The sequence below is a fragment of the Bradyrhizobium sp. HKCCYLS3013 genome, assembly GCF_051167615.1.
GTDB lineage: Bacteria > Pseudomonadota > Alphaproteobacteria > Rhizobiales > Xanthobacteraceae > Bradyrhizobium.
Window position 1 is genome coordinate 1 of the sequence record NZ_JBNPTK010000003.1, and the last position, 228535, is coordinate 228535.

Annotated in this window: 205 protein-coding genes and 4 tRNA genes (1 of these 209 cut by a window edge); 69 read left to right on the top strand and 140 right to left on the bottom strand. The window is 65.6% G+C overall.

What is annotated here, in order from left to right:
• The first annotated feature begins 530 nt into the window (after nt 1-530).
• Nucleotides 531-1190: a hypothetical protein gene (locus ACQR1F_RS06750; protein WP_316181556.1), complete on the top strand. Its 660-nt coding sequence runs from the start codon at nt 531-533 to the stop codon at nt 1188-1190.
• Between the two features lie 48 nt (nt 1191-1238).
• Here ACQR1F_RS06750 and ACQR1F_RS06755 read toward each other — a convergent pair whose 3' ends face one another.
• Nucleotides 1239-2228: an alpha/beta hydrolase gene (locus ACQR1F_RS06755; RefSeq protein WP_434887156.1), complete on the bottom strand. Its 990-nt coding sequence runs from the start codon at nt 2226-2228 to the stop codon at nt 1239-1241.
• A gap of 12 nt (nt 2229-2240) precedes the next feature.
• Nucleotides 2241-3173 (bottom strand): MBL fold metallo-hydrolase, encoded by a 933-nt coding sequence (locus ACQR1F_RS06760; protein WP_434912723.1) that lies wholly within the window; start codon nt 3171-3173, stop codon nt 2241-2243.
• Nucleotides 3174-3257: 84 nt separating this feature from the next.
• Here ACQR1F_RS06760 and ACQR1F_RS06765 point away from each other — a divergent pair, with 84 nt between their 5' ends.
• From ACQR1F_RS06765 to ACQR1F_RS06780, 4 genes are all read left to right on the top strand, one after another.
• The gene (locus ACQR1F_RS06765; protein ID WP_434912724.1) at nt 3258-4211 is read left to right on the top strand and encodes a LysR family transcriptional regulator; all 954 of its coding nucleotides are present in this window, start codon (nt 3258-3260) and stop codon (nt 4209-4211) included.
• A gap of 210 nt (nt 4212-4421) precedes the next feature.
• Nucleotides 4422-5633 carry a molybdopterin molybdotransferase MoeA gene (locus ACQR1F_RS06770; protein ID WP_434912725.1) on the top strand — a complete coding sequence of 404 codons (1212 nt, stop codon included), beginning with the start codon at nt 4422-4424 and terminating at the stop codon, nt 5631-5633.
• 205 nt (nt 5634-5838) lie between these two features.
• On the top strand, nt 5839-6537 hold the full coding sequence (lexA, locus tag ACQR1F_RS06775) for a transcriptional repressor LexA (RefSeq protein WP_006611089.1): 699 nt from the start codon (nt 5839-5841) through the stop codon (nt 6535-6537).
• A gap of 290 nt (nt 6538-6827) precedes the next feature.
• Nucleotides 6828-7268, top strand: coding sequence for a hypothetical protein (locus tag ACQR1F_RS06780; RefSeq protein WP_434912726.1), 441 nt, complete (start codon nt 6828-6830; stop codon nt 7266-7268).
• A gap of 388 nt (nt 7269-7656) precedes the next feature.
• Here ACQR1F_RS06780 and ACQR1F_RS06785 read toward each other — a convergent pair whose 3' ends face one another.
• A complete protein-coding gene (locus tag ACQR1F_RS06785; RefSeq protein ID WP_434912727.1) occupies nt 7657-9960 on the bottom strand; it encodes a ComEC/Rec2 family competence protein in 2304 nt (767 codons plus the stop codon).
• 142 nt (nt 9961-10102) lie between these two features.
• On the opposite strand from ACQR1F_RS06785, the gene ACQR1F_RS06790 reads away from it, so the two are divergent.
• Nucleotides 10103-10315, top strand: coding sequence for a hypothetical protein (locus ACQR1F_RS06790; protein ID WP_316181296.1), 213 nt, complete (start codon nt 10103-10105; stop codon nt 10313-10315).
• Nucleotides 10316-10345: 30 nt separating this feature from the next.
• On the opposite strand, the gene ACQR1F_RS06795 is transcribed toward ACQR1F_RS06790, so the two are convergent.
• Nucleotides 10346-12034, bottom strand: coding sequence for a glutamine--tRNA ligase/YqeY domain fusion protein (locus ACQR1F_RS06795; protein WP_434912728.1), 1689 nt, complete (start codon nt 12032-12034; stop codon nt 10346-10348).
• A 136-nt stretch (nt 12035-12170) separates the two neighbouring features.
• On the opposite strand from ACQR1F_RS06795, the gene gltX reads away from it, so the two are divergent.
• The 3 genes from gltX to ACQR1F_RS06810 all read left to right on the top strand — a co-directional run bounded on the left by gltX (nt 12171) and on the right by ACQR1F_RS06810 (nt 16239).
• Nucleotides 12171-13595: a glutamate--tRNA ligase gene (gltX, locus tag ACQR1F_RS06800; RefSeq protein ID WP_316237387.1), complete on the top strand. Its 1425-nt coding sequence runs from the start codon at nt 12171-12173 to the stop codon at nt 13593-13595.
• A 301-nt stretch (nt 13596-13896) separates the two neighbouring features.
• On the top strand, nt 13897-15201 hold the full coding sequence (gltA, locus tag ACQR1F_RS06805) for a citrate synthase (RefSeq protein WP_315799743.1): 1305 nt from the start codon (nt 13897-13899) through the stop codon (nt 15199-15201).
• Nucleotides 15202-15561: 360 nt separating this feature from the next.
• A complete protein-coding gene (locus ACQR1F_RS06810) occupies nt 15562-16239 on the top strand; it encodes a phosphatase PAP2 family protein (RefSeq protein ID WP_434912729.1) in 678 nt (225 codons plus the stop codon).
• A gap of 571 nt (nt 16240-16810) precedes the next feature.
• Here the strand turns inward: ACQR1F_RS06810 and lpxB are convergent.
• The 20 genes from lpxB to ACQR1F_RS06910 form a co-directional block, all read right to left on the bottom strand.
• On the bottom strand, nt 16811-18004 hold the full coding sequence (gene lpxB, locus ACQR1F_RS06815; protein WP_434912730.1) for a lipid-A-disaccharide synthase: 1194 nt from the start codon (nt 18002-18004) through the stop codon (nt 16811-16813).
• Nucleotides 18001-18855 (bottom strand): LpxI family protein, encoded by an 855-nt coding sequence (locus tag ACQR1F_RS06820; RefSeq protein ID WP_434912731.1) that lies wholly within the window; start codon nt 18853-18855, stop codon nt 18001-18003. The genes lpxB and ACQR1F_RS06820 overlap by 4 nt, the downstream gene beginning before the upstream one ends.
• Before the next feature lie 4 nt (nt 18856-18859).
• Complete coding sequence (lpxA, locus tag ACQR1F_RS06825; RefSeq protein ID WP_434912732.1) at nt 18860-19669, bottom strand: acyl-ACP--UDP-N-acetylglucosamine O-acyltransferase; 810 nt, start codon at nt 19667-19669, stop codon at nt 18860-18862.
• Nucleotides 19670-19698: 29 nt separating this feature from the next.
• Entirely contained in the window at nt 19699-20157 is a 459-nt protein-coding gene (gene fabZ / locus ACQR1F_RS06830; RefSeq protein WP_315799738.1) for a 3-hydroxyacyl-ACP dehydratase FabZ, read from the bottom strand.
• Complete coding sequence (gene lpxD, locus ACQR1F_RS06835) at nt 20157-21224, bottom strand: UDP-3-O-(3-hydroxymyristoyl)glucosamine N-acyltransferase (RefSeq protein ID WP_434912733.1); 1068 nt, start codon at nt 21222-21224, stop codon at nt 20157-20159. The genes fabZ and lpxD overlap by 1 nt, the downstream gene beginning before the upstream one ends.
• A 135-nt stretch (nt 21225-21359) precedes the next feature.
• A complete protein-coding gene (bamA, locus tag ACQR1F_RS06840) occupies nt 21360-23924 on the bottom strand; it encodes an outer membrane protein assembly factor BamA (RefSeq protein WP_434912734.1) in 2565 nt (854 codons plus the stop codon).
• 174 nt (nt 23925-24098) lie between these two features.
• Complete coding sequence (rseP, locus tag ACQR1F_RS06845; protein WP_434840118.1) at nt 24099-25250, bottom strand: RIP metalloprotease RseP; 1152 nt, start codon at nt 25248-25250, stop codon at nt 24099-24101.
• A gap of 39 nt (nt 25251-25289) precedes the next feature.
• Nucleotides 25290-26513: a 1-deoxy-D-xylulose-5-phosphate reductoisomerase gene (gene dxr / locus ACQR1F_RS06850; RefSeq protein WP_434912735.1), complete on the bottom strand. Its 1224-nt coding sequence runs from the start codon at nt 26511-26513 to the stop codon at nt 25290-25292.
• A 41-nt stretch (nt 26514-26554) separates the two neighbouring features.
• Entirely contained in the window at nt 26555-27442 is an 888-nt protein-coding gene (locus tag ACQR1F_RS06855) for a phosphatidate cytidylyltransferase (protein ID WP_434912736.1), read from the bottom strand.
• The gene (locus tag ACQR1F_RS06860) at nt 27439-28197 is read right to left on the bottom strand and encodes an isoprenyl transferase (RefSeq protein WP_315799732.1); all 759 of its coding nucleotides are present in this window, start codon (nt 28195-28197) and stop codon (nt 27439-27441) included. Before ACQR1F_RS06860 ends, ACQR1F_RS06855 begins: the two co-directional genes overlap by 4 nt.
• Nucleotides 28198-28209: 12 nt before the next feature.
• Nucleotides 28210-28773 (bottom strand): ribosome recycling factor, encoded by a 564-nt coding sequence (frr, locus tag ACQR1F_RS06865; RefSeq protein WP_315799731.1) that lies wholly within the window; start codon nt 28771-28773, stop codon nt 28210-28212.
• Between the two features lie 163 nt (nt 28774-28936).
• Entirely contained in the window at nt 28937-29653 is a 717-nt protein-coding gene (gene pyrH, locus ACQR1F_RS06870; RefSeq protein WP_316181314.1) for a UMP kinase, read from the bottom strand.
• Between the two features lie 74 nt (nt 29654-29727).
• Nucleotides 29728-30651 carry a translation elongation factor Ts gene (gene tsf / locus ACQR1F_RS06875; RefSeq protein WP_315799729.1) on the bottom strand — a complete coding sequence of 308 codons (924 nt, stop codon included), beginning with the start codon at nt 30649-30651 and terminating at the stop codon, nt 29728-29730.
• 128 nt (nt 30652-30779) lie between these two features.
• A complete protein-coding gene (locus ACQR1F_RS06880) occupies nt 30780-31769 on the bottom strand; it encodes a 30S ribosomal protein S2 (RefSeq protein ID WP_315799728.1) in 990 nt (329 codons plus the stop codon).
• 154 nt (nt 31770-31923) lie between these two features.
• Complete coding sequence (locus ACQR1F_RS06885; protein WP_434874403.1) at nt 31924-32445, bottom strand: hypothetical protein; 522 nt, start codon at nt 32443-32445, stop codon at nt 31924-31926.
• A gap of 90 nt (nt 32446-32535) precedes the next feature.
• Nucleotides 32536-33498: an FHA domain-containing protein gene (locus ACQR1F_RS06890; protein ID WP_315799726.1), complete on the bottom strand. Its 963-nt coding sequence runs from the start codon at nt 33496-33498 to the stop codon at nt 32536-32538.
• Nucleotides 33495-34787, bottom strand: coding sequence for a S1C family serine protease (locus tag ACQR1F_RS06895; RefSeq protein WP_315799725.1), 1293 nt, complete (start codon nt 34785-34787; stop codon nt 33495-33497). The genes ACQR1F_RS06890 and ACQR1F_RS06895 overlap by 4 nt, the downstream gene beginning before the upstream one ends.
• A 197-nt stretch (nt 34788-34984) precedes the next feature.
• Nucleotides 34985-37297, bottom strand: coding sequence for a caspase family protein (locus tag ACQR1F_RS06900; protein WP_434912737.1), 2313 nt, complete (start codon nt 37295-37297; stop codon nt 34985-34987).
• A gap of 165 nt (nt 37298-37462) precedes the next feature.
• Nucleotides 37463-40990 (bottom strand): DNA polymerase III subunit alpha, encoded by a 3528-nt coding sequence (dnaE, locus tag ACQR1F_RS06905; protein WP_434912738.1) that lies wholly within the window; start codon nt 40988-40990, stop codon nt 37463-37465.
• Between the two features lie 464 nt (nt 40991-41454).
• Nucleotides 41455-42168 carry an outer membrane protein gene (locus ACQR1F_RS06910; protein ID WP_315711588.1) on the bottom strand — a complete coding sequence of 238 codons (714 nt, stop codon included), beginning with the start codon at nt 42166-42168 and terminating at the stop codon, nt 41455-41457.
• 268 nt (nt 42169-42436) lie between these two features.
• Here ACQR1F_RS06910 and ACQR1F_RS06915 point away from each other — a divergent pair, with 268 nt between their 5' ends.
• On the top strand, nt 42437-42772 hold the full coding sequence (locus ACQR1F_RS06915; RefSeq protein ID WP_315711587.1) for a DUF3551 domain-containing protein: 336 nt from the start codon (nt 42437-42439) through the stop codon (nt 42770-42772).
• A 106-nt stretch (nt 42773-42878) separates the two neighbouring features.
• Here the strand turns inward: ACQR1F_RS06915 and ACQR1F_RS06920 are convergent, their stop codons facing one another.
• Both ACQR1F_RS06920 and ACQR1F_RS06925 read right to left on the bottom strand, forming a co-directional pair.
• A complete protein-coding gene (locus ACQR1F_RS06920) occupies nt 42879-43652 on the bottom strand; it encodes an outer membrane protein (protein WP_315711586.1) in 774 nt (257 codons plus the stop codon).
• Nucleotides 43653-44085: 433 nt separating this feature from the next.
• The gene (locus ACQR1F_RS06925; protein ID WP_316181321.1) at nt 44086-44856 is read right to left on the bottom strand and encodes a helix-turn-helix transcriptional regulator; all 771 of its coding nucleotides are present in this window, start codon (nt 44854-44856) and stop codon (nt 44086-44088) included.
• Between the two features lie 138 nt (nt 44857-44994).
• Here ACQR1F_RS06925 and ACQR1F_RS06930 point away from each other — a divergent pair, with 138 nt between their 5' ends.
• Complete coding sequence (locus ACQR1F_RS06930) at nt 44995-46074, top strand: zinc-binding alcohol dehydrogenase family protein (protein WP_316181322.1); 1080 nt, start codon at nt 44995-44997, stop codon at nt 46072-46074.
• 12 nt (nt 46075-46086) lie between these two features.
• On the opposite strand, the gene ACQR1F_RS06935 is transcribed toward ACQR1F_RS06930, so the two are convergent.
• The 10 genes from ACQR1F_RS06935 to ACQR1F_RS06980 form a co-directional block, all read right to left on the bottom strand.
• A complete protein-coding gene (locus ACQR1F_RS06935; protein ID WP_316181324.1) occupies nt 46087-46788 on the bottom strand; it encodes an ABC transporter ATP-binding protein in 702 nt (233 codons plus the stop codon).
• 7 nt (nt 46789-46795) lie between these two features.
• Nucleotides 46796-48079: a lipoprotein-releasing ABC transporter permease subunit gene (locus ACQR1F_RS06940; RefSeq protein ID WP_316181325.1), complete on the bottom strand. Its 1284-nt coding sequence runs from the start codon at nt 48077-48079 to the stop codon at nt 46796-46798.
• A gap of 94 nt (nt 48080-48173) precedes the next feature.
• On the bottom strand, nt 48174-49508 hold the full coding sequence (gene proS / locus ACQR1F_RS06945) for a proline--tRNA ligase (RefSeq protein ID WP_316181326.1): 1335 nt from the start codon (nt 49506-49508) through the stop codon (nt 48174-48176).
• A gap of 210 nt (nt 49509-49718) precedes the next feature.
• Nucleotides 49719-50216, bottom strand: a complete 498-nt coding sequence (locus ACQR1F_RS06950; RefSeq protein WP_434887142.1) for a TlpA family protein disulfide reductase — start codon at nt 50214-50216, stop codon at nt 49719-49721.
• On the bottom strand, nt 50213-51439 hold the full coding sequence (locus tag ACQR1F_RS06955; protein ID WP_434890127.1) for a sialidase family protein: 1227 nt from the start codon (nt 51437-51439) through the stop codon (nt 50213-50215). Before ACQR1F_RS06955 ends, ACQR1F_RS06950 begins: the two co-directional genes overlap by 4 nt.
• A gap of 8 nt (nt 51440-51447) precedes the next feature.
• Entirely contained in the window at nt 51448-53841 is a 2394-nt protein-coding gene (locus tag ACQR1F_RS06960; RefSeq protein WP_434890128.1) for a TonB-dependent receptor family protein, read from the bottom strand.
• Nucleotides 53842-53934: 93 nt separating this feature from the next.
• Nucleotides 53935-54402 carry a DUF2946 family protein gene (locus ACQR1F_RS06965; protein WP_316217863.1) on the bottom strand — a complete coding sequence of 156 codons (468 nt, stop codon included), beginning with the start codon at nt 54400-54402 and terminating at the stop codon, nt 53935-53937.
• Nucleotides 54403-54441: 39 nt separating this feature from the next.
• Nucleotides 54442-54960, bottom strand: coding sequence for a copper chaperone PCu(A)C (locus ACQR1F_RS06970; RefSeq protein WP_434912739.1), 519 nt, complete (start codon nt 54958-54960; stop codon nt 54442-54444).
• Nucleotides 54961-55097: 137 nt separating this feature from the next.
• On the bottom strand, nt 55098-55463 hold the full coding sequence (locus ACQR1F_RS06975) for a DUF2946 family protein (protein ID WP_434874411.1): 366 nt from the start codon (nt 55461-55463) through the stop codon (nt 55098-55100).
• Between the two features lie 530 nt (nt 55464-55993).
• The gene (locus ACQR1F_RS06980; protein ID WP_434874412.1) at nt 55994-56839 is read right to left on the bottom strand and encodes a metallophosphoesterase family protein; all 846 of its coding nucleotides are present in this window, start codon (nt 56837-56839) and stop codon (nt 55994-55996) included.
• A 197-nt stretch (nt 56840-57036) separates the two neighbouring features.
• Between ACQR1F_RS06980 and ACQR1F_RS06985 the strand changes: the two genes are divergently transcribed.
• From ACQR1F_RS06985 to ACQR1F_RS06995, 3 genes are read left to right on the top strand one after another with little or no spacing between them, the layout of a single operon-like run.
• A complete protein-coding gene (locus ACQR1F_RS06985) occupies nt 57037-58065 on the top strand; it encodes a sugar ABC transporter substrate-binding protein (RefSeq protein WP_315799710.1) in 1029 nt (342 codons plus the stop codon).
• A gap of 10 nt (nt 58066-58075) precedes the next feature.
• A complete protein-coding gene (locus ACQR1F_RS06990) occupies nt 58076-59581 on the top strand; it encodes a sugar ABC transporter ATP-binding protein (protein WP_434912740.1) in 1506 nt (501 codons plus the stop codon).
• Between the two features lie 10 nt (nt 59582-59591).
• Nucleotides 59592-60629 (top strand): ABC transporter permease, encoded by a 1038-nt coding sequence (locus tag ACQR1F_RS06995; RefSeq protein ID WP_434912741.1) that lies wholly within the window; start codon nt 59592-59594, stop codon nt 60627-60629.
• Between the two features lie 284 nt (nt 60630-60913).
• Here the strand turns inward: ACQR1F_RS06995 and mtnK are convergent, their stop codons facing one another.
• The 21 genes from mtnK to ACQR1F_RS07100 all read right to left on the bottom strand — a co-directional run bounded on the left by mtnK (nt 60914) and on the right by ACQR1F_RS07100 (nt 81250).
• Complete coding sequence (gene mtnK, locus ACQR1F_RS07000; protein WP_434912742.1) at nt 60914-62215, bottom strand: S-methyl-5-thioribose kinase; 1302 nt, start codon at nt 62213-62215, stop codon at nt 60914-60916.
• A gap of 101 nt (nt 62216-62316) precedes the next feature.
• Complete coding sequence (locus ACQR1F_RS07005; protein ID WP_315799707.1) at nt 62317-62592, bottom strand: DUF1467 family protein; 276 nt, start codon at nt 62590-62592, stop codon at nt 62317-62319.
• A gap of 15 nt (nt 62593-62607) precedes the next feature.
• A complete protein-coding gene (mce, locus tag ACQR1F_RS07010; RefSeq protein WP_316181340.1) occupies nt 62608-63012 on the bottom strand; it encodes a methylmalonyl-CoA epimerase in 405 nt (134 codons plus the stop codon).
• Between the two features lie 46 nt (nt 63013-63058).
• A complete protein-coding gene (locus ACQR1F_RS07015; protein WP_315799705.1) occupies nt 63059-64729 on the bottom strand; it encodes a ribonuclease J in 1671 nt (556 codons plus the stop codon).
• Nucleotides 64730-65533 carry a biotin--[acetyl-CoA-carboxylase] ligase gene (locus ACQR1F_RS07020; protein ID WP_434912743.1) on the bottom strand — a complete coding sequence of 268 codons (804 nt, stop codon included), beginning with the start codon at nt 65531-65533 and terminating at the stop codon, nt 64730-64732.
• The gene (gene nuoN, locus ACQR1F_RS07025; RefSeq protein WP_316237401.1) at nt 65534-66961 is read right to left on the bottom strand and encodes an NADH-quinone oxidoreductase subunit NuoN; all 1428 of its coding nucleotides are present in this window, start codon (nt 66959-66961) and stop codon (nt 65534-65536) included.
• Nucleotides 66962-66989: 28 nt separating this feature from the next.
• Nucleotides 66990-68498: an NADH-quinone oxidoreductase subunit M gene (locus ACQR1F_RS07030; protein WP_434912744.1), complete on the bottom strand. Its 1509-nt coding sequence runs from the start codon at nt 68496-68498 to the stop codon at nt 66990-66992.
• Nucleotides 68495-70570, bottom strand: a complete 2076-nt coding sequence (nuoL, locus tag ACQR1F_RS07035) for an NADH-quinone oxidoreductase subunit L (protein ID WP_315799701.1) — start codon at nt 70568-70570, stop codon at nt 68495-68497. The genes ACQR1F_RS07030 and nuoL overlap by 4 nt, the downstream gene beginning before the upstream one ends.
• A gap of 65 nt (nt 70571-70635) precedes the next feature.
• On the bottom strand, nt 70636-70944 hold the full coding sequence (gene nuoK, locus ACQR1F_RS07040; protein WP_006611001.1) for an NADH-quinone oxidoreductase subunit NuoK: 309 nt from the start codon (nt 70942-70944) through the stop codon (nt 70636-70638).
• Entirely contained in the window at nt 70941-71579 is a 639-nt protein-coding gene (locus ACQR1F_RS07045; RefSeq protein WP_316181344.1) for an NADH-quinone oxidoreductase subunit J, read from the bottom strand. Before ACQR1F_RS07045 ends, nuoK begins: the two co-directional genes overlap by 4 nt.
• Nucleotides 71580-71588: 9 nt before the next feature.
• A complete protein-coding gene (nuoI, locus tag ACQR1F_RS07050) occupies nt 71589-72077 on the bottom strand; it encodes an NADH-quinone oxidoreductase subunit NuoI (protein ID WP_006611003.1) in 489 nt (162 codons plus the stop codon).
• Nucleotides 72078-72084: 7 nt separating this feature from the next.
• Complete coding sequence (nuoH, locus tag ACQR1F_RS07055; RefSeq protein ID WP_315799700.1) at nt 72085-73155, bottom strand: NADH-quinone oxidoreductase subunit NuoH; 1071 nt, start codon at nt 73153-73155, stop codon at nt 72085-72087.
• Between the two features lie 10 nt (nt 73156-73165).
• Nucleotides 73166-75235 (bottom strand): NADH-quinone oxidoreductase subunit NuoG, encoded by a 2070-nt coding sequence (gene nuoG, locus ACQR1F_RS07060; RefSeq protein WP_434912745.1) that lies wholly within the window; start codon nt 75233-75235, stop codon nt 73166-73168.
• Between the two features lie 97 nt (nt 75236-75332).
• Nucleotides 75333-76658: an NADH-quinone oxidoreductase subunit NuoF gene (nuoF, locus tag ACQR1F_RS07065; protein ID WP_316181348.1), complete on the bottom strand. Its 1326-nt coding sequence runs from the start codon at nt 76656-76658 to the stop codon at nt 75333-75335.
• 19 nt (nt 76659-76677) lie between these two features.
• Complete coding sequence (locus ACQR1F_RS07070) at nt 76678-76893, bottom strand: hypothetical protein (RefSeq protein WP_315799697.1); 216 nt, start codon at nt 76891-76893, stop codon at nt 76678-76680.
• Nucleotides 76890-77501: an NADH-quinone oxidoreductase subunit NuoE gene (gene nuoE, locus ACQR1F_RS07075; protein WP_315799696.1), complete on the bottom strand. Its 612-nt coding sequence runs from the start codon at nt 77499-77501 to the stop codon at nt 76890-76892. The genes ACQR1F_RS07070 and nuoE overlap by 4 nt, the downstream gene beginning before the upstream one ends.
• Before the next feature lie 14 nt (nt 77502-77515).
• On the bottom strand, nt 77516-78475 hold the full coding sequence (locus ACQR1F_RS07080; protein ID WP_315799695.1) for an FkbM family methyltransferase: 960 nt from the start codon (nt 78473-78475) through the stop codon (nt 77516-77518).
• A complete protein-coding gene (locus ACQR1F_RS07085; RefSeq protein WP_434912746.1) occupies nt 78475-79671 on the bottom strand; it encodes an NADH-quinone oxidoreductase subunit D in 1197 nt (398 codons plus the stop codon). The genes ACQR1F_RS07080 and ACQR1F_RS07085 overlap by 1 nt, the downstream gene beginning before the upstream one ends.
• Nucleotides 79672-79685: 14 nt before the next feature.
• Nucleotides 79686-80291 (bottom strand): NADH-quinone oxidoreductase subunit C, encoded by a 606-nt coding sequence (locus ACQR1F_RS07090; RefSeq protein ID WP_315799694.1) that lies wholly within the window; start codon nt 80289-80291, stop codon nt 79686-79688.
• Nucleotides 80292-80303: 12 nt separating this feature from the next.
• Nucleotides 80304-80888, bottom strand: a complete 585-nt coding sequence (locus ACQR1F_RS07095; protein ID WP_315800415.1) for a NuoB/complex I 20 kDa subunit family protein — start codon at nt 80886-80888, stop codon at nt 80304-80306.
• Entirely contained in the window at nt 80885-81250 is a 366-nt protein-coding gene (locus tag ACQR1F_RS07100; protein WP_008964559.1) for an NADH-quinone oxidoreductase subunit A, read from the bottom strand. The genes ACQR1F_RS07095 and ACQR1F_RS07100 overlap by 4 nt, the downstream gene beginning before the upstream one ends.
• Nucleotides 81251-81840: 590 nt before the next feature.
• Here ACQR1F_RS07100 and ACQR1F_RS07105 point away from each other — a divergent pair.
• Complete coding sequence (locus ACQR1F_RS07105) at nt 81841-82038, top strand: hypothetical protein (RefSeq protein ID WP_315799693.1); 198 nt, start codon at nt 81841-81843, stop codon at nt 82036-82038.
• A 192-nt stretch (nt 82039-82230) separates the two neighbouring features.
• Here the strand turns inward: ACQR1F_RS07105 and ACQR1F_RS07110 are convergent.
• Nucleotides 82231-82307 (bottom strand) — tRNA-Asp (locus ACQR1F_RS07110).
• Between the two features lie 675 nt (nt 82308-82982).
• Here ACQR1F_RS07110 and pepT point away from each other — a divergent pair.
• Entirely contained in the window at nt 82983-84239 is a 1257-nt protein-coding gene (gene pepT, locus ACQR1F_RS07115; protein WP_434912747.1) for a peptidase T, read from the top strand.
• Between the two features lie 18 nt (nt 84240-84257).
• Here pepT and ACQR1F_RS07120 read toward each other — a convergent pair whose 3' ends face one another.
• Nucleotides 84258-85115 carry a class I SAM-dependent methyltransferase gene (locus ACQR1F_RS07120; protein WP_434912882.1) on the bottom strand — a complete coding sequence of 286 codons (858 nt, stop codon included), beginning with the start codon at nt 85113-85115 and terminating at the stop codon, nt 84258-84260.
• A 223-nt stretch (nt 85116-85338) separates the two neighbouring features.
• On the opposite strand from ACQR1F_RS07120, the gene ACQR1F_RS07125 reads away from it, so the two are divergent.
• Entirely contained in the window at nt 85339-86166 is an 828-nt protein-coding gene (locus tag ACQR1F_RS07125; protein WP_434912748.1) for a metallophosphoesterase family protein, read from the top strand.
• On the opposite strand, the gene ACQR1F_RS07130 is transcribed toward ACQR1F_RS07125, so the two are convergent.
• Nucleotides 86105-86590 carry a Crp/Fnr family transcriptional regulator gene (locus ACQR1F_RS07130; protein WP_434912749.1) on the bottom strand — a complete coding sequence of 162 codons (486 nt, stop codon included), beginning with the start codon at nt 86588-86590 and terminating at the stop codon, nt 86105-86107. The genes ACQR1F_RS07125 and ACQR1F_RS07130 overlap by 62 nt on opposite strands.
• Nucleotides 86591-86802: 212 nt before the next feature.
• On the opposite strand from ACQR1F_RS07130, the gene ACQR1F_RS07135 reads away from it, so the two are divergent.
• Nucleotides 86803-87012 (top strand): hypothetical protein, encoded by a 210-nt coding sequence (locus ACQR1F_RS07135; protein ID WP_316217851.1) that lies wholly within the window; start codon nt 86803-86805, stop codon nt 87010-87012.
• A gap of 37 nt (nt 87013-87049) precedes the next feature.
• On the opposite strand, the gene ACQR1F_RS07140 is transcribed toward ACQR1F_RS07135, so the two are convergent.
• The 6 genes from ACQR1F_RS07140 to ACQR1F_RS07165 form a co-directional block, all read right to left on the bottom strand.
• A tRNA-Val gene (locus ACQR1F_RS07140) sits at nt 87050-87126 on the bottom strand.
• Nucleotides 87127-87307: 181 nt separating this feature from the next.
• Nucleotides 87308-89731, bottom strand: a complete 2424-nt coding sequence (gene lon, locus ACQR1F_RS07145; protein ID WP_006611021.1) for an endopeptidase La — start codon at nt 89729-89731, stop codon at nt 87308-87310.
• 327 nt (nt 89732-90058) lie between these two features.
• Nucleotides 90059-91333, bottom strand: coding sequence for an ATP-dependent Clp protease ATP-binding subunit ClpX (clpX, locus tag ACQR1F_RS07150; RefSeq protein ID WP_012044595.1), 1275 nt, complete (start codon nt 91331-91333; stop codon nt 90059-90061).
• A gap of 442 nt (nt 91334-91775) precedes the next feature.
• On the bottom strand, nt 91776-92408 hold the full coding sequence (locus ACQR1F_RS07155) for an ATP-dependent Clp protease proteolytic subunit (RefSeq protein WP_172109612.1): 633 nt from the start codon (nt 92406-92408) through the stop codon (nt 91776-91778).
• Nucleotides 92409-92704: 296 nt separating this feature from the next.
• Entirely contained in the window at nt 92705-94063 is a 1359-nt protein-coding gene (tig, locus tag ACQR1F_RS07160) for a trigger factor (protein ID WP_315799688.1), read from the bottom strand.
• Between the two features lie 172 nt (nt 94064-94235).
• Nucleotides 94236-94320, bottom strand: a tRNA-Leu gene (locus ACQR1F_RS07165).
• 174 nt (nt 94321-94494) lie between these two features.
• Here ACQR1F_RS07165 and ACQR1F_RS07170 point away from each other — a divergent pair.
• Both ACQR1F_RS07170 and ACQR1F_RS07175 read left to right on the top strand, forming a co-directional pair.
• A complete protein-coding gene (locus ACQR1F_RS07170; protein ID WP_434874441.1) occupies nt 94495-95799 on the top strand; it encodes a multicopper oxidase domain-containing protein in 1305 nt (434 codons plus the stop codon).
• Nucleotides 95800-95826: 27 nt separating this feature from the next.
• A complete protein-coding gene (locus ACQR1F_RS07175; RefSeq protein ID WP_434882629.1) occupies nt 95827-96909 on the top strand; it encodes an enolase C-terminal domain-like protein in 1083 nt (360 codons plus the stop codon).
• A 211-nt stretch (nt 96910-97120) separates the two neighbouring features.
• Here the strand turns inward: ACQR1F_RS07175 and ACQR1F_RS07180 are convergent, their stop codons facing one another.
• A complete protein-coding gene (locus tag ACQR1F_RS07180) occupies nt 97121-98620 on the bottom strand; it encodes an NAD(P)H-hydrate dehydratase (RefSeq protein ID WP_315799686.1) in 1500 nt (499 codons plus the stop codon).
• Between the two features lie 539 nt (nt 98621-99159).
• Between ACQR1F_RS07180 and ACQR1F_RS07185 the strand changes: the two genes are divergently transcribed.
• Together ACQR1F_RS07185 and glnA are read left to right on the top strand one after the other, a co-directional pair.
• Nucleotides 99160-99498, top strand: a complete 339-nt coding sequence (locus ACQR1F_RS07185; RefSeq protein ID WP_009027873.1) for a P-II family nitrogen regulator — start codon at nt 99160-99162, stop codon at nt 99496-99498.
• 222 nt (nt 99499-99720) lie between these two features.
• Nucleotides 99721-101130, top strand: coding sequence for a type I glutamate--ammonia ligase (gene glnA / locus ACQR1F_RS07190; RefSeq protein ID WP_315799685.1), 1410 nt, complete (start codon nt 99721-99723; stop codon nt 101128-101130).
• 342 nt (nt 101131-101472) lie between these two features.
• Here the strand turns inward: glnA and ACQR1F_RS07195 are convergent, their stop codons facing one another.
• Nucleotides 101473-102093, bottom strand: coding sequence for an AAA family ATPase (locus ACQR1F_RS07195; protein ID WP_434912750.1), 621 nt, complete (start codon nt 102091-102093; stop codon nt 101473-101475).
• Nucleotides 102094-102212: 119 nt separating this feature from the next.
• Here ACQR1F_RS07195 and ACQR1F_RS07200 point away from each other — a divergent pair, with 119 nt between their 5' ends.
• The 3 genes from ACQR1F_RS07200 (at nt 102213) to ACQR1F_RS07210 (ending at nt 105433) form a co-directional block, all read left to right on the top strand.
• The gene (locus ACQR1F_RS07200; RefSeq protein WP_434912751.1) at nt 102213-103115 is read left to right on the top strand and encodes a helix-turn-helix domain-containing protein; all 903 of its coding nucleotides are present in this window, start codon (nt 102213-102215) and stop codon (nt 103113-103115) included.
• A gap of 124 nt (nt 103116-103239) precedes the next feature.
• Entirely contained in the window at nt 103240-104526 is a 1287-nt protein-coding gene (locus ACQR1F_RS07205) for an MFS transporter (RefSeq protein WP_315799683.1), read from the top strand.
• Nucleotides 104519-105433, top strand: a complete 915-nt coding sequence (locus ACQR1F_RS07210; protein ID WP_316217848.1) for an amidohydrolase family protein — start codon at nt 104519-104521, stop codon at nt 105431-105433. Before ACQR1F_RS07205 ends, ACQR1F_RS07210 begins: the two co-directional genes overlap by 8 nt.
• A 56-nt stretch (nt 105434-105489) precedes the next feature.
• Here ACQR1F_RS07210 and ACQR1F_RS07215 read toward each other — a convergent pair whose 3' ends face one another.
• Together ACQR1F_RS07215 and ACQR1F_RS07220 are read right to left on the bottom strand one after the other, a co-directional pair.
• Entirely contained in the window at nt 105490-106101 is a 612-nt protein-coding gene (locus tag ACQR1F_RS07215; RefSeq protein WP_434912752.1) for a hypothetical protein, read from the bottom strand.
• A gap of 81 nt (nt 106102-106182) precedes the next feature.
• Nucleotides 106183-106953, bottom strand: a complete 771-nt coding sequence (locus ACQR1F_RS07220; RefSeq protein WP_315799680.1) for a gamma-glutamyl-gamma-aminobutyrate hydrolase family protein — start codon at nt 106951-106953, stop codon at nt 106183-106185.
• Nucleotides 106954-107193: 240 nt separating this feature from the next.
• Between ACQR1F_RS07220 and ACQR1F_RS07225 the strand changes: the two genes are divergently transcribed.
• Nucleotides 107194-108342 (top strand): AI-2E family transporter, encoded by a 1149-nt coding sequence (locus ACQR1F_RS07225; RefSeq protein ID WP_315799679.1) that lies wholly within the window; start codon nt 107194-107196, stop codon nt 108340-108342.
• A gap of 43 nt (nt 108343-108385) precedes the next feature.
• Here ACQR1F_RS07225 and ACQR1F_RS07230 read toward each other — a convergent pair whose 3' ends face one another.
• Nucleotides 108386-110398 (bottom strand): acyltransferase family protein, encoded by a 2013-nt coding sequence (locus ACQR1F_RS07230; RefSeq protein ID WP_434912753.1) that lies wholly within the window; start codon nt 110396-110398, stop codon nt 108386-108388.
• A 312-nt stretch (nt 110399-110710) separates the two neighbouring features.
• Nucleotides 110711-111880, bottom strand: coding sequence for a M20 aminoacylase family protein (locus tag ACQR1F_RS07235; protein WP_434912754.1), 1170 nt, complete (start codon nt 111878-111880; stop codon nt 110711-110713).
• A gap of 29 nt (nt 111881-111909) precedes the next feature.
• Between ACQR1F_RS07235 and ACQR1F_RS07240 the strand changes: the two genes are divergently transcribed.
• Nucleotides 111910-112035 (top strand): hypothetical protein, encoded by a 126-nt coding sequence (locus ACQR1F_RS07240; protein ID WP_316237408.1) that lies wholly within the window; start codon nt 111910-111912, stop codon nt 112033-112035.
• A gap of 5 nt (nt 112036-112040) precedes the next feature.
• On the opposite strand, the gene ACQR1F_RS07245 is transcribed toward ACQR1F_RS07240, so the two are convergent.
• The 3 genes from ACQR1F_RS07245 to ACQR1F_RS07255 all read right to left on the bottom strand — a co-directional run bounded on the left by ACQR1F_RS07245 (nt 112041) and on the right by ACQR1F_RS07255 (nt 114221).
• Nucleotides 112041-112589 carry an HD domain-containing protein gene (locus ACQR1F_RS07245; RefSeq protein ID WP_315799677.1) on the bottom strand — a complete coding sequence of 183 codons (549 nt, stop codon included), beginning with the start codon at nt 112587-112589 and terminating at the stop codon, nt 112041-112043.
• Between the two features lie 36 nt (nt 112590-112625).
• Complete coding sequence (locus ACQR1F_RS07250) at nt 112626-112928, bottom strand: antibiotic biosynthesis monooxygenase family protein (protein WP_315799676.1); 303 nt, start codon at nt 112926-112928, stop codon at nt 112626-112628.
• Nucleotides 112929-112997: 69 nt separating this feature from the next.
• Nucleotides 112998-114221, bottom strand: coding sequence for a GGDEF domain-containing protein (locus ACQR1F_RS07255; RefSeq protein ID WP_315799675.1), 1224 nt, complete (start codon nt 114219-114221; stop codon nt 112998-113000).
• A gap of 387 nt (nt 114222-114608) precedes the next feature.
• Between ACQR1F_RS07255 and ACQR1F_RS07260 the strand changes: the two genes are divergently transcribed.
• Entirely contained in the window at nt 114609-116705 is a 2097-nt protein-coding gene (locus ACQR1F_RS07260) for a LamG-like jellyroll fold domain-containing protein (protein WP_434912755.1), read from the top strand.
• 89 nt (nt 116706-116794) lie between these two features.
• Here ACQR1F_RS07260 and rpsI read toward each other — a convergent pair whose 3' ends face one another.
• The 3 genes from rpsI to ACQR1F_RS07275 form a co-directional block, all read right to left on the bottom strand.
• Entirely contained in the window at nt 116795-117277 is a 483-nt protein-coding gene (gene rpsI / locus ACQR1F_RS07265; RefSeq protein WP_006611043.1) for a 30S ribosomal protein S9, read from the bottom strand.
• Between the two features lies 1 nt (nt 117278).
• The gene (gene rplM, locus ACQR1F_RS07270) at nt 117279-117743 is read right to left on the bottom strand and encodes a 50S ribosomal protein L13 (RefSeq protein WP_315799673.1); all 465 of its coding nucleotides are present in this window, start codon (nt 117741-117743) and stop codon (nt 117279-117281) included.
• 158 nt (nt 117744-117901) lie between these two features.
• On the bottom strand, nt 117902-118330 hold the full coding sequence (locus ACQR1F_RS07275) for a PaaI family thioesterase (RefSeq protein WP_315799672.1): 429 nt from the start codon (nt 118328-118330) through the stop codon (nt 117902-117904).
• A 70-nt stretch (nt 118331-118400) separates the two neighbouring features.
• On the opposite strand from ACQR1F_RS07275, the gene ACQR1F_RS07280 reads away from it, so the two are divergent.
• The 3 genes from ACQR1F_RS07280 (at nt 118401) to ACQR1F_RS07290 (ending at nt 121554) form a co-directional block, all read left to right on the top strand.
• A complete protein-coding gene (locus tag ACQR1F_RS07280; protein WP_434912756.1) occupies nt 118401-119222 on the top strand; it encodes an enoyl-CoA hydratase in 822 nt (273 codons plus the stop codon).
• A 238-nt stretch (nt 119223-119460) separates the two neighbouring features.
• A complete protein-coding gene (locus ACQR1F_RS07285) occupies nt 119461-120045 on the top strand; it encodes a CoA-binding protein (protein WP_315799670.1) in 585 nt (194 codons plus the stop codon).
• A gap of 225 nt (nt 120046-120270) precedes the next feature.
• Entirely contained in the window at nt 120271-121554 is a 1284-nt protein-coding gene (locus ACQR1F_RS07290) for an O-acetylhomoserine aminocarboxypropyltransferase (RefSeq protein WP_434912757.1), read from the top strand.
• Between the two features lie 228 nt (nt 121555-121782).
• On the opposite strand, the gene ACQR1F_RS07295 is transcribed toward ACQR1F_RS07290, so the two are convergent.
• Nucleotides 121783-121977: a hypothetical protein gene (locus ACQR1F_RS07295; protein WP_315799668.1), complete on the bottom strand. Its 195-nt coding sequence runs from the start codon at nt 121975-121977 to the stop codon at nt 121783-121785.
• 313 nt (nt 121978-122290) lie between these two features.
• Between ACQR1F_RS07295 and ACQR1F_RS07300 the strand changes: the two genes are divergently transcribed.
• Nucleotides 122291-122626, top strand: a complete 336-nt coding sequence (locus tag ACQR1F_RS07300) for a hypothetical protein (RefSeq protein WP_316237415.1) — start codon at nt 122291-122293, stop codon at nt 122624-122626.
• Nucleotides 122627-122633: 7 nt separating this feature from the next.
• On the opposite strand, the gene ACQR1F_RS07305 is transcribed toward ACQR1F_RS07300, so the two are convergent.
• On the bottom strand, nt 122634-126056 hold the full coding sequence (locus ACQR1F_RS07305; RefSeq protein WP_434840143.1) for a DEAD/DEAH box helicase family protein: 3423 nt from the start codon (nt 126054-126056) through the stop codon (nt 122634-122636).
• A 206-nt stretch (nt 126057-126262) separates the two neighbouring features.
• Here ACQR1F_RS07305 and ACQR1F_RS07310 point away from each other — a divergent pair, with 206 nt between their 5' ends.
• The gene (locus ACQR1F_RS07310) at nt 126263-126559 is read left to right on the top strand and encodes a type II toxin-antitoxin system RelE/ParE family toxin (protein WP_434912758.1); all 297 of its coding nucleotides are present in this window, start codon (nt 126263-126265) and stop codon (nt 126557-126559) included.
• A 9-nt stretch (nt 126560-126568) separates the two neighbouring features.
• Nucleotides 126569-126877 carry a HigA family addiction module antitoxin gene (locus tag ACQR1F_RS07315; RefSeq protein WP_434840144.1) on the top strand — a complete coding sequence of 103 codons (309 nt, stop codon included), beginning with the start codon at nt 126569-126571 and terminating at the stop codon, nt 126875-126877.
• A gap of 70 nt (nt 126878-126947) precedes the next feature.
• Here ACQR1F_RS07315 and ACQR1F_RS07320 read toward each other — a convergent pair whose 3' ends face one another.
• From ACQR1F_RS07320 to ACQR1F_RS07335, 4 genes are all read right to left on the bottom strand, one after another.
• On the bottom strand, nt 126948-127877 hold the full coding sequence (locus ACQR1F_RS07320) for a hypothetical protein (protein ID WP_434840145.1): 930 nt from the start codon (nt 127875-127877) through the stop codon (nt 126948-126950).
• Between the two features lie 86 nt (nt 127878-127963).
• Entirely contained in the window at nt 127964-129151 is a 1188-nt protein-coding gene (locus ACQR1F_RS07325) for a restriction endonuclease subunit S (protein ID WP_434840146.1), read from the bottom strand.
• On the bottom strand, nt 129148-130689 hold the full coding sequence (locus tag ACQR1F_RS07330) for a type I restriction-modification system subunit M (protein WP_434840147.1): 1542 nt from the start codon (nt 130687-130689) through the stop codon (nt 129148-129150). Before ACQR1F_RS07330 ends, ACQR1F_RS07325 begins: the two co-directional genes overlap by 4 nt.
• Before the next feature lie 793 nt (nt 130690-131482).
• Nucleotides 131483-132571 (bottom strand): COX15/CtaA family protein, encoded by a 1089-nt coding sequence (locus ACQR1F_RS07335; protein WP_434840148.1) that lies wholly within the window; start codon nt 132569-132571, stop codon nt 131483-131485.
• Between the two features lie 102 nt (nt 132572-132673).
• Between ACQR1F_RS07335 and ACQR1F_RS07340 the strand changes: the two genes are divergently transcribed.
• Nucleotides 132674-132895: a DUF2842 domain-containing protein gene (locus ACQR1F_RS07340; RefSeq protein WP_315799662.1), complete on the top strand. Its 222-nt coding sequence runs from the start codon at nt 132674-132676 to the stop codon at nt 132893-132895.
• Here the strand turns inward: ACQR1F_RS07340 and ACQR1F_RS07345 are convergent, their stop codons facing one another.
• Entirely contained in the window at nt 132896-133957 is a 1062-nt protein-coding gene (locus ACQR1F_RS07345; RefSeq protein WP_434840149.1) for a polysaccharide deacetylase family protein, read from the bottom strand.
• Between the two features lie 275 nt (nt 133958-134232).
• Between ACQR1F_RS07345 and ACQR1F_RS07350 the strand changes: the two genes are divergently transcribed.
• Nucleotides 134233-135471, top strand: a complete 1239-nt coding sequence (locus ACQR1F_RS07350; protein WP_316237423.1) for a GNAT family N-acetyltransferase — start codon at nt 134233-134235, stop codon at nt 135469-135471.
• Here ACQR1F_RS07350 and ACQR1F_RS07355 read toward each other — a convergent pair.
• Nucleotides 135468-137765, bottom strand: a complete 2298-nt coding sequence (locus tag ACQR1F_RS07355) for a GumC family protein (RefSeq protein ID WP_434912759.1) — start codon at nt 137763-137765, stop codon at nt 135468-135470. The two genes, ACQR1F_RS07350 and ACQR1F_RS07355, sit on opposite strands and share 4 nt — an antisense overlap.
• Nucleotides 137766-138129: 364 nt before the next feature.
• Between ACQR1F_RS07355 and ACQR1F_RS07360 the strand changes: the two genes are divergently transcribed.
• The 3 genes from ACQR1F_RS07360 to ACQR1F_RS07370 all read left to right on the top strand — a co-directional run bounded on the left by ACQR1F_RS07360 (nt 138130) and on the right by ACQR1F_RS07370 (nt 142272).
• Nucleotides 138130-139263 (top strand): glycosyltransferase family 4 protein, encoded by a 1134-nt coding sequence (locus ACQR1F_RS07360; RefSeq protein ID WP_315799658.1) that lies wholly within the window; start codon nt 138130-138132, stop codon nt 139261-139263.
• A 153-nt stretch (nt 139264-139416) separates the two neighbouring features.
• A complete protein-coding gene (locus ACQR1F_RS07365; RefSeq protein WP_434884829.1) occupies nt 139417-140946 on the top strand; it encodes an undecaprenyl-phosphate glucose phosphotransferase in 1530 nt (509 codons plus the stop codon).
• A gap of 87 nt (nt 140947-141033) precedes the next feature.
• Complete coding sequence (locus ACQR1F_RS07370; RefSeq protein ID WP_315799656.1) at nt 141034-142272, top strand: O-antigen ligase family protein; 1239 nt, start codon at nt 141034-141036, stop codon at nt 142270-142272.
• 32 nt (nt 142273-142304) lie between these two features.
• Here the strand turns inward: ACQR1F_RS07370 and ACQR1F_RS07375 are convergent, their stop codons facing one another.
• Together ACQR1F_RS07375 and ACQR1F_RS07380 are read right to left on the bottom strand one after the other, a co-directional pair.
• The gene (locus ACQR1F_RS07375; protein ID WP_316181499.1) at nt 142305-143483 is read right to left on the bottom strand and encodes a saccharopine dehydrogenase family protein; all 1179 of its coding nucleotides are present in this window, start codon (nt 143481-143483) and stop codon (nt 142305-142307) included.
• Between the two features lie 125 nt (nt 143484-143608).
• Nucleotides 143609-144394, bottom strand: a complete 786-nt coding sequence (locus ACQR1F_RS07380) for a DUF169 domain-containing protein (protein ID WP_316181501.1) — start codon at nt 144392-144394, stop codon at nt 143609-143611.
• A 186-nt stretch (nt 144395-144580) separates the two neighbouring features.
• Between ACQR1F_RS07380 and ACQR1F_RS07385 the strand changes: the two genes are divergently transcribed.
• Complete coding sequence (locus tag ACQR1F_RS07385; protein ID WP_316181503.1) at nt 144581-146428, top strand: tetratricopeptide repeat protein; 1848 nt, start codon at nt 144581-144583, stop codon at nt 146426-146428.
• On the opposite strand, the gene ACQR1F_RS07390 is transcribed toward ACQR1F_RS07385, so the two are convergent.
• Nucleotides 146425-147213 carry a YdcF family protein gene (locus ACQR1F_RS07390; protein WP_316181565.1) on the bottom strand — a complete coding sequence of 263 codons (789 nt, stop codon included), beginning with the start codon at nt 147211-147213 and terminating at the stop codon, nt 146425-146427. The genes ACQR1F_RS07385 and ACQR1F_RS07390 overlap by 4 nt on opposite strands.
• 130 nt (nt 147214-147343) lie before the next feature.
• Here ACQR1F_RS07390 and ACQR1F_RS07395 point away from each other — a divergent pair, with 130 nt between their 5' ends.
• The 3 genes from ACQR1F_RS07395 to ACQR1F_RS07405 all read left to right on the top strand — a co-directional run bounded on the left by ACQR1F_RS07395 (nt 147344) and on the right by ACQR1F_RS07405 (nt 150052).
• Nucleotides 147344-148285, top strand: coding sequence for an acetamidase/formamidase family protein (locus ACQR1F_RS07395; RefSeq protein ID WP_316181504.1), 942 nt, complete (start codon nt 147344-147346; stop codon nt 148283-148285).
• A gap of 1006 nt (nt 148286-149291) precedes the next feature.
• Complete coding sequence (locus ACQR1F_RS07400; protein WP_006614936.1) at nt 149292-149489, top strand: hypothetical protein; 198 nt, start codon at nt 149292-149294, stop codon at nt 149487-149489.
• Nucleotides 149490-149575: 86 nt separating this feature from the next.
• Nucleotides 149576-150052, top strand: coding sequence for a GcrA family cell cycle regulator (locus ACQR1F_RS07405; protein WP_315799652.1), 477 nt, complete (start codon nt 149576-149578; stop codon nt 150050-150052).
• A gap of 22 nt (nt 150053-150074) precedes the next feature.
• Here the strand turns inward: ACQR1F_RS07405 and ACQR1F_RS07410 are convergent, their stop codons facing one another.
• Entirely contained in the window at nt 150075-150497 is a 423-nt protein-coding gene (locus ACQR1F_RS07410) for an endonuclease domain-containing protein (protein ID WP_434874436.1), read from the bottom strand.
• Between the two features lie 126 nt (nt 150498-150623).
• Nucleotides 150624-151592: an SDR family NAD(P)-dependent oxidoreductase gene (locus tag ACQR1F_RS07415; RefSeq protein WP_434840536.1), complete on the bottom strand. Its 969-nt coding sequence runs from the start codon at nt 151590-151592 to the stop codon at nt 150624-150626.
• A 225-nt stretch (nt 151593-151817) separates the two neighbouring features.
• Here ACQR1F_RS07415 and ACQR1F_RS07420 point away from each other — a divergent pair, with 225 nt between their 5' ends.
• The 8 genes from ACQR1F_RS07420 (at nt 151818) to ACQR1F_RS07455 (ending at nt 161441) form a co-directional block, all read left to right on the top strand.
• Nucleotides 151818-151973 carry a hypothetical protein gene (locus ACQR1F_RS07420; RefSeq protein WP_315711478.1) on the top strand — a complete coding sequence of 52 codons (156 nt, stop codon included), beginning with the start codon at nt 151818-151820 and terminating at the stop codon, nt 151971-151973.
• A 526-nt stretch (nt 151974-152499) separates the two neighbouring features.
• Complete coding sequence (locus ACQR1F_RS07425; RefSeq protein ID WP_315740200.1) at nt 152500-153609, top strand: BMP family ABC transporter substrate-binding protein; 1110 nt, start codon at nt 152500-152502, stop codon at nt 153607-153609.
• On the top strand, nt 153606-154715 hold the full coding sequence (locus ACQR1F_RS07430) for an ABC transporter permease (RefSeq protein WP_434864004.1): 1110 nt from the start codon (nt 153606-153608) through the stop codon (nt 154713-154715). The genes ACQR1F_RS07425 and ACQR1F_RS07430 overlap by 4 nt, the downstream gene beginning before the upstream one ends.
• A gap of 3 nt (nt 154716-154718) precedes the next feature.
• Nucleotides 154719-155645, top strand: a complete 927-nt coding sequence (locus tag ACQR1F_RS07435) for an ABC transporter permease (protein ID WP_315775139.1) — start codon at nt 154719-154721, stop codon at nt 155643-155645.
• A gap of 15 nt (nt 155646-155660) precedes the next feature.
• A complete protein-coding gene (gene biuH / locus ACQR1F_RS07440; RefSeq protein WP_434846929.1) occupies nt 155661-156344 on the top strand; it encodes a biuret amidohydrolase in 684 nt (227 codons plus the stop codon).
• 50 nt (nt 156345-156394) lie between these two features.
• Entirely contained in the window at nt 156395-157870 is a 1476-nt protein-coding gene (locus tag ACQR1F_RS07445; protein WP_315800410.1) for an ABC transporter ATP-binding protein, read from the top strand.
• Between the two features lie 301 nt (nt 157871-158171).
• Complete coding sequence (locus ACQR1F_RS07450; protein ID WP_434912883.1) at nt 158172-159767, top strand: oleate hydratase; 1596 nt, start codon at nt 158172-158174, stop codon at nt 159765-159767.
• A 114-nt stretch (nt 159768-159881) separates the two neighbouring features.
• The gene (locus ACQR1F_RS07455; RefSeq protein ID WP_434838219.1) at nt 159882-161441 is read left to right on the top strand and encodes an oleate hydratase; all 1560 of its coding nucleotides are present in this window, start codon (nt 159882-159884) and stop codon (nt 161439-161441) included.
• A gap of 530 nt (nt 161442-161971) precedes the next feature.
• Here the strand turns inward: ACQR1F_RS07455 and ACQR1F_RS07460 are convergent.
• The 9 genes from ACQR1F_RS07460 to ACQR1F_RS07500 all read right to left on the bottom strand — a co-directional run bounded on the left by ACQR1F_RS07460 (nt 161972) and on the right by ACQR1F_RS07500 (nt 169011).
• A complete protein-coding gene (locus tag ACQR1F_RS07460; RefSeq protein ID WP_316181513.1) occupies nt 161972-162853 on the bottom strand; it encodes an AraC family transcriptional regulator in 882 nt (293 codons plus the stop codon).
• 101 nt (nt 162854-162954) lie between these two features.
• A complete protein-coding gene (locus ACQR1F_RS07465; RefSeq protein ID WP_316181514.1) occupies nt 162955-163830 on the bottom strand; it encodes a class I SAM-dependent methyltransferase in 876 nt (291 codons plus the stop codon).
• Between the two features lie 182 nt (nt 163831-164012).
• Nucleotides 164013-164090 (bottom strand) — tRNA-Pro (locus tag ACQR1F_RS07470).
• A 219-nt stretch (nt 164091-164309) separates the two neighbouring features.
• Nucleotides 164310-164873: a MerR family transcriptional regulator gene (locus ACQR1F_RS07475; protein WP_315805816.1), complete on the bottom strand. Its 564-nt coding sequence runs from the start codon at nt 164871-164873 to the stop codon at nt 164310-164312.
• A gap of 132 nt (nt 164874-165005) precedes the next feature.
• The gene (locus ACQR1F_RS07480; protein ID WP_315740211.1) at nt 165006-165362 is read right to left on the bottom strand and encodes an integration host factor subunit alpha; all 357 of its coding nucleotides are present in this window, start codon (nt 165360-165362) and stop codon (nt 165006-165008) included.
• A 132-nt stretch (nt 165363-165494) separates the two neighbouring features.
• On the bottom strand, nt 165495-166469 hold the full coding sequence (locus ACQR1F_RS07485) for a beta-ketoacyl-ACP synthase III (protein ID WP_315805817.1): 975 nt from the start codon (nt 166467-166469) through the stop codon (nt 165495-165497).
• Nucleotides 166466-167527 (bottom strand): phosphate acyltransferase PlsX, encoded by a 1062-nt coding sequence (plsX, locus tag ACQR1F_RS07490; protein ID WP_315805818.1) that lies wholly within the window; start codon nt 167525-167527, stop codon nt 166466-166468. The genes ACQR1F_RS07485 and plsX overlap by 4 nt, the downstream gene beginning before the upstream one ends.
• A gap of 319 nt (nt 167528-167846) precedes the next feature.
• Nucleotides 167847-168470: a YceD family protein gene (locus ACQR1F_RS07495; RefSeq protein ID WP_316237433.1), complete on the bottom strand. Its 624-nt coding sequence runs from the start codon at nt 168468-168470 to the stop codon at nt 167847-167849.
• Between the two features lie 4 nt (nt 168471-168474).
• The gene (locus ACQR1F_RS07500; protein ID WP_315805820.1) at nt 168475-169011 is read right to left on the bottom strand and encodes a ubiquinol-cytochrome C chaperone family protein; all 537 of its coding nucleotides are present in this window, start codon (nt 169009-169011) and stop codon (nt 168475-168477) included.
• Between the two features lie 129 nt (nt 169012-169140).
• On the opposite strand from ACQR1F_RS07500, the gene ACQR1F_RS07505 reads away from it, so the two are divergent.
• The 3 genes from ACQR1F_RS07505 to ACQR1F_RS07515 all read left to right on the top strand — a co-directional run bounded on the left by ACQR1F_RS07505 (nt 169141) and on the right by ACQR1F_RS07515 (nt 172070).
• Entirely contained in the window at nt 169141-169602 is a 462-nt protein-coding gene (locus ACQR1F_RS07505; RefSeq protein WP_315805821.1) for an outer membrane protein assembly factor BamE, read from the top strand.
• A gap of 156 nt (nt 169603-169758) precedes the next feature.
• The gene (locus ACQR1F_RS07510; protein WP_316217822.1) at nt 169759-170766 is read left to right on the top strand and encodes a Bug family tripartite tricarboxylate transporter substrate binding protein; all 1008 of its coding nucleotides are present in this window, start codon (nt 169759-169761) and stop codon (nt 170764-170766) included.
• A 221-nt stretch (nt 170767-170987) separates the two neighbouring features.
• The gene (locus ACQR1F_RS07515; RefSeq protein ID WP_434908673.1) at nt 170988-172070 is read left to right on the top strand and encodes a DUF2336 domain-containing protein; all 1083 of its coding nucleotides are present in this window, start codon (nt 170988-170990) and stop codon (nt 172068-172070) included.
• Nucleotides 172071-172144: 74 nt separating this feature from the next.
• Here ACQR1F_RS07515 and ACQR1F_RS07520 read toward each other — a convergent pair whose 3' ends face one another.
• The 13 genes from ACQR1F_RS07520 to ACQR1F_RS07580 all read right to left on the bottom strand — a co-directional run bounded on the left by ACQR1F_RS07520 (nt 172145) and on the right by ACQR1F_RS07580 (nt 183233).
• Complete coding sequence (locus tag ACQR1F_RS07520) at nt 172145-174265, bottom strand: sodium-translocating pyrophosphatase (protein WP_315805823.1); 2121 nt, start codon at nt 174263-174265, stop codon at nt 172145-172147.
• Nucleotides 174266-174467: 202 nt separating this feature from the next.
• Nucleotides 174468-175460: a thiamine-phosphate kinase gene (gene thiL, locus ACQR1F_RS07525; protein WP_434882652.1), complete on the bottom strand. Its 993-nt coding sequence runs from the start codon at nt 175458-175460 to the stop codon at nt 174468-174470.
• 238 nt (nt 175461-175698) lie between these two features.
• Nucleotides 175699-176208: a transcription antitermination factor NusB gene (gene nusB, locus ACQR1F_RS07530; protein WP_434882653.1), complete on the bottom strand. Its 510-nt coding sequence runs from the start codon at nt 176206-176208 to the stop codon at nt 175699-175701.
• A 1-nt stretch (nt 176209) separates the two neighbouring features.
• Entirely contained in the window at nt 176210-176701 is a 492-nt protein-coding gene (gene ribH / locus ACQR1F_RS07535) for a 6,7-dimethyl-8-ribityllumazine synthase (protein WP_434882654.1), read from the bottom strand.
• A 182-nt stretch (nt 176702-176883) separates the two neighbouring features.
• Nucleotides 176884-177492, bottom strand: a complete 609-nt coding sequence (locus tag ACQR1F_RS07540) for a riboflavin synthase (protein WP_434882655.1) — start codon at nt 177490-177492, stop codon at nt 176884-176886.
• A complete protein-coding gene (gene ribD / locus ACQR1F_RS07545) occupies nt 177492-178643 on the bottom strand; it encodes a bifunctional diaminohydroxyphosphoribosylaminopyrimidine deaminase/5-amino-6-(5-phosphoribosylamino)uracil reductase RibD (protein WP_434882656.1) in 1152 nt (383 codons plus the stop codon). Before ribD ends, ACQR1F_RS07540 begins: the two co-directional genes overlap by 1 nt.
• A complete protein-coding gene (gene nrdR, locus ACQR1F_RS07550) occupies nt 178640-179125 on the bottom strand; it encodes a transcriptional regulator NrdR (protein ID WP_011927287.1) in 486 nt (161 codons plus the stop codon). Before nrdR ends, ribD begins: the two co-directional genes overlap by 4 nt.
• A gap of 14 nt (nt 179126-179139) precedes the next feature.
• Complete coding sequence (gene glyA / locus ACQR1F_RS07555; RefSeq protein ID WP_434912760.1) at nt 179140-180444, bottom strand: serine hydroxymethyltransferase; 1305 nt, start codon at nt 180442-180444, stop codon at nt 179140-179142.
• A gap of 187 nt (nt 180445-180631) precedes the next feature.
• A complete protein-coding gene (locus ACQR1F_RS07560) occupies nt 180632-181036 on the bottom strand; it encodes a hypothetical protein (protein WP_434882658.1) in 405 nt (134 codons plus the stop codon).
• Nucleotides 181037-181216: 180 nt separating this feature from the next.
• A complete protein-coding gene (locus tag ACQR1F_RS07565; protein ID WP_006612770.1) occupies nt 181217-181438 on the bottom strand; it encodes a hypothetical protein in 222 nt (73 codons plus the stop codon).
• An 18-nt stretch (nt 181439-181456) separates the two neighbouring features.
• On the bottom strand, nt 181457-181681 hold the full coding sequence (locus ACQR1F_RS07570; RefSeq protein WP_315805831.1) for a hypothetical protein: 225 nt from the start codon (nt 181679-181681) through the stop codon (nt 181457-181459).
• Between the two features lie 211 nt (nt 181682-181892).
• A complete protein-coding gene (ldtR, locus tag ACQR1F_RS07575; RefSeq protein ID WP_008962376.1) occupies nt 181893-182405 on the bottom strand; it encodes a transcriptional regulator LdtR in 513 nt (170 codons plus the stop codon).
• A 360-nt stretch (nt 182406-182765) separates the two neighbouring features.
• Nucleotides 182766-183233: a DUF6163 family protein gene (locus ACQR1F_RS07580; RefSeq protein ID WP_315711435.1), complete on the bottom strand. Its 468-nt coding sequence runs from the start codon at nt 183231-183233 to the stop codon at nt 182766-182768.
• 221 nt (nt 183234-183454) lie between these two features.
• On the opposite strand from ACQR1F_RS07580, the gene hemB reads away from it, so the two are divergent.
• From hemB to ACQR1F_RS07595, 3 genes are all read left to right on the top strand, one after another.
• Nucleotides 183455-184516, top strand: coding sequence for a porphobilinogen synthase (gene hemB, locus ACQR1F_RS07585; protein WP_434882659.1), 1062 nt, complete (start codon nt 183455-183457; stop codon nt 184514-184516).
• 186 nt (nt 184517-184702) lie between these two features.
• Nucleotides 184703-185236 carry an RDD family protein gene (locus ACQR1F_RS07590; protein ID WP_316217817.1) on the top strand — a complete coding sequence of 178 codons (534 nt, stop codon included), beginning with the start codon at nt 184703-184705 and terminating at the stop codon, nt 185234-185236.
• Between the two features lie 91 nt (nt 185237-185327).
• On the top strand, nt 185328-186104 hold the full coding sequence (locus ACQR1F_RS07595) for an arginyltransferase (protein ID WP_315720511.1): 777 nt from the start codon (nt 185328-185330) through the stop codon (nt 186102-186104).
• 82 nt (nt 186105-186186) lie between these two features.
• Here the strand turns inward: ACQR1F_RS07595 and ACQR1F_RS07600 are convergent, their stop codons facing one another.
• Nucleotides 186187-187569 carry an Nramp family divalent metal transporter gene (locus ACQR1F_RS07600; RefSeq protein WP_434912761.1) on the bottom strand — a complete coding sequence of 461 codons (1383 nt, stop codon included), beginning with the start codon at nt 187567-187569 and terminating at the stop codon, nt 186187-186189.
• Between the two features lie 201 nt (nt 187570-187770).
• On the opposite strand from ACQR1F_RS07600, the gene ACQR1F_RS07605 reads away from it, so the two are divergent.
• Both ACQR1F_RS07605 and ACQR1F_RS07610 read left to right on the top strand, forming a co-directional pair.
• On the top strand, nt 187771-188562 hold the full coding sequence (locus tag ACQR1F_RS07605) for a class I SAM-dependent methyltransferase (RefSeq protein ID WP_315805835.1): 792 nt from the start codon (nt 187771-187773) through the stop codon (nt 188560-188562).
• Nucleotides 188563-188664: 102 nt separating this feature from the next.
• Nucleotides 188665-189888: an MFS transporter gene (locus ACQR1F_RS07610; protein ID WP_316181548.1), complete on the top strand. Its 1224-nt coding sequence runs from the start codon at nt 188665-188667 to the stop codon at nt 189886-189888.
• On the opposite strand, the gene ACQR1F_RS07615 is transcribed toward ACQR1F_RS07610, so the two are convergent.
• From ACQR1F_RS07615 to parC, 5 genes are all read right to left on the bottom strand, one after another.
• Nucleotides 189885-190319: a universal stress protein gene (locus tag ACQR1F_RS07615; RefSeq protein WP_315805837.1), complete on the bottom strand. Its 435-nt coding sequence runs from the start codon at nt 190317-190319 to the stop codon at nt 189885-189887. The two genes, ACQR1F_RS07610 and ACQR1F_RS07615, sit on opposite strands and share 4 nt — an antisense overlap.
• Nucleotides 190320-190381: 62 nt before the next feature.
• Nucleotides 190382-191656, bottom strand: coding sequence for an adenylate/guanylate cyclase domain-containing protein (locus ACQR1F_RS07620; protein ID WP_316181550.1), 1275 nt, complete (start codon nt 191654-191656; stop codon nt 190382-190384).
• Nucleotides 191657-191693: 37 nt separating this feature from the next.
• On the bottom strand, nt 191694-192098 hold the full coding sequence (arsC, locus tag ACQR1F_RS07625; RefSeq protein WP_315805839.1) for an arsenate reductase (glutaredoxin): 405 nt from the start codon (nt 192096-192098) through the stop codon (nt 191694-191696).
• A gap of 44 nt (nt 192099-192142) precedes the next feature.
• On the bottom strand, nt 192143-193105 hold the full coding sequence (locus ACQR1F_RS07630) for a cation diffusion facilitator family transporter (RefSeq protein ID WP_315805840.1): 963 nt from the start codon (nt 193103-193105) through the stop codon (nt 192143-192145).
• An 83-nt stretch (nt 193106-193188) separates the two neighbouring features.
• Nucleotides 193189-195441, bottom strand: coding sequence for a DNA topoisomerase IV subunit A (parC, locus tag ACQR1F_RS07635; RefSeq protein WP_315805841.1), 2253 nt, complete (start codon nt 195439-195441; stop codon nt 193189-193191).
• A gap of 394 nt (nt 195442-195835) precedes the next feature.
• On the opposite strand from parC, the gene ACQR1F_RS07640 reads away from it, so the two are divergent.
• The 6 genes from ACQR1F_RS07640 to ACQR1F_RS07665 all read left to right on the top strand — a co-directional run bounded on the left by ACQR1F_RS07640 (nt 195836) and on the right by ACQR1F_RS07665 (nt 202402).
• Nucleotides 195836-196666: an alpha/beta fold hydrolase gene (locus ACQR1F_RS07640; RefSeq protein ID WP_315805842.1), complete on the top strand. Its 831-nt coding sequence runs from the start codon at nt 195836-195838 to the stop codon at nt 196664-196666.
• Between the two features lie 829 nt (nt 196667-197495).
• The gene (locus ACQR1F_RS07645; RefSeq protein WP_315803983.1) at nt 197496-197714 is read left to right on the top strand and encodes a hypothetical protein; all 219 of its coding nucleotides are present in this window, start codon (nt 197496-197498) and stop codon (nt 197712-197714) included.
• 154 nt (nt 197715-197868) lie between these two features.
• Nucleotides 197869-199080, top strand: a complete 1212-nt coding sequence (locus ACQR1F_RS07650) for an ABC transporter substrate-binding protein (RefSeq protein WP_315803984.1) — start codon at nt 197869-197871, stop codon at nt 199078-199080.
• A 10-nt stretch (nt 199081-199090) separates the two neighbouring features.
• Nucleotides 199091-200824, top strand: coding sequence for an FAD-dependent oxidoreductase (locus ACQR1F_RS07655; RefSeq protein ID WP_434912762.1), 1734 nt, complete (start codon nt 199091-199093; stop codon nt 200822-200824).
• Nucleotides 200821-201582 (top strand): SDR family NAD(P)-dependent oxidoreductase, encoded by a 762-nt coding sequence (locus tag ACQR1F_RS07660; RefSeq protein WP_315803986.1) that lies wholly within the window; start codon nt 200821-200823, stop codon nt 201580-201582. The genes ACQR1F_RS07655 and ACQR1F_RS07660 overlap by 4 nt, the downstream gene beginning before the upstream one ends.
• Nucleotides 201583-201613: 31 nt before the next feature.
• Nucleotides 201614-202402, top strand: a complete 789-nt coding sequence (locus ACQR1F_RS07665) for an IclR family transcriptional regulator (RefSeq protein WP_315803987.1) — start codon at nt 201614-201616, stop codon at nt 202400-202402.
• A gap of 3 nt (nt 202403-202405) precedes the next feature.
• Here the strand turns inward: ACQR1F_RS07665 and ACQR1F_RS07670 are convergent, their stop codons facing one another.
• The 3 genes from ACQR1F_RS07670 to ACQR1F_RS07680 all read right to left on the bottom strand — a co-directional run bounded on the left by ACQR1F_RS07670 (nt 202406) and on the right by ACQR1F_RS07680 (nt 206405).
• Nucleotides 202406-203029 (bottom strand): glutathione S-transferase family protein, encoded by a 624-nt coding sequence (locus tag ACQR1F_RS07670; RefSeq protein ID WP_316217811.1) that lies wholly within the window; start codon nt 203027-203029, stop codon nt 202406-202408.
• Between the two features lie 111 nt (nt 203030-203140).
• Nucleotides 203141-204742, bottom strand: a complete 1602-nt coding sequence (locus ACQR1F_RS07675; protein WP_434912763.1) for an FAD-binding protein — start codon at nt 204740-204742, stop codon at nt 203141-203143.
• Between the two features lies 1 nt (nt 204743).
• Complete coding sequence (locus tag ACQR1F_RS07680; protein ID WP_434912764.1) at nt 204744-206405, bottom strand: acetolactate synthase large subunit; 1662 nt, start codon at nt 206403-206405, stop codon at nt 204744-204746.
• Between the two features lie 155 nt (nt 206406-206560).
• Between ACQR1F_RS07680 and ACQR1F_RS07685 the strand changes: the two genes are divergently transcribed.
• Nucleotides 206561-207619, top strand: a complete 1059-nt coding sequence (locus tag ACQR1F_RS07685; protein WP_316181916.1) for a LysR family transcriptional regulator — start codon at nt 206561-206563, stop codon at nt 207617-207619.
• Nucleotides 207620-207640: 21 nt separating this feature from the next.
• Here the strand turns inward: ACQR1F_RS07685 and ACQR1F_RS07690 are convergent, their stop codons facing one another.
• The 13 genes from ACQR1F_RS07690 to rpoZ all read right to left on the bottom strand — a co-directional run bounded on the left by ACQR1F_RS07690 (nt 207641) and on the right by rpoZ (nt 220861).
• A complete protein-coding gene (locus ACQR1F_RS07690) occupies nt 207641-208048 on the bottom strand; it encodes an ACT domain-containing protein (protein ID WP_434890171.1) in 408 nt (135 codons plus the stop codon).
• A 9-nt stretch (nt 208049-208057) separates the two neighbouring features.
• Nucleotides 208058-209044, bottom strand: coding sequence for a glutathione S-transferase family protein (locus tag ACQR1F_RS07695; protein WP_434912765.1), 987 nt, complete (start codon nt 209042-209044; stop codon nt 208058-208060).
• Nucleotides 209045-209197: 153 nt separating this feature from the next.
• Entirely contained in the window at nt 209198-210244 is a 1047-nt protein-coding gene (locus ACQR1F_RS07700) for a DUF2278 family protein (protein WP_315803994.1), read from the bottom strand.
• A gap of 30 nt (nt 210245-210274) precedes the next feature.
• Nucleotides 210275-212023, bottom strand: a complete 1749-nt coding sequence (locus ACQR1F_RS07705) for a phospholipase D-like domain-containing protein (RefSeq protein ID WP_434896444.1) — start codon at nt 212021-212023, stop codon at nt 210275-210277.
• 290 nt (nt 212024-212313) lie between these two features.
• Nucleotides 212314-213054, bottom strand: coding sequence for a DNA repair protein RecO (recO, locus tag ACQR1F_RS07710; protein ID WP_434912766.1), 741 nt, complete (start codon nt 213052-213054; stop codon nt 212314-212316).
• Between the two features lie 246 nt (nt 213055-213300).
• Nucleotides 213301-213681, bottom strand: coding sequence for a hypothetical protein (locus tag ACQR1F_RS07715; protein WP_315803997.1), 381 nt, complete (start codon nt 213679-213681; stop codon nt 213301-213303).
• A gap of 2 nt (nt 213682-213683) precedes the next feature.
• On the bottom strand, nt 213684-214610 hold the full coding sequence (gene era, locus ACQR1F_RS07720) for a GTPase Era (protein WP_315803998.1): 927 nt from the start codon (nt 214608-214610) through the stop codon (nt 213684-213686).
• A complete protein-coding gene (gene rnc / locus ACQR1F_RS07725) occupies nt 214600-215673 on the bottom strand; it encodes a ribonuclease III (RefSeq protein ID WP_434912767.1) in 1074 nt (357 codons plus the stop codon). Before rnc ends, era begins: the two co-directional genes overlap by 11 nt.
• A complete protein-coding gene (lepB, locus tag ACQR1F_RS07730; protein WP_315804000.1) occupies nt 215670-216431 on the bottom strand; it encodes a signal peptidase I in 762 nt (253 codons plus the stop codon). The genes rnc and lepB overlap by 4 nt, the downstream gene beginning before the upstream one ends.
• A gap of 287 nt (nt 216432-216718) precedes the next feature.
• Nucleotides 216719-217138, bottom strand: coding sequence for a holo-ACP synthase (gene acpS / locus ACQR1F_RS07735; RefSeq protein WP_315804001.1), 420 nt, complete (start codon nt 217136-217138; stop codon nt 216719-216721).
• The gene (locus ACQR1F_RS07740; protein ID WP_434874498.1) at nt 217135-217917 is read right to left on the bottom strand and encodes a pyridoxine 5'-phosphate synthase; all 783 of its coding nucleotides are present in this window, start codon (nt 217915-217917) and stop codon (nt 217135-217137) included. Before ACQR1F_RS07740 ends, acpS begins: the two co-directional genes overlap by 4 nt.
• An 81-nt stretch (nt 217918-217998) precedes the next feature.
• A complete protein-coding gene (locus ACQR1F_RS07745; protein WP_316181904.1) occupies nt 217999-220299 on the bottom strand; it encodes a RelA/SpoT family protein in 2301 nt (766 codons plus the stop codon).
• Between the two features lie 169 nt (nt 220300-220468).
• A complete protein-coding gene (gene rpoZ, locus ACQR1F_RS07750) occupies nt 220469-220861 on the bottom strand; it encodes a DNA-directed RNA polymerase subunit omega (protein WP_006612728.1) in 393 nt (130 codons plus the stop codon).
• Between the two features lie 347 nt (nt 220862-221208).
• On the opposite strand from rpoZ, the gene ACQR1F_RS07755 reads away from it, so the two are divergent.
• Entirely contained in the window at nt 221209-221862 is a 654-nt protein-coding gene (locus tag ACQR1F_RS07755; protein ID WP_315804003.1) for an NYN domain-containing protein, read from the top strand.
• Nucleotides 221843-222526 (top strand): uracil-DNA glycosylase, encoded by a 684-nt coding sequence (locus ACQR1F_RS07760; RefSeq protein ID WP_315804004.1) that lies wholly within the window; start codon nt 221843-221845, stop codon nt 222524-222526. The genes ACQR1F_RS07755 and ACQR1F_RS07760 overlap by 20 nt, the downstream gene beginning before the upstream one ends.
• A 17-nt stretch (nt 222527-222543) precedes the next feature.
• Here ACQR1F_RS07760 and ACQR1F_RS07765 read toward each other — a convergent pair whose 3' ends face one another.
• Genes ACQR1F_RS07765 through dapA form a run of 4 tightly spaced genes read right to left on the bottom strand, consistent with a single transcriptional unit; the run spans nt 222544 to nt 224992 of the window.
• The gene (locus ACQR1F_RS07765; RefSeq protein ID WP_315804005.1) at nt 222544-223125 is read right to left on the bottom strand and encodes a peroxiredoxin; all 582 of its coding nucleotides are present in this window, start codon (nt 223123-223125) and stop codon (nt 222544-222546) included.
• Nucleotides 223126-223181: 56 nt separating this feature from the next.
• A complete protein-coding gene (gene smpB, locus ACQR1F_RS07770) occupies nt 223182-223655 on the bottom strand; it encodes an SsrA-binding protein SmpB (protein ID WP_315804006.1) in 474 nt (157 codons plus the stop codon).
• A 1-nt stretch (nt 223656) separates the two neighbouring features.
• On the bottom strand, nt 223657-224073 hold the full coding sequence (gene mscL / locus ACQR1F_RS07775; RefSeq protein ID WP_316181903.1) for a large conductance mechanosensitive channel protein MscL: 417 nt from the start codon (nt 224071-224073) through the stop codon (nt 223657-223659).
• 28 nt (nt 224074-224101) lie between these two features.
• A complete protein-coding gene (dapA, locus tag ACQR1F_RS07780; protein WP_316181901.1) occupies nt 224102-224992 on the bottom strand; it encodes a 4-hydroxy-tetrahydrodipicolinate synthase in 891 nt (296 codons plus the stop codon).
• Between the two features lie 348 nt (nt 224993-225340).
• Here dapA and ACQR1F_RS07785 point away from each other — a divergent pair, with 348 nt between their 5' ends.
• The gene (locus ACQR1F_RS07785) at nt 225341-227695 is read left to right on the top strand and encodes a transglycosylase SLT domain-containing protein (RefSeq protein ID WP_434912768.1); all 2355 of its coding nucleotides are present in this window, start codon (nt 225341-225343) and stop codon (nt 227693-227695) included.
• A 64-nt stretch (nt 227696-227759) separates the two neighbouring features.
• Here the strand turns inward: ACQR1F_RS07785 and ACQR1F_RS07790 are convergent, their stop codons facing one another.
• Nucleotides 227760-228535, bottom strand: partial view of a porin gene (locus ACQR1F_RS07790; protein ID WP_316218310.1) — the 3' portion only. The gene runs 754 nt beyond the window's last position; only the last 776 of its 1530 coding nucleotides appear in the window; its start codon lies off the right edge, out of view; it ends in the stop codon at nt 227760-227762.

Sequence of the window (228535 nt, forward strand, 5' to 3'; positions counted from 1 at the left end):
AGGCGGTGGCGCGCCTTCGCGCCAGCCTTGAGGCCGGCCGATCACCGGTCTACAAAAAAGACAGTTGCTCCCCGGTGCTCCGGCTTGTTGGCCACCGTCGCCGTCGGGCTCATCATCACCCGCCGGCTTGGCATCAGCGTCGGGATGCCAGGACCACGCGACTTCACGTCCGCGCCATGCCGTCCGTCCACATGCCGAAGCACGCTGCGACACGTCGCGGCCACCGCATCCCGCGCTCCACGTCCGTGACGATCGCGAAGCGCCCCTCCTGTCGAGCACGGGACCAAATCAGCATAGCAGACTTTTCCGAAAAAGCGAATCCTAAATTCGGCCGCCGGCAACGGCGCCGTCCGGCCCGCCTCCCGGCGCGTCCGCTGGCCGCGGACGGCCCGACCGCCTAAGCTGTCCGCTCCTGCACGCCCGCCGCCCGGAAGAACCGAATGCCCCTCGACATCATCTGTTTGCGTGACCGGCCCGACCTGATCCCGCGCGTGTTCTCGCCCGAGCTCGATGGTCTTTGGCCCCCCTTCATGCGTCAGGACCGGACCGCAATGTTGTACTTCGACCCGCCCGTGTTCGACCACTATTTGGACTGCGCCTATGCGGCGCTGGCCGGTAACGAGGTGGTCGGACGCGGCTTCGCCATTCCCTTCGCCTTTGGCATCGAGGGCCGCCGGACGCTGCCGGATGCGGGCTGGGACGAGGTGATCCGCTGGGGTCACGAGGATCGCCTGCTGGGGCGGCAGCCGACGACGATGAGCGCGCTCGAGATCGCGCTGCTGCCGAAGGCGCGCGTGCCCGGCAGCTCGCTCGCCATGCTGGCGGCGCTGAAGGACGGCGCGCGCGCAAAAGGCTTTGCCGAGCTGTACGCGCCGGTGCGGCCGAACCAGAAGCATCTGGTGCCGCGGACGCCGATGCGCGCTTATCTCGATCAGCGGCGCGAAGACGGCCAGCTCGCGGATTCCTGGCTGCGCACGCACATCCGCATCGGCGGCGAGATCGTCAAGATCGCGCCGTGCTCGATGACCATCGTCGGCACGCTCGCCGAGTGGTCGCAATGGACCGGCGTGACCTTCGATCGATCGGGTGAGATCGAGATCCCCTGTGCTCTCGTGCCTGTGCTCGCGTCGGTCGCGCACGACCATGCCGCCTATGTCGAGCCGAATGTCTGGATTCGACATCCGCTCTAACAGACCGCACGAAAGCCGTCCGCCCGTTGCAGATCGTCCGCGCCATGATCAACGCGCCGGCACGGCGCGTTCGTCGAGAAATCCGATCACTGCATCGAACGCCTGCTGTCGATTCCGTTCCATCAGGACCATGTGCGTGCCCTGGCCGATCTCGACTAGGCGCTTGTACGGCGCGCTCGCGAGTCGAACGAACAGGTCGTGCGCCATCTCGAAGCTGACATCCACATCCCATTCCGCCGAGAGCAGGAGAACCGGGCAGTTGATGCTGCCGGGATCATAGGTCGGCCTGGCCGCGGTCCAATGCGCGCGGACGTCCTGTACCGCGCCCGAGGGCGCGCGGATCGCGTCGGGGTACGGCGAGTCCGGATCGGTCGCGAGCGTCGCCTGCGCCCAGGTCTCGAACCAGCCGTCCGGAATCAGCTTGTCCCGCGCGTGCTCCGGAGCGGCGCCGCGCCATGCCGCCTCGAACGCGCGCGGGGTGACGATCCGATAGGCGCCGAGCGGTCCGCCGGCGTCGATGCGCAGCGGCTCGCTCGACAGCCAGAGCGGCGTCACCAGGATCAGCTTCTCGAGCTTCGCGTTCGCCGCGCTCGCGAACATGCCGGCGATCGTGGCGCCCCAGGACATGCCGAGCACATTGACGCGCGGGATATCGCGATGCCGGCGGATGAAATCCACTGCGGCAGAGAAATCGTCCACGGCGGTCCACGCATTGGCCAATGGAGAACCTTCCTCTGGCGCGCGCGACATCTCCGGCGGCCGGCTGGAGCCGCCGTAGCCGCGCGCGTCGACGGCCCAGACGTCGTAGCCGGCCTGCGCCAGCACATCCATGAAGGAGGCGCCATCGACCGCGACGTCGAACAGGCTCGCGGACGAAAAGGTGGCGCCGTGCATCATCACCAGCGTGCGCTCGGCCGAGAAGCGTTGCAGGTCGTGCCGGCGCTTGTTGATGAGCTGAAGCTGGACGTCGGACACCGGACCTTCGATCAGGCGGCGCTCGGAAACGATGCGCGAGGAGAACGTTGCATTATCGATCATGGCCATCTCGGATCAGGCGAAGTGCCAGGCAAACCGGTCGCCGTCGCGGCTGACGCGCCCGGCCGAGGACTCGGCGAAATGGGTGGTGAACACGAGGGAGCCGGTCTCCGCGGCATGGTTCATCGCCCATAGCCGTGAGGTCCGCGCCGCCTCCGGGAATTCGCAATAGACCGAATTCCAGTCCGGATGCGCGACCTGCATCGGATGATGCAGCACATCGCCCCAGAACAGCGCGCGCTCGCCACGCGAGCTGAAGCTGATGCAGGCGTGATCGATGCTGTGACCGGGGCTCGGCACAAAACGGAAGCCGTCGACGACCTCGCTGCCATCGACCGTGATCTCGCGCGCGAGGCCGGCCTCGACGATCGGCAGCACGCTGTCTTCGTAGACCCCCGGCATCGGTGGATGCAGCATGGGTCCGAGCCCGGCCGCATCCCTGATCGCGGCGTCCGAGCCGTCGCCGGCCGAGAGGGCGGCGACATAGGCGCGCTCTCGGCCCGAGAAAACGTGCTGGGCGTTCGGAAACACCGGCATCCAGCGGCCATCGGCAAGCTGCGTATTCCAGCCCACGTGATCCGCATGCAAATGCGTCATCAGGACGAGGTCGACATCGTCGGGGGCGACGCCGGCCGCCCGCAATCGGTCGAGGAACGGCTCGTTCAGGCGATGCAGAACGGCCGCGCCGGGCCGCTCCTTGTCGTTGCCGGTGGCCGTGTCGATCAGCACCACGCGCTCCGGCGTCCGCACCAGCCAGCTATGGATGCTCAGGCGCAGCGATCCCGTGCGCGGATCGACCGATCCCGGCCCGAAACGGCCGCGTTCGCGGGCGATGCTGGCGGCGTCCACGCCTGGAAACAGAAACTCCCCCTCGACCGCATCGAGACCGATCTCGAAAATCCTGCTGATGGTGGCGTCCCCGACGCGATAGGTCGTGATGTCCTGCATGTTTGGCGGCCTCGATCCGAACGGTGATCTTGTCTGGGCCGAGATCTACGATTAGGTCATGCATTCCTCAAATCGATCCAACTCATGCAGTCCATCGATCATTTCGATCTTCGCTCCTTCGACCTCAATCTGCTGGTCGCGTTCGACGCGCTGATGCAGGAGCGCAGCGTGACACGCGCGGCGGCGCGCCTGAAGGTGGGGCAGCCGGCGATGAGCCATTCGCTGTCGACGCTTCGCGTGCTGCTGCAGGATGAGCTGTTCGTCCGCGTCGGCACGATCATGCAGCCGACCCCCAAGGCTGCGGTGCTGGCCGGACCGGTTCGGGCGGCGCTGGCCCAGATGCAGGCTGCGTTGCACGCCGCACCGGAGTTCGACCCAGCGACCGAGCAGCGCACCATCCGCTTGGGATTCTCGAGCGAGGTCGAGCTGCTGCTGATCCCCGAACTCACGGCGGAGCTGCGTCGAACGGCGCCCGGCGTGCGGCTTCTCAGCCGTCCGACCGAACGCAACGAGGTGCATCGTCTGCTCGACGAGGGCGCCTTGGATGTCGGCGTCGGCTGCTTCGAGGCGGTGGCGCTGCGGCACCGATCCCAGTTCCTGTTCGAGCAGGCGCTGAGCTGCGTCTACAATCCAAAGCGCATCGCGATGAAAGCGCCGATCGGCCTGGATGCCTATCTGTCGCTTCCGCACGCGCTGGTGACGCTGACCAACAGCCTGCAGGGCTGCCTGGAGGCGGCGCTGGATGAGATCGGGACCGAGCTCAACGTGGTCTCGGCCTCCTCGGATTTCCTCAGCGTGCTGGCGACGGTGGCCGCCTCACCGGTGATCACCACGATCCCGACCCGGATGGCAAGGCTCTACGGACCCCGGTTTGGGCTGGCGCTCTGTCCGGCGCCGTTGAAGTTGCGGCTGCCGGCGGTCTCGATGGTCTGGCCGCTGCAGCTCGACCGCGATGCCGCATCGGTCTGGCTGCGGAACATGGTGGCAAACATCCTGCACACCACCGAGCGCGCCGCCTGTCGCGCGGCTGCCGGATAGCTCCGTCTGGACTCCGTGTGCACGTGAGCAGATCGCGACTGCCCCCCGGCATGATTGCAGAGTTTCTCGCGCGATCGTGAGGCGTCGGGCCGGGCGACACACCTTCAGGCGATCGGAACGCAGAGAGGGGTTAGGCCCTTGGCCGCGCCGTGCGCGTTCGGTTAGAACGCGATTCAGTCGATCTGCCCGTCTTCGTCCGAAGGTAATCCCATGGCCCTGATGCCGGTCTCCGATGCGTTGTCCGCGGTGCTCGCCGGCACCGAGCCGCTGGCTGAGGAAATGGTCGGGCTGGACGAGGCCTATCACCGCATCCTGGCCCGCGACCTCGCGGCGCTGCGGACGCAGCCGCCCCAGGCGATGTCGGCGATGGATGGCTATGCGGTGCGCGCGGCCGACGCAGCCAAGGCCAAGGCGCGGCTGAAGGTGATCGGCGAGGTCGCGGCGGGACGGCCGTTCGATCGCGTGGTCGGGCCCGGCGAGGCGGCGCGGATCTTCACCGGCGGCGTTGTCCCCGCAGGCGCCGACGCGGTGGTGATCCAGGAGGACACGATCGCCGAGGACGGCCATGTCGTGATCACCGAGGCCGCGATCACAGGCCGGCACATCCGGCCGGCCGGCGTCGACTTCCACCAGGGCATGGTGCTGCTGAAGGCCGGGCGCCGACTCAGCGACCGCGACCTATCCCTGGCGGCCAGCATGAATCATCCGGCGCTGCCGGTGCGGCGGCGGCCGAAGGTGGCGCTGCTCGCCACCGGCGACGAGCTGGTGATGCCGGGCTCGACGCCCGGCCCGGGGCAGATCGTCTATTCCAACGGCTACGGCTTGCGGGCGCTGGTCCGCAGCGAGGGCGCGACGCCGATCGATCTCGGCATCGCCGCGGATACGATGGAGGCGACGGTCGCTGGAATCCGGCGCGCCCGCGCGGCCGAGGCCGACGTCCTGATCACGACCGGCGGCGCCTCGGTCGGCGATCACGACCTGGTCAAGCAGGCGCTGGAGGCCGAGGGCGTCGAAATGGCGTTCTGGAAGATCGCGATGCGGCCGGGCAAGCCGATGATGCACGGACGGCTCGGCGACATCAGGGTGATCGGACTGCCCGGCAATCCGGTGTCGTCCTATGTCTGCGCCATCCTGTTCATGGTGCCGCTGATTCGGCGCCTGCTCGGCCGCGACGAGGCCGTGATGCCGCGCGAGACCGCCCTGCTCGGCCGCGAGTTGGGGGCGAACGATTCGCGCGAGGACTATCTGCGGGCGCAGCTCAAGGAGCGCGCCGACGGCACCCTGGTCGCAACACCGGTGACGCAGCAGGATTCGTCGCTGCTCGGCAATCTCGCGCTGTCGCAGGCGCTGGTGATCCGGCCGGCGTTTGCGCCGAAGGCGCCTGCCGGCAGCCCGTGCGAGATCCTGCGCCTGCCGAACTGAGCCGCTTCCCCGGTAAAGCCCGGTCCGTTCATCATATTTTTAGGATTGCGGAACACACATCGAACATATAGTGTCCGTTCATGATTTGTTTTTAGTATGTTGCGGGCGACGCGATGACGGTCCGACTCCAGGGCGCTCTCAGCCGGCTTGTGCTCAAGGCGCAGCTCCTGGACTCGGACGACAACAAACCGGGGACCAGGTCGAGATGCTGACGCGCAAACAGTACGAACTTCTGCGGTTCATCAACGAGCGGCTCAAGGAAGCCGGCGTGCCGCCGTCCTTCGACGAGATGAAGGATGCGCTCGATCTGCGTTCGAAGTCCGGCATTCATCGCCTGATCACGGCGCTCGAGGAGCGCGGCTTCATCCGCCGGCTGCCGAATCGCGCCCGCGCGATCGAGGTGATCAAGCTGCCCGAGCTGTCGCAGGCCGCGGGCAACCGTCGCGGCTTCACGCCGTCGGTGATCGAGGGCAATCTCGGCAAGGTGCGCACCAGCACTCCCGCGCTGGACGATGGCGAGCGCCCCGTGGCGGTGCCGGTGATGGGCCGCATCGCCGCCGGTACCCCGATCGAGGCGCTGCAGACGCGCAGCCACACCATCAGCGTACCTGCCGACATGCTCGGCAACGGCGACCACTACGCGCTCGAGGTGCGCGGCGACTCGATGGTCGATGCCGGCATCCTCGACGGCGACATGGCGCTGATCCAGCGCAACGAGACCGCCGACACCGGCGACATCGTGGTGGCGCTGATCGACGATGAGGAAGCCACCTTGAAGCGCTTCCGCCGCCGCGGCGCATCGATCGCGCTGGAGCCGGCCAACACCGCCTACGAGGTGCGCATCTTGCCGCCGAACCGGGTGAAGATCCAAGGCAAGCTGGTCGGGCTGTACCGCAAGTACTGATCGCGAATGGGATCGGTCGATCGGCGGCGGGCGCACGCGCTGTCGCCGCCGAGCGAGAAGCCAGCCAAGCTGGAAGCAGCCAGCAAAATACGCCACACGCGAATGCACTTCATGATGTGCAGCGCGGCATGCTCAAACGCTTGTGATCGGCCGCGGGCACACGCGATGCAGATCAGCGCAGAATTGCCGCGAAGCGCGCGCTAACATCACCATCGATGTCCACTCTGATAGAGGCCTGCGCCTGTCCGGGGGGAGCGTGGGTCGGCTATCTCTCAACGAGGAGCGATCCGATGTGTGACTACAGCCTCCATGCGGTTGCGTCCCGTCCCGCCAAGGTCGGCGAGACGTTGATCTCGATGACCTTCCGTGGCACCGCCACCCGCGGCTTCGCGTTGGAGAGCGAGCCGACCGTCGCAGTCTGCATGCTGCCCGGCACCGAGTTGGCCTTCGCCGAGGACGTCCGCTACGACAGCCGCTGGCTCTGGACCCGGACGATCCGCGAGCGCGTCGCGAAGTTCAACAGCATCGAGACGCACATTCCCGATCGCCATCACGACGCGATCGAGTTCGCCGACGGCCGCCACGTGCTGGTGACCCAGCTCTGCGAGGGCCAGCGCGTCACCGTGCTGCAATTGCCGGTCAGCAAGCAGCCGGCAGAGCGTCGCCCGGACATCGCCGAGGATGTGCCGACGTCGCCGGCCACACCGATTCGCCGCATCAGCATCACCTGAGGGTCTGCGCGTCGGCATTTCTGTCGGTCGTGAGCGCGCTTTCGACGGTGGGAGACTTGGTCAACTTGGGTTCTGCAAGCGCAAAGTCCTCTCGGGCGAATCTCACGCCCCGGCATCGCATCGGATAGGAACGACATCCCTCGGCCGGCATTGTTTGCCGGGGGAGCTTGCCGCCGTGGTCAACAAGATCGATTGGAACAAGGCCGGACGGATCACCGAGCCCGGCCGCTACATGCTCGCGTTCGGATGGCTGACGGTCACGGCTGATGACGTCGCCATCTGGCAACGCTATCCGGGCGCTGCTTTCACGCTGGTCGAAGGGCCCTCGCTGTTCGATGGACCAGACGACACCGAGTATCATCTCGGCACGTTCGAGCTGCCCGGGCGCTCAATCCTGCTCGCCCTGCTCCGTCTCCGGCGGCGTCGCGTCCTGAAGCCGCGCGGCCGGCGCACGCGGCGTCAGCGTCGTGTCGAACTCGCCGGCCTCGGCGGGCGCCGGCCACCATGGGCGGTCAGTGCCGCCGGCGCGCGCCGGCGTCACGGCGAAGCCTTTGCCCTGCTGCACCAGCAACAAGGCGCCCTGCTGCCGCAGCCGCTCGCGATCGATCACGGCCGCCGCGCAGGATGACGGCGCGGCGCGCGCGGTGACGATCAGCGCGACACGGGCGCAATCGTCGGCGAGCGCCTCAGCGCGCAAGGTCATGGCGGCGAAGCGGCCGTCGGCCATCGCGACCACGCAGCCCGCCTCGTCGCAGGAGACGCCATCGGCGAGCGAGGCGTCCGCCGGCAGCCGGGCATCGGCGTCGGCCGCGAGCCACTCCTTGGTGGCGAACACATCCTTGCCGGCGCGCATCACATGCAGGCGTCCGTCACGGCCGCGCACCGCCACCGCGCGCCCATCGCCGGCGACCAGGACGTCGGGCAGCGGCGTCGCGGCCGCCCAGACGGTGGCGGCCGAGAGCATCACGGCGCCCAACCAGCGCAGCGGTGTGCGCAGCAGGCCGATCAGGATGACGCCCAGGCTGGCCAGGATCAGCGGGCCGATGCCGAAGGCCGGGATGCGCCCGACCGCGCCCGGCAGCGCCGCCACCCAGCGCGTCACCGCGATCATCCAGTCGATGCCGAGGCCCATCAGCGACCACCAGATGCCGTCCAGGCCGAACGGCGCCGCCAGCAGGCCCATCAGGCCGGCCGGCATCACCAGCGCCGAGACCACCGGCATCGCCGCGAGATTGGCGAGCACGCCATAGGGCGTCACGCGATGGAAATGGAAGGCGGCATAGGGCGTGGTCGCGAGCCCGGCGATCAGCGAGGCCAGCAGCAGCATCGCGAGCTCGCGCCCGCCCCACAGCGCGACGCGCTGCGTCGTGGAGCTGTCCGGCGTCGCGAACAGCCTGGGCAGGCCGAACTGCACCAGCGCGACCAGGCCGAGCGTTGCCGCGAACGACATCTGGAAGCTCGGATGCACCAGCGCCTCGGGGGCTGCGATCAGCACGATCATCGCCGCGACCGCGAGCGTGCGGAAAGTGACGGCGCGGCGGTCGACCATGACCGCGATCAGCACCACGGCCGTCATGAAGAACGATCTCTGGGTCGCGACCTCCGCGCCTGAGAGCAACAGATAGAACGCCGCCGCGACCAGCGCCGCGGCCGCCGCCCATTTCTTGATCGGGTGGCTGACGGTAAGGCCTGGGATCAGCGCCAGCAGCGCGCGCACGGCGAAGAACACGACGCCGGCCACGACCGCCATGTGATAGCCTGAGATCGACAGCACATGGCCGAGACCGGAGACGAACATCGCGTCGTTGACATCGGGCGTGATGGCGTCGCGCCGGCCTGTCAGCAGCGCGGTGGCAATCGCCCGCTCGTCGCCCGACAGGCGGGCGCGGATGCGTGCGTCGATCGCGTCGCGCAGGCCCTGCATGGCCGCCGCATAGCCCAGGCCGAAGCCGACGGCCTGGGGCGGCGGCGCCGTCGTGATCGCGCCCATCACGAAGCCGGAGGCGCCGATGCCCTGGAAGAACATGTCGCGCGCGAAATCGTAGGAGCCCGGCCGCACCGGGGCCATCGGCGGCAGCAGCCGCGCCTTGAGCTGCACGAAGCTGCCGACCTCGGGCGCCGCGCCCTTGCGCACCGCGAGCCGCACGCGCGCCAGCGTGATCGCGTTGCGCGGGCTCTCCATCGCGGTGACGCGCAGCACGATGCGGTCGCTGCGCTCGCGGATGTCGCGCGCCTCGACGAAGCCGGACAGCGCCACCGAATACAGCGGCCGCGCCAGCACCGGATGCGCCACCCACGCGGTCTTGATGGTCGCGGTGGCAAAGCCGCACGCCGCCGCCGCGATCATCACGGCCGCCGGAAACAGCCGATGCCGCCGCATCATGATGGCGACGAGGCAGAGCAGCGCCGCCGCGATCGCGGCGATCCAGAGCACAGGCTCGTGATCGGCGGTGAAATACAGCGCGATGCCGGCCCCGAATGCCACCGGCACCCAGGGCAGCAGCCGGCCCGCCCCGGCCTCCTCGGCCGCCCAGATCTTGAGGCGCGCGGCGAATGCCGACGAGGCACTCGAGCCGACCGCGGGCCAGCCGCCGGCCAGCGCGCCCCGCGGCGGCCAGACGTCGGCCATCACGCCCGCGATCCCGCGCCGCCCTCCTGGACGTCCTGCTGGCGGCCTGACCGGCTCCGCCATTGCCAACACCACCCGCTACCCGACCGGGCGGGAAGGCTATCGGAAGCTGCGCGAGGCCGCCTAGCAGAACGGAACGGGAATCCTGGCTTTCTGCACGCGCACCTGGCTTGGAACTTTTCGCATCGCACGCGCTTATCGGAGTATGGACCCTAAAGGTATTGACGACCCCTTCGCCGATCTCGCGCTCGAGAGGGCGATCCACCTCCGCTGGACTCTCCGGGACATCAAGGCCCACCGGCTCACGCTGTCCCCAGTCGCCGAGGAAGACCTCTCGCTCCTCGCCGAGCGCGGGCTCGTCGAGCTCACCGACGGTGTGCCGACCCTGACGAACGCCGGCCAGGACGCGATCAGCTGAGCTGCAAGCGTCCCGCGGCTTCCGCTCGCCTCAGCCCTTGGCGACCTCCTTCGCAAACGTGTCGCGCAGGCCGATGGTACGATTGAACACGAGCTTGTCGGGCGTCGAGTCCGGATCGCGCACAAAGTAGCCCTGGCGCTCGAACTGCATCGGCGCGTCCGAATTGCTCGCGGCGATCGCCGGCTCGATGCGGGCGTCGGTCAGCACTTCCAACGAGTTGGGATTGAGATCGGCGGTGAAGTCGGCCGCATTGGGGCTCGGATTGGCGAACAGCTGATTGTAGATGCGGATCTCGGCCTTCAGCGACTGCGCCGCCGGCAGCCAGTGCATCGTCGCCTTGACCTTGCGGCCATCGGGCGCGTTGCCGCCCTTGGTGGCCGGATCATAGGTACAGCGCAGCTCGACGATCTCGCCGGCGTCGTTCTTGATCACGTCGCGGCACCTGATGAAATAGGCGTAGCGCAGCCGCACCTCGTTGCCCGGGGACAGCCGGAAGAACTTCTTCGGCGGGTTCTCCATGAAGTCGTCCTGCTCGATATAGAGCTCGCGGCCGAAGGCGATCTTGCGCGTGCCGGCGGAAGCGTCGTCGGGGTGGTTGATCGCCTCGAGCTCCTCGACCTGGCCTTCCGGGTAGTTCTCGATCACCACCTTCAAGGGCCGCAGCACCGCCATCCGGCGCTGCGCCGTGCGATTGAGCTCCTCGCGAATGCAGAATTCGAGCATGCCGACATCGACGATGCTGTTGGCCTTGGCGATGCCGATGCGCTTGATGAACTCGCGCACCGCCGCCGGCGGCACGCCGCGGCGCTTCAGCCCGGCGATGGTCGGCATGCGCGGATCGTTCCAGCCGGACACATGGCCGTCCTGCACCAGCCGCGTCAGCACGCGTTTCGACAGCAGCGTGTAGGTCAGGTTGAGGCGCGCGAACTCGTACTGGTGCGGATGTGACGGCACCGGCAGCTTGTCCAGGAACCAGTCATAGAGCGGACGATGGTCCTCGAATTCGAGCGTGCAGATCGAATGCGTCACGCCCTCGATCGCATCCGACTGGCCGTGGGCGTAGTCGTAGCTCGGATAGATCTTCCAGGTGTCGCCGGTGCGCGGGTGATGGGCGTGCAGGATCCGGTACAGCACCGGGTCGCGCAGGTTGATGTTGCCGGCGGCCATGTCGATCTTGGCGCGCAGCACGCGCGCGCCGTTGGGAAATTCGCCGGCCTTCATGCGCCGGAACAGGTCGAGATTCTCCTCGACCGAGCGGTCGCGGAACGGGCTGTTCCTGCCGGGCTCGGTCAGCGTGCCGCGCGCCAGCCGGATCTCCTCCTGCGTCTGGTCGTCGACATAGGCCAAGCCGGCCTTGATCAGGCCCTCGGCCCAGTCGTAGAGCCGCTCGAAATAGTCCGAGGCGAAGAACAGGTTGTCGCCCCAGTCATAGCCGAGCCAGCGCACGTCAGCCTGGATGGAGTCGATATATTCCTGCTCTTCCTTGGTCGGATTGGTGTCGTCGAAGCGCAGATTGCAGCGGCCGCCGAACTCCTGGGCAATGCCGAAGTTGAGACCGATCGACTTGGCATGGCCGATATGCAGGTAGCCGTTCGGCTCCGGGGGGAACCGGGTGACGACCGTCTTGTGCCTGCCGCTGTCGAGATCGGCCTGGACGATGTCGCGGATGAAGTCGCGCCCTGCCTCTGCCGTCGCCGCCGTGTCTGTCGTCGTGGTCATCAAGAATATCCTGCTCCGGAATTTGGCAGCCTATCTGCCAAATCCGCCTCCCCCAAGGAAGGCTTTAGTTATGCGATAGGCCTGCTATACACCCCCCGCCCTTCATAGCCCCTGCCTGGATTTCGTGCTGCCGCCCATGACCTCCCCGATCGTCACACGCTTTGCCCCCTCTCCGACCGGCTTTCTCCACATCGGAGGTGCCCGGACGGCCCTGTTCAACTGGCTGTATGCGCGGGGCCGCGGCGGCAAGATGCTGCTCAGAATCGAGGACACCGACCGCGAGCGCTCGACGACGGCGGCGATCGACGCCATCCTCGACGGGCTGAAATGGCTCGAGCTCGGTTGGGACGGCGAGGTCATCTACCAATATAGCCGCGCCGCGCGCCATCGCGAGGTCGCCGAGCAACTGCTCGCCAGCGGCATGGCGTATCGCTGCTATGCCACCGCCGAGGAGCTGACGGCGATGCGCGAGAAGGCGCGCGCGGAAGGGCGCACCCGGCTCTATGACGGGCTGTGGCGCGACCGCGATCCCAAGGAGGCGCCCGAAGGCGTCAAGCCGACGATCCGGCTGCGGGCGCCCCTGACCGGCGAGACCGTGATCGAGGATCAGGTGCAGGGCCGCGTGGTCTGGCAGAACGAGAACCTCGACGACCTCGTGCTGCTGCGAGGCGATGGCAATCCGACCTACATGCTGGCGGTGGTCGTCGACGACCACGACATGGGCGTCACCCACATCATCCGCGGCGACGACCATCTGATCAACGCCGCGCGCCAGAAGCAGATCTACGATGCGCTCGGCTGGACGGTGCCGTCGATGTCGCACATCCCGCTGATTCACGGGCCCGACGGCTCGAAGCTGTCGAAGCGCCACGGCGCGCTCGGCGTCGACGCTTACCGCGCGATGGGATATCTGCCGTCGGCGCTGCGCAATTACCTGGTACGGCTCGGCTGGAGCCATGGCGACCAGGAGATCTTCTCCACCGAGGAGATGATCGAAGCTTTCGACCTGCCGGCGATCGGCCGCTCGGCGGCGCGCTTCGATTTCGCCAAGCTCGAGAACCTCAACGGCCACTACATCCGTCACAGCGACGATGCGGCGCTGGTGCGGCAGTTCGAGGACGTGCTGAATTACGTGCCGAACGGCGCGGCTCTCAAAGCCAAGCTCAACGACGCCACGCGCGCGCAGCTCACTTTGGCGATGCCGAGCCTGAAGGAACGCGCCAAGACACTCTTGGAGCTGATCGACGGCGCCGCCTTCATCTTTGCCGACCGGCCGCTTCCGATCGACGCCAAGGCCGCCGCCCTGCTGACGCCGGACAGCCGCGCCTTGATCGGCCGGCTGCATGACGCGCTGGCCGCTGTCGAGTCCTGGAGCGGACCGGCCACGGAAGCCGCGCTGCGTGCGTTTGCCGAGGCCAACAATCTCAAGCTGGGCGCGGTGGCGCAGCCGCTGCGCGCGGCGCTCACCGGCCGAACCACCTCACCCGGTATTTTCGACGTTCTGGCAATCCTGGGGCGTGATGAATCCTTGGGCCGTCTGGAGGACCAGACCACCTCATAAGGTCTCATGGACCCCCATCTTGCAGCGCACAGGGCAATACGATACGCATTTGCGCGGCACCCGCTGGTTTTCCCGGCTCGGACATTCTTCACACGTTGCGGCGGGCTCGTTGAGCGATGTTTGGGCCGAAGGACACTAGTAAGCATAAGATTCCAGTACGGTTTCGGATTTGACCTTCTTAAGCTGTTGGCAGCGACAGTGACGCGAATGTCAAAGCCGCCGCACTAGATAAAGTCCACCCGCCCTGCCATCTCTCACAAAGAACAAGGGCCAAGCCTAACGATCTCATCGGGGACAAACGATGGACGCAAAATCCGCAAGCAAGACCGCGACGCTCACCGTCGGCAACAAGAATTTCGATCTTCCGATCCTGAGCGGCACCGTGGGTCCCGACGTCATCGACATCGGCAAGCTCTACGCCCAGACCGGGATGTTCACCTATGACCCCGGCTTCACCTCGACCGGCAGCTGCCAGTCCAAGATCACCTATATCGACGGCGACGCCGGCGTCCTCGAATACCGCGGATATCCGATCGAGCAGCTCGCCGAGAAGGGCGACTTCCTGGAGACCTGCTATCTGCTGCTGTACGGGGAGCTCCCCACCAAGGCCCAGAAGCAGGATTTCGACTATCGCGTGACCCACCACACGATGGTGCACGAGCAGATGTCGCGCTTCTTCCACGGCTTCCGCCGCGACGCGCATCCGATGGCGGTCATGGTCGCTTCGGTCGGCGCGCTCGCCGCGTTCTACCACGACTCCACCGACATCAACGATCCGAAGCAGCGCATGATCGCGTCGATGCGGATGATCGCGAAGATCCCGACGCTGGCGGCGATGGCCTACAAATACACCATCGGCCAGCCCTTCGTTTATCCGAAGAACTCGCTGTCCTTCGCCGAGAACTTCCTGAACATGTGCTTCGCCGTGCCGTGCGAGGAGTACAAGCCGAACCCGGTGCTCGCCGACGCGCTCGACAAGATCTTCATCCTGCACGCCGATCACGAGCAGAACGCCTCGACCTCCACGGTGCGCATCGCCGGCTCGTCGGGCGCCAACCCGTTCGCCTGCATCGCCGCCGGCATCGCCTGCCTGTGGGGCCCGGCGCATGGCGGCGCCAACGAGGCTGCGCTGAACATGCTGGCCGAGATCGGCACCGTCGACAAGATTCCGGAATTCATCGCCAAGGTGAAGGACAAGAACAGCGACGTGCGCCTGATGGGCTTCGGCCATCGCGTCTACAAGAACTACGATCCGCGCGCCAAGATCATGCAGAAGATGTGTCACGCGGTGCTCAAGGAGACGGGCCACGCCGACGATCAGATGCTCAAGGTCGCGCTGGAGCTGGAGAAGATCGCGCTCAGCGATCAGTACTTCATCGACCGCAAGCTCTACCCGAACGTCGATTTCTACTCGGGCATCACGCTGAAGGCGATGGGCTTCCCGGTCTCCATGTTCACCGTGCTGTTCGCGGTCGCCCGCACCGTCGGCTGGATCAGCCAGTGGAGCGAGATGATCGAGGATCCGCAGCAGAAGATCGGCCGTCCGCGCCAGCTCTACACCGGCGTGACCACGCGCAGCTACGTCGAGATGGACAAGCGCGGCTGATCGCGCCCGCCGCGAGACATCAAATCACCAAAGGCCCGTCCAGCACGCTGGATGGGCCTTTTTCGTTACGGCTGGATGCTCTTGCGCCGAAGCTTGGGATGCGTCGCAAAGATCGGCAACGCGGCAGTCCCAACCGTCGATCGGCGAACCGATCAGCAAGACGGGGGGACGGCGCCACGGCGTAGCCTCTCGACGAGGACCGTCTCGGGCTGATGCTGGAGACATGATCATGTGGGACCGGGCATACGACGACGCCGCGGGCGGCAGGGTTAACCAAAATCGCATGTTCTGCTTGCTGCCGATTGACGCAGTCTGCGAGTGATGGCTGTCCCGCAGTTATATTTAGACTTGGCTAAGGAGATGACCGGCAATTTGGATCAGGACCTGTTGCTTGGAATGAACGCGCTCGCCGGAACGCATGCCGGTCTCTATGAGCTTGCGACCAATTCCCTGTTCAGAGGAATTCCGATATTCGGCTCGCTGGTCGCGCTGTGGTTCGTGGACGATTGTGCAAAGCGCCGGAGTCGCATGCTGGCAGGGCTGCTCGGAGTCTGCCTGGCGACGATGCTGTCGGTCTGGCTCCAGTTTCACGTCTTTGTCCACACGCGTCCTCTCCTGGACCCGGCGCTTCATGTGAACTCCATCGCCGTACCCTGGAACTGGGACCGCCAGAGCTCGTTTCCCAGCGACACCGCGACGTTGTTCTTCGGCCTCGCGACGGTGGTGTTCATCGAGAACAGATGGGCTGGATGGCTTTGCTTTCTTTGGGCGACCGTCGTCGTTGCGCTATCCAGGGTCGCCTTTGCGTTCCACTATCCAAGCGACGTGATCGGCTCGTTGGTCCTTGGCGTGGCATTCGTCGTGCTTTTCACCAGGCCTTCATATCCGCGCGTCATCATCGAACGTATGCTCGTTACGCTCGGCAACCGCATGTATCTGGTGCATGCATTCCTCTTCGTCTTTTTGGCCGAAGCCTCGAATTTGTTTCTGAGCTTGGAGCAGCTCGGAAAAGATCTCGTGCGAATGGTGCACTCGTAGAGCTTCGAGCCGCGGAACAAAGGCCGACTGCCGATTGAGCCGCGACAGCCCGTTAAAAGTGTCCAAGGCAACGGACGCGCTCACACGAACGACCAGCTTTCTTGTGGAGCAGTTGAAGTGAGCGACTCGGCGAGCCGCCGTAGGTGGGCAAAGCGGTCGCCGCAAGGCGGCAGCAGGCCCACCGTCGCGCGGCGCGTTCTGTCGGCGAGTCGCTGGACTCATCGCCTATCCGTCGGCGGCACGCCAATCGTCGGTCGCCAACCTTGTGGACGTCGGGCTGCGTCGCTCTGATCCCGCGGCGTAACGCGGCATACCTCGCACGGCTGCGTCGAAGGCCACACGGATGTCAGTTTGGCTGAAATTCCGGTCCCATAGCTCTGTCATCAAGGTGCCGATGATCTCGTTCAGCGGCGCAGGCAAACTGTGAGGGTTTCGCGCAGACAATTCCGCGCATCGCAATGCGAACGTGTACGCGGCATCGGCGCATTGTCCCTCCCAGGGGAGATCGTCTTGGTCGACCATCGTTTTACACCTCTCGCGGCGCTTAGACTGTAGCTCGGACTCGACCTGATTAGTTCCCTGCCCGTCCCCCGCGCATCGTCTCCAGCACGATGTCGGCGGCGCGCATGCTCGGTGACGATGCGCCGGTCGACATGATGGCGTCGAGGCGATTGAACGCCTCGACCTGACGCGCGCGGATCGGACCGTTGCTCAACAGATCCGCCAGCACGGGCACGAGATTGTCGGCGGTGCAGGCTTCCTGCAGGAATTCCGGGATGACGTTGTCGCCGATCACGAGATTGGCGAGGATCACGGATTGGACCTTGATGAGACGTCGCAAGATGAAGGCTTCGACCTCGCCGACCCGATAGGCCGTGACCATCGGCACTCCGGAGATCGCGAGCTCCAGCGTGACCGTGCCGGATTTGGCGAGCGCCGCATGGGCGCTCCTGAAAGCGGCCCGCTTCTCGGCCTCGGCGGTGACGATCTGCGGCGCGACCTCCCAGTTCGCTACCCCTGCCCTCACCGCCGCTTCGAGATGCGGCGTGGTCGGCACCACGGCCTCGAACGCGACGTCCTGCGCCCGCAGCCGCGCCAGCGTCTCACCGAAGACGGCGATGTGACGCGCGACCTCGCTGCGCCGGCTTCCCGGCAGCACGAGAAGAATCGGGGGTTTGGCGTCACGGCGCTGCTGCTCGGCCGCATTCGGCCGGAGCGTTGCAAGCTGCTCGATCAGGGGATGGCCGACATAGGTGCAGGGCGGGCCGCCGAGCCTGCGGAACGCCTCCGGCTCGAACGGCAACAGACCCAGCACGTGATCGACATAGCCGCGCATCGCCCTGGCACGGCCTGGCCGCCACGCCCACACGGTGGGGGCGACGTAGTTCACGATCGGAATCGTGGCGTCGCGGGCACGAACCTTCTTCGCCACCCGCTGGGTGAAATCCGGGCTGTCGATGATCACGAGCACGTCGGGCTGAGCTGCAACGATCGCATCCGCCGTGCCGCGGATCAGGCGCAGGATCTTCGGGAGCTGCTTCAGCACCGCCGTAAAGCCGACGATCGAGAGCTCCTCGATCGGAAACATCGAGACCAGCCCCTCGCCGATCATGCCGCGGCCACCGACGCCGGAGAATTCGACGCCGTCGCCGAGCCGCTGGCGCAGCACCTTCATCAGACTGGCGCCGAGGCGGTCGCCGGACTCTTCGGTCGCGACCAGGCAGATCCTTCGGATGGCCGGGGCCGCCGGAGGCTGCGGCGTCACGCGCTCACGCCCGTGATGAACACCCCCGCCCGATCGGCGGCAGCCACCGTCTCCTGGGGATCGGCGAGCAGGGTATAGGCGGCAGCCACGGCGACTCCGGCGAGACCCGCGGCTGAAAGCCCCTCGACGGTGCGCGGCCCGATGGTCGGCAGGTCGTAGCGGAGGTCCTGGCCGGCCTTGGGCGCCTTCACCAGCACGCCGCGCCCGGCGGCAGCACGAATGCGGCGATCGGCGCGCAGCCGCGCCACGCGGGCCAGCAGCCCGTCGGTGCCCTCGATATCCTCGAGCGCAACGACGTGGCCGTCGATCACGACCACCGCCTGCCCGACATCGAACGGCGCCATGGCGCGGAGCACGGACATTCCTTTGGCGATGTCGCCGGTCACCAGATCGGTGGGCCCGCTCCGCGTCAGCCGTCCTTCGGGCACGAGCAGATTGGGGGCGACGTCCTTGACGCCGATCATGTGAAAGCCGTGGCGCTCGAAGATGCGGCCGACGCCGGACAGCAGATGATCGTCACCGCCGCGAAAGGCCGACCAGATGTAGGGCAGCTCGCGCAGCGTGCCCCAGTCGAAGCGGATCTCCGACACGGCCGGACGAACGAGATTGCCGATGAACATGAGATCGCGGACGCCCTCGGCCTTCAGCAGCTTCAGGGCATTGCCGAGCTGCCCGAGGCCGATCCAGTGATGCCGGAAGCGCGCCAGCGGCTTTGGATCGCAGATGCCCTTCAGGGCGAACAGCACCGGCGTCTGGCCGCGCGCGACGATGGCGTCGGCGACCGCGAAAGGCAGCACCCCGCCCGCGGCGATCATGCCGATCGGCGGAGAGGTGTCGGCGGCGGGCGCCATGGCGCTACGGCTCGATGGCCGGCCTGCCGATCTCGGGCAGGCACAAGGCGCGATGTCGGCCGCCATCGATGAAGGCGAGAATCTCGGCAATCGCGGGATCCTCGCCAGCGAGCGGCTGCACCGCCGCGAGGCGATCGGCGAACACGCCCGGACCGTGGAACAGCTTTTGATAGAAGGCACGCACCGTGGCGAGGCGCTCACGGGTGAACTTGCGGCGCTTCATGCCAATGACGTTGAGACCTTCGAGCGCGGCATACTGACCGTTGGCGAGGCCATACGGAATGATATCGCCGCGTACGCCGCAGACGCCGCCGACCATCACGCCGTGGCCGATGCGGGTGAACTGATGCACCGCGGACAGGCCGCCGATGTAGACGGCATCACCGACCTCGACATGGCCGCCAAGTGTGGCCGAGGTTGCGAAGATGACGTTGTCGCCGACCACGCAATCGTGGGCGACATGGGCGTTGTTCATGAAGAAGCCGGCATTGCCGACCTTGGTGAGACCGCCGCCCTTGGTGGTGCCGATGTTCATCGTCACGCCTTCGCGGAAGGTGCAGCCGGAGCCGATCTCGAGCCGATGCGGCTCGCCGCGATAGCTGAGATCCTGCGGCGCGCCGCCGAGCACAACAAAGGGCGAGATCACGTTGTCATCGCCGAGCGTGGTGTGGCCCATGATCTGGACGTGGCTGATCAGCTTGCAGTTGGCCCCGATCACGACGTTGGGGCCGACGATGCAGTAAGGACCGATCACGGTGCCCTCACCGATGACGGCGCCATCCTCGACGCGTGCGGTGGGATCAATCTTGCTCATTTCGACGCAATCAACTTTCTACCAGTCCGTCAGTCGGTCAGCATCGCGCCGACATCGGCCTCGGCGACGACGACGCCGTCGACCTTGGCATCGCCGTGGAACCACCACATCGTCTTGCGCCGGCCAATCGAGCGCATGTGGTACTCGATGGTCTGGCCGGGCAGCACGGGCTTCCGGAACTTGCACTTGTCGATGGTGAGGAAATACACCGCGCGCGGCTTTTCCGTGCCCTCGACCGACTTGATGCCGATCACGCCCGCCGTCTGCGCCATGCCCTCGATCATCAGCACGCCCGGATAGACCGGCCGTTCCGGGAAATGGCCCTGGAAGCACGGCTCGTTGAACGAGACGTTCTTGACGCCGATGCCGCTGTAGTCGGCCCGGATGTTCTTCACGCGGTCGATCAGGAGAAACGGGTTACGGTGCGGCAGCGTCTTCAGAATCTCGTTGATGTCGATGTCCGCAAACCTGATGGGTGACTCGTCCATCACTCCCGCCCCTCGTCCCTGTTCGCCGCCGTCTGATCGCGCACCAGCCGTTCCACGGCGACGATCTCGCGGAACCACTGCTTGGTCGGCTTGGCGAAGAAGCCGCCCCACCGGCCGTTCGGCGGAATGTCGTCCTTGACGCCGCTCATCGCGGTCACTTGGGCACCATCGCCGATCGTCAGGTGATTGTTGATACCGACTTTCGCTCCAAGCGCGACGTTGTCGCCGATCGTGAGGCTGCCTGCCAGCCCGATCTGGGCCGCCAGCAGGCAATGCCGCCCGATTGTGACATTGTGGCCAATCTGCACCTGGTTGTCGATCTTGGTGCCCTCGCCGATGACCGTGTCGCGCAGGCTGCCACGATCGATCGTCGTGCCGGCGCCGACCTCGACGTGGTTCTGGATCAGCACCCGCCCGGTCTGCGGCACCTTGGTGTGCCCATCCGCGCCGAAGAAGATGAAGCCGTAGCCGTCCTGGCCGATGCTGCAGCCGGGATGGATCAGGACGTCATTGCCGATCAGCGCGCACTGAATGACGGTGCGGGCGCCGACATTGCAGTCGCGACCGATCTTGACGTGGGGGCCGATCACAGCACCCGCACCAACGATCGTCCCCGAGCCGATCTCGACATGGGCGCCGATCACCGCCAGCGGCTCGACGATGACGCCGTCCTCCAGCCGCGCGGTGGGATCGATGATGGCTTGGGGCGAGAGTCCGTCGTCGCCGAACCAGGGCTGCGGCCGCAGTGCGTCGGCATGGAACTCACGCGCAAGCTGCACGAAGGCGCGGAACGGCTGATTGGCGCGGACCACCGCGACATGGGACGGCACGCGCGCCTCGAATCGGGGACTGACCAGGCAGGCGCCCGCCTTGGTCCCGGCGAGCTGGTCGGCGTATTTAAGGTTGTCGAAAAACGCCAGATGCATCGGGCCGGCCTCGTCGAGCGACGCCAGTCCCTTGATCACCTGCTCGCCGCGGGACGGGTCGACCAGGGTCGCCTTGGCGGCGACTGCGATCGCCGCCAGCGTCGTGGGCGGCGGCGATTGGAAGAAGGTCGGCTGGGCCATTCCGTCGTACTCTCGGGACAAGTCGTACTCTCAGGACAAAAAGTCAGAGCCCGGCTCCGGTGTCCCGGAACCGAGCTCCCATCTCTTACACCGGCGGGGTTGGTCGACGCCAACCCGGATTCGATCGGCCCAGGCTCAGAACGAGGTACCGCCGCCGAACCGGAATTCCTGCGTCCGGTCGAACTGACCCTTGGTGAGCGGGATCGCGTAGTCGAAGCGCAGCGGACCGAACGGCGACGCCCACACCAGACCCACACCGACCGACGTCCGGACCGTATTCTGGTCGTCGAACTGCAGGCCGAGGCAGGTGCCGGCGTTGTTCGGGTTGCGCGTCGGCTTGACACAGCCCGCCTGGTTGACTTCGCCCGTCAGCGCCCAACCCGTCGTCCCCTGATAACCCCACAGACCGCCCGCATCGGCGTAAACAGCACCCTTCAGGCCCGTCTCCTTGGGCAGGAACCAGAACGGCATCTGCAATTCGAGCGAAGCGCCCCAATACTTGGTGCCGCCAAGCGCATCCTGCGTACCGAACGGATTGATGTCACGCGGACCGATGCCGTTCGGGGCGAAACCACGAACCAGGTTCGGACCCATCTGGAAGTGATCGAGCATGCGCAACTGCGTGTTGCCGATCTTGTTCAGGATACCGCCCTGGAGGTGGACGATGCTGACAATGTCCGACACCAGCGGGGTGAAGTACTTCGCATCGAACGCGGTCTTCAGGTACGACACGTCGCCGCCAACACCCGCGAAGTCCTGCTTGAAGTCGACCAGCAGGCCGTCGGTCGGGTTCTTGGTGTTGTCGAGCGTGTTGTAGTTCAGCGTGTAGCCCAGCGCCGAGGTCAGCGTTGCCCCCCCCGCCAGCTCCTGACGCACCGGCAGCGAGGCTTCACCATTGGCGAAACAGCCCAGGCCGTTGTTGCCGGTCGGATCGACGCCGCCCAAACCACCCTGCGCCGTCGGCGTGTTGATGAAGGCTGGCGTCGGATTGAACGGCACGAAGCGGTTACCTATCAGGGATCCAGCAGCGACGTTGTTACAGTCCGACAGCGTCGTCGGCAGCGTGATCTCCTGGCGGTAGATCGAGTAACGCAGCTGCAGCGACAGGTCTTCACGCAGCTGGAAGCCGAGGCGAGGGCTGAAGCCGAGCGTCTTGGTGCCGTAGGAGATGAAGTTGTTGGCGAGCTGCTGGCGCTGATACAGGTCGAGGCCCAGCGCAACCCGGTAGTCGAGCAGATAGGGCTCGACGAAGGACAGCGAGTAGCCGCGGGCGAACTGGCCGTAGGTCACCGACGCCTTGGCGAACAGGCCGCGGCCCAGGAAGTTGCGCTCGGAGATCGAGACCTCGGCCAGTGCGCCGTCCGTGGTCGAGTAGCCGCCGGAGATCGAGAAGTCGCCCGTGGATTTCTCTTCCAGGTTGACGTTCAGGACCACCCGGTCGCTCGACGAGCCCGGCTCGGTGACGATCTTTACGTCCTTGAAGAAGTCGAGGTTCTTCAGGCGGCGCTCGGCACGGTCCACCAGGGCGCGGTTGTAGGCGTCGCCCTCGGAGATGTCGAACTCGCGGCGAATGACGTAGTCGCGGGTGCGGGTGTTGCCGCGAATGTTGATGCGCTCGATATAGGTGCGCGGGCCCTCGTCGATGGCGAACACGACCGACACGGTGTGGGCCTCGAAGTTGCGATCACCGCGCGGGCGGACCACCGCGAACGCGTAGCCGCGCCGCGATGCCTCGATCTGCATCTCCTCGACCGATTTCTCGATGTTCTCGACATTATAGAGCGAGCCGACGCTGACGCGCGAATAGCCGCGCAGCGTGTTGCCGTCGAGCGTCGCGATCGACGACTGGAAGTCGACCGAACCGACCCGGTACTGCTGGCCTTCCTCGATCTTGAAGGTCACGAGGAAGCCCTTGCGCTCCGGATCGTACTCGCTGAGCGCGGCCACGACCTGCACGTCGGCATAACCGTTCTTCAGGTAGAAGCGGCGAATCAGGTCGCGATCGGCCTCGACACGGTCCGGATCGTAGACGTCGCCCGAGCCGAGGAAGCTCAGGAGGTTGGTCTCGCGGGTCTTGATGACGTCCTTGAGGCGATAGGACGAAAAGGCGTTGTTGCCGACGAACTCGATCGACTTCACGCCGGTCTTGGCGCCTTCCTCGATCGTGAAGATCAGGTCGACGCGGTTGTTCGGCTGCTCGATCATCTCCGGCGTGACGCGCACGTCGTAACGGCCCGAACGGCGGTAGATCTCCGCAATGCGCTGGGCGTCGGACTGCACCATCGGGCGCGAGAGCGTGCCGCGCGGCTTCGACTGCACTTCCGCCTGGAGCTGCTCGTCCTTGACCTTCTTGTTGCCTTCGAAGGCGACGCGGCCGATCACGGGGTTCTCGACGACCGTGACGATCAGGCGCCCACCCTGGCGATTGATCTTCACGTCGGAGAACAGGCCCGTCTCGATCAGCGCCTTGAGGCCGTCATCGACCCGACCGGCGTCGAGCGTCCCGCCGGGGCCCGGCTTGAAGTATGAGCGGATGGTCTCCAGCTCGACGCGGCGGTTGCCGACCACTTCGATCGAGTTGACCGTCTGCGCCGCAGCTGGCGACGAAAGAACCACGCTCGCCAGCGGCAAAGCCACCGGTCCGGCGAACATGATAAAGGCGGCCGCCAAGCCCCCCCGCACCCGCAATCCGAACTTCATGCGCTACGCGCCCTTATATTCCGTTGCCGGTTCCGTACCCCTACGAACCCGACAGATTCCCATTTGTCGTTCGCTTGTAGCCAATTTGGACCCGACGGCAAACGCCGGATCTCTCTGAATTTTCAAATTCGTTTCAAAACGTTGCCTAACGGCCACGTCGTAAAAAAGCCGCGCTCAGGACCCGGCGAGGTGAAGGATATCGTTATAGGTTGCAAAGACCATGAGCATGAGGACCAGCCCGAGGCCGATTCGGAACCCCATCTCCTGCGCCCGCTCCGACAGCGGCCGGCCGCGGACGGCCTCGACCCCGTAGAACAACAGGTGTCCGCCATCGAGCAGCGGAACCGGGAACAGGTTCAGCAGCCCGATCGAGACCGACAGCGTCGCGCACAGCTGCACAACGAACTGGAAGCCGAGGCTGGCCGCCTGTCCCGAGAGTTGAGCGATTCGGATCGGACCGCCGACGTCGCCGGCACTCCCGGCGCCCGCGAACAGCGAGGCGATGAACTTGAAGGTCGTGGAGATGATGAACCAGACCTGCTCGAAGCCGATCTTGATCGATTCGAGGAACCCGACCGGGATCGACCGCGATTCGTCCGGCTTGGCGTTGTACTGGATGCCGAGCACGCCGATCCGGTGGCTGTTGCCGAACAGGTCCTTGACCTCCTTGAGCGCCGGCGTCGCCTTGAGGGTGAGTTCCGTGCCGTCCCGCTTGACCAGGAAGGACAATTCCGTGCCGGCGCTGACCGAGACGACGCGCTGCATGTCGGCGAAGGTCTCGATCGACCGGCCGTCGATGGCGGCAATGATGTCACCGTCCTTGAAGCCGGCGGCGGCCGCGACGCTGTCCGGCTGCACCGCATCGACCCGCGGGGTCGTGTTCGGCTTGCCGAAATACAGCGCCATGCCGGCGAAGATGATGACCGCCAGGATGAAGTTGGCGATCGGGCCGGCCGCGACGATCGCGGCGCGCTGGCCGACGGTCTTGTGGTGGAAGCTGTCGGCGCGCTCCTCGGCCGTCATCTTCGCGAGCGCCTCGGCCGACGGCGTCGAGGCCTCGGATTCGTCGCCGAAGAACTTCACGTAGCCGCCGAGCGGGATCGCCGAGATCTTCCAGCGGGTGTTGTGGCGGTCGTTGAAACCGATCAGTTCTGGGCCAAATCCGAGCGAAAACGTCAACACCTTCACGCCGGCCCAGCGTGCGATCAGGAAATGGCCGAGCTCGTGGAAAAACACCACGATCGTCAGCACGAACAGGAACGGGACGATGTAGCCGAGAAGGCCGTGGCTCAAGGTATTGAAGATATGGTGGAAAAATTCGGACATCGATGACCTTCCCGACGGGCCAGCGGCCCATCCAACCCGTTAAGATGCTTTTGCGGCGATTTGAGGCAAGAGGCCCGCGGCCCTTTTTCGCGCATCATGGTCAATGGCGATGGCGTCGTCCGCGGACGTCAGAGGTGCCAAATTACCTGAGCGCGTCCAGCTCTCGAGGGTCGCCTCGACCAGGCGGGCGATCGCACCAAAGCGGATGTGGCCGCCGATGAAGGCCGCGACGGCGACCTCGTTGGCGGCATTGAACACCGTCGTCGCACCGCGCCCGGTGCGCAGCGAATCGTAGGCCAGCCGCAGACCGGGGAACCGCTCGAAGTCCGGGGCCTCGAAGGTCAGCGTGCCGATCTTGGCGAGATCGAGTCGGGCCGACGGACCCTTGATGCGCTCCGGCCAACCTAGGCAATGGGCGATCGGAATCCGCATGTCCGGCGCGCCGAGCTGTGCCACCACCGAACGGTCCGAGAACTCGACCATGCCGTGGACGATGGACTGCGGGTGCACCAGGACGTCGATCTCGTCGGGCAACAGCGCGAACAGGTAGGACGCCTCGATCACCTCGAGGCCCTTGTTCATCATCGAGGCCGAATCGATCGTGATCTTCTGGCCCATGCTCCAGTTCGGATGCTTCAACGCCTGTGCCAACGTCGCCTGCTCGATATCGGCCGGCGCCCAGGTGCGGAACGGGCCGCCGGAGGCGGTGATGATCACCCGCACCAGCTCCTCGCGATTGCCCGAGGACAGCGCCTGGAACAGCGCGTTGTGCTCCGAATCGGCCGGCAGGATGCAAGCGCCGGCCCGGGCGGCCCGCTCCATGAAGAAATCGCCGGCACAGACAAGGCATTCCTTGTTGGCGAGCGCCACGGTCGCGCCGCGGTCCACTGCGGCGAGCGCCGGCTTGAGGCCAGCGGCGCCGGAGACGGCGGCCATGACCCAGTCGGCGGGACGGGCTGCCGCCTCGATGATGGCGCTCTCCCCTGCCCCGCATTCGATCCCGGTGCCGGCCAGCGCATCGCGCAGCTCGTCGAGGCCGGCCGGATCGGCCACCGCCACGAAGCGCGGGTTGAACTCTCGGGCCAGCTTCACCAGGCCCTGGACGTTGCTGTTGCCGGTCAGCGCCTCGACCCGGTAGCGCTCCGGCGCGCCGCGCACGAGGTCCATGGTCGAATCGCCGATCGAGCCGGTGGCGCCGAGCACGGTGACGCTGCGCACCTCCGCGACACCGGCCTTGTTGTTCCGCAATGGCACTGCGCTCATGTTCTCACCAAACATTATCGACCGCTCGGCTGCGCCGGCGGTCACCAAACCAGAAGACCGCGGCCGACCCCGTCGAGGCCGCCGCGCAGCAAGCCGAGCAATGCGGCGACGACGATCGCCGCGACATAGCCGTCCAGGCGATCCAACAGGCCGCCATGGCCGGGAATGATGTGACCGGAGTCCTTGACCCCGAAGTGCCGCTTCACCGCAGATTCGGCGAGGTCGCCGAGCTGCGAGACCACCGACAGCGTCGCGGCCAGCACGAGCGTCGTCACCAGTCCGCCGGCGCCGGCCATCGACCAGGCGGCCGCGGCGACGAGGCTGGCGACGAAGCCGCCGACTGCGCCGGCCCAGGTCTTGTTCGGGCTGATCCGCGGCGCGAGCTTCGGCCCGCCGATGCTGCGGCCGGCAACATAGCCGCCGATATCGCTGGCCCAGACGACGAGAAACACCAGCACCAGCGCGTGCCATCCCTCGGCGGCATCGAAGCGCACCAGCACCGAGCCGAGCTCGGCCGCCGACGCATAGGCGAAGCCGGCGGCCACCCAGGTGCGACGCCCCGCAGCAAGCGCCGTAGCGGCGACCAGACCGAGCCCGAGCACGACGACGGCGAAGTCGATCAAGCCATAGGCGCAGCAGACGCCGGCAATGCCGATGGCCAGGGCTCCGGCCGTGCCGACGCTGGCGGTGCGGATCTCGCCTACCACCATCAACCATTCGAGATACAGGCCGACCGCGACCACCGTGACCAGTGCGGTCCAGAACATGCCGCCGGCATAGGCGGCGCCGAGCGCCAGCGGCACCAGCACCAGCGCTGCCGCCACCCGCATCACTAGATTGCTGGCCGCAGCCTTTGTGGGTTGCGCACCCTCGTTGCGCTGCGCGGCGTTGGCGGCGTCTCCCACGGCTGCGGTATCCGGTTTGGTCACGAGGCGGTTTTCGCCGCGAGGCCGCCGAAGCGGCGTTCACGCCGGCCGAACTCGGCGATCGCACCCTCAAGCGCCGCCTTATCGAAGTCGGGCCAATGGATCGGCACGAACACCAGCTCGCTATAGGCGGCCTGCCACATCAGGAAGTTCGACAGCCGCTGCTCGCCGCTGGTGCGGATGATGAGGTCGGGATCGGGAATGTCGGGCGCATCGAGATGGGCGCCGATGGCATCGGCATCGATCGACGCCGGATCGCGCCGACCCTCGGCGACCTCGCGCGCCAGCCGCTGCGCCGCGCGCGCGATCTCCTGGCGCGAGCCGTAGTTGAAGGCAACCACCAGCGTCAGCTTGGTGTTGCCCCGGGTGAGATCCTCGGCTTCGCTGAGAAGCGCGCAGATGTCGGGCTCGAGCCCGTCGCGCTCGCCGATCACCCTGACACGCACGCCGTCGCGATGCAGGGTCGCGAGATCGTTGCGGATGAAGCGGCGCAACAGGCCGAACAGGTCGCCGATCTCGCTGGCCGGACGCGACCAGTTCTCGGACGAGAACGAGAAGATGGTGAGATAGCGGATGCCGAGCTCATGCGAGGCACGCACCACGCGGCGCAACGCCTCGACGCCGCGGCGATGCCCTTCCGCGCGCGGCAGCCCGCGGGCCGCAGCCCAGCGGCCATTGCCATCCATGATGATGGCAACATGGGCCGGTGCGTCGGACCGGTCCGGCGCCTCCGTCACCGGGGCCGCGGCTTTCGACATCAAGCGCATCCTTCAGACGGTGAGGATTTCCTTTTCCTTCGCCGCCAGCAACTGGTCGATCTCGGAGATCACGCTGTCGGTCGCCTTCTGCACGTCGCCGGCGAAGCGCTCCTGATCGTCCTCGGACATCTCGTGATTCTTCTCGAGCTTCTTCAGCGTATCGAGACCGTCGCGGCGCACGTGACGCACGGCGACACGGGCAGCTTCCGCATATTTGTGCGCGACCTTGACCAGCTCCTTGCGCCGCTCCTGGTTGAGCTCGGGAATGCGCAGCCGGATCACCTGGCCTTCGGTCGCGGGCGACAGGCCGAGGTTGGAATCGACGATCGCCTTCTCGACGGCCTTGACCATGGAGCGGTCCCAGACCTGCACCGAGAGCAGCCGCGGCTCGGGCACGGAGACGGTCGCGAGCTGGTTGAGCGGCATGTGCGAGCCGTAGGCCTCGACCTGGACTGGCTCCACCATCGATGCCGAGGCGCGGCCGGTGCGCAGGCCGCCGAGCTCGTGCTTGAGCGCCTGGGTCGCGCCCTGCATGCGGCGCTTCAGTTCGTTGAGGTCGAAATTGCCCGTGCTCATCACGCTTTCCTTTCTGCAATCCGGGGGGCCTGCGGCCGGCTCTGCCGGGCCTCGAAAGGCCTGCGGTCGGACTTGGGCGACTCCCGGACGAATTCCTGTCTCGCTTACGCTTCTACCGCAGGCTCGAAGCCGGTCCAACACCGGCCGCCAGCGGCGCCGCGGCTCACCCCGCGACGATGGTACCGCGCCCTTCGCCCCGCAACATCGCGCCGATCGAGCCCGGTTCGGCAATGGAGAACACAATGATAGGCAGCGATGTTTCCCGGGCAAGGGCGAATGCGGTCGCGTCCATGACCTTGTAGCCGCCTTCGATGGCCTGCGAATGCGTCAGCCGGTCGAAGCGCTTGGCGGCCGGATCCTTCTTGGGATCGGCGCTGTAGACCCCGTCGACGTTCGTAGCCTTCAGCACGGCCTGGGCGCCGATCTCGGCGGCCCGCAAGACCGCCGTGGTGTCAGTCGTGAAATAGGGATTGCCGGTGCCGCCCCCGAGCACGACGATACGTCCCTCGGCCAGCGACTTGTGCGCCGCAGCGCGCGTGAACAGCTCGCACACTTCCGGCATGACGAACGCCGAGAGCGCCTGCGCCGGGGTGCCCTTGCGCTGGATGGCGGCTTCCAGCGCCAGGCAGTTCATGACGGTGGCGAGCATGCCCATGGTGTCGCCGGTCGGACGCGACACGCCCTGCGACGAGACCTCGACGCCGCGCACCATGTTGCCGCCGCCGACCACGACGGCGATCTCGATGCCGAGCTTCTGCGCTGCGATGAGGTCGTCGGCGATCCGATCGACGGTCGGCTGGTCGATGCCGAAGGAATGAGGGCCCGCGAGATACTCGCCGGACAGCTTGACCACGACGCGACGATAGACCGGCTCAGCCATGTGCCAATGCTCTCCTATCCCGCGCGTTGATATCCGGCGCGAACGCCGCGCCGGATCGTGACTGTGCCCAGTCGTTACTTCTTGCCGCTCGCAGCGGCGACTTCGGCCGCGAAGTCGGTCTCTTCCTTCTCGATGCCCTCACCGAGGGCATAGCGGACGAAACCGGCGACCTTGATCGGACCGCCGACCTTGCCTTCGGCTTCCTTCAGCGCCTGCGCGACCGACTTGCCGCTGTCGTGGATGAAGGCCTGCTCGAGCAGGGTGACTTCCTTGTAGTAGGTCTTCAGGCCGGACTCGACGATCTTCTCGATCACGTTCTCCGGCTTGCCCTGCTGACGATACTTGTCGGCGAGCACGTCCTTCTCGCGCTTGACGAGCTCCGGATCGAGACCCGCCGCGTCGATCGCCTGCGGGTTGGCGGCTGCGACATGCATCGCGAGCTGACGGCCGAGCACGGCGAGCTCGTCGGTCTTGCCAGGCGATTCCAGCGCGACGATCACGCCGAGCTTGCCGGCGCCCTCGATGACGGCGCCATGTACGTAGCTCGACACGACGCCTTCGCTCACTTCGAGCGAGGCCGCGCGGCGCAGCGTCTGGTTCTCACCGATGGTTGCGATCGAATCGGCAATCGCGGCCTCGACCGTGATGCTGCCGACCTTGGCGGCCTTGATCTTCTCCACGTCGGCGCCGACGTCGAGCGCGACCTGGGCGATCATCTTGACCAGGCCCTGGAAGTGCTCGTTGCGCGCGACGAAGTCGGTCTCGGAGTTGACCTCCACGACCACGCCCTTCTTGCCCGAGGTCAGCGCGCCGATCAGGCCTTCAGCCGCAACGCGGCCGGCCTTCTTGGCGGCCTTCGACAGGCCCTTCTTGCGCAGCCAATCCTGCGCGGCCTGCATGTCGCCGCCGTTCTCGGTGAGCGCGGCCTTGCAGTCCATCATGCCCGCGCCGGTCGACTCGCGCAGGTCCTTCACCATCGCTGCGGTGATATTCGCCATTGTTGAACGTCCTTTTGCCTGTCCAAAGCGCGACGCAGCGGATGGCTCGCCGCCGCCCGCTGCCAGGAAAACCTATCTCAGTCGCGATGGCCGGCGTGCGACGCCGGCCAGAATGGTGTTGTGTCGTCTTACGCGTCGGCGAGCGACTTGGCCTGCGCGACCCAGGCATCGGCCCGGCTCGGAAGACCGACCTCTTCGCCGATCTGGTGCGCGGTGTCGTGGTTGAGCTCGGCGAGCTGCCAGTAGTGGAAGATGCCGAGGTCGTTGAGCTTCTTCTCGATCGCACCGGACACGCCGGTGAGCTTCTTGAGGTCGTCGGCCGTGCCGCGCGGACCAGGCAACCCCTGGAACGTCGAAGCGGACGCAGCCGGAAGATCCTCCTCGAGCGGAGCCGCCGAGGCGCCGACATCGATCCCGAGCTCGCCCTGCGCGCGCGAGATGCCGTCAATGGCGGCGCGCGCGATCAGGTCGCAGTACAGCGAAATGGCGCGGCCGGCGTCGTCATTGCCGGGCACGACATAGGTGATGCCCTTCGGGTCGCAATTGGTGTCGACGATCGCGGCCACCGGGATCTTGAGGCGCTGGGCCTCCTGGATCGCGATGTCTTCCTTGTTGGTGTCGATCACGAAGATCATGTCGGGCAGACCGCCCATGTCCTTGATGCCGCCGAGCGAGCGGTCGAGCTTGTCGCGCTCGCGCTGCAGGGTCAGGCGCTCCTTCTTGGTGTAGGAGTTGGCTTCGCCCGAGGACAGCACCTCGTCGAGATGGCGCAGGCGCTTGATCGAGGCCGAGATCGTCTTCCAGTTGGTCAGCGTGCCGCCGAGCCAGCGCGAATTGACGAAGTACTGGGCGCAGCGCTTGGCTGCGTCGGCCACGTTGTCCTGTGCCTGACGCTTGGTGCCGACGAACAGGATGCGGCCGCCCTTGGCGACGGTGTCGCTGACGGCCTGCAGCGCCGTGTGCAGCATCGGCACGGTCTGGGCGAGGTCGATGATGTGGATGTTGTTGCGGGCTCCGAAAATGAAATCGGCCATTTTCGGGTTCCAGCGGTGAGACTGGTGACCAAAGTGAACGCCAGCTTCGAGCAGCTGGCGCATCGTGAATTCAGGCAGCGCCATTGGATATTCTCCGGTTGATTCCTCCGGAAACGCGTGAGCAAAAACGGGCCATCAAGGCCCGGCTTGCCACCGGACGCCCTCTAGGAGAGCCAAGTTTCCGTGTGAGATGGCGCGCTATATAGCCGGATTTTGGCGCAACGCAAGGAAAATGGGCTCATTCCGCCTGCAGAAGCTCGGCCATCGCCGTCCGGGCCTGGCCCTCCTGGAGCGGGACGAAGTCGACCGGGCCCTTGTTGTCGGCGCCGGACGAGGCCGCGGCCATCACGCCCATGCCGAGCAGACCGAACGCCATGCCGCCGCCCTGCATCGCCCTGGACCGGTCGCTGGGCCTGATCGAGAAGAAATAGGTCCGCCCCGGTTCGGTATTGAAATCGAGCACCGAGTCGCCCGGGAACAGGGTCTGGGTGGCGACGAGGTGGTGCGGACCGGCCGGCCGGTCGATGTAGACGTAGGTCCCGGGGATCAGGCGGCTCAGCGCGACGCCGTCGACCTTGGCGTCGCACGTGGTCCTGTCCAGCCAGGCATCCTTCAAGCTCATGATGATGATGCGGGACTGCCCGGGACGCGGCGCCCCGATCTTCTGTGACACCACGGCGTATTCGGTGCCTTCCTTGCCTGTCAGGCATCCTGATACCAGAAATGCCGCTCCCAGTCCCAGCAGCGCTCGCCTGTTCATCGCCCCCTCCCCGTAGAAACCCGGGCTTCAAGGCTATGACGGGAACCAGGGAACTTTCAATCTCGGGGAGCAAAGACAATGGAACTGTGATCAGCGCTCCACACCGGCCGGCGCCAGCGCGGCGCGGTCCGCATCGAGCTTCGCCCTCAGCCGCGCGGCGTCTTCGAAGAAGGTCTGCTCGTCCTGCACCGGAACCAGGCGCAGGGACGGCGGCATCAGCACGTGGCTCACATTGGGACGGCCGGAATTCGCCAGCGCCTCCGACCGCTGCACGGTCTGGATCGCGATCGCGACCACCAGCAGAAGGCCGACCACCACGCCCTTGGCGAGCATATGGCTGCGTCCGACCTCACGCAGATGCAGCAAGCAGGTCGCGGCGAGAACGATCCACGAGACGAGGTAGCCGTAGGTGAAGACAGCGGTCCAGGTCAGGGCGAACGAGGCAATCTGGGCGAACTCGCTGTAGACCCAGAACGCGATCAGACCCGCCTGCGCGATCAGGAGGTGGCGCAGAAAATGCGAGCGGCCGGAAAACAACCGCGCCAGCAGCGCCCAGACGCCAACCCATGCGACGACCACCCCGATCATCGTGACGGTCGGCACGAGATAATCGGACAGATGCGCCTCGGAGGTCTGCGCAAACCAGGTCATCACCGCGTTGATTGCGAGCAGGACGACGCCGAGGGCGATCGCGGCGATGATCGGCAGCGCCCCGCGTTCGGAGCCCGCGAGCCGCTCCGGCTCGACGGCATGGCCGGCGTCGCGGATCCGAAGCAGCGTCTGGCCGATCCGGATCGGCTTGGTGCCGTCGAGAACGAGCTGCGGCTTCCGGCTCTTGCCGCGATCGAGAAAGAGGCCGTTGGCGCTGCCGAGATCCTCGGCGACCAGGCGCCCCTCGCCGTCGCGGAAAATTCGCACATGGCGCGCGGCGACATAGGGATCGTCGAGAATGACGTGATTGTCGTAGCCGCGGCCGATGCTGATCTCGGCGGCATCGACACGGAAGCGGCCGGCGACGTCGCGATGCTTGGAGAGGATCTCGATCCAGATCATCGTGCGACCTGCAGGCGTTCGAGGAAGCTCTTGCCGAGGCGCAAGGCGTCGTCATAAGCGATCGCCTGCAGGTTCAGCCGCGACACCAGCGCCTCGTCGGCATGATCCTGCGTCACCGCGACCAGCACGACATCATAGAGGCCGTCGAACTCGCGATAGCCCTGCGCGCACCACAGCACGCGCAGCGGCGGATGAGCGGCCGCCGGCGTCACGCCGACGAAATCGGCATGGCAATGCTGCGGCGTGTACCATTTGCGGAACGAGCCGCCCTGGGTGAGTCGTGGCTGCGCCAGCTGCGTCAGCACGGTCGCGAACTGGAATTGATTGAGGTCGATCGATTTCGCGTAGGAGTGGCTGACCTCGACCACGCCGGTGTTGAGGTCGGAGGCGACATAGACGCTGGCCTCGGCCTTGCAACTGGTCGAATTGATGCTGGCGCGCGGCTTCGGCGACGCGCTGGCATTGGTGCTCGCCCAGCATTCGAACCACCCCGCGCGCGTCTCCGGCGCCTGATAGGACCCGAACACGCGGTCGCGGAAGCCCTCCTCGCCCAGCGACTTGTAGAGCGCTCCCCGCCAGCTCGTAAGCTGCGCGATCACGTCCTTGCGCAGATCGGCCGCCGCCGGCCTGGCATCCTGGCCGCGCGCCAGGAGCGCGGCCGCGAAGCGTGCGGGCACCAGGAAGCTGATGAGCTGGCCGCCGCGGCGCGTCGCGACGTTGATGCCCACCACCTGGCCCTGCGCATTGACCGCCGGGCCGCCGCTCATGCCGGGATTGAGCGCGCCGGTGAAATGGATGTGATCGTTGTAGCTGTGCTCGACGAGGCCGTTATAGGTGCCCTCGATGATGGTGAAGCCGAGGTCGAGCGGGTTGCCGAGCGAATACAACCGCTCGCCTTTCGGCAGGCTGCCGTCGAGCGCGGCCTTGTCGAACGAGAAGAACGGCGCGTTCTGCTTGTCGACGCGAACGAGCGCGAGATCGTTGGGCAGGTCGACGGCAAGCAACGTGACGCCGCCCTGCGTGCCATCCGCTCCGGTATATTCGAGCCGGTACGTCTTCGGCTCGAGCGCTGCATCCGAGACGACGTGATAGTTCGTGACCGCGAGCCCGTCGGCCGAGACCAGAAAGCCGGATCCTGTCGAGGTCTGGCGGCCGGCATCGGCCACGAGCGTGCGGATCTGGAGCAGGCGCGGCGGCGCCGAGGCATAGACGGCTTCGGCGCCCGGCAGCCCCTGCGCATCGCTTGGCGAAGGCAGGCCGGCGATACCGACGCTGCAAAGGGCGGCCATGATTGAGCTTCGCCAAATTGAGCTTCGCCAAGACAGCGTGCGCAAGGTCCCGACAAACGCTGATTTCACTGAAGCCCCCGCAACACGTCGTCGGCCGTCGACGTCTTGCGCCCACGATCGATCAGTCCGGCGGTCCGCCCATATCGAAAACAGGCCGATGTTGCAACCGCGCCGGCGTCAGGCCAACGCGCGGCGGCTCAGCAATGCGGAACGTTCGGCGGACATCTCTTGCCCGGCGGCGGCGGGGCCGCCGGACGTGGCGGCGGCGCCGCGGGCCGTGCCATCGGCGGCGGTGGCGGCGCCGGCCGGGCCACGGCGGCCATCGGCGGCGGACTGGGACGCGCCATCTGCGGCGGAGGCGCAGGGCGCGCCATCGGTGGCGGAGCGGACGGACGCATGACTTGCGGCGGCGGTGGCGCCGGCCGAGGTGGCGGAGCCGCCCGAACCATTGGTGCAACCGGCGGTCGTGGCGGCGCCGGCGGCGGACTCAGACGCGCCGTCGCCGGTGGTGGCGGCGGGCGGCGCTGGATCTGCGGTGGCGTCGCCTGCTGAATGCGCGGGCTCACCTCAGGCCCGCGCGGAGCGGCTGACGGCATGACCGGACGGGACGGCATCGCCGACGGCCTTGCCGGCTGCGGCATGACGGCGCCCGGCGGCGTGCGGTTCGCGCGCAGATCCTGGCGCGCGGGCGGTGGCAGCGCGCCAGAGGGCGATGCCGGTGCCGGCTGGCGCAGACCAGGAGTCTGAACCGATGGTGGCACCGGCGGACCACCGCGACCGGGCACCGGCAGCGGATTGACGTTGGCATGCCCCTGCCCTGGTCCTGTCATGGCGGGCGAGGGTCCACCCGGCGGAGCGTTGGCCTGAATGGCCGGTGCCGCACCGGGCCGGAGTGCGGGATTGGCGAGCGGTCCTCCCGGCGGCGGGACCTTGCCCTGCTGGATCAGCGTGGCGCGCTGCACGACAGCCGGCGGCAGGGCCGGTGCCACCGCCACGGCCGGCGTCGGCACCGCCGCGGGGCCTGCAGTGATCGGTCCGGCCGGCGGCGCCGGACGATTGATCACGGTGTTGATGACGGTCGTGTTGTGGATGTTCTGGTAGATGATGTTGTTCGGCGGCGGCGCAACGAAGGCCGGCGGCCGGACATAGACCGGGATCGGCACGAACACCGGCCGCGGCAGGATGAACAGGCCCACCGGGGCGAATGGCGGCGGCAGCTCCACGAAATCCGGCGGAGGCGGCGGCAGGATGTAGACCGGCGGCGGGGGCGGCGGCACGAAATCGAATTCGGGATCCGAGAACATCAGCACCGGGCGCTCGACATAGATCACCTCGTCGAGCGGCGGCGGCGGCACGTCATAGTCGATCATCGCGAAGGTCGGCGGCGGCGCGGGCGGCGCGGACAACATCGCCAGCCGCCGCCGGGCGTCCTCGGCATGCGCGCCATAGGGATAGCGCTTCAGGTAGGACCAATAGGCTTCCGGACTGTCGGTGCGGAACGTCCGCCGCCAGGTCAGCGCCTCGCGGCGTGCGGCGACGAGGGCGCGCACGCGCCGCGCCAGCGGGTCGCTCGGATAGGCGGCGATGAAGTCCTCATAGCCCTGCAGCGTGTCGCGCTCGAGCGCGGCGGCATAGGCCTCCTGCACCGGCAGCTCGCGGATCGGGCGCGAGCGCAGCGCCGCGCTCTGCTCCGGCGAATCCGACGTGGCGGGGGCGTCGGGCGCCCGCTCGAAGAAGGTGAAGGCGGCCTGGATCTTCTGCGCGTCCCAGGGCACCTGCGCGCCCTTGGTCTCCTCATTGACGCGCAGCCGCAGCCGGTCGAACACCTCCGGCAGCGACAGCCCGCCGGTGCGGATCATCTCGGCGAGCGAGCGCGCGTAGACGCCGTAGGCGCCGGTCTCGTTCGGCGCGATCGTGCCCGGCGCGGCATTGAACGCGATCAGCATGTTGGCATCGGGCTCGACCAGCGCCAGGCCGCCGGCGATCGCCGGACCGCTGGCGATGAAGGGCTGCTGGCGGGCGGCATCGAGCACCACGACGCTGGCTTTCACCGGCGTCGCCGCAAGCTGGCGGATGTAGTCGCTGAGACGCAGCCCCTCGGTCGGAATGTCGACGTCACTGCCGATGTTGGCGTCGACGGGAAGAAAGTAGTTCTCGCCGGCGAGCTGCATGCCATAGCCGGCGAGATAGACCATCGCGACGGTGTTGTTGTCGGCTGACTGGGCCTTGTGAATGAAATCACGAAAGCTCTTGCGCAACGTGTCTGCATCGAGATCGCGCGCGCCGACCACGTCGAAGCCCGCGGCCTGCAGCGTCTGCGCGATCAGGCCGGCATCGTTGGCCGCCGACGCCAGCGGGCCCTTGGCATAGGCCCCGTTGCCGATCACCAAGGCGATACGCTTTTCGGCACCGGGCTGCTGCGCTGCGGCAGGCCCCGGCAGGGCCGCCAAGGCGAGCAGGCAGAGCGAGACACCCAGGACGATCTTCGCGGTGATCTTGGCCAAGCGCATGGTTCAAGCCCCTTCGAGGCACCCGCCGCGGATTCAGCGGGAGAATGGCTGAACCGCGGTTGAACGGAGGCATGTCCGTACAGCCCACGCGCAGCTTTTTTGTTCCTCGTCCCCGTTCGACCGGCAAGATCGCCGGACGCAGCCGCTCCAGCGGAACGATCGCCTTTAGAGCTGCTGCACGTCGACCACGCCGGTCACCGCCTTGATGGCACCTGCGATTTGTGGCGAAACCTTGAAGCGCCCCGGCAGCTTCATCTCGACCTCGGTTTCGAGGTCCAGCATCATCACGAGCGATACCTCGCCCTCGCCTGCTGCCGTGCGGGGCGCCAAGGGGGGCGCCGCACCCTTGGCGATCGCTCCATTGCCATTGACCGCGGCGCCTTCCGGCCCCTGCAGGCGCTTGACGATGGAGTCGAGCGGCTTGGTGTCGCGCAGGAAGATGCGCAGGCCGCGCTGGGTCTTGGCGGCGGCATCGTCGAGCGGTTCGGCATGCAGCACGCGGGCGCGGACATCCTCGCCCTGCAGCTCGGCGCCGAGCTGCAGCAGCACGGCCGCGCCGGGCTCGAGCACGTCGCGATATTGTGCAAGCCCCTCCGAGAACAGCACGGCCTCGAAATGCCCGGTCGGATCCGACAGGCCCATGATGCCCATCTTGTTGCCGGTCTTGGTGCGCCGCTCCATGCGCGATACCACGGTGGCGGCGACCTTGCCCGCGGTCGCGCCGGTCTTCACCGCGCGCGAGAACTCGGCCCAGCTCTGCACCCGCAGCCGCTTCAGCGCCGCCGCGTAGTCGTCGAGCGGATGGCCCGACAGGAAGAAGCCGATCGCATCATATTCGCGCCGTAGACGCTCGGCCGGCAGCCAGTTCTCGATGTTCGGCAGGATGATCGCCGGCGCATCGGCGGCGTTGCCGAACATGTCGTTCTGGCCGGAGGTGGCAGCCTCGTTGGCGCGCTGGCAGGCGGCAACGATGGCATCAGCGCCGGCGAACACGCGCGCGCGGTTCTTGTCGAGCCCGTCGAAGGCGCCGGCGGCGGCCAGGGTCTCGATGATGCGCTTGTTGATCGCGCGCGGACTGACGCGGGAGGCGAAGTCGGCGAGCGAGGTGAACGGCCCCCCCTTGTTGCGGGCCTCGACGATCATCTCGATCGCCTGCGGGCCGACGCCCTTCAAGGCGGCGAGCGCGTAGAAGATGGTGTTGCCGCTGACCTCGAAGGTCGGACCGGAGCGGTTGATCGACGGCGGCTCGACCTTGATCCCCAGGCGCTGCGCCTCGGTACGAAATTCCGAGAGCTTGTCGGTGTTGTTGAGATCGAGCGTCATCGACGCCGCGATGAACTCCACCGGATAATGCGCCTTCATGTAGGCGGTGTGGTAGGACACCAGCGCGTAGGCGGCCGCGTGCGACTTGTTGAAGCCGTAGTCGGCGAATTTGGCCAAGAGGTCGAAGATCGTGTCGGCCTGGTCCTTCGGCACGCCGTTCTTGACGGCACCTTCGACGAAGCGGACGCGCTGCTTGTCCATCTCGGCGCGGATCTTCTTGCCCATGGCGCGCCGCAGGAGATCGGCTTCGCCGAGCGAGTAGCCGGACATCTGCTGCGCGACCTGCATCACCTGCTCCTGGTAGATGATGACGCCGAAGGTCTCCTTCAGGATCGGCTCCAGAATCGGGTGTAGATATTCCGGCTCCTCCTCGCCGTGCTTGCGGGCGCAGTAGGTCGGGATGTTGGCCATCGGGCCCGGGCGATACAGCGCGACCAGCGCGATGATGTCCTCGAACCGGTCGGGGCGCATGTCGATCAGCGCCCGCCGCATGCCCTGACTTTCAACCTGGAACACGCCGACCACGTCGCCGCGGGCGAGCATCTGGTAGCTCGGCGCATCGTCGATCGGCAAGGTCGCGAGATCGACGTGGATGTCGCGCTGCTTCAGCAGCTTCACGGCGACGTCGAGCACGGTCAGCGTCTTCAGGCCGAGGAAGTCGAACTTGACGAGGCCGGCCGGCTCCACCCATTTCATGTTGAACTGGGTGACCGGCATGTCCGATTTCGGATCGCGATACATCGGCACCAGCTCGCTCAGCGGCCGGTCGCCGATCACGATGCCCGCGGCGTGGGTCGAGGCGTGGCGCGTCAGGCCTTCGAGGCGCATCGCGATGTCGAAGGCGCGCGCCACCACCGGATCCTCGTCGCGGAACGCCTGCAGCTTCGGCTCGCCCTCGATCGCGGCGGCGAGCGTGACGGGAGCAGCCGGGTTCTGCGGCACCAGCTTGGTGAGCTTGTCGACCTGGCCATAGGGCATCTGCAGCACGCGGCCGACGTCGCGCAGCACGCCGCGCGCCTGCAAGGTACCGAAGGTGATGATCTGCGCCACCTGGTCGCGGCCGTAGCGCTGCTGGACGTAGGAGATCACCTCGCCGCGGCGGTCCTGGCAGAAGTCGATGTCGAAGTCCGGCATCGACACGCGCTCGGGATTGAGGAAGCGCTCGAACAGCAGCGCGAAGCGCATCGGGTCGAGGTCGGTGATGGTCAGCACCCAGGCGACCAGCGAGCCGGCGCCGGAGCCGCGGCCCGGTCCCACCGGGATGCCGTGCGCCTTGGCCCATTTGATGAAGTCCGACACGATCAGGAAGTAGCCCGCGTACTTCATGCGCATGATGACGTCGAGCTCGAAGGCGAGCCGCTTCTGGTAGTCCTCCTCGGTCATGCCCGGCGCCATGCCGTGCACCTTGAGGCGCCGCTCCAGGCCTTCCTCCGCCTGGCGTTTGAGCTCGGCGGCCTCGGCGCTGGCGGCGTCCACGGCATCGCCGCTGCCGGCGCCGACCGTAAAGAACGGCAGGATCGGCTTGCGCGTGCGCGGCCGGTACGAGCAGCGCTCGGCGATCTCGACCGTCGAGGCCAGCGCCTCCGGCAGGTCGGCGAACAGCACCGCCATCTCGGCGCGGGTCTTGAAACGGTGGTCGGGCGTCAACTGCACGCGCTCGGTGTCGGCGATCAGGTGGCCGCCGGCGATGCACAGCAGCGCATCATGCGCCTCGTAGTCGTCGGCGGTCGCGAAATACGGCTCGTTGGTCGCCACCAGCGGCAGGCCCTTGCCATAGGCGATGTCGATCAGGCCGCCCTCGACGCGGCGCTCGCGGTCGACGCCGTGGCGCTGCAGCTCGATGTAGAGGCGGTCGCCGAACAGGCTCGCCAGCCGCTCGCAGCGCTGCGTCGCAAGTGCCGCCATGTCGTGCTGGATCGCGAGCGAGATCGGCCCATCGGGCCCGCCGGTGAGCGCAATCAGACCATCGACGCCCTCGTTCAGCCACTCGAACTTGATGTGCGGGGCCTGGTGCGTCGGCGTGTCCAGGAAGGCGCGCGAGTTCAGCCGCATCAGGTGGCGGTAGCCCTCCTCGCGTGCGGCGAGCAGGACGATTCGCGAGGGCTGCGCGGCCGCGCCGGCATTGCGGGCGTTAGGGTCCATGTCGCCGAAATCGATGGCGAGCTCGCAGCCGGCGATCGGCTGGATGCCGTAGCTCGCCATCTTGTCGGAGAATTCGAGCGCACCGAACATGTTGTCGGTGTCGGTCAGCGCCAGCGCCGGCTGGCGATCGGACTTGGCGAGCTCGCCGAGCTTGGCGATCTTGATCGAGCCCTTCAGCAGCGAATAGGCGGAGTGAACGTGGAGATGGACGAATCCGGCGCTGGACATGCTCGCCTTGCTGATACCTGGGCTTTTCCGAGATCAAGGGATCGGGCCGGCTTCGGGGCTCGCTCGGGATCCTGCCCCCCGCGCCATGCCCTATCCTCCGACCGACTCGCCCCCGCATCATATCGGAGGCCCATCGGTAAGTCCGGCGCCCTCGCCTGCCTTGTCCCCAGCCAACGCGCTCGGAAAACTAAAGCTGTGGAATGATTTGCGCCCAGAGCGCGATCATGCCGACGAACAGCGTGATCGACGCCAGCGCGGCGGCTTCTTGAACGAAAACCTTCAGCATCGGGACCTCCCTGAGTCAGAACATATGAAGAACAATGTTCCTTTTCTGTTCTCAGGTCAAGCGCGCTGATCGGCTCATCGCCGCACCGGCACAGCAAATGGTTAACCCGCCTCCGCAAACAAAAAGCCCCGGCGCGAACGCCGGGGCTGTGCAATTCACCGATCGGGCGAGGACCGACTCAGTACCGCGTCGCGACCGGGCCGCCGAAGCGGTAGTTCAGGCGGGCGGTGAACAGATCGACGTCCTGCTTGATGCTGTCGGAGCCGAGCGCGCCGAAGCTGACGGTCTGGCGGTCCATGAACAGATGGTCGTACTCGACGCCCAGCGACCAGTTCGGCGCAAAGCCGTATTCGACGCCGGCACCGACCACGCCGCCCCAGCGCGTGTCGTCGTTTGAGGCGAGGAACGCGCCGGTCGCCGCATTGGTGATCGTGTACTTGTTGCTGGTCACGGCCGCGCCGCCCTTGGCGTAGAGCAGCACGTTGTTGATGGCGTAGCCGACCTGGCCGGTGAACAGGCCGAACGCATCGGTCTTGGTACGGTTACGCGTTCCGAACAGCGCGCTCTGATTGTCGCCGGTGAGGTCGGCCCAGTTGCCCTGCGCCTCGACGCCGAACACGATCTGGCCCATCTGCCAGCGATAGCCGACCTGGCCACCGACGGTGCCGCCGGATGCATCATGCGAGCCTTCGCGGCCGCCGCCGACCAGATCCCAGGTGTTCTCGCTCCAGCCGCCGCCACCGTTCACGCCGATGTAAAAGCCGCTCCAGTCATAGATCGCAGCCATCACCGGCGGCGGTGCCTTCGTGTAGGGACGCGCAGCGAGATCCGCGGCAAGCGCCGGCGAGGCCAGCACCACGAGCGCCGTCGTCGTCAACAGAAGTTTCTTCATCACAGGTCCAGTCTCGTCTCATTTGGCCCCCAGGCCAGCCGCACCTCTTACCGATCTGCGCCACAATTGCTGTAGCCGCTCGGTCACAGCTCGCTGCTGAAAGGCCGCGAGACATGTTGGGAATTAATCTTTAATCACAGTGTGTTGATGGAACTTTCCAGCTTGCAATCGAGGGCCGACCGACTACACACGCGTGAGGGCCGTCGCGCCGGTGCTTCGCCATGAAGCGCGCGCGTTCTGGTCATCAAGGGATGAAGGGAGATCGTTGATGCGTGAGGTTTTATTTGCGGCCCTGGCTGCAGCCGGCCTCGTGGTCGCAACCCATGCGCCGGCTCACGCCGTCGGTGTCAGGCATGCGTTCTGTCTGCAGGGAGATGAGTTTCCGGGCTTGAGCCACTGCACCTTCGACACTTACGCGCAATGCCAGGCGACGGCGTCGGGACGCCTGCTGAACTGCATCGCGAACCCCTATTTCGCCGGTGTGAGCAATGACCCGCGCGCGACACCCTATCCGTATCCGCACAGGCAGCGGATCAGGCCGCGTCCGCCGGCGCCGAATCCCTACGCGCCGTTCCCCAACCCATTCGTGTTCGAAGAGGACTGACCCGTCCCCGCCTTCGACGCAGCGAGCTGCCGTCTCAGGCTGTACCATCGAAGGTTCGTCGAAGCCGCGGCTTCGACGAACCGGAGCAATCGAGGGTGACGTTGCGTCAGCGCATCATCCCGAAACCCGGGCCGAACTTGTAGTTCAGCTTCACGAGCCCGATGTCGACATCCTGCTTGATGCGATGAGTCATCGCGGGCGCGCCGGCCGCGGCGACGAAGTTCAGGTTCTTGTTGCCCAAGAAGATGTGGTCGTACTCGACGCCGACCGACCAGTTCGGCGCAAAGCCATATTCGAGGCCGGCACCGATCGTACCGCCCCACCGCGTCGTGTTGGCGCGATCGAGCATCACGTTGGTGCCCGTGGTGAAGGTGTCGTAGCGATCGCCGACGACCGCGGCACCGCCCTTGATATAGCCGAGAATGTTGTCGAAGGCATAGCCGACCTGGCCGGTGAACAGGCCGAAGCCGTTGGTGCGTGAACGGTCGCTGACATTGGGAAGAATCAGGTTGCGATTCGTGCCCTTGAAGTTGGCCCAGTCGCCCTGCGCCTCGACGCCGAACACCCAGTTGGCCATCTGATAGCGGTAGCCGACCTGGCCGCCGACGGCCGCGCCGCCGCCCCCGGAGCAGCCTTCGCGGTTGGCTGCCGGGTTCACCGCCACACCGGCGTTCGAAACCAGATTCCAGCAATCCCGGCTGGAACCTCCGCCGGCGTTGAAGCCGACATAGAAGCCGCTCCAGTCATACACCGTCGCCACGACGGCGGGCGGCGCCTTGGTGTACGGCCCCTTCTTCATTGGAAGATCAGCTGCGAATGCAGACGTCGCCGCGGCGATTGCGCCGAGCCCCACCGTTGCGCCGAAAAGCGTCTTCATCATCGAACTCCGTAGCTTCTGTCCCAAAGTCCCCAGGCCCCCTGGTTCCGTGCGAAAAACATGCAGCGCGACGAAGCGACTATGCCACCCGCATTCGCTCCGCCGACATCAACCGATGTGCAGATCAGAACCATTCTTTCCGGCTTTTATGGGATTGGGTGCAAAGGCCTGTTTTCAAAGGCTTTGCCGGCAACATGAACAAACAACTAATAAGATGTATGGAGGAGTCGTGGCCGTCGTCCATCCATGGCCACAATACGAGCGACGGCAAAATCGTGATCGGGAAACTCCCGGTCACGTAACGAACCTTCTGGCGTCCCAGTCGTGGATTCTTCGGGGCAGCACGATGGGTCCTGCGAATGCGTAGCATCATCATCCGCAAAGCAGTCGATTGTATGATGCCTGCCGGGCGATGCCGAACGCGCGCTCGTCATCATCACGTGTAGTAGATCGCCAGCTTCAGCGCGGGATCGTCGTTGGACTGGAACGTCGCGTATCGCAGCCTCACGCGGCCCTTCTTCGGATGCTCGAGCAGCTTCTCGCCCGCAGCAAGCGGGTTGATGTCGTGCGCCGCCCACAGACCGTCGAACTCGCGGCTGCCGTGCCGCAGCCGCGCGATCAGATCGACGAAGGCGGGATCGCCCGCCCACAGATCATAGGTCGCGCGAAACTGCGCGACCATGCGTTGCGCCAGCTCCTTCCATTGCACGCCGAACAGCCGGCGCACGCCGGGCTTGCAAAGCATCAGCACCAGCGTGTTGCGCTCGTCGTCGGCGAGTTGCGAGAAGCCGAAGATCTCGTCCGCCGCGGCATTCCAGGCCAGCACATCCCATCGTCGTCCGGAGATGTAGGCCGGCTGGTTCAGACTCTGCACGAGCTCGCGCAGCCGGACCGGCACCTGCTCGCGCACGAACGGCTTGCGCGTGGGATCGCGCACCAGCGCCTTGAGATGAGCATGCTCGGTTCGGCTCAGGCGCAGGGCGCGCGCCAGCGCATCGATGGTCGAGGAGGACGGCTTCACCGCCCGGCCCTGCTCGATTCGGATGTACCAGTCGACGCCGATGCCAGCGAGCTCGGCCACTTCCTCCCGCCGCAGCCCTGCGGTGCGTCGCCGCCGCCCGGTCGCGAGTCCGACCGCCTGCGGCGTCAGCTTCTCGCGCCGCGAGCGCAGGAAGTTGCCGAGCTCGGCATGGCGCTGATCACTCATGCGCTGGATCCCTCATGGTTCGCTTTCGAGGCGGCTTGCCAGCCTGGGCTTGCCCAATCCCAGGATAATACCAGGCCTTCCTGCGCGGAGCATAGACCGGCAGGCTGCAGCCTCGCCATCGCGAAATGGAGAAGCACCATGAAGGCCGCCGTACTCAAACGATTTGGATCGCCGCTCGAGATCGAGCGTGTCGAAGACCCCGTGCTCGGCACCGGCGAGGTCATCGTCGACGTCGCCGCGGCCGGCGTGCTGTCCTATGCCAACGAGGTTTTCAGCGGCGAGCGGAAGTACCTGCTGGACCTGCCGGTCATCCCGGGGACCGGGGGCATCGGCCGGATCAGCGCCCTCGGCCCCGATGCGACGCATCTCGCGATCGGCGACTGGGTGTACTGCGATCCAACCGTGCGCTCGCGTGACACAGCCCTCGCCCCTGACATCACCCTGCAGGGCCTGAGCGCGCGCGGACCGGGCGGGCTGAAGCTGCAACAGCATTTCCGGCACGGCTCGTTTGCCGAGCGCATGCGCGTGCCGACGGAGAACGCCAAGCCGATCGGGGCCATCGACGCTAACGACGCGGCACGGTGGTGCGCGCTCGGCACCCTGCTCGTGCCCTATGGCGGCTTTCTTGCCGCCCATCTGCAGGCGGGCGAGACCGTCCTGGTCAGCGGCGCCACCGGCCGGTTCGGCAGCGCCGCGGTTGCGGTGGCGCTCGCCATGGGCGCCGCTGCGGTCGTCGCCCCCGGCCGCAACGAGGCCATGCTGGCGGAGCTGAAGCGCCGGTTCGGCCCCCGCGTCCACCCGGTCAGACTCTCCGGCGACGAGAGCGAGGACACCGCACGCATGAAGCGCGCGTCGCCGCGTCCGATCGACTGCGTGCTCGACATCATGCCGCCGTCGGTCTCGGCCGGGGTCGTGCGATCAGCCGTGATGACCGTGCGTCCCTATGGGCGCGTGGTGCTGATGGGCGGCGTCGGGATGCTGGGCGGAGCGGGGCTCGAGCTGCCCTATCCATGGATCATGCGCGACTGCATCACGATCCACGGCGTCTGGATGTATCCGCCGGATGCTGCGGTCAGGATGGTCGCGCTGATCCGGGCCGGGCTGCTCGAGCTCGCGCAGTTCGAGCCCACCTGTTTCGACCTCGATCATGCCAACGACGCGGTCGCCCACGCCGCCGCTCATCGCGAGCCATTCCAGATGACGGTGATCAGGCCCTGACTGCGACCTGACTCAATCCAGCTCGACGACCTTGCCGCCGACGATGGAGACGCGCCGGTCCATGCGGCCGGCCAGCTCCATGTTGTGGGTCGCGATCAGCATCGCGACCCGCGTGGCCTTCACGAGTTGCATCAGCGCGTGAAAGACGTGATCGGCGGTGGCAGGATCGAGATTGCCGGTCGGCTCGTCCGCCAGCAGCGCACGCGGCGCATTGGCGACCGCACGCGCGATCGCGACGCGTTGCTGCTCGCCGCCGGAGAGTTCGGCCGGGCGGTGCTTGATCCGCTCGCCGAGGCCGAGATAGGCCAGGATCTCGGTCGCCCGCTTCACCGTCTCGGACCGTTTCAAGCCGCGGATCATCTGCGGCAGCATCACGTTCTCCAGCGCCGTAAACTCCGGCAGCAGCCGGTGCGACTGGTAGACGAAACCGATGTCGGTCCTGCGCATCTGGGTGCGCTCGATGTCGGTGAGCTGCGACGTCGGCACGCCCCCGACATAGACCTCGCCCTCGTCGGGGCTCTCCAGGAGGCCCGCGATATGCAGCAATGTCGACTTGCCCGAGCCGGACGGCGCCACCAGCGCCACGGATTGCCCGGCCCACAGCGCCAGCTTGGCCCCGTCGAGAATGGTCAGCTGCTGCTCGCCCTGCATGTACCGCCGCTTGATCTCGTGGAGATAAACGACGGGCACATCCTCGGCCCCCTGCTCTTCCATCAGCGCCTCACTCGTAGCGAAGCGCTTCGACCGGGTCTAATCGGGCCGCGCGCCAGGATGGATACAGCGTAGCCAGGAAAGACAGGGTCAAGGCCATGATCAGAACGGCCGCAGTCTCGCCGGCATCGATCTCAGCCGGCAGCTTCGACAGGAAATAGAGCTCATTGGGAAACAGATCGGTGCTCGTCAGCCAGGACAGAAACTTCCTGATCGAATCGATGTTCATCGAGATCAGGAGGCCGACGACAAATCCGGTGAGCGTGCCGACCACCCCGATCGAGGCGCCGGTGATCAGGAATATCCGCATGATCGCCCCCTGCGAAGCCCCCATGGTGCGCAGCACGGCGATGTCCTGGCCCTTGTCCTTGACCAGCATGATCAGTCCCGAAACGATGTTGAGCGCGGCGACCAGCACGATCAAGGTCAGGATCAGGAACATCACGTTACGCTCGACCTGCAGCGCATTGAAGAAGGTCGAGTTGCGCTGGCGCCAGTCGACGAGAAAAATCGGTCGGCCGGCCGCTTCGGTCACCGTCTTGCGAAACTCCTCCACCTTGTCGGGATTGCTGGTGAAGATCTCGATCGCGGTGACGTCGTTGTTGCGGTTGAAATAGGCCTGCGCTTCGGCCAGCGGCATGAAGACGAAGCTGGCGTCGTACTCGGACATCCCGATCTCGAACACCGCCGCGATCTTGTAGGGCTTGATGCGCGGCGTGGTGCCCATCGGCGTCACCGCGCCCTTCGGGGCGACCAGGGTGATGCTGTCGCCGGCGTGCAGCGACAATTGGTCCGCGAGCCGGCGGCCGATCGCGACGCCCTGGCCTTCGTCGAAACCTTCCAGCGAGCCCTGCTTGATGTTCTTGGCAATCGACGTCAGGTTCGTGAGGTCCTGCGCGCGAATGCCGCGGATGAACACACCGGACGCATTGAAGGGCGACGAGCCGAGACCTTGTCCGTCGACCACCGGCGCGGCGAGGCGGATGCCCTGCACCTGCGCGATCCGGTCGGAGACGTCCTTCCAGTCGGTGAGCGGCGACTCCAGCGGCTGCACCAGCAGATGCCCGTTCAGGCCGAGGATCTTGTCGAGCAGCTCCTTGCGGAAGCCGTTCATCACCGCCATCACGATGATCAGGGTTGCGACGCCCAGCATGATGCCGAGGAAGGAGAACCCCGCGATCACGGAGATGAACCCCTCCCTGCGGCGCGCACGCAGATAGCGCCCCGACAGCATCCACTCGAAGGGAGCGAAGGGAGTGGTGGTCTGCACCGGTTCGGTCATGGCGTCATCCATTGTGCGATCATCCCATGATTCGGGCCGAATGTGGCCGGATTGGCCTGTAGGGGCGGGCAGCCCCGGTGGATAATCCGATGATCGAACGAGCGCCTCAGCCAGCCGATGTCCCGCCGCCGAGCCGTGCCACGACGTCCGCCGGGGACATCATCTGGCGGGCGCCGTCGCTGCGAGTCTTCACCTCGACCTTGCCTTCGGCAAGGCTCTTGGGTCCGACCATGATCTGCCAGGGGATGCCGATCAGGTCCGCCGTGGCGAACTTGCCGCCGGCGCGCTGCTCGGTGTCGTCGTAGAGCACGTCGACCCCCTTGGCGAGCAGATCGCGATAGAGCTGCTCGCAAGCGGCATCGGTGTCGGAGCCGCCCTGCTTCAGGTTGAGGATGACGGCGCGGAACGGGGCGACCTCCTCCGGCCATTTGATGCCGGCCTCGTCGTGACAGGCCTCGATGATCGCACCAGCCAGCCGTGACACGCCGACGCCATAGGAGCCACCGTGGACGGTGACCTCCGCCCCCTCGGGGCCGGCGACCAGGGCCTTCATCGGCTCGGAATATTTGGTGCCGAAATAGAAGATCTGGCCGACCTCGATGCCGCGGGTATGGACCCGCCGCTCGGCCGGCACCTCGGCCTCGAAGCGGGCCGCGTCATGGACGTCCTCGGTCGCCGCATAGAGCGAGGTCCATTGCTTGATGATCGGGGTCAGGTCGCCGTCATAGTCGACGGAGGCCGGCGGGATCGGCAGGTCGAGCACGTCACGGTCGCAGTAGACGCCGGATTCACCGGTCTCAGCGAGCACGATGAATTCATGGCTGAGATCGCCGCCGATTGGACCGGTCTCGGCGCGCATCGGGATGCCCTTCAGGCCCATCCGCGCGAAGGTGCGCAAGTAGGCGACGAACATCTTGTTGTAGGCACGCCGCGCGCCGGCCTCGTCGAGATCGAACGAATAGGCGTCCTTCATCAGGAACTCGCGGCCGCGCATCACGCCGAAGCGCGGACGCTGCTCGTCGCGGAATTTCCATTGGATATGATAGAGATTGAGCGGCAAATTGCGGTAGGACTTCACATAGGCACGGAAGATTTCCGTGATCATTTCCTCGTTGGTCGGCCCGTACAGCAACTCACGCTTGTGGCGGTCGCTGATGCGCAGCATCTCCGGCCCATAGGCGTCGTAGCGGCCGCTCTCGCGCCAGAGATCGGCGAGCTGCAGCGTCGGCATCAGCAGTTCCAGCGCACCGGCGCGGTTCTGCTCCTCGCGCACGATCTGCTCGATCTTCTTCAGCACCTTGAAGCCCAGCGGCAGCCAGGCATAGATGCCGGCCGCCTCCTGCCGCAGCATGCCCGCGCGCAGCATCAGACGATGCGAGACGATCTCGGCTTCCTTCGGATTTTCTTTCAGAATGGGCAGGAAAAACCGCGACAGACGCATGGGCCAAGCCTTCAGGATTCGGTTCGGGCTGGCGCAGTCAAAGCGGATCGGACGGCAAAACACAAGACTGGGTTTGAGAAAAAGCGGCTAAGCGACCGGATTCCCAATCATTTTACTCGCTGGGCTGATGCGGAGGATGAACACGCCGCAACGCCGTCTTGCCGCCGGTCGCGATGGTCGCGGCCGGCAGGGTCCTTGATCTCGGGCGCCCTATTGCCGCCGCACCTGTTCCGCGGACCATTTGTCGAGATCGCTGATCTCGGCGCTGCCCTCGATCGTTTCGACGGCGCCGTCACGGGTCACGAGCATCGTGCGCGGAATGTCGCCCTGCCAGGCGGGATCGATCTCGAACCGCAGCCGCTCGACGAAGCCGTCGCTGAAGATGAAGTTCTCGGCCGCGGCGAGGCCGGCCTTGTCCAGCATGGCCTGGGTCGCGGCATCCAGATTCGGCACCAGGTCGGCGCTGACGGTGACCACGTCGATCTCGGGATGATCGGACATGAACTTGCCGAGCTGCGGCAGCTCGATCTTGCAGGGGCCGCAGGTGACGCCCCAGAAATGGATCAGTGTCGGACGACCCGCATGGGCCCGCAGCACCTCGCGCCAGGTGCCGCGCTCGAACGGCTTCAGCGACGGTGGAGCTGCGGTGCTCGACGCAGTCAAGGCGACGAGGCCAAAGATCGCAAGGGCGGCGAATGCGCGTGTCATGATTCATCTCCGATCGGCTGCAACCGATAGCCGTCCGACTTGGTCATCCAGGACAGGAAGATCTGCCTGCCATGGGCGACCAGCAGCGGATGATCCGACGCATTGTCCGTGCTGGCAAGCGCGCGCGGCTTCGACCACGTCTCGCCATCGTCGCGGGATTGCATCACCATCACCGTGGTGCGCTCGCCGTCGAACTCCTTCCACACCAGCGTCGTGGTGTCCTGGGTCGCGAGCATATAGGGTCGCGTCGGATTGCGGTCGGCCTGGCCGATCGCCATCGGTTCCGAGAACGTCCGGCCGCCGTCGCGCGAATGCGCGTAGAACAGCCCCTTGCGAACCTTGCCGCTGGTGAACCAGGCGACATGATAGGTGCCGGTCGGCGCCACGGTCAGGCTCGGACCCTGATGCGGGCAGGCCTTGATCTGCCAATCATCGGTGCTGACCCGGTAGACCTCGCCGGGGGTGCCGAGGTCGCTGAACGTGATCACGGCGTGGTCGCGCACGCTGCCTTCGAAGATGTTGCGGAACATCACCACCGGACGTCCCGGCCCCGCGAAGGCAACGCCGAGCCGGCAACATTCGCAGGTGTTGTCCTGGGCCAGCGTCGCTTCGGCATAGGTGGCGCCGCCATCGCGCGACGAGGAGAAGTACAATGCCGCCCCCTCGTACGAGCGCCCTGCGGCCTTGGCCGGCACCCGGTTGCGCTTGTCGAGCCACGCCACGAAGACGGTGCCATCCTGGTCCAGCGCCAGCGCCTCGAAGCGCTGGCTTTCGTTGTTCGACGTGATGGGACGGGGCGCCGCGAAGCTTTTGCCGCCATCCTTGGACCTCGAGTACAGCACCTGCCCGTTGAACGCCTGGTCGCGGAAGATCGAGAACGCGACCGCTATGACGCCTTTGCCATCGACCACCAGCTTCGGCCGGGCATCGGGCCCCCAGTCGAGATTGAGCTGCTGCTCGGTGACCGGCACGGCGGCGGAATACGTTTTCCCGCCGTCGGTCGAGCTCGCCACCGACACCCGTCCTCCGGCCATCCAGACGAGCCAGAGCTTGCCGTCTTCAGCGAAGAATGGCGTCACCTTGGTGGCGCATCGGAGCTCGGTGCCCTCGCATGCCGCCTCCGACCCGTGCTGGTGCGCCATCTGGGCTCGGGCGGTGAGCGGACAAAGCATGGCGATCGCCAGCCCGACGAGCCCGCTCCGAAGCCGTGCGATCCTTGTCATTTCGGTCCTCATCGGAATGCCACCTTCATCCCGGCCAGGAACGCGCGCGGCGAGCCGGCGTAGATCGTTCCCGTGCCTGCCAGTCCCTGCACGCCGGCGCCCGTCACCGTATTCTGCAGGTTGTTCGCGGAGGCGATGTAAGTGCGGTCGAACACATTGCGGACTTCGAAGAAGACGTTCATCGACTTGAACGTGTCCGAGGCAAGCTCGGTCTTGTAGTGGACGTTCAGATTGACGAGCTCGTAGCCCGGCGCCTTCAGCAAATTCGCATTGTCCATATAGAACGAGTCCTTCCACTGGACCTCGACGAACGCACCAAGTCCCGCGAACCGCCCGCTGTCGTGATCGTAGCCGAGCCGCGCGGTCAGCTCGTTCGGCGAGATGCCGGGGATCTTGTTGCCGGCGCGGTTGAAGCCGAACAGGTTGCTGCCGTTCACAAGGTTCTCAGAATACTCGGTGTAGACTTGGTCGAGGTAGGTGTAGGCAGCGGTGAACCGCCAGCCCGGCAGGACCCGCCAATCGGCCGCCAATTCGACGCCGCGATGCTCCGAACGCGGTGCGTTGAAGGTGTAGGACGTGTTCTGCGTCCCTGTGACGGCCTGGGTGACGATCTCGTTGCGGAAGAACTCGTAGAAGCCCGTTGCGCTGAGGGTCAGAGACCGGTTCGGCGTCCAGTCGAACCCCACGTCGTAGCCCAGATTGGTCTGCGACTTCAGCTGCGTGTTGTTGCCGAAATCGCCGGTCGGCAGCACGAACAGGTTGGAGACCTGCGGCGTGCCGTACCCGGTGGCGACGCGAGCTCGCAGCAGCCAGTCGCTATTCACCCTGTAGAGCAGTGCTAGCTCGGGGGCGAGATTGTCGAACTGCCGGTCCGCCGTCGTGATCGTGGTCGTCGTTGCCGTCGCGCCGTAGGTGTAGGCGGTGTTCACGCCGCGCAGATGGGTGCGCTCCCAGCCGAGACCGGCCACCCCCGTCAGTGCCGACGTCAACTTGAGCTCCTCGCGGGCTCGCAGGCCGTAGTTGGTGGTCTCGCTCCAGGTGTTGGCCGAGAGGCCGCCGAGCGCTGCGTTGCCGCCGGGCACGACGAAGCGCGTATCTCCGGACGCGGTCAGCGTGTTGTAGAACGCGCCGAAGAAGGCGGTCGATTCCAGCCCGAAGATCTCTCCCCTCTTGGTGATGTCGCTCATGTAGTTGTAGGACGGATAGTCGCCGATCGCGCTGGTCGATCCTGTCGGCTGGCTGATGTTGCGGTCGTCGAACACGAACTGGTTGCGCCAGGTCGTGTCGTTGTCGAAGTCGTGCTCCCAGCGGCCGCCGACGATCGTGCGTCGATCGTTGCGGCCGAGCCCCGCCTGCAACGCGGTCTCCTGATCAACCCCACCGAGCGTATTGATTCCGTTCTTGTTGAGCCCGACGGTCGCGCAGCCGGCCGCCATAGACGTTCTCGTGGTGCAGCCCTGCTGATATGGGTTCTGATAGTACTGGCTCAGCGTGTATCGAATCGGCAGCCGCGTAAACAGGTCGTTGTTGATGATCTTGACCGTGAAGCGGTCATCCGGCGTCGCCTTGTAGGTGCCGAGGAAGTTGACCGTCTGGGTGTTGAACCAGCCGTTGCCGAGATAGCCGTCGCCGCGGACGTCGCTGGTGAACAACGAGCCCTCGAAATTGCCGACCTTCTTGCCGAAGGTCATGTAGTTGCTGAGATAGCCGAAGCTGCCGCCCTCGCTGCCGATCTCCGCGCCGTCGATGCTGCCGCCCGGACGGGTGCGGAAGTTGATGGCGCCTCCGGTCGCATAGTTGCCGTAGAGCGCCGAGGACGGGCCGCGGATGACGTCGACCGCGCCATAGGCGTGGGGATCGATCAGGTCGCTGCGCGACAGCCCGTCCGGCTGCGTGACGGGAAAGCCATCCTCGAACAGCGCGATGTTGCGGATGCCGAAGCCGTTGCGGGCGTTGGAGCCTCGGATCGAGATGCCGAGATCGCGCGGTCCGTTGCCCTGCTTGAGCGAAACACCGGGGCTTTCGCGCAGGATGTCGCCGACGGAAAACGCAGGCCGGTCATCGTAGCGGCTGCGGTCGATGGTGGTTGCGGTCTGGCCGGACGGCGACTGGCTGAGCTGGTTGCGGGCGGCGCCGGCAGCCGCGGCTGGGTCGGACACCGCTCCTCCCGGCCCGGAGCTGCCGGCCACGGATGCGCCGGCCGGCTTCGGCGCGCGGGGGCGGACGGAGGCGGCCTGCACAACCGGCTTGCGCACGGTCCGTTGTGGTGCTGCACGCGGCGCGTCGACGGTGACGGACGGCAATTCCTTCTCGGTCTCGGCGCGCGCGATCGTGGCCGGTTGCAGCAGCATGAGCTGCAAGGCGACCACGCTCACGCCACCCAGGGCATGACGACGGAACATGTTTGACTTCCCCGATGCCGGCTCTACACGGCCGGTCTTCCTGGTTCAAAACGGATCGGCGCGCTGCTGCGGCGCCGACGACGAGTTCTGTGCTCAGGAGAGGAACGGGGGTCCTCTTGGTTGCGCCTGCGCCCGGGCGAGGAGATGAACGAGGCGGAGCTCGCGCGCAGTCCAGACGATGGACGCCGTCAGACGCAGCGGAGCCGCATCGAATGGCGCCGGCGGCGCATCGAGCGCCGCAGCGGCGTGCAGCACGCAGCACATGACGCAGTCAAGGCCGCAGGCAGCGCGGTCGGTATCACCATTAGAGGGCGCCGCATCCGTCTCGGCATGGCAGATCGCCGTCCCGCCGAACGGATCGACCGTCACGATCGTCGCTGCCGTCAGGGCGGACGCCGCCACTGGCGCCAACACCTGCAACAGCATTGCTAGCAGCGCGACCGGCAGATATCGGACGAACTTCTGACGGACATTGGCAGGACGTCGGGTGCGGTCGGCCGCCAGCAGCCGGCTCGCGCGCGAGCCGGCTATCATGGCGGCGTTCAACACCCGTTGCGTCATCGAGGCCGGCCTCTCCGTCGGAGCCGCAGAGCGCCCGGCCTACATCTTCATGCCGGAATGATCATGCTGCTTCATCATGCCGCCGCCCTCGCCGCCTGGTGCCTTGGCGCCGACCGCCTGCACCTCGAGCGTCACGGCCACCTTGCCGGCCTTCTCGAACTCCAGCGTGACCGGCAGCTTGTCGCCCTGCTTCAGCGGGCTCTTCAGATCCATCAGCATCAGGTGATAGCCGCCCGGCGCCAGCGCGACGGTCTTGCCCGGCTCGATCGTGAGTCCCTTGTCGAGGGGACGCATGGTCATGACGCCGTTGGTGACGGCCATCTCGTGAATCTCGACTCGCCCGGCGACGTCGCCGGTCACCGCGACGAGGCGGTCGGGCGCGCTGCCCTTGTTCTCGATGGTCAGATAGCCGGCGCCCGTCTTGGCGCCGCCCGGCGTGGCGCGGCTCCAAGGCTGGGTGATGACGAGGTCACCGGCCTTCACGTCGGCGGCCAAGGCGGCGGAAGATCCTCCCAACAGGAGAGCGAATGCGAACAGATAGCGTCCGAGGAAAGTCATGTCGATTATCCTTCTTGTCTTGGCGGCGATGCGCCAGCTTGGTTGATCGGCGCATGTCCGCACGGCGATCGCCGCGCAGACAACGCAGGTCGTGGTGATGTGATTTGGGAGGTCAGGGCCGCACGACGGCCAGCGCGTCACGCTGCGGGCGGAGCCCGTGCCTGCGCGTTCGAAAAAGCCTTGGTGATCCCGTCTGCCGGGTCACCGGCGCGCCACACGACCTCGCCCGAATCGCGTTGCGGAACGGCGATGGTGGAGAGCCCTGGCCCATCCAGTGTGACCGGCTGCGCCAGGCAGCACAGCGAACAACCGTGGAGCGCAGGGCTCGCCGGCGACCCATCGTCAATCGGCTGGGAACCCAGCTGGCCGTGGCAGATCTCAAGTCCGTACAGGGGATCGGCCGCGGCTGATGCCGCCGCCCAGGCAACACCGATTGGCGCCAGGATCTGCACCATCAGTGCGATCAGCATGATCGGGAGAAACGCCTGCAGCCGCTGCCGCATCAAAGCCTGCCAAATGAACCGAATTCTTGTGCCCGAGTGGACGCCCGGAGTCGAGGTCGCGCAGGGCACAGTCGGCACATTTCGCCAGCGGTCGTTGATTAAGAACAATCCCGCCGCGCCTCAGGGGCCGCCGTCAAATACGGTAACTTGGCACCTATCACGAGAAAACACGAAAATAAAACTCGTCAATTGCAAGCACTTACCGATCATTTCAGGAAGTGCGCGAAATTTGAACAATCGTTGCCGAAAAGGATGACAAACGCAAAAAGATCGTCTACGAATTTGGGCCTCAGGCTAACGCTTGCGGAAGTCTGGTGGTCCAAGTCTCGGGAGGAGCCCTGGCGCGCAACAAGCAGCGTCACCCCGCTTAACAAGATCAAATCTGAACTTGCGGGATATCTAAAGGGTCGACACAATTTCCGAGCAGGGCCCGCTGCCCTGCTCTATTTTTTTGCAGTCCTCGCAGGGCAGCCACCGTCTTCATGACGGTATTGCGGGCCGCATGAACGCCACCTGAACACGCCACCACCTCAAGCCACCGCAGCCGTCGCGAAGCGTGTCAATGGCGCACGCCACCGCGCCTTGGCCTTTGGCCAAGGCAACGTCACCGACAGCGGTTCGCGGCCCGTCACGCTCCAGCGCAACGAACCATCGCCGATATCGAGAAGGCCAGCCGCTTCGGCTGGATCGCCCGAGATGAACGTCTCGGTCAGCGACTGCAACGTCAGATGCGGCGTGCCGTCGACCGTCGTCATCGTATTCCAATGGACATGCCCGGCGAGCGCGACGATCGGGCACGGCGCATCCGCGATCGCCGCGCGGATCGCATCGGTCTCGGCATAAGCCGCGTGTTCCGGATTGGCTTCGAAGTAGTAGTTGCCGGTCTGAGCCTGTCCTGACAACGGCACGTGGCTGACGAGCAGGGTCGGCCGGTCATCCTGGGCAAGCAGCTGGACCAACGCGCCGAGATCGCCCGCGGAGAGGCGAAAGCCACGGCTCCGCGTCAGACTCACGTCGGGTTGCCAGAACACGCATCTGACATCGCCGATGTTCAGAGCCCGCGACCCGCTCGGACGATCCATGATCGCTTCATTATCGGCGAGACTGAGCAATGCGACATCATGATTGCCGCTGACATGATGATGCGCCGGCGCAAGCTTTGCGAAACACATCGCGACGTCGCTTTGCAGCAGACGATCGCGCTCGGGATCTTCGTCGGAAATCCGGTCGCCGAGATCGATGACCGCAGCGATGTTTTCGGCGTTCATCTGCGTGACGAAGCGCTCGAGCAATGGCAGCGCCACAGATCCACGCTTCGTCTGCGTGTCCCGGCCGTGATGGATGTCGGCGATCACGGCGATGCGTGTCGTTGCCAAAGGCTCTCTCCCAAAGCTGCGCTGCCGCGTACCACGGGTGCATCACGGTTTTCTGACATTGCGCGTGCAGCGCGAAAGCCATCCAGTGCAACGCACAACATCCGGCTGTGGCGTGATGAATTGGGTTGTGAAACACTGCAGATCTTGGCGGCGCGATCAATGACGCCGCCGGACAACGATGGGACAGGGAGCACGGGATGCCCGGCACTGACAAAACGTCCAAGAAAACGACCAGGCGCGATCTTCTCCAGGCGGCGACGGCCGCGGGCTCTGCGGCCGCGCTGCTCGCCGGCTTCGGCATCAATCCGGCGATGGCCGCCGAGATGGGCCGTTCCGAAAAGCCGCTCAAGGCGGCGTTCTCCAATGCCGGACTGCAGGCGACCTGGTGCGCCCAGGGCAAGCAGGCCGCGGAATGGTGGGGCAAGCTGCTCAACGTCGAAGTCACCTGGTTCGACGGCCAGCTCGATGCGGTGAAACAGCGCGCCGCGATCGACAACATGGCGTCGCAGAAGTGGGATTTCGTCGCCATCCAGGCGTTCGGCATCGGCACCCTGACCCAGCCGGTGCAGAAGATGATCGACGCCGGCATTCCCGTCATCGACATGGACACGCTGATCGCCCCGCTCGATCAGATCAATGTCCACTCGTTCCTGGCACCCGACAACGAGTTCATGGGCGCATCCGTCACCCAGGCGTTGGCGAACGCGATGGGCGGCAAGGGCAAGATCATCATGACGCAGGGCGCGCTCGGCCATACCGGCGCACAGGGCCGCGCCAAGGGCTTCAATTCGGTGATCAAGCAGTTCCCGAACATCGAGGTGCTGGACACGCAGCCGGCCGACTGGGACGTGTCGAAGGCGGCGCGGCTGTGGGAGACCTATCTCACGAAATATCCGCAGATCGACGCGGCGTTCTTCCACAATGACGACATGGCGCTTGCCGCCTACAATATCATGAAGGCGCGCAACCGCACCAACATCCTGATCGGCGGCGTCGACGCCATGCCGCCTGCGATCCAGGCGGTCAGCGACGGCCGCATGTTCGCGACCGTGCGCAATCCGTCCTGCCGCATCCACGGCGGCGCGATCGTGGCCGGCGTCGCGGCGGTCACCGCCGGCGAGAAGAGCGGCCAGGGCATTCCGAAGCACGTGATCACCGACGGTCCGGTCGTGACCAAGGCGAATGCCGCCGGCATGCAATGGATGGAGGATCATTTCCTGATCTGAAGTCCCTCCCATGTCGAACAGCCGCCCGCCGCTTCTGGAACTGCAGGACATCACCAAGTCGTTCGGCGGCGTCACCGCGTTGCGCGGCATCGACTTCACGCTTCGCCCCGGCGAGATCCATGGTCTCGTCGGGGAGAACGGCGCCGGCAAGAGCACGCTGATGAAGATCATCGCCGGCGTGCATACCGGATTCTCCGGCCGCTTCCTGCTCGACGGCCGCGAGGTTCACTTCAACTCTGCCCGGGATGCCCGTGCAGCCGGCATCGCCATGGTCCATCAGGAGCTGAGCGTCGCCCCGGATCTCACGGTGGCCGAGAACGTGTTTCTCGGCAACCAGCCGACCAATGCGCTGGGCATCGTGCAGTGGCGCCGGATGGCGCGCGAGGCCGCCGAGCAGCTCAAGCGCCTTGGCATCGACGCCGATCCGATGAGCCGGCTCGGCGATCTCCCGATCGGCGTGCAGCAGCTGATCGAGATCGCGCGCGTGCTGTTCTCCGGCGCCCGCATCATCATCCTGGACGAGCCGACCTCGGCGCTGTCGCCGCCCGAAGTCGAGCGGCTGTTCGCGGCGCTGCGCAAGCTACGCGAGCAAGGCACGGGGATCATCTTCATCTCGCACTTTATCGAGGATATCCTGCTGATCTCCGACGAGGTCACGGTGTTCCGCAATGGCCGCAAGATCATGGAGACGCGTGCCGCGGACACCAGCAAGGCCGCGCTGATCGAGGCCATGATCGGCAAGGGACGCGATGCGCTGGAGGACAGCTACACCCACGACATCACCCTGCCCGCGCCGACGGCCGGCAAGCCCGTGGTCGTCGAAGCCGACGGCCTGTCGCTGGCGCGCAATCTGAAGCGCGTCTCGTTCGCCGTGCGTGCCGGCGAGGTGCTCGGCATCTACGGCTTCATGGGCTGCGGCCAGCTCGAGCTGGCGCGCATCCTGTTCGGCAAGCTTGCACCTGACGCCGGCGAGTTACGCATCGCCGGCCAGCGTAACCGCTTCAAGAGCACGGCGGATGCGCGCCGCGCCGGCATCGCCTTCGTGCCGGAGAGCCGCCGCGACATGCTGTTCCTGCAGGAGCCCGTCTACAAGAACGTCTCGATCAGCATCCTCGACCGAATCAACGCGTTGCTGCTGAAGCCCGCACACGAGCGCGCGCTCGCGAAGCGCCAGGTCGAGCAGTTGCAGATCCGGCCTGCCGATGTCGAGATCGACCTCGGCCTGCTCTCCGGCGGCAACCAGCAGAAGGTGGCGCTCGCCAAATGGCTCAGCCATCCGCCGCGGCTCCTGGTGTTGTGCGAACCGACGCGAGGCATGGATGTCGGCGCCAAGAGCGACGTCATCCAGATCGTGCGGCAACTGCGCGACCAGGGCATCGCCGTGATCGTGCTCTCGACCGAGCCGGAGACCGTGCTGTCGCTGGCCGATCGCGTCATCGTGCTCAAGCGCGGCGAGGTCGTGCGCGAATTCGCCGGCGAGACCATCAGCAAAGACCGTCTGCTCGAGGCGGCGTAAGGAGATTGTCATGGCGCATGGCGAGACCGTTCCGATGCCGGAGGCGCAGCCGCGGCGCGCCGGCGGGGTCGCAGCGCTGCTGCGCTCACAGATGCGCAACATCGCGCCGTTCCTGACGCTGATCTTCCTCACCGCGTTCTTCGCGATCGCAAGCCCATCTTTCGCAACGCTCGACAATGTCGGCAACATCCTGACCCAGGTATCGGTCACCGGCATCATTGCGGTGGGCCTCACCTTCGTCATCCTGTGCGCGGAGATCGACCTGTCGATCGCCGCCATCGCCAACGTCACCGGCATCGCCGTGGCCTACTTCACCCTGCAGGAGTCCTACGTCAACATCGCCAACCTGCCGATGCCCGGCTTTGCCGCCATCCTGCTCGCGCTCGCGCTGTGCGCGCTGCTCGGCGTGGTCAACGCCTTCGGCCTGACCGTGATCGGCATTCCCTCGTTCATCATGACGCTCGCGATGATGCAGATCGCCGCAGGCATCTCGGCGATGCTGGTGCGCGGCCAGATCGCCTACAAGGTCCCGCCCATCATCACGACGCTCGGTTCAGGCTCGATCGCGGGCGTGCCCTGGATCGTGATCGTGGCGGCGCTGATGCTGCTGCTCGGGCACCTCGTGCTGACCTACACGCGGTTCGGCCGCTACGTCTACATGGTCGGCGGCAACCGCGAGGCGGCGGAATATTCCGGCCTGAACGTCAAGCTGATCCTCGGCAGCGTGATGGTGATCTCGGCCGTGTGCTCGGGAATCGGCGGCATGCTCGGCGTGGCGCATTTCGGCAGCGCGCAGCAGAACGAATTCGACACCTACCTGCTGGACTCGATCGCTGCCGTCGTGGTCGGCGGCACCAGCCTGTTCGGCGGTCGCGGCGGCATCGGCAACACCATCATCGGCCTGTTCGTGCTCGGCGTCCTCAACAACGGCCTCGACCACGTCAACATCGACAGCTTCCTGAAAATCCTGATCCGCGGCCTGATCCTGCTGGCGGCACTGGTGATCAACGTCTACGCACAACGGCTGCGCGCCAAGGCGGCGGACTAACTGGGATGCCGTAGGGTGGGCAAAGCCGCCGCCCCAGGGCGGCAGCGTGCCCACCGTCCATCAGCAAGCTTGGTGCGAAAATGGTGGGCACGGCGCGGGAAAGAACGAGGCCGAGCTGATGCATCGCGGCGCGCCTTTGCCAACCCTACGCACCTGCTTCCATCATTGCGAGCGAAGTGACATGTCCGCCGAAGGCGTAGGCGGAAGCAATCCAGGGCGTCACGCGCGCCTCCGGATTGCTTCGTCGCTTCGCTCCTCGCAGTGACGGGAGCCTCTGTCGAGGTCTAGAACCCCGGCTGCCAATGACGCAGCTCGCGCGCGGCCTTCGTTACCGTGTCGATCGACGTAAACGATGCCGTCTCAAGCATCAGCGTCCGCGCGAGCCGCAGCGCCCTCGCCTCACACACCGCGCGCTGCTTGGCATCCTCGATCAGCTCGAAGTCGATGTTGTGCGCGAGACCCAGGATGCGGCGGATGATCTTCGCCGCCGTGAAGCCGACGGCATCCTGGAACAATCCGGCCATGTATGCCTGACGCTCCGTCTCCAGCCGTGTCGCTCCCGCCTCGCCCGGAAACAGCGACGGCGGATAGGCATCACCGGTCGCCTCACTCCGCCACAATGCCAGGAACTTGTCGACAAACCCGGTCCAGACTTCATCGACAGTCGCAAGCACCCAGCTTTCGAAGGCGTCCCTACTACCGCGCTCCTGCTCATGTCCTTCGGAGGCGAAATACGCCATCAGCAAATTGGCCAGCACGGCACCGACGTCAAAACCCATCGGGCCGTAGAAGGCGAATTCCGGATCGATCACCCGGGTCTCGGTATTCGTCACCATGATCGATCCCGTGTGCAGATCGCCATGGATCAGCGCCTCGGCGCATGACAGGAATTTCAGCTTGAGCCGGGAGATCGCGACGTGCAGATCGAGATCGGCACGGATCTCGGCGGCCGTGGCGTCGAGCCACGGTGACGTCCAGCGATTCTGCTCGGCGATGCGATAGGGGTCGGTGAAGATCAGGTCCTCGGTGATCTTGCACAGCGCATGGTTGCCGGCAAAGCTCGCAATCGCATCCTTCTTCGCGGCGGCAGACAGCGCGAGGTCGGACGAGAAGAACAGCGTCCGCGCTATGAAGGTCGTGATGTGATCGACGAAGGCCGGGTAGATCGTGCCCGCGACCAGTCCCCTGCGCATGATGATGTGCGGCTCGAGCAGCTCCATCGCCGTCAGCGCCAGCGCCGGATCATGGTGAATGATGGCCGGCACGAGGCCGGGGCCAAGGCGGTTCTGATACGTCAGCGCCAGATGCTCATAGTGGGCGCGTGACAGCGGCAGCGGCCAACTCTCGCCGACCAGCCGCACGTAAGGCAACGCCTGCTTCACTGCGAGTCCGCCGGACGATCCCTTGACGATGAAGACCAGGTTGAGGTTGCCATCGCCGACCTCGGTGATCGACCAGCGCTCAGCCGATCCGCCGAGTTGCCCTGCGACCGAAGGAATCCCCGCGAGATGGTTTCGAAGATCAATCTCGTTCAGAATGCGATAGCCCGATGGCGTCCCGTTCCGGGCCTCGGCCGATGTCATCACGCGCAACCTCCCTGTCGGTCTTGTTTTGACCTCCTATAGCAAAAAAGCCGACGCGCGTCCGCGCATCGGCTTCGAGAGGACGTTGTGCGATGCGAGCGCGGCTAGAACGGAATTCCCATCAGCCGTGACAGCCGCTCGATGCTGAGATAGCCGGCCTGATAGGCCAGGAGCGCCAGGCCGAACACGACCGCCGACAACAGCGTGGTCCAGATCAAGCGGCGCCCCATCAGGCTGATGGTCGGCGCGCCGGGATCGGTGCCGGGCGAACCACCGCCCGTCTCGTGCTGGCTACGCACGCCGAACGGCAGGGTCACGAACAGCATGACCCACCACAGCACGAAGTAGATCGCAAGCCAGGTTGAGATGATGTAGGCCATGATTGCCCCCGCTGCTCAGGCCTGCTCGATCTCGACGAGCGCGCCGGAAAAATCCTTCGGATGCAGGAACAGCACCGGCTTGCCATGGGCGCCGATCTTCGGCTGGCCGTCGCCGAGCACGCGGGCGCCCTCCTTGATCAGCGTGTCGCGCGAGGCGATGATGTCGGCCACCTCGTAGCAGACGTGATGGATGCCGCCATCCGCATTGCGCTCGAGAAATTTGGCGATCGGTGACGCCTCGCCCAGCGGCTGGATGAACTCGATCTTGGTGTTGGGCAGGGTCACAAACACGGTGATCACGCCATGCTCCGGCAGCGGCACCGCGGGGGAGATCTCGGCACCGAACGCCGCGCCATAAATCCTGGCAGCCTTTTCGGCGTCCTTGACCGCGATGGCGACGTGGTTGAGCCGGCCCAGCATGACATCCTCCACTTTTTCTTTTGAACGGCCGTTCTGTTGGCCCGCGTCAGACTTCCAAGACATGGACGAGGCAGATCGGCTTCTTGCCCCACTGCTCGTTCACCGTCGAGCGCACCGCCCGCCGCACGGATTCCGCCGCGGCATCGGGATCACGACGCCGCGCGCGTGGCAGTCCTTCGAAGGTCGAGACGACCGCGTCGAACACGATGTCGTCCATCGCCTCGCCTGCCGCATTCTTCTCGGGGATGCCGACCATGTCGACTTCGGGATCGTCGGCCAGCTCGCCCTTCTCGGTGATGGCGAGCGCGACGAAGATGCAGCCGGCAAAGGCCATCTTGCGGCGCTCGACCACGGCGCGCGATTTCGAGTCCTCGACGATGCTGCCGTCCTTGTAGAGCCGTCCCGCCGGCAGTTCGTCGATGATCCCGGGATCACCGGGGCCGAGCTTGACCAGGTCGCCGTTGCGGCAGGTGATCACCTTCGGCACGCCGCAGGCGCGCGCCAGCCTCGCATGCTCATGCAGATGCAACGCTTCGCCATGCACGGGGATCAGGAGCTGCGGCCGCGTCCACGCGATCATGTCGCGCAGCTCGTCGCGGCGCGGATGGCCGGAGACATGAACCAGATGGTTGCGGTCGGTGATGATCTCGATGCCCTGCTGCACCAGCCCGTTGATGACGGCACCGACCGCCTTCTCGTTGCCGGGAATGGTGCGCGACGAGAAGATGACGGTGTCGCCCTTGTTCAGCGTCACCAACGGATGGTCGTCATTGGCGATGCGCGCCAGCGCGGCGCGCGGCTCGCCCTGGCTGCCGGTGCACAGCGCCAGCACCTTGTCCGCGGGGAAGTGGCCGTAGAGATCCATGCCGCGGAAGTTCTGCACGCCGTCGAGATAGCCCGTTTCGCGCGCGACTTGGACCACGCGCTCCATGGCGCGGCCGACGATGACGACCTCGCGCTCCGCCTCACGCGCTGCCTCGGCGACAGCGCGGATGCGCGCGACGTTGGAGGCAAAGGTGGTGACGGCGACGCGGCCCTTCGCTTCCTTCACCAAAGCCGCGATCGTCTTGGCGACTTCGGCCTCGGACGGCGAGCGTCCCTCGCGCACCGCGTTGGTGGAGTCGCCGATCAGCGCCAGCAGCCCGGCGTCGCCGAGCTCGCGCAGCCGCTTCTCATCGGTCGGCGCACCCAGCACCGGCGTCGGATCGATCTTCCAGTCGCCGGTGTGCAGGACGGTACCGACCTCGGTATGGATCGCCAGCGCATGCGATTCCGGAATCGAATGCGCGACGGGGATGAACTCGACGTTGAACGGACCGATATCGACGCGGCCGCCGGAAGGAATCACCTTGACCGGAATCTTGGCCGGCAGGCGCTCGGCCTCGCACTTGGCCTCGAACAAAGCGGCGCTGAACTTGGTCGCGTAGATCGGGCATTTCAGCCGCGGCCACAGGTCGATGATCGCGCCGAAATGGTCCTCATGCGCATGGGTCAGCACGAGACCGACGAGGTTGTTGCGCTCTTTCTCCAGGAAAGCGACGTCGGGCATGATCAGGTCGATGCCCGGCAGATGCTCCTCGTCGCCGAAGGAGACGCCGAGATCGATCGCGAGCCAGGACCGCTGGTGGCGGTTGCCGAGGCCGTAGATCGACAGGTTCATGCCGATCTCGCCGACGCCGCCGAGCGGTGCAAAAGTCAGTTCGTCGGGACGTGCCATCTAGACCGCTCCTTGGGAGGCGACCGAGCCGAAATGAACATCGCCTGCCGTGATCGGCTCCAATCGTCCCTCCGCGGTCCGCACCAGCATACAACCCTGTTCGTCGATCGTGTCGAAAATCCCCTCGATGATAGCATGTCCGGACCTGATGGCGACGGGCTGCCCGAGGCCGGCCGCCCGCTCCAGCCAGAGCCGGCGAATATCACCGAAGCCCCGGCCCTCGTTCCAGATGCCGAAATATTCGATCCAGGCGTCAGACAAGGCCGCGAACAAATCCTCGGCAGCCACCTGGATGCCGAGGTCCGCCAACGAGACCGCCGGTGTCGGGGTATCCGGCGGCGCCGCCACCACGTTGGTTCCGATGCCGGCAACCACGGCGAGCCCGCCAGCCACCTGCTCCGCTTCGAGCAGCATGCCGACGATCTTGCGACCGTCGGCCAACACGTCGTTGGGCCATTTCAACGCAAAGGCCACGCCGCCTCCGGACCGCAGCGCAGCCTCGAGGCTCACCTGGCGCAACGCGGCCTCGATGGCCAGGCCCGCGGCGAAGCCGAGGGTGGCGGCCACGGCGGGAGCCACGTTCAGCACTTCGAGCACGCTCGAGGCCAGATTGCCGCGCGGCGCGATCCACGGACGCTGGCGACGGCCGCGCCCGGCCGTCTGCTCCGACGTGACGAACCAGCACCGCGCCTTGCCGCCCTCTCTGGCCGACTTCAGCGCCTCGACGTTGGTCGACCCCGCCTGATCGAACGTGACGAGCCCGTAACCTGCCGCAGCGGCACGGGACCCGAGAGCAAACGCCATCTAGAACAGCGACTTCGCCGCGGCCGCAGCCGCGCTGACCAGCGGGCCGGGATAGGCGAAGAACAGGATGTTGAAGATGCCGGAGATCGCGAGCACCGTGCGCAGCTCGATCCTGACCGGATCGAGCGTCGGCAGCGGCTCGTCGAAATACATCGTCTTGACGATGAGCAGATAATAATAGGCGCCGACCACGCTGGTCAGCACGCCGATCACCGACAGCGTGAACAGCCCGCCCTTGATGGCGGCGACGAACACGTACCATTTCGCGAAGAAGCCCGCGAGCGGCGGAACGCCGGCCAGCGAGAACAGCAGCATCGCGAAGAAGAAGGCGAGCAGCGGATTGGTCCGCGACAGCCCCGAGAAATCGCTGATCTTCTCGAACGACTGGCCGTTCCGCTTGATCGCCATGATCACCGCGAAGGAGCCGAGCGTCATCGCGACATAGATCGCGATGTAGGTCAGCACGCCCTGCGCGCCCTCGACCGTGCCTGCGGCGAGGCCGACCAGCGCGAAGCCCATATGGCCGATCGACGAATAGGCCATCAGGCGCTTGATGTTGGTCTGTCCGATCGCGGCGAACGAGCCGAGCGCCATCGAGGCGATCGAGACGAACACGATGATCTGCTGCCATTGGAAGGTGATGCCCGGGAACGCCGTCAGCGCGACGCGCGCGAACACGGCGATCGCCGCGACCTTGGGCGCGGAGGCGAAGAACGCCGTCACCGGGGTGGGCGCGCCCTCATAGACGTCCGGCGTCCACATGTGGAACGGCACCGCCGAGACCTTGAAGCACATGCCGGCGAACAGGAAGACGAGGCCGAAAATGATGCCGACGCTGCCGGTCTTGGTGGCAGCCGCGATCCCGGCAAAGCTCACCGTGCCGGTGAAGCCGTAGATCAGCGAGGCACCATAGAGCAGCATGCCCGACGACAGCGCACCGAGCACGAAGTACTTCAGGCCGGCCTCGGTCGACTTGACGTTGTCACGATGGCTGGCCGCGACGACGTAGAGCGCGAGCGACATCAGCTCGAGACCCAGATACAGCGAGATCAGGTCGCCGGCCGAGATCAGGACAAGCATGCCCAAGGTCGAGAGCAGCACCAGGATTGCATATTCGAAGATGCGGCGGTCCGGCTTGGACAAGAATTCCGCCGACATCACCAAAGTCGCGATCGAGCCGATGATCGCCAGGATCTTCAGGAAGCGCGCGTAGCTGTCAGCGATGAAGCTGCCGCCGAAGGCCTGGCCGCCCGGCTGCCTGAAGACGAGGATGCCGACCACGATCAGCAGAGCAACCGCCAGCCACGTGACGAGCCCCGTCGTCCCCTGCCCGCGAAACGCGCCCAGCATCAACAGCGCCATGGCCCCCACGGCCAACAGCAGCTCCGGCAGCACCACCCAAAGCTGAGGCCCAAGATTCTCGATCATCGTCTCTGTCCCGACCCCAAGGGTCTCATCATTGGAGCAGCGCGGCGGCCTTCACGGCCGTCACGGCGGTATTGTAGTTGGTGACGAGCTGCTGCACCGACACCGCCGACATGTCGAGGATCGGCTTCGGATAGACACCGAACAGGATGGTCAGCGCCACCAGCGGAAACAGGATCACGCCTTCACGCAGCGTGAGGTCCTTGATGCTGGCGAGCGACGGCTTGGTCAGCGCACCGAACACCACCTTGCGGTACAGCCACAGCGCATAGGCTGCCGACAGGATGACACCGAAGGTCGCGAAGAACGCGGTCGGGATCGACACCTTGAAGGTGCCGAGCAGGGTCATGAACTCGCCGACGAAGCCGGAGGTGCCGGGCAGGCCGACATTGGCCATGGTGAACACCATGAACACCAGCGCGTAGACCGGCATCCGGTTGACGAGGCCACCATAGGCCGCGATCTCGCGGGTGTGCATCCGGTCGTAGACGACGCCGACGCAGAGGAACAGCGCGCCGGAGACAATGCCGTGCGAGATCATCTGGAACACGCCGCCCGCGACGCCCTGCATGGTGCCGGCGAAGATGCCCATCGTCACGAAGCCCATATGCGCCACCGACGAGTAGGCAATGAGCTTCTTGATGTCCTCCTGCATCAGCGCGACCAGCGAGGTGTAGATGATCGCGATCGCCGAGAGCGTGAACACCAGCGGCGCGAAGTCGTGCGAGGCCAGCGGGAACATCGGCAGCGAGAAGCGGAGGAAGCCGTAGCCGCCCATCTTCAGGAGGATCGCGGCCAGGATCACCGAGCCCGCGGTCGGCGCCTCGACGTGCGCGTCCGGCAGCCAGGTGTGCACCGGCCACATCGGCATCTTCACCGCAAAGGAGGCGAAGAAGGCCAGCCATGCCCAGGTCTGCAGGTTACGCGGCACCGCGGTGTGCATCAGCGTCGGGATGTCGGTGGTCCCTGCGTTCCAGTACAGCGCCATGATGGCGAGCAGCATCAGCACCGAGCCGAGCAGCGTGTACAGGAAGAACTTGAACGAGGCATAGACCCGACGCGGACCACCCCAGACGCCGATGATCAGGAACATTGGGATCAGGCCGCCCTCGAAGAACAGGTAGAACAGCACGAGGTCGAGGGCCGAGAACGTGCCGACCATCAGCGTTTCCAGGATCAAGAACGCCATCATGTATTCGCGCAGGCGGTTGGTGACCGACTTCCAGCTCGCCACGATGCAGAACGGCATCAAGGCGGTGGTCAGGATCACGAACGGCAGCGAGATGCCGTCGACACCCATGTGATAGCTGATGCCGGCCGCCAGCCAGTTCGACTTCTCCACGAACTGGAAGTCGGTCTGTCCGGGATCGAAGCGCAGCACCAGGATCACCGACACCGCAAAGGTGATCAGCGTGGTCCACAGCGCGATCCAGCGCGCATTGCGCCGGGCCGCCTCGTCGTCGCCGCGGACCAGATAGATCAGCAGCGCGCCGACGATCGGCAGGAAGGTGACGACGGAGAGAATTGGCCAGGTGGTCATTGCTGGCCCCCCATGAACATGAACCAGGTGATCAGGCCGGCGACGCCGATCAGCATGGCAAAGGCGTAATGATAGAGGTACCCGGTCTGGATCTTGACGACGTTGCGCGTGATGTCGAGCACCCGCGCCGAGACACCGTCCGGACCGAATCCGTCGATGACGAAGCCGTCGCCCTTCTTCCAGAGGAAGCGGCCGAGCCACTTCGCCGGACGGACGAAGATCACGTCATACAGCTCGTCGAAGTACCACTTGTTGAGCAGGAACCTGTAGAGCAACGGTTGCTGCGCGGCGAGCTCCTCCGGGATGTCCGGACGTCTGACGTAGAAGAAGTAGGAGACCACAAATCCCAGCACCATCATGACGAAGGGAAGCTGAGCGAGCCAGGCCGGCATGTGCTCCATGTCTTCGAGAATGTGCGGGTTCATCTTCAGCGACTCGCCGAAGAAGTGCTCGACGCCATGAGGATCGGTGAACACGCCCTTGAACGGGAGCCCGGCCAGGATCGAGCCGGCCGCGAGCACGCCGATCGGGATCAACATCCAGATCGGGCTCTCATGCGCGGCATCATAATGATGCTGATCGTGCGGCGTGCCGAAGAAAGTCTTGAACACCAGGCGCCAGGAATAGAACGAGGTCAGGCCGGCGGCGACAATGGTGAGGAAATACGCGTAGGTCGCGAACGGATTGTGCGCGGCGTATGCAGCCTCGATGATCGCATCCTTGGAGAAGAAGCCGGCGAAGCCGGGGAAGCCCGTCAGCGCGAGCGTACCGACCGTCATCACCGCGAAGGTGTACGGGATCTTGCGCCACAGGCCGCCCATGTTGCGGATGTCCTGCTCGTGGTGCATCGCGTAGATCACCGAGCCGGAGCCCAAGAACAGCAGCGCCTTGAAGAAGGCATGCGTGAACAGATGGAACATGCCGACCGAGTAGGCCCCTGCTCCCATCGCCACGAACATGTAGCCGAGCTGCGAGCAGGTCGAGTAGGCGACGATGCGCTTGATGTCGTTCTGCACGAGGCCGACGGTCGCTGCGAAGAACGCCGTGGTCGCGCCGAAGAACATCACGACGGCCTGCGCGTTCGGGGCGAGCTCGAACAGCGGCGACAGGCGCGCCACCATGAACACGCCGGCGGTGACCATGGTCGCGGCGTGGATCAGCGCAGAGACCGGGGTCGGACCTTCCATCGCGTCCGGCAGCCAGGTGTGCAGCAGGAACTGCGCCGACTTGCCCATGGCGCCCATGAACAGCAGCAGGCAGGTCAAGGTCAGCGCGTCGGCATGCCAGCCGAGGAAGTTGATCGTCGCCTTGCCAGCCAAGCTCGGCGCGGCGGCGAAGATCGTCTCGAAGTCGGTCGACTTCGTCAGCAGGAAGATCGCGAAGATGCCGAGCGCGAAGCCGAAGTCGCCGACGCGGTTGACGACGAAGGCCTTGATCGCGGCCGCGTTGGCCGACGGCTTCTGGAACCAGAAGCCGATCAGCAGGTAGCTGGCGAGACCGACGCCCTCCCAGCCGAAGAACAGCTGCACGAGGTTGTTCGCGGTCACCAGCATCAGCATCGCGAAGGTGAACAGCGACAGATAGGCGAAGAAGCGCGGACGGTTCGGATCCTCGTCCATGTAGCCGATCGAATACAGATGCACGAGCGAGGACACGCTGGTCACCACGACCAGCATCACGGCCGTCAGCGTATCGACGCGCAGCGCCCAGGAGACCTGCAGCTCGCCGGAATTGATCCAGGGCAAGAGCTCCTTCACCCCGGCCTCGTGATGCATGAAGCCAACGCTGATCAGCATCGCCCAGGACAGCCCGGCCGAGACGAACAGCAGCGCTGTGGTGATCGCCTGCGCCGCCCAGGTGCCGGCCGCGGGCGGCTCTGCGACATGATGGTCGTCGTGCCCATGACCGTGATCGTCATGTGCGTGCGCGTCGGCGGCGCCATGGTGATGGCCGTCGTCGTGATGATGCTCCACCACATCGCCGCTCGGATGGCGTCCATGCGCCCCCAGCAGCGCGATCAGGCCGGCCAGGATCGCGCCGAGCAGCGGCAGAAAGACAATGGCCTGGATCATTCGCCCATCCCCTTACGCATGACCTTGCCGGCAAGCCGGCCCCCATCTGTGCGGATCATGCGTCCTTAGCCCTTCATCAGATTGACGTCTTCAACCGCAATCGAGCCGCGGTTGCGGAAGTAGACCACCAGCACGGCAAGGCCGATCGCGGCTTCCGCCGCCGCAACGGTCAGGACCAGCAGCGCGAACACCTGGCCGACGATGTCGCCGAGGAAGGTCGAGAACGCCACCAGGTTGATGTTGACCGCGAGCAGGATCAGCTCGACCGACATCAGGATGACGATGATGTTCTTGCGGTTCAGGAAGATGCCGAGGATGCCGAGCGTGAACAGCATCGCCGCCACGGCGAGGTAGTGTCCCAGTCCGATGGTCATTTCACCCACTCCGCGGCATCCGTGTCCTGCAGCCCCTGCCCGACCGCGACCTTGCGCACCGCCATCGCCATCTCCGGCGTGCGCGCGTTCTGGACGTTGATGTCCTGGCGCTTCACGCTGGCCTTGTGGCGCAGGGTCAGCACGATCGCGCCGATCATCGCCACCAGCAGGATCATGCCCGACAGCTGGAAGTAATGGATGTACTTCGTATAGAGCACCAGGCCGAGCGCCTCGGTGTTGGTGACGTTGGTCGGGATCGCCGCCGTGATCGCCTTCGGCGTCGTCGGGTTGATGACCCAGTACGACACCGTCAGCAGCAGCTCGAACAGGAAGATGCCGCCGATCACGAGACCAATCGGCATGTACTGCAGGAAGCCCTCGCGCAGCTCGGTGAAGTCGACATCGAGCATCATGATCACGAACAGGAACAGCACGGCGACCGCGCCGACATAGACGACGACCAGGATCATCGCCAGGAACTCGGCGCCCATCAGCACGAACAGGCCCGAGGCGTTGACGAAGGCGAGGATCAGATAGAGCACCGAGTGAACGGGATTCTTCGAGACGATGACCATCACGGCCGAGGCCACGCAGACCGCCGCGAACAGGTAGAAGAAGAGCGCAGAAAGGATCATCGGACGGCCTCAGCGGTACGGCGCGTCGAGCGCGATGGCTTTGGAGATCTCGCGCTCCCAGCGGTCGCCGTTCGCGAGCAGCTTGGCCTTGTCATAGTAAAGCTCCTCGCGGGTCTCGGTCGCGAACTCGAAGTTCGGCCCCTCGACGATGGCGTCCACCGGACAGGCTTCCTGACACAGGCCGCAATAGATGCACTTCACCATGTCGATGTCGTAGCGCACCGTGCGACGGGTGCCGTCGTTGCGGCGCGGGCCGGCCTCGATCGTGATCGCCTGCGCCGGGCACACGGCCTCGCACAGCTTGCAGGCGATGCAGCGCTCCTCGCCATTGGGATAGCGGCGCAGCGCATGCTCACCGCGAAAGCGCGGCGAGATCGGGCCCTTCTCGAACGGATAGTTCAGGGTCGGCTTCGGCTGGAAGAAGTAGCGCATCGCGAGGAAGAACGCGGAGACGAACTCCTGCAGCAGCAGCGACCGTGCGGTGGCGGAGATGTTCATGACAGCCTCATTTCGGCGCGATGCCGGCGAATTGCAGCACGCCCGCGACGATCACCACCATGGCCAGCGACAGCGGCAGGAACACTTTCCAGCCAAGGCGCATCAACTGGTCGTAGCGGTAGCGCGGCACGATCGCTTTCGCCATCGCGATCAGGAAGAACATGAAGAACAGCTTGAGCGAGAACCAGATGACGCCCGGCACCCAGTTGAACGGCGGCAGATCGATCGGCGGCAGCCAACCGCCCAAGAACAGGATCGTGGCCAGCGCGCACATCGTGGTGATCGCGACATACTCGCCGAGCATGAACAAGAGATACGGCGTCGAGCCGTATTCGACCATGAAGCCGGCGACGAGCTCGGATTCAGCTTCGACCAGGTCGAAGGGCGGGCGGTTGGTCTCGGCGAGCGCCGAGACGTAGAACACCACGAACATCGGGAACAGCGGCCAGACGTACCAGTTCAGGATCGTCAGCTGCGGCAGGCCGATCAGGCTCGCAAGCCCGCGGGCGTGCTGCGCCTCGACCACCGCCGACAGATTCAGGGTGCCGGCGCAGAGCAGCACGGTGATGATCACGAAGCCGATCGAGACCTCGTAGGACACCATCTGCGCCGCCGAGCGAAGCGCCGCCAGGAACGGATACTTCGAGTTCGACGACCAGCCGGCCATGATGATGCCGTAGATCGACAGAGACGAGATCGCGAAGATGAAGAGGATGCCGACATTGATGTCGGCGATCGCCCAGCCGAGATTGGTCGGGATCACCGCCCACGCCGCCAGCGCCAGCACGCAGGACACCAGCGGCGCCAGCAGGAACACGCCCTTGTTGGCGCCGGCCGGAATGATCGGCTCCTTGAGCACGAACTTCAAGAGGTCGGCGAACGACTGGAACAGGCCCCAGGGCCCGACCACGTTCGGACCCCTGCGGATCTGCACCGCCGCCCAGATCTTGCGGTCGGCCAGCAGGATGTAGGCGATCGCGACCAGGAGGACGACGAGCAGCAGCACGCTCTGCGCGATCATGATGATCAGCGGCCAGAGGAAACCGGTCCAGAATGAGCTCGCAAAGAAATCAGCCATCAGGTCACGCTCACTCCGCTGCCGTCAGCATCTGCCCGGAGGCCAGGCGGGAGCATTCCGCCATGACTGCCGAGGCACGCGCGATCGGGTTGGTGAGATAGAAGTCATCGATGACAGGCTTGAACGGCGCCTTCTCGAGGCTGCCGCCCTTGCCCGCCAGGGTCTTGATGTCGGCGATCTTGCCCGCCTCGATCTGGTCGATCCGGCCGAGATGCGGCACGGCCTTGATGATCGCAGCGCGCAAGCCGGCCAGCGAGTCGTAGCCGAGCTTCCTGCCGAGCACGTCGGACAGCGCCCGGATGATCGCCCAGTCCTCGCGTGCCTCGCCCGGCGGGAATGACGCCCGGCCCGTCATCTGCACCCGGCCCTCGGTGTTGACGAAGAGACCCGACTTCTCGGTGTACGCGGCGCCCGGCAGGATAACGTCGGCGCGATGCGCGCCACGGTCGCCATGGGTGCCGAAGTAGACAGTGAACACGCCCTCGGGCACCTCGACCTCGTCGGCGCCCAGCAGGAACATCACGTCCATGGTGCCGAAGGTCGTCATCTGCGCAGCCGTCAGGCCGGTGCCGTTGAAGCCGATGTCGAGCGCGCCGACCCGCGACGCGGTGTCGTGCAGCATGGCAAAACCGTTCCAGTCGTCGCGCACGGCGTTGACGTCCATCGCGATCTTGGCCGCGAGCGACAGGATCGCCGCGCCATCGTGACGCGCGACCGCGCCGGCGCCGACCAGCACGATCGGATTCTTGGCGTTGCGGAACGTGGTCGCAAACGAGTGCTTGCCCGCGGCGACGTCGCTCAGGGAGTCCGTGCCCGCGCCAATGTGCTCATAGGCATAGGTGAGATCGGCCTTCGGGCCGACCACGCCGACCTTGAGCTGACCCGACCGCCAGCGCTTGCGGATGCGGGCGTTGAGCACGGCCGCTTCCTTGCGCGGATTGGCGCCAACGATCAGGATCGCGTCGGCCTGCTCGATGCCGGCGATGGTCGGATTGAACAGATAGGATGCGCGGCCGAGCTTGGCATCGAAGCTGTCACCGCCCTGCACGGCGACGTTGGTCGAGCCGAGCTTGGCGAGCAGATCCTTGAGCGCGAACATCTCTTCGACCGCGGCGAGATCGCCGGCGATGGCGCCGATGCGCTTGCCGTCGATGCGCGACAGCTTGGCGGCAATCGCCTTGAATGCCTCAGGCCAGGAGGCGGCGCGCAGCTTGCCATCCTCGCGAACGTAGGGACGATCGAGCCGCTGCGTGCGCAGGCCGTCGACGACATGGCGGGTCTTGTCGGAGATCCACTCCTCGTTCACGGAGTCATTGATGCGCGGCAGGATGCGCATCACCTCGCGGCCGCGGGTGTCGACCCGGATCGCTGAGCCCACGCCGTCCATGACGTCGATCGACTGCGTCTTGCCGAGCTCCCAGGGCCGCGCCGCGAAAGCATAGGGCTTGGAGGTCAGCGCGCCCACCGGGCAGATGTCGACCAGATTGCCCTGCAGCTCCGAGCTCAGCGCCTGCTCGAGATAGGTCGTGATCTCCATGTCCTCGCCGCGGCCGATCGCGCCCATTTCCGGCACGCCGCAGACTTCCGCCGAGAAGCGGACGCAGCGCGTGCACTGGATGCAGCGGTTCATCGAGGTCTTGACCAATGCGCCGAGATATTTGTCCTCGACGGCGCGCTTGTTCTCGGCGAAGCGGCTGGTGTCGACACCATAGCCCATCGCCTGGTCCTGCAGGTCGCACTCGCCGCCCTGGTCGCAGATCGGACAGTCCAGCGGATGGTTGATCAGAAGGAATTCCATCACGCCTTCGCGCGCCTTCTTGACCATCGGCGACCGCGTCGAGATCTCCGGCGGCTCGCCCTTCGGGCCCGGCCGGCAGTCGCGCACGCCCCAGGCGCAGCTCGCGACCGGCTTCGGTCCGCCCTTCACCTCGACGAGGCACATCCGGCAGTTACCGGCGATCGACAGCCGCTCATGATAGCAGAAGCGCGGGATCTCGGCGCCCGCCGCCTCGCACGCCTGCAACAGCGTGTACTCCGGCGGCACATCGATCTCTTTGCCATCGATGATGATCTTGGTCATAGCCTCACATCTCTCTCAAACCACGGACCGCCGCGCTGCGCACCGTGAGGGCGCGAGCGCGGGGGAAAACCTTGCTGGCGGACCGGACCGCCACCGCCTACTCCGCCGCCACCATGTGCGCGGGATCGCGCACGCCGACGTCGTCGACATCGGCCTTGTGCGAATACTGATCGATGCGCGCCTCGATCTCGTGACGGAAATGCGTGATCAGGCCCTGGATCGGCCAGGCCGCGGCGTCACCGAGCGCGCAGATCGTGTGTCCCTCGATCTGCTTGGTGACCTCCAGCAGCATGTCGATCTCGCGCTTGTGCGCCCGGCCCTCGGCCATGCGGGTCAGCACGCGCCACATCCAGCCGGTGCCTTCGCGGCACGGCGTGCACTGGCCACAGCTCTCATGCTTGTAGAAATAGGAGATGCGCGCGATCGCCCGGATCAGGTCGGTCGACTTGTCCATCACGATCACGGCCGCGGTGCCGAGGCCGGAGCGCAGCTTCGACAGGCTGTCGAAATCCATCGGCGTATCGATGATCTGCTCGGCCGGCACCATGCGCACGGACGAGCCGCCGGGGATGACCGCCTTCAGATTGTCCCAGCCGCCACGGATGCCGCCGCAATGCTTCTCGATCAGCTCGCGGAACGGGATGCCCATCGCCTCTTCGACGTTGCAAGGCCGCTCGACGTGACCGGAGATGCAGAACAGTTTTGTGCCGACATTGTTCGGACGGCCGATGCCGGCGAACCACGCGGCGCCGCGGCGCAGGATGGTGGGCGCCACCGCGATCGACTCGACATTGTTCACCGTGGTCGGGCAGCCGTAGAGGCCGACGTTGGCCGGGAATGGCGGCTTCAGCCGCGGCTGGCCCTTCTTGCCCTCCAGGCTCTCGAGCAGCGCCGTTTCTTCGCCGCAGATATAGGCGCCGGCGCCGTGGGCGACGTAGAGATCGAACGGCCACCCGTGGATGTTGTTCTTGCCGATCAGGTTGGCCTCATAGGCCTGGTCGATCGCCGCCTGCAGCCGTTCGCGCTCGCGGATGAACTCGCCGCGCACATAGATGTAGCAGGCATGCGCGTTCATCGCGAAGCTGGCGAGCAGGCAGCCCTCGACGAGATGATGCGGATCGTGCCGCATGATCTCGCGATCCTTGCAGGTACCGGGCTCGGACTCGTCGGCGTTGACCACGAGATAGCTCGGCCGGCCGTCGGTCGATTCCTTCGGCATGAACGACCATTTCAGGCCGGTCGGGAAGCCGGCGCCGCCGCGGCCGCGCAGGCCCGACGCCTTCATCTCGTTGATGATCCAGTCGCGGCCCTTCTCGATCAGGCCCTTGGTGCCGTCCCAGCTGCCACGCCGGCGAGCGCCTTCGAGGCCCCAATCGTGCAGGCCGTAGAGGTTGGTGAAGATGCGGTCCTTGTCGTCGAGCATCAGACGGCTTCCTCGAAAATCAGCGGTTCGACTGCATGGTGGCGATGAAGGCGGCACAGCCGCCGAACACCAAGGCCCACAGCAGACTGGACTCCAGCGTCGCGTTGAGCGCGAACCGCTGCAGCACGAAAATGAAAGCGGCGGCAGCAAGCGTATGCAGCGCCACGTAGCGCCAGTTCTTCATCGCGGCGCCCTCTTCCGTCAGGGCCGCAACGCGGGTGCGATCGCGGCTCATGTCTTCTCCTTCAGCGTGGTCGGCCCACCTGCCGGCGCCGAGAACTGGCGGCCGTTCTGCGGGCCGGGCGTCGGCAGATTGCCGGTCGCGAAGCCGTCCAGCACCTTGCCGAAGCTCTCCGGCGTCAGGTCCTCATAGGTGTCCTTCCAGATCTGCACCATCGGCGCATTCACGCAGGCGCCCAGGCACTCGACCTCTTCCCAGCTGAAGTCGCCGTCCTTCGACAGGTGGAAGGGATCGTGATGGATGCGATGCTTGCAGACCTCGATCAGCTCTTCGGCGCCGCGCAGCCGACACGGCGTGGTGCCGCACACCTGCACATGCGCCTTCTTCCCGACCGGCTGGAGCTGGAACATGGTGTAGAAGGTCGCGACCTCGAGCACGCGGATATAAGGCATCCCGAGCATGTCGGCGACGACGCGGATCGCAGCCTCCGACACCCAGCCGTCGTGCTGCTCCTGGGCCCGCCACAAGATCGCAATCACCGCCGAGGCCTGGCGGCCTTCCGGATATTTCGCGATCTGCGCTTTGGCGAAGGCAAGGTTCTCGTCCGTGAACGCAAAGCTCGCGGGCTGAACTTCCTTCGGGGCAAGACGGCGGACGGACATGGCTCTTCAATCTTTCATTGCATGCGGCGCGCGGCGTCTGCATTGAGCGCTGCGACGCGATTCTGCCAGAAGGCACTTGCAGTTCCGAACACGTTATAGCCGACGTGGGCGGAAGCCTTGATGCGGTCGAGGATCGACAGCTCCGTCACGATCTCGAAGCGGCCGCTCGCGGGGTCGTAGACCATCAGCTGCATCGGCGTCTGATCGAGGATGTAGCGCGACACCGTATGGTTGCGGTCCTGGCCGTGCTCCTCGCACAGGATCATGCTGTCGGTCGCTAGCAACCGCGCGCCGCCCTTGATCGCCTCGATCTCGACGCCCTCGACGTCGAGCTTGATCAGGTACTTGCCGGACGCGGCGACCTTGCCGTCGTCGATCAGATCGTCGAGCGCCATCACCGGCACCCGCTCGCCGTCGGCGGCGCCGCCCGCAATGCTGAAGGCCTCGTGCTTGGTGCCAGTCAAATAGGCCGTGCCGCGGCTGGCGCCGATCGCGCACTTCATCACCTCGAAGCGGCCGGCATTGATCCGGGCGTTGTTGGCGAGCTTGGCGAAGTTGGCCGAGGACGGCTCGATCGCGATCGCCTTGTGCGCACCGTAGGGCGCGCTCGAGACCAGCACCGACCAGTAGCCGTAATTGGCCCCGCCATCGATGAAGGTGTAGTCGACATCGACAGTGCCGAGAAACAGTATCTCGAGCTCGTCCTCGTAGTGATAGTCGCGGTTGAGCAGCTTGCTCCAGTAGCCGTCGCCATAGGGAAACTCGAACACGGCGTCCGGGTTGAGCTTCACCGCGATATCGCGTTCGGGCAGCGCCAGGCGCAACAGGTTAGCGCAGCGGTTGTAGCCGCGATGCGAGAAATGCGACGAGATCTTCGAGCCGGTCGACAGCGCCAATGCAGCCGTGCGCTCCCAGAGGTTCGCTCCTTCGAGCGCTCCGGACGCACGATCGAACTGGATCGGCGCATGGCCCATCAGCGGTCCACCTCTCCGAACACGATGTCGAGCGAGCCCAGGATGGCCGAGACGTCGGCGAGCAGATGGCCGCGGCAGATGAAGTCCATCGCCTGCAGATGCGCGAAACCCGGAGCGCGGATCTTGCACTTGTACGGCTTGTTGGTGCCGTCGGCGACGAGGTAGACCCCGAACTCGCCCTTCGGCGCCTCGACCGCCGCATAGATCTCGCCAGCGGGGACGTGCACGCCCTCGGTATAGAGCTTGAAGTGGTGGATCAGCGCTTCCATCGAGCGCTTCATCTCGCCACGGCGCGGCGGCGCGATCTTGTTGTCGGTGATCATCACCGGGCCCTGCCCGTCCGGTGCACGCAGCTTCTGGATGCACTGCTTCATGATATGCACCGACTGGCGCATCTCTTCCATGCGGATCAGATAGCGGTCGTAGCAGTCGCCGTTCTTGCCGATCGGAACGTCGAACTCCATCTCGGCGTAGACGTCATAGGGCTGCGACTTGCGCAGGTCCCAGGCCGCGCCCGAGCCGCGCACCATCACGCCCGAGAAGCCCCACTCCCAGGCCTGCTTCAGGGTGACGACGCCGATGTCGACGTTGCGCTGCTTGAAGATGCGGTTTCCGGTGAGGAGCCGGTCGAGATCGTCGACCACCTTCAGGAACGGATCGCAGAATGCGTCGATGTCGTCGATCAGCTTCGGCGGCAGGTCCTGGTGGACGCCACCGATGCGGAAGTAGTTGGCGTGCATGCGCGAGCCGGAGGCGCGCTCATAGAACACCATCAGCTTCTCGCGCTCCTCGAAGCCCCACAGCGGCGGGGTCAGCGCGCCGACGTCCATGGCCTGGGTGGTGACGTTGAGCAGGTGCGACAGCAGCCGTCCGATCTCGGAGTAGAGCACGCGGATCAGCTGGCCGCGGCGCGGTACCTCGATTCCGAGCAGGCGCTCGGCCGCGAGGCAGAACGCATGCTCCTGATTCATCGGCGCGACGTAGTCGAGCCGATCGAAATAGGGCATCGCCTGCATGTAGGTCTTGGTCTCGATCAGCTTCTCGGTGCCGCGATGCAGCAGGCCGATATGCGGATCGACGCGCTCGACCACCTCGCCGTCCAGCTCCAGCACCAGGCGCAGCACACCGTGCGCCGCCGGATGCTGCGGGCCGAAATTGATCGTGAAGTTGCGGAGGGCCGGGCTCTGCTCGTTCATGCTCGCGCTCCCACTCACTTATTCGCTTTCTCGTCGCCCGGCAGCGGATAGTCCGCGCCTTCCCAGGGCGACAGGAAATCGAACTTGCGGAATTCCTGGTTGAGCCTGACCGGCTCGTAGATCACCCGCTTCTCCTGGTCGTCGTAGCGCACCTCGACGAACCCCGTCGTCGGGAAGTCCTTGCGCAGCGGATGGCCATCGAAGCCGTAGTCCGTCAGCAGGCGGCGCATGTCGGGGTGGCCGACAAAGATCACGCCGTAGAGGTCGTAGGCCTCGCGCTCGAACCAATCGGCGCCCGGAAAGACATCGATCAGCGACGGCACCTGCGTGGTCTCGTCGGCTTCGGCCTTGAGCCGGATGCGCGCGTTCAGCGTCGGTGACAGGAAGTGGTAGACGACATCGAAACGCTTGGCGCGCTCGGGATAGTCGACCGCCGTGATGTCGGTGATGTTGACGAAGCGGAGAGCCGGATCGTCGCGCAGATGTGTCACGACCTCGACGATCCGGGCGGGCTCCACATTCACCGTGAGCTGATTGAAAGCGACCGTATGGCCGATCGCGGCGCCCGGGAGCGCGCTTACGATCGTCTGCCCAAGGGCGTCGAGCCTGCCGTCGTCCATAACGAAAAACCTTCAGCGTTCGATGGTGCCGGTGCGCCGGATCTTCTTCTGCAGCAGCAGCACACCGTACAGCAGCGCTTCGGCGGTCGGCGGACAGCCGGGCACATAGATGTCAATGGGAACGATGCGGTCGCAGCCGCGGACCACCGAATAGGAATAGTGATAGTAGCCGCCGCCATTGGCGCACGACCCCATCGAGATGACGTAGCGCGGCTCCGGCATCTGGTCGTAGACCTTGCGCAGCGCCGGCGCCATCTTGTTGGTCAGCGTGCCGGCGACGATCATCACGTCGGACTGGCGCGGCGAGGCACGCGGCGCGAAGCCGAAGCGCTCGACATCGTAGCGCGGCATCGAGACCTGCATCATCTCGACGGCGCAGCAGGCCAGGCCGAACGTCATCCACATCAGGGAGCCGGTGCGGGCCCAGGTGATGAGATCGTCAGCGGTGGCAACGAAGAATCCCTTGTCCGACAGCTCGGACCTGACCTCGAGGAAATACGGGTCGTTGGCACCGATCGGCCTGCCGGTCGCGGGATCGAGAATGCCCTTCGGGGCCGGAGCGATCGCCGGCCCGGTCGAGGACGTGGTCGGGCTCAATCCCATTCAAGCGCGCCTTTCTTCCATTCGTAGGCAAACCCGACCGTCAGCACGGCCAGGAACACCAGCATCGACCAGAAGCCGGCCGCGCCGAGCTTGCCGAATGCGACTGCCCAGGGGAACAGGAAGGCGACTTCGAGGTCGAAGATGATGAAAAGGATGGCAACCAGATAGAAGCGGACGTCGAACTTCATACGGGCGTCGTCGAACGCATTGAAGCCGCACTCGTAGGCGGAGAGCTTCTCGGGATCGGGCTGCTGGTAGGCGACCAGGAACGGCGCGATCAGCAGCACCACCCCGATGATGGCTGCGACACCTATGAAAACGACGAGGGGGAGATAGTTCTGAAGGATGCCGGTCATCGGCGCCACTTTCCTCTGCGGTTTCGGTGCAAACCGCAGACTCGTTGCATTGGAATTGGTCGAAGCCTTAGCGCAGCGCACCAAGCCGCGCAAGACGAGCCGTCTCGCCGTCGTCATCCCTCCCCACATTGCGGAAACCGGGACACACCGAGCAACGGCGCCGCGGATGACGCGTGCAGGAGCCGCATTGCAGACCCGCAGCATTACGGTGCCGCACGGTCCACCGCGGGATGCTGAGGCGATCAGCAATCGCGAGGACGCACGGCGTTGTGCGCAGGCTGGGCTGGTCGGAGACGGATGCGGATCAGCGTTCGATCGGGCGATCCAAACGAGGCGACTGGACCGTCGCCCGATAGGCTTCCGTTACCGCGGGAGATGGTCACGAAGGGCCGCCGGATCAAGATCATCCGCGGCCGCCGTCGATGCCGGCACCGCCGCGCCCAGTCAGCCCCGGCCGCATACTCCCGATTGCCGCCGCGGCGGCTGCAACCGATGAAACCATTTTGAGGAAACGAAGAAACCGGATCGAAACAAAGCAGGGGTACATGTCCAGGCAACAAAGTGGCGCTCTGAGACGCCGGGAGGCTGACATGAACCACTCGCTGCATTCCGCAGACCGATCGACCCATCTGAAGATCGTCGCCGTTGCCCTGATCGCCGGCATCGCCGTGACCGCTTTCGGCATCGCGACCCGCGCCAACGTCGACTACAGCCAGACGGCATCGCACGTCGTGAAGGCCGGCAAGCCGGTGACCATGACGAGTTCCAGCGACTCGATGGTCCGCTGAGGTCACTGTCCGCTGCCATCTGACAGCATTCGCAGGCCACCCGCCGGGTGGCCTTTTTCATGCCCGGTCGGAAAATTGGCGACGGAGCACTTGCAGTCGGCGGAGCATCAGGTCGTAGGCGGGAAGAGATCGCGCGGGAGTGCCGCTTGCGCCAGCGGACGGATCAGATCGAAAGCTAAGCCATTGAAAACATGGCGCGAGAGACGGGGCTCGAACCCGCGACCTCCGGCGTGACAGGCCGGCGCTCTAACCAACTGAGCTACTCCCGCGTGATCGCGAAATCCGCGGAGGAGTGCGACTTAAAGGGGCGATGTTTCGAAGTCAAGGACAATGAACCGAGAGCTGTGCGAAGTCATTGATGAGGGGTCCATGCAGCACGCCCGGTCTCCTTGTCTGGGCCGAGCAGCCGACGTCAATCGCTGCACGATGATGGGCCATCCCACGTCTCTCCCTCCGGACCTCGGCACCCCTGCCCCGCGGCCGTGGCGGTCGCTTCGCGAAGACGTCGCAGGCCGGATATGGCAAAATGGGCGCCAAGTCCGACCAGGCATACTTTCGACCGGGCATATTGAAATTTCCGGCCGCCGTCCCGGTCGAGGCGCACGGGCTGACCAGGAAGCGAGTGAGAGGAGATTCCTCGCGGACGCCGCCCACGAATCGCCCGGCACCTGTGCGAGCAAGCTGAGCTTCGAATCGCCGGAGGCGGTATCCTGCAGATGGAGCTCAATCCTGCCGTCGGCGAAGCGGTGCTGATCAACGCCGGCCGCGAAACGTCGTATTCCGCAGCACGGGAGCTGGCGGACGTTCTTTGATCAGAGCTGAAACCATTGATAACCTGCCGCTCCTGGTATCTGGCATGCAATAACTGATATATTAGTATACTGATACCTCCGGCAAACTCTCTCTCTCTCTCTCTCTCTCTCTCTCTCTCTCTCGTGGTGCCCATGTCCGACCCGCTTCGCAGCTATACCCACTCCGTCACCGAGCGCCTGCTCCGCTACGCCGTGATCGACACCCAGTCGGACCCGACGTCGCCGACCTGTCCTTCGACGCTCAAGCAGAAAAATCTTGGCCGGATGCTCGCAGCCGAGCTGCAGGCGATGGGACTTTCGGACGCCCATCTGGACGACAACGGCTACGTCTACGCGACCATCCCCGCCACCACCGACAAGGCCGTGCCGGTGATCTGCTTCTGCTCGCACATGGATACGTCGCCCGACTGCTCCGGGGCCAACGTGAAGCCGCAGATCGTGCGCAACTACCAGGGCGGCGACATCGTGCTGCCGGCGGACCCGAGCCAGATCATCCGCGCGGCAGAGCATCCTGCATTGAAGGACCAGATCGGCAGCGACATCGTCACCACCGACGGCACGACCCTGCTGGGCGCCGACAACAAGGCCGGCATCGCCGAGATCATGGACGCGGCGCAATTCCTGATCAGCAATCCACAGATCAAGCACGGCACCATCAAGATCCTGTTCACGCCGGACGAGGAGATCGGCCGCGGCGTCGACAGGGTCGACCTGAAGAAGCTGGGCGCCGATTTCGGCTATACGATGGATGGCGAGACCGCCGGCAACATCGAGGACGAGACCTTCTCCGCCGACGGCGCCACCATCCTCATCAACGGCGTCAGCGCCCATCCCGGCTTTGCCAAGGGCAAGATGGAGCATGCGATCAAGATCGCGTCCGCAATCGTCGATCGGCTCCCGAAGGATGGCTGCTCGCCGGAGACGACGGAGGGCAAGGAAGGCTTCCTGCATCCGGTCGGGATCTCCGGCGCGCTCGAACAGGCGCGGCTCGACTTCATCGTGCGCGATTTCAGCGAGCAGGGCCTGCGGCAGAAGGAAGCGCTGCTCGAGGACATCGTCAGGGATGTCCTGAAGGACTATCCGCGCTCGACCTATCGGATGGAGGTCCGGCAGCAATACCGCAACATGAAGGAGGTCATCGACCGGCATCCGGAGATCGTGAGCTACGCCGAGGAGGCGATCCGCCGCGCCGGCCTGACGCCGGTCCGGACATCGATCCGCGGCGGCACCGACGGTTCGCGGCTGTCGTTCATGGGCCTGCCCTGCCCCAACATCTTCGCCGGCGAGCATGCCTTCCACTCGCGTCTCGAATGGGTCAGCGTCAAGGACATGGAGAAGGCGGCGCAGACCATCGTCCATCTGGCGATGATCTGGGAAGAGCGCTCCTGAGCGCCGTCCGGCGCCGCGTCAGGCGCGCGCCGTCACCAGCCAGATCGAGCCCGACAGCGTGACGCTGCCACCATCCTGATGCTGTGCGAGCAGCTCGCGTACCGAGAGACGCGCCGCATCGCGCGTCTCCGCCGGGTGCCCTTCCAGCGCGCGGCTGGCGGGGCCGATCTCGAAGGCCGATTGCACCGCCGCGTCGAGACCCTGTCCGCGGGCGATGTCGAGTGACAGCGGATGTGCCTGCAGCGCGACGTCGCTGAAGCCGGCCTCGCCGAGGATCCGCGTCACCCGCGCCTCGGATGCGAACGCGAACGGACCCGGATCCTCCGGCGCCATCTCCGGCAGCTTCGGGACGTGGCGATAGACCGCCTGCAGCGGCGCAATCATCCAGGGATTGGCCTTCGGCTCGCGCCAGCAGGCGAACACGACCCGGCCGCCCGGCTTCAGCGCGCGGCGGATGTTGGCGAACGACGCCACCGGATCGGCAAAGAACATCACCCCGAACCGCGATACCAGCAGATCGAAGCTCGCCGGCGCGAACGGATGCACGGTGGCGTCGGCCAGCACGAACTCGGTGGCAAGCCCGCCCGGCGCCACGGCCCGCGCCCGCGCGAGCATCGGCGCGGAGATGTCGACCCCCAGCACGTGTCCTCCCGGGCTGACCTGCCCGGCGAGCGCGATCGAGAGGCCCCCACAGCCGCAGCCGATGTCGAGAATGCGATCACCCGGCTGCGCGGCGATGCGGTCGATCAGGATCCGCGACACCGGCGCGAGCAGGACGTCCTGCGCCTCCTGGCGATCGGACCAGCGCTGGCCGCCCGGGCCGTTCCAATAGGCGATCTGGTCGGCGTTGCGGTCGTCTCCTGAAGGCAATTGCATGACGCGCCTTGTCTGGTTGAGATCATCGAGAGAGCAGGCATCGCGCATGCGCGGGTCTTGCCTGTCAAGGCACGAGCGCGCGATGGCTCGCGCCAACATCATACCGGCGAGCTCGACAGACCAGAGGACGACCTGGTCTTGCCGGCGCCCGCAGTTTCAAGATGCAATAGCGCGGGCAGAATATGGTCCCGCTCTTGCTTCGATCCTGCGCGTCAGGAGCCTCATGCGCTGTCTCATCGTTGCCGATCTTCACTACACGTTGCCGCAGTTCGACTGGCTGGTCGCCGCGGCCGAGCATTTCGACATGGTGGTGTTCGCCGGCGATGCGCTCGACCTCGCCTCGATCGTGGACATCCGCGCCCAGATCGTCGTCGTGAAGAAGTATCTCGGGCTGCTCGCCGCTAGGACGCGCGTGATGATCTGCTCCGGCAATCACGACCTGGAGGAGCGTAGCGCGGACGGCGAGAAGATCGCGGCTTGGCTCAGCACGGTCCGCGAGCTCGGCATCGCCTCCGATGGCGACGATCTCCTGGTCGGCGACATCATGTTCTCGGTCTGCCCGTGGTGGGATGGCCCGCGCGTGAAGGCCGCGATCACGCGCCAGCTCGAAGCCGCCGCCGCACGCAGACCCGAACGCTGGATCTGGGTGCATCATGCGCCGCCGGCCAACTCGCCGGTGAGCTGGGCCGGCAAGCGCTTCTTCGGCGACACCGAGCTCGAAGGCTTCATCGCGCGCCATCGGCCAACGATGGTGATCTCCGGCCACGTCCACCAGTCGCCCTTCATCACGAACGGATCCTGGTTCGATCGCGTCGGTGAGACCTGGGTCTTCAACACCGGACGGCAGCCCGGGCGCCCGCCGACCTACATGGTGCTCGACACCGAGGCCCAGCGCGCGTTCTGGCTGTCGGCGGGGCAGGCCGAATGGATCGACCTCGCCGGACCGCTGGAGCGCCCGGCCCAGCCGGTGACAGCGGCGCCCGACTGGCTCAGAGCCGTGGATCGGATTCCAGATCCGTTCCTGGCGAGACCTGCTGCGGCGGCAGGTTGACCATGCTCTGCAGGACGTCGCCGACCATCGCGAGGTGCGTGCCATGGCCGGCATATTGCCGCTTGAGGTCGGCCAGATAGGTGTTGGCGACATTGAGCCGCTGCGCCAGCATGCGCGCGATCGTCAGCGTCGCCTCGGGATTCTCGGTCAGGAAGCGCGGCGCATTGGGGATCTCATAGATCCGGCACTCGGCAAGCGCCCGCACGGTCGCCGTGTGCGGCTGCTCCAGCAGCAGCGACATCTCGCCGAACAGCGCACCCGGCTCGGAGACGACGGCCACCGTGGCCCCGGCCTTGACGACCTCCAGCCGCCCGTCCAGCAGGATGTAGAGATGCCCGGTGCTGTGGCCCTCCTCCAGCAGGTCGGAGCCAGCCGCGATGATGCGTTCGTGTCCGCCTGTGCAGTGACGCAGGAAGTCGGTCATCGTTTCGTCCGCGATGTTTCACCCCGCGCGAAGCTAGCCGAAGAAGAGCTGGTCACCACGCGAAATCGTTCTGACACTTCGTAGTGGCCGCCGAAAAGGATTCTAAACCCTGTCCCACGGCGACGTCCCGCAGCACCTACGCTTCACCACGAGGCTGCGGTATAGCCATCCTGCTACCTCTGACAGAGGTTCAAATGGGGGAATGGGTCGTCATGCAACAATGGGTCGTGGAGCTGATCGTCTCCTGGCTTCCCTTCATCTTCCTGATCGGGGTTTGGTTCTTGCTCAGCCGTCGCGGCGGATTGGGTCCCAGCGCGAAGGTGGTTCAGCTCTACGAGCAGCAGATCGATGAAACCAGACGTACGAACACGCTTCTGGAAAGGATCGCGGTCAGCCTGGAAAAACAGCGCCTGCCGCAATAGCCACCGCAATTCGAGCACGCCTGCCGGCAGATCCGAGTGGTAGGCGGCGAGAGATTCGAACTCCCGACCCTCTCGGTGTAAACGAGATGCTCTAACCAGCTGAGCTAGCCGCCCTCACGTCGCGCTTCTTTACCCCCTGCCCGATCCGCAATCAACGCCGGAACCACGCAGCGGCAGCGAGAAACCGCCGCAGCGGGAACGGTGGGGCAGACTCCGCACGCTCGAAGTCAGTGGCTCGATCCCGCAAACGAAAACGGCGCCCCTTCGGGCGCCGTTTCCTTGTTCTGTTTGGTCGTCAGTGGGCGGTCAGGCCGCCGGCGGCTTCGTCGCCATCGGCCTTCACGGGCACCTTGGTGTCCTCTTCCCAGACGATCGGCACCGGCTTGCGGACCAGGGCCCGGGCGACGACGTCGTCGAGACGGGCGACCGGGATGATCTCCATGCCGCCCTTGATCGCATCGGAAATCTCCGTGAGATCCTTGGCGTTGTCCTCGGGGATCAGCACCGTCTTGATGCCGCCGCGGGCCGCAGCCAACAGCTTCTCCTTCAGACCGCCGATCGGCAGCACACGACCACGCAGGGTGATCTCGCCGGTCATCGCGACGTCGTGACGGACCGGGATGCCGGTCATCACCGAGATGATGGTCGTCGCCATCGCGACGCCCGCCGACGGTCCGTCCTTCGGGGTTGCTCCCTCCGGCACGTGGACGTGGATGTCACGCCGGTCGAACAGCGGCGGCTCGATGCCGTAGTTGATCGCCCTCGAGCGGACGAACGAGGCCGCCGCCGAGATCGACTCCTTCATGACGTCGCGCAAATTGCCCGTCACCGTCATCTTGCCCTTGCCGGGCATCATGACGCCTTCGATCGTCAGCAGCTCGCCACCGACATCGGTCCAGGCCAAGCCCGTCACGATGCCGACCTGATCGTCGCTCTCGATCTCGCCGAAGCGGTACTTCGGAACACCCAAGAATTCCTCGACGGTCTTCTCGGTGATCTTCACCGACTTCTTCTTGGACATCATGAGCTCCTTCACGGCCTTGCGGGCCAGTGTGGAAATCTCACGCTCCAGATTACGCACGCCCGCTTCGCGGGTGTAGCGCCGGATCACGAGCAGCAACGCGTCGTCGTCGATCGACCACTCCTTCGAGTCCAGGCCGTGCTTCGAGATCGCGCTGGGGATCAGGTGCTTGCGGGCGATCTCGAGCTTTTCGGTCTCGGTGTAGCCCGCGATGCGGATGATCTCCATGCGGTCCATCAGCGGTCCGGGAATATTCAGCGTATTCGCGGTCGTGATGAACATCACGTTCGACAGGTCGTAGTCGACCTCCAGATAGTGATCGTTGAACGTCGTGTTCTGCTCGGGGTCCAGGACCTCCAGCAGCGCCGACGAGGGATCACCCCGGAAGTCCGAGCCCATCTTGTCGATCTCGTCCAGCAGGAAGAGCGGGTTCGAAGTCTTGGCCTTGCGCATCGACTGGATGATCTTGCCGGGCATCGAGCCGATATAGGTCCGGCGATGACCGCGGATCTCCGCCTCGTCGCGCACGCCGCCCAGCGACACGCGAACGAATTCGCGCCCCGTGGCCTTCGCGATCGACTTGCCGAGCGAGGTCTTGCCGACGCCGGGAGGTCCGACCAGGCACAGGATCGGGCCGGTCAGCTTGTTGGCGCGCGACTGCACCGCCAGGTACTCGACGATGCGGTCCTTGACCTTCTCCAGCCCATAGTGATCCGCATCCAGAACCGCCTGAGCGGCCTCCAGATCCTTCTTCACCTTGGACTTCTTGTTCCACGGGATCGACAGCAGCCAATCCAGGTAGTTGCGCACGACGGTCGCTTCCGCGGACATCGGCGACATCTGGCGCAGCTTCTTCAGCTCGTGCTGGGCCTTCTCGCGCGCTTCCTTGGAGAGCTTGGTCTTGTTGATGCGCTCTTCCAGATCGGCGAGCTCGTCACGGCCGTCCTCGTCGCCCAGCTCCTTCTGAATGGCCTTCATCTGCTCATTCAGGTAGTACTCGCGCTGGGTCTTCTCCATCTGGCGCTTCACACGCGAGCGGATGCGCTTCTCGACCTGCAGCACCGAGATCTCGCTCTCCATCAGGCCCAGCACCTTCTCCAGGCGCGTGGTGACGGACAGCGTCTCCAGGATGCCCTGGCGATCGGCGATCTTGACGGCGAGATGCGAGGCGACGGTGTCGGCCAGCTTGCCGAAATCGGTGATCGACTGAACGACGCCGACGACCTCGGCGGAGATCTTCTTGTTCAGCTTCACATAGCTCTCGAAGTCCGACACGACGGAGCGGCCCAGCGCTTCGGCCTCGACCGACTTGGCGTCGGTGTCCTCGAGCGCAACGGCAGTGGCTTCGTAGTAGTCGGCGCGATCGGTGTACTTCTCGACGCGCGCGCGCTCCAGGCCTTCGACCAGCACCTTCACGGTGCCGTCGGGCAGCTTCAGGAGTTGCAGCACGCTGGCGAGCGTCCCGGTCTCGTAGATCGCATCCGGAGCTGGATCGTCGTCGGACGCGTTCTTCTGCGTCGCCAGCATCACCAGCGCGTCGTTCTTCATCACCTCTTCGAGGGCGCGGATGGATTTCTCGCGGCCGACGAACAGCGGAACGATGTTGTGCGGGAAGACGACGATGTCGCGGAGCGGCAGAACCGGATAGGCGTGGCTCTCGCCGTAAACGATGGTCGGCCGGGGTTTGGGGGTCGTCATGGCCTGTTCCTTTTGTTTAGCCCCCTTGCACGCAGTCCGCCATCGTGCGCAACCGCCACAAGGTGCGATCTGATCCGGACTTCACTGACGCGTCGATATCGCCCGCTTGTTTCGGATCGTTGTTGAGGCGAATCCCGGGATTGAGATTTGTATCGCCACGCGACATTAGGTGGCTATCGACCCGGGGGGTGTCAAGTATCGGTAAACACCCGCCAAAAATGGCTTTACGCGGCGGGACTCTGAAACGCTGCGATGCCGCGGACATGATGTCCGCGGCGATCGCCGATCTAATAAATCGAGGTCTTCTGTCTCTCGTACCAGCGCGCCTCACGCGCTGGCGCTGCTTTCCACCGCGCGATCGGACCGATCGGCGTAGATGTAGAGCGGACGGGCGGTGCCCTCGACCACTTCGCGCGAGATGACCACTTCCTCGACGCCCTCGAGACCCGGCAGGTCGAACATCGTCTCAAGCAGGATGCTCTCGAGGATCGACCGCAGACCACGCGCGCCGGTCTTGCGCTCGATGGCCTTGCGCGCCACCGCGCCCAGCGCCTCGTCGGCGAAGGTGAGCTCGATGTTCTCCATCTCGAACAGCCTCTGATACTGCTTCACCAGCGCGTTCTTGGGCTCGGTCAGGATCTTCTTGAGCGAGTTCTCGTCGAGGTCCTCGAGCGTCGCAACGACCGGCAGACGGCCGACGAACTCGGGGATCAGGCCGTACTTCAGGAGATCCTCAGGCTCGACGTGACGGAAGATCTCGCCGGTGCGGCGGTCTTCCGGCGCCAGAACCTGGGCGGCGAAGCCGATCGAGGTCGACCGGCCGCGCGCCGAGATGATCTTCTCGAGACCGGAGAACGCACCACCGCAGATGAACAGGATGTTGGTGGTGTCGACCTGCAGGAACTCCTGCTGCGGATGCTTGCGGCCGCCCTGCGGCGGAACCGACGCAACCGTGCCCTCCATGATCTTCAGCAGCGCCTGCTGGACTCCCTCGCCCGACACGTCGCGGGTGATCGAGGGATTGTCCGACTTGCGACTGATCTTGTCGATCTCGTCGATGTAGACAATGCCACGCTGCGCGCGCTCGACATTGTAGTCGGCCGCCTGCAAGAGCTTCAGGATGATGTTCTCGACGTCCTCACCGACATAGCCGGCCTCGGTCAGGGTCGTCGCATCCGCCATCGTGAACGGCACGTCCAGGATGCGGGCGAGCGTCTGCGCGAGCAGCGTCTTGCCCGATCCGGTCGGACCGATCAGCAGGATGTTCGACTTCGCGAGCTCGACGTCGGAGTGCTTGGTCTGGTGATTCAGCCGCTTGTAGTGGTTGTGGACGGCGACCGAGAGCACCTTCTTCGCGTGGTTCTGGCCGATGACGTAATCGTCCAGGACCTTGCAGATCTCTTTCGGGGTCGGAATCCCGTCGCGCGACTTGACCAGCGAGGACTTGTTCTCCTCGCGGATGATGTCCATGCAGAGTTCGACGCACTCGTCGCAGATGAAGACGGTTGGACCTGCGATCAGTTTGCGGACTTCGTGCTGGCTCTTGCCGCAGAACGAGCAATATAGCGTGTTCTTCGAGTCGCTCGTGCCGACCTTACTCATTCCTGTCTCCGTCCGCGGTTCGCTCTTGTCCGCTCGTTCGTTCCGATCCGGCACGGGCCGGACCAGACTGGTGAAAGAGCAAATTTCGTACCAAAATTAACACCTTGTTCTTCACCTGTCGTGCGCCCACGACCTACGCGAATCCCCCACGATCCATAACTGGACACTCTAGCCAATCATGCTGTCATCCGACTATCAAGAATTCGCTAATCGGAGCACAGACCCTAGACCGTGACATTACCGTGATTTTGGGGCTTGACACGGTAAGAGCACGCGAAATCAGCGGAGCGTTGCGTGTTTGCCACGCCTATTTGCCGGCCGCACGGCAAGGTTGCGACCCTTTTGGGACCCCACCTCAGTACCTTTGCCGGCCCGGGCCGACAAAGGTGATGCTGTGCGCTCCGAGGCGGGTCAAACGAACCCCGCCTCGTTTACGGAGGGCTCACTTGCCCATCGCCGCCGGATCTTCCGGCCGCTTGTCGAGAACCTTGTCGATCAGGCCGAACTCCTGGGCGGCTTCCGCCGTGAGGAATTTGTCGCGCTCCAGGGCGTCCTCGATCGCCTTGTAAGGCTGGCCGGTGTGCTTGACGTAGATCTCGTTGAGCCGCTTCTTCAGGTTCAGGATCTCCTGGGCGTGCAGCATGATATCGGTCGCCTGGCCCTGGAACCCGCCGGACGGCTGATGCACCATGATGCGCGAGTTCGGCAGCGAGAAGCGCATGTCCTTGTGGCCGGCACAGAGCAGCAACGAGCCCATCGAGGCCGCCTGGCCGGTGCACAGCGTCGACACCGCCGGACGGATGAATTGCATCGTGTCGTAGATCGCGAGGCCCGACGTCACCACGCCACCGGGCGAGTTGATGTACATCGCGATTTCCTTCTTCGGGTTCTCGGCCTCGAGGAACAGCAGCTGCGCGACGATCAGGGTCGCCATGCCGTCCTCGACCGGACCGGTCACGAAGATGATGCGCTCCTTCAGGAGGCGCGAGAAGATGTCGTAGGCGCGCTCACCGCGGTTGGTCTGTTCGACCACCATGGGCACAAGGTTCATATAGGTTTCGACGGGATCGCGCATGAATCACCCAAGGGTTGGACCAGCAGTTGAGACGACCGGCCGCCGCAGGTGAGGCTCATTCAACGAGCAGCGACGGACAGGTGTCCCGTGATGCAGAACTTCAAGACCGAGCCCACAGATATGGACCAATTTGCCGGTGACAAGACCGGGCCCCTGGCCAGCCGCGAGCGAGGTCGTTGCTCTGTTCAAGCTGATTCCCGCGGCGGCGGCCAGCACCCGAACCGGGTTGACCGGCGCTTTCGCCGGTCAACCTTAATCACGCGCTTATGTCGCGAACCCTACGATGGGCGGCCTTTTCAGGCAGCCTTGTCGCTGTCGTCGTCCTTGAACAGCTCGTCCTTGGAGACCTTCTTCTCGGTCACATTGGCGAGCTCGAGGATGAAGTCGACGACCTTGTCCTCGTAGATCGGCGCGCGCAGCTGCGCGAGCGCCTGCGGGTTGCTGCGATAGAAGTCCCAGACCTCCTTCTCGCGGCCCGGCATCGAGCGCGCGCGCTCGATCACGGCGCGGCTGACCTCGTCGTCGGTCACGGTGATCTTGTTCTTCTCGCCGATCTCGGAGAGCACGAGGCCGAGGCGCACGCGGCGGTCGGCGATGGTGCGGTACTCCTCCTTCGCCTTGTCCTCGGTGGTGTTCTCGTCGGCGAAGGTCTTGCCGCTAGAATCCATCTCGGCCTTGACCGAGTTCCACATCAGGTTGAACTCCTCGTCGATCAACGACGGCGGCGCATCGAACTTATGGGTCTCGTCGAGACGGTCGAGCAGCGCGCGCTTGACGCGCTGGCGGGTCGCCTGGCTGAACTCGCCGGCGAGACGATCGCGCATCAGCTGCTTCAGCTTGTCGAGCGATTCCAGGCCGAGCGTCTTGGCGAACTCGTCGTCCACCACCTTGTCTTCCGGCGCCTCGATCGCGGTCGCCGTGGTCTCGAACTCCGCGGCCTTACCGGCGAGCTCGTTGTTCAGGTAGTTGGTCGGGAACGTGACCTTGAGCGTACGGGTCTCGCCGACGCCGATGCCGACCAGTTGGTCCTCGAAACCGGGGATGAAGGTGTTGGAGCCGATGACGACGTCGATGCCCTCGCCGGTGCCGCCCTCGAAGGCGACGCCGTCGATCGTGCCCTTGAAGTTGATCTTCACGCGGTCGCCGTTCTCGGCCTTCGCGCCATCGGCCTTGGCGGCGTAGCTACGGTTGGCATCGGCCAGGCGCTTGATCGCCTCGTCGACGTCGGCGTCGGTGATGTCGGCCACCGGCTTTTCGACCGAGAAGGTCTTGAAGTCGGCGAGCGCGATCGCCGGCACGACCTCGACGGCCACGGTGTAGGTCAGGTCGGACTCGCCAGCGAGGATCTTCTCGACCTCGGCTTCCTCGGTCGGCATCGTCACCTTGGGCTCGGTGGCCAGGCGGAAGCCGCGCTCGGTGAAGATCTGCGTGTTGGTGTCGCGGATGGTCTGGTCGATGGTCTCGGCCATGACCGACTTGCCGTAGATCTTCTTCAGATGCGCGACCGGCACCTTGCCGGGGCGGAAGCCGTTGATGCGGACCTTGTCCTTGAGATCGACCAGCTTGGCATCCGCCTTGGCGTCGAGATCCGCCGCCGGAACGCTGATCTGGAACTCGTGCTTCAAGCCTTCCGACAAGGTTTCTGTGACCTGCATGGCGTCAATCTTCTTCCGCTTCGGTCCGAACCCTTGCGATCCGGACACATCTGACTCAATTGTGGACGACGCGCGGCAAAGGGCCTTGCGTCGGTGGGATCGGCGGCCCCGCTTCTCTGTGCGAGAGAACGGGTTCGCCGGTAAAACTAGGGGCAAACGCCGGAGAAGCGCTTGGTGCGGGCGGAGGGACTCGAACCCCCACAACTTTCGTCACTGGAACCTAAATCCAGCGCGTCTACCAGTTCCGCCACGCCCGCGTGAACTGCATCGATAGCCCGGCCGCGGTGCCGCGGGCGGCGCGGCTTATACCACGCACGAAACCGTCCGCAGCAAAAAAATGGGCTGTCGAAAGCACCACCGGCAGGCCGATCGACCGTGTCGAACGCACAGATAAGGGAAAACAGCATGATCCGCATCCCCCTCATTGCACGATGTTTTGTCGCATGACGGAATCGTCGGAGGGGCTCAGCCGCCGCGCCCTGCTCGGCGGCCTCGCGGCAGCCGGCGCGGCCTCGTTTGCCCGCCCGGCGCGGGCCGCTCGCCGAATCTCGGTTTCGTTGAACGCTCGCGGCGAATCTCTCGTGCTGGCCCAGGGACGCGCGGCCAGCCCGCTCTGGCGGCTGGCAGCACCGGCCCCGGTGGTCCGGCTTGCCCGCGGCACGGCGCTGAATCTCGACCTTTCGAATGGCCTTACGATCCCCGCCGCGCTGTCCAGCCGCGGCCTCGCTTTGCCCGCCCCGCTGCTGGCGCAGGCGGAGATCGGCCCCGGCGGCCGGGCCACCATTCCAGCCCTGGCGTCGCGGGCCGGGACCGGCCTGCTCGACCTGCGGCTGCTGGCCGACGTCGTGGCGATCCGCCCGCTGCCTGTCATCGTCGATGAGGCCGCGACGGTAACTGTCGACCGCGACGAGGTTTTCCTGATCGAGGACTTCAGGCTCAAGGCCGACGGCACCGCGGTTGCGCCGGGAACCGAGGCGACGGACGCCGAGCTCCTCTACACCGTCAATGGGCAGACCCAGCCCGAGATCGCGCTGCGGACCCATGCGCGGGTCAGGCTGCGGTTCATCAATGGCTGTCAACGCGCTGTGATCGCGATCAAAATCGCCGACCTCGACGCCGTCCGCGTGATGGCCATCGACGGCCAGCCGGCCGAGCCTTTCCTGGCGCGAAACGGCGCGGTGGTGCTGCCGCCCGGCGGCCGGACCGACGTCTTCATCGACATGCCCGCCGCCAAGACGGCGCTGGCCGTGCTGCTGCACGACGGCAGCAATCCGCGTCCCCTCGCCCGGCTGATGGCGTCCAGCGAGCCGCCGCTCCGTGCCGCCCCACTGCCGCCGGCGCAGGCTTTGCCGTCGAACGGTTTGCCGGACAGACTGGACCTCAAGACGGCCGTTCGGGCCGAACTCGCGCTCGACGGCGCCGAGTGGCGACCACCCGCCCAGTTCAGCGCCACCGCCGAACCCGCCTTGCAGGCGAAGGCCGGCCGGGTGGTCGTGCTGGCTCTTACCAACAAGACCGCCGCCTCCCGTGTGGTCCATTTGCACGGCCAGCCGTTCCGGCTGCTCGACCAGCTCGACGACGGCTGGAAGCCCTATTGGCTCGACACGCTGGCACTGGAGGCCGGCCAGACCCAGCGCATTGCGTTCCTTGCCGAGCAGTCCGGCCGGTTCCTGGTCGAGAGCATGGCGACCAGCTGGGCAGCGCCGCGCCTGCTGCGATGGTATGAGATCCGGTGAGGAAACGAACCTGAGGGAACAGTCCCCATGACCATCGCTGCCATCACCGGGGTCACGGCGCGCGCCGTGATCACGCCCATGAAGCGCCCCTTGCGCAACGCGTTCGGCATCATCGACTCCGGACCGCTGGTGCTGATCGACGTCGCCACCGATCAGGGGGTTACCGGCCACTCCTACCTGTTCGCTTACACCAGGATCGCGTTGAAACCGCTACTGCATCTGGTCGAGGAGATCGGCCGCGAGCTCAATGGCCAGGCCCTGGTCCCGTTCGACCTGATGAAACTCATGGACGCCAAATTCCGCCTGCTCGGCTGGCAGGGCCTCGTCGGCATGGCCGTCTCGGGCCTCGACATGGCGTTCTGGGACGCGCTCGGTCAGCTCGCCGGCAAGCCCGTCGTCGAGCTGCTCGGCGGCACGGCGCGGCCGATTCCGGCCTATGACAGCTATGGCGTGCTCGATGCAAAGGACGACGAGCGCATCTTACGCGCCGCGCGCGACGAGCACGGCTTCCGCGCCATCAAGACCAAGGGCGGTCATGGCGATCTCGCGACCGACGAAGCGATGATCAAGGGCCTGCGCGCCCTGCTCGGCCCGGACATGGCGCTGATGCTCGACTTCAACCAGTCGCTCGATCCCCCGGAAGCCACGCGCAGAATCACGCGCCTTGCGGACTACGGCCTGACCTGGATCGAGGAGCCGGTGCCGCAGGAGAATCTCTCCGGCCATGCCCGGGTGCGCGAGCGGTCGGAGATCCCGATCCAGGCCGGCGAGAACTGGTGGTTTCCGCGCGGCTTTGCCGAGGCAATCGCGGCCGGCGCGTCCGACTTCATCATGCCCGACCTGATGAAGGTCGGCGGCATCACCGGCTGGCTCAACGTCGCAGGTCAGGCCGATGCCGCCTCGATCCCGATGTCGAGCCACATCCTGCCCGAGGCGAGCGCGCATGTCCTGGCGGTAACGCCGACGGCACACTGGCTGGAGGTGCTGGACTTCGCCGGCGCAATTCTCGCCGAGCCGCTGCAGGTGATTGACGGCAAGGTGACGGCGAAGGGCCCGGGCCTCGGGCTCGCGTGGAACGAGAGCGCGGTGGCGAAGTATCAGGTCACGTGAGCCGACCAGCGTTAGCTAGACGGTCCGACGTCACCGCAACCACAACTGTCATCGCCCGGGTTGACCGAGCGAACCCGTACGCCGAGGCGGCCGTGATTGACTCGATGGGCCGCGGCGTACTGGATGCCCGCTGGAGCCTGTCATCGGGCTCGCCAAAGGCGAGACGCGGTGGCGGGCATGACAGTGTCTGCCGGGCGACGGCTCGCCCTGCTCAATACTCGATCCCGAACCGGTCATAGAGCCGCCGGAACACCGCGGGCAGCGTCTCCGTCAGGTCCTCGGCAATCAGCCCCGGCCCCGCCTCGTTGCCCGCCTCGCCATGCATCCAGACGCCGATGCAGGCGGCCTCGAACGCCGGCACACCCTGCGCCAGCATGCCGGCGATGATGCCGGCGAGCACGTCGCCGGCGCCGGCGGTGGCGAGCCAGGGCGGTGCGTTGGCGGCGATTGCGGCGCGGCCGTCGGGCGCGGCCACCGTCGTGTCGGCGCCCTTCAACAGCACCACGGCGCCGCAGCGCACCGCTGCCGCGCGGACGCGCTCCAGCTTGGAGCGGCCGGGATGCTTGTTGCTGAGATCGGAGAACAGCCGGGGGAATTCGCCCTCGTGCGGTGTCAGCACGATCTGCGCCTCGGCCATCGCCCTGAGCTGCTCGAACAGCCGCTCCGGCGCATCGGCGAAGCTCGTCAACGCGTCGGCATCGAGCACGAGGTGACGCTGCGCCGTGAGCGCGGTGTAGACGAGGTCGCGCGTGCGCTCGCTGACGCCGGTGCCGGGCCCGATGATGCAGGTGTTGTAGCGCTTGTCGCCGAGCAATTCGCCGAACGCGATCGCGGTGTCGGCGGCGCGCACCATCACCGCCGTCAGCGCCGCGGCATTGACCGCCAGCGCATCGCGCGGCGAGGCCAGCGTGACGAGGCCGGCGCCGGCCCGCAACGCGGCCCGCGCGGCCATCCGCGCCGCGCCCGTGGCGGTGACGTCGCCGGACATCGCCAGCACGTGCCCGCGGGCGTATTTGTGGCCGTCGATGCGTGGCACCGGAAAATGGCCCTGCCACAGCTCGGGATCGTTCTCGAAGGCCTGCGGCCTGATCTCCGCGAGCACCTGGGGAGCGATGCCGATGTCGGCGAGCCGGACGCGCCCGCAATGCTGGCGGCCCGGCAGCAGCAGATGCGCCGGCTTCTTGCGGAAGAAGGTCACCGTCTCGGTGGCGCGGACTGCGATGCCCATCACCGCGCCCGTGGTGCCGTTGATGCCGCTCGGCAGGTCGACCGCGAGCACCGGCGCGCCATTGCCGTTGATCGCTGCGATGACGTCATGAGGCTCGCCGGTGACGGGCCGGCTGAGGCCGGCGCCGAACAGCGCGTCGATGATCAGCGCCGGCCTGCCGATCGCCTGCGGCGTGAACGGCAGCACCGGAAACTTCCAGCCCTTGGCGGCGGAGGCCGCGTCGCCGTGCAACGCGTCGCGCTCGCACATCAGGATGACCGAGACGTCCCTGCCCTGCGCGGCGAGTTCGGCCGCGGCAACGAAGCCGTCGCCGCCATTGTTGCCCGGCCCGCAGACCACCACGATCGGCCCGGTCTCGACCAGGTCCATGGCCGCCTCGGCCACTGCCTGGCCGGCGCTCAGCATCAGCGAAAAGCCCGGCGTGCCGGCTGCGATCGTCAGCCGGTCGGCGCGCTCCATTTCGCTCGTGGTCAAGATTTCCATCGCCGCTCTCGTCCCCAGCCGCCGTCTAGCGCCGGCTGCGTGATATCGTCCCCATCGCGTCTCAGCGGGCGTCGGCGCCCCGTCCCGAGGAGCCGGCGCGCGCGAATCCCGCGCTTCCTATTGCCGCGCCGGCCCGCAACTTCCAAGGGCGCTGCGCGTCTGGCAAGACGCGACGAAACCCGGCATGTCGCCTTTTCCCTGGGCATTTCGGACAGCGCGCGTCTGGATCGTCGATGTCTGCACAACGTTTGATCTGTTTGCCTAATCTCAAGGCTCCGGTATTCTAGACGTTCCTTGAGGGAATCGTCAGGGCGCTCGTGAAATGCCTGATTATCGGCCCTATTTGGGCCCGTTAACGACTTGGCATAGACCCTGCTTTTGTGGAGCCACTTCGGCACGGGGCAAGTCGGGCAGTCAATCACCGGGCCTCCGCCGGAGAGTGTCGGGCCCGGTAGCGAAATGATCGAACGACCTGCGCGTGGGCGCAGCCTGACGATGACCCACCTGTTGTTTATAGCGGAATGCCCGGGAGGCGCTCAGTGAAGAAGATCGAAGCCATCATCAAGCCGTTCAAGCTCGACGAGGTGAAGGAGGCGCTTCAGGAAGTGGGACTTCAGGGCATCACCGTCACCGAAGCCAAGGGTTTTGGCCGGCAGAAGGGTCATGCCGAGCTGTACCGGGGCGCCGAATACATCGTCGATTTCCTGCCCAAGGTGAAGATCGAGATCGTGATCGGCGACGACCTGGTCGAGCGTGCGATCGAGGCGATCCGCCGCGCCGCCCAGACCGGCCGCATCGGCGACGGCAAGATCTTCGTGTCCAACATCGAGGAAGCGATCCGCATCCGAACCGGCGAATCCGGTCTGGACGCGATCTAGCCTGACCCGGGGCCTGGAACGGACCATCCGCTCCGGGCCCCGCACAGAACGTCTGCTGCGCCAGCAGCCCCTACGGCAGCTCAGGTGTCCTCTGCGAGGCGCTTGCACGCGGCCGTTTTGGCGTTTCCGATATTGTCTTGGTCCCCGCACGAGGCTAATGGAGCATGACCCGCGGACGCCGTCCCGCGCCGGGCCGTGACGTTTCAGCCAAGAGGGGTATTCATGAAGACCGCCAAGGACGTCTTGAAGGCAATTAAAGACAACGACGTCAAATACGTCGACCTCCGCTTCACCGATCCGCGGGGCAAGTGGCAGCACGTCACCTTCGACGTCAGCATGATCGACGAAGACATTTTTGCCGAAGGCACCATGTTCGACGGCTCCTCGATCGCCGGCTGGAAGGCGATCAACGAATCCGACATGTGCCTGATGCCCGACCCGGTGACCGCGACGATCGATCCGTTCTTCGCCGAAACGACCATGATCATCACGTGCGACGTGCTCGAGCCGACCACCGGCGAGCCGTACAATCGCGACCCGCGCGGCATCGCCAAGAAGGCCGAGGCCATGGTGAAGTCGATGGGCGTGGGCGACAGCGTGTTCGTCGGCCCCGAGGCCGAGTTCTTCGTGTTCGACGACGTCCGCTACAGCTCCTCGCCCTACAACACCGGCTTCCGCCTCGACTCCTCCGAGCTGCCGATCAACTCGGACACCGAGTATGAGGGCGGCAATCTCGGCCACCGCATCCGCACCAAGGCCGGCTACTTCCCGGTGCCGCCGCAGGACTCGGTGCAGGACATGCGCTCGGAGATGCTCGGCGCGATGGCGCGCATGGGCGTCAAGGTGGAGAAGCACCATCACGAGGTCGCTTCCGCCCAGCACGAGCTCGGCATGAAGTTCGACACGCTGACCCTGATGGCCGACCAGATGCAGATCTACAAATACTGCATCCACCAGGTCGCGCACATCTACGGCAAGACCGCCACCTTCATGCCGAAGCCGGTCTATGGTGACAACGGCTCGGGCATGCACGTCCACCAGTCGATCTGGAAGGACGGCAAGCCGGTGTTCGCAGGCAACAAGTATTCCGACCTGTCGGAGACCTGCCTGTCCTACATCGCCGGCATCATCAAGCACGCCAAGGCGATCAACGCCTTCACCAACCCGTCGACCAACTCCTACAAGCGTCTGGTCCCGGGCTATGAGGCGCCGGTGCTGCTCGCCTACTCCGCGCGCAACCGCTCGGCCTCGTGCCGCATCCCCTACACCTCCTCGCCGAAGGCCAAGCGCGTCGAGGTCCGCTTCCCCGATCCGATGGCCAACCCCTATCTCGGCTTCGCCGCGATGCTGATGGCCGGCCTCGACGGCGTGAAGAACAAGCTCGATCCGGGCCCGGCGATGGACAAGGATCTCTACGACCTGCCGAAGGAAGAGCTGAAGCAGATCCCGACCGTCTGCGGCTCGCTCCGCGAGGCGCTCGAGAACCTCGACAAGGACCGCGCCTTCCTGAAGGCCGGCGGCGTGTTCGACGACGACTTCATCGACAGCTACATCGCGCTGAAGATGACCGAGGTCGAGCGCTTCGAAATGACCCCGCACCCGGTCGAGTTCGACATGTACTACTCGGGCTGATCGCCCGACACGATCGGCGGATCACGAAGGCGCCCCCTCGCGGGGCGCCTTTTTGTTAAATGGCGCGTTGTTTGTTGAAAAAAGATCACGGGCCTCGTCCTTCGAGACGCTTGGCTTCGCCAAGCTCCTCAGGATGAGGGTGGAGATTTCACCCGGAACGTCTGCGTCTCTGCGAACCTCACAGCCTCTACTCTCCATGGACACGCCGGTCGGCGTGTTCATTGTCCATGTGCAGCGCCACCTTCGGTGCCCGACCCTCATGGTGAGGAGGCGCGCGCCCATCGGCGCGTGAGGGCGAGTAACGGCCATTCGCGCGCCGTCTCGAACCATGAGGCCCGATCGTCAACCAGGCGCGCTTTGTCGCGGGAAGGCGTACGCGCCCTGATGAGCGCTCATCTCCGCAGATGTCGGCGGCTCCCAGATGCTTTCGATGAAGTCGAACATCGGCCGTGTGACGGTGAGCGAGAACGTTTCGTCCCGCGTCTCGTTGCGGGAGCTGACGCGCCGCCATCGTTCGTCGGCCGGAACGTCGAGGAAATGCAGCGTGACGTCGAACCCGGATTGCCGGGCCAGGGCAGCGAAGCTCGCCCGGCTGCTGGCGCGCAGAAACGACAGGTCGAGCACCGGCGCGACGCCGGCTTGCGCGCAGCTGATAGCCATGCGCCCGATCTGATGTTCGCAGCGCCCGACCCGCTCAGTGATCCAGTCGAAGCGCATCGGCTCAGGCTGATCGCTGGCGAACAGCTCCACCATCCATTCGTCGATGGAGAAATGAACCCCGTTGCAGCGCCTGACGAGGTCGCGGGCGTAAGTGGTCTTGCCGGCGCCGGTCGCGCCGCAAACGAGGTGGAATGTGCTGGTCATCGCTTCAGATCCTCCGGGGTTCCATAAGATATATACCCGGATAAAATATGCCCTGTAAATATCACCCGGATAATATTTGCCGACGACCAACGCGGCCATGAAGGCGGCTGCGACCCGCGAGGTTGGAGAACGCCGCGCCCTGCCTGCCGGAAGTCGCCAGCCCGGCAAGACAATGCTAAAATTTACGGCAGCCATTCAGCCAGACGCACCTTGCCCCCATGCAGCTCAATCCCCTTCGCCATGCCGAGCGCGTCACGGGACGACGGCAATCGGCGCTGATCGACCTGTGGTCGACGGCCGGGTTTGCTGCTGCTGTCAGCGAGGTCACCGGGCCGCACCTCTACGAGTATGGCGAGCTGCCGGTCCCGACGGTGGCGATCACGCTGTACGACGTCCGGCGTCACGTCCTGATCGAGGATGGCACGGTCCGGCGCGATGCGCCTGTCAGCGCGGGGCGTTTCCGGATCGGCCAGCCCGGCTGCAGCGTGGTGGTCGATGCCGTGCCTGAGGTTCGTTCGGGCCAGCTGTTGCTGCTGTATCTCGGCGATGCCCTGCTGAAGGAGGTCGCGGCCTCCCGCGGCTCTGCGGCGCCGGTCACCCTGACGAACCAGGCCTGGGACACCGAAGATCCGATGCTCGAAGCTGCGGCGACGCGGCTGGTCGAGAGCTGCGGTGGCGGCGAAAGGCCAAGCCGCCTGCTCGCCGAACAGTTCGCCTACACGCTCGCGCTGCACGTCTCGGACCGCTACGCAGTGCAGCGCCCACCCGGACTGGAGCAGACGCGGCCCTTGGACGACCGGATGCGGGCGCGCGTCACCGAGTTCGTTCGCGCCGATCCCGGTGCGCCGGTCACGCTGGCCGCGATGGCGGAGGTGGCGGGGATGAGCCCGTCCTCCTTCCTCCGCAGCTTCAAGCAGGCGACCGGAACGACACCGCATCGGTTCGTCGTCGAGCAGCGCGTGCTGGCCGCACGCCGGCTGCTTTCGACCTCCGATCTGCCGATCGTCGAGATCGCGCTGTCGCTCGGCTTCTCCTCGCAATCGCATTTCGGCGCCGTCTTTCGGGCGGTGACGGGCGAGAGTCCGGCCCGCTATCGCCGCATGCAGCGCGGCGGCCGGTGATTTCCTGACAAGGCTGCACGCAGCAGCGCCGATCCTGACGATTTTCTGACAGACACCGCCGGATCTTTCAGCGAACTCTGCCGCGGGTCGACCGTTCAACAAGAGCGGCGCATGGGAGGCGAGGATGTCGACAGCTGCAGACACGGTGGTGCCGATCGAGGATACGAGCCTCACCGGCTTCTACAATGGCATGACCACGGCCGAACGGCGCACCTTCTGGGCCTGCGCCACGGGCTGGGCGCTCGACGGCATGGACTTCATGATCTACCCGCTGGTGATCGGCACGATCATCGCGCTGTGGAAGGTTGACGCCGGCACCGCGGGCCTCGCCGGCACGGTGACGCTGCTCGCCTCGGCCTTCGGCGGCTGGGCGGCGGGCTATCTCGCCGACCGCATCGGCCGCGTCCGGACGCTGCAGTTCACCATCATCTGGTTCTCGCTGTTCTCGCTGCTGTGCGCGTTCGCGCAGAACTTCGAGCAATTGCTGGTGCTGCGAGCCCTGCTCGGACTCGGCTTCGGCGGTGAATGGGCGGCCGGCGCGGTGCTGATGGGCGAGACCATTCGCGCCCAGTATCGCGGCCGCGCCGTCGGCAGCGTGCAGTCCGGCTGGGCCGTCGGCTGGGGCCTCGCGGTGCTGGCGCAAGCCGCCTTGTTCTCGCTGCTGCCGGCCGATCAGGCGTGGCGGTGGATGTTCGCGATCGGGGCCTTGCCGGCGCTGCTGGTGCTGTATCTGCGCGCCTTTGTAAAGGAGCCGGAGGTCGCGGCCGCCGCACGCGCCAAGGTCGCCGCCGCCGGCGACCGCCCGTCGATCCTGGAGATCTTCCAGGGACCGATCCTGAAGACCACCATTCTCGCCTCGCTGGTGGCGACCGGCTGCCAGGGCGGCTACTACGCGATCACCTTCTGGGTGCCGCGCTTCCTCACCACCGAGCGCAAGCTCTCGATCGTGAGCTCGACCGGCTATCTCGCCGCGCTCATCATCGGCTCGTTCATCGGCTATCTGGTCGGCGCCTGGTATGCGGATCGTTTCGGCCGGCGCAACCTGTTCCTGGTGTTCTCGCTCGGCGCCATGGTCGTGGTCGCCGCCTACACCCAGCTGCCGCTGTCGAACGAGCTGCTGTGGCTGCTCGGCTTTCCGCTCGGCTTCTTCGCCTCGGGCTATTTCTCCGGCATGGGCGCGTTCCTGACCGAGCTCTATCCCACGCGCTTGCGCGGCTCCGGCCAGGGCTTCTGCTACAATTTCGGCCGCGGCATCGGCGCGCTGTTTCCGTTCCTGGTCGGCTATCTGTCGCAGATGACCTCGCTCGCCACCGCGATCTGCCTGTTCGCTCTGTTCGCCTATGCGCTGTTCTTCGTCGCCGCCTATGCGCTGCCGGAGACGCGCGGCAAGGTGCTGCACGCCGATGCGTGAGATCGCACCCGACGCCGATCGGGCTCCCGCCTGCGCGGGGCCCGATCCGCATCCGCGCAGGGCCTCCCGCTTCATCGTGCCGCCAGGCGCGGTCGACACCCACGCCCATGTCATCGGGCTGCCGCCGCGCCATCCCTTCGTGGCCGAGCGCAGCTACACGCCGCCGGAGGCCACCGCGGCCTCCTATCTGGCGATGCTCGATGCCACCGGCATGACCTATGGCGTGCTGGTCCAGGTCAGCGTCCACGGCACCGACAACAGCCTGATGGTCGAGACGCTGGGCGCCAACCGCGAGCGGCTGCGCGGCATCGCGGTGATCCCGCTCGGCCTGCCGGACCGCGAGCTGGCGGCGTTGCAGCAGGCCGGCGTGGTCGGTTTGCGCCTCAATGTTCTCTATGGCGGCGGCATCGGCTTCGATCAGCTGCACGACTACGCCGCGCTCGCCCGCGAGCTCGGCTGGCACCTGCAGTTCCTGATCGACGCCGCCGACCTGCCGGCCCTGGCGCCGCGGCTGGAAGGGCTCGCGGTGCCGATCGTGATCGATCACTGGGGCCACTTCCCGGTGTCGCGTGGGACAGCCGATCCCGGCTTCCAGACGCTGGTCTCGCTGGTGCGCGACGGCGCCTGGGTCAAGCTGTCCGGCGCCTACCGCAACACGGTCGCCGGACCGCCCTATGCCGACACGGTCCCCTTCGTCCGCCGCCTCCACGCGGCCGCCCCCGACCGCTGCGTCTGGGGCTCCGACTGGCCGCACGTCGCGCACCGCGGCCACATGATGAACGTCGGCGAGCTGCTCGACCTCTTGGCCGACTGGGTGCCCGATGCCGCCGCCCGCAACCGCGTCCTCGCCGATAACGCCCAGCGGCTGTACGGGTTTCCGCCGAGCGGAGGCAGACACTCATCGTGATCGATCAATGGTGGTGACGATCACCAGTCTCAGCCGGCGCCGAGGGATGACTCCGATTACTTCGCAGCGAAATTGACTCCGATCTCGGTCACCACGGGCGCGAGCTTCAGCAGCGCCGGATTGTCGGACGACACCTTCACGCCATCGCCGGAGAGCGCCCGCGGCGTATCCTTCTCGGTGCCGAACCGCACGGTCACCGAGCAGCCGCCCGGCAGCATCCGCCCGAGGGCGCCGTTCTTGAAGTCGGTGACGTAGCCGCCATAGTCCCAGCCGAAGCCCGCGACGACGAACGGCTTGCCGTTGGCCTTCTGGACCGCGGCGAGGCTCGCGCCGATCGAAATGCCGGCCACGGTCCAGCGGCTGGTCTTGGCGGTGTCGCGAAGGGTCAGTCCGGACACCGTGGCGGTCTTGTCTTCGATGAAGGCGACTTCGATCCGGCGGTCCATCGCGCGGGGAAACAGCACGAGGCCCTTGTAGGTCTCCCCCTCCGCCCCCGGCAGATCCTCGATCACGGCTTCACTGCCATAGCGCTGCTTCAGGCTCTTCGCCGTGTCGGTCGCGGCCACGGGCAGCGCGCAGGTGATCGGCCCTTCGGTCGGCGGCGCGGTCTGAGCGGAAGCAGGACTGGCAACCGCCAGCGCAAGGACGGCGGTCAAGACATGGCGCATCAACGAACCCTTGTGAGACTGCGAAACAAAGCGGCCGGCATCGTTAGGTCTGTTTCGCCGCATCTCGGGTTCAGGCCGACGTCAAGACGACTGCCGCCGCTTCCTCACGGCATCCCCGAACGCCTCGAACAGCTTGCGGTTGATCGGGTTCTTCTGCGGATCGTATTCGGCGTGCCATTGCACGCCCAATGCAAAGCTCGGCGCGTCGGCAATGCGGATCGCCTCGATGGTGCCGTCCTCGGCGATGCCCTCGATGACGACGCGATCGCCCGGCTCGAGGATGCCCTGGCCGTGCAGCGAATTCACCTTGATGCTCTCGCAGCCGAGGATGCCGGCGAAGGCGCCGCCCGGGGTCAGCCGCACCTCGTGGCGGTCGGCGAAGATGACGGTCGGATCGGGATGGATCTCGCCATTCTCCAGCCGGGGCATGCGATGGTTCATGCGGCCGGGAATCTCGCGGATCTCCGGATGCAGCGAGCCGCCGAAGGCGACGTTCATCTCCTGGAGGCCGCGGCAGATGCCGAACAGCGGGATGCCTCGGGAGACGCAAGCCTCCGTCAACTGCAGGGCGACCTCGTCGCGATGGATGTCGTAGGGCTCGTGCTTGAGACTGGGCTCGGTGTTGAAGCGGGTCGGGTGCACGTTGGCACGGGCGCCGGTCAGGACCACGCCATCGACGACATCGAGCAGCGCGGCGATGTCGGTGATCTCGGGAACGCCGGCAAACATCAGCGGCAGCGCGCCTGCGACCTCGGCCACGGCGCTCAGGTTGCGTTCGCCCACCATCTGTACGGTGAACCTGTTCTCGACGCGATGGCTGTTGCCGATCACGCCGACGACCGGACGCTTCATGGCCCTCGTTTCTCTCCCTGGGAGCTCAGGCTCGATCTCCAATGAGCCCGGAGGCACAGATCATGCCTCGACAAATCATGCCTGTGTCGCAAAGCCGGATCAACATATGGCGGCGCGGGTCGCCAATGCCAATTCCGGACAACCCCGCAAGCGTCCCGCCGCAACCCCATCCCAAGCCTGCGCTTGATCCGCCAGCCGTTTTCGCCAATGTGTGGGGCCGATCAGCACAGAGGACGCCCCATGACCGCCCCCGCCGACCCGCGCCTCCAGGCCCGCAGCGACCTGGCCTGGGCCATCGCCGTGGGCGGCATCGGGGTGATCCTGTTCATGGCCGCGCTCGCCTTCAGCTGGTATTACGCTGCGGCGCTGTTCCTGCTGTTCTCCGGCATGCTGCTCGGTGTCGCGCTTAACGCGATGACCAGCCTGCTCGGCCGCGTGCTGCCCTGGCCGCACCCGGCGCGGCTCGTCATCGTGTGCGTGGCGCTGGCGGCCGTGCTCGTCGGCATCGTCTTCCTGGGCGGCACCACCATCGCGGAGCAGGCCAAGGTGCTGAGCGATACGATCAAGTCGCAGCTCGGCAACATCAAGGGCTTCCTCGACCGCAACGGCATCGACACCAGCTTCTTCGACTTCAACGCTGCGAACACGGCCACTGCCGCGCCTGATGGCGGCTCGACCACACCGACCCAGACGCCGTCCCATGGCCTGCCGGGCGGCCTGCCCTCGCCAAGCGCGCTGGCCTCCTCCGGCGGCGCCATCGTCAGCCAGACCTTCAAGCTGCTGCTCGGCACCGTCAGCGCCGTCGGCAACTTCTTCATCGTGCTGTTCCTGGGGCTCGCCTTCGCAGCGCAGCCGGCGGTCTATCGCAGCGGATTGCTATTCCTGGCGCCGGCGAAATACCGCGACCAGGCCACCGTGATCGTCGACCGCATCAGCTATACGCTGGAGCGCTGGCTGATCGCCCAGATCACGACGATGTTCGCGGTCTTCCTGGTCACCTGGATCGGCCTTGCCATCATCGGCGTGCAGAGCTCGTTCATCCTGGGCATCCAGGCCGGCCTGCTGGCGTTCATTCCGACCGTCGGCGCGATCATCGCAGGCGTCATCGTGGTGCTGGCGAGCCTTGCCTCCGGCTGGGTCGCAGCGGTCAGCGCCTTCGTGCTGTTCCTCGGCGTGCACGCGATGGAGAGCTATGTGCTGACGCCGCTGATCCAGCGCCAGGCGCTGGACATCCCACCGGCCACGCTGTTCGCGTTCCAGATCCTGCTCGGCATCGTGTTCGGCGTCTGGGGCCTGACCCTGGCGCTGCCGCTGATGGCGATCGCCAAGGTCATGATCGATTATTTCAAGAGCGACCACCGCACCGAGGACGCCGCCGCCGCGATCTGAGGGAATTTGGCCGGGAGCAGTCTGTCGTGCCGCCCCTGCTCCGCTATCGCATGCGAGACGAAGTATCCTGAGGTTCCGTCGAGCTCCCTGCTATGAACTCATTCCGTCTAGCCTCAGACGGTGGATTCAGCCTGCTCAGGAATGCATCCAGTTGCGGCTTCAATTTCGACACGACGAATTTGGAGCCTTCGGGCGTGAGGTGAATGATGTCCCAGGTGATCGGAGTTTCCGGATCAATCCTCGTCGGACAATTCCTCATGTTGCAGACCGCATCGAGCACTGAAACGTACTGTACGCCGGGATGAGAACGCGCGATCTCCCGGAGTACGTCGTCGGCCTTGAACGATGCCTCCACGGGTGTGAGCGCGTTGCCGACCGGCAGATGCGTCCGTTCGTATTTGAACAGGGTCTGAGCCAGCGGAGCCGGGAATTCGAGCGAAGGCCCAAGTAACAGAACGGGAATGCCCGCGTCTTCCGCCTCCTTCAGCAACGCACCAAGATGGTCGTCGAAGCGCGGCGCGGCCGATCGACCATAGGCTTCCACGTACCAGCGCCAATTGCCTGAAATGATCACCGCCGCGGGAGTCCGCGCCTTGATCTGTTCACGCAGCAGACGATTGGCGTCATCGCAGCTTCGCGAAAACTCCTGCCGCAACTCGACGAAAGGGGCGCACGCAGCCGAGGTGAGCTGCATCAGGTGATAGGTCTCCGCGGGAAGGTAGTCACGCAGGCCCCAGGCATAGTGGGCGGCAATGCTGTCACCGGCGAGCAGAATGTTGCGCTTGTCTGCCGCTGGCGTGAGACACGCGCCGAAATCGTAGCTCGATAACGGGTCATCGGGCTGCAGAAAGCAGCTGTGCGTCCGGTAGAACGGCGTCATCGCCTGGGCATTGTAACGCAGCATCCGCTCCTGCGACGGCGGGAAGCGTCCCACATAGCCCTCATGAGAGAAGCCGTGGGCGCCGATCGCAATCAGGACGACGGCCGCGCCGGCAATCAATCCTGAGACCCGCAGTCCGTTCCAGGTCATGCGCGCCCGGATGGGCCGTTCCACGGTGACATGGGACACGTACGCAAGCAGCACCGAGGACGCCAGCAACGCCACCGTCCCGGCGTTCGAACTCGCGACGTCGAGCGGGAGCGCTGCCCTGCCGAGAACAAACACCGGCCAGTGCCAGAGATAGAGCGAATACGACAGCCGACCCACAAACGTGCCCATATCCTCGAACAGGAGTCGCGGCCTGCCGTCATCCTGATTGAAGGCGATGATCGAGAGGGCCGCGCCGAGACAAGGGATGAGGGCATGCAGCCCTGGAAAACGGGTCTCGGGCCGGAACATGACCACCGGAATCACTATGAGCGCCAGACCGATCAGCCCACAGATGCAGCGCGCCACGAACCTGACTGGCGACCATTGATGGAGAAAGAAGGCGATGCTTCCGATCAGGAATTCCCAAGCCCGCAGGGGCGCGAGGTAGAACGCTGCGGAGGCCGAATTCTTGATCAAGAGCTCGTCGAGAACACACAGCGCCATCGTGCCGGAGATGACGAGAGCGAGCGAGGACTTCGCCGTCGGATCGCGGAAGAGCTTGCTCCATAGCCAGGTGATGACCGGAAACAAGAAATAGAATTGCTCTTCGACAGATAGTGACCACGTATGAATCAGGACCTTTCCCATCGTGGGGAGATCGAAGTAGCCGGTCTCCATCCAGAAGAAGACGTTCGACGAAAACAGCAGCGTCGATACCGCGCTCCCGAAGAACATTCGGTAGTCGCTCGGCGGCACCAGAAAGTAGCCAACGATCCCCGTCACCAGGATCAACAGGTAGAGCGCTGGCAGCAGGCGCCTTGCCCTGCGCTCGTAGAACGCCAGGAAGGAGAACGAGTCGGAGGCAAGTCCCGCCCAGATCAGCCGCGAGATCACATATCCGGAGATGACGAAGAAGACGTCGACACCAACGAATCCGCCGCCGAAGCCCGGCAGCTCATAGTGAAACCCGATCACCGAAATGACGGCGAAGGCACGCAGACAATCGATGTCCGCGCGATACGCCAAACGTCCCGAAACCCTCACACTGACAACCCGTATCGACGAGGCCGATCTGGCCTACCGGGCTACCCGTGACACGCTTGGAAATGTAACTCAACGTGCAGAAACAATCGCCGGAACTGCGCGCGACGAGGTGTGACCGTGTCGCCACACTCCGGCGCGCCAAGCTCTATTGAATAGCCGTTTTAGCCGTGAAAAATCGAACATTTGTACGTAAATCGAACACAAGCAAGATAGCGGACGGTCGCTGCTTCGAAGCCACCCACACGGCAATTAATGATTGCATACTTATAAAACACACTTTCTAGATTTAATTGTCTATTCAGCCGGCATCGCGGTCTCGACGAGCTTGGCCCAATAGCTGATGCCGTGCGGGATCACGTCGTCATTGAAATCATATTCGGGGTGATGCACGCCGGCGCCATCGCCGATGCCCATGAAGACGAACGCGCCGGGCCGAGCCTGCAGCATGTAGGCGAAGTCCTCGCCGCCGAGCCGGGGCGGCATGTCGGTGATGACCTGATCCGGCCCGACGACGCTGCGCGCCACGTCGGCGGCGAACGCGGTCTGCTCCGCATGGTTGATGACGACCGGATACCCCCATTCGTAATCGATCTCCGCCTCGACGCCCATGCCGCTCGCGAGCGCCGTCACGAGGCCCTTGAAGCGCTCGTCCATCAAACGGCGGATGTCCTCGTCGAGCGTGCGCACGGTGCCGCCGATGATCGCGGTCTGCGGAATGATGTTGTCGGCGGTCGTCCCCGCGTGGAAGCGCGTGATCGACAGCACCGCGCTCTCGACCGGATCGACGTTGCGCGCCACGATCGTCTGCAGCGCGGTCACGATCTGCGCGCCGGCGATGATCGGATCGACGCATTTGTTCGGCCGCGCCGCGTGGCCGCCGAGGCCCTTCAGACGCACCTCGAAGGTGTCGGCCGCGGCCATCACCGCGCCGGTGCGCGTCGCGACGGTCCCGAGCGGAAGACCCGGCGCGTTGTGCAGGCCATAGACCTCCTCGATGCCGAAGCGCTCCATCAGGCCGTCCTCGACCATCGCACGGCCACCGGCCCCGCCCTCCTCGGCCGGCTGAAAGATGACGATGGCGGTGCCGGCGAAGTTGCGCGTCTCGGCGAGATAGCGCGCCGCGCCCAGCAGCATCGCGGTGTGGCCGTCATGGCCGCAGGCGTGCATCCGGCCTGGAATGGTGGACTTGTGCGGGAGGTCGCCGACCTCCTGCAGCGGCAGCGCATCCATGTCGGCGCGCAGGCCGATGACACGCTGCGACGGCTCGCGCCCGCGGATGACGCCGACCACGCCGGTCCTGCCGATACCGGCGACGACCTCGTCGACGCCGAACGACCTCAGCAGCTCGGCAACGCGCGCGGCCGTCCGATGCACCTCGTAGAGCAGCTCGGGATGCTGGTGGAAGTCGCGGCGCCAGATCTTGGCGTCTTCGGCGAGCTCGGCGGCGCGGTTGATGATCGGCATGACGGAGTTCCGGAAAATGAGAGCACGCCATGGCGACGCGCGTGTCATCTCATTGCATGTCGCGCGACGGCAAAACACAAGCCACATTCGCTCATGCGATGCTGCGCAGGCTGCATTGCCGCGCTGATGCGGCCGTTCAAAAACGCCTGAGCTGATCCGCTTAGGATCGAAGGCCGCGCAGCTCGCGGGCGAGATTGCTCCGCGCCTTCCGGTCGAGCGCGGCGGCAAAGCCCGCATCCGGATAGATCACGGGGCGGCTTGCGAAGCGCTCTAGCACCGCCGCGCGCCCGGCGCGGTAGGCGTCGTCCGGCACATCAGCATATTCGCGCCGGATCGCATCGGCATAGGCGTCGTAGCTGGCCTCGTCGCTGCCGAGAATGGCGAGATCGATCGATACGAGCAGCGCGCCCAGCCGATCGCCGGGCGCGACATCGTGGGTGCGGGTCAGCCGGATCAGGCGTCCGACCTCGTCGCGCAGATCGGCCGCGACATGACGCTCGGCAAGGACGGCGCTCTGCTCCTCATTGTCGGACCGCGTCGGATCATACACGACGTCGTGCCACCAGATCGCGAGCGTCAGGATCTCGCGGTCGCGGACGTTGAGGTCGGCAACGCGAGCGAGCTCGGCCAGGCAGTCCTGGATGTGGCGAAGATCATGGTAGTGCCGTCCCGCCGCGGAGTAGGCCTCGACCAGATCGTCATGCGTCATGGTGGCGTTCCGTCGGCAGCAGCGGCTACGCGCTGCTCAGCCGGCCGAGGTCAGCACCGTCTCGGTGTGCTCGACATCCGGAGGGCTGGCGAAATACTGCCCGACCAGGCCGCGCCATTCGGTGAAGTTCTCCGAGCCACGGAAATCGACCGTGTGGCTCTCGAGCGTCTCCCACTTCACCATCAGGCGGTAGCGCTGCGGCTTCTCGATCGACTTGTGCAGCTCGAAGCCGTGAAAGCCCTTGGAGCGGCCGAAGGCAGCGCGCGCCTTCGCGACGGCGGCCTCGAAATCCTTCTCCGTGCCCGGCTTGACGTCGATCTGGGCGATTTCCGTGATCATGGTCTGTCGGCCTCCCCTGGCGTTGGACCGCTTGTCTAGCCCAGACCTCGGGAGAGCGAAAGCCGCGCCTCAGCTCGACAATACCGCCTGTTCCGACTGCGGCAGGCTGGCAGAAGCGGCGGCGCGCTGGCGGCGGTAGCGGTCGAGCGACAGCGGCAGCTCCTCCGACGCTTCGACCCGGTTGCGACCGGAGCGCTTGGCCTTGTAGAGCGCGGTATCGGCGGCCGCGAGCAGCACGTCGAGTTCGGTCCCGCCCGGCCCGCCGGCGACGCCGATGCTGACGGTGGTGTCCACCGGCTGGTCCTCGCGCACCACCCCGGAGGCCGCGAACGCCTCGCGGACACGCTCGGCGGCGACCATGGCCTCTTCGATGGAACAGGGCAGAAGGGCTGCGAACTCCTCGCCGCCGATCCGGCCCGAGAGATCGGTGAGGCGCAGATTGTTGACCACGACGTCTGCGAAGATCTTCAGGACCTCATCGCCCTCGGCGTGGCCGAAGCGGTCGTTGATCGACTTGAAATGATCGATGTCGAAGATCAGCACGCTGACCGGCCGCTGCTCGCGCGCCTCGCGCTCGATCAGTTGCGCGCAGGACTCGGCAAAGCCGCGCCGATTGAGCAGGCCCGTCAGCGGGTCGGTGGTCGCCGCGCGCTTGTGGGCGCTGACGATGCGCTCCGACACCAGCATGAAGATCACGAACACGGTGCCGACAGCGTAGAGCACGAGCTCGATCGAGAAGATCGTGACCCAGGCCCCGGCGAAGGCGCCGTCGGACTCGCGCAGCATGTTGCCGAGCAGGATCGGCAGCATCAGGACGAAGCCGTGCATCACCGGCACGATCAGCGCCGGCCAGCGCTTGTGCAGAGACCGCCGCCGCTCCTGCCACAGCTCGGCCGCGGTGAGCATGGCATAGATCACGACGATCGCGGCGCCGATCGTCAGCCGCAGCGCCTGCGCCGAGGGATCGAGCAGCATGCCGCTGGCGATCCAGACGATGGCGCCGAGCACGAGTCCGGGCACGCTCGGCGGCTTGCCATGAAACACGCGCGCGGCGTTCCACACCATGGCGGTGGCGATCAGGCCGATCGAGCTCAGGAACAGCGACACCACCTCGCCATAGAGCTCGCCGATCAACGTCCACAGCGCGATCGCGACCGCGCCGAGGACATAGGCCGCGCCCCACCAGCGCAGCGCCGGCGTGTTCTCCTGCCGTCCGAAGTGCAGCAACATGGCGCCAAGCAGCGCCGCGACCATGGTCGCTACGATGTCGAGCGTCATGCTGTCGAGTGCCATCCGTCACCTCGGTTGCTGCGGCGGCGCGGAGACTTTGGTTAGCGCGGCCTTGTCGCGATCAACCTAGCGAGCGGTCTGTTCGAAAGAGGTTTGCCTGGGATACCAAGTTTTCTCGAAAAGCTCGGCACAACTCGTCGGCAAATTGCTGCGCAAAATGCTGCAAACAGGATTCAAAACCGATCGCGCCAGGCACCATGCGCGCCCGCCTTGATTGCACGAAATGCAGCTAATTATTGAGAGTTGCGGAACTGAGCATGTGGAATCAATCGTTTCCCGCTCCGCACCGAACACTCATGGAAACGATAAGAAACCTTCTCAAATTTGAGATCATCTCTCCCTACCACGGCGCGACAGCAGCGCGATCGGTCGCATGCGATGGGGACGAGAATGTCTTTCGACGACGATTCATACGACAGCCAGGCCGCACCAAATCATCCGTCGCGCGATCCGCAAGCAACCCAGGGCGTCGATCGCCGCACGCTGCTGCGCAATGCCATGGGCGTCTCGGCGCTCGGCCTCGGTGCCAGCCTGTTGCCGGGCCAGGCCGCGCACGCGCATTGGCGCATGCACCACCATCATCACCACGTCACCACCAGCTTCGCGCTCGCCGTCCTCCCCGATACGCAGTTCTACTCGCGCTATGCGACCTCCGAGGAAGGCCAGGCCTATCAGCGGCAATATGGCAGCACGCCCTATCCGGCGCAGACCCAGTTCATTGTCGACAACGCCGCGAAATATCACATCCCATTCACGATCCATCTCGGCGACGTCGTCGACCAGTCCAGGCATCCGCAGCAATGGGCCGTCGCCGACGCCGCAATGAAGCTGCTGGAGAGGGCCGGCCGGCCGTATTCGGTGCTGGCCGGCAATCACGACGTGCTGTCGGCGCTGGAGTTCGAGAGCGCGGCGAGCCAGAGCGCGGGCACCGATGCGCAGCGCGGTTCATCGGAGCCGTATCTGTCCTGGTTTCCGGCCAGCCGCGCGGCGAAGCAGCGGACCTTCCTGGAGCGGCATCCGAGCGGCTGGCACGAGGCGCATGTGTTCCACGCCTGCGGCGTCAGCTTCATGGTGCTGTCGCTGTCGTGGCGTGCCTCGGACGACGCCGTCGCCTGGGCGCGCAGCATGATCGCGCGGCACCCGATGCTGCCGGTCATCCTCGCCAACCACCAGTTGCTCAACATCGCCAATGACGGCACGAGCCCGCTCGAGGTCGCCTACGGTCAATACCTCTGGGAGAAGCTGATCCGCAGCAACGACCAGATCTTCATGACGCTCAACGGCCACTATCATGGCGGCGCGCTGCTGACGAAGATCAACGACTTCCATAACCCCGTGCACCAGATGGTGGTCGACTATCAGATGGCCTATCAGGGCGGCAACGGCCTGATGCGGCTCTACGAGTTCGACTTCACGGCCAACAAGATCGACGTCGCCTCGTTCTCGCCTTGGGTGGTCGAGAAGCCGAAGGACAGTCTCAAGCAGTTCGACCGCGCCTGGCTGACGGAGGACAACCACGAGTTCTCGATTGCCATCGACTTCCGCCGGCGTTTTTCACGCTTCACCAATTTCTGCCATCTGCCGGCCTTCGCCGGCACGCCGATCCTGCCGCGGGTGAAGCAGGATCTCTATGCCAACTACACCGAGGCGCCGGAGCCGGTGGTGGTGCCGCCCGCGAACGAACAGGACTATCCGCTGATCGCCGAGACAACAGCGCATTGGCGGATCGCGTCGTCGGCGATCGGCAAGGCGGTGGCCGCCGGCACCGCGCTGTCGGACCTCACCGCCGCCAACCCAATGCAGCGCGCATCGCTCGCCGGTGCCGCGGAGGTCGCCGATGTGGCCTTCACCGCCGACAAGCACCGCCTGTCGTCAGCGCCGGGGAGCGTTCAGTTCCTCAACACCACCAAGCAAGGCGCCGGCCGCTTCAGCTGGTTCACGACGGCGGCCAACGCGCCGATCAATGCCGCGACCTTCGCATCCGGCTACACGGTCGAGGCCTTCATCAAGATCGATCCGAACTGGAAGGCGGCCGATCATGCCTGGTGCAACATACTCACCCGCTTCGGCAACCGCGGCTGGCTGCCGGGCTATGCCGGCGGCGACCCGGAATCGCCGCCGATCCTGTTCGCGATCTCCAACCTCCGCGAGGTGCAGTGGGAGATCGTGCCGTCGAGCTCGACCAGGCAGCCGCAGACCGACTGGTCCGGCGAGATCATGCTCGACACCTGGTATCACCTCGCCATCGTCAACGACCCCACCGATAACTCCACCGTGCTCTACATCGAGGGCGCGCCGGTCGTGCGCAGCGTGATCGGCGGCAACGGCATCGCGAGCGTCGCAGCGTCCCAGCCCTGGGCGCTCGGCTGCGGCTGGTGGGACCGCGCGCCGTCCGATGGCTTCATCGGCAGCATCGGAGAGGTGCGCGTGGTGTCGAAGCCGCTGGCGCCGAGCCAATGGCTGACCGCGCGCCGCGCCAACGCCTGATCACACAACCTCCAAGCAAAACGGGCGCCCGCGAGGGCGCCCGTTCGTATTGGTAGCTGACGGATCCGGCCGCAGCCGGACCCAGGAGATCAGCGCTTCGAGAACTGGAAGGAGCGGCGGGCCTTGGCCTTGCCGTACTTCTTACGCTCGACGACGCGCGAGTCGCGGGTCAGGAAGCCGCCCTTCTTGAGGACGCTGCGCAGCTCCGGCTCGAAATTGGTCAGAGCCTTGGACAGGCCGTGACGCACCGCGCCGGCCTGGCCGGACAGACCGCCGCCGGCGACCGTGCAGATCACGTCGTACTGGCCCTTGCGGGCGGCGACGACCATCGGCTGCTCGATCATCATGCGCAGCACCGGACGGGCGAAGTAGACCTCGATGTCGCGGGTGTTGACGGTGACCTTGCCGGAGCCCGGCTTGATCCAGACGCGGGCGACCGCGTCCTTGCGCTTGCCGGTGGCATAGGCGCGGCCGAACTTGTCGACCTTCTTCTCATACTTCGGAGCGTCCGGGGCCGTGACGGCGCCCTTGAGCTGCGACAGCTGATCGAGAGACTGGATGCTTTCGGCCATCTTATGCGGCCCTCGTGTTCTTGCGGTTCAACTTGGCGATGTCGATCTTCTCGGGGTTCTGCGCCTCGTGCGGATGATCAGGTCCGCCATAGACACGCAGATTGCCCATCTGCACGCGGCCGAGCGGGCCGCGCGGGATCATGCGCTCGATGGCCTTCTCGATCACTCGCTCGGGGAAGCGGCCCTCGAGGATCTGGCGCGCGGTGCGCTCCTTGACGTGGCCGACATAGCCGGTGTGCTTGTAGTACGTCTTCTGCTCGCGCTTGCGGCCGGTCAGCACGGCATGCGCGGCATTGACGATGATGACGTTGTCGCCGCAATCGACGTGCGGGGTATAGATCGGGAGGTGCTTGCCGCGCAGCCGCATCGCGACCAGCGTGGCGAGACGACCGACGACCAGACCCTTGGCGTCGATGACGACCCACTTCTTCTGGACCTCGGCCGGCTTTGCCGAAAAGGTTTTCATGAGAGATATCCGTGACAGGGAGAATGCGGCGCGGGTGACGCGCCGAACTGGTCGCAGCTTCTAGAGAAGCGGCCTGCATTCGTCAACGCCATCCACGCGAAATTAATATAATAAAAACAGTGACTTACAAATATGGTGCAATAATACCCTCAAAAACCCTACGCATTCGGAATGGAATAGGTCGCCGTGACATGGGCGATCGGATCAGGCGATTCCCCTGACAACAGCGTGACTTCGCCGACCGCAAGCCGCTTGCCGAGCTTGAGCAGCCGCGCCTCCGCCAGCACGTCGGCGCCGGCCGCGCCCTTGCGCAGGAAGTTGATGTTGAGATTCGTGGTCACGGCGAGCCCGACCGGGCCGATCGCCGACAAGAGCACCACGTACATCGCGAAATCGGCCAGCGCCATCAGTGTCGGCCCGGAGACGGTGCCGCCTGGGCGCAACATGCGCTCGTTGAAGCGCTGGCGCATCCGGCAGCTCTTGCCATCGGCGCTCTCGATCGAAATGTCGCCGCCGGTGCGGAACGCCTGGGGAAATTCCGCGTGCAGGAACGCTTCCAGCTCCGCGATGGTCATCTTCGCCGTCATGTCTCCCCCTGCTCTCGTCGTCGCTCATCTGTTACATTAGCTGCATCGACGCGCCCATATGGAAATCGCAATGTCCGCCCCTGCCCTCGCCGACGCCGCCGATACGCCGATTTTGTTGCGCGAGATGGCGGGCGCCGTCGCCGTGCTCACGCTCAACCGCCCGGCACAGCGCAACAGCCTGTCGGAGCCGCTGATCGCAGAGCTGCATCAGGCCCTGGCCGAGATCGGCGCCGACAAGGCCGTGCGCGCCGTGGTGATCGCAGCAGATGGCCCGGCGTTCTGCGCCGGCCATGACCTCAAGGAACTCACCGCGCATCGCGGCGACGCCGACCGCGGCCGCGCCTTCTTCGCCAAACTGATGAATGCCTGCAGTGCGATGATGCAGGCGATCGTGCATCTGCCGAAGCCCGTTGTCGCGTCCGTGCAGGGCATCGCCACCGCCGCCGGCTGCCAACTGGTCGCGAGCTGCGATCTCGCCGTCGCCTCCGAGCGCGCCTCGTTCGCTACGCCCGGCGTCGACATCGGCCTGTTCTGCTCGACGCCGATGGTGGCGCTGTCGCGCAACGTGCCCCGCAAGCAGGCGATGGAGATGCTGCTGACCGGCGAGCCGGTTCCCGCCCCGCGCGCCCACGAATTGGGCCTCGTCAACCGCGTGGTCACGGCCGGCACGGAGCGCGACACCGCGATTGCGCTGGCACAACAAGTGGCGCGCAAATCGGCCTATACGATCAAGCTCGGCAAGGAGGCATTCTACCGCCAGGCCGAGATGAGCCTTGCCGACGCCTATCGCTATGCGGCAGAGGTGATGACGCAGAACATGCTCGCCCGCGACGCGGAGGAAGGCATCGGCGCCTTCATCGAAAAGCGGACGCCGACGTGGCGGGATGAGTGAGCACCGACGCTCTCTCCGCCGTCATCGCGAGCGCAGCGCCGCGATCCAGAGTCCCACCCGAGCCCCTGGATTGCTTCGTCGCTGTCGCTCCTCGCAATGACGGTTTCAGCAACTTCGTCATTCCGGGGCGATGCGAAGCATCGAACCCGGAATCTCGAATTGGTCGAACTCAGCTCGAGATTCCGGGTTCGCCCTCCGGGCGCCCTGGAATGACGGCAACTAATAGAAGCGCGAGCCCATGAATCACGACACCTACCCCGACGACTACATCCGCGGCATTCTCAACGGTGTGAAGGTGATCGCGATGGTCGGCGCCTCGCCGTCCGAGATCCGGCCGAGCTTCTTCGCCTTCAAATATCTGGTGCAACGCGGCTACGACATGATCCCGGTGAATCCCGGCCATGTCGGCAAGAGCCTGATGGGCCGCCCCTTCGTCGCCTCGCTCGCCGACATCGGCCGCCCGATCGACATGGTCGACATCTTCCGGAGCTCGCAGCACATCATGCCCGTCGTCGACGAGGCGCTGAAGCTCTCACCCTTGCCGAAGGTGATCTGGATGCAGCTCGGCGCGCGTGACGATGCGGCGGCCGAGAAGGCCGAGGCCGCCGGGCTGAAGGTCGTGATGAACCGATGCCCCAAGATCGAGTATGGCCGGCTGTCGTCGGAGATCTCGTGGATGGGCGTCAACTCCCGCACCATCAGCGCCAAGCGCGCGCCAATCCCGACCCAGGGCATGCGGCTGTCGCTGAACCGCACCAGCGTCGGCGGCGGCGCGACGGCCGCGGCCGACCGCGCAGCGAAGGACAGAAGCGATCCCACCTGACGCATCTGCGAAAGGAACGTGTCGCGACGACGGCGCGACACAGCAGCGCATTTCAAATCGGAGCGATCCGCGCCGGCAGCCTTGACGCCATCCTGGCCGCTGGCAAATGTCCTCCGCCGGGATGACGCGGAGGCGCACGATGCGCGCTATCGACACCGTCTCCCATCATCGATCCCTGCGCCAGCCGGCGCCGGCGCGCAACGGATCAAGCCAAGAGGAAACACCATGACCGAACGTGCCCCGGGATTTGCCACCCTCGCCATTCACGCCGGCGCCCAGCCCGACCCGACCACCGGCGCGCGGGCGACGCCGATCTACCAGACCACGTCCTTCGTGTTCAACGATGCCGACCACGCCGCCTCGCTGTTCGGGCTGCAGGCGTTCGGCAACATCTACACCCGCATCGGCAACCCGACCAACGCCGTGCTGGAGGAGCGCGTCGCCGCGCTCGAGGGCGGCACCGCCGCGCTGGCCGTTGCCTCGGGCCATGCCGCGCAGGTCGTGGCGCTGCAGCAGTTGCTGTCGCCCGGCGACGAGTTCATTGCCGCGCGAAAACTCTATGGCGGCTCGATCAACCAGTTCACGCACGCGTTCAAGAGTTTCGGCTGGAACGTGGTGTGGGCCGACACAGATAACGTCGCGAGCTTCGAGGCCGCGGTCTCGCCGCGCACCAAGGCGATCTTCATCGAGTCGCTCGCCAATCCCGGCGGCACCATCACCGACATCGAGGCGGTCGCGCAGGTCGCGCGCAAGGCGGGCGTGCCGCTGATCGTCGACAACACCTTGGCCTCGCCCTACCTGATCCGCCCGATCGATCACGGCGCCGACATCGTGCTGCACTCGCTGACCAAGTTCCTCGGCGGCCACGGCAACTCGATCGGCGGCGTCATCGTCGATGCCGGCACCTTCGACTGGGCCGGCGGTGGCGACAAATATCCGATGCTGACGCAGCCGCGTCCCGAATATCACGGCATCCGCCTGCACGAGACGTTCGGCAATTTCGCCTTCGCGATCGCCTGCCGCGTGCTGGGCCTGCGCGATCTCGGCCCGGCGCTGTCGCCGTTCAACGCCTTCATGATCCTGACGGGCATCGAGACGCTGCCGCTGCGCATGCAGAAGCACTGCGACAACGCCAAGGCGGTCGCCGAATATCTCAGCAGGCATCCCGCCGTGGCGTCGGTGAGTTACGCCGGCCTGCCCGAGGACAAGTATCACACGCTCGCCCGCAAATACTGCCCGAAAGGCGCCGGCGCCGTGTTCACCTTCTCGCTCAAGGGTGGCTACGATGCCGGGGTCAAGCTGGTGTCGAACCTGAAGCTGTTCTCGCATCTCGCCAATGTCGGCGACACCCGCTCGCTGGTGATCCACCCGGCCTCGACCACCCACAGCCAGCTCGACGATGCCGCCAAGATCAAGGCCGGCGCCGGCCCCGACATCGTCCGCATCTCCGTCGGCATCGAGGACAAGGAAGACCTGATCGCCGACCTCGAGCAGGCGCTGAGCGCGTAGGCGGGTCGGCAGCTGCGCTGAACGTGCGGCGATCTCAGACGCGAGTTGCACACGCATATCGCCATCGACGTCATGCCCGGGGCATGACGAACGGCTGAGACCGAGGCGGCGATCCGACCTCGAAAACAAAGAGAGCGCGACAGGCCTCCCCTGGCCTTCCGCGCTCTCTTTCGTCCCACGGTCATGCCGTTGCCGGCGTCTCGGACCGCGCCCTCGTTAACTCCGGATCTAGCTCAGCAGCACCAGCAGGCTCGCCTGCGCGGGGCTCGTCAGCGGAAGCGCGGCGGTCGCGATCGACCGGCGCGCCGTCAGCGCCTGGCGACAGGCGGCGACCTCGTCGGCGATGGCAAGATGCGGTTGCGACGCTTCAGTCCTGGACAGCAGCCTGAGACGTGCGGACGCCGACATCACGATGACCGACATGCGCGAACCCTTCTGGTCTGACACTCTGATGGAAATGCAGCAGAGATTTTCATCCCGGACGCAGACAGTGCTGGTTTGCGTCCAGCCGGCCTTCAAAATCGCCGGCACCCGTAACCTTGCACCCGCAGAACTTAACAAAAGCTGAAAAAGCCCGTCCTTCTACGGGTGATTGCAGCCCCGTTCCGCGCGCTGGAAGGTTTTCGTTAACCATACAGGGCCCATCCTGCCGGCCATGGAATCGCTCCGGTGCAGCCAACAGCACCGATGTCGCATGGCATCACGCCGGCCGTCCCGGAGCTGCAAGGAGAGCAGAATGCGAACGTTGGTGATCATGATGCTGCTGGCGGCCATCGCGGCGAATGGCGTCGTGCTCGCAGCCGACCTGCCGGCCGTCCACGACAAGCTCGTCCACTACAAGGCCCGCCGCGCCGTCAAGGCGCCGCCCACAATCGTCGTCGTCAAGGACCAGGACTCGCTGATCTCCCCGATGTGGCCCTCCACGCCGCTGCTGCTCGGCCGCCAGGAGCTGCCCGGCTATTACGGCCGCGCCTTCTCCTACGACTACCAGGGCGCGTATTACGGCGGCGAAGGCTACACCAACTACATGTTCCGCCTGCCGTATGCCTGTGGCGTATACGGGTATTGCTGAGGGAGCACTACGCCACCGCACTCTCGTTGATCGCCTTGATGGTCTCGAACAGCTTGACCACCCTGTTCTCGTCGAACAGGTGCTCCGGCCCTGTCGGCGCGATGCCGGTGAACGGCGGCTCGTAGAGCAGCGCCGGGTCCATCACGCCCTGATCGGTCAGGTGCTCGATCACCATGTCGATGAACTCGATCTGGGCCGCTGACGCCGTGCCGCCGGCGATGAACTCGCCGAAGGCCGCGCTGACCGCGGCGCGGTCGAGCCCGACCAGCGAGCGCACGAAGCGGCCGAAGCCGTGGCTGACCTCTCTCGCCCGGGCGATGTCGCCGGCTTCGCCGATGCCGGCCTCGAGCAGCATCCGCTCCAGCTCGGTGAGGTCGTAGGCCGTCAACGGCTTGCCCTGGCGCAGCTTGGCAAGCGCCAGATTGTCCTGATGCGCGCGCAGGAAGTGTCGCGCCTTGGCTTTGAAGCGGGCGAAGTCAGCCTCGCCCACCTGCGGCAATTGCAGCTCGACCCCCTCGCCGATCTCGTCGGCGAAGTTCGAATAGACGACGGTCTTGCGTCCCTTCTCGATGTGCTGGATCAGGTCGCGCAGCCGCAGGCGCACCAGCTCCAGCAAGGGCACGGTGACGCCTTCCCACCATTGATCGGTCTGGATCTCCTCGATCAGCTCGGCATGCCGGGCGATCGCCGGAATGCCGGTCTGGTCCTCCAGGGCTGACGCGATCTCCAGGAGCTGCTTGCGGAGATTGTCGAAGCGCTTGGAGCCCTTGAGCAGCGCCAGCTCGAGCTGGAACATCAGGAGGTCGAAGCGCTTGGCGTCCTCGGTGCCGAGCATGTGGCTCGACGGCAGCGGCGCGATCTCCTCGACCAGCTCCTCGCGCTTGTGCTCGTCGATCGCGTCCCACTCCTTGGGCTCGCGATACTTCTCGACCGCGCGGCGATGCTTCCGGACGATGAAATTGTCGGTGTTGAGCCCGCCGACGATCGCCTGCAAGGTCGCGGCAGCGGACGCTCGAATCTCCGGCTCGCTCGGTGGCTCGCCTTCGTCACCCTCATAAGGCGCCTGTCCGCCGGCCGAGAAGCCGCCTGCGGCAGCCGCCTTCGAGAACTTCTCGTCCAGCGCCCGCACCAGGTCGAGCCGGCCGGCGAACAGCCGCTCGGACAGCGACTTCGCCGCGGAGGCTTCCTTCAACTCCGGATTGGCGCCGAAGAACTCGATGTTCTGGCAATAGTCGAAGACGCAAAACTCCTCCTTGTCCTGCCCAGGACCGAACAGGTCCGGACACAGCCGCGTGCCGCGCCCGATCATCTGCCAGAACTTGGTCTTCGAGCGCACCGGCTTGAAGAACACGAGATTGACCACCTCGGGCACGTCGATGCCGGTGTCGAGCATATCGACCGAAATCGCGATATGCGGCACCTTGGTCTTGATCGAGAAGTCGTCGATCAAGGTCTGCGCATAGGCGCCGGTCTTATGGGTGATGACGCGGGCGAAATGCCCGGCCAGCGCCGGATAGGCCACGTTGAAGCGGGTTTCGATATATTTGGCGTGGTCCTCGTTCTTGGCGAAGATGATGGTCTTGCCGAGCCGGTCGCCGCCTTCGACCTTGATGCCGTTCTGCATCAGATGCGCGATGACGAGATCGACCGTCTCCTCGTTGAACAGCCGCTTGTTGACCTCCGCCGCTTCGACCGTATCGGGGACGTCGTCCTCGCCCCATTCCAGCATGTCCCACTGGTCTTTTTCCTCCGCCGAGAGGTCGTCATAGCGGAGGCCGGAGCGGACGATTTTCAGCGGCACCGAGATCGTCTTCGGCGGCACCAGGTGCCCCTCGGCCACCGCCTCCTCCAGCGAATAGGCATCGGTCGGCACGCCGTCTTCGAGGTCGAACAGCGAATAGGTGTTGCGGTCGATCTCGTCCTTCGGCGTCGCCGTCAGCCCGACCAGGAAGGAATCGAAATACTCGAAGATGGCGCGATAGCGCTGGTAGACCGAGCGGTGCGCCTCGTCGATCACGATCAGGTCGAAATGGCCGGGACCGAATGTCAGCCTGCCCTGCTGCCGGCCGTCGATCAGCCCCATCATGGTCGGATAGGTGCAGATGAAGACGCGGCCGTCGGCGGTGCGGTCGGTCACCAGATTGACCGGCGCGGCGTCCGGCAGATGTGCCTTGAACGCGCCGGCCGCTTGGTTCACCAGCGCGACACGGTCGGCAAGAAACAGCACCCGCTTGACCCAGCCGGCGCGCATCAAAAGGTCGACCAGCGCGATCACGGTGCGGGTCTTGCCGGAGCCGGTCGCCATCACCAGCAGCGCCTTGCGCTCGCGGTCCTCCTCGAAATGCTTGGCGATCGAGCGGATCGCCCGGTGCTGATAGGGCCGCTCGACGATCTTGCGGTTGATCGCCTCCGAGCCGAGCTGCTTCCGCCCGATGCGGCGCTGGATCAGGAGCTCCAGCTCGTCGCGCTTGTAGAAGCCGCCGATCTGCCGCGGCGGGTAGCGGGTGTCGTCCCAGATCCAGTGCTCGTAGCCGTTGGAATAGAAGATTACCGGCCGCTGGCCGTAGCGCGCCTCCAGGCAGTCGGCATAGAGTTTGGCCTGCTGCTGGCCGGACCGCGCATCCTTGCGCGTGCGCTTGGCCTCGACCAGGCCGAGCGGCTTGCCATCCGCGCCCCACAGCACGTAGTCGACGAAGCCCACACCCTCATTGTTCGGCATGCCCTCGACGCGAAACTCGCGATCCTCAGGCTTGTCCAGCGCCCAGCCGGCCTCGCGCAGCAGCAGGTCGATGAAGCGGTCACGGGTCTCGGCCTCGTCGTAATTGTGCTGGTCCGGCTTCGCCTCGGCCGCCTTGCGGGCGGCGGCGACCTCGGCCCGCAACTTCTTCAGCTCGGCGTCGAGGTTGTCCTTGTCGAGCAGTAGCTTCGTCAGCTCGCCGTCCTTGGCATCGAGCTCGGCCTGCTGGGTCTTGAGCTGGACGAACGCCTTCTTCAAGACCTCGTCGCGGCGCGACAGCACGGCCGGGTCGAACGTCAGCCCGTCGGCCGGCTTGGCCTTGGCATAGGTGCGGGCGAACCAGAAGCAGACGTGGAACAGCTCCTTGACCGCGCCGGTGGCATCGCCGGCGCTGATCCGGCGCTCCTCATGGACGGCACGGTTGCGCAGCGTGTTGATGTATTTGGCCTTGGCGAAGACCGCCTCGCCCGCGGCGCGGCGGAAGCTCGGCTCGTGCAGCAGCGCCGCGATGTTGTCCTGATAGGGCAGCTTCAGATTGGGATCGGACCGGAACGCCCATTTCACCGCGACCTCGACCGTCTTGCCGGCAAAGAACGCGGCCGCCGTCGGCGACACCGCGGCTTGGCGCTCGGCCTCGACCGCCGCCTCATGCACGGCCGGAAATTCAGCGGCGAGAAAGGCGAAGTTGGACATTCAGCTCCTCTGGCGTTCCCCTCGCGTGACCGCCATCCTGCCGGATCATCCGCGTCTGCCCAGACCGATCCGGCCATACCGGATCACCTTCAACCATCGGATGCATTGCCCTGGTCCGTCAAGCCGCTCCGCAGTGTCACACGGGAAACCCACGCAGATTGCCGGCTGTGTCATAGAGTGGTACACTGCCTCAAACGGGGCTGCCCATGATCGTGAGCTTCCGAGACGACTGGCTGCACCGGTTCTTCGTTGACGACGTCAGATCGAAGAAGATCCCGGCGGACCTGGAGGACCGGCTGTTCCGCAAGCTGCAGCTGATCGACGACGCAACCACGGACGGGGATTTGCGGTCGCCGCCCAGCAACCATTTCGAGAAGCTTCGCGGCCACCTCGACGGCTTCCATTGCATCCGCGTCAACAAGCGCTGGCGATTGGTCTTCCGCTGGCACGGCGGCCGCGGTGAGGCGACCGATCTCTGTCTCGACGACCACAGCTACGAGTGAGGCACATCCATGCTGATGACCAAACGCAAACCGGCGACCGTGGCCGACATCCTGGTCGAGGAATTCATGCAGCCGCTCGGGCTGACCCAGACCGCGCTGGCGGCCGCCATGGGCGTACAGCGCAAGCACGTCAACGAGCTCTGCAACGGCAAGCGCAACGTCACCGCCGCCACTGCCCTCATCCTCGCACGCGTCTTCGGCAACAGCCCGGAGTTCTGGCTCAACGTGCAGCGGCGCAGCGACCTGTGGGAGGCGATGCATTCCCCGCGTGAGCGCAAGCGGATCGAGCGGGCGAAGCCGCTGAATTCAGCAGCTTGAGGCACTGGGCACGCAGGCAAGGCAAAGCGCAATGGCTTCGAACTCGCCCTGGGCTGCAATTGAGAGCCGATCAACAACCATAGCAGCGATCAAGATCAAGATTATGCGCGACGTATGGAGTAAAGGAAGCAAGCATAAGCGAGATACTAACGAAATCCTTCATTTCCAGATCACGCAACGCACTAGCCGGCGTCCCACCATGCCTCAACCCAGGATAATCCGACCCAAATCGATAGAGATTCTTACCGACGTCTTTGACCCTTTCATGAGGCCAGTCCAGTTGATCGCAGATTGCACCAAGAGTATTAGCCGTCACGTGTGGACATTGTCGCCCGAAAGCCTCCAAGACGTTGTATTGTTTTTGCAAGCAAGTCTTCATTCGAGCTTGAGTTCTATTGATTTTCAGGTCCGAGAACGCTTCTTCAAACTCGCACAACAAGGCTGTCAAATGCGGATCCTGCAGCGAAATTCTTTTCAATTCTGATATTAGTTTCGTGAATAGCCCCGGAATCGTCGCATGCAGCGAGCAAAGCCCCCGAACCTCGTAGCGGAGATTAAAGTTCGTAACAAAGTTCACCAAGAGTTCCCGAAAACGCTCCGCCAAACCTCTATTGTAATCTACCAATACAACATGACTCTTCTCCAGAAAAAGAATCGCAGCGTCTTCAGTGGAAATGTCTTTTAGCATCTCGCGGAAGTACAGGCGGGCATCCTCTTCCGAATTTTGAGCTGTTTCGTAAGCACTGCGACTCTCCGAATACTTAGCGAAGGCTGTCTCGTAGTCCTGCCTTGCTTGGATCGCAGCATTGTCGACAAGGACACCATTCTCGTCGAAAGCTTCAGGAGGCGGAGCAACCGGCAGACCGGGCGGCCTTGGTGGCACAGCGAGGCCGCTGACCATTTCCATGAACAAGTCAACCTGGGCAGAGGAATGCTTGCTGAGAGCAACCCAGATTTCCTGCCAAGTTCGAGGCCAAACTGGAAGCAATTCGCCGTTCATTTGTCTTTCTCAAGTCTTGATTGGAAGCCTAGCCAACAGGGAAATAAATAAATCTTCGGCGGAAGACAGATTGCCGGCACTGTACTTCAGAGATTCCCACCGAAGGCGCGATGCTGGAGTGCGGAAAACTGCTGCTCCATCAGTTCCAATTGCCTTCTAGCCAATAAAGCGGCTCGGCGAACGGCCATGGATCGATCAGTAAACTCATCCTGCTTGGACCTGTCCGGCATCGCAACCTCGATTTTGAGTACCTTTTCCTTGGAAATGTTCTTCATCGAACCACTCGTTCCTGTGGCTCGCTTGGTCAACTCGCGCCGAAAATGTGACGAGCTGAACAACGCATGAATGAAGTGCGGATTTGGTCGATTCGTTCTGTTCCAGACAAATCGCCAGATTTTGTCTGGCATAGCCATTCTTGCAATCTCCGCTTCGACATACGCCGTCGCCCCGATCAACTCTGCAGTATTAGCTCTGCTAAACAACAGATCTCCCTTGCGTACGAGATGCTCGACTGGAGGTTCGTAGTTCCGAGGTAAGGGCTTCGATTCTGCCGGCAGAAACACCCCGCTCGTTACCGCGCTGACCTTTAGGACTCGATACCCGTCGGTATTTCTGCTGTCAGAGTCTGGGGCCAGATTCTTACCAGTATCGAAATCAGCAACCCAATTCGAGATCGTTCCTCGGGGCCAAACGTTGCTTGCAACCAAATCTCCGAACATATGACTGAATATTGATTGGACGAGACTGTCGAGCAACTCGATCGCCCGCCTCCGCTTCCGCCGCATCGCATCGGCCTTGTCCAGGATCGCCGCGATCCGCCGCTGCTCATCGAGCGGGGGAAGCCTCAGCTTTGTTTCCCGTACGATTGCCTGCGAGATATTTGGCTGAGCTCCGCCTGCCGCGCGAGACAGGAAATGGCCCATCTTTGATTGAAGTCCGTAGAAGACGTACCGGGCATCCGCGAACTTCGGATCGGGTCGGATGTTACAGACAGCTTGGTTCGTTGCAGCATCGACGCCCAGAAACGCCATTCGACCGACGGTGGCGCCGTACATCGCGAGCAAAATTGATCCACGGGGCACCAGTTTTGCGCTGCTTTCCCGGAGGCCCAACTCCGTAATCTTCTCTTCTGTGTCTATGATTTCACTTTCTCGAAGCTCACCCGATTTAACCCAAGGAATCGAGCCTCCATAATACTGGGTCTTGGAGCGGTCCGGTGTACCGCCGCTTCCAGTATCGCAGAACTCTGCTATCGCAAGTTCTTTGATGCTCACAACATCGCCTCCAGCTCCGCGAGCCCATCCCCGATCTCCTGCTCCAGGGCCTTCAGCTCGGCGATGATTTCCTTCGGCGGCCGGTGTTCGGCCGCCTCATGGGCCACTTCCCTATATCGATTGAGCGAGAGATCGTAGCCCGTCTCTACGATCTCGGACTTTGCCACACAAAAGCTCTGCGTCGTGCGCGGCCGATCCCGCTCGCTGCCGTTGCGCTCCTTCCAGCGCGCGGCAATATCCGGGAGATTGTTTTTGTCGTGCTCGCCGGCATCGAGCTGCGCGCGCGGCCCGAGCTTGTCGGCAGGCAGCAGCGGCGTGCGTTTATCATCCAGCGAGATGCCATCGGCCCGACAATCGTAGAACCAGACGTGATCCGTGCCGCCGGAATTGGTCTTGGTGAACAGCAGGATCGCAGTGGAGACGCCGGCATAGGGCCGGAACACGCCGGATGGCAGCTTGACGATGCCGTCGAGCTTGTGGTCCTCGACCAGCATCTTGCGGATCGCCTTGTGCGCAGTGGAGGAGCCGAACAGCACGCCGTCCGGCACGATCACGGCGGCGCGGCCGCCGGGCTTCAGCAACCGCAGGAACAGCGCCAGGAACAGCAGCTCGGTCTTCTTGGTCTTGACGATCGACAGCAGGTCCTTGGCCGTGGTCTCGTAGTCGAGCGAGCCGGCGAACGGCGGATTGGCGAGCACGAGGCTGTAGCGGTCGGCATCCCCGGCATGGTCCTGCGACAGCGAATCCTTGTAGCGGATGTCCGGGTCGTCGACGCCATGCAGGGTCATGTTCATCGAGCCGATGCGCAGCATCGTGCCGTCGAAATCGAAGCCGTGGAACATCTCCTTGTTGAAATGGTCGCGGCTCTCCTTGTCGTGGAACAGCTTCGGGTCGTTGTCGCGCAGATACTCGCCGGCCTGGACCAGGAAGCCGCAGGTGCCGCAGGCGGGATCGCAGATCACGTCCTTGCGCGTCGGCGCCATCATCTCGACCATCAGCGCGATGATGTGGCGCGGGGTCCGGAACTGGCCGTTCTGGCCGGCGCTGGCGATCTTGCCCAGCATGTATTCGTACAGGTCGCCCTTGGTGTCGCGGTCCTCCATCGGGATGTCGGCGAGCAGGTCGACCACCTTCGCCAGCAGTGCCGGCGTCGGAATGGTGAAGCGCGCGCCCTTCATGTGGGTGGCGTGCGCGGTGTCCGCGTCGGCCATCTTGCGCAGGAACGGGAAGACGTGCTCCGAGACGATGTCGAACATCGTCGCCGGGTCCTTGTTCTTCAGCCGCGACCAGCGCATCTCCTCGTAAGGAACGCCACCGCCCTTGCCGATGCCGTCCTTGCCTTCGGGGAAGATGCGCCGCTCCATCGGCTTGCCCAGCCGGGTCGCGCGGTTCTCCTCGCGCGTATGCGCCTCGTCCAGCCCGCGGATGAACAGCAGATAGGTGATCTGTTCGATCACCTCGATCGGATTGGCGATGCCGCCTGACCAGAACGCATTCCAGACATTGTCGATCTTGGACCGAAGTTCGCCCGTCAGCATGTTCACCCCATTCCGCACATCTTGCTGAACCGGCATAGCAAATTCAGCGGGGCGTGAAACGGATTCGGTACGATCATCCCCTGACAAGTCTGGGCACGCGGCGCTTCACCAAAGCGGCGCGACAGCGCCCTTGCATCTTTCGGCAAATCAGCATATTCTGCGTTTGTTCCTGTCCAGCCGAGGGGCGCTTCCGGATCGTCCAGTTGCGTGGGATTGGGAATGCGGTGGACGTGGCGGGCCGTGCGCGGGCTTCAAGCTTGCGCGGACGAGCGGCTTGTCACGGACGGCGAAATCGCGTGGTCCTGGCGCCCCGACGCTGGCGCTAAGTCTCGCAGCGGTGCTCACACATCGCGCGAGATGACGGGGGCAAGAGAGCCCGGTCCCCGGGGAGATCGCGTATAAGCGTTAAAACCATCGCGCGGGGAAGGCCGGGTGTTTTCGGCCGTACCTGTGGTGACCGCCGCGTGCTTTTTTCTTTGCACGCGGGCCATGGGTGCCGGCCAGGCATCCGGCCTTCCCTGCGCCCTCGCGTTTTTCGGGGGCGAGACGATCGGCATGGCTCGGCGCACAAGCGCGCGAGGATGAGGGTGTATGTCTTGGCGAGATCGGGAGTTGCACGCAAAGGCGCTCATTGGCTCGCGCCCAACGTCCCAGTCGTCATTCCCGGGCGTGCGAAGCACAAGCCCGGAATCCATTTTCCAGCGTGTCTCGCGGCTCAATGGATTCCGGGCTCGCCCTGCGGGCGCCCCGGAATGACGGCGGAGGTCGCTGCAACAGCGAGCGCGAGAACGCCCTACCCCGCCTGCCCGGCCGCCACGGCCGTCCGCGGCACGGCGACAACAGCGACACGTCGCGGCGACAGGCGTTCGGCCTGCAGCACGGCGAGCGTCAACACGATGATGGCCGTGCCCTGATGCAGCAGCGCCAGCGAGATCGGCACCAGCGCGAGCAGGGTGAGAATGCCGAGCACCGCCTGCACCAGGATCGCCGCCAGCAGCCGGTGCGCGCCGCGCACGACGTTGCGGCCGGCGCCGGCACGCATCACGTCGAAGGCGTGCCACGCCGCCAGCGCCAACAACGTGTAGGCGGTCATGCGATGCATGAACTGCACCGTCAAATCGTTCTCGAACAGATTGATCCACCACGGCGAATGGATCCACAGATTGGCCGCCTTCGGGATCAGGCCGCCGTCGATCTCGGGCCAGGTGTTGTAGACGAGGCCGGCGCGCAGGCCCGCGACCAGCGCCCCGAGATAGAGCTGCACGAAGGTGATTCCGACCAGCACCCAGGCCGTCAGCCGCAGCCGCGCCGGCACTTCGGCCTCCTCGCGCGGCGCGAGCCGCCGCAGGGTCCAGACGATCGCCGCGAAGATCAGCAGCGCCAGCGCGAGATGCGTCGCCAGCCGGACCGGCGCCACCTCGGTGCGCTCGGTGAGGCCGGAGGCCACCATCCACCAGCCGACCGCGCCCTGCAGCGCGCCGAGGCCGAAGATCAGCCACAGCCTGCGGCCGAGCGGCCCGGAGACGGCGCCGCGCCACAGGAACCACAGGAAGGGCAGCAGGTAGACCATGCCGATGACGCGGCCGAGCAACCGGTGGCTCCACTCCCACCAGAAGATGGTCTTGAACTCGTGCAGGGTCATGCCGGCGTTCATCTGCCGGTACTGCGGAATGGTCTTGTAGGCTTCGAACGCATCGCTCCAGGCCTGCTCGGACAGCGGCGGCAGGGTGCCGGTGACCGGCTTCCATTCGACGATCGACAGCCCGGATTCGGTCAGCCGCGTCGCGCCGCCGACCAGCACCATCAGCGCGATCAGGCCGGCCACGACGAGGAGCCAGATGCGGATCGCAGCGAGATCGCGGGTAGCGGGAACCGTGGTCATGGACGTTGAACGCTCGATTGAACCGGGGCTGACAGGCCCTTATAATCCCGGGGAAATCGCGCGCAAGCCGCGCCGCCCCCAGCCGAGGCTGACAATCCCGTCATGACGATCCGCACCCGCAAACTGATCGGCGCTGTCGCGCTGCTGCTGCTCGCCTTCGCCTGGTCGATGATGGGCATGGTGATGGCGCAATTCCCCCTGATCGCCAATTCCGGCTGGCTGCAGGCGGTGTATTACGTCGTTGTCGGCATGGGATGGGTGCTGCCGGCGATGCCGATCGTCAGTTGGATGCTGCGCCCCGATCGGGAGCAACAGCAGGGCTGATCAGCCGAGATCGAGCTTCGGCGGCTGCGCGGCTTTCTCCCGCGGCAGGGTCACCCCGGCCATCAGCACCTTCAAGGCGCGCAGCGAGCGCGAGCGGCCGTCCCAGGCGATGCGCGGCAGCATGTGCAGATGGGTGCGGCCCTCGCTCTGCACCACGCCTGGCATCGTCGAGGCCGCGCTGACGAAACCCGCCTGCTCGGCGAGCACGACATCGCTGCGGCGGAAGCTGTCGCGGTCGCCGAACGGATACGCCATGTGCCGGACCGGGCGGCGCAGCGCCGTCTCCAGCACCGCCCTGCCCATCGTGATCTCGCGCTGGGCGTCGGCATCCCTGAGATTGGCGAGCACGGGATAATGCACGGTGGCACTGCCGATCGTGACGTTGGGGTCGGCGGCGAGCCGGGCGATGTCGGCCCAGTCCATCGCGGACTCGCGGCTCAGCGCGGTGAGATCGACCGAGTGGCGCGAGCAGAGGTCGCGGATCGCGATCGACAACTCGGCTGGCGGCAGCTTGCGCAGCCACGCCGAAAGATACGCGAACAGCTCGTATTTTTCCGCCGGCGTAAACACGTTGAAGCGCTGCTCACGATGATCGATCACGAGGCTGATGCGGGCCTCGCGCGCGATCACGGCCTCCAGCGCCAGCCACCAGGCTTCGCCGAGCCCGTCAGGAAACGCCGAGGGCACGTAAACGGTGAACGGCACGCCGTGACGGGCGAGCACCGGATAGGCGTGCGTGATCACGTCCTTCGTGGCACCGTCGAAGGTCAGGCAGGCGAAGCGACGGCTTTCGGGCAGCCGGACCGATCGCTCGCAGGCTTCGTCGAGCGAGACGATCTCATAGCCCCAGCGCTTCAGCGCCCGGATCACCTTGTCGAGGAAGACGGGCGTGATCTCCGCGCATGTCAGCGGCTGGAACGCGCCCTTGCGCCGCGGCCGCACCCGCTCGAACCGCAGCACGGCACCGGCGCCGCCCGCGGCTCGCGAGGCGAGCAGCGTGCGACCGCTGAAATAGGCCAGCTCGAGCCGGGCGCTGCGCAGCCACCTGTTGTCCGACGACAATTCCCGCGCCCCTTCCGAAAATCCCACTTGAAACCAGACCGTCTGCGCCCACCTGATGCGGACAGACCATGGCGCGATCGCGTCATGATCACCGCCATCCGATGATAGCGATCATCCGCCGTCAAGATCGCGTGGCCGCTGCCGATTTGAACAGGTCTTTGTTTGCGTCATTCCCGATTTGGGACGAAGTCATTGCCATTACCTTTTGTTGAGACTTCTTTGCGAGGGTCTCCCGACGTCAAGCAACAAAATTCCACGACAACGCGAGCTGCGCGATGACCATGGCCGCCGTGATCGAGAGCCGGACGGCGCAGGCGCCCGCGCGGCGGCTGCCGTCGGGGCTCGCGCGGGTCGACATCGTGTCCGATCTGGCGGCCGCCGAGCCGGTCTGGCGCGCGCTCGAAGATCCCGCCCATGTCTCGACGCCGTACCAGCGCTTCGACCTGCTCGGCGCATGGCAGCGCGACGTCGGCGCACGCGAGCATGCTACGCCGTTCATCGTCATCGGGCGTGATGCCGAGCAACGTCCGCTGCTGCTGTTGCCTTTGACGTTGCGGCACGCTTGCGGCATGCGCATCGCCAGCTTCATGGGCGGCAAGCATACGACCTTCAACATGCCACTGATGGATGGCGAATTCGCCGCGCGCGCCGGCGCCGGCGATCTCGACGTCCTGCTCGCAGGGCTGCGCGACCGCGGCGGTGTCGACGTGCTCGCCTTGACGCAGCAGCCGCAGCGCTGGGGCGATGTCGCCAATCCGCTGGCGCAATGGCCGCACCAGCCGTCGGTGAACGACTGCCCGGTGCTGCTGATGCCGCCGGGCGCCGCGCCGACCGCGCTGCTGTCGAATTCATTCCGCAAGCGGCTCAAGAGCAAGGAAAAGAAGCTGCAGGCGCTGCCCGGCTATCGCTACATGGTCGCGGGCAGCGACGCCGAGATTGCCGAGCTGCTCGACTGGTTCTTCCGCACCAAGCCGATCCGCATGGCCGAGCAGAAGCTTCCGAACGTGTTCGCGGAAGCAGGTGTCGAGGCCTTCGTGCGCAGCGCCTGCATGGCCAAGCTCGGTTGCGGACATCGCGCCATCGATATCCATGCGCTGCGCTGCGATGCCGAGATCATCGCGCTGTTTGCCGGCGTCGCCGACGGGGCGCGCTTCTCGATGATGTTCAACACCTATACGCTATCGGAGAATGCGCGCTGGAGCCCCGGGCTGATCCTGATGCGCTCGATCATCGATCACTACGCGCAACAGGATTTTCGCGCCCTCGATCTCGGCATCGGATCGGACGACTACAAGCGGATGTTCTGCAAGGACGACGAGCCGATCTTCGACAGCTTCATGCCGTTGACCGCGCGGGGCCGCGTTGCCGCAACGACGATGGCTGCGGTCAGCCGGGCCAAGCATGCCGTCAAGCACAGCCCTGCCCTGCTCCGTCTGGCGCAGCGCCTGCGCGGCGCGCTGCAATCGCGTGGCGGCGTCGCCAAGGCCAACGAGAACGAGAAGGCTGAAGACTAGGCGGCGACGCCGCGCGGCCCCGGCTGGTTGCGGTTCGCGCCTCCGCCCGGTGCCTTCAGCATGGTGACGGCGCCAAAGCCGACCTCGCGCAACTGCTCGCTCATCTGGCTGCGCGCCTCGGCGGCCATGTTGGGATCGGGCACGACGACGGCGCGCGCGCCCGCGGTCAACAGCTCGGCCGGCAGGTCGGAGGCATTGCCGGCGTCGAGCAGGACGTGGTCGTAGACCCGCAGCAGCGCGTCGATGGCGAGCGCGAGCCGCGGCGATTGCAGTTGGCTGCGGTCGGCGCCGGGACGACCGGCGTTGACGATGTGCAGCCGCGAGGCCTGGTCCTTGGTGATGATGGACGCGAACGACGCCTCGCCCAGCATCAGCTCGATCAGGCCGGGCGCGGCCGGATCGACCGAGACGCCTGCAAGAAGTTGCGGGCTGCCGGCGAGATCGACCAGCACCACGCGCGCCTGCGCCGCCATGGTGCGGGCAATCGCGAGCGCGGTGGACGTGACGGCCTCGCCGCCGGCCGTGCCGAGCACGGTGACCTTGCGGGCGCCCTCGCCCGCGGCGAGCAGATCGGATGCGAGCTGCTCGAGCTCGTTCATCGGCGCTGGCTTGATCGGCGCGGCCGACGGCGCCTCGGCCGGCTGCATGGCCGTGACGGGCGGCGGTACGAAAGCCGGATGCGTGGCCTCAACCGGCGCCGGCGTCGAAGGTGGTGCAACGGCCGGCGATGCGGAAACCGTCCGCGGGGCGATCATCGGCTCGACCCGCGCCGCGAGCACCATGACGTCGGCCATGCTGCTCATGGCCGGGGCGGCTAGGCCCGTCGCACGCGGCGCCGTGAGGCGCAACAGCTCTCCGGTGATGACCACGCCCGAGGTCAGCATCAGGGTCGCCAGCGTCGCGATCAGCACGATCGGCAGCTTCTTCGGATATGCCGGCGTATTGGACACCACCGCCCGCGAGATGATCCGTCCATCCGCCGGCGGCGTGTCGAGCGTTTCGCGGGTGTTCGCCTCGCGGTATTTGGCGAGATACGATTCCAGCAGGTCGCGCTGCGATTTGGCATCGCGCTCCAGCGCCCTCAGCTGGACATCAAGGCCATTGGTGGAGGTGGCCTGCTTCTTGGCCTGCTCGAGGCTCTGGCTCAGCATCTGCACCCGCCCGTCGGCGATGCGCGCGTCGCTGTCGAGCGAGCGGGAGATCTTGCCGGCCTCGTCGCGGATCTGGCGGTCGAGATCAGCCAGTTGCGCCTTCAGTTCCTTGATGCGCGGATGATTGTCGAGCAGTGTCGACGACTGCTCGGCGAGCTGCGCGCGCAGGCTCACGCGCTGCTCCGACAAGCGGCGCATCAGCTCCGAATTGAGCACCTCGGATGCCTCGATCGGCTGGCCGCTCTGCAGCATCTCGCGGATCAGCCGCGCCTTGGTCTCGGCGTCCGATTTCAAGGCGCGGGCATTATTGAGCTGGGTGTTGACCTCGCCCATCTGCTGGTTGGACAACGAGGTGTTGTTGGTCCCCATGAACGAATTCGACTTGGCGCGGAACTCCTCGACCCGCGATTCCGCTTCCTCGACCTTCTTGCGCAGCCCCTGGATCTCCCCGGCCAGCCACTGGCTGGCCGACTTCGCCTGCGCCTGGCGGGCGTTCTGCTGAACCACGAGATAGCCGTCCGCGATCGAATTCGCGACCTGTGCCGCGAGCGCCGAATCCTGCGACTGGAACTCGACGACGAGGACGCGCGATTTGTCGACGGCGTAGACCGTCAGGCGCTCGTAATAGGCATCCATGACGCGCTCGTCCGGCGTCATGGCAAGCGGATCCTTCACGAGCCCGACCATCGCCAAGACCGACTTCAGCGGCGACACGCCGCGCAGGACTGGATCGAACTCGGGCAGCTCACCAAGCTTGTTCTTCCTGATGATGTCGCGCGCCAGATCGCGCGACAGCACCAGTTGCACCTGGCTGGTGACCGCCTCGGGATCGAGTGCCGTTCGCTCCTCGGTACGCTCGCCGTTCGGCCGCACGAACACGTTTTCGCGGCCGTCGATCAGGATCCGCGCTTCGGACTTGTACCGCGGCGTGATCATGTTGACTGCGGTGATCGACAGAACGAGAGCGAGCAGCGTCGGCAAAAGAATGAAGCCGCGCTTTCGTGCCAAGGCGCGGCCGACCAGCCGGAGATCGAGATCGCCGGCCGGGCCCGGCTCGGCCGACGATGGCGAGCCTGTCACGGGTCGGACGGAAGCTCCGTCAACCTGTGTCGTCTTGCCGGCACGCCAGAACGCCAACCGCATCATCCACTCCCGCGAGACCTACGCCACGCCGCTACCATACGTGGTACAATTACACTCCATTAAGGTTGCTGACGGGTTAACCGGAGCGCCTGCAACCTCGCCCTATAGAACAATCGTCATCCTTCGCCATATGCTGCTCGCTACAAGTAGGCTTGCGCCAGATCGTCACAATGCTGGAGCGAACCTGCCTGGCAACGACGACGAGTGAGACTTTGTTAACCATCAAGCCTCTATCGAGGTTGGAGCTATCAATATTCAGCGACGAGAGGCGCCCGTGCTTCCTCTATCCGCCAGTCGTGAGATCAGCACCCGCGGCGGAGCCTGGCGAAACCACGCGCAACCCGATGGCGCGGGCGAGTTCGACATGGCACCGTCGCAGACCAAACCTCTCAAAATCCTTCACGCCGTCAGAGCTCCCGTCGGCGGCATCTTTCGGCACATCCTTGACCTTGCCAACGGTCAAGTGGATCACGGGCATGACGTCGGCATCATTGCGGACAGCCTGACCGGCGGCGAACGCGCCGATGCCGCGCTGGCCCAGATCGCGCCCCGCCTGACACTCGGCGTGCACCGCATTCCCATTCACCGGGAGCCTTGGCCGAGCGACATTCTGGCACTCAGCCGGTTCCATCGCCTCTCCCGCGCGCTCGCCCCCGACGTGCTGCATGGCCACGGCGCGAAGGCCGGCGCGTTCGTCCGCCTGCTGCCGCATCGGCCAGGAACGATCCGTATCTACACGCCTCACGGCGGCTCGCTGCACTACCCGCTCGACACGCTCAAAGGCGCGCTGTACGGGCGGCTTGAACGTGCGCTGATGAACCGGACGGACCTCTTCCTGTTCGAGAGCGCCTTCGCCCGCGATACCTATGAGCGCATGATCGGCCATCCCAGGGGATTGGTGAATTGCGTCTTCAACGGCGTCACTGCAGGCGAATTCGACCCGGTCACGCCGGCTCAGGACCAGACCGACCTGGCCTATGTCGGCGAATTCCGGCACATCAAGGGCACGGATCTGCTGATCGACGCCGTCGCGCTGTTGCGCTCCCGTGGCCGGCCGCTGACGCTGACGTTGGGCGGCGACGGCGAAGAGATGTCGAAGCTCAAGGCTCAGGTCGAACGCCTCGGTCTTACGGCCGCGGTGCGCTTCATCGGCCATGTGAAGGCGCGCGACGGATTTTCCAAGGGAAGCCTGCTCGTCGTTCCCTCGCGTGGCGATTCCATGCCTTATGTCGTGATCGAAGCGGGTGCCGCCGGGGTTCCGATGATCGCGGCCAGAGTCGGCGGCATTCCGGAAATCTTCGGACCGCATAACGACGCGCTGTTCATGCCGGGCAATGCGACCGCGCTGGCCGACGCAATTGCAGCCGCACTGGACGATCCGGCCACAGCGCAGCTCCGCGCCAAGGCCCTGCGCGAGCGCGTCTTCCAGCATTTCTCGCAGAAGGCGATGGTCGAGGGCGTGCTCGACAGCTACCGCGAGGCGTTTACCAAGACCTGACGTCATTTACCATCGCTAACCGTTTCTTCCGATTTGGCCCGTAATCCCGCCGGTAGGGAATTTCCCCCGGCGCTATCAGCGCTTACATGACCACAAATACTAACAAACATAATCCGGGCTTGTACGACTGTGGAACCGATCAACGCTCGCTCGATGTTGGATGCTGCTGCGGCCGCGGCCGCATCCACGGCCGCGGCAGGCAAGCCGGCCGTTGAACGCCGTCGCCGCCTGTCGCCGGCGGCCCTGGCGGTCGCCAATCAGAAGGTTCACCGCGCCTATTCTCCGATCGTCCTCGCCGGCATCGTCCGCATCACCGATTTCGTGCTGTTGAGTGTCGTCGGTAGCGCCGTCTATTTCGGCTACGTGGTTCCGCTCAGCGGCTTCCATTGGGAGTATCTCGTTGCCATCGTCGGCCTCGCCGTGAGCGCGGTGGTGTGCTTCCAGGCCGCCGACATTTACCAGATCCAGGTCTTCCGCGCCCAGGTGAGGCAGATGACTCGGATGATCTCGTCCTACTGCTTCGTGTTCCTGCTGTTCATCGGACTGTCCTTCTTCGCCAAGATCGGCAGCGAAGTTTCCCGTCTCTGGCTCGCCGCGTTCTTCTTCGTGGGACTCGGCGCGTTGATCGCGAGCCGCGTCGTACTGCGCAACCTGATCCGCAGCTGGGCCCGACAAGGGCGCCTCGATCGACGGACCATCATCGTCGGCTCCGACCAGAGCGGCGAAGATCTGGTGCGTGCGCTGAAGGCGCAGGACGACTCCGAGATCGAGATCCTCGGCGTGTTCGACGACCGCAACGATTCCCGTTCGCTCGAGACCTGCGCCGGCGCGCCGAAGCTCGGCAAGGTCGATGATATCGTGGAGTTCGCGCGCCGAACCCGCGTCGACCTGGTGCTGTTCTCGCTGCCGATCTCGGCCGAGACCCGCATCCTGGACATGCTGAAGAAGCTGTGGGTGCTGCCGGTCGACATCCGCCTGTCGGCCCATACCAACAAATTGCGTTTCCGCCCGCGTTCCTATTCCTATCTCGGTGCGGTCCCGACGCTCGACGTGTTCGAGGCGCCGATCACCGACTGGGATCTGGTGATGAAGATGCTGTTCGACCGATTGGTCGGCGGCCTCATCTTGCTGCTCGCGCTCCCGGTGATGGCGCTGGTCGCGCTCGCGATCAAGCTCGACAGTCCGGGGCCGGTGCTGTTCCGGCAGAAACGGTTCGGCTTCAACAACGAGCGAATCGACGTCTTCAAGTTCCGGTCGCTCTATCACCACCAGGCTGATCCCACGGCGTCCAAGGTCGTCACCAAGAACGATCCGCGCGTGACCCGCGTCGGCCGCTTCATCCGCAAGACCAGCCTCGATGAGCTGCCGCAGCTCTTCAACGTTGTGTTCAAGGGCAACCTGTCGCTGGTCGGCCCGCGGCCCCACGCGGTTCAGGGCAAGCTGCAGAACCGCATGTTCGACGAGGCTGTCGACGGCTACTTCGCGCGCCACCGCGTCAAGCCGGGCATCACTGGCTGGGCACAGATCAACGGCTGGCGCGGCGAGATCGACAACCAGGAGAAGATACAGAAGCGGGTCGAATTCGACCTCTACTACATCGAGAACTGGTCCGTGCTGTTCGACCTCTACATCCTGCTCAAGACGCCGCTGGCGTTGATGACCAAGAGCGAGAACGCTTATTGATTGCGGGGATCCGGAGCGGACGCAGGCCCGCTCCGCACGTGTGTCCGGCCGATCCCGCCCTGCGTTGCGTATGAGTGTGAGTTCGCGATGGCCATGACGGCGGCAGCCGGAGAGTTCGCATCCAGGCCGATGGCTCCTCCGGGCGTCGTCGCCCTGCAGCGCGCGCTGGTCTGGCTGGTCGGCGCGTCCGGCGCTATCGTCTTTATCGAACCCAGCCCTTACGAGCTCGTGACACTCGCGTCCGCAGCAGTGTTCATTGCGACTGGCATGAGGCTGCGTCTCGTGTTCGTCCCGCTGCTGCTGCTGCTCGTCCTGGTCAATTTGGGCTACACGATCAGCGCCATACCGCTGCTCGACGATTCCAAGATCTCGACCTGGATCGCCACCTCCTGGTACATGGCGTTCACGGCCATCTTCATCGCCATGCTCATTTCGGACGACACCGAAGCGCGGCTCGACATGCTCCGGCGCGGCCTCGTCATGGGCGGCGCGATCGCAGCCCTTGCAGGTGTCGCCGGCTACTTCCATCTGGTGCCCGGCGGATACGATCTCCTCACCTTGTATGGCCGCGCGCGTGGTACGTTCAAGGACCCGAACGTTCTCGGCGCATTCCTGATCCTGCCGGCGCTGCTGGCGCTGCAGAATGTCGTCACCGCCCGCTTCGCAGCGACGCTGCGCGCCAGCTTCGCCCTCGGCGTGATGGCGCTCGCCATCCTGCTCGCCTTCTCGCGCGCGGCCTGGGGCGGCCTCGTTCTCACGGCGGCCTTCATGCTGGCGCTGATGGTACTGACCAGCACCTCGCCCCGCGAGCGCTCCCGCATCATCGTCATGACGCTCGCGGCTGCCGTGGCCGGCCTCGTCCTGATCGGCGTACTGCTCTCGATCGATTCCATCGCCGACATGTTCAAGCAGCGGGCGAGCTTCGACCAGAGCTACGACGAAGGCCGGTTCGGCCGGTTCGGCCGCCACATCCTCGGCGCCGACATGGCGCTCGACCTGCCGTTCGGGATCGGGCCGCTGCAATTCCACAACTACTTCCCCGAGGACACCCACAACTCCTATCTGAACGCCTTCATGTCGGGCGGCTGGCTGTCCGGCATCTGCTATCCCGCTCTGGTCTTCACCACCGTCGTCCTCGGCTTCCGCTATCTGCTCGTGCGCGTGCCCTGGCAGCGCACCTACATCGCAATCTTCGCAGCCTTCCTCGGCACCGTCGGCGAAAGCTTCATCATCGATACCGATCACTGGCGGCACTTCTTCCTGATGCTCGGCACGATGTGGGGCATGATCGCCGCCACCCGCGCCCACCAGGTCGACGCGGGCTGATCCGCAGGGATCGGTCCGCACATCGCAGCCTCCTAGTCCTCCACCGCGAACGTCAGGCCGGCATGGTCGACCAGCCGCTTGATCAGGCTGTCCTGGAGCGCCGCGCCCGGAGTCCAGAAACCGCCCTTCACGCCAGCTCCGTCGCGCAACAGGCCGACGGCACATTCGCTGATCATCTTCGAGGTCGAGCCGTAGCCGGGATCGCGGTTGCCCTTCACGGATGCGCGGACCTGGCGGCCGTCGGGGGCGATCGCGACAAAAAGAAGATTGTAGTAGCCGTTCTCGCGCTCTTCCTTGGAAGGCCCCTCGCCCGGCTTCGGCGCGTTCGGGCCGGTCTTCTCGGCATTGGCGGCCATCACCTTCTTGGCGTTGGCCTCGCCCTTCTCGCCCGGACCGGTCAGCACCATCTCGTCATAGACGAAGTCCTGGCCGTACGGGAAACCCATCAGCATGTTGGAGCGGTGGACGTTGCGGGTGTTGATCAGCGCCATCATGAACGGCGCCGTCCAGGACTGCAGATCCTCCTCATAGACGGGCTTGTTGCCTGACGGCTGCTTCGGCCCCTTGAAGCCGGGCGTCAGGGCGAACGCGTCCTTGAGGATCGCTACCAGGCTCAAATCCTTGGCGACCGCATCGAATGTCGCCTTGGCGCTGGCCGCCGTCCCGCCCGACAAGGTCCCGCTCATGCCACGGACGCGGCCCTTCACGCGCGCGACCGGCGCGCCGAGCACGCGTCTCGCCTGCTGCTGCACGAAGTAGACGCCGAGCTCGAACGGTACGGAATCGAAGCCGCAGGAGAACACGATGCGCGCGCCGCTCTTCTCGGCGGTCGCCTGATGCTTGTCGATCATCTGCCGCATCCACACCGGCTCGCCACAGAGATCGACGTAGTCGGTGCCGGTTTCGGCGCAGGCGGCGACGAGCTCGTTGCCGTAGAGCTGATACGGACCGACGGTGGTCAGCACGAGCTTCGTCTGCGCCACCATCGCCTGCAGCGACGCCGGATCGGAGGCGTCGGCGGCAATGAGAGGCGTGTCGGTGGGCGCGCCGATCTCGTCCCGCACGGAAGCGAGCTTGTCCAGGCTCCGGCCGGCCATCGCCCAGTGCAGCGAGGCGTCGCCGCGATATTGCGTGGCGAGATATTCAGCCACGAGCTTGCCCGTGAAGCCGGTGGCGCCGTAGACGACGAGATCGAATTTCGGTGAGGTCATTGGTGTTCCCTGGAGATCAGCTGCAAATCAGTTGCGCCGTCATTGCGAGCGAAGCGAAGCAATCCAGGGCTGCGGACAGGACTCTGGATTGCTTCGCTTCGCTCGCAATGACGGCGGATGTGGTTCTATTTCTTTCCATAAGACACGCTCATGCCGGCGCGGACGTCGTTCTGAATGCCGTAAGGGGCGATCGGGTAGCGCAAGCCATTCCTGGCGAGCTGCTTCATGCCGGCGATCGCCTTGGCGAGATCGGACGGCTTCAGCGCCATCAGCATCTCCTCGTCCGGCACGCCGCCATAGCGGCGCTCGGCGAAGCAGGGCAGCGACAGGCTCGGCTCGCCGGTCTTCAGCGCGCGGCCCCAGGAATCGGCGCAGGCGGTCTCGCCGACGACGCCCCATTCGAACTTCTTGTAGCCGACATATTGCAGGCCGTTGATCAGGATGATCATCTGTCCCGGCGTCGCATAGACGAGGCAGATGTCCGGCGGATCCAGCCGGCCGCTCGCCAGCGGGCTCACGGCCATCGCCTGGTAGCGGCCGAACGGCACCACGTCGAGCGCCTCCTGCCGCTTGCGCGCATCCTCCGCCGTGCCGTGCCAGACGCCGACATAGTTCGCGCCGTCGAGCCAGGCCTCGTCCTGCGGGCCGAGCCCGATCACCGCGCGGCACTGCGCGCCGACCAGATCATCTCCGGTGATGCCGACGGTCCAGCCGAGCCGCGACGCCATGCTGACGATCTGGTCGGTGGTGTGCACCGCGTTGGGACGGCGGATCTTCTCGATCGCTTCCATGTCCTCGACGCGGGCGAACATCTTGATGCCGATCACGGTCGTCTTCAGCCGCAGCAGGCTGTTGAGATCGGCGACCATGGCCGCCAGGTCCAGCCTGTCTGCCGCGTTCGGCTGTTGCATGTGGCGTTCCCTCCCTGCCGCACCGGGCGTCCGCGCCGCGTGTGGTTCGGCTTCGGGCGGCTTGTTAGACCGTCGCACCTGATGATGCCAGTATTTCCGCCGTCCGGGCTCACCCGCCATACCGTGATCCTTCTCGATATCGCGGGAATCACTTATGAATTTTCGATCCTCGGACAGGACCAGACGATGACCCGCAGCGACCGGAAGGAAGGCGCCGAGAGCGCAACGGCCGGCCCCGGCGGAACGCCCGCGCTGTCGCCCGCCGCGCTCTACGAGGCGGGACTGCATCACCTCGGCGGAGGACGTCTGCTCGATGCCCAGATGTGCTGCGAGCAGGCGCTGGCCGCCGACCCGACCCATGCCGACAGCCTTGCGCTGATGGGCATTATTGCGCTGCAAACCGGTCAGCACGACCATGCCGTGGCGTGGTTCTCGCGCGCGATCCGGCAGACGCCGAAGATCGACTATCTCACCAGCCTGGGCTTCACCCTGAAGCAGATGGGCCGGCTCGACGACGCCCTCGCGGTGTTCGACAAGGCGATCCAGCTCAAGCCCGACGACGCCGAGCTGTGGAAGCACATGGGCGGCGTACTGCTGGCGCTCGACCGCGGCGCCGAGGCGTTGTTGAGCTATCAGCACGCGCTGACGATCGATCCTTCGCATCATGAGGCCGCGTTCCAGAGCGGCCTGCTGCTGCATCAGCAGCAGCGCTATGAGGAAGCCGCCCAGGCCTTCACGATCTGCCTGACTCAGCGGCCGGGCGACCTGCAGTCGCTGCAGATGCGCGCCCGATGCTTCCGCGAGCTCAAACGCTACGACGCGTATCTCGCCGATTGCGAACGCGCGCATGCGCTGGCGCCAGCCGAGGCGATGGTCTGCAACAATCTCGGCGATGCATTCGTCTGTCTCGGCCGCAGCGCGGAGGCGCTGCCGTGGTTCGACCAGGCGCTGAGCCTGCGCCCGAACTTCGTCGAGGTGCTGCTGAACAAGGGCTTTGCGCTGCTTCAATTGCTGCGCTTCGAGGACGCCGCGGCCGTCTACCGGCAGATCCTCGTGCTCGAGCCGAGTCACGCCAAGGCGGCCTGGCAGCTTGCCCATGTCGAGCTGCAATGTGGCGACTACGCCGCTGGCTGGGCACGGCGCGAAGCGCGCTGGAACATGCCGGATTTCTCGCCCGAATATCCGCGCTTTGCGGAGCCGAAATGGCTGGGCAAAGAGGATATCGCCGGGAAGACCGTCCTGATCGAGGAGGACGAGGGTTTCGGCGACACCATCCAGTTCGCGCGCTACCTGCCGATGCTCGCCGCGCGCGGCGCCAGGGTGATCCTGGTGGTCCGCGAGGCGCTGCGGCCGCTGCTGGCCGGTGTCGAAGGCGTGTCGCAATGTCTTGCGTACGCGCCGGAGCTGCAGCGACCCGCCTTCGACATGCATTGCCCGGTGATGAGCCTGCCGCTCGCTTTCGGCACCACGCTCGCCACCATCCCGCCCGCTGGCTATCTGCCGCCGCTCCCGGCCGAGCGCATCGCGGCCTGGGAGCAGCGGCTGGGGTCGCATGACCGGCTGCGCGTCGGGCTGGTCTGGTCCGGCAACCCGCACCAGGGCAATGACCGCAACCGCTCGATGCCGCTGTCGACCTTGCTGCCGCTGCTCGATGTCGACGCTGATTTCATCAGCCTGCAAAAGGAGCTGCGGCCCGCGGACAGGACGATGCTGGCGCAGCAGAGCGGCATCCGCGACCTCACCGCCGAGCTGACCGACTTCGTCGAGACGGCCGCCCTGATCTCCTGCCTCGACGTCGTCGTCACCGTCTGCACCAGCGTCGCGCATCTCGCCGCGACGCTCGGACGGCCGACCTGGATCATGCTGCCCTACCTGGCCGACTGGCGCTGGCTCAGGGATCGCGACGACAGCCCGTGGTATCCGAGCGCGCGCCTGTTCCGGCAGGATTCGAGCTGTCGCTACGAGCCGGTCGTCGCGCGCGTGCGCGGCGAGCTGGCAGCGAAAGCGGCGGGCTTCGGCACAACAACCGCCTAGGCCGGCCCGGGAAACAGATCGTCGATGCGGCCGCGGAGGCGGTAGGCCACGAGCCCGACCCATTCGCGCACGGCGATGTCGGCGCGGCGCAGGCCGAGCAGCGAGATGCCGTCGAAATCCAGCACGCGGCCGACGCGCCAGTCCACCGGATAGGGCTCGACCGGAAAGCCCGCTTTTCGGAACAGCCCGACCGAGCGCGGCATGTGATACGCGGAGGTCACCAGCAGCCAGCGTTCGCCCGGCTTCGGGGAGATCATCGCCTTGGAGAAGATCGCATTCTCGTAGGTGTTGCGCGACTGCCGCTCCAGCAGCAGCCGCTCCCTGGGCACGCCGAGGCTGAGCAGGATCTCGGCGCCGACATCGGCCTCCTTGGCCTCGGTCGCGATCAGATTGGCGCTGCCGCCGGTGAACAGGATGCGTGCAGTCGGGTAGCGCCGCGCCAGCGCGGCCGCCTGGATCACCCGGTCCGCGCCCGCCACCGTCACCGGCATGCCGTACATTGCCGACAGATCGGAATCGACCGGACCGCCGAGCACGATGATGCCGTCCGGCGCACCGTTCGCCGGATCCCATTTCGGAAACCGGCTCTCCAGCGGATACAGCATCAGGCTGCCGAGCGGCGTCAGGCCGACGATCGCCAGTAGCAGCATGGCCGAGACGACCAGCCTGCGCCCCAGCACGGCAAACCGGGTCAGCATCAGGATGGCACCGAGCAGGCCCAGCGCGATCATGAAATTGGTCGGCAGTGCCAGCAGGCCGAGCGTCTTCGACAGCACAAAGAACATTGCGAGCTCCGGCGCGGGGTGAAGTGCCACGGCCGCCCTCATACACGACAGCCGCCATGCGTTGCCATCTCTCTGCGAACGCCATGTGATGCGCTATGCTCAGGCTCGAACCGGCAATAACGAGAGCATCATGGCCCACCATCATCTGCACGCCAGCCCCGAGACCTGCCATTGGGGCTTCTTCGAATCCCGGCTGAAGCCGGTGCTCACGGTCGACAGCGGTGACGAGGTCACGATCGATTCGATCAGCGGCGGACCCGACGTGGTGCCGGATACCAGCAAGTTCCACGTGCCGCCGGAGCTGTTCGACGTCCACGCCCGCAGCGAGCGCATGGTGCCCGGCCACATCCTGACCGGGCCGATCGCGGTCAACGGCGCCGAAATCGGCGACGTGCTCGAGGTCGACATCCTCGACGTCCAGCTGCGGCAGGACTGGGGCTACAATTTCATCCGCCCGCTGGCCGGCACCCTGCCCGACGATTTCCATGAGAGCCGGCTGATGAACATCCCGCTCGACAAGGAACGGATGGTCGGCAAGCTGCCGTGGGGGCTCGAGCTGCCGCTGGCGCCGTTCTTCGGCGTGATGGGTGTGGCGCCGCCGCCGGCCTGGGGCCGCATCACCTCGCTGATCCCGCGCGCGATGGGCGGCAATCTCGACAACAAGGAACTCGGTGCCGGCGCCAAGCTGTATCTGCCGGTGTTCGTGCCGGGCGCGCTGTTCTCCTGCGGCGACGGCCATGGTGTGCAGGGAGACGGCGAGGTCTGCGTCACGGCGATCGAGACCGCGCTGCAGGGCCGCTTCCGCCTCACCGTGCGCAAGGATCTCAAGTTCGACTATCCACGCGCCGAGACCGCCACGCACTACATGACGATGGCGATGGACCCCGATCTCGACCAATGCGCGGTGCGGGCACTGCGCGACATGATCGTGCTGCTCGGCGAGAAGCGCAATTTGTCGCGCGAGGACGCCTACACGCTGTGCAGCCTCGCCGCCGACCTGCGGGTGACCCAGACCGTCAACGGCTCCAAGGGCATTCATTGCATGATCGCGAAGGCCGTCGTGCACGGGTGAGGTTGTGTCGGGCACGCTGGCGCGGCTCGCCCCGCTGTCGTCGCCCGGCTCGACCGGGCGACCCAGTATCCAGAGGCAGGCGTCAGTCCTCGACAGGCCGCGGCGTACTGGATCCCCCGCGTTCGCGGGGATGACGACCGAATTTGAAGTGCAACCCTCGTTCACTCCAAGAGACACGATCTATCATCCTCGCGCGCCGCTCGCGCCGAGTCATGCCATCATCTCACCCTCTCAAAAGTCGGAGGGCGCAGGGAAGGCCAGGCGCCGGCTGGCGCCTGCGGCCCGCCTGCGAGAAAAATGCAGGCGGCAGGTACCACAGGTGCAGCCGAGAACGCCCGGCCTTCCCTGCGCGATGGTGTTCACGCTTATACGCAGTCTGCCTGGTGCGCCGGGCTTGTTGGCCACCATGATCCGCGCGGCGCGTCAGCGCCGTCGCGAACGTAACACCAGCGTCGGGGTGTCAGCACGCTGCGACTTCACGTCCGCGCCGAGCCGTTCGTCCGCGCATCCTTGAAGGACACGCTGCGGCTCCATCGCGGCCATCGCTCCCCGCCTCGCGTGTCGTGACGATCGCGCGCAACGCCCCTTCCGAGTGAGGCGGGATGGCGGCACTAAAGCACAGTTTCCGGAAAAGCGAAAGCGTTATTTCTGGAATGGCGAATTTTCTCGCACCGACCGGAAAAGCCGCGAGCGACCGTCCGCCTCTTCAGCCGACAATTCCACCAGGGCTCCCCGATCAGGTGCCCCGCGGCACGGCGGCGGTTGAAGAAACCATCGGACACCGCGGCCCACGCGAATCTTCCCGGCCCGTGCTTCCCGTACCATTCCGGGCCCGGACTCGCCGAGCGGGCGGAGAGTCATCGCCGCGACCAGCCCGATTCGTCATATTTCCATAAAATTCAATATCTTAACCAGTTATCCCCAAGCCGCTGTACAACCAATCCGATTCCTAATAGAGTCTAAAAAGTTACTTTTCTGTACATCGGTTACGGACTAGCTTTTAGGCATGGCGACGGAAAAAGCCGAAACTGACCGCATCCCCGTAACCCTAGCCCTGGCAACCATCGGCTATCTCGAAAAGCTCGTGAAACAGGGAACCCACGGCACCAGCGTTCCGGGTGTCTGCAGAACGTTGATTGAAGAAGGCATCCGGCTCGCCATCAAGGATGGGCTGCTGTCGATTCGCGACAACGGACGGGCGTAAGCTAGGGACACGCAGCGCGGAAAACAGTTTCGGTGCAGCCGTCGGCCAGGACGATCCAGGACGGATCAAACTTGGAAGCGACAACAATGCCCGCCGAACGACAGACACTCCCCACCTGGACCGAGGAACGGCTCCAGGCCCTGAAGCAGCACTTTGAGGCCGGGCTGACCTGCCGAGAGATCGCCGCCGAGCTCGGCGTCAGCCGCAACGCCGTGATCGGCAAGATCTCCCGCCTGGCGCTGACGCGCGACAATGGCGGCGACACCAGGCGCGTCGTTCGCGCCGAGACGACACGCGATGGCGCCCGCCGTCCCGTGCCGAAGCTGCGCCGCCGTATCCTGCGCGCGGTCCAGAACGATCCGCCGCCGATCGTTGTCGAGGAGCCGGTCGGCACGGTCGAGAACGGCTGCTCGCTGTTCGAACTCTCCAAGGAGCGCTGCCGCTGGCCGATCTCCACCCCCGGCGCCGACGATTTCTGCTTCTGCGGCTCCAAGCCGATCGAGGGCCTGCCCTATTGCCCGAGCCACACGCGGATGGCGTACCGGGTGGCGTCGTCGAGGTAAAAGAGGCGTTCTGAAGCCGCGATCAAACTTTGCTCGGTCTCCGCGTTCTGCGGGGACGGCGCGGCGGTCTCGTCTCCCCTCCCCCTTGCGGGGAGGGGTCGGGGGTGGGGGTCCACGCGCGCTGAATTTCGTGAAGGACGCCTTCGATATTTCCGAGGACGTCGTTGTTCCAGAAGCGAAGAACGCGATACCCGAGCGCCTCGATCTGTCGCGTGCGGGCAGCGTCTTCCTCCTGCTGCCAATCATGCTGGCCGCCATCGACTTCGATCACGAGCTTAGCTTTGCGACTGACGAAATCGACGATGAAGGGTCCAATCTGCGCTTGCCGGCGGAAGTGAGAACCGGCGAACTTGACGTCATGGCGGAGGCGTTGCCAAAGGACGCGTTCAGCTTCGGTAGGTTCGGCGCGCATTCGTTGCGCGAATGATCGTCGGCTGTCATCCATGGCCGTTTGATCTCGTCATTGGCAGCGGGACTCGTGGACCCCCACCCCCGACCCCTCCCCGCAAGGGGGAGGGGAGCTCACCGTCTGCGTGGCGAAAGGTGCTGTTTTCCAACGAACAGCAATCCCCTACCCCAGCTTCCAGCCCGCCTCCTGCGCAAAGCGCTGGAAGAACTCCGGCTCGTAGGCCTGCTCTGGTGACTGCCGGACGCGCAGGTCGAGCAGCTTGGCGTCCTCGCCGACGAGGATGCGCCACTGCTCGGCCTTGACGCCGTCGAGGATGATCTTCGCGGCCTGCGCCGCCGTCGTCGGCGCGTCTTCGAGGAAACTGCGGGCGCGCTCGCGGGCGGCGGCCTGGATGTCCTGGTCGCTCATGGCGGAGACATCGATGCCCATGCCCTTCATGCGCTGGCGCGCTAGCCCGATCTCGGTCTCGCTGAGCTCGTCGGACTCGGTGCCGCTCTGCACCTTGCGCGAGTTCGACACGATCGACGTGCCGATATGGCCGGGCATCACGACCGAGCATTTGATGTGCGGCGCGTTGAGGCGGAGGTCGTTGATCAGCGCTTCGGTAAATCCCTTCACCGCGAACTTCGCGGCGCTGTAGGCGGTGTGCGAGACGCCCATGCCGACCGAGGCCCAGAAGCCGTTGACGCTCGAGGTGTTGACGATATGAGCCTCGTCCGCCTTCAGCAGCATCGGCAGGAAGGTGCGGACGCCGAGATAGACGCCGCCCCAGCAGATGTTGAAGGTACGCTCCCATTGCTCTCTTGAATTGGTGAACAGGCTGCCGCCGCCGCCGATGCCGGCATTGTTGAACAGCAGATGGATCTTGTCGGTGGCCTGCTGCTCGGCGAGCTCATCGCGAAAACGCTGGAGCTGCGCCTCGATCGAGACGTCGGCGACATGGGTGGTGACGCGCAGGCCCTGCGGCAGCTTCTCGGCCTCGCACAGCCGCTTGGTTTCGGCCATCGCCTCGGTCGAGACGTCGCACATGGCGACGTTGCAGCCTTCGGCGACGAGCTGGCGCGCGAGCTCGCGGCCCATGCCCGTGCCGCCCCCGGTGATCACGGCGATCCTGCCGGCGAAATCCTTCATCGGATGGTCTTCCTTCCCTGCTGCGGGACGGCCATGCCGCCCCGGCGACTTGCTCGTTCTCTTCGTGGAACGCGTTTGCGAGCTTAGGACGTTTCGCCGGCCTGACCAGAGGGGATGTCGGAGATTTGCGTTGCAGCGCATGCAACGAAGATTTCAGCTTGGGGTTGAACCTTCTCGACAGGCGTCCGACTTATTCCACGGGGAGGCAGGCTCGAGGAGGTTCGCATGGCGTACCAACAGGGGCACTGGCAGGACGAAGGCTGGCGCGACACGATGGTCGATCCCGCGGGATCGGACGACGGCGCCTATGTGACGGGGTGGACGATCAGCGGGCTCGCCGTGATCGGCACCATCGTCGCGGTCTGGCTGCTCGGGATCTGAGAGCAGCGCGACGAATTCTCATGCAATAGGACGCCATGCAAAGCGTGGCCTCTGAGCCCTGCTGCGTTCTGCGCTCTCATCCGTCATTGCGAGCGCAGCGCAGCAATCCAGCGCTGTGGACGGGACACTGGATTGCTTCGTCGCTGCGCTCCTTGCAATGACGTTGAGAGAGCCGACTGTTTCCCAGAGAGCCTGGCGCCCCCCAAGACGTCCGCATTCACGCCCGGGATCTGGCAGCCGCGTTTCGCGAAGGCGCGCGGCTGACCGTCTGAGGGTCCCGCCCGGCCGAACTCATTGCATACAATTGCAGTCGATTGATCAATTAATAGGCTAATGATTGCCGTGTCACGCTACTGCCCAGTTTGCAGTCAGCCACAAAACACCAACACTTCAGTGACTTAGCTCCTCGGCCGCGCTGAAAGCCGCTGGCACAAAGCTTGCGATCACTCCCGTTCGAGGCTCCGCCGTGTGGCGGTGAAGCCGAGATGACAGCGCGGGCGGATCGACCCGCCGAGGGAGCTCACCAATGGACTTTGGCAGGATTTCACGACGGCATCTGTTGCAGGGTGGCGCGGCGCTGACGCTCGGCGCGGCCGCGGGCCTGCGGCCGGCCTTCGCCGCGGAGACAACGATCGGCTTCATCTATGTCGGCTCGCGCGACGACTACGGCTACAACCAGGCGCATGCGCAGGGTGCGGCGGCGCTGAAGAAGCTGCCCGGGCTGAAGGTGATCGAAGAGGAGAAGGTGCCGGAGACCGACGCGGTCGAGAAGACGATCGAGTCCATGATCAATCTCGACGGCGCCACGCTGCTGTTTCCGACCTCGTTCGGCTACTACAATCCGCACATGATCAAGATGGCGGCGAAGTACCCGAAGCTGCGCTTCGAGCACTGCGGCGGCCTCTGGAGCGAGAAGGACCCGAAGAACGCTGGCTCCTATTTCGGCTATATCGACGAGGCGCAGTACATCGCCGGCATCGTCGCGGGCTACACCTCCAAGAGCGGCAAGCTCGGCTTCGTCGCCGCCAAGCCGATCCCACAGGTCCTGCGCAACATCAACGCCTTCACGCTCGGCGCGCAGCTTGCCAATCCCAAGGCCACCACGCAGGTGATCTTCACCGGCGACTGGTCGATGCCGGTCAAGGAGGCCGAGGCGACCAACAGCCTGATCGACCAGGGCGTCGACGTCCTGACCTGCCATGTCGACGGTCCGAAGACGATGGTCGAGAACGCCGCGCGCCGCGGCGCGTTCGTCACCGGCTATCACGTCAACCAGTCGCCGCTGGCGCCGAAGGCCTATCTGACGGGCGCCGAGTGGAATTGGGAAGCGCTGTATCCGAAGTTCGTCAAGATGCTCCAGGCCGGCGAGAGCATTCCGAACTTCTATCGCGGCGGCCTCAAGGAAGAGGTGGTCAAGATCTCGGCGTATGGCGAGGCGGTGTCCGAGCAGGCGCGCAAGCACGCCGACGAGATCAAGAGCAAGTTCCTCGGCGAGGGCTATACGATCTTCAAGGGCCCGATCAAGGACAACAAGGGCAACACCGTGATCACCGCCGGCACCGAGCGCGGCCAGAAGGATCCGGAGCTCGAGAAGATGGACTATCTGGTCGAGGGCGTGATCGGAGCGACGTCGTGACCACGGAGGCGGCCGATCCGGTTGATGCGGCCGCCATCGCGCCGGCCGCCGACGCAGGCTTCCTGCAACGCCATGGCGCGAGCATTGAATACATCCTCATCCCGGGCGCGGCGCTGGTCGCCGCGCTCCTGGTGTTCGGCATCTTCGTCGCGCTGTTCGGCAAGAACCCGCTCGACCTCTACTGGTACATGTATTACGGCGCCTTCGGCACCTGGTTTTCCTGGCAGAACACGCTGACGCGCGCGGCTCCCTTGATCCTCACCGCGCTGTGCACCGCCCTGCCCGCTCAGCTTGGCATGGTGATCATCGGCGGCGAGGGCGCGCTGCTGATCGGCGCGCTGTCGGCAACCTCGGCGGCGCTGGCATTGCAGGGCATGCCGCCGCTCGTCGTGCAGATCGCGATGGTGATCGCGGGCATGACCGGCGGCGGATTGTGGATCCTGCTGTCGGGCGGCTTGCGCCAGTATCGCGGCGTCAACGAGACCATCTCCAGCCTGCTGCTGGTCTACATCGCGCTCGCGATCCTCAACCATCTCGTCGAGGGCCCGATGCGTGACCCGGCGAGCCTCAACAAGCCGTCGACGCGCGAGATCGGCGCCGCCAACATGATCGGCAGCATCCCAGGCACCGACGTGCATTGGGGCCTGGTGTTCGGGCTGATCGCGGCAATCGCGTCCTACGTGCTGATCTATCACACCACGTTCGGCTTCGCCGCGCGCGTCGCCGGCGGCAACATCCGGGCCGCCAAGATCGTTGGCCTCTCCGTGGGCAAATTGATCCTGACGGTCTGCTTCCTCGCCGGCGCCTGCGCTGGCCTGGCCGGCATGGTCGAGGTCGCCGCGGTCCAGGGGCGCACCAATGCCAATCTCGCCGTCGGCTACGGCTTCACAGGCATCCTCGTCGCCTTCCTCGCGCGGCAGAATCCACTGGCAATCATTCCGGTCGCGATCCTGCTCGGCGGCATCAATGCCTCGGGCGGCCTCTTGCAGCGAAGGCTCGGCCTGCCCGACGCCTCGGTGCTGGTGCTGCAGGGCATCATCTTCATCTCGGTGCTGGCGAGCGACGCGCTCTATGGCCGCATCGGCTTCCTCAAGGGAAAGTCGTGAGACATGGCTGACGGCAACATCGGACTCTGGACCGTGCCGCTCGCGGTGCTCGGCGGCGCCATCCGCGTCTCCACGCCGTTCCTGTTCGTGAGCTTGGGCGAGTGCATCACCGAGCGCTCCGGTCGCATCAATCTCGGCCTCGAGGGCACGCTGGTGATGGGCGCGATGAGCGCCTATGGCATCTCCTATCTCACGGGATCGCCATGGGCAGGCGTGCTCGCCGCCGGCCTCACCGGCGCGCTGCTCGGCGCCCTGCATGCCGGCATCTGCTCGCTGCCGCGCGTCAACGACGTCGCGGTGGGAATCTCCTTGATGCTGTTCGGCACCGGGCTCGCCTTCTTCCTCGGCAAGCCGCTGATCGAGCCGACGGCGGCGCGGCTTCCGGCGATCGATTTCGGCTGGTGGAGCGACGTGCCGCAGGTGCGCGCGGCCTTGCGCATCAACGTCCTCTTCCTGCTCGGCGTCGTGCTCGCGCCACTATTGCTGTGGGCATTCCGAACCACCCGCTGGGGCCTGCTGATCCGCACCGCCGGCGAGAGCGCGGATGCGGCGCGCGCGATGGGCCACTCGGTGCTGATGATCCGGCTGCGCGCCACCATGGCCGGCGGCTTCCTCGCCGGCATCGGCGGCTCGTTTTTGTCGCTGTTCTATCCCGGCAGCTGGAACGAGGGCCTCTCCTCGGGCCAAGGCATCACCGCGGTGGCGCTCGTGATTTTCGCGCGCTGGGACCCGATGCTGTGCCTGTGGGCCTCGCTCGCCTTCGGCGGTGCCGCAGCGCTCGGACCGGCGCTGCAATCGGTCGGCGTCACCTCCGGCTATCATCTGTTCAACGCTGCGCCCTACATCCTGACGCTCTTGATCATGATCATCACCTGCTCGCCGAAACGCACCTTGAGCGGCGCGCCGGCCGAACTGTCCATCACCCGCTGATTTCAGAGGTCCACCATGACCGCGCGCACCATCCGCTCCGAGCCCTATGCCTGGCCGTACAACGGCGATCTCAGGCCAGAGAACACGGCCCTGATCGTGATCGACATGCAGACCGATTTCTGCGGCGTCGGCGGCTATGTCGACAAGATGGGCTATGACCTGTCGCTGACTCGCGCGCCGATCGAGCCGATCAAGAAGCTGCTCAGCGTGATGCGCGCGCAGGGCTTCTGCATCATCCACACCCGGGAGGGCCACCGCACCGATCTGTCCGACCTGCCCGCCAACAAGCGCTGGCGCTCGCAGCAGATCGGCGCCGGGATCGGCGATCCCGGCCCGTGCGGCCGCATCCTGGTGCGCGGCGAGCCGGGTTGGGAGATCATCCCCGAGCTGGCGCCGGCGCCCGGCGAGATCGTGATCGACAAGCCCGGCAAGGGCTCGTTCTGCGCCACCGACCTCGAGCTGATCCTGCGCCTCAAGGGCATCCAGAACATCGTACTGACGGGCATCACCACCGACGTCTGCGTCCACACCACGATGCGCGAGGCCAACGACCGCGGCTTCGAATGCGTGCTGCTGTCGGACTGCTGCGGTGCCACCGACAAGGGCAACCACGATCACGCGCTGAAGATGATCAAGATGCAGGGCGGCGTGTTCGGCGCGGTCGCGACCTCCGCGGCGCTGATCGAGGCGCTGTCGTGATCGGCGACGATCCGACGCCATCAGGCGCGTTCGGCGTCGAGGCCATCGCGATGACGATGCGCTTCGGCGCGTTCACCGCGCTCGACAATGTCGAGCTGAAGGTCAGGCCTGGCTCGTTCCACGCGCTGCTCGGCGAGAACGGCGCCGGCAAGTCGACGCTGGTCAAATGCATCATGGGCTACTACCGCCCGACCGAGGGCGACGTGCTGATCGCCGAGCGCGAGCGCGCCATCAACAATCCCAGGGACGCGCACGCGCTCGGCCTCGGGATGGTCTATCAGCACTTCACCCTGGTGCCGGCGATGACGGTCGCGGAAAACCTGGTGCTGGCGCGCGACGACGTGCCGGCGGTGGTCAACTGGGCGAAGGAGAAGAAGGAGCTGGAGGCCTTCCTGGCGCGGATGCCGTTCCGCGTGCCGCTCGACGCCAAGGTCTCCGACATCTCCGCGGGCGAACGGCAGAAATGCGAGATCCTCAAGCAGCTCTATCTCAAGCGCCGCTTCCTGATCCTGGACGAGCCGACCTCGGTGCTGACGCCGGGCGAGGCCGACGAGGTCCTGGGCATGCTGCGCAAGATGGTCGAGGCCGGCGAGCTGACCATCCTGATGATCACGCATAAATTCCGCGAGGTGATGGCGTTCGCAGACGACGTCACCATCCTCCGGCGCGGCAAGCTCGCCGGCCGCGGCAAGGTCACCGAACTGACGCCCGACGACATGGCACGGATGATGATCGGCGCCGAGCAGCTCACGGTGCAGCCGTCGCGCACCGGCGAGGCCGGCAACGTCAGGCTCGAGGTCGAGAAGCTGGTGGCGCGCGACGATTCCGGCGGCCTCGCTGTGCACAACCTGTCGCTCACCGTGCGCGCCGGCGAGATCGTCGGCATTGCCGGGGTCTCCGGCAACGGCCAGCGCCAACTGGTCGAGGTGCTCGCCGGCCAGCGCGAGGCCGAGAGCGGCGCAATCCGGGTCTCCGGCGAGGCCTATGTGGCGAGCCGCGAGGAGATGCGCCGGCACAAGATGTCGCTGCTGCCGGAGGAGCCGCTGAAGAACGCCTGCGTCGGCGGCATGAGCGTCGCCGACAACATCGCGCTGCGTGAGTTCGACCGCGCGCCGTTCGCCCGCGGCGGCTGGTGGCTGAACAAGGCTGCCTTCCGCCAGGGCGCGACAACCAAGATCAACCGCTACAAGATCAAGACCCGCACGCCGGATACGCCGATCTCGGCACTGTCGGGCGGCAACGTGCAGCGCGCCGTGCTCGCGCGCGAGCTCGGTCACGACGTCGAGGTGCTGATCGCCGCCAATCCCTGCTTCGGCCTCGACTTCGCGGCGGTGGCGCAGATCCACGCCGAGATCATGGCCGCGCGCAATCGCGGCGCCGCCGTGCTATTGGTCAGCGAGGATCTCGACGAGCTGCTGGAGCTGTCGGACCGCTTGGTCGTGATGTTCCACGGCCAGCTGGTCTACGAGACCCGCGGCAGCGATGCTGATCTCACCGAAATCGGCCGCCACATGGCGGGGCATTGAGGCCGACGTCGACTGCGCCGGACAACGAAACAAGCCGGCTGCCGCGCGGTTAACGGCGAACCCGGCTCTCACCGCGTCATTGCGAGCGCAGCGAAGCAATCCAGAATCCTTGCTCGGCACTGGATTGCTTCGCTGCGCTCGCAATGACGGTGGAGGGAGTTGGGCCCGCTCCGCGGGACATTGCGCCACACCAGGGGTAAACGACCTCAAGCTGTTGACGACTAATTCATCCCGCTGAGGTAACATCGCGGCGAGTGCGTGCTGGTTGCGGCCGCCTGGCCGTCCTGGCGACATTTTCCTTATCTCGTTTCAATCCCTTGCTCGACAGGTCGATCTCATGAAGGCCTATTTCATCGGTGGCGGCATCGGTTCGCTCTCCGGCGCAGCATTCATGATCCGCGACGGCGGCGTCTCCGGATCGGACATCACCATTTTCGAAAAGCGCCTGCCCTATGGCGGCAGCCTCGACGGCGCGCGTCTTCCGGACGGCTCCTACTCGATGCGCGGCGGGCGCATGCTGACGACCGAGCAATACGAATGCACCTGGGACCTGCTGTCGACCATTCCCTGCGAAACCGACGCTCAGCAGACCATCCTCCAGGAGACCGTGGCGTTCAACAAGCTCCACGTCACCCACGCGCAGGCGCGGCTGGTCGATGGCAACCGGCACAAGGTCGACGTCTTCACCATGGGCTTCTCGATGCAGGACCGCATCGAGATGACCAGGCTCACCGAGGCCTCGGAGGAGAAGCTCGGCAAGTCCTTGATCTCGGACTGGCTGTCGCCGCCGTTCTTCACGACGAACTTCTGGTACATGTGGCAGACGACCTTCGCCTTCCAGCCCTGGCACAGCGCGGTCGAGTTCAGGCGCTATCTGCGCCGCTTCATCAACGAATTCCCGATGATGGATACGCTCGGCGGCGTCAAGCGGACGGTGCACAACCAGAATGACTCGATCGTCAAGCCGCTGATGCGCTGGCTGAAAGGCCACGGTGTCAACTTCGTCGGCGGCGCCGACGTCACTGACATCGCGCTCGTCACCGAGAACGGCAAGCATCGCGCCACGCGCCTCGATCTGGAACATGACTTCGTCGGCCGCAGCATCGATCTCGCGGCGGATGACCTCGTGTTCTACACCGCCGGCTCGATGACGGACGCGACCAGCCTCGGCAGCCACGACAGTCCGCCCAAGCAGCTCACCAAGGAGGACAGCCAAGGCTGGACTCTCTGGGAGAAGCTCGCACAGGGCCGCCCGGAATTCGGCAATCCGGCCGCGTTCAACTCATCGGTTCCGGAGTCGAGCTTCGAATCTTTCACGGTCACCTGCCGCAATGCGCGCTTCTTCGACGCGATGCAGACTTTCACCGGCAACGTCGCCGGCACCGGCGGGCTCGTCACGTTCAAGGATTCGAACTGGCGGATGTCGATCGTGCTCTACAGCCAGCCATACTTTCCGGACCAGCCCGGCACCATCAAGATCTTCTGGGGCTATGGGCTCCATCCCGATCGCGTCGGCAATTTCGTGGGGAAGCCGATGTCCGAGTGCAGCGGCGCCGAAATCCTGAAGGAGCTGTGCGGGCATCTGCGCTTTCCGCTCAACGTGTTCGACGAGGCGACCTGCGTGCCGTGCTGGATGCCCTACATCATGAGCATGTTCATGCCGCGCAGCTATGGCGACCGGCCGTTGCCGGTGCCGCTCACCTCGCAGAATCTCGCCTTCATCGGCCAATATGTCGAGCTGCCCGAGGATGCCGTGTTCACGATCGAATATTCGGTGCGCGCGGCCATGCATGCGGTCTATCAGCTCTTGAAGATCGACCGCGCCATTCCGCCGGTCACGCCGTATGACAAATCGCTGAAAATGCTGCTGCAGTCGGTGGTGAAATCATTCGCTTGACGGACCACGCGAGATCGTGATCACCGCGCGCCGCAGCGCTTGACCTGGATCAGTTCCGCGAGGGAACACAGCAGCTAAGCCCCGGATCGTAACACACGATCCGGGTGAACCATCATGAAGGCGTATTTCATCGGCAGCGGCATCGGCGCATTGGCCGGCGCGGCGTTCCTGATCCGCGACGGCGGCGTCGCGGGCCGCGACATCACGATCTACGAGAAGCATCTGCCCTATGGCGGCAGTCTCGATGGCGCGCGGCTGCCCGACGGCTCCTATTCGCTGCGCGGCGGCCGCATGCTGACGACCGATCACTACGAGTGCACGTGGGACCTGCTCTCCACCATCCCCGATGCCAGCGATCCCCGCCGCACCGTGCGCGACGAGACGATTGCCTTCAACAAGGCCCATGTCGCGCATTCGCAGGCGCGCCTCGTCGATCGCAACCGGCACAAGATCGACGTCTCCACCATGGGCTTCACCATGCAGGACCGGCTCGAACTGGTGCGGCTGACCGAGGCCTCCGAGGAGAAGCTCGGCAACTCCCGCATCACCGACTGGCTGTCGCCGCCGTTCTTCACCACGAATTTCTGGTTCATGTGGCAGACGACGTTCGCGTTCCAGCCCTGGCACAGCGCGGTCGAGTTCAAGCGCTATCTGCATCGCTTCATGAACGAGTTTCCTCGCATCGAGACGCTGGCCGGCGTCAAGCGCACCGTGTTCAACCAGTATGATGCGATCGTGGTGCCGCTCGTCAAATGGCTGGAAGGCCACGGCGTGAATTTCGCCGGCGGCGTCGATGTCACCGACATGGAGATCGCGACGGAAGCCGGCAAGCATGTGGTCAAGCGCCTCACGCTGGATCGCAGCGGAAAGCCGGAGACGGTCGCGCTGTCGAGCGACGATCTCGTCTTCCTGCAGAACGGCTCGATGACGGACGCGACCAGCCTGGGCACGCAGGATGCGCCGCCGCCGCGGCTCACCAAGCAGGACAGCCAGGGCTGGACGCTGTGGGAGACAATCGCGAAGGGCCGCCCCGAATTCGGCAATCCCGCCGCGTTCAACTCATCGATCCCGGAATCCTGCTGGGAGTCGTTCACCGTCACCTGCCGCAATCCGCGGTTCTTCGACGCGATGGAAGCGTTCAGCGGCAACGCCGCGGGCACCGGCGGGCTCGTCACCTTCACCGAGTCGAACTGGCTGATGTCGGTCGTGCTGTATCACCAGCCGCATTTCGCCGGCCAGCCCGCCGACGTACAGGTGTTCTGGGGCTATGCACTGCATCCCGACCGCATCGGCAATTTCGTCGGCAAGGCGATGGCCGATTGCGGCGGCGCCGACATCCTCAAAGAATTGTGCGGCCACCTCAACTTCGACCTTGCGGTGTTCGACCAGGCGACCTGCGTGCCATGCCGCCTGCCCTACATCACCAGCATGTTCATGCCGCGCAACAAGGCCGACCGGCCGCTGCCGGTGCCGGCGAATTCGAAGAACCTCGCCTTCGTCAGCCAGTTCGTCGAGATCCCCGACGACGTCGTGTTCACGGTGGAATATTCAGTGCGTGCCGCGCAGATGGCGGTCTATCAGTTGCTCGGTATCACCAGGGCGATTCCACCGATCACGCGGCACGACAAGTCGTTCCGCGTGCTGATCGAGACGATGGAGAAGGCCTTCGCCTGACGCCTCTCGCATCCGCAAAAACGAACGCGCCCGGATCAGGCTCGATCCGGGCGCGCTTTCCGTCTCGCGAGGCACAGATGGCGCCTCCATGCGTCTTGCGTGAGTTGTCAGTAGCCGAGCAGCGCGAGACCAACCCAGCTGACGGCAAACAGCGATACGACCGAGGTTGCAGCGGCAAAAACGGACAGCGAAACTTTCAAAGTCCTGAGGACCATACGCGCCTCCTTCAACGACAATGAACAGCACATCGAGGTGAACCCCGATGTCAGTCTGAAATTTCCTGGAACCGGCTCCACAACGAGCCGAACACAGGTTTGGTGCGCGCCTGCGCGCAAAGGTTCAATGTCAGGGTGTGGGGCCCTGATCGAGCGGCTTGATCGTTAACGGAGACGGTCGCTCGTGGTTCCCGGATGGGAACTGGAACCGCTCCAAAGGAGGCCGCTCTCCCCCTCAGAGCCCCCTTCCTGGCGGAACTCAAGGTTGAGAAGGCTCCTGGCTGCAGGTTTTAGGATGGATCCGGCCGCCGGGCGCTATTTCAGCGGCAGGAACAGGTCCGCAGCCGTCTCGTGCTCGGGAACCTCCGGGAAGAAATTCAGCCGCTGGCAATAGATCGGGAAGTCGCGCGCCTCCTCGCCGCTGGCTGGAAGCCAGTCGCGATAGAGGAACAGCGCGGCGGGCTCCAGATTGTGGGTGTTGCCGACGACGCGCAGCACGGCGCAGCGTCCTCCGGGGATCACGCCGGCTCTGATCGTCGCGTCGTCCGTCTCGACCGGCTGATCGGTCCCGACACAGAGATCCACGCTGTAGTCGGCAGGCGAAGCGGGGCGCCGCTCGGAGCGCCAGACCGTGAAGGTCGGATGGGTCCTGGGGTGCAGGCCGGCCGCCTTGCGCCAGGCGATGAAGCGCTGGATGGTCGCGCCGAGCGTCGCCGGGTCGCCGCGATGCTCCATGATCGCCACCGGCGTGGCCGGCACCTCGCGAATCGTCACGTCGTCAGGGGTATAGGTCGTCCGCATCAGCTTGCTCCTCGCATCGTCGAGAGGCCCGAAGGCCGCAAGCCACGGCTCCCAGTCGGGAGATTTCCGGAACGATGACGGCGATTGCCCGAACCGTTGCCGAAAGGCGCGGGCGAAGGCGTCCGGCGCATCGTAGCCGGCCTCCATCGCGACCTCGGTGACGCTTTGGGCATCGCTGTAGGCCAGCTGATAGGACGCCCGCTTCATGCGGGTGAGCTGGATGTAGCGATGCACTGATAGACCGAAGGTCGCCGTGAACTGCCGGTGGAAATGATATTTCGAGTAGGCTGCGATGCTGCTCAGCGCGTCCAGATCGAGATCATCCTCCAGATGCCGGTCGATATGATCCAGCACCCGCTGCATCCGCGCATGGTAGTTTCGCAGCGCCGCCTTCATCGTTCCTTGCTCCGTGGCGGCATCAGCTAAGCGCAGGCGGACATGACGCGCTCGACCGATCTTGCGGCTTTGTCACGGGGTTCAGTGATCAAGACCGCCTTTCACGGATCGACGGCCGTCACTGTCCAGAACGAGGCGGGCACCATGACGCCCGCGCCTCTGGCGTAGCGCGCCAGCGCCTTCCTCACGGCGGCCGTCGCGGCCTCCGTTGCCTCGGACGGCTGCCCCGCCACCGCACGGCCGGCGGGCCCGATCGCGAGCGCCGTCTGCACCGCGCTGTCGAGGCCGGCGCCCGCGCCGACGTCGAGTGCGATGTCGTGACGCTCCAGCCGGATGCGGCGCAGCCCGGCATCGGTCATCACCTTCTCGATCCACTCGGGAGCGCCGAATGCGAAATCGTCCGGCGCGTGCGGCGGCAATCCCGGCAGCTTCGGCACGTGGTCATACGCCGCCTGCAACGGCTCCAGCGCCCACGGGTTGTCGCGCAGTTCGCCCCAGCAGGCGAACGCGACGCGCCCTTCCGAATGCAGCGCATTGCGGATGTTGAGCACGGCGCGCACCGGATTGGCGAAGTACATGACGCCGAGCCGCGAGATCACGAGATCGGCGCTGGCGGCCTTGAAGTGGTGCACCATGGCGTCGCCCTGCACGAAGCTCACCGGCGCCTCGGCCGGGGCGAGTTCGTGGGCCGCGGTCAGCATGGCCGCGGAGACGTCGAGGCCGAGCACGCTGCCGCCGGGGCCGACCTTCTCGGCCGCCGCGATCAAGGTCGCGCCGCAGCCGCAGCCGATGTCCAGCACCCGCTCGCCCGCCTGGATCGCCGCGCGCTCCAGCAACGCCTCCTGCACCGGCGCCAGCATCGCATCGATCTCGGCGCGGCGCGCGACCCAGCGCCCGCCGCCCGCACCGTTCCAGAAGGCGATCTGCTCGGCGTTCTCGAAATGCCCAAAGGAGGTGTCGGCGATGGCGGCGTCCATGCGGGAATCTCGACAACAAAGGTCACAAATGAAACGAGCCGGCTCGATCAGCGTCCAGCAGGCCCTGTTCGGGAGTTTAGGGGGCGGTCTGCGGCTTGAAAAGCCAGTCTCACGGACAAAGCGGTCGCGGCAGAGGCACGCAAAAACGCATCGGCAGATGTCAAATGCAGCGATTTGAGAAATGGTCGGAGCGGCGGGATTCGAACCCACGACCCCTAGTCCCCCAGACTAGTGCGCTAACCGGGCTGCGCCACGCTCCGATGGTCGTTCCTGTAGCCGTGATCCGAGCCCGATGCAAGGCACGGCGGGTGGGTTTCCTTGGGGGGCATGGGGCTGCCAGATTGAACGGAGACCGGGGACCCCCACCCCCTCCCCGCAAGGGGAACGGGAGCGCAGCCGACCTGCGGCTCTCGGGGTGGGTTACAACGCGGGATCACCGGCCGTGCCCGGCGAATTCTCAGTGACGCGCGCTGTGCGCCTCAGACGTCCTTCATCGCGCGGTCGAGCAGCGCGCGGCAGTCGAGCAGGTCCTTGAGCACGCCCTGGAGCTTGTCACGCTCCTCCGGCTTCATCCCGGCGCGGGTGGGCGGGCCGACGCGGAAGGTGTCGAGGATGTCGTCCTCGGTGTCGACGAAGCGGAAGTCGATGCCCTCCTCGTCGGAAGCCTCCTCCTCCTCGTCCTCCGATTCGACCTCGGCCTCGCCGATCGGCTCCTCTTCCATCATCGCCTGGCCGAGGGTCTCCTCCATCGCGCCGAACGAGACCGCGGCGGAGCTGTCGGCCAGTCCCTGGACCGACTTGACGCCGTGCTCCTTGAGGATCCGCTGCACCCCCTTGATGGTGTAGCCTTCGCCGTACAGCAGGCGGCGGATGCCCTTGAGCAAATCGACGTCGTCGGGCCGGTAATAGCGCCGGCCGCCGCTCCGCTTCATCGGCTTGATCTGGGCGAACCGCGTCTCCCAAAACCGCAGCACGTGCTGCGGGATGTCGAGCTCCTGCGCGACCTCGCTGATCGTCCGAAACGCATCCGGCGCCTTGTCCAAATGCCCGTTCCCCTTCGACCGTGCTGCCAAGAAAGTGGGAGACTACGCTGATTCGACTGGACGAACTGCACGCGGGACGAAGGTAACGCGTCGATACCGCCTCGCCGGACGATGCGGCGGGCCAGCCCGGCCCTATTCCGGCTCGGCGCCGAACTCGGCGCTGGCCTCGCCATTCATCTTGCCGTTGCCCTGCTGGCCGTTGATGCGCTGCTTGAGGATCGCGGACGGCTTGAACACCATGACCCGCCGCGGCGAGATCGGCACTTCCGTGCCCGTCTTCGGGTTACGTCCGATGCGCTGACCCTTCTTGCGCACCATGAACGACCCGAACGACGATAGCTTGACCGTCTCGCCGCGCTCGAGGCAGTCGGTGATCTCCTTCAAGACCAGCTCGACGAACGCAGACGACTCCGTCCGCGACAGCCCCACCTTCTGGTAGACTGCCTCGCAGAGATCGACGCGTGTGACTGTTTTTCCGGTTCCCGCCATCGCCTGCCCCAAACTCTCGGCGAATAATTCGCTCCGGAAATTAAGAGGTTAAGCGGCGGTGGTCAACAGCAGCGTGAATAGAAGTACGGGCCCTCATGCCGATCTAAGGCGTAATCCCGCCGCGCGGCAGGCTCACCAGCGCACCAAAGCCGAGCCCCAGGTGAAGCCGCCGCCCATCGCCTCCAGCAGAACCACGTCGCCCTTCTTGATGCGGCCGTCCTTGACGGCCACGTCGAGCGCCAGAGGGATCGAGGCAGCGGAGGTATTTCCATGCCGATCGACCGTCAACACCACCTTCTCCGGCGCGATGTGCAGCTTGTGCGCCGAAGCATCGATGATTCGCTTGTTGGCCTGGTGCGGCACGAACCAGTCGATGGTCTCGGCCGACAGGCCGGTGGCATCGAAGGCGTCGACGATCACGTCGGTGATCATGCCGACCGCGTGCTTGAACACCTCGCGGCCTTCCATCCGCAGATGCCCGACGGTCTGGGTCGAGGACGGTCCGCCATCGACATAGAGCTTGGCCTTGTGGCGACCATCGGACCGCAGGTGAGTCGTGAGCACGCCGCGATCGGCCGAGGTCCCCCCCTGCTCCTGAGCGTCGAGGACCAGCGCGCCGGCGCCGTCGCCGAACAGCACGCAAGTGGTGCGGTCGTTCCAGTCGAGGATGCGCGAGAAGGTCTCGGCGCCGATCACCAGCGCGCGCTTGAACTGGCGGCTGCGCAGGAAATTATCCGCGGTCGCGAGCGCATAGACGAAGCCCGAGCACACCGCCTGCAGGTCGAACGCCGCGCCATGATGGATGCCGAGGCCGTTCTGCACCGCCACGGCCGTCGCCGGAAAGGTGTTGTCCGGGGTCGAGGTGCCCAACACGATCAGATCGATTGACTGCGGATCGACATCGGCCGCGGCCAGCGCGGCACGGGCCGCGTTGATCGCGAGATGCGAGGTGAATTCGCCGTCGGCTGCGACGTGGCGCTCACGAATGCCGGTGCGCTGCACGATCCACTCGTCGGAGGTCTCGATGCGGCTTGCCAGCTCGGCATTGGTCACGACCCGCTGCGGGAGGTAGGAGCCACAGCCGAGCACGACCGAACGAATTGTCACGAGACAGCCTCCTGGGCGACGGGTTCGGACGCCGGTGCGCCGCCGTCGGGATTGAGTGTTTGATTGATCTTGGTCAGGAGATCGTAGCGGGCCATCTCATAGCCAACCCTGACCGCCGAGGCAAAGCCCTCGGCATCGGTTCCGCCGTGGCTCTTGACCACCATCCCCTTGAGCCCGAGCACCACGCTGCCGTTGGATTTGCGCGGGTCGAGCCGGGCCCGCAGGGCGGCGAACGCGCCGCGTGCCAACACGTAGCCGATCCGGGCCAGCAGACTGGCCTGGATCGCGCCGCGCAGGAAATCCGTGACCTGGCGCACCGTGCCCTCGGCCGTCTTCAGCGCGATGTTGCCGCTGAAGCCCTCGGTCACGACCACGTCGGCGGCGCCCTTGCCGATGCCGTCGCCCTCGACGAAGCCGATATAGTCGAGCTGCGGCAGGTTCATCGCGCGGAGCTGCTCGGCCGCCTCGCGGATCTCCTCATGGCCCTTGATCTCCTCGACACCGATGTTGAGGAGGCCGACGGTCGGCCTGGGCTTGTTGAACAGCACGCTCGCCAGCGCGCCGCCCATCACTGCCAGCGCGACGAGGTGGTGGGCGTCGCCGCCGATCGTCGCGCCGAGGTCGAGCACCACCGATTCGCCGCGCGCAGTCGGCCAGATCGCGGCCAGAGCCGGCCGGTCGATCCCGTCCAGCGTGCGCAGGCAGAAGCGCGCCATCGCCACCAGCGCGCCGGTGTTGCCTGCGGACACGGCGACGTCGGCCTCTCCCTTCTTCACCGCCTCGAGCGCGAGCCACATCGACGACGTCTTGCGGCCGCGCCGGAGCGCCTGGCTCGGCTTGTCCTCCATGCTGACGGCGACATCGGTGTGAACGACGCGCGAGACTGCCTTCAGCCGCGGATGCCGGTCGAGTTCGGGAACGATCTTGGCACTGTCGCCGAACAGCAGAAACTCCGCATCCGGATGGCGGCTCAGCGCGATCGCGGCACCGGGGATGACGACGGCCGCGCCGAAATCCCCGCCCATGGCGTCCAGCGCGATTCGAACCTTTTGAGGCATGACGTCCCGGAAACCTGATCTCGAGCTTTGTCTCGTCTTGGCCGTGATTTGGTTGGCCGTGTTTGGCGGTCGTTCAGAGGCATTGCGCGGCCGATGGACAGGCCAGAGGCCGTCCGGGCCTTTTCGTCGCACCCCGACCCGGGCGCGACAATAGCGTCTCTCCGTGTCGAAACAACCTCCCGGGAGCGATGCATTTTGCAACCGCCGCGCCGGTCCGGGACCGGTAGCGCCCCGTCTTTTCGTTCGAAATCAGCGACTTGAGAGAATTTTGACAAGCTTTGTGACAGGATCGCGCGGCAGCGGCCTGCACAATTGCGCGTCAATCCTCACCCGTTTTCTTCGCTTTGACCGCGCCCGGCCCGACGGCATCTGCCGGCTTCAGCGCCTTCAGCGCGGCGAAGGGATGGTCCGCCGGATCGGAGGCCTCGGCGGGCTGCTCGAACACCGCGCCCGGTTTGCGCGGATACGGATCGATCCCCAGGAACAGCGCGTCGGCGGCGAGCCGGCCGAGGTCGATCTGCCCACCGACGATCGGCTCGGGCGGATCGGCCGTCTCGACCTCGCTGTTCGGGTCGTCCTCGACCAGGTCGGCAAGCTCCGGAATCTGCTCCGGCGGGGCAAACATCTGGTCGATCGGCTCGTCGATCTCGGTCTCGATCGGATCGAGCGTGACGACGCAGGTCTGGCCGATCCGGGCGCGCACCCGGCCCTCGACATGCACCTTGCCGTCACGCTTCAGGGCCACGTCGAACGAGGCTTTGGCCGAAAGCACCTCGCGCAGATCGGCGATCTCTGCCAACGCCCGGCGCGTGGCCGGATCGGCCTCGATCTCGCGATGCAGGCCGGCGTCCGGGATTTGCGCCACGATCACCGGCGGCGCGCGCCAGGGGTCCTTGGAAGGGTCTCGCGCCGTTTCGCGCGACGTGTCTCTGTCTCTGGTCATGTCGCTAGTCCTGCTGAACCGGCCGCGGGAAGCTCCAGCCGGCGCCGAGCAGCCTGTTGTCGTCGAGGGCGGCGAGGTCGGCCGCCACCCGGGCCGCATAGGCGGCAAGTCCGGCCGCGCTGTCGGGATGCTCGCCGTTCAAGATATTCTTCTGCAGCGCCTCCGCCAGCCGGGCCTCGCTCTCCGACCAGGCCAGATCATAGGCGGCAGTGCGGCCATAGAACGCCTCGCCGAACTTCTGCATGCGCTTCGGAACGGTCAGATCACCCACCCCCATCTCGCGGAGATTGTCGTCCATGTCGTCGCAGAACCGGTCGAACAGGGCCTGCGACAGCGCCGACCCCACCCCGCGCAGCCGCCGCAGCACCAGCCAGAGATGCAGAATCAGCAGATCGAACCGTCCTTCCACCGTGTCAGGGACATTCAAGTGTCTATAAAACAACGGGTCTCGGGTTTGTGCCACGATCGCGCCATAGATCGGCTCGATGGTCCCGCGCGGGGACGGTCGGGATTTCCTGAGATGGTTGAATGGCCAGAGCATGACGGTTCCGCGGTCGAGTTTCCCTGACCCTGTTCAGGGGCATGTTGCAATCCGCAAGTTTGCCCGGTACGTCAACGCCCTGCCCGACGCAAGGGGACGGGATCCGATCTGAAGAAGATGACCCAGACAATGCGAACGACTGCCCGCCTGCTCACCCGTGGCCTGAGCCCCCGTCTGCGCACCCTTGGTGCGATCGCGCTGACCTGTCTGGCGCTCGGCGCCTGCACCGGCGAGCAGTTCCAGAAGGGCTACATCATGCCGCCGGGCGCGCTGGAGCAGATTCCGATCGGCGCCAGCCAGGACCAGGTGCTGATCGTGATGGGCACGCCCTCGACGGTGGCGACGCTCGACGGCGAGGTGTTCTACTACATCTCGCAGCGCGCCGAGCGCCCGGTCGCCTTCATGAACCAGAAGGTGGTCGATCAGCGCGTCATCGCGATCTATTTCGACAAGAACCGCCAGGTCCGCCGGCTCGCCAATTACGGCATGAAGGACGGCAAGATCTTCGACTTCGTCAGCCGCACCACGCCGACCTCCGGCCAAGAGCTCAGCTACCTGACGCCGCTGTTCAAGCTGCTCAGCTTCAACTGATCCCGACCCGATCGCCGCAGCCCGGAATATGATTCCGGGCCACGGCACAAAGCCGGACCGCTGCGCTGATTGGCGCAGCCCGTGCGCAATTCGCCGGCTTGCTCTGGCGCTGCAATCTTCCCTACCCTGCTGGAAAACATCAGCAGGGAGGAATCATTGGCTCATCGCATCGCGCTGTCGCGCCGCAAGCTCTTGTCCGGCGCCGCGGCGCTGTCCACCGCCGCCATCCTGCCGCGCGCGAGTCTCGCCGACTGGCGCCCGACCGAGACGATCAAGCTGATCGTGCCCGCTGCGCCCGGCGGCAGCACCGACGTCATGGGCCGGCTGCTCGCGGCGCATCTGCAGACCGCCTGGGGACAGTCGGCCGTGGTCGAGAATCGCTCCGGCGGTGGCGGCACGATCGGCGCCGCCGAGGTCGCGCGCAACACCAAGGGCGACGGCCATACGGTCCTGATCGGCAACCCCGGTCCGAACGCGATCGCCTATTCGATCTTCCGCAACCTCGCCTACAAGCCGGATCAGTTGCAGGCGGTCTCCAACATGATCCGCATCCCGAACATCGTCTCGGCGCATCCCTCCACCGGCATCAAGTCGATTCCCGAGCTGATCGCCTATCTCAAGGCCAATCCCGATAAGCTCAACTACGCCTCGTCCGGCGTCGGCCAGAGCCCGCATCTCACCGGCGCATGGTTCCTGCAGCTCACCGGGCTGAAGATGACGCACATCCCGTTCCGCGGCGCCGGCCCGGCGCTGCAGGCTGCCCTGGCGGGCGACGTCCAGATCCTGTTCGACAATCTGTTTCCGTCATTGCCGCAGGTCCAGGAGGGCAAGCTCACCGGCTTGTGCGTGACGACACCGGAGCGCAGCGCCAACGCGCCGGAGCTGCCGACGATGCGCGAGAGCGCGCCGGAGCTCGCCAAGTTCGACGTGTCGTCCTGGTTCGGCGTATTCCTGCCCAAGGCCTGCCCGCCGGAGATCGTCAGCGCGCTCAACCTGCAGGTCAAGGCGATGCTGGAGCGCGAGGACATCGCCAAGAACATCGCGGCCATGGGCGCGCGGGCGGACTACGGCACGCCGCAGCAGTTCGGCGACTTCGTCCAGGCCGAGACAGCCAAATTCGCCTCGATCATCCAGAAGGAAGGCCTGCAGATGGATGTGCAGTAGCCCTCGGAGCCCGGCCGGCCACGTCGCAGCGGAGTATTGCAACAGGGCTCGTGGTGTAACGGCACCTTAAGCGGGATGGTGCGATAGATGGCGGCCGCGCGCCTTTGATCTGGTCCTGAGATACCGTCAAGCGGATGCCTGGCCGACCACCTTCGCGTGGATGCGGTCCGAGCACCGTCCGAGGGGCAGGCGCCGGCGATGTCCATCGCATGAGCCGTGCCTTGCCCAACGACGTCCTCCACCAGCTCGAAGACATTCTCGCCAGCCGCTACGTCTCGCGGCGCGCGGAGATTCTCGAGCGCGTCACCGACCTGTTCGTCTTCGGTTCGGGCAAGTTCAACGAAGAGCATGTCGATCTGTTCGACCACGTGCTGTTCAAGCTGCTCGACAACGTCGCCATTGCGGCGCGGGCGCAGCTCGGCAGCCGGCTCGCGGGGCTGCCCGACGCACCGCTACGCCTGCTCCGACTGCTCGCGAGCGACGAGACGATCGCGGTGGCAGGTCCCGTGCTGCGCCAGAGCGATCGGCTCGACGAGGAGACCCTGGTCGCGACCGCGCAGACCCGGGGCCAGGAGCATCTGCTCGCGATCTCCGACCGCAAGATCCTGACCGAGTCCGTCACCGATGTTCTGGTCGATCGCGGCAATCAGGCCGTGGTGTCGAACACCGCCAACAATGGCGGCGCGCGCTTTTCCGATCACGGCTTCTACGGCCTGGTGACGAAGGCGTCCGACGATCCCAACCTCGCCTTGAAACTCTGGAGCCGGCCCGACAGTCCGCGCGAGGTGCTGGTGCGGCTGTTCGTCGAAGCCTCCGACGCGGTGCGCAGCCAGCTCGCCAGCGCCGACGCGGCGCGCGCCGAGATCGTCGAACGCGCCGTTGCGCAGGCATCGGACCAACTGCAGGCGGCAGCGCGGACGCGCTCGGCCGATTTCGTCACCGCCAAGGACTATGTCGAGCTGCTGCACGCGACTGGCCAGCTCCACGAGGCGCAACTGCACGGTTTCGCCAAGGAAGGCAGCTTCGACAAGGTCACGCTGGCGCTGGCGCTGATGTGCAAGCTGCCGCTCGACGTGGTCGAGCGCGCCTTCGTGCGCAAGCAGCCGGACCAGCTCCTGGTGCTCGCCAAGGCGCTGGACCTGTCCTGGGTCACGACGACGACGCTGCTGTTCATGCAGGCCAACGCGAGCGGCAGCGCGCGCCCGCAGCTCGATCAGCATCTGGCGAGCTTCTCGCAGATGCAGCCGCGAACCGCTCAGAGCACGTTGCAGTCGTATCGCACGCGGCAGCGCGCAGCCGAGTAGCAAACAACACAGTCTCATGAAAAACCCCGCGGCTCACGCCGCGGGGTCTTTATTCGTCAGGACAATTGCTCCGCTCAATGCGCGAGGATTGCCAGCAGCAGCAGCGCCACGATGTTGGTGATCTTGATCATCGGGTTCACGGCAGGGCCGGCCGTGTCCTTGTAGGGGTCGCCGACGGTGTCACCCGTCACCGCCGCCTTGTGGGCATCCGAGCCCTTGCCGCCGAAGTGACCGTCCTCGATGTACTTCTTGGCGTTGTCCCAGGCGCCGCCGCCCGAGGTCATCGAGATCGCCACGAACAGGCCGGTGACGATGACGCCGAGCAGCATGGCGCCGACGGCGGAGAACGCCGCCGACTTGCCGGCCGCGCCGCCGCCCGCGATCGCGTAGATCAGGAAGTAGACGACGATCGGCGACAGCACCGGCAGCAGCGAGGGGATGATCATCTCCTTGATCGCCGCCTTGGTCAGCAGGTCGACGGCCCTGCCGTAATCCGGCTTGTCGGTGCCCTGCATGATGCCCGGCTTCTCGCGGAACTGCCGGCGCACCTCCTCGACGATCGCGCCGGCGGCACGGCCGACCGCGGTCATGCCCATGGCGCCGAACAGATATGGCAGCAGGCCGCCGAACAGCAGGCCAACCACGACGTAGGGGTTGTTCAGCGAGAAGTCCGGCTTGATGCCGGCGAAGTAAGGATGCTTCGCGGAGTCGGCGATGAAGAACTGCAGGTCCTGGTTATAGGCCGCAAACAGCACCAGCGCGCCGAGACCGGCGGAGCCGATCGCATAGCCCTTGGTGACCGCCTTGGTGGTGTTGCCGACCGCGTCGAGCGCGTCGGTCGACTTGCGGACCTCCTTCGGCAGGCCGGCCATTTCGGCAATGCCGCCGGCATTGTCGGTGACTGGACCGAAGGCGTCGAGCGCGACGATCATGCCGGCCAGCGCCAGCATCGTCGTGGTCGCGATCGCGATGCCGAACAGGCCGGCGAGGCTGTAGGTGACCAGGATGCCGGCGATGATCACGATCGCGGGCAGCGCGGTCGATTCCATCGAGATCGCGAGGCCCTGGATCACGTTGGTGCCGTGACCCGTGACCGAGGCCGAAGCGATCGACTTCACCGGGCGGAAGTCGGTGCCGGTGTAGTATTCGGTGATCCAGATGATCAGGCCGGTCACGACGAGGCCGACGACACCACAGACGAACAGCGCGGTGCCGGTGTAGTCGACGCCATCGAGCTTGCCGAAGCCGATCAGCCACGCAATGGCAATCGCGACGCCGGCGAGCGAGAGCACGCCGGTCGCGATCAGGCCCTTGTACAGCGCGCCCATGATCGACTGGCTGGCGCCGAGCTTGACGAAGAAGGTGCCGGCGATCGAGGTGATGATGCAGATGCCGCCGATGGCGAGCGGCAGGGTCATCATGTTGGCGAGCAGCGATGACTTGGCGAAGAAGATCGCAGCCAGCACCATGGTGGCGACCGCGGTCACCGCGTAGGTCTCGAACAGGTCGGCGGCCATGCCGGCGCAGTCACCGACGTTGTCGCCGACGTTGTCGGCGATGGTCGCGGGGTTGCGCGGATCGTCCTCGGGAATGCCGGCTTCGACCTTGCCGACGAGGTCACCGCCGACGTCGGCGCCCTTGGTGAAGATGCCGCCGCCGAGACGGGCGAAGATCGAGATCAGCGATGCGCCGAAGCCGAGCGCGACCAGCGCGTCGATCACGGTGCGGCTGTCGGGCGCGAGCTTCATGAAGCCGGTGAGAACGCCGAAGTAGATCGTGACGCCGAGCAGCGCCAGACCCGCGACGAGCAGACCGGTGATGGCGCCGGCCTTGAAGGCGAGCTCGAGGCCGCCTGCGAGCGAGGTGGTCGCAGCCTGCGCGGTGCGGACGTTGGCGCGCACCGACACGTTCATGCCGATGAAGCCGGCGGCGCCGGAGAGGATCGCGCCGATCGCAAAGCCGACCGCCACGAGCATGCCGAGGAAATACGCAAGGAGCACGAAGATCACGACGCCGACGATTCCGATCGTCGTATATTGGCGGCGGAGATAGGCCTGCGCGCCCTCACGCACGGCCGCCGCAATTTCCTGCATGCGCGCATTGCCGGCGTCCGCACCCAGGACCGATGAAGTGGCCCAGATCGCATAGACGATCGACAGCGCTCCGCAGAGCACGATCACCCATAAAGCTGACATTTAGTTTCCTCGGCTCTTTGCTTTTTTGAACTACGTCACGCCGCGATGGTGCGACGCACGCCCCCTATCAGGCCGCTCCGGGCGGAGCCGCCTCGAACATCATGAAGCTTGCCAAAATCGCCATGATGACGCAACGCCGCGACGCCTGAACCGCTCCAAATTCAGACGCTTCTTTGGTCGCATTGTGCGGTGCAAATAGGTGTCAGAAGTGGCTGAAGGACAAACGCGTCAGTGTGACGGGACGGCCCTGCCCGTCCAGGAAGCGCGGGGCTCGCGCCCCTTCGACGATGGCGCCGATGTCCGTGACGGCAACGCCCGCCGTCTCGGCTGCAGCACGGAACGCTGCGCATCGCGCTGCGGGAACAGTGCAGAGGATCTCGTAATCGTCGCCGCCCGAGATCATGCTTTCAAGCTGCGCGGCCCCGACAGCAAGCAGCTTCGCCGCTGCCGGCGATCGTGGAATGTGGGACAGCACGATGTCGGCGCTCACGGAAGAGGCGGCGCAGAGCTTGGCCAGGTCGCCCGCGAGGCCATCAGACACATCCATCGAGGCGGTCGCGCAGTCTCTCACGGCCGCAGCCAGTGCATTGCGCGGCTGTGGCGTGCGATAACGGCCGACCAGCATATCCCGCGCGGCGGGATCGTCGGCCAGCGCCGTGGCCTCGGTTGTGCCCGTCAGGATGCGCAGGCCGAGCGCGGCGTCGCCGATGGTCCCGCTCACCATCACCCGGTCGCCAGGACGCGCGCCGAAGCGATGCACCATCCGGCCCCTGGGCACCCGCCCCCAGGCCGCGATCGAGATCATCACGGGACCGGGCGTCGACACGGTGTCGCCGCCGAGCAGCGGACAGCCGAACGCGGCGGCGTCCTCGCCGAGGCCACGCGCGAACTGCGTCAGCCAGGCGTCGTCCTTCTCGCGCAGCGCGAGCGTCAGGACGAAGCCAGCGGGCACGGCGCCCTTGGCGGCGAGATCGGACAGGTTCACCCGCAGCGCCTTGCGCGCGATGGTGTCGGGGGGATCGTCGGCGAGATAATGGACGCCTTCGACGATGGCGTCGGTCTTGACGACGATGTCGTCCCCATCGGCGGGAATGATCGCAGCGTCGTCGACGAGACCGAACGCGCCGGGGTCGGTCGCCAGCGGCTTGAAATAGCGGGCAATGAGGGAGTCTTCGCCGGAGGGGTTTTGGGTCACAGCCCCCCTCCCCGCTCTCCGCTGTCATCGCCCGGCTTGCCGCCTTCGCTAAAGCTTCGGCGCGCCCTTGCATTCGTCGCCGCGCCGGAGCCGATAGACGAAGGCGGGACCGGGCGATCCAGTACGCCGCGCTCGTCTCTGGAATGCTGGATCACCCGCTTTCGCGGGTGATGACAGTCGAGGAAAGACACTGGCATCGCACCGGTTCGCAGCGATCGTGCTCCGGCGCCCCCCATCGCTACTTCGGCCCCATCTCGTCGCCGCGGTATTGCCGGGCGAGTTGCTCCAGCACGGCGTTGACCATGCCGGTCTCGTCGCGCTCGACGAAGGCATGGGCGATGTCGACATATTCGGACACGACGACCTTGGCCGGCACGTCCTTGCGCCGCTCCAGCTCATAGGCGCCGGCGCGCAGCACAGCGCGCAGGATCGCCTCGATCCGCTGCAGCGGCCAGCCGCGCTCCAGCGCCGCGTCGAGCACCGGATCGATCTTGGTCTGGTCGCGCACCACGCCGGAGACGATGTCACGGAAGAAGGCAGCCTCCGCCGGCAGATACTGCTCGCCCTCGACCTCGTTGCCGAGCCAATGGCTCTCGAACTCGGCCAGCACGTCGTTGATGCCGGCGCCAGCAATGTCCATCTGGTAGAGCGCCTGGACGGCGGCGAGCCGCGCCGCGCCACGGCGGTTGGCCTTGCGGTCGCCGGCGCGGATCGGGCCCTTGGACGGCTTGTTGCTGCTCTCGGCCATCTCAGCCTCGCGACAGACGGCGTTTGATGCGCAGCACGGCGAGCGCGGCGCGGGCGGCATCGCCGCCCTTGTTCATCTCAGAGAGGCGGGCGCGCGCCCAGGCCTGGTCCTCGTTGTTGACGGTGAGGATGCCGTTGCCGAGCGGCAGGCCGCGCGCCACCGACAGATCCATCAGGGCCCGCGAGGATTCCTGCGACACGATCTCGAAATGGATGGTGTCGCCGCGGATGACGCAGCCGAGCGCGATCGCCGCATCATAAGGCTTGCCGGTCTTGGCGGCAGCATCGAGCGCAATGGCAATAGTCGCCGGAATCTCCAGCGAGCCAGTGACGGTGAGCACCTCGTAGCTCACGCCGGCCGCCTTCAGCTCGGCGGTGGCGCCCTCCAGCAGGGCGTCCTGAAGGTCGTCGTAGAAGCGGGCCTCGACGATCAGCGCCCGGGCGCCGGAGATGTCGGTCTGGTCTTTGAGCGGCGCGCGCCGTGCGTCTGCCATGGTTCTGTTTCCATTGTCTTCAGGTGCCTCGCCCCAAGGGAGCGGCGATCCGGCCGCGTCGCGAAGGGCGAGATGAAATCGGCCTCATGCTGCGAGACGACACATCGGCGCCTCCTCGCCACGAGGGCTGGCCTTGTAGGCGCGAGCGCCCGCAAAGCCAAGACGGAAAGCCTCCTTCGAGGCTACTTCATTTCCGTGAGGCGCGCGGCATAGCGCGCCATCAGGTCGACCTCGAGATTGACCTCACTGCCGGCCTGCCAGGACGACAGCGTGGTGACCGACAGCGTATGCGGAATGATCAGCACCGAGAAGGCCAGTTCGTCGACGGTGTTGACCGTGAGCGAGACGCCGTCGAGGGTGACCGAGCCCTTGGTGGCGATGAAGCGCGCCAGATCCCGCGTTGTCTTCAGCACGAACCTTGCCATGTCAGGCAGGTTGTCGCGGCTGACGATGGTCGCGATGCCGTCGACATGGCCTGCGACGATGTGGCCACCGAGCTCGTCGCCGATCTTCAGGGCCCGCTCGAGGTTCAGCTTTGTGCCGACGCGCCAGTGCTTGGCCGTGGTCAGTGCCAGCGTCTCCGCGGCGGCGTCGACCTCGAACCAGGTCGTCCCATCGGTGACGCCGGACTGCACGACCGTGAGGCAGACGCCATTGTTGGCGATGGATGCGCCATCGGCGATGCTGGCCTGGTCATAATGGCAGGCAATGCGCAGCCGGTGCAGCTTGCCCTCGGTCCGCGGCGTCAGGCTGGCGATCTCGCCGATGTCGGTGACGATGCCGGTAAACATTACGCGCGCTCGTAAATCGTAAGGGTGTCGGGATCGAGCGTTTCGCTAGCACGAACGCGATAGGCCGGCGACTGCGTGATTGCGGTCAGCGGCAATGCGTCCAGCGCAGCGATGCCGTCGGCCCCGATCTCGCCGGGACCGCGCAGCAGCCAGATTTCATCGACCAGGCCACTCGCCATGAAGGATGAGGCGACGCGGCTGCCGCCCTCGATCATCAGGCGGGTGATGCCCTTCTCAGCCAGCGCCTTGAGCACGGCGGGGGGCTCCAGCGCCGAGGGCTCGGCCTGCGGCGGCACGCGGATCACCTGGGCACCGGCAGCACCGAGCTTGGTCGCCGCCGCGGGCTCGGCAAGCGCTGACGCGACCATCCAGAGCGGCGTGGTTCGCGCTGATTGCACCAAACGGCTGGTCATGGGCAGCCGCAGCATCGGATCGAGCACCACGCGCACCGGCGAGCGGGCCTCCATGCCGGGCAGCCGGCAGGTCAGCAGCGGATCATCGGCGATCGCGGTGCGCACGCCGATCAGGATCGCGTCACTCTGGGCACGCAACATATGCACGCGCGTCCGCGCCGCCTCGCCGGTGATCGCGACCGGCTTGTTGCCCGCGGCTGCAATCTTGTCGTCGGCCGAGACCGCAAGCTTCAGGATCACATGCGGCCGGCCATCGCGGATGCGCCGGAAATGGCCAGCATGATCGCGCTTGGCGTCCGCCGAGCAGAGGCCGACTTCAACCTGGATGCCGGCAGCGCGGAGCTTGGCATGCCCCTGCCCTGCGACCTCCGGATTGGGATCCTCGATCGCCGACACGACGCGGCTGATTCCGGCTGCGATGACGGCGTCCACGCAAGGCGGCGACTTGCCGAAATGCGAGCATGGCTCCAGCGTCACATAGAGTGTGGCGCCCTTCGCGGCCTTGCCGGCGCGATTCAAGGCCTCGGGCTCGCCATGAGGGCGTCCACCGGGCTGGGTCCAGCCGCGGCCGATGATGAGGCCGTCCTTGACCACGACGGCACCGACCGCCGGGTTAGGCCAGGTCCGCCCCTGCCCGCGACGGCCGAGCGACAGCGCGAGCTGCATGAAGCGGCGGTCGGCGTCCTTCTGCGCCTTCAGCTTCTCGCCGACCTGATCGACCAGGACCCGGAAGATCATTTGCGGACCGGCGCCAGCCGCGGCGTCTCGTCCTCGGCCGAGAGCTCGCCGAGCACGGCCTCGAAGTCCTTGGCCTCCCGGAAATTGCGGTACACCGAGGCGAAGCGGACATAAGCGACGTCGTCGAGATCGCGCAGATGCTCCATCACGATCTCGCCGATCGCCTCCGAGGACACCTCGGACTCGCCGCCGCTCTCGAGCTCGCGCACGATCGCCGAGACCATCTTCTCGACCCTTTCAGGATCGACCGAGCGCTTGCGCAGCGAGATCTGCACCGAGCGCATCAGCTTGTCGCGATCGAACGGCACGCGGCGGCCATTGCGCTTGATGACGGTGAGTTCGCGCAGCTGCACCCGCTCGAAGGTCGTGAAGCGGAAGTTGCAGGTGACGCAGACCCGCCGCCGCCGGATCACCGAGGAATCCTCGGTGGGGCGGGAGTCCTTCACCTGCGTATCGAGGCTGTTGCAGCTCGGGCAGCGCATCGTGGCTTCAAGCCTTACTGATAGATCGGGAACCGGTCGGTCAGCGCCTTCACCTTCGCCTTGACCGCAGCTTCCACCAGCGGCGCGCTGCCGTCCGGCGCCTGCGCGATCGCGTTCAGCACCTCGGCGATCAGGCTGCCGACCTGCTGGAATTCACCGACGCCGAAGCCACGGGTGGTCGCGGCCGGCGTACCGAGTCGCAGGCCGGAGGTGACGAACGGCTTCTCGGGGTCGAACGGAATGCCGTTCTTGTTGCAGGTGATGCCGGCGCGGACCAGCGCCTTCTCCGAGACGTTGCCCTTCAGGCTCTTCGGCCGGAGGTCGACCAGCATCAGATGGTTGTCGGTGCCGCCGGAGACGATGTCAAAGCCGTGGGCGCGCAGCGATTCCGCCAGCGCCTTCGCGTTCTCGACGATGTTCTTCGCGTAGACCTTGAACTCGGGCCGCAGCGCCTCGGCAAAGGCCACCGCCTTGGCCGCGATCACGTGCATCAGCGGGCCGCCCTGCAGGCCCGGGAAGATCGCCGAGTTGAATTTCTTGGTGAACTGCTCGTCGTTCCACAGGATGAGGCCGCCGCGCGGACCGCGCAGCGACTTGTGCGTGGTGGTCGTGGTGACGTGAGCGTAGGGCACCGGGGAGGCATGGACGCCACCCGCAACGAGACCAGCAAAGTGGGCCATGTCGACCAGCAGATAGGCGCCGACGCTGTCGGCGATCTCGCGGAAGCGCTTGAAATCCCACGGGCGCGAATAGGCGCTGCCGCCGGCGATGATCAGCTTCGGCTTCACTTCCTCGGCCTGCCTGGCGACCGCATCCATGTCGATCAGGTGGTCGTCGCGGCGCACGGTGTAGTGCGCGGCCTTGAACCACTTGCCGGACATGTTGACCGGCGAACCGTGGGTCAGATGGCCGCCGGCGGCGAGGTCGAGGCCCATGAAGGTGTCGCCGGGCTGCAGCAGCGCCAGGAACACCGCCTGGTTCATCTGGCTGCCCGAGTTCGGCTGGACGTTGGCGAAATTGGCACCGAACAGCTTCTTGGCGCGGTCGATCGCGAGGTTCTCGGCGACGTCGACCCATTCGCAGCCGCCATAATAGCGCGCGCCCGGGTAGCCCTCGGCATACTTGTTGGTCATCACCGAGCCCTGGGCTTCCAGGACCGCGCGGCTGACGATGTTCTCCGAAGCGATCAGCTCGATCTCGTGTCGTTGTCGACCGAGTTCACCCTTGATGGCGGCAGCGATCTCGGGATCGGCCTCGGCCAGGGTGGCGGAGAAGAAGGAATCGACTGACGAGGCGGGCTTGGCGCTGGAAGCGGTCATCGGCGGAATATCTCCACGTCCGCAAGGCCTTGGGCGGCCGGCGGTCGGTTCAGTGAAGGCGGTCGGAAAAGACCCCTGCCCTTACCATACGGGCGGCGGCAGGCCAAGGGACAGACCAAGCGGTTGCGGGTCAAACCGGATATTTGCGCCAGATATGGTGGACGGCCGCTGGAGCAAGCCCCCGTGCTCAGGCCCCGCCACAGGAGTGCCAGCTTTCCGACATCTGCCAGGTTTTCTTGGTCCGGAGATTGGTCGCCTTGTAGATTCGTCCCCGGTCATCGCCGGGCGGGCATTTCTTCGGCTTCCAGACGGTGCAGAGCCGCACGGGATCGCTCAGTTTGGAATGCGCGACGGCGGCATTCCATGCCGAGTCGATCTGCTCGGCGCCGTTCTGGTACAGCACGTGGACGCCCTGATCCATTATGGGCTCACCATACTCGTCGAGCTTCTCGCCGAGCTTGAACGGGGTCGGCGACAGCGGCTCATCGAACCGACCAGCAATTTTCGTGATCGTCGTCTCCGCGCAGGCTCCAACTCTGGCCAGCGCTTCTCGACTGTTCGGTCCCTTCTGGGGCCAGACCGTCTCAGCCATGCTCCTCGTGGGCAGACTCAGCTCGCCGCACGCGAAGGCCAAGAGTCCCACCGTGGCAATAACTCGGGACACCAAACGCATCGATCCCCCAAAAATAAACAACCTGCATGAAACCTGACGGTCTCATACAGGTTGTCGGTATCATGAGGCAAGCGCGCGAGCCATCGCGCGCCGATGACATCAGAGGCCGGTGTAGCCGGCCTTCACCGGATCGACGCGGCCGTCGAGCTGGCGCAGGTAGGTCAGGCCGCACACCGTGAGACGATGCGGGTCACGCTCGCCGGCTTCGAACAAGGTCTGGATGTAGGCGCTGACCTTGCGCCGCGCTTCCTCGCTGGCCGCCGCGGTGCGGTTCGCCAGCAGGTCGTAGGTATGCATGATCCGATCGATGGCAGCTTCCATATCAACCCCTCTTGATGGTCAGGCCGCAGAGGCCATCTCGAACATCGAGATCGCCTTGTTCGCGAGTCTGAGCTTGTTGAATTCTCCGCGGTGAATCAGCTGTACGATCATGTCGACGAGCTGCTCGTTCGGCGTGATGGTATCCGTCATCGCCCCCGACAGCCGCAGGTAGTTGGCCGCGATCGCATAGGCGTCGCTCACCAGCTCCACGTTCATGACCTGCATTCCGTAATCGTGCAGCATCACCCGACCTCCGCGGGAGACAAGTCCGAGAGGCGATATTGGTTCCAGTTCGGAGTGGATGTTTTTCGCAACAGCGAACGAAGTGAGCCACGACAAAAGAAAAAAGCGCCGGCCCAGCAGGGGCCGACGCAAGGTCGAACTCAGAGGATCGAGGGCTGTCCGGTCTTCTCTCGATGTCTGAGGCCGGATCAGCCGAAACGATGAAGCCGGCTCAGAGACGATACAGGATCTGGTCGGTCCAGAACCGCTCGAGGCGGTGCAGCGACTTGTTGAGCGTTGAGAACTCCTCGCTCGAAATGCCGCCGACCTGCTCCACGGTCTTGACGTGCTTCTGATACAGCGAGTCGACGATGCGGCGGATCTCCTGGCCCTGGGGGGTCAGGCGGATGCGGACCGAGCGGCGATCGACGCGCGAGCGCTGGTGATCAAGGAAGCCGAGCTCGACGAGCTTCTTCAGGTTGTAGGAGACGTTGGAGCCGAGATAGTAGCCGCGCGTGCGCAGCTCGCCCGCGGTCAGCTCCTTGTCGCCGATGTTATAGAGCAGCAGCGCCTGGACCGAATTGATGTCGGAACGACCACGGCGGTCGAACTCGTCCTTGATGACGTCGAGCAGGCGGCGATGCAGCCGCTCCACCAGCGTCAGAGCTTCCAGATAGAGCGACTGGACGGTGCCGCCCTGGCCCGGCGCAGCAGTCTCCACGGCCGTCGCAACGGCTTTCATCATGACACTTCCCCTGTCGTCGTTTTTGTCGACTTATTCGACGAAACTTTTGTCCCGTCTGATAGAACGAACTTAAGGGGCGTGCTTTGAAGATCGCCTTAAATAAGAGCATAAAGAGAGAATGAATCGCGGAGAGTGAATCCTCTTTTAATCCAGTGATTACAGGGGCTTTTGCAAGGGTCCGTTGACGGACGACGGGCAATGTTCGCGCTCTGTTTCACCCCCCTGTCACATTCCAAAACAGGTGCAGTTCCCACCGCTAAGGTCTGTGTAACGGCTGTGGCAGGCGCTCTTAAGGTGTTCGAAACATTACTTGCATCGCGCTGAGAGGATTTACGGCGTGCAACGAATTTTCCTCACCACCTACGGTGGCCGCTCGCGGGCCGCCATCCAGGCCAGCACGAGGTAGGCGGCGAGCATGATCGCCTCGCCCGCGACCACCAGCAGATTGCCGCCATAGATGCCGGGGAACATCAGCTCGATGACCGCCATCGACACGACCGTGGTGAGCCACACCACCGCGCCCCACGGCGTCGCCAGCCACAGGCCGACCGCGGCGACGAGCTCGATCACCGCGAAATAGACCGTCGCCGCCTGCCAGGCCATCGCCTGGTTCTCGAACGCGTCGTCCTCGCCGCCGATGAAGCCGGTCACCTGGGCCCAATGATAAAGGCCCTTGGCGATCGAGAGCATGGCCATGACCCGCAGGAACAGCACCAGCCGCCGCGTCCAGACATTATCGTCGCTCTCGCGCCGATCCGAGGACATGGCGGCAATCGACATGGCGGCGTTGTCACGCGCCAGATCTCGCGCCGAGGGAATCTCAGCCATGGCAGCTCGAGCAGAACAGGCAGGTCGTCATTGGGGCCTCTCAAGACCAGGAGCATGGCGATTCTTGACCGGCCGGCACCGTGAAATCAACCGGGCCGGAAATCAACCGGGCCGCTTGCGTCAGGTCAAGTGACGGGCGGCGGCCGAAGTGCTACAGATTGTTGGAATTACAACAAATCAAATCCTCCGGCTCGCCGGCCAGCTCAAGGAGCCAGCACCCCATGGCGATCAAATTCGGGCGCCCGATCGACCTGCGCGACACCGCGCGCAACCCGGCCACTGCACCGATACCGGCGCTCGATCTCACCATCCGCCCCCGCCGCAACCGCAAGGCCGAGTGGGCGCGTCGGCTGGTGCGGGAGAACGTGCTCACGACGGACGATCTGATCTGGCCCCTGTTCGTGGTGCAGGGCGATCGGACCCGCAGCACGGTCGCATCGATGCCGGGCGTGGAACGGCTCAGCGTCGACGAGATCGTCCGCGATGCCGAACGCGCCGCCAAGCTCGACATCCCCTGCATCGCCCTGTTCCCCTACACCGAGCCGTCGCTGCGCGACGAGCACGGCTCCGAGGCCTGCAACCCGGACAATCTGGTTTGCCAGGCGGTGCGCGCGATCAAGAAGGAGTTTCCGGAGATCGGCGTGCTCTGCGACGTCGCGCTCGATCCGTTCACCAGCCACGGCCATGACGGCTTGATCCGGGACGGCCGCATCCTCAACGACGAGACGGTCGCGGTGCTGGTGCGCCAGGCCCTCGTGCAGGCCGAGGCCGGTTGCGACATCATCGCGCCGTCGGACATGATGGACGGCCGGGTCGGCGCGATCCGCCAGGCGCTGGATCAGGCCGGCTTCCTCGACGTGCAGATCATGGCCTATGCGGCCAAATATGCCTCCGCCTTCTACGGCCCGTTCCGCGACGCGATCGGCTCGGCCAAGACGCTCACCGGCGACAAGCGGACCTACCAGATGGACAGCGCCAACTCCGACGAGGCGTTGCGCGAGGTCGAGCTCGACATCGCCGAGGGCGCCGACATGGTGATGGTGAAGCCGGGCATGCCCTATCTCGACGTCGTCAGGCGCGTGAAGGACACCTTCAGCATGCCGACCTTCGCCTATCAGGTGTCGGGCGAATACGCGATGATCGCGGCGGCCGCCAACAATGGCTGGATCGACGGCGACCGGGCGATGATGGAGAGCCTGCTCGCCTTCAAGCGCGCCGGCGCCGACGGTGTGCTCACCTATTTCGCCCCGCAGGCTGCCGAGCGGCTGCAGCAGCAGCGCTGAGCGGGCGCCTCGGGATCTGGGTCTGCGGCGGTCTTCCGGGCGCGCCGGCTATGCGCGCGCGCCGGCTTACAAGCGGGCTTGCAAATCGCGAAATCGCCGGAAATTTGCCGCGCCCCATGCACGAACGGCTCTTGCAAGCGGAAGTGGGGTTCCCATGTCCTCTGAGCCAATCCGGAGGGCAGATTCATGGCGTATATGGGTTCAGGCGATAGCAATGGCGGTGCCGGTACCCGGCCGCACGCCTACGACCCCTATCAGCAGCCGGAATTGTTTCGCGGTGTGCTGACGCGGCGGATGATTGCATTCCTGATCGATCTCTTGGTGCTCTCCGTCCCGGTGATCCTGGCGGTGATCTTCATCGCCGTGTTCGGCCTGGTCACGCTGGGCCTCGGCTGGGCGTTGTTCTGGCTGGTGTCGCCGGCCTCGGTGATCTGGGCGATCGTCTACTACGGCGCCACGATCGGCGGCCCGAGCTCGGCGACGATCGGCATGCGGGTGATGGATCTGGAGCTCCGGACCTGGTACGGCGCGCCGGGCTACTTTGTGCTCGGTGCCGTGCATGCGGTCTGCTTCTGGATCTCCGTCTCGGTGTTGTCGCCGCTCGTGCTGCTGATCGGACTGTTCAACGGCCGCCGCCGGCTGCTGCACGACTTCGTGCTCGGCACCGTCGTGATCAACACGTCGGTGCGCTCGCAGCTGGTTGAACCGGCTCGCACGTGATGAGACGTCAGGTGGCGCAGCAAAAGCGATTGACCGGCCGCCTCCGGAGCGCAATTCTGTTGATGATCGCCTCGGAGGCTCACGACGTTCCTTGACCCAGCATTCGCGTGACACCCCGCAATTCTACCTGACCGCGCCCTCGCCCTGCCCGTATCTGCCGGGCCGGCAGGAGCGCAAGGTGTTCACGCATCTGGTCGGCGACAAGGCTACCGATCTCAACGACCTCCTGACCCATGGCGGCTTCCGCCGCAGCCAGTCGATCGCCTACCGGCCGGCCTGCGACCAGTGCCGCGCCTGCGTGTCCGTCCGCGTGATCGCCAACGAATTCCGCCCCTCGCGCAACTTCCGCAAGGTGCTCGCGCGCAATTCCGATCTGGTCGGCGAGCAGCGCAGCGCGGTGCCGACGTCGGAGCAATATTCGATCTTCCGCGGCTATCTCGATCAGCGCCATCGCCATGGCGGCATGGCCGACATGACGGTGCTCGATTACGCAATGATGGTCGAGGACAGCCATGTCGAGACGCGAATCATCGAGTACCGCCGCCGCAATCTGAGCAACGGTCCGAACGCCCGCGGTGGCGAGCTGGTCGCGGTGGCGCTGACGGACGTGCTCAGCGACGGCCTGTCGATGGTGTACTCGTTCTTCGACCCGTCGGAGACCACGCGCTCGCTCGGCACCTTCATGATCCTCGACCACATCGCCCGGGCGCGGCGCCAGGGCCTGCCCTACGTCTATCTCGGCTACTGGATCGAGGGCTCGAAAAAGATGGACTACAAGAGCCGCTATCTGCCGCAGCAGCGGCTCGCGGCGGCCGGATGGCTCCGCGTGGATGCCGAGGGCGACACCGCGCCGGAGCCGCAGGAATGAAGAAGCGAATGGCGAATAGGGAGTAGCGAATAGGGATTTGAACGACCGCTATTCGCTACTCCCTATTCGCTACTCGCCTCCATCAACCTATCGCCAGATCCCACACCAGCTTGGCATTGAGCGCGATGATCACCACCGCGATCAGGCTCGCAATCGCCGTCAGCCAGCGCGGCGCCACGAACTGCCCCATCTTGGCGCGGCTCGCGGTGAGCAGCACCAGCGGCACGATGGCGAACGGCAGTTGCAGGCTGAGCACGACCTGACTGAGGATCAGGAGCTGCCCGGTCGCCTTCTCGCCGGCCCAGATCGTCACCGCCACCGCCGGCACGATCGCGATCATGCGCGTGATCAGCCGGCGCAGCCAGGGCGCGATCCGCCAGTGGAGGAAGCCTTCCATCACGATCTGGCCGGACAGGGTCGCGGTGATCGTCGAGTTCAGGCCGCAACACAACAGCGCGATTGCAAACAGCGTCGGTGCCAGCGTCGATCCCAGGAGCGGCGCCAGGAAGGAATGCGCCTGGTCGAGCTCGGCCACGTCGCGCTGTCCGGTACGGTGGAACGTTGCCGCCGCCAGGATCAGGATCGAGGCGTTGATGGTCAGCGCCAGGCACAGCGCGATGGTGGAATCGATCGTGGAAAGCGTGATCGCCTCGCGCTTGTCCTCCGGGCTGTCGCCGTAGCCGCGCGTCTGGACCAGGCCCGAATGGAGATACAAATTGTGCGGCATCACGGTCGCGCCGAGAATGCCGAGCGCCAGATAGAGCATCTCCGGATTGGCGATCAGCTGACCGCTGGGCACGAAGCCCTTCACCACCTCGGCCCAGTCGGGCTCGGCCATCGCGATCTGGATCGCGAAGCACAGCGCGATGATGCCGAGCAGCGCGACCACGAAGGCCTCGATCCAGCGAAAGCCGAACGCCTGCAGCGCCAGGATCAGGAAGACATCGAGCGCGGTGACGCAGACGCCGATCGACAGCGGCAGCCCGAACAGCAGGCTGAGACCGATCGCTGTGCCGATCACCTCGGCGAGATCGGTGGCGGTGATCGCGATCTCCGCCGACAGCCACAGCGGCACCGAGACCCAGCGCGGGGTGGAGTCGCGACAGGCCTGGGCGAGGTCGCGGCCGGTGGCGACGCCGAGCCGCGTGCAGAGCGACTGCAGCACGATCGCCATCAGGTTGGACAGCAGCGCGACCGAGAGCAGGACGTAGCCGAATTTGGAACCGCCGGCGAGCGACGTCGCCCAATTGCCGGGGTCCATATAGCCGACGGCGACAAGGTAACCGGGTCCGAGAAAGGCCAGCAGCTTCCGCCAGAGCGACCCTTTTGTTGCGGTTCGTACCGTCGCGAACATGTCGCCGAGCGACGGATCGCCGCGCTCGCCGCGCCAGCCTGCGTTCATCAGGCGGTCGCTCGGCGGAACCATGGCGTGCAGTTGCGAAAGGTCTGACGATTTTGCGTCCATGACATCATCCTGGACGAAACCGAGCTTTAATGCAACTTATTTGCAAGTGCGTCTCCCGCCTATGGCTGCGCCTCGCAGAGAGGCTAGAAATCCTCCGATACCGCTTCATCATCGCGAGAGCCTGTTGCTGCCGATTCGCGCGCGGCCCTCGCGGGCGTGCCGCCGGCGACGGGTGCCACTGCCCCACTGACGGGATCCAACATGCTCTCCCCCCAACTCGGTCTCCGACCGGTCACGAACGCGCCCGTGCCCTGCAAGATCTGTGACGGTCCTGCCTCTCTCTACGGCGTGGTCGACATGAACCGCCCCTGCCAGACGGCCCATGCACATCGCCCGCCGCTGGCCGGCGTGCCGATCTACTACCGGCGCTGCTCGGATTGCGGCTTCCTGTTTACGGACGCCTTCGACGACTGGGGCATCGAGCAGTTCAAGACCCACATTTACAACGACGGCTACGAAGCCGTGGATCCAGACTATCGGATCAAGCGGCCAACCGACAATGCGGCGGCCGTGGCCCGCTTCTGGGCGCCGCACAAGGCCGGGATGCGGGTGCTCGACTTCGGCGGCGGCAACGACCTGTTCTGCACCGGCCTGCGCGCTCAAGGCTTTGCCGAAGCGGTCACCTATGATCCGATGGTGGCCGAGCACGCGACCCGCCCCGATCGCAAGTTCGATCTCGTGACCTGCTTCGAGACCCTCGAGCACGTGCCCGATCCGCTGGCGACGATCGGAGCCATGGCGGCCTGCGTGGCCGAGCCCGGCGCGGTGTTCTACTCCACATTGACCCAGCCAGACGATTTCGACAGCCAGGGCATGTCCTGGTGGTACGTCGCGCCGCGCAACGGCCACATCTCGATCTACACCCAGCATGCGCTGGCGCTGGCCTGGCACCGGTTCGGCTTCAAGACGGCGCCGCTGAATGCGGGCACGCATCTGGCGTTCCGCACGCTGCCTCCGGAATGGGGATTGGCCGAGGCACCGACCGCGGCATAGGCCGTCCGCCGCGCGAGGGGCGATGCAGGAGATCAGGAAGCGGGTGGGCGCAAGGAGGCGGCGCAGTGATGATGGCCGCATCATCACAACAGGTTCCTGTTCATGTCTCCCTCCGCCCTGCCCGCCGCCTTCCACCGCCTCGCCTGGTCCAACCTCACCGCGCAATCGGCCGAGCAGATCGCGCTCGCCGCAGCACCGATCGTCGCGGTGCTCGCGCTCGGTGTCGGCGAGGGCGAGACCGGGTTGCTGCAGACGGCGCTGACCGCGCCCTTCGTGCTGTTCGCGATCCCTGCGGGGCTGCTCGCCGACCGGATGCCGAGACGGCTGCTGATGGCCATGGCCGAGACGCTTCGCGCGCTGGCGCTGCTCGCGATCCTCATCGCCTTGGCGGCCGGCGTGCTCACGCTGCCGCTGCTGGCGGCGCTCGGATTCGCAGCGGTGTGCGGCACGGTCGTGTTCAGCGTCGCCGCGCCGGCCGTGGTGCCGAGCCTCGTCGCCCCGGCCCAGTTGGCGCCTGCCAATGCGCGCATCGAGCTTGCCCGCACCATCGCCTTTGCGGCGGGGCCTGCGCTCGGCGGCGTGCTGGTCGGCTGGATCGGCGGCGCGCCCGCCTTCGGCTGCGCCGCGGCGCTCTCGCTGGTCGCAGCCATCTGCCTGGCCGGCATCGCCGAGCCCGCTCGCGCGCCCGTGCCGCGCCGCCATCCGCTCGCCGACATCAGGGAAGGCGCCGCCTTCGTGCTGCATCATCCGTTGCTGCGGCCGGTGTTCGTGACCCAATTCATCTTCAACACGGCGCATTTCCTGCTGCTCGCGGTGTTCGTGCCCTATGCCGTGCACCGGCTTGGCCTGTCGGCGGGAGGCGTCGGCACGGTGTTGTCGATGTTCGGCATCGGCATGGTGTGCGGCGCGCTGCTGGCGACGCGCATCATGCGGCTTCTGCCGTTCGGCACCGTCATCGGGCTCGGCCCCGTCACCGGCTTCACCGCAGCGCTGGTGATGGCGCTCACCACGGTCGTCCCTTCGCCTCTCCTGGCCGCGCTCAGCTTCTTCCTGCTCGGCGCCGGGCCGATCCTCTGGGTGATCTCGACCACGACGCTGCGGCAGTCGGTGACGCCGGCCGGCCTGCTCGGGCGGGTCTCGGCCATCAACATCCTGAGCTACGGCGCCCGTCCGCTGGGCTCGCTGCTCGGCGCGGTCGTCGGCGGCCGCTACGGCGCCGACATATGTCTCTACCTCGTCGCCGCCATCTTCGGCCTGCAGGCGCTCGTCATCCTCGCCTCGCCGGTCGTCGCGATCGCGCGCCAGCCGGAGCCGCAGCCCGCCTAGCGATAGACCAGGATCGGCACGGTCGAATGCGTCAGCACCTTCAAGGTCTCGCTGCCCAGGATCGCCGACACGCCGCGCAGCCCGTGCGAGGCCATCAGCACCAGATCGCAATGCTGCTTGCGCGCGGTCTCGACGATCGCCTCATAGGGCTTGTCGTGCTCGACGCACAGCGTGGCGCAGGCCACGCCGGCCTGCTCGGCATCGTCCTTCACATGATCGAGATATTTCGCGGTCTGATCGGCCACCAACGACTTGTATTGCGCGAGCGCCTTGGTCGCAGCGTGGGGATCGACGACCAGCGAATGCAGCGGCGTCGACACCACCAGCGCCGTGACCTTGGCGCCGGTCGCCTTGGCGAGCGCGATGCCGTGCTTGATCGCGGCCTTGGACAGATCGGAGCCATCGGTCGGCAGCAGAATATGTTTGTACATGAGCTTTCATCTCCCGGCGGAGAATGCTGGGCAGACTCGCTTCTGCTGGGCATTGACGTGGGTCAAGGGTGCGACATCTCGTCCGCCAGGTAGTTCTCGTAGGCCCGCGTGGCCGAGGCGCTGCCGGCAATGTCCGGATCCAGCGTGAACAGATCCTGCGCGCGGCCGATGCCGCGCAGCGCGTAGCGCCCGGTCGACACCAGATAGCGCCGACCTTCGCCGTCGAGCCCCTCGCAGAATTCGGAGGATGCCAACAGTTCGCGATCGACCGAGCGGCACATCGAGGCGATGCGGCTGACCTCGTTGACGGCCGGTCCCACGACGGTGAAGTCGAGCCGGTCCTCGCTGCCGATATTGCCGTAGAACACCTCACCGACATGCAGGCCGACATAGGCCGAGGTGACAGGCCGTCCCTCGCCGGCGCGCCGTGCGTTCAGCTTCAGGATGTTCAGCCGAAAGCGATGCTCGGCGCGCAGCGCGGCGTGACGGGCCGAGGCCATGTCGCCGCCGGTGAAGATCGCCAGCACGCCATCGCCGATCAGCTTCAGCACGTCGCCACCGGACTCGTAGATCGCGTCGATCGACGCCTCCGCATAGTCGTTGAGCAGCGGGATGATCTCGTCCGGCGAGATGCTCTCGCTGATCGCGGTCGAGCTGCGCAGGTCGGAGAACCACAGCACGGCATTGATGCGCTCGGTGACACCGCGGGAGATGCGGCCGCGCAGCACCTGCTCCGACGCATCGCGGCCGAGATAGACGCGGCCAAGGGTTCGCACGATGTCGACCTGCTGCGCGGATTTGATCGTCAGCGCGAGCAGCGGGACAAGGTCGCGCAATGCGCCGACCTGCGTGTCGGTGAAGCCGCCGTCACGCCGCGTCAGCCAGTTCGAATAGAAGCAGTCCATCTGGCCGAGCGTGCCGGCTTCGCCGAACCGGTGCACGAAGGCGAGATAGTGCCGATGCCCCTGTGCGGTAAGCTCCTCGATGATCGGAAAATCGAGATGCGCACAATTCAGGAAGTCGATGCTGAACTCGTCATGGCCGTTCTCCAGCATGTGGTGGAAGACCGAGCGCCGCCAGTTCTGTGCCGCCTCTCCCTCATTGCTGGAGCCATATTCGAAGCTGTCGGCCTCGTTCGTGTCGAAATCGTTCCAGCGGAAGCCACGCCCCTCGAAGATCGGATGCAGCGTGTCGATGATCGCGAGGCTGCGTGACAATTCGAGTCCGGCCGCGCGGCAGCGCTCGCAGAAGCCGCGCAGGATCTCGTTTTCCGGCATGCCGGTCAGGCTCTGAGCCACGAGCCAGTTCGCCACTTCGAGACGGGTCGCCGTATCCATGGTTTCAACTCACCAACGCGTCACGATCCGGAAAGCTTCAGCCAGGCCGGCTCACCACCTCGCCGTCCTCCTTGGTGAAGGAGGAGACGGGATGATCGAGCAGGTCGAGCACGAGTTCGGACGGGCGGCAGAGCCGCGCGCCCTTGCTGGTCACCACGATCGGCCGGTTGATCAGGATGGGGTGCGCGAGCATCGCCTCGATCAGCTGGTCGTCGGTCCATTTGGGATCGCCCAGCCCAAGCTCGGCATAGGGCGTTCCCTTTTCGCGCAGCACGTCGCGCACCTTGACGCCCATCGCGTTGATCAGCGCGATCAGCTGCTCGCGGCTCGGCGGCGTCTTCAGATATTCGATCACCTCGGGCTCCTCACCCGAGGCGCGGATCATTGCGAGCGTGTTGCGCGACGTGCCGCAGGCGGGATTGTGGAAGATCGTCACGGGCATGGGCTGTCCAGTCGTTGCGTGCCGAGGGCACATTCGCGTACTGCTCACACCACGTCGGCGGGAGCGAGCTTGCAGGCGCAGCCATCGGCCTCGATCTGCAGGGTGGGATGCTGGATATTGAAGCGATGGGACAGCTCAGCGCAGACGCGATGCAGGAAGGCATCATCCGTTCCGCCTGCCCTTACCAGATGCGCCGTCAACGCGGTCTCGTTGGTGCTCATCGCCCAGACGTGGAGGTCGTGCACCTCGCTGACGCCGTCGAGGGAGGCGAGATAATCGCGTACCGCCGGCAGGGCGATGTCGCGCGGCACGGCGTCGAGCGCCAGATTGACGCTGTCGCGGGCGAGATCCCAGCCGCTCAGGAGCACCACGAGCGCGATGATCAGGCTGACCACCGGGTCGACCCACAGCCATCCGGTCCAGATCGTCACCAGCGCCGCGATGACCACGCCGAACGACACGGCGGCGTCGGCGGCCATGTGCAGGTAGGCGCCGCGAATATTGAGGTCGGTGTCGCGGCCACGCATGAACAGCATCGCGGTGGCGCCGTTGATGACGATGCCGAGCGCAGCCACCCACAGCACGGTCGTGCCGGCGACCTCGTCCGGATTGCGCAGGCGGTCGAAGGCCTCGACGGCGATGCCGCCGACCACGAGCAGCAGCAGGCCGGCATTGATCAGCGCGGCCAGGATCGAGGCGCGGCGATAGCCATAGGTGTGGCGGTCGGTCGGCCGCCGGCCCGACAGCCACAGCGCGCCCCAGGCCAGGAGCAGCGACATCACGTCGGAGAGATTGTGGACGGCGTCCGAGATCAGCGCCAGCGAATGCGCGGCATAGCCGAAGATGAGCTCGGCGATGACGAAGGCCGTGTTGAGCGACACGCCGATCGCGAACGCCGTGCCGAAGCTGGCGGGCGCGTGGCTGTGGCCGGCGTGGCCATGGGCGTGCGGGGAGCCATGATCATGGGAATGATCATGGTCGGGATGATGAGAATGCGAGTGCGCCATCCAACATGTCTCCGGGCGATCGCGCACCTCGCGATCGCCCGCTGTCTGATATAGACGGCCGCCGGACGGATACTATTACGTCGCTACTCGATCGGCCGGTTGAACTTGTTCGACTTCGGCAGGCCCTGCGCGATGCGGCCGGCATCGGCGCGGTTGCCACGGTAGTCGGCCAATTCCTTCCAGCTCAGGCCCTGGTCGCGGCCGGCGGAATCCTTCCAGGCGAGCCCCTGCTTCTGCTCGAACGTCGTGACGTCGGACAGCTGCGCGCTGGTGTATTTCTGCAGCCGGACGCCGCGGCCACGCGCCATCTCCGGCACCTGGTCGAGCCCGAACACCACCATCTTGTGGTTGGTGCCGATGACCGCGACCTGATCGCCCTGGACGGTGGTGATCGCGCGCGCTTCCGCCGGTGCGGTCACGTTCAGCACCTGCTTGCCCTTGCGGGTGTTGCTGACGCAATCCTCTTCCTTGACGATGAAGCCCTGGCCGTCGGACGCCGCCACCAGGAACCTGCGCTCGCCCTTGGTGACGAACATCGACACGATCGAGGCATCCTGGTCGAGATCGATGAACATGCGGATCGGCTCGCCATGGCCGCGGCCGCCGGGCAGCTTGCCGACGTCGAGCGAGTAGAACTTGCCGTTGCTCGCAAACAGCAGCACCTTGGACGTATTCTCGGCAAAGAACGCCTGGCCGAGCTGGTCGTCGGTCTTGAACTGCAGGTTCGACAGATCGGCGACGTGGCCCTTCAGCGTGCGCACCCAGCCCTTGTCCGAGACGACGACCGTGACCGGCTCGCGCTCGATGAAGGCCTCCTCGATCGCGGCGAGGTCATGCTCCGGCGCGTCGGCAAAATTGGTGCGGCGCTTGCCGAGCGGCGTCTTCGGCCCGAACAGGTCGCGGACCGTCTTGACCTGCTCGCCGACCTTGGCCCATTGCAGTTGCTCAGAACCGAGCAGCGCATTGATGCCCTTGAGCTCGCCGCGTAGGTTCTTGTCCTCGGTGCGGATCTCCATTTCCTCGAGCTTGCGCAAGCTACGCAGGCGCATGTTGAGGATGGCCTCGGCCTGCACCTCGGTGAGCTTGAAGGTCTTCATCAGGACCGGCTTCGGCTCGTCCTCGGTGCGGATGATCCGGATCACCTCGTCGATGTTGAGATAGGCGATCAGATAGCCGCCGAGGATCTCCAGCCGGTTCTCTATCTGCTTCTTGCGGTAGTTCGAGCGGCGCAGCAGCACGTCGCGCAGATGATCGAGCCATTCGCGCAGGCACTCGGCGAGACCCACCACCTTCGGGATCTTGCCCTTGATCAGCACGTTGAGGTTCAGCGGAATCTTGCTCTCGAGATCGGTGAGCCGGAACAGCGATTCCATCATCAGCGCCGGATCGACGTTCTTCGACTTCGGCTCGATCACGAGCCGCACGTCCTCGGCGGATTCGTCGCGGACGTCGCCGACCAGCGGCAGCTTCTTCTCGTTGAGCAGCTCGGCGATCTTCTCGACCAGGCGCGACTTCTGCACGAGATAGGGAATCTCGGTGATGACGACGATCCAGGTGCCGCGGTTGCCCTCCTCCTGCTTCCACTTGGCGCGGACGCGGAACGAGCCGCGGCCGGTGGTGTAGGCCTCGATGATCGATTCCTTTGAATCGATCACGGTACCGCCGGTCGGGAAGTCCGGGCCCTTGACCCAGCGCAGCAGCGCGCGCGACTTGGCGTCGGGTTTCTCGATCAGATGCAGCGCGGCGTCGCACAGCTCGGCGGCATTGTGCGGCGGGATCGAGGTCGCCATGCCCACGGCGATGCCTTGGGCGCCGTTGGCGAGCAGGTTCGGGAAGCCGCCGGGCAGCACCACCGGCTCCTTCGACTGGCCGTCATAGTTCGGCCGGAACTCGACGCCGTCCTCGTCGATGCCTTCGAGCAGCAGCCGCGCGACGTCGGTCATGCGCGCTTCGGTGTAGCGATAGGCCGCCGGATTATCGCCGTCGATGTTGCCGAAATTGCCCTGGCCGTCGACCAGCGGATAGCGCGAGGAAAAGTCCTGCGCGAGGCGGACCATCGCGTCGTAGATCGCCTGGTCGCCATGCGGATGGAACGAGCCCATCACGTCGCCGACGATCTTGGCGGACTTCTTGAACGCGGTGCCGGGATCGAGCCGCAGCAGCCGCATGCCGTAAAGGATGCGCCGGTGCACCGGCTTGAGGCCGTCGCGCGCGTCGGGCAGCGCCCGGTGCATGATGGTCGAGAGCGCGTAGGCGAGATAGCGCTCCTCCAGCGCCTCGCGCAGCGCGACCTCGTGAATCTCCGCCGGCTCCGGCGGAATCAGTGATTTTCCCATTAGCGTTGAGCTTTCAGTGGGTTAGCCCAGGAGCTTGAGCTGAATTGAACGATTTGGGAACACGCTTTATGCGATGACGCGCCGGGGCGCAATGACGGCCCTGCCCGGTTCCAGGAGGAAAAACCGGGTGTCCGGCCGCGGAACCGCAAGCAGCCCGCAAATCATGCAGGTCATGCGCCGCCGACGCATGCCGCTACGCTCAGGATTGGGCAGCCATCGCGCGTCCCGTTGAGATGCAACGATGTCGCACACGAGTCTGTGTTGCTGAGATCGTCACCCTCCGTCGCTAAGGTAGCAGCGGACATCCTTGGTTGCGTATCGACGCGACGAGGAGCGCCATCACGCCGCGCCTTGAACGCGGCAGATTCCATCCAGTGAGAAAGGCAGACATCCCATGAGCTCAGGATTCGTGACGACATCGGACGGCACGCAGATCTTCTACAAGGATTGGGGCTCGGGCCGGCCCATCGTCTTTCATCATGGCTGGCCATTGTCGTCCGACGATTGGGACGCGCAGATGCTGTTCTTCCTCGACAAGGGCTTTCGCGTCATCGCGCATGACCGCCGTGGCCATGGCCGCTCGAGCCAGACCGAGACCGGCAACGAGATGGACACCTACGCGGCCGACGTTGCGGCGCTCGCCGCCAAGCTCGACCTCAGGGACGCGGTTCACGTCGGTCACTCCACCGGCGGCGGCGAGGTCGCGCGCTACGTGGCGAAGCACGGCAAAGGCCGCGTCGCCAAGGCCGCCCTGCTCGGCGCGGTGCCGCCGGTCATGGTCAAGTCCGACAAGAACCCCGGCGGACTGCCGATCGAGGTGTTCGACGGCTTCCGCGCCGCGCTCGCCGCCAATCGCGCACAGTTCTTCCTCGATATTCCGAGCGGCCCGTTCTACGGCTTCAACCGCGCCGGCGCCCAGGTCTCCGAAGGCGTGATCCGCAACTGGTGGCGGCAGGGCATGATGGGCGGCACCAAGGCGCACTATGATTGCATCAAGGCGTTCTCGGAAACCGACTTCACCGAGGATCTCAAGGCGATCGACGTGCCAGTGCTGCTGATGCATGGCGAGGACGACCAGATCGTCCCGATCGACGACTCCGCGCGCATCGGCATCAAGCTGCTGAAGCATGGGACCTTGAAGACCTATCCCGGTTTCCCGCACGGCATGGCGACGACGCATGCCGACGTGATCAATGCGGACCTGCTGGCGTTCATCAAGGGGTAGCTCGCGCTCTGGTGAATGAGCAGCCGGAGGCCGGTGAGGCGACAGACCTCACGTCTTGCACGTCATGGCCGGGCTTGTCCCGGCCATCCACGTTGCACCGCGCACGCCGAACGACGTGGATGCCCGGGACAAGCCCGGGCATGACGAGTGCGTGGCAGCTCCTCGTCCACCATCGCTTCAATGCCTTTGCTGAAGACATGGTCAAACCTTCTCGCGACGCGATCAGCGTCCGAGCTATCACATCGATCACCCTCTCCAATCAGAGGGCGCAGGGAAGGCCGGACCTCGACTGAGGCCCGTGCCTGCGAAAAAAATGCAGGCGGCAGGTACCACAGGTCAGCCGGACGACCCGGCCCTCCCTGCGCGATGGGCTTACGATTTATACGCAGTCTCCCCGGTGTCCGGGCTTGTTAGCCACCGTCGTCAGCGCGATGCCTGAGGCATCCATCGCCGGCTTGACGCCAGCATCGGGGCGCCAGGACGCTGCGATTTCATCGTCCTGCCGGACTCGTTCGTCCACGCGCATAGAGCACGCTGCGATCCGACAGGCCACCGCTCCCCGCCTCGCGTATCGTGACGATCGCGCGTAACGCCCCTTGGGTGAGGCGGGATGGGCGGAAGCATCGTCCTGATTTGCCCGACGACACAAGCTGATCGGCCTGCGGCAGATTGGCTCGACGGGCAGTTTGCGCATGGCAGATCAGCGATTCTGCTGATCCGAAGCTCGGAAGAGCCGGAACCGGAGCCGCGGCTGGCGCGTTGCCGACAACATCAACACGCGTTGCGTCAACCGATTTTCGACCGAAGCCCCTGCTGCGGACAGTTCTGCATGAAGGATTTTTCAGACGCTGCGTTTTCGCCTGATGTCATCGTGCTGATGACGCAGGCCCTCGACAGCGCCATCGCCGCGCTGCCCGAGCCGGTGAGCTCGACCCATGTCACCCTGCTTGCCGAATCGGTGCTGCGTGCCGCCAAGACCGGAGAGCGGGATCCTGCCGCGATGCAACGACTGGCGCTGCTCGAATTGCAGATCATGCCGCGCGTGTAGCGCGCATCGCGCTACCCAGCCGCCATCCGATATCCGCGACGACCTCCACAGTCGTTGTGCGCTGCATCGCACCCATTCGTAATTGACAAACCAATTCGTCAATGTCTAACTCGCTGCCACCGCCGACAGAGCGGGGCAAACGGGGAGGATCTTCATGCGACGGCAGTGGCTCGCCTGCGCGTTTCTGGCAACGACGACATTCATTTCGACCCACGCCTCGGCCCAGGTGTCCGACGACGTGGTGCGGATCGGCGTGCTCACCGATCTCTCGAGCTGGGGGCGCGACAACAGCGGGCCGGGCTCGGTCGAGGCGGCGAAGATGGCGGTCGAGGAATTCGGGCCCACCGTGCTGGGCAAGCCGATCGAGATCATCAGCGCCGATCACCAGATGAAGACCGACGTCGGCACCACGGTCGTGCGCGACTGGTTCGACAACGGCAAGGTCGACGCCGTCGTGGACATCCCCAACTCCGGCATCGCGATTGCCGTGCACAACATGGTGCGCGAGCGCAACAAGATCGCGCTGCTGTCCGGTCCGGGCGCGAGCTCGCTCACCGACGAGCTGTGCAGCCCGAACACCGTGCATTTCACCTACGACACCTATGCGCTGTCGAAGGTGACGACCTCCGCCGTGATCGGCCAGGGCGGCAAGTCCTGGTACTTCATCACCGCGGACTATGCCTTCGGCCAGCAACTGGAGAAGGACGCGACGCGCTTCATCAAGGAGCTCGGCGGCACCATCCTCGGCGGCGTCAAGCATCCGACCAACACTGCCGATTTCTCCTCGTTCGCGCTGCAGGCGCAGAGCTCGAAGGCCGACGTCGTCGCCTTCGCCAATGCCGGCCAGGACACCGACAACGCCATCAAGCAGTCCGGCGAGTTCGGCCTGGTCAAGGGCGGCCAGAAGCTGGTCGGTCTCCTGATGTTCGACACCGACGTGCATGCGATCGGGCTCGAGGCGGCGCAAGGCACCTACATGACGACGGCGTCGTACTGGAACATGGACGATGCCACCCGCGCCTGGTCGAAGAAGTTCTACGCCCGCGCCAAGGTGATGCCGACGATGATCCAGACCGGCGTCTATGGCTCGGTGCTGCACTATCTCAAGGCGATCAAGGCGGCCGGTACAGACGATCCGAAGGCTGTCATGGCGAAGATGCGCGAGCTGCCGATCGAGGATACGTTCGTTCACGGCGGCAAGCTTCGCGAGGACGGTCGCGTCATCCGCGACATGTATCTCGCCCGCGTCAAGAAGCCGTCGGAGTCGAAGGAGCCGTGGGACTACCTGGAGATCGTCAAGACCGTAAAGGGCGAGGATGCGTTCCGGCCGGTCTCCGAATCCAAGTGCCCGCTGCTGAAGAAGTAGGAGCGCGCGCATGAGCGGAGCAGATCACCAGGCCGGCGAAACCCATGATTGCGACGTGCTGGTGGTCGGCTCGGGCTGCGCCGGGCTGTCGGCCGCGGTCACCGCCGCCCAGGCCGGGCTGAAGGTCGTCGTCACCGAGAAGGAGCCGCGCTTCGGCGGCACCACGGCGCGCTCCGGCGGCTGGCTGTGGATTCCCGGCACGTCGCTGGCCAAGGCCTGGGGCATCGACGAACCGCCCGAGCTGGCGCGCAGCTATCTGCGCCACGAGGCCGGCAACAGCTACGATGCGGCGCGGGTCGACGCGTTCCTGAGCAAGGGCCCGGAGGCGGTCGACTTCTTCACCAGCAAGACCGCGCTGAAGTTCGACATGCCGCTGACCTTTCCGGACTATCACGCCGAGGCACCGGGCGGCACGCAAGGCGGCCGCTCGATGGTCACGCGGCCGTTCGACGGTCGCGAACTCGGCGACCACATCAAGGATCTCGGCCAGCCGCTGCCCGAGCTCACCGTGTTCGGCATGATGCTCGGCTCCGGCAAGGAGATCATCCATTTCATGCGCGCGACCAAGTCGCTGGCGTCAGCGTTCTACGTCGCCAAGCGGCTGTCGAAGCATGCGCTGGACGTGCTGCGCCACGGCCGCGGCATGACCTTGACCAACGGCAATGCGCTGGCGGGGCGGCTGGCGAAGTCGGCATTCGATCTCGGGATTCCGCTGTGGCTGTCGTCGCCGGTGGCCGAGCTGATCCGCGACGGCGAGGCCGTGCGCGGCGCCGTGGTGATGCGCCAGGGCCAACGTATCCGCGTCAATGCGCGGCTCGGCGTGGTGCTGGCCTGCGGCGGCTTCCCGCATGACGTCGACAGGCGCAAGGCGATGTTTCCGCATGCGCCGACCGGACAGGAGCATGTGTCGCCCGGCCCTGTCGGCAACACCGGCGACGGCCTGCGGCTCGCGGAAGCCGTCGGCGGCCGGGTCGAGGATGGCCTGCCGCATGCGGCGGCCTGGGTGCCGGTCTCCGTCACCACGCGCAAGGACGGCAGCAAGGGCGTGATGCCGCACTTCATCGACCGCGCCAAGCCGGGCGTGATCGCGGTGACCGCGGATGGCGTGCGCTTCGCCAATGAAGGCAACTCCTACCACGACTTCGTGCAGGCGATGGTCAAGGCGGCCAAGCCGGGACGCGAGATCGCGGCCTGGCTGATCACCGACCACCGCTCCTTGCGCCGCTATGGCCTCGGCTGCGTGCCGCCGTTCCCGATGCCGCTCGGGCATCATCTGAGCACCGGCTATCTCAAGCGCGGCGCGACGCTGGCCGAACTCGCGAGCACGACGGGCATCGATCCGCGGGGGCTCGAAGCAACCGTGGCCGCGTTCAACGCCGATGCCGCGCTGGGCCAGGATCCCACGTTCGGCAAGGGCTCGCGCGCCTACAATCGCTATCAGGGCGACGCGCTGCATGGGCCGAACCCGTGCGTGGCGCCGATCAAGGACGGGCCGTTCTACGCGATCAAGATGGTGATCGGCGATCTCGGCACCTATGCCGGCATCCGCACCGACGAGCATGCCCGCGCGCTCGACGCCCAGGGCCAGCCGATCGAGGGGCTCTATGCCGCCGGCAACGACATGGCGAGCATCATGGGCGGCAACTATCCGGGTGCCGGCATCACGCTGGGACCGGCGCTGACCTTCGGCTACATTGCCGGTCGGCACCTCGCGGAACGCGCGGGCCAAAGGAGCGCCGCATGAGCGACCATCAGATGTTGGCCGGAAAGCTGGCGCTGGTCACCGGCGCCGCCAATGGCAATGGCCGTGCGATTGCGCTGGGACTCGCGGGCCGCGGCGCCGATGTCGTGATCACCGACATCGACATGGAGGGTGCGGAGCGCTGCGCCGCCGAGATCCGCGGCCATGGCCGCAAGGCGTGGGCCTACAAGCTCGATGTCACCGACGCCGCAGGCTGCGCGGCATTGGCCGCGCAGCTACGCGCCGAGGTCGGACCGATTTCCATTCTCATCAACAATGCCGGCATCATCATCCGAGAGAATATCGACTCGCCGCGGGCCGCGCAGAACTGGCAGCGGGTGATCGACGTCAATCTCAACGGCGTGTTCAACGTCACCTACGCGTTTCTCGCCGCGTTGCGCGCGACGCGCGGCACCATCGTCAACATCGCTTCCGTCGCCTCCTTCATCGGCATCAGCAACACGCTCGGCTACTCGCCCTCCAAGGGCGGCGTGAAGTCGCTGACCCAGGCGCTGGCGCGCGAGCTCGCCGCCGACGGCATCCGCGTCAACGCCATCGCGCCCGGCGTGATCGCCACCGCGATGACGGAGACGACCCGCAACGATCCGGAGCGGCTCGCCGGCTTCATGAGCCGCACGCCGCTCGGCCGCGTCGGCCAGCCGGAGGAGCTCGCCGGCCCCGTGGCGTTCCTGGTCTCGGACATGGCGTCCTACGTCAACGGCGTGACCCTGCCGGTCGACGGCGGCTTCCTGGCGGTGTAGGCACGGCGCCGAACCAGGGGCACAACAAGACATGGGACGAGAGAGCCGCGGCATCCAATCGATCGAGGTCGGCGGCACCTTGCTGCAGGCGCTGGCGCGCAGCGGCGAGCCGATGATGCTGCGCGACCTCGCGCGCGAGGCCGGGCTGCCGCCGGCCAAGGCGCATCCCTATCTCGTCAGCTTCTCGCGCATCGGTTTGATCGAGCAGGACGAAACCACCGGACGCTACGAGATCGGCCCGCTCGCGCTCGAGCTCGGACTGATCAGCCTGCGGCGGCTGTCGGCGGTACGGATCGCCACTCCGAAGATCGCGGCGCTCGCCGGCGCCATCGATCACGCGGTCTCGCTCGCGGTGTGGGGCACCAATGGCCCCACCGTGGTGCGGCTGGAGGAGCCGAGCCATCCGGTGCACATCGTGATGCGCGTCGGCTCGATCATGGCGCTCTTGGAAACCGCGACCGGCCGCGCCTTCGCGGCGTTCCTGCCGCCGAAGACGGTGAAGGCCGCGCTCGACGCCGGCCTCGACCGTCTCGGTGTCGGCTACAATCCGAAGCGCGCACTGAGGAGCCCGAAAGTGGCGGAGATGCTGGCCGAGGTGCGCGCGCAGGGCCTGGCGCGCGCCGTCGGCGATCCCCTGCCCGGCGTCAATGCCTTCGCCGCGCCGGTGTTCGATCACGCCGGTCACGTCGCGCTGGTCATCACCGCGATGGGACCAGCCGGCACCTTCGATGCCGGCTGGCAATCGCCGCTCGCCAACCGCCTGCGCGCCTGCGCGGCCGAGATCTCCAAGCAGCTCGGCCACGGCATCGCGCAGCCGTGAGCCTCAGGCCGCGACCGAGCGCTTCTCCGGCCACGGCTCGGCCCACGCCGGCAGCCGCATCAGCCCGTCGAGCCAGCGCACGATGTTCGGAAACGCCTCCATCGGCATCTCGGCCTCGCGCCAGTCGGTCGCCATCGAAGCGGCCGCGAAATCGGCGATGGTGAGCCGGTCGCAAGCAATGTGGCTATGCGAGCTGAGATGCGCGTCGAGCACGGCGGCGAACGTCTTCAGGTTCGGCACCTTCGCGACCAGCGCGGCACGGTCCGGCGAACCGATCCCAAACGTCTTCTTCACGATGTGCTCGAAATAGAACGGCCCGACCGCGGGCGCCCAGTGGCAGTCGGTCCACGCCAGCCAGCGCAGCACCTCGATCTGCTCCTGCGGATCGCGCGCCGGCCACATGTCGCAGCTCTCGCGGATGCAGAGGTGCGCCATGATCGCGGTCGACTCCCATAGCACGGTGTCGCCGTCGACCAGCACCGGCGCCTTCATGTTGGGATTGAGCGCGGCATAATCGGGCGTCTTCATTTGGCCGGTGATGTCGATGAACTCGGCCGGGACGCCGAGATGCTTCACCAGCGCCAGCACGCGGCGCGGCGCCTGAGCCTTGATCCAGTAGATCTTCATGACGGGTCTCCATCTCCTGTGCCTCGAAGACGAACGTAGCAGCACCGGATCGACAGTGACCGAGCAATAATTCAGCGGCGGTTCCGCGGACTCGTACGGTTCCCGTAGCCGTCACATCGCGCGCACCGCCGCCCGTGCGGTGAGAATGCAACCCGGCAGGAACGTGCCTTCCAGCGAGCGCTTGCCCGAGGCGCCACCGCCGCCGAAGCCGGCGGCTTCGCCGACCGCGTAGAGGCCGCCGATCGGCGCGCCCGTGGTGTCGAGGACCCGGCTCTGCAGATCGGTCTTGAGGCCGCCGAGGCTCTTGCGGGTGATGAGTTGCATATGAATGGCGATGTACGGCCCGGCGCCCGGCGCCTGCAGCGGCGCAGGCTTGCAGGTGCGGAGCTTGTCCGGCCCCCATTGCCGCGCATGCAGAATGCGGCGCAACTGGTCGTCGTTGTGGAGCTTGTCGCCATTCCCAAAGTTCGCGTCGAAGGCGTCGGCGGTGGCCTGGAGCACCTCCGGCTTCACGTCGCCGGTGCCGGTCAGCGCATTCATTTTGGCGGCGAGGCCAGCCAGCGTCTCGTCGACCAGGAAATGCCGGCTCTCGCGCTGCATCTGCCGCACCAGGCGATGATTGCCGAGCAGCGTCTCCTTGAGGAACATCGGCATCTGCCGGTCGCGGATGCGCGGATTGTGCTCGGCGCCGGAGATGGCGAACTCCTTGGCGGCGATGCGCCAGTTCAACAGATGCCACGTATAGGGCTTCTCCTGCGCCGCGACGCGCCGGCACAGATCATGGGTGTCGAAGCCGGTCACCAGCGGCTCCGGCCCGATCCGCTCGCCTTTGTGATTGAGCCACAGTGCCGACTTGCACGGCACCAGCGACAGGCCATGGCCCTCGAAATGCGGAAACGGATGCGGAATTCCGGCGGCGTAGTTCCACATCTCGCCGGCATGCGTGATCTCGGCGCCCAGCGCCTCGGCCGCGTGGTGATGCAGCTTGCCGTCGGAGAACGGATGCGCGCCATTGAGCATCGCCTGCGGCAGCGGCCGGCCTTTGACCCAGTTGGCGCGAGCCTCCGCGTGGCTGCCATTGAGACCGCCCATCGCCAGCACCGTCAGCGGCGCTGCGATGCGGATTTCCGCGCCCGTCTCCTCGTTGACGGCAACGACGCCCGCCACGGCGCCGCCGGCGCGATCGAGGCCGACGACGCAATGGCGGTGCAGAACCGTCAGTCTGCCGCCACGATCGGCCGCGCGCATCGCCGCGATCATCACGCGCGTCAGCCGCTGCGAGGTGCCCCAGACGATGTGGTAGCGCGGCAGCGCATTGCCGTCGCCGTGCCGGCCGCGCTCGACCCAGTTCACGGCCGGCATGAAGGTCACGCCGTGCGCCAGCAGCCAGTCGTAGACCTCGGCGCGCGAATGCTCGACGTAATAGCGCGCCCATTGCAGCGGCCAGTGCTCGGCCGCGTCGAGCTCGCCGAACCTGATCCAGTCGCGCAGCGCGATCTCCGGCGTATCCGGGATCTTCATGCGCGCCTGCAACGGCGTGCCGATCAGCGCCATGCCGCCGAACGCCCACAACGCCAGCCCGCCGAACCGCTCCGGCGTGTCCCTGTCCACGATGGTCACCGACTTGCCGGCGCGCAGCGCTTCCAGCGCGGTGACGATGCCGGCGAGACCGCCGCCGGCGATGACGAGGTCGGATTGCAGCGTCGCGCTCATGTCACGGCGCGATCTTGCGCTTGAGCATCCGCGCCACCGGCAGCGGGACGCGGTCGAGCGATCCCAGGAGATGCGGCAGGAGCTTCAACTTGAGGCCGGTCAGCGCCGGCGGCACCATCGCCTCGATCAGATGCGGCCCCGGCCGCGCCAGCGCCCCCTGCAACGCGCTGGTGAGTTCGTCCGGCGTGGCGACGCGGGTCGATCGCACGCCCATGCCGTCGGCGATCTGCGCGAATTTCAGGACCGGCCCGTGCAAATCGAGCTGCGCCCGCGCCTTCGGACCGATCTCCTCGGCGCCGACCCGCTCCAGCTCGACGTTGAGCACGGAGTAGGAGGCGTTGTTGAAGATGATGGCGGTGACGTTGAGCCGCTCGCGCGCGATCGTCCACAGCGACTGGATCGTGTACATCGAGCTGCCGTCGCCGATCAGCGCGATCACCGGCCGGTCCGGACAGGCGATCGCCGCGCCGATCGCGTTCGGCAACCCCTGCCCGATGGCGCCGCCGGTCAAGGTGATCAGATCGTGGCGCGGCGCGCCCGCGGTGAACTTCGACAGCATCAGGCCGGAGCTGATGGCCTCGTCGATAATGATGGCGTTCTCGGGCAGGAGATGACCCACGGCCTTGCAGACCTTTTCCGCGGTGAGCTTCTTGCCGCGCGGACGCCCGGGCCGCGAGGCCGGTGACAATGCCGGCGTGGCGCTGTTGGCCTCCAGCGCGGCCGCAAGCTTGACCAGGCTGCCCGCGGCGCATTGCGCCGGCGTCGACAAGGTCAGCACCCTGCAGCCGTCATGCGGCAGATAGCTCTTCTTGCCGGGATAGGCGAAGAACGACACCGGCGCCTTGGCGTCGACCAGGATCAGGGTGTCGATCTCCTTGAGCTGGATCTGCGCCATCTCGGCGAGATAGGCGATGCGCTCGACGGCCGGCAGGCCCGCTCCCCGCTGCATGCGCGTCGGAAAGGTCTCGGCGTAGACTTTCACGCCGCAGGCCGCCGCGATGCGCGCGGCCGCCAGCAGCGACTCCTCGTGCAGCGCGGTGCCACCGAGCAGAAAAGCGCTGCGGCCGCCCGCCCTGATCGCCTCGGCGACCGCCTGCACGGTCGCATCGTCGGCGGCCGCCGGCGGCTCGATCACCGGCGCCGGCTCGGCGACGCCGCCCTCCCCCCAGGACACGTCGGCCGGCAGGATCAGCGTCGCAACCTGTCCGGGCCAGGAGCACGCCGCCTTCACGGCCGCCACCGCGTCGCGGCACAATTCCGACGTCACCTGCGAGGTCCAGACGAATTCCGGCGAGACGTTGCGCGCGACGGTCTCGATGTCGGACTGGAGCTGCGCGTCATACGGGACATGGTAGGTGGCGTGGTCGCCGACGATGTTCACGACGGGCACCTTGCCCTTGCGCGCATTGTGCAGATTGGCGAGGCCGTTGCCGAGGCCGCAGCCGAGATGCAGCAGCGTTGCCGCGGGCGTGCCGGTCATGCGGGCGTAGCCGTCCGCCGCGCCGGTCGCCACGCCTTCGAACAGGCACAGCACGGCGCGCATCTCCGGCGCGGAATCCAGCGCCGCGACGAAATGCATCTCCGAGGTGCCGGGATTGGTGAAGCAGACCCGAATGCCGGAATTGACCAGGGTCCGTATCAGAGCTTGCGCGCCGTTGGGCATGAGAAGAGCCTGTTGCCGGGAGACTGCCGCAGCGCGGGGCGACTTGGCCAACCCCGCCATGGCATTTCCCCTGTTTGTATTTGCGCCATTTTGGAATTGACGGTCTCAGAAATCCAATGAATTGTTATGGCTGGATCAATGATTTCGGCTCATCGATGTACACCCCCACCCTGCGCCAGCTGCAGCAGTTGGTCTACCTCGCGGAAGAGCGGCATTTCGCCCGGGCGGCCCAGCGCGCCCACGTCACGCAGTCGGCGCTGAGCCGCAGCTTGCAGACCTTGGAGGACGCCGCCGGGATGCGGCTGTTCGACCGCAGCTCGCGCTCGGTGGAGATCACCCCGGTCGGCGAACGGCTGGTGGCACGGGCCCGGTCGCTGTTGTCTGGCGCCGACGATCTCGGCCGCGAGATGCGCCTGCTCCGCTCGGGAGATGCCGGCGAGGTGACGGTGGGCGTCGGCGCCTTCACCGGGCTGACGCTTCTGCCGGATGCCATGGCGCGGCTGTATTCGGAGCACCCGTCCGTGCGCATCATCGTGGTGCAGGACAATTGGCGCGCCCTGATGGAGGTGCTGCAGCAAGGCAAGCTCGATTTCTTCCTCGCGCACATCACCGACATCCGCGCCGACGACAGCCTCGACATCGAGCCGCTCGGCGGCCTTCCGGGATACTTCTACTGTCGGGCGACTCATCCGTTGGCGCGCCGACGGGAGCTTTCGGCACGCGAACTTGCCGGCCAGCACTTCGCCTCCGTTGCGCTGCCGCCGGAATTCAGCAGGCGCTTGGAAGCGCTCATCGCTGCGCCGGAGGGCCGCGGCTTCGACGTCGCGCTCGAATCCGAGAACGCGAGCCTGCTGGTGCAAATGGCCATTCGCTCCGACATCGTGCTCGTCGCGGGCGACGCCGTTCTCACCCACGAGCTGGCCTCCGGTCAGTTGATCCGCCTCAACGTGGCCGAGCTGAAAGAGCCGCGCGCATCGGATCTGCTGATGGCGCAGTTCGGCATCCTGCGGCTGAAGGGGCGGACCCCGTCGCCCGCAGCGATGATGTTGATGGACCTGGTGCGCGCGCAGGCCGAGCGAACGCTGATCGCGCCACGCCGGCCTCCGGCCCCCCGCGCCGCGCGTGACACGAAGCGGTCGCCGGCCACGACACGCAAGAAACCGAGTGGACTCCGGCGAGGCCGATCGCATCACGTCGGCAGAAGCAAAGCCTGACTGATCGTCGTCCTGCCATCGCTAGGTGGCGGCGCTGCGAGACAGCTCATGCAAGAGCAGCACGGCTTCCTTGCCTCGTGCTTCCGGCACGAACAGATGATCGTGGTGAAACGCCGAGACCGCGTTGACGCTGATGCCGGCGGCCGCGAGCTTCGTCGTCACCGCGGCAAGGAAACCCACCGCATCAAGCGCTGATAGCACCGAGAGCGTGATCAGGCGCGAGGCGAACCGGCAGGGCAACCCTGCCCGCTCTGCTTCCTCGCGCGGCACGATGAGCGTGATCGCTTCGCGCTCCCGGAACAGCATGAGGGGCGTCAGCCCGGCCGGGATGTCCTGATGCGTGTCGACAGTGCAGAACACGAACGCGCCGTCCTGCAGCTCGGGAGCCATCGTGCGCAGCAGCGTATCGAGGTTGCGTTCACCCGCCATGGATCCTCGTCAATTCGTCGCCAGGCGCTCGCGCCCATGCGGCGCGGTGAAATCCTGCCGCGGCCCGACCGGGACGATGCCGGTCGGATTGATGGTGCGATGGCTCTCGTAATAGTGCCGCTTGATGTGCTCGAAATTCACTGTCGCGGCGATTCCCGGCCATTGGTAGAGATCGCGCGTGTAGGCTGCGAGATGCGGATAGTCGGCGATGCGACGGATGTTGCACTTGAAGTGGCCGACATAGACGGCATCGAAGCGGATCAGGGTCGTGAACAGCCGGATGTCGGCCTCGGTCAAGGTGTTGCCGAGCAGGAAGCGGCGCGCCGACAGCCGCTCCTCCAGCCAGTCGAGCGTGGCGAACAGCGGGCCGATCGCCTCCTCATACGCCCCTTGCGTGGTCGCGAAGCCGCATTTGTAGACGCCGTTGTTCAGCGTGTCGTAGACGCGCGCATTGATGGCGTCGATCTCGTCACGCTGGGCTTGCGGATAATAGTCACCTTGCTTGGCGCCGACGCCGTCGAACGACGAATTCAGCATGCGGATGATTTCGGAGGATTCGTTGTTGACGATGGTGCGCTTCTGCTTGTCCCACAGCACGGGCACGGTGACGCGGCCGGAATAATGCGGCTCCGCGGCGGTGTAGACCTGGTGCAGAAGGCCGGCGTGATTGACGCTGTCGGCCACGACGCCCGGACCCTCGGCAAAGGTCCAGCCCCGCTCGCGCATCAGCCAGTGCACGACCGATACCGAGATCATGTCATCGAGCCCCTTCAGGGCGCGCATGATCAGGGTGCGGTGAGCCCACGGGCAGGCCAGGCTGACATAGAGATGATAGCGGCCCGCTTCCGCCGCGAAGCCGCCGGTGCCGGACGGGCCCGGACGGCCGTCAGCCGTGACGAAGCTGCGGAACGCAGAATCCTTGCGGATGAAACGGCCGCCGGATGCCGCCGTGTCGTACCAGACGTCGTGCCATTGGCCGTCGACCAGCACTCCCATGACGTTCTCCTCTCACGCCGTGACCTGCGCGGGGGGCAGCAATGTGCCGCCCTCTTGCCTTGGCCCTTACGTGACAGGAGTACACGTCACCCCGCCTCTGCGCCAGCAGAGAGCCCACGCTTCGACGAGACGGCTCCGCCGCGCGACACGTGGTCACGACTGGAACGGGATGGTGCGGCCCGGCTGCGCCGCCTGTTCCCGCGTATAGGAGACGCCGTGCACCTTCACGCCTGCGGCATTCAACAGCGTGATGATGCCGCCCCGGTTCGACAGCGCGACCGGCGCGACGATGGGCACCACCAAGGTGGCGCCGCGCGCGATCGTGCCGCTGAGCTGCATGGCGTTCTTCTGCTTGTCCTTGATCTGCCAGCCGGTGAGATCGACGTCGACATCGGCGGTGTTCAGCAGCGTGACCGTCTCGTGCTCCGGCGTGCGCACGTCGTTGACATAGGCCGCGATGATCCGCACCAGCCCGTCGGGCACGTCGAGCGGCGGAATGTGGTCGCGGTCGGGCGGCGTATGCGGCGCGTTCGGGTGATCGGGATCGGGCGGCAGGATGACCCCGCCGCTGACATCGTCCGAATGCCAGGCCTGGGTCTGGAACTTCAGGAAGATGGCGACCCATTGCTGCTGGTCGGGAAACTCGAAGATCAGTCCACCGTCCTGCCAGGGACCGTTGTCCCCGGCGTATTTGCCGGCCGGATTGCCCTGGTTGAAATGGATATCGTGGATACCGCGGCCGGGCTTGAAGCCGAAATAGCGGTCGGCCTTCTCCTCCGGTCCCCATGCGACGCCGAAGGCATAAATGAGAGCCGTCTCGTCGGACATGGCGCGCTGAACGTAGGCGTCGATTTTCTCGTTGAGATCGTTGTCGGGGCCCGCGGCCGACAGCGGCAGCGGCTTGAGCTCCCACGGCTGCATCAGATTGCCCCGGATGAAATCGAGCGCCACGCCGCCGGGCTTGCTCTCCAATGGATGCAGCCCCTCCGAAAACGCCTTCAGGCCGTCGACGATCGGATGTTCGAAGCGCGAGCGGACCAGGAACTCGACCTCGCTGCCATCCTGGGAACGGACATTGATGGCGATGCGATAGAGCTCACCGTCGGCGGAGACCTGCACCTGATAGTGCGGACTGCTTCCCGACGCCAGACGATTGTTGATGGGCCGACCCTTGAGAAGCGAATAGTCGTTCAATGGCATGGTCGTCTCCAACTCTGTCCGTAACGATATCTAGGACGAGAACAGCAATCGATCGCGTTCGGCCTGCGAGCCGTCGACGTAGAAGCGCTCGAACCAGGCCGGCTTGCCGGACAACGCCGTCGGCTTGCGCAGCGTGATCGCCGCAGGCGCGGACGCGGAGCGCTGCCGCTCGGACTTGCCCTTGAACGCGTCGCGCATCCGGTTGCGAAACTGCAGGTGATCGAACACGCGGGTGGCCTCGATCGCATAGGAGGTGGCGATCTTTCGGTCCTCGATCATGATGAGGTGGTCGCCGTTGCCCTTCTCTCCGCTCGGCGAGAAGTTGCTCGATCCGGTGAACACTTTCGCGGTCGGCAGGCTGAAATCGGTCACCAGGAATTTGTGATGGATGTTGCGGCCCTTGCCGCCGGACCATTCGCTGCGGAACGGCTCCGGCGCCTTGCTCGCGAGATAGGCGAAATCGACGAGACCGATCGAGCCGTCGGGCTTGCGCAGCTCCAGGGCGCCGCGCTTGTCGACCGTGCCGTAGCTGAAGATCGGCCGCTCCATCACGCGGTCGAACGCCTCCTTGGTCGGACCGTCGCCGAGCTGGCTCAGAAACGCGACCGAGTAGAACACCGACGAGGTGGCCTGATCGATCGCGGCCCGGATCGGATTGAGCGAGAGATCGGTGGCCTGGTGCGGTGAGAAGCAGAGCTGTACGGTCGGCTTTCCCTCGGTATGGACGGCGTGCCACTTCTTGGAGAAATCATTCTTCCGGAAGACCGAGGGGTCCTCGAAGGCGATGTCGAACATCTCGCCGAACAGCCCGGCGACATCAGGCGAATGAAAGACCAGCATGTTGTTGGCCTGAATATAGAGGCCGCGGAAGGTGAAATTGGTCGAGCCGCACAGCACCTTCTCGGGCTTGCCGTCGCGGCGCGTGATCAGGACCTTGTTGTGCTGGAGGTTGCTGAAATGCGTGCGCAGCACGGCAGCACCCGCCTGCTTGAAGCGCTTGGCGCTGCGCGACTCCGCGCTGCCCGGCAGCTTGTGACTGTTATCCTTGGCATTGGAATCGTCGATGATCGCCCGCAGCCGCGGACCGAACTGCTCGAGCTGGCCGATCACATCGGGCTCGTTGAGGTCATAGGCCATCACGTCGAGCGTGAGCCCGGGATCCGCCAGGGCCTCTTTCAAGAAGCCGAACAGGAGGTCGTAGGCCTCGAACCCCAGCCACTCATAGACGCTGTCGCCGGCCTCGTTGGTGAGGTCGAGCTTGTCGAAGCCCGGCCCGTCGCGGCTCTCGACGGGAATGATCTCGGCATTGTTGCCGAACTGATCGCGATAGGCCTGAGACGAGGCGAAGTTGCGGGTGAAACCGACGTCGACCAGGCCGTCATAGGTCACGGCGCTCTGCGTGATGTCGAGCGTGAGGCTGGTCCCCGCCACCAGCGTGCCGTCGTTGCGCATGTGCTGCTTGGCGACACGATACGTATAGACTCCATCCTTGGGCCTGTAGGGAAAATGGATCCAGCGGAATTTCTGGAACGGCGCCTCGGTCGACGGGAAATTGCGGTTGCCGTCGACCGCCGCGTCGGCCCCGGCCGGGTAGGAAAACGCGATCCTGTTGCGCAACTGAGAAAAATCCCGTGCGCCCGGCGACTTCACCTCGATCGAGAATCCGACCAGGTCGGGTTCGGGCTCGGCAACGTCGAAGCCGATCATCGTCATGCGCTCGCCACGCCACAGCTTGGACGTGAACCCGTTGCTGGATTTGCGGTTCTCGAAATCGCTCATGATCGAAATGCCCCACGATGATGAAAAAAGGCGCGCACGAAACGCATCTCGTCGAAGGGCTGTAATCTTCGCCAGGACCCGCGGCCGACGCAACCTCAAAATGATCTAAGAACTATCATCAACCAGGATTGTTGCATGATCCTGCGTCGGTCGTGTGAAGACGGATGTGAATGACGTCACAATCGGAGACGGTATCGGGATCAGCTTTGCCGCGATGCCCGTGGTGTCGTCAGTCTCGACGTTGGCGAACGAGCGCGCGGGCACATGACGACGAACGTCGAAAACGAGCCCTATCGCAAGGCGGGCCTTGCCCGCGTCACCGCGTTGATGAAGCCCTCGCGGGCGTCGGAATGGCCCTGCCCGCGCGGCTCCAGCACATGACGCAGAAGGAACAGGCCGGTCAGCCGGAAACCGTCGAGCAGATCCTGCTGCGACCAGCCATCGCCCTGCTCGCTCTCGCGCAGGAAGGGCGGCAAAGGCAGCAGGCGGTCGGCCCATGGCGCGCCGGCCGTGCGCGACACCGCGCCGCCCGACTTCGGCGATACGTAGATCAGGTCCGAGGTCTCGCCGGTCGCAGCGCAGGAGTCGAGATCGAGCCCGAAGCCGAGTTCGGCGAGGATCGCCAGCTCGAAGCGCACGATGTGGACAGCGGCGCAGCCCACATCCTCGAAATCATCGAGCGCATGTTCGAGCCGCAGATACACGTCTTCGTGCGGATCGCGCTCCGGCAACAGCCGGGCCAGCGAGGCAAGATGCGTCACGCCGTAGGCGCCGTGTTGCGCGGAGATCAGCCCCGCCGCCCGCAAGGTCAGCGCGTCGATGGCGTACATGCCGAGGTGCTCGTCGAGCCGCGCGCGCCAGGTCGCGCGCACCGTGTTGCCCGGCTGCAGCACCGGCCGCATGCGCTTGCCGCTGGCCCCGCGCACGAGACCGAGATGCCGGCCATGCTCGCGGGTCAGCAGCTCGACGACAGCCGAGGATTCGCCGTGCCGCCGCACGCCCAGCACGATGCCATCGTCGGTCCATTCCATCTCACGAGCCGCCCAAATGATTCCACACGCGCTTGCCTCCTAGTGCCGGCCGCGGGTGGACAATCAACGTAGCTTGTGCGCGCTGCCGCCACAAAACTCGTCATTGCGAGCGCAGCGAAGCAATCCAGAGTCGGATCGCAGCCCTGGATTGCTTCGCTGCGCTCGCAATGACGTCTTGGTGGCCTTCTGCGCTAGCCCCCAACCTTGGTGGGCGCGCCGCGCTCTACGGCCCTTACGGTCAAAGCGTCACGCGTTGAACCAGCCGCGCGCATCGCCCGTGAACGAGTAGTACAGACCCATCGTCGTCAGCGCGCAGGAGATGACCTCGATGCCGGCATCGAGCGTCATGCCCTTCTGGCCGATCACCTGCACCAGGGAGATGTCGGACAGCACCAGCGCCCCCAGCAGCACCCAGCGCGGCCAGTTCCTGCGGCGCTGCGCCGCCAGATAGACGAAATAGAACAGCAGCAGGATGACCACCCCGTTGAGCACGGTCTGCGCGGTGATCATGTCCTCGGTCATGTCGAAGGTCGGCGTCCGGTCCGACACCGCAACGGACAGCGCGTCCAGCATCAGCGAGATGTAGAGCAGCACTTCGAACCACAGCACGTTGCGCGGCACGCTCATTGTCATTCCCTGGGGAACTCGAGCCCCATCTCCCGGTAGCGGTCGGGATCGTCGCCCCAGTTCTCACGCACCTTCACGAACAGAAACAGGTGCACCGGCACGCCGGTGATCTCTGCGATTTCCTTGCGCGCCTGCGCGCCGATCGACTTGATCGTCGCGCCGCCCTTGCCGAGCACGATCTTGCGCTGGCTGTCGCGCTCCACGAAGATCGTCTGCTCGATGCGGATCGAGCCGTCCTTGCGCTCGGTCCAGCTGTCGGTCTCGACCGTGGACTGGTAGGGCAGCTCCTGATGCAGATGCGAATAGATCTTCTCGCGGGTGATCTCAGCCGCGAGGTGCCGCATCGGCGCGTCCGACATCTGGTCCTCGGGATAATGGAACGGACCGGGAGGCACCATCTCCGCCAACGCCCGCCTGAGATCGTCGACGCCGTCGCCGGAGATCGCCGAGATCATGAAGGTGCGCGCGAACGACAGCTTCTCGTTGGCGGCCGCGACCAGCGCCAGCAGCTTCTCGCGCGGCACCAGGTCGACCTTGTTGACCACCAGGATCTTTTCGTGCGCGACCGCAGCCGCCTTGTCGATGATGGACTGCGCCTCGTCGTCGATGCCCTTCTTGGCATCGAGCAGCACGCAGACGACATCGGCGTCATGCGCCCCGCTCCAGGCCGTCGTGACCATGGCGCGGTCCAGCCTGCGCTTCGGCGCGAAGATGCCGGGGGTATCGACCAGGATGATCTGAGACGCCCCCTCGATGACGATGCCGCGGATCAGCGCCCGCGTCGTCTGCACCTTGCGCGAGACGATCGTGACCTTGGAGCCGACCAGGGCGTTGACGAGCGTCGACTTGCCGACATTGGGCGCGCCGATCAGCGCGACGAAACCGCAGCGGGTCCCGGCAGCCGGCACCGATTGTTGTTCAGCCGTCATTGCTGCCGCCGCTCACGCCTTCGCGCTCGATCATGACAGATGCCGCCACCTTTTCTGCCGCGCGCTTCGAGCCGCCGATGCCTTCGGCCGGCTCCAGCCCCGGCAGGTCGACGGCGACACGGAACTGCGGATCGTGATGCGGGCCGGTGCGCTCCACCTCCCGGTAAACCGGGGTCGGCAGGCCCTTGCCCTGCGCCCATTCCTGCAGCACCGTCTTCGGATCGCGCAGCGGGCGCCGCGGCTTGTGCATGCGCTCGGTCCAGTTGCGCTCGACGAAGCCCGCCGCGGCGGTGTAGCCGCCGTCGAGGAAGATCGCGCCGATCACCGCCTCGCAGACGTCACCCAGCACCGACTTGCGCAACCGCGCCCCGGCGCCGGCGCCGACCGCGCCGAGCTTGATGTCGTCGAGCAGGCCGAGCGACTTGGCGACGTCGGCACAGCTCTCCTTGCGCACGAGATCGGCGAGCCGCTTCGACAGCTCCCCTTCGTCCGCGCTCGGAAACGAGCGGTACAGCATGTCGGACACGATCAGGCCGAGCACGTGGTCGCCGAGAAATTCGAGCCGCTGATAGCTGTCGCCGCGCTTCTTGGACGATTTCAGCGCCGAGACGTGGGTGAAGGCGGTGCTGAGCAGCGACGGATCGGCAAAGTGATGGCCGATGCGCGCCTCGATCGCCGCATTGGCGGCCTTGTCCGCGGCCTTGGCGCCCTTGGCGGCGCCGGTCCCCGCGCTCTTGGCACGGCGGCTGCCCTTCGCCTTGCTGCGCGCTTTGCCGTCGGATTCGGCCTCGGCAACGAGCGCGGTCGGGTCGGCCCCATCGTCGGTCGGGCCAGCGGACCCCGATTCGGACTCGACGGTCTTCATGTCCGGCTTGGAGACCGGCTTCGCCTCGGTCCTGGAATCGGCCTTTGGCTCAGTCTTGGGCTCGCTCTTCTGCTCGGGCTTGATCTCAGACTTCGGCCGCGACACAGCCTTGGGCGACGCCTCCAGCGCACCCGTGCCGGGTTGCGGGCTCGATGCGGCAGCCTGCGTGGTCTGGATATCGGGTGAGTCGTCGATCATCGCACGAATTTGAAGATTCGATTCCAGCGCACCGATACCGGCCAGCGCCAGAACGCCCAGGCATGCTCGCCTTCGGCAATGGAAAAGAAGATCAGCTGCGCACGGCCGACGATGTTCTCGAACGGCACGTAGCCGACCTGGCTGAGGAAGCGGCTGTCGGTCGAGTTGTCGCGGTTGTCGCCCATCATGAAGAAGTTGCCGGCCGGCACGGTATACACCGCGGTGTTGTCGACATAGCCGTTGTCGACGCAGTCCAGCGTCTCATAGCTGACGCCGTTCGGCAGCGTCTCCTTCCAGCGCTTGACGCGCGCGGTCGAGTCCGGCTGCCCGCAGGGATCCTCGCCGATGAAGTCGGACAGCCGCTCGCGCTGCACCGGCTTGTCGTTGATGTAGAGCAGCCCTTCGCGCACCTGGATGCGGTCGCCAGGCAGGCCGATCACGCGCTTGATGTAGTCGGTGGTATCATCCTTCGGCAGGCGAAACACGACGATGTCGCCGCGGTTCGGCTCCGAGCCGAAGATGCGGCCCGAGAACAGCGGCGGCGACAGCGGGATCGAGTAGTGGCTATAGCCGTACGAATATTTCGATACGAACAGATAGTCGCCGACCAGCAGGGTCGCCTTCATCGATCCCGACGGGATGTTGAACGGCTGGAACAGGAACGTACGGATCACCAGCGCGATCAGTAGCGCATGAACGACGACACGAACGGTTTCACCGAGGCCGCTCTCAGTCTTGGTTCCGGAGGTCACGCTCATCGCTCTTTCAATGTCCCTTGGCGAATGGTCCGACGATTCGCCAGCCGTTGCCGAACACCCCTCCGTCCGCGAACACCATACCGTTCCGCGGCTTAAGGGAGTCTGTCCTGATTCTGGTGGTTAAGGCCAACTCCGGTTTGACCCAGAATCCGCCCGTGATGCAGCCGGTTCGATCCCGGCGGGTTTTAGACGACTGCGCGGGGCCGCGCAATCAATCGCCGCATCAAAACTACATAACTCGCTGAAATCGATCGCATTTTTGTTTTTCCTGCTGGGGCGGCCGCCCGTCAGGATGTCTCGCGGCGCACCGCCGAAATTATGACGAAGGCTTGCGCCAGCGGCCAGTCGTCGGTGATCGACAGGTCGATGCGCGGCTCGTGGCCCTCGGGGGTCAGCGCCTTCAGCCGTTCGGCCGCGCCCCCCGTGAGCTGCATGGTCGGCCGGCCGCCGGGCAGATTGACGACGCCCATGTCGCGCCACCACACCCCCTGACGGATCCCGGTGCCGAGCGCCTTGGCGCAGGCCTCCTTGGCAGCGAACCGCTTGGCGTAGGTGGCGACCACCATCTTCTCGTTCTTGGCCCGCCGCTCCGCCTTGGCGCGCTCGGCCGCGGTGAAGATCCGGTTCAGGAAGCGCTCGCCGTGCCGGTCCATCACCTCGGCCACGCGGCGGATGTCGATCAGGTCGGAGCCGATGCCGATGATCATGCCGCCGTCCCCAACCGCGCACGGCCGCGATCCATCGCCGCGCGCATGGTGCGGACGGTCTCGGCGAGGCCCACGAACAGCGCCTCCCCCATCATGAAGTAGCCGATGTTGAGCTCGACGATCTCCGGCAGCGTCGCGATCCGCTCGGCGGTGGCATAGTCGAGCCCGTGGCCGGCATGGACCTCGAGCCCGGCTGCATAGGCCTGCCGGGTGCCGGTGACGATCCGCTCCCACTCCGCGTCCGCCTTGTCGTGGTGGCCGTCGGTGATGGCATCGCACCAGCCGCCGGTGTGGATCTCGATCACGGGCGCGCGCAGCCGCGCCGCCATCTCGATCTGCGCCGGGTCGGCGGCGATGAACAGCGAGACCCGGATGCCGGCATCGCTCAGCCGGGCGATCGCCGGCGCCAGCGCCTTGTGCTGGCCGACCACGTCGAGGCCGCCCTCGGTGGTCAGCTCCTCGCGCCGCTCCGGCACCAGGCAGCAGGCATGCGGGCGCGTCGCAAGCGCGATCCGCACCATCTCCTCGGTGGCCGCCATCTCGAAGTTCAGCGGCTTGGAGATCTCGGCCTTCAGCCGCGCCATGTCGTCGTCGCGGATGTGCCGGCGGTCCTCGCGCAGATGCGCCGTGATGCCGTCGGCCCCGGCCTCGATCGCAAGCAGCGCGGCGCGCACCGGATCGGGGCTGCGGCCGCCGCGGGCATTTCGCAAGGTGGCGATGTGGTCGACGTTGACGCCAAGGCGCAGCTTCGGAGGATGTGACTTCGACGGATCGGACATGGGCCGGCTCGCAGGACTTTCGAGTAGACTACGGCTTGTTTAGCGCATCCCGAAGCAGAACGCCGCAGCCATCCCCGCAGATTAGCCATTCACCCGGTCGACCCGCGCCACGATGGTCTTGGCGCGCAACTGGTTGATGATCGCCGAGAGATGCTTGAGGTCATAGACCTCGAGATCGATCGTGAGCTCGGTGAAGTCAGGCGAGCGGCGGCTCATGCTGATGTTGTCGATGTTGCCGTCATGCTCGGCGATCACGGTGGCGACCTGGGCGAGGCTGCCCGGCTCGTTGACGTTCTCGACGCGAATGCGCGCCGGAAAGCGCTGCGGCGAGGTCTCGTCGACGTCCCAGCGCACGTCGAGCCAGCGCTCTGGCTCCTCCTCGAAATCCTTCAGCGCCGGCGACTGGATCGGATAGATCGTGATCCCCTCGCCCGGCGTCACGATGCCGACGATGCGGTCGCCCGGCACGGCACCGCCGTTGGGCGCGAACTTCACCGGCAGGCCGGAATTGAGCCCGCTGATCGGGATGGCAAACGGGCCGCGGTGGGGCTCGGCCGCAGGCGCGGCAGCCTTGGCTGCCGGCGCGGCGGCCGTCTTCTTGGCGCCGTAGCGCACGACGCGCTCTTCCTTGTAGTCCGGATACATTGCGCGCGCGACGTCGGAGGCCTTGATCTCGCCGCGGCCGACCGCCGCCATCACGTCCTCGATCGAGGCGCGCGCCAGACGCGGCAGCGCGCCCTTGAGCTTGTCGTCGGCATATTCGAGCTTGGTCCGCTCGAACAGACGTTCGACGATGCGCCGGCCCAGCCCGGCATATTGATCGCGCACGGCGGTTCGGGTGGCGCGCCGGATGGCGGCGCGTGCCTTGCCGGTGATCGCGAGCGTCTCCCAGGCCGAGGGCGGCGCCGACTGCGCGTCCGAGGTCAGCACCTCGACCTCGTCGCCGTTCTGCAGCTCCGACGACAGCGCGGCGAACTTGCCGTTGATCTTGCAGCCGACGGCGCTGTTGCCGACGTCGGTATGCACGGCATAGGCGAAGTCGATCACGTTTGCGTGGCGTGGCAGCGCGATGAGCTTGCCCTTCGGCGTGAAGCAGAACACCTGATCGTGAAACAGCTCGAGCTTGGTGTGCTCGAGGAACTCCTCGGGGTTGGCGCTCTCGGAAAGGATGCCGATGGTGTGGCGCAGCCAGGCGAAGGCATTCGATTCGCGCTTCAGCCGCTCCGTCGGCGAGGCGATGTCGTCCTTGTAGAAGGCATGGGCCGCGATGCCGAGCTCGGCGATCTGATCCATGTCCTCGGTGCGGATCTGCAGCTCGACGCGCTGCTTGCCCGGGCCGATCACGGTCGTGTGGATCGAGCGATAGTCGTTCTGCTTCGGCGTCGAGATGTAGTCCTTGAACCGGCCGGGCACGACAGGCCACGTCGTATGCACGATACCGAGCGCACGATAGCAGGATTCGAGATCCGGCATGATGACGCGAAAGCCGAAGATGTCGGACAGCTGCTCGAACCCGATGGATTTGCGTTCCATCTTGGTCCAGATCGAGAATGGCCGCTTGCGGCGACCGAACACCCGCGCCGTCAGGCCATGCTCGCGAAACTTGCGGGCCAGCTGGCTCTCGATCTCGCCGATCAGGTTGCGATTGCGCTCCGCCAGCGCATCGAGCCGCTGCATCACCACGCTGTACGCCTGCGGGTCGAGCGTCCGGAACGAGAGATCCTCGAGCTCCTCGCGCATCTCCTGCATGCCCATGCGGCCCGCGAGCGGCGCGTAGATGTCGAGCGTCTCCTCAGCGATCCGCCGCCGGGATGCCTCCGGCACGAACTCCAGCGTGCGCATGTTATGCAAGCGATCCGCGAGCTTGACCAAGAGCACACGCACGTCATCGGCGATCGCCAGCAGGAGCTTGCGCAGATTCTCGGCCTGCTTGGCCTCGCGCGAAACCAGCTCGAGCCGTTTCAGCTTGGTCAATCCCTCGACGAGCGCACCGATCTCGGGGCCGAAGAAGCGGTCGATCTCGGCGCGGGTCGCCTCGGTGTCCTCGATCGTGTCGTGCAGCAGCGCCGCGACGATGGTGGCGTCGTCCAGCTTCAGGTCGGTCAAAATGGCCGCGACCTCGAGCGGATGCGTGAAATACGGGTCGCCGGACGCGCGGGTCTGCGACCCATGCGCCTTCATGGCGTACACATACGCGCGGTTGAGCAGATCCTCGTTCGTATCCGGATTGTAGGAGCGGACCCGTTCCACGAGATCGTACTGTCGCATCATGCGGGAGCGCGGCTTCGGCGGCCGCGGCCGCTCAGCCGGCGGCGAAGGCGCCAACGCGGCCGATTCGGCCGCCGCCTGCATCTGCTGAGGAGTGTGGCCCGAAACCACCATGGAAAATGACTAAACCTTTATCTTCGTGACCAAATCTGCCGGATGGCAGGCGCTTGTCGCAGCCCTATGGTAATCACGGAATCACGTTCAAATGCAAAGGCCCGGACGTGGTCCGGGCCTTCACATTCTCACAAGCTGGCTGGAGCTCGCGCTGACGGTGACGAGACCGTCACTCGTCCTCTTCCGGCTGCTCTTCCGGCGGAGCGAGGCCCTCGAGGCCCTTCAGCAGCTCTTCCTCGGTCATGCGCTCGACGGCGACCTCGGTGTCGTCGGCATCGACGCTGGCACCGGCCGAGCCGATCAGCGGCACCGTGTCCGGCTCCGGCTCGTCGACCTCGACGAACTTCTGCAGCGAATGCACCAGTTCTTCCTTCAGATCCTCGGGAGAAATGGTCGAATCCGCAATTTCCCGGAGTGCGACGACGGGATTCTTGTCATTATCTCTATCAATTGTAAGTTGCGATCCTGACGAGATCATGCGCGCGCGATGCGCGGCCAGGAGAACCAGGTCGAACCGGTTGTCGACTTTATCGATACAATCTTCCACAGTGACGCGCGCCATTGTCGCTCCGGTCCTTTGTGTGCTTAATATGCTGATTATGCTGGGCTAGTTATAGAGGCTGGCTGGCTTTCGCAAGGCAAAACTGGCGTCAGGGTTCGGTAAGGGGCAAGGAGTACCGAATTCGGCAACCTTGACTGGCGCTCCGTCCAGACCCGCGGAATTCGGGCCTTGGACAAGAAAACGCTTCATTACGTCGTCACAAGTACGCCTTTGTTGCCCCGATCACTCCGGTTTGCGGTAACCTCACACCAGATGGACCGCCGACGCCTTGGCAGTATCTTGAAATGGAGTGCGCGACCGACTGGAGTCGCGCCCAAAATAGAATCTAACTGAACGCGAGACACTGAATGTCATCTTCGACCAACAAGATTGCGCTCTTCATTGACGGCGCCAACCTATACGCCACGGCCAAGACGCTCGGCTTCGACATCGACTACAAGCGCCTGCTCAAGGAATTTCAGAGCCGCGGCACGCTGCTCCGCGCATTCTATTACACCGCGATCATCGAGGATCAGGAGTACTCGTCGATTCGGCCCTTGATCGACTGGCTCGACTACAACGGCTATACCGTCGTCACCAAGGCGACGAAGGAGTTCATCGACGCCAGCGGCCGACGCAAGGTCAAGGGCAACATGGACATCGAGCTCGCCGTCGATGCCATGGAGCTCGCCGAGCATATCGACCAGATGGTGCTGTTCTCGGGCGACGGCGACTTCCGCTCGCTGGTCGAAGCGATGCAGCGCCGCGGCGTTCGCGTCACCGTGATCTCGACCATCTCCAGCCAGCCGCCGATGATCGCCGACGAGCTGCGCCGTCAGGCCGACGTCTTCACCGACCTCATGGAGTTGCAGTCCAAGCTCGGCCGCGACCCGTCGGAGCGCCCCGCCCCGCGCGAGCCGCGCCACCATTCCCCGCAATTCCTGCAGCGCTCCACCACGCCGGCCGCCCGCGCCACGACCACCGCCACCACCACGCCCAACGATGACGATTTCGAGGACTAGGCGGACGGGCACTCAGCCTGCGCCGCCTGCCCTGTCTTCGACCAATCCCGATCGAGACTGTCCGCTGTGCCCTCGCCTCGTGGAATTCCGCGAGGCGCAGCGCGCGCGCGAGCCGTCATGGTTCAACGCGCCTGTGCCGTCGTTCGGTGATCCCGATGCGCGGCTGTTGATCGTCGGGCTCGCGCCGGGGCTGCAGGGCGCCAATCGGACCGGGCGTCCCTTCACCGGCGACTATGCCGGCGAGTTGCTCTACGGGACGCTGCTGCACTACGGATTTGCGAAGGGCCGATTCGAGGCACGTCCCGACGACGGGCTGACGCTGGTGGATTGCCGAATCAGCAACGCGGTGCGCTGCGTGCCGCCGCAGAACAAGCCGCTGCCGGCCGAGATCAACCAGTGCCGGAGCTTCCTCGGCGCCACCATCGCCGCGATGCCGCGGCTGCGCAGCATCGTCGCGCTCGGCCGCATCTCCCACGACACGCTGCTGAAGCTGCTGGGCCTGCGCGCGGTCGCGGCGCCCTTCGCCCACGGCGCCGTGCACCAGGCCGGCGGGATCAGGCTGTACGACAGCTATCACTGCTCTCGCTACAACACGAACACCGGCGTGCTCACGACCGAGATGTTCCACGCCGTGTTCGCGCGCGTGAAGGCGGATCTCGATTAGGTCGGTCCGCCCCATCCTCACGCGGCGACGCGGTTGTCCTTCAGCCACGCCAGCACGTCGCCCGCGTTCCTGTCCGGAGGAAACACCGGATAGAACACGTGGGTGATGCAGGCGTCGTCCACGATCATGGCAAGCCGCTTGATCATGGTCAGCCCGGCGATCTCCATGGTCGGCAACCGCAGGGCATTGGTCAGCTCGAGCTTTTCGTCCGACAGCACCGGAAACGGCAGGTGCAGGCGCGAGGCCATCTCGGTCTGATAGGCATTGCTCTGCGTCGACAGGCCGAACACATGCGCGGCGCCTGCCGATTTCAACTCGCCGAACAGGTCGCGGAAGCTGCAGGTCTGCGGCGTGCAGCCGCGCGCACCTGGGATCATGTCCCAGTCCTCGACCAGCGACACCTTGCCGGGTTCGCCGGTCCGCGGATACGCGAACACGACGGTCCGTCCCGGCAGATCGGACAACGTGACCAGCGTGTCGTCGGTGGCACGCAGTCCGATCGCGGGAATGATCGTCCCGACCAGATGATCTGCTGCGCCGTCGTCGGTCGGAGCCGGAATCCGGCTCCAGTCGACATCCAAGAGGTTCTTCTGATTCATCGGATGCTGTCCCAAGGCTCAGGCGTGCCGCCGAGGAGCGCGCGGCAAAGGTCTCGTTAGCCGCGCGCCCGCAGCAGCCGGCCCTTCTCGCGGCCCCAATCGCGCTTCTTTTCGCTCTCGCGCTTGTCGTGCAGCTTCTTGCCCTTGGCGACGGCGAGCAGCAGCTTGGCGCGGCCACGCTCGTTGAAATAGAGCTTGAGCGGGATCAGCGTCATGCCTTCGCGCTCGACCGCGCCCATCAGCTTGTTGATCTGCTTGCGATGCAGCAGCAGCTTGCGCGGCCGCTTCGGCTCGTGATTGAAGCGGTTGGCCTGCAGATATTCGGGAATGTTGGCGTTGATCAGCCAGATCTCGCCGTCGCGCGAATCCGCATAGGATTCCGCGATCGTCGACTTGCCGCTGCGGACCGACTTCACCTCCGTGCCGGTCAGCGCGATGCCGGCCTCGATGGTGTCCTCGATCGCATAATTGAACCGCGCCTTGCGGTTCTCTGCGGCGACGGTGATCTTGGGCTCGTTCTTGTCTGCCACGTCAGGCCTTCTTCAGGAGATCCCTGATTTCGGTCAGAAGCTCGACCTCGGGTGTGGGCTTCGGCGGAGCGGCCGGCGCAGCCTCCTGCTTCCGCTTCAACGTGTTCATCAGCCGGATGACGATGAAAAGAACGAAGGCAACGATCACGAAGTTCAGCGTGATCGTCAGGAAGCTGCCATAGGCCAGCACCGCACCCTGCTTCTTCGCATCGGCAAGGTTGCCGGCATTTACCGCTTTGGACAGCGGGATAAAGTAGTTGGAGAAATCAAGGCCGCCGGTGACCGCGCCGATGATCGGCATGATGACGTCGCCGACCAGCGAGTTGACGATGGCGCCGAACGCCGCGCCGATGATGACGCCGACCGCGAGGTCGACGACGTTGCCCTTCATCGCGAATTCACGGAATTCCTTCAACATGCTCGCATCCCCCTCAAGATACGTCGGCTCAGTTGATCAGTCCGGCATGAACCATCGCCTCGCGCACCGCGACCCGGGTCGGCTCCGACACCGGCACCATCGGCAGCCGCAGCTTCTCCTCGATCTTGCCGAGCAGCGACAACGCGTATTTCACCGGCGCCGGGTTGGACTCGATGAACAGGTTGGTGTGCAGCGGCATCAGCTTGTCGTGGATCTTCAGCGCGGTGGCGACATCGCCCTTCTGCCAGGCCTGGTGGAATTCCGAGCACAGCCGCGGCGCGACGTTCGACGTGACGGAGATGCAGCCATGGCCGCCATGCGCCATGTAGCCGATGATCGTCGCATCCTCGCCCGAGAGCTGGTTGAACTCCTCGCCCATCGCGGCGCGCTGCTGCGACACCCGCACCATGCTGGCGGTGGCGTCCTTCACGCCGGCGATGTTCTTCAGCTCGAACAGGCGCTTCATGGTGTCGACGGACATGTCGATCACCGAGCGCGGCGGAATGTTGTAGATGATGATCGGAATGCCGATCGCGTCGTTGATCGCCTTGAAGTGCTGATACAGGCCTTCCTGCGTCGGCTTGTTGTAATAGGGCGTCACCACCAGCACCGCGTCCGCCCCCGCCTTCTCGGCGTGCTGGGCGAGCTCGACCGCCTCTTTGGTCGAATTGGAGCCGGCGCCGGCCACCACGGGAACCCGCCCCTTGGCCTCGGCAATGCACCACTCGACCACCCGCTTGTGCTCGTCATGGCTGAGCGTCGGGCTCTCGCCCGTCGTGCCGACCGGCACGAGGCCGTTGGTGCCCTCGTCGATCTGCCAGTTCACGAGGCTGCGAAAAGCGGCCTCGTCCACGGACCCGTTCTTGAAAGGAGTGACCAAGGCGGTGAAAGAACCCCGGAAATTCGTCTTGGCTGCCATGAAACTCCCTCCCAAACGCCGTTTGGCCCCTGTGCGAGCCACTTCATACCGGGTCTACCGACGGGGCGGAAGGCCCGCCCGCGGTTGGGCTGCCTTCTCAACAGGCACACGAATCACTCGAGCCGCTTTGCCGCGCCCGCGATACCCCGGCCCCGCACGCTCCGCACCGATAAACGCGTGAGCACCCTTCTCTCCGACCCGCGCGGCCGCACGCCGCCCTTCGGTCGTGATTTCGCCGCGGTGTTGGCGCAGGTTGCAATCCTTCCCTGTATATTTAGGATTTGTTCACCTTTTCGATAGACCCATGTTGGTCAGGGGATCGAAGTCATCCGCCGCAAAAGGAACGCCGTGCCCTTTTCTGCCCGCGCCACTGCATTGCGATCGACCGCCCTGTCGGTGTCACTCTCGGTGTCCTTGGCCGCCGGCCTGACACTCGGATGGGCTCTCGCCGGACATGGCGCCCTCGCCAAGGACCAGGCTGCCAAGTCCAAGGTTTCAGAGTCCAAGGTTTCGGCATCCAAGGCTCATACGGCCAAGGTTCCCGTGCCGAAGGCGCGTCCGATCGCGCGCGGCGCGGTCCCCAAGACGAACACCAACGAGGCGGCCGGGACGAAGAGCAAGGTCGACGCGCACGCCGAGGCGAAGGCCGAGATCAAGAACACTCCCAAAGGCGCCGGCGCGGCGCCAAGGGACATCACGCCCGGTGCCGCGGCTGCGGCCCTGCCGGTCCGCCAGCATGCCGCCCTGCCCGCCTCCCGCAAGCCCGTGGTGCCGGCTGCGATCGCTGCGACGTCATCGACCTCGCAATCCGACAAGGAGGCGCTCGAAAACGTGATCGAGCTCGTCCGCAAGCGCAAGCCCGGCGACGCCACCGAGGTCGTGCAGGCGATCTCGGATCCCGTCGCGCGGAAGCTCGCCGAATGGGTGATCCTGCGCAGCGACAACAACAATGCCAGCGTCGAGCGCTACCGCGCATTCATCACCGCCAATCCGTCCTGGCCATCGCAGACCTTCCTACGACGCCGGCTCGAGGCCGCGTTGTGGGACGACAAGCGCGACGATTCCGTCGTCTGGTCGTGGTTCGAGAACGAATCGCCGCTGTCGGCGAAGGGCAAGTTCGCGCTGGCCCGGGTGATGCTCAATCGCGGCGACCGCGCCAACGCCGAGCGCCTGGTGCGCGATGCCTGGCGCAACGACGCGATGTCCGAGGAGACCGAGACCAACATCCTGGACCAGTACGGCGCCCTGCTGTCCGGCGGCGATCACAAGGCGCGGATGGACACACTGCTGTATGGCAGCGAGCACGAGGCGGCGATGCGCGCTGCACGGCGGCTCGGCTCGGGCCACGTGGCGCTCGCAAAGGCGCGAATCGCGACCTACCGCAAAGCGGCCAACAGCCAGAGCCTGCTCGATGCCGTGCCGCGCGAGCTGCACGGCGATGCCGGCTACATCTTCAGCCGCATCCAGGTGCTGCGGCGCGACGAGAAGTTCGCCGAGGCGGCGCAGTTGATGCTCAGCGCGCCCAGGGATCCCGGCCGCCTGCACAATCTGGACGAATGGTGGATCGAGCGCCGCCTGCTGGCGCGCAAGATGATCGATACCGGCGATTATCGCAGCGCCTACCTGATCGCGCGGGACGCGGCGCTGCCGAACCGCGACATCTACAAGACCGAGCAGGAATTCACCGCCGGCTGGATCGCGTTGCGCTTCCTCAACGATCCCGCCACGGCGGCCCAGCACTTTGCGCGCATCGGCATCGGCAGCGTCAATCCGACCACCCTGGCCCGGGCCGGCTATTGGCAGGGCCGCGCGGCAGAAGCGATGGGGCGCATGCAGGAGGCGCGCGCGGCCTATATGTCGGCGGCCGAGCAGTCCACGAGCTATTACGGCCAGTTGGCGCGGGCGAAGCTCGGCCTGCCGCAGCTGGGCCTCAATGCCGCTCCGAGCGGCCGCGGACGCGGCGTCGAGCGGCTCGAGGTGGTGCGCGCGGTGCAACTGCTCTACGAGCTCGACGAGGGCGAGGTCGCGATCCCGATCTTCGCCGACATGGGCGACAACGGGGACCCCGACGTCCTGGTCGGAATCGCGGAAGCCGCCGCGCGAAACAGCGATGCGCGGGCGATGCTGCTGGTCGGCAAGGCCGCGCTCAATCGCGGGCTGCCGTTCGATCATTACGCCTATCCGGTCACCGGCATTCCTGCTTTCCGCTCGCTCGGACCGGAGGTCGAGCCGAGCGTGGTCTTCTCGATCGCGCGTCAGGAGAGTGCCTTCAACCAGGCGGTGGTCTCGCCGGCCCAGGCCTATGGGCTGATGCAGGTCACGCCGGATGCCGGCCGCTACGTCTGCAAGCGCGCGGGCGTCAGCTTCGATCTGAACCGGATGAAGACCGACCCGGTCTACAACGCGCAGCTCGGCGCGGCCGAGCTCGGCGGCCTGCTCGAGGACTATCGCGGCTCGTACATCATGACGTTCGCGGCCTACAATGCCGGCCGCGGCAGCGTGAGGAAGTGGGTCGAACGCTATGGCGACCCGCGCGATCCGAAGGTGGACGCGGTGGATTGGGTCGAGCTGATCCCCTTCGCGGAGACCCGCAACTACGTGCAGCGGGTGATGGAGAACCTGCAGGTCTATCGCGCCCGCTTCGGCGGCGGCTCGCGGCTACAGATCGAGGCCGATCTGCGCCGCGGCGCTGTGGTGGAGTAGCGAAACCGACATCGGATCGTCGTCAATCGCTATTCGCTACTCCCTGCTCCCTATTCGCCTCTCATCACCAGTTGCGCTGAGCGCGCAGCAGCAGCGAGACCGAATCCTGGTCCTTCAGCTGATAGGTCGTGGCCGGTTTGGCAACCGCCGCAACCGCCGGCGCATTGGCGACGCCCGCGAACTTCTGATCCAGCCGGGTCCAGGCGACGTCAGCCGAGAAGGTCAGATTCTTGACCGGCGTCCAGCGCGTGATCACACCCAGGGTCGAGATGTTGAAATCCGGGTTGCAGTTCGCACCGACGATGCCGAGAGCGACCATACCCGCACCGTTGCAGATCAGGCCCTTCGCTGTCGCATTATAGCGCACGGCGCTCCATGAGCCGTACACCGCGGTGTTCCAAGCCGGATCCCAGTTGTGGGTGAAGGCGCCGCGGACGCCGTAGGTCGTCGTCAGCTGCTGCTGGGTATTCGCCCCGAACACCGAATCCGACACGCCCGCGAAGCCCAGGCTCTGGAAAGCGCCGGCCATGTTGCTGCCGCCGTACATCGCGTAGTTGATCGGCGCGAGGCTCTGGAAGTTGTAGCGGCTGGCACCGTTGGTGTAGACGCCCTGCAGATTGATGGTGTCGCCGGCGCCGGTCGGGATATTCTTGATCGACAGGGCGAGCTGACCGGCGTAGCCCCATTTGTCGGCGGGATGCCCGGTCGTCTCGTTGGCACCGAAGAAGGCGGCGTGGTTGTCGTGCGCCGCGAAGGACGCCTGGAACAGGCCCCAGGCCTGATCGACGCGCACCATGCCGACGATGTCGGGCGCGACGTTGCCGCCGAAATTCGACGTAC

Bases quoted from the DNA above. Each gene is read 5' to 3' on its own strand.
- ACQR1F_RS07675 (WP_434912763.1), bottom strand. From the start codon at position 204,742: ATGAGCGCGACGCTGCAATCCGACCTCGTCATCGCCGGCGGCGGTCTC.
- ACQR1F_RS07180 (WP_315799686.1), bottom strand. From the start codon at position 98,620: ATGGAAATCTTGACCACGAGCGAAATGGAGCGCGCCGACCGGCTGACG.
- ACQR1F_RS06760 (WP_434912723.1), bottom strand. From the start codon at position 3,173: ATGCAGGACATCACGACCTATCGCGTCGGGGACGCCACCATCAGCAGG.
- ACQR1F_RS07260 (WP_434912755.1), top strand. From the start codon at position 114,609: ATGTCTTTCGACGACGATTCATACGACAGCCAGGCCGCACCAAATCAT.
- ACQR1F_RS07590 (WP_316217817.1), top strand. From the start codon at position 184,703: ATGGCGTATATGGGTTCAGGCGATAGCAATGGCGGTGCCGGTACCCGG.
- ACQR1F_RS07210 (WP_316217848.1), top strand. From the start codon at position 104,519: ATGCGTGAGATCGCACCCGACGCCGATCGGGCTCCCGCCTGCGCGGGG.
- ACQR1F_RS07560 (WP_434882658.1), bottom strand. From the start codon at position 181,036: ATGGCTGAGACGGTCTGGCCCCAGAAGGGACCGAACAGTCGAGAAGCG.
- ACQR1F_RS07405 (WP_315799652.1), top strand. From the start codon at position 149,576: ATGCCCGCCGAACGACAGACACTCCCCACCTGGACCGAGGAACGGCTC.
- ACQR1F_RS07415 (WP_434840536.1), bottom strand. From the start codon at position 151,592: ATGAAGGATTTCGCCGGCAGGATCGCCGTGATCACCGGGGGCGGCACG.
- ACQR1F_RS06915 (WP_315711587.1), top strand. From the start codon at position 42,437: ATGCGTGAGGTTTTATTTGCGGCCCTGGCTGCAGCCGGCCTCGTGGTC.
- ACQR1F_RS07170 (WP_434874441.1), top strand. From the start codon at position 94,495: ATGTTTTGTCGCATGACGGAATCGTCGGAGGGGCTCAGCCGCCGCGCC.
- ACQR1F_RS07085 (WP_434912746.1), bottom strand. From the start codon at position 79,671: ATGAACGAGCAGAGCCCGGCCCTCCGCAACTTCACGATCAATTTCGGC.
- ACQR1F_RS07215 (WP_434912752.1), bottom strand. From the start codon at position 106,101: ATGCGCCATGTCTTGACCGCCGTCCTTGCGCTGGCGGTTGCCAGTCCT.
- ACQR1F_RS07630 (WP_315805840.1), bottom strand. From the start codon at position 193,105: ATGGCGCACTCGCATTCTCATCATCCCGACCATGATCATTCCCATGAT.
- ACQR1F_RS07445 (WP_315800410.1), top strand. From the start codon at position 156,395: ATGACGATGCGCTTCGGCGCGTTCACCGCGCTCGACAATGTCGAGCTG.
- ACQR1F_RS06795 (WP_434912728.1), bottom strand. From the start codon at position 12,034: ATGACCACGACGACAGACACGGCGGCGACGGCAGAGGCAGGGCGCGAC.
- ACQR1F_RS07480 (WP_315740211.1), bottom strand. From the start codon at position 165,362: ATGGCGGGAACCGGAAAAACAGTCACACGCGTCGATCTCTGCGAGGCA.
- ACQR1F_RS07570 (WP_315805831.1), bottom strand. From the start codon at position 181,681: ATGCTGCACGATTACGGAATGCAGGTCATGAACGTGGAGCTGGTGAGC.
- ACQR1F_RS07255 (WP_315799675.1), bottom strand. From the start codon at position 114,221: ATGGCACTCGACAGCATGACGCTCGACATCGTAGCGACCATGGTCGCG.
- ACQR1F_RS07745 (WP_316181904.1), bottom strand. From the start codon at position 220,299: ATGGTGGTTTCGGGCCACACTCCTCAGCAGATGCAGGCGGCGGCCGAA.
- ACQR1F_RS06755 (WP_434887156.1), bottom strand. From the start codon at position 2,228: ATGATCGATAATGCAACGTTCTCCTCGCGCATCGTTTCCGAGCGCCGC.
- ACQR1F_RS07310 (WP_434912758.1), top strand. From the start codon at position 126,263: ATGATCGTGAGCTTCCGAGACGACTGGCTGCACCGGTTCTTCGTTGAC.
- ACQR1F_RS07225 (WP_315799679.1), top strand. From the start codon at position 107,194: ATGACCGCCCCCGCCGACCCGCGCCTCCAGGCCCGCAGCGACCTGGCC.
- ACQR1F_RS07705 (WP_434896444.1), bottom strand. From the start codon at position 212,023: ATGAGCGATTTCGAGAACCGCAAATCCAGCAACGGGTTCACGTCCAAG.
- ACQR1F_RS07120 (WP_434912882.1), bottom strand. From the start codon at position 85,115: ATGCAATTGCCTTCAGGAGACGACCGCAACGCCGACCAGATCGCCTAT.
- ACQR1F_RS07610 (WP_316181548.1), top strand. From the start codon at position 188,665: ATGTCTCCCTCCGCCCTGCCCGCCGCCTTCCACCGCCTCGCCTGGTCC.
- ACQR1F_RS07045 (WP_316181344.1), bottom strand. From the start codon at position 71,579: ATGATCCTTTCTGCGCTCTTCTTCTACCTGTTCGCGGCGGTCTGCGTG.
- nuoH (WP_315799700.1), bottom strand. From the start codon at position 73,155: ATGGCTGATTTCTTTGCGAGCTCATTCTGGACCGGTTTCCTCTGGCCG.
- ACQR1F_RS07505 (WP_315805821.1), top strand. From the start codon at position 169,141: ATGCGAACGACTGCCCGCCTGCTCACCCGTGGCCTGAGCCCCCGTCTG.
- ACQR1F_RS07740 (WP_434874498.1), bottom strand. From the start codon at position 217,917: ATGTCCGATCCGTCGAAGTCACATCCTCCGAAGCTGCGCCTTGGCGTC.
- mce (WP_316181340.1), bottom strand. From the start codon at position 63,012: ATGCTGGGCCGGCTCAACCACGTCGCCATCGCGGTCAAGGACGCCGAA.
- glnA (WP_315799685.1), top strand. From the start codon at position 99,721: ATGAAGACCGCCAAGGACGTCTTGAAGGCAATTAAAGACAACGACGTC.
- ACQR1F_RS07670 (WP_316217811.1), bottom strand. From the start codon at position 203,029: ATGAAGATCTACTGGATCAAGGCTCAGGCGCCGCGCCGCGTGCTGGCG.
- gltA (WP_315799743.1), top strand. From the start codon at position 13,897: ATGGACGCAAAATCCGCAAGCAAGACCGCGACGCTCACCGTCGGCAAC.
- ACQR1F_RS07365 (WP_434884829.1), top strand. From the start codon at position 139,417: ATGTTGGATGCTGCTGCGGCCGCGGCCGCATCCACGGCCGCGGCAGGC.
- ACQR1F_RS07565 (WP_006612770.1), bottom strand. From the start codon at position 181,438: ATGGAAGCTGCCATCGATCGGATCATGCATACCTACGACCTGCTGGCG.
- ACQR1F_RS06910 (WP_315711588.1), bottom strand. From the start codon at position 42,168: ATGAAGAAACTTCTGTTGACGACGACGGCGCTCGTGGTGCTGGCCTCG.
- ACQR1F_RS07195 (WP_434912750.1), bottom strand. From the start codon at position 102,093: ATGGCCGCGTTGGTCGTCGGCAAATATTATCCGGGTGATATTTACAGG.
- fabZ (WP_315799738.1), bottom strand. From the start codon at position 20,157: ATGGACGAGTCACCCATCAGGTTTGCGGACATCGACATCAACGAGATT.
- ACQR1F_RS06930 (WP_316181322.1), top strand. From the start codon at position 44,995: ATGAAGGCCGCCGTACTCAAACGATTTGGATCGCCGCTCGAGATCGAG.
- rpsI (WP_006611043.1), bottom strand. From the start codon at position 117,277: ATGGCCGAAAGCATCCAGTCTCTCGATCAGCTGTCGCAGCTCAAGGGC.
- ACQR1F_RS06860 (WP_315799732.1), bottom strand. From the start codon at position 28,197: ATGTCGAAAGCCGCGGCCCCGGTGACGGAGGCGCCGGACCGGTCCGAC.
- ACQR1F_RS07305 (WP_434840143.1), bottom strand. From the start codon at position 126,056: ATGTCCAACTTCGCCTTTCTCGCCGCTGAATTTCCGGCCGTGCATGAG.
- ACQR1F_RS06765 (WP_434912724.1), top strand. From the start codon at position 3,258: ATGCAGTCCATCGATCATTTCGATCTTCGCTCCTTCGACCTCAATCTG.
- ACQR1F_RS07605 (WP_315805835.1), top strand. From the start codon at position 187,771: ATGCTCTCCCCCCAACTCGGTCTCCGACCGGTCACGAACGCGCCCGTG.
- ACQR1F_RS07395 (WP_316181504.1), top strand. From the start codon at position 147,344: ATGGCCCACCATCATCTGCACGCCAGCCCCGAGACCTGCCATTGGGGC.
- ACQR1F_RS07080 (WP_315799695.1), bottom strand. From the start codon at position 78,475: ATGGGCCATGCGCCGATCCAGTTCGATCGTGCGTCCGGAGCGCTCGAA.
- ACQR1F_RS07220 (WP_315799680.1), bottom strand. From the start codon at position 106,953: ATGAAGCGTCCGGTCGTCGGCGTGATCGGCAACAGCCATCGCGTCGAG.
- ACQR1F_RS07390 (WP_316181565.1), bottom strand. From the start codon at position 147,213: ATGTTCTTTGTGCTGTCGAAGACGCTCGGCCTGCTGGCACTGCCGACC.
- ACQR1F_RS07465 (WP_316181514.1), bottom strand. From the start codon at position 163,830: ATGGACGCCGCCATCGCCGACACCTCCTTTGGGCATTTCGAGAACGCC.
- ACQR1F_RS07020 (WP_434912743.1), bottom strand. From the start codon at position 65,533: ATGGCGTTTGCTCTCGGGTCCCGTGCCGCTGCGGCAGGTTACGGGCTC.
- ACQR1F_RS07400 (WP_006614936.1), top strand. From the start codon at position 149,292: ATGGCGACGGAAAAAGCCGAAACTGACCGCATCCCCGTAACCCTAGCC.
- ACQR1F_RS07755 (WP_315804003.1), top strand. From the start codon at position 221,209: ATGTCATCTTCGACCAACAAGATTGCGCTCTTCATTGACGGCGCCAAC.
- mscL (WP_316181903.1), bottom strand. From the start codon at position 224,073: ATGTTGAAGGAATTCCGTGAATTCGCGATGAAGGGCAACGTCGTCGAC.
- lpxA (WP_434912732.1), bottom strand. From the start codon at position 19,669: ATGAGCAAGATTGATCCCACCGCACGCGTCGAGGATGGCGCCGTCATC.
- ACQR1F_RS07495 (WP_316237433.1), bottom strand. From the start codon at position 168,470: ATGACCAGAGACAGAGACACGTCGCGCGAAACGGCGCGAGACCCTTCC.
- ACQR1F_RS07340 (WP_315799662.1), top strand. From the start codon at position 132,674: ATGACGATCCGCACCCGCAAACTGATCGGCGCTGTCGCGCTGCTGCTG.
- ACQR1F_RS07285 (WP_315799670.1), top strand. From the start codon at position 119,461: ATGAATCACGACACCTACCCCGACGACTACATCCGCGGCATTCTCAAC.
- ACQR1F_RS07200 (WP_434912751.1), top strand. From the start codon at position 102,213: ATGCAGCTCAATCCCCTTCGCCATGCCGAGCGCGTCACGGGACGACGG.
- ACQR1F_RS06950 (WP_434887142.1), bottom strand. From the start codon at position 50,216: ATGACACGCGCATTCGCCGCCCTTGCGATCTTTGGCCTCGTCGCCTTG.
- ACQR1F_RS07070 (WP_315799697.1), bottom strand. From the start codon at position 76,893: ATGAGCCGCGATCGCACCCGCGTTGCGGCCCTGACGGAAGAGGGCGCC.
- ACQR1F_RS07615 (WP_315805837.1), bottom strand. From the start codon at position 190,319: ATGTACAAACATATTCTGCTGCCGACCGATGGCTCCGATCTGTCCAAG.
- nuoG (WP_434912745.1), bottom strand. From the start codon at position 75,235: ATGACCAAGATCATCATCGATGGCAAAGAGATCGATGTGCCGCCGGAG.
- ACQR1F_RS07580 (WP_315711435.1), bottom strand. From the start codon at position 183,233: ATGGCTGAGATTCCCTCGGCGCGAGATCTGGCGCGTGACAACGCCGCC.
- ACQR1F_RS07155 (WP_172109612.1), bottom strand. From the start codon at position 92,408: ATGCGCGATCCCGTCGAAACCTATATGAACCTTGTGCCCATGGTGGTC.
- ACQR1F_RS07380 (WP_316181501.1), bottom strand. From the start codon at position 144,394: ATGCAACAGCCGAACGCGGCAGACAGGCTGGACCTGGCGGCCATGGTC.
- ACQR1F_RS07640 (WP_315805842.1), top strand. From the start codon at position 195,836: ATGAGCTCAGGATTCGTGACGACATCGGACGGCACGCAGATCTTCTAC.
- ACQR1F_RS07205 (WP_315799683.1), top strand. From the start codon at position 103,240: ATGTCGACAGCTGCAGACACGGTGGTGCCGATCGAGGATACGAGCCTC.
- ACQR1F_RS06990 (WP_434912740.1), top strand. From the start codon at position 58,076: ATGTCGAACAGCCGCCCGCCGCTTCTGGAACTGCAGGACATCACCAAG.
- ACQR1F_RS07280 (WP_434912756.1), top strand. From the start codon at position 118,401: ATGTCCGCCCCTGCCCTCGCCGACGCCGCCGATACGCCGATTTTGTTG.
- ACQR1F_RS07460 (WP_316181513.1), bottom strand. From the start codon at position 162,853: ATGAAGGCGGCGCTGCGAAACTACCATGCGCGGATGCAGCGGGTGCTG.
- ACQR1F_RS07135 (WP_316217851.1), top strand. From the start codon at position 86,803: ATGCAACAATGGGTCGTGGAGCTGATCGTCTCCTGGCTTCCCTTCATC.
- ACQR1F_RS07315 (WP_434840144.1), top strand. From the start codon at position 126,569: ATGCTGATGACCAAACGCAAACCGGCGACCGTGGCCGACATCCTGGTC.
- ACQR1F_RS06975 (WP_434874411.1), bottom strand. From the start codon at position 55,463: ATGCGGCAGCGGCTGCAGGCGTTTCTCCCGATCATGCTGATCGCACTG.
- pepT (WP_434912747.1), top strand. From the start codon at position 82,983: ATGTCCGACCCGCTTCGCAGCTATACCCACTCCGTCACCGAGCGCCTG.
- nrdR (WP_011927287.1), bottom strand. From the start codon at position 179,125: ATGCGCTGCCCGAGCTGCAACAGCCTCGATACGCAGGTGAAGGACTCC.
- nuoF (WP_316181348.1), bottom strand. From the start codon at position 76,658: ATGCTCGACGACAAGGACCGCATCTTCACCAACCTCTACGGCCTGCAC.
- biuH (WP_434846929.1), top strand. From the start codon at position 155,661: ATGACCGCGCGCACCATCCGCTCCGAGCCCTATGCCTGGCCGTACAAC.
- ACQR1F_RS06955 (WP_434890127.1), bottom strand. From the start codon at position 51,439: ATGACAAGGATCGCACGGCTTCGGAGCGGGCTCGTCGGGCTGGCGATC.
- ACQR1F_RS07375 (WP_316181499.1), bottom strand. From the start codon at position 143,483: ATGACCTCACCGAAATTCGATCTCGTCGTCTACGGCGCCACCGGCTTC.
- ACQR1F_RS06935 (WP_316181324.1), bottom strand. From the start codon at position 46,788: ATGGAAGAGCAGGGGGCCGAGGATGTGCCCGTCGTTTATCTCCACGAG.
- ACQR1F_RS07600 (WP_434912761.1), bottom strand. From the start codon at position 187,569: ATGGACGCAAAATCGTCAGACCTTTCGCAACTGCACGCCATGGTTCCG.
- ACQR1F_RS06985 (WP_315799710.1), top strand. From the start codon at position 57,037: ATGCCCGGCACTGACAAAACGTCCAAGAAAACGACCAGGCGCGATCTT.
- ACQR1F_RS07385 (WP_316181503.1), top strand. From the start codon at position 144,581: ATGACCCGCAGCGACCGGAAGGAAGGCGCCGAGAGCGCAACGGCCGGC.
- ACQR1F_RS07030 (WP_434912744.1), bottom strand. From the start codon at position 68,498: ATGACCACCTGGCCAATTCTCTCCGTCGTCACCTTCCTGCCGATCGTC.
- parC (WP_315805841.1), bottom strand. From the start codon at position 195,441: ATGGGAAAATCACTGATTCCGCCGGAGCCGGCGGAGATTCACGAGGTC.
- ACQR1F_RS07695 (WP_434912765.1), bottom strand. From the start codon at position 209,044: ATGGGAGTGCTGGTCGACGGCCAATGGCACGACGTCTGGTACGACACG.
- ACQR1F_RS07655 (WP_434912762.1), top strand. From the start codon at position 199,091: ATGAGCGGAGCAGATCACCAGGCCGGCGAAACCCATGATTGCGACGTG.
- ACQR1F_RS07015 (WP_315799705.1), bottom strand. From the start codon at position 64,729: ATGGCACGTCCCGACGAACTGACTTTTGCACCGCTCGGCGGCGTCGGC.
- ldtR (WP_008962376.1), bottom strand. From the start codon at position 182,405: ATGATGAAAGCCGTTGCGACGGCCGTGGAGACTGCTGCGCCGGGCCAG.
- ACQR1F_RS06890 (WP_315799726.1), bottom strand. From the start codon at position 33,498: ATGATCTGGATCGAGATCCTCTCCAAGCATCGCGACGTCGCCGGCCGC.
- ACQR1F_RS06780 (WP_434912726.1), top strand. From the start codon at position 6,828: ATGTGTGACTACAGCCTCCATGCGGTTGCGTCCCGTCCCGCCAAGGTC.
- era (WP_315803998.1), bottom strand. From the start codon at position 214,610: ATGACGGCTGAACAACAATCGGTGCCGGCTGCCGGGACCCGCTGCGGT.
- ACQR1F_RS07235 (WP_434912754.1), bottom strand. From the start codon at position 111,880: ATGCCGATCATCAACCGCGCCGCCGAGCTCGCCGAAGACGCCAAGATC.
- ACQR1F_RS07680 (WP_434912764.1), bottom strand. From the start codon at position 206,405: ATGCCCAACGGCGCGCAAGCTCTGATACGGACCCTGGTCAATTCCGGC.
- dxr (WP_434912735.1), bottom strand. From the start codon at position 26,513: ATGAGCGCAGTGCCATTGCGGAACAACAAGGCCGGTGTCGCGGAGGTG.
- ACQR1F_RS07690 (WP_434890171.1), bottom strand. From the start codon at position 208,048: ATGGCGGGTGAACGCAACCTCGATACGCTGCTGCGCACGATGGCTCCC.
- ACQR1F_RS07245 (WP_315799677.1), bottom strand. From the start codon at position 112,589: ATGACGCATGACGATCTGGTCGAGGCCTACTCCGCGGCGGGACGGCAC.
- ACQR1F_RS06925 (WP_316181321.1), bottom strand. From the start codon at position 44,856: ATGAGTGATCAGCGCCATGCCGAGCTCGGCAACTTCCTGCGCTCGCGG.
- ACQR1F_RS06895 (WP_315799725.1), bottom strand. From the start codon at position 34,787: ATGGCCGCCCTTTGCAGCGTCGGTATCGCCGGCCTGCCTTCGCCAAGC.
- ACQR1F_RS06960 (WP_434890128.1), bottom strand. From the start codon at position 53,841: ATGTTCCGTCGTCATGCCCTGGGTGGCGTGAGCGTGGTCGCCTTGCAG.
- ACQR1F_RS07320 (WP_434840145.1), bottom strand. From the start codon at position 127,877: ATGAACGGCGAATTGCTTCCAGTTTGGCCTCGAACTTGGCAGGAAATC.
- nuoK (WP_006611001.1), bottom strand. From the start codon at position 70,944: ATGACCATCGGACTGGGACACTACCTCGCCGTGGCGGCGATGCTGTTC.
- ACQR1F_RS07540 (WP_434882655.1), bottom strand. From the start codon at position 177,492: ATGTTTACCGGCATCGTCACCGACATCGGCGAGATCGCCAGCCTGACG.
- clpX (WP_012044595.1), bottom strand. From the start codon at position 91,333: ATGAGTAAGGTCGGCACGAGCGACTCGAAGAACACGCTATATTGCTCG.
- ACQR1F_RS06970 (WP_434912739.1), bottom strand. From the start codon at position 54,960: ATGACTTTCCTCGGACGCTATCTGTTCGCATTCGCTCTCCTGTTGGGA.
- proS (WP_316181326.1), bottom strand. From the start codon at position 49,508: ATGCGTCTGTCGCGGTTTTTCCTGCCCATTCTGAAAGAAAATCCGAAG.
- ACQR1F_RS07500 (WP_315805820.1), bottom strand. From the start codon at position 169,011: ATGCTCTGGCCATTCAACCATCTCAGGAAATCCCGACCGTCCCCGCGC.
- ACQR1F_RS06920 (WP_315711586.1), bottom strand. From the start codon at position 43,652: ATGATGAAGACGCTTTTCGGCGCAACGGTGGGGCTCGGCGCAATCGCC.
- ACQR1F_RS07420 (WP_315711478.1), top strand. From the start codon at position 151,818: ATGGCGTACCAACAGGGGCACTGGCAGGACGAAGGCTGGCGCGACACG.
- ACQR1F_RS07360 (WP_315799658.1), top strand. From the start codon at position 138,130: ATGGCACCGTCGCAGACCAAACCTCTCAAAATCCTTCACGCCGTCAGA.
- ACQR1F_RS07130 (WP_434912749.1), bottom strand. From the start codon at position 86,590: ATGACCGACTTCCTGCGTCACTGCACAGGCGGACACGAACGCATCATC.
- ACQR1F_RS07645 (WP_315803983.1), top strand. From the start codon at position 197,496: ATGAAGGATTTTTCAGACGCTGCGTTTTCGCCTGATGTCATCGTGCTG.
- ACQR1F_RS07100 (WP_008964559.1), bottom strand. From the start codon at position 81,250: ATGACCGGCATCCTTCAGAACTATCTCCCCCTCGTCGTTTTCATAGGT.
- ACQR1F_RS07125 (WP_434912748.1), top strand. From the start codon at position 85,339: ATGCGCTGTCTCATCGTTGCCGATCTTCACTACACGTTGCCGCAGTTC.
- ACQR1F_RS07665 (WP_315803987.1), top strand. From the start codon at position 201,614: ATGGGACGAGAGAGCCGCGGCATCCAATCGATCGAGGTCGGCGGCACC.
- ACQR1F_RS07275 (WP_315799672.1), bottom strand. From the start codon at position 118,330: ATGACGGCGAAGATGACCATCGCGGAGCTGGAAGCGTTCCTGCACGCG.
- nusB (WP_434882653.1), bottom strand. From the start codon at position 176,208: ATGGCCGAGAGCAGCAACAAGCCGTCCAAGGGCCCGATCCGCGCCGGC.
- hemB (WP_434882659.1), top strand. From the start codon at position 183,455: ATGGCGATCAAATTCGGGCGCCCGATCGACCTGCGCGACACCGCGCGC.
- lexA (WP_006611089.1), top strand. From the start codon at position 5,839: ATGCTGACGCGCAAACAGTACGAACTTCTGCGGTTCATCAACGAGCGG.
- gltX (WP_316237387.1), top strand. From the start codon at position 12,171: ATGACCTCCCCGATCGTCACACGCTTTGCCCCCTCTCCGACCGGCTTT.
- rnc (WP_434912767.1), bottom strand. From the start codon at position 215,673: ATGATCGACGACTCACCCGATATCCAGACCACGCAGGCTGCCGCATCG.
- lpxD (WP_434912733.1), bottom strand. From the start codon at position 21,224: ATGGCCCAGCCGACCTTCTTCCAATCGCCGCCGCCCACGACGCTGGCG.
- ACQR1F_RS07660 (WP_315803986.1), top strand. From the start codon at position 200,821: ATGAGCGACCATCAGATGTTGGCCGGAAAGCTGGCGCTGGTCACCGGC.
- ACQR1F_RS07620 (WP_316181550.1), bottom strand. From the start codon at position 191,656: ATGGATACGGCGACCCGTCTCGAAGTGGCGAACTGGCTCGTGGCTCAG.
- ACQR1F_RS07455 (WP_434838219.1), top strand. From the start codon at position 159,882: ATGAAGGCGTATTTCATCGGCAGCGGCATCGGCGCATTGGCCGGCGCG.
- ACQR1F_RS07335 (WP_434840148.1), bottom strand. From the start codon at position 132,571: ATGACCACGGTTCCCGCTACCCGCGATCTCGCTGCGATCCGCATCTGG.
- ACQR1F_RS07175 (WP_434882629.1), top strand. From the start codon at position 95,827: ATGACCATCGCTGCCATCACCGGGGTCACGGCGCGCGCCGTGATCACG.
- plsX (WP_315805818.1), bottom strand. From the start codon at position 167,527: ATGCCTCAAAAGGTTCGAATCGCGCTGGACGCCATGGGCGGGGATTTC.
- nuoE (WP_315799696.1), bottom strand. From the start codon at position 77,501: ATGTCCGTCCGCCGTCTTGCCCCGAAGGAAGTTCAGCCCGCGAGCTTT.
- nuoL (WP_315799701.1), bottom strand. From the start codon at position 70,570: ATGATCCAGGCCATTGTCTTTCTGCCGCTGCTCGGCGCGATCCTGGCC.
- ACQR1F_RS06770 (WP_434912725.1), top strand. From the start codon at position 4,422: ATGGCCCTGATGCCGGTCTCCGATGCGTTGTCCGCGGTGCTCGCCGGC.
- ACQR1F_RS07435 (WP_315775139.1), top strand. From the start codon at position 154,719: ATGGCTGACGGCAACATCGGACTCTGGACCGTGCCGCTCGCGGTGCTC.
- ACQR1F_RS06820 (WP_434912731.1), bottom strand. From the start codon at position 18,855: ATGGCGCCCGCCGCCGACACCTCTCCGCCGATCGGCATGATCGCCGCG.
- frr (WP_315799731.1), bottom strand. From the start codon at position 28,773: ATGAGCACGGGCAATTTCGACCTCAACGAACTGAAGCGCCGCATGCAG.
- ACQR1F_RS07685 (WP_316181916.1), top strand. From the start codon at position 206,561: ATGTACACCCCCACCCTGCGCCAGCTGCAGCAGTTGGTCTACCTCGCG.
- dnaE (WP_434912738.1), bottom strand. From the start codon at position 40,990: ATGTCCAGCGCCGGATTCGTCCATCTCCACGTTCACTCCGCCTATTCG.
- dapA (WP_316181901.1), bottom strand. From the start codon at position 224,992: ATGGCAGCCAAGACGAATTTCCGGGGTTCTTTCACCGCCTTGGTCACT.
- tig (WP_315799688.1), bottom strand. From the start codon at position 94,063: ATGCAGGTCACAGAAACCTTGTCGGAAGGCTTGAAGCACGAGTTCCAG.
- ACQR1F_RS07410 (WP_434874436.1), bottom strand. From the start codon at position 150,497: ATGGATGACAGCCGACGATCATTCGCGCAACGAATGCGCGCCGAACCT.
- ACQR1F_RS06965 (WP_316217863.1), bottom strand. From the start codon at position 54,402: ATGACGCAACGGGTGTTGAACGCCGCCATGATAGCCGGCTCGCGCGCG.
- ACQR1F_RS06995 (WP_434912741.1), top strand. From the start codon at position 59,592: ATGGCGCATGGCGAGACCGTTCCGATGCCGGAGGCGCAGCCGCGGCGC.
- ACQR1F_RS07425 (WP_315740200.1), top strand. From the start codon at position 152,500: ATGGACTTTGGCAGGATTTCACGACGGCATCTGTTGCAGGGTGGCGCG.
- ACQR1F_RS07290 (WP_434912757.1), top strand. From the start codon at position 120,271: ATGACCGAACGTGCCCCGGGATTTGCCACCCTCGCCATTCACGCCGGC.
- tsf (WP_315799729.1), bottom strand. From the start codon at position 30,651: ATGGCGAATATCACCGCAGCGATGGTGAAGGACCTGCGCGAGTCGACC.
- ACQR1F_RS07715 (WP_315803997.1), bottom strand. From the start codon at position 213,681: ATGAGCGTGCCGCGCAACGTGCTGTGGTTCGAAGTGCTGCTCTACATC.
- ACQR1F_RS06810 (WP_434912729.1), top strand. From the start codon at position 15,562: ATGACCGGCAATTTGGATCAGGACCTGTTGCTTGGAATGAACGCGCTC.
- ACQR1F_RS06940 (WP_316181325.1), bottom strand. From the start codon at position 48,079: ATGGATGACGCCATGACCGAACCGGTGCAGACCACCACTCCCTTCGCT.
- glyA (WP_434912760.1), bottom strand. From the start codon at position 180,444: ATGACCGCTTCCAGCGCCAAGCCCGCCTCGTCAGTCGATTCCTTCTTC.
- lepB (WP_315804000.1), bottom strand. From the start codon at position 216,431: ATGAGCGTGACCTCCGGAACCAAGACTGAGAGCGGCCTCGGTGAAACC.
- ACQR1F_RS07650 (WP_315803984.1), top strand. From the start codon at position 197,869: ATGCGACGGCAGTGGCTCGCCTGCGCGTTTCTGGCAACGACGACATTC.
- ACQR1F_RS07240 (WP_316237408.1), top strand. From the start codon at position 111,910: ATGGCGACGCGCGTGTCATCTCATTGCATGTCGCGCGACGGCAAAACA.
- ACQR1F_RS07355 (WP_434912759.1), bottom strand. From the start codon at position 137,765: ATGCGGTTGGCGTTCTGGCGTGCCGGCAAGACGACACAGGTTGACGGA.
- acpS (WP_315804001.1), bottom strand. From the start codon at position 217,138: ATGATCATCGGCATCGGCTCCGACCTGATCGACATCCGCCGCGTGGCC.
- ACQR1F_RS07330 (WP_434840147.1), bottom strand. From the start codon at position 130,689: ATGCTGACGGGCGAACTTCGGTCCAAGATCGACAATGTCTGGAATGCG.
- ACQR1F_RS07350 (WP_316237423.1), top strand. From the start codon at position 134,233: ATGACCATGGCCGCCGTGATCGAGAGCCGGACGGCGCAGGCGCCCGCG.
- bamA (WP_434912734.1), bottom strand. From the start codon at position 23,924: ATGAAGTTCGGATTGCGGGTGCGGGGGGGCTTGGCGGCCGCCTTTATC.
- ACQR1F_RS06900 (WP_434912737.1), bottom strand. From the start codon at position 37,297: ATGCGCTTGGCCAAGATCACCGCGAAGATCGTCCTGGGTGTCTCGCTC.
- ACQR1F_RS07105 (WP_315799693.1), top strand. From the start codon at position 81,841: ATGAACCACTCGCTGCATTCCGCAGACCGATCGACCCATCTGAAGATC.
- ACQR1F_RS06880 (WP_315799728.1), bottom strand. From the start codon at position 31,769: ATGGCGCTGCCTGAATTCACGATGCGCCAGCTGCTCGAAGCTGGCGTT.
- ribD (WP_434882656.1), bottom strand. From the start codon at position 178,643: ATGATCTTCCGGGTCCTGGTCGATCAGGTCGGCGAGAAGCTGAAGGCG.
- nuoN (WP_316237401.1), bottom strand. From the start codon at position 66,961: ATGATCGAGAATCTTGGGCCTCAGCTTTGGGTGGTGCTGCCGGAGCTG.
- ACQR1F_RS07295 (WP_315799668.1), bottom strand. From the start codon at position 121,977: ATGTCGGTCATCGTGATGTCGGCGTCCGCACGTCTCAGGCTGCTGTCC.
- ACQR1F_RS07005 (WP_315799707.1), bottom strand. From the start codon at position 62,592: ATGGCCTACATCATCTCAACCTGGCTTGCGATCTACTTCGTGCTGTGG.
- ribH (WP_434882654.1), bottom strand. From the start codon at position 176,701: ATGGCAGACGCACGGCGCGCGCCGCTCAAAGACCAGACCGACATCTCC.
- recO (WP_434912766.1), bottom strand. From the start codon at position 213,054: ATGGAATGGACCGACGATGGCATCGTGCTGGGCGTGCGGCGGCACGGC.
- ACQR1F_RS07760 (WP_315804004.1), top strand. From the start codon at position 221,843: ATGACGATTTCGAGGACTAGGCGGACGGGCACTCAGCCTGCGCCGCCT.
- ACQR1F_RS07765 (WP_315804005.1), bottom strand. From the start codon at position 223,125: ATGAATCAGAAGAACCTCTTGGATGTCGACTGGAGCCGGATTCCGGCT.
- ACQR1F_RS07520 (WP_315805823.1), bottom strand. From the start codon at position 174,265: ATGTCAGCTTTATGGGTGATCGTGCTCTGCGGAGCGCTGTCGATCGTC.
- pyrH (WP_316181314.1), bottom strand. From the start codon at position 29,653: ATGGCTGAGCCGGTCTATCGTCGCGTCGTGGTCAAGCTGTCCGGCGAG.
- nuoI (WP_006611003.1), bottom strand. From the start codon at position 72,077: ATGAACATCTCCGCCACCGCACGGTCGCTGCTGCTGCAGGAGTTCGTC.
- lon (WP_006611021.1), bottom strand. From the start codon at position 89,731: ATGACGACCCCCAAACCCCGGCCGACCATCGTTTACGGCGAGAGCCAC.
- rseP (WP_434840118.1), bottom strand. From the start codon at position 25,250: ATGTCCGAATTTTTCCACCATATCTTCAATACCTTGAGCCACGGCCTT.
- ACQR1F_RS06885 (WP_434874403.1), bottom strand. From the start codon at position 32,445: ATGAACAGGCGAGCGCTGCTGGGACTGGGAGCGGCATTTCTGGTATCA.
- rplM (WP_315799673.1), bottom strand. From the start codon at position 117,743: ATGAAAACCTTTTCGGCAAAGCCGGCCGAGGTCCAGAAGAAGTGGGTC.
- ACQR1F_RS07250 (WP_315799676.1), bottom strand. From the start codon at position 112,928: ATGATCACGGAAATCGCCCAGATCGACGTCAAGCCGGGCACGGAGAAG.
- ACQR1F_RS07090 (WP_315799694.1), bottom strand. From the start codon at position 80,291: ATGGACGACGGCAGGCTCGACGCCCTTGGGCAGACGATCGTAAGCGCG.
- ACQR1F_RS07700 (WP_315803994.1), bottom strand. From the start codon at position 210,244: ATGCCATTGAACGACTATTCGCTTCTCAAGGGTCGGCCCATCAACAAT.
- ACQR1F_RS06785 (WP_434912727.1), bottom strand. From the start codon at position 9,960: ATGGCGGAGCCGGTCAGGCCGCCAGCAGGACGTCCAGGAGGGCGGCGC.
- ACQR1F_RS07370 (WP_315799656.1), top strand. From the start codon at position 141,034: ATGGCCATGACGGCGGCAGCCGGAGAGTTCGCATCCAGGCCGATGGCT.
- rpoZ (WP_006612728.1), bottom strand. From the start codon at position 220,861: ATGGCGCGCGTCACTGTGGAAGATTGTATCGATAAAGTCGACAACCGG.
- arsC (WP_315805839.1), bottom strand. From the start codon at position 192,098: ATGCCCGTGACGATCTTCCACAATCCCGCCTGCGGCACGTCGCGCAAC.
- ACQR1F_RS07300 (WP_316237415.1), top strand. From the start codon at position 122,291: ATGCGAACGTTGGTGATCATGATGCTGCTGGCGGCCATCGCGGCGAAT.
- ACQR1F_RS06790 (WP_316181296.1), top strand. From the start codon at position 10,103: ATGGACCCTAAAGGTATTGACGACCCCTTCGCCGATCTCGCGCTCGAG.
- ACQR1F_RS06750 (WP_316181556.1), top strand. From the start codon at position 531: ATGCGTCAGGACCGGACCGCAATGTTGTACTTCGACCCGCCCGTGTTC.